General features: G+C 54.6%; 152 protein-coding genes, 2 pseudogenes and 1 riboswitch (1 of these 155 running past the window's edge). Of the genes and pseudogenes, 82 read left to right on the top strand and 72 right to left on the bottom strand.

Annotation, left to right across the window (positions count from 1 at the left end; translation table 11 throughout):
• From ACR3ZL_RS01295 to ACR3ZL_RS01280, 4 genes are all read right to left on the bottom strand, one after another.
• Positions 1-130, bottom strand: the 5' portion of a protein-coding gene (locus ACR3ZL_RS01295) for a non-ribosomal peptide synthetase (protein WP_473649689.1). Its footprint begins 3404 nt before the window's first position; the window shows 130 of its 3534 coding nt (coding positions 1-130); the start codon lies at positions 128-130; the stop codon falls past the left edge of the window.
• Positions 127-3453 carry a type I polyketide synthase gene (locus tag ACR3ZL_RS01290; RefSeq protein ID WP_473649690.1) on the bottom strand — a complete coding sequence of 1109 codons (3327 nt, stop codon included), beginning with the start codon at positions 3451-3453 and terminating at the stop codon, positions 127-129. Before ACR3ZL_RS01290 ends, ACR3ZL_RS01295 begins: the two co-directional genes overlap by 4 nt.
• Complete coding sequence (locus tag ACR3ZL_RS01285) at positions 3450-13247, bottom strand: SDR family NAD(P)-dependent oxidoreductase (protein WP_486173154.1); 9798 nt, start codon at positions 13245-13247, stop codon at positions 3450-3452. Before ACR3ZL_RS01285 ends, ACR3ZL_RS01290 begins: the two co-directional genes overlap by 4 nt.
• Positions 13248-13963: 716 nt before the next feature.
• Complete coding sequence (locus tag ACR3ZL_RS01280) at positions 13964-14413, bottom strand: DUF805 domain-containing protein (RefSeq protein ID WP_473649692.1); 450 nt, start codon at positions 14411-14413, stop codon at positions 13964-13966.
• Between the two features lie 196 nt (positions 14414-14609).
• On the opposite strand from ACR3ZL_RS01280, the gene ACR3ZL_RS01275 reads away from it, so the two are divergent.
• The 6 genes from ACR3ZL_RS01275 (at position 14610) to arsC (ending at position 21973) form a co-directional block, all read left to right on the top strand.
• Positions 14610-15665, top strand: a complete 1056-nt coding sequence (locus tag ACR3ZL_RS01275; RefSeq protein WP_486173153.1) for an NAD-dependent epimerase/dehydratase family protein — start codon at positions 14610-14612, stop codon at positions 15663-15665.
• Positions 15666-15675: 10 nt separating this feature from the next.
• Complete coding sequence (locus ACR3ZL_RS01270; RefSeq protein WP_473649694.1) at positions 15676-16803, top strand: ABC transporter permease; 1128 nt, start codon at positions 15676-15678, stop codon at positions 16801-16803.
• A gap of 73 nt (positions 16804-16876) precedes the next feature.
• Positions 16877-17104, top strand: a riboswitch (cobalamin riboswitch).
• Between the two features lie 194 nt (positions 17105-17298).
• A complete protein-coding gene (locus tag ACR3ZL_RS01265) occupies positions 17299-20148 on the top strand; it encodes a ribonucleoside-diphosphate reductase subunit alpha (protein ID WP_473649695.1) in 2850 nt (949 codons plus the stop codon).
• Between the two features lie 2 nt (positions 20149-20150).
• Complete coding sequence (locus ACR3ZL_RS01260; RefSeq protein ID WP_473649696.1) at positions 20151-20432, top strand: hypothetical protein; 282 nt, start codon at positions 20151-20153, stop codon at positions 20430-20432.
• A gap of 2 nt (positions 20433-20434) precedes the next feature.
• Positions 20435-21490: a ribonucleotide-diphosphate reductase subunit beta gene (locus tag ACR3ZL_RS01255; protein ID WP_473649697.1), complete on the top strand. Its 1056-nt coding sequence runs from the start codon at positions 20435-20437 to the stop codon at positions 21488-21490.
• A 132-nt stretch (positions 21491-21622) separates the two neighbouring features.
• Complete coding sequence (gene arsC, locus ACR3ZL_RS01250) at positions 21623-21973, top strand: arsenate reductase (glutaredoxin) (protein ID WP_473649698.1); 351 nt, start codon at positions 21623-21625, stop codon at positions 21971-21973.
• A gap of 26 nt (positions 21974-21999) precedes the next feature.
• Here the strand turns inward: arsC and ACR3ZL_RS01245 are convergent, their stop codons facing one another.
• Both ACR3ZL_RS01245 and ACR3ZL_RS01240 read right to left on the bottom strand, forming a co-directional pair.
• Entirely contained in the window at positions 22000-22344 is a 345-nt protein-coding gene (locus ACR3ZL_RS01245; RefSeq protein ID WP_473649699.1) for a hypothetical protein, read from the bottom strand.
• Entirely contained in the window at positions 22344-23426 is a 1083-nt protein-coding gene (locus ACR3ZL_RS01240) for a DUF1559 family PulG-like putative transporter (RefSeq protein ID WP_473649700.1), read from the bottom strand. Before ACR3ZL_RS01240 ends, ACR3ZL_RS01245 begins: the two co-directional genes overlap by 1 nt.
• 370 nt (positions 23427-23796) lie before the next feature.
• Between ACR3ZL_RS01240 and mntR the strand changes: the two genes are divergently transcribed.
• Together mntR and ACR3ZL_RS01230 are read left to right on the top strand one after the other, a co-directional pair.
• Positions 23797-24204, top strand: coding sequence for a manganese-binding transcriptional regulator MntR (gene mntR, locus ACR3ZL_RS01235; protein WP_473649701.1), 408 nt, complete (start codon positions 23797-23799; stop codon positions 24202-24204).
• 403 nt (positions 24205-24607) lie between these two features.
• On the top strand, positions 24608-28585 hold the full coding sequence (locus ACR3ZL_RS01230) for a PVC-type heme-binding CxxCH protein (protein ID WP_486173152.1): 3978 nt from the start codon (positions 24608-24610) through the stop codon (positions 28583-28585).
• A gap of 127 nt (positions 28586-28712) precedes the next feature.
• Here ACR3ZL_RS01230 and ACR3ZL_RS01225 read toward each other — a convergent pair whose 3' ends face one another.
• Both ACR3ZL_RS01225 and ACR3ZL_RS01220 read right to left on the bottom strand, forming a co-directional pair.
• Positions 28713-28895 carry a hypothetical protein gene (locus tag ACR3ZL_RS01225; RefSeq protein ID WP_473649704.1) on the bottom strand — a complete coding sequence of 61 codons (183 nt, stop codon included), beginning with the start codon at positions 28893-28895 and terminating at the stop codon, positions 28713-28715.
• 400 nt (positions 28896-29295) lie between these two features.
• Positions 29296-30528, bottom strand: a complete 1233-nt coding sequence (locus ACR3ZL_RS01220; protein WP_473649705.1) for a DUF1559 family PulG-like putative transporter — start codon at positions 30526-30528, stop codon at positions 29296-29298.
• Positions 30529-31156: 628 nt separating this feature from the next.
• On the opposite strand from ACR3ZL_RS01220, the gene ACR3ZL_RS01215 reads away from it, so the two are divergent.
• Together ACR3ZL_RS01215 and ACR3ZL_RS01210 are read left to right on the top strand one after the other, a co-directional pair.
• Positions 31157-31591: an Hsp20/alpha crystallin family protein gene (locus ACR3ZL_RS01215; protein WP_473649706.1), complete on the top strand. Its 435-nt coding sequence runs from the start codon at positions 31157-31159 to the stop codon at positions 31589-31591.
• 132 nt (positions 31592-31723) lie between these two features.
• Positions 31724-32140 (top strand): Hsp20/alpha crystallin family protein, encoded by a 417-nt coding sequence (locus ACR3ZL_RS01210; protein WP_473649707.1) that lies wholly within the window; start codon positions 31724-31726, stop codon positions 32138-32140.
• Positions 32141-32777: 637 nt separating this feature from the next.
• Here the strand turns inward: ACR3ZL_RS01210 and ACR3ZL_RS01205 are convergent.
• The gene (locus tag ACR3ZL_RS01205) at positions 32778-33668 is read right to left on the bottom strand and encodes a PH domain-containing protein (protein WP_473649708.1); all 891 of its coding nucleotides are present in this window, start codon (positions 33666-33668) and stop codon (positions 32778-32780) included.
• A gap of 1660 nt (positions 33669-35328) precedes the next feature.
• Here ACR3ZL_RS01205 and ACR3ZL_RS01200 point away from each other — a divergent pair.
• The 6 genes from ACR3ZL_RS01200 (at position 35329) to ACR3ZL_RS01175 (ending at position 40569) form a co-directional block, all read left to right on the top strand.
• A complete protein-coding gene (locus ACR3ZL_RS01200; protein ID WP_473649709.1) occupies positions 35329-36606 on the top strand; it encodes a DUF1559 family PulG-like putative transporter in 1278 nt (425 codons plus the stop codon).
• Positions 36607-36906: 300 nt separating this feature from the next.
• Entirely contained in the window at positions 36907-37119 is a 213-nt protein-coding gene (locus tag ACR3ZL_RS01195) for a hypothetical protein (protein WP_473649710.1), read from the top strand.
• Between the two features lie 193 nt (positions 37120-37312).
• Positions 37313-37843, top strand: coding sequence for a sigma-70 family RNA polymerase sigma factor (locus ACR3ZL_RS01190; RefSeq protein ID WP_283435558.1), 531 nt, complete (start codon positions 37313-37315; stop codon positions 37841-37843).
• A 6-nt stretch (positions 37844-37849) separates the two neighbouring features.
• Positions 37850-39571 (top strand): LamG-like jellyroll fold domain-containing protein, encoded by a 1722-nt coding sequence (locus tag ACR3ZL_RS01185; RefSeq protein WP_473649711.1) that lies wholly within the window; start codon positions 37850-37852, stop codon positions 39569-39571.
• A 356-nt stretch (positions 39572-39927) separates the two neighbouring features.
• A complete protein-coding gene (locus ACR3ZL_RS01180; protein WP_473649712.1) occupies positions 39928-40209 on the top strand; it encodes a hypothetical protein in 282 nt (93 codons plus the stop codon).
• A gap of 6 nt (positions 40210-40215) precedes the next feature.
• A complete protein-coding gene (locus ACR3ZL_RS01175; protein WP_473649713.1) occupies positions 40216-40569 on the top strand; it encodes a hypothetical protein in 354 nt (117 codons plus the stop codon).
• Here ACR3ZL_RS01175 and ACR3ZL_RS01170 read toward each other — a convergent pair.
• Entirely contained in the window at positions 40559-42598 is a 2040-nt protein-coding gene (locus tag ACR3ZL_RS01170; RefSeq protein ID WP_486173151.1) for a serine/threonine-protein kinase, read from the bottom strand. The two genes, ACR3ZL_RS01175 and ACR3ZL_RS01170, sit on opposite strands and share 11 nt — an antisense overlap.
• A 543-nt stretch (positions 42599-43141) precedes the next feature.
• Between ACR3ZL_RS01170 and ACR3ZL_RS01165 the strand changes: the two genes are divergently transcribed.
• Positions 43142-44599 carry an autotransporter outer membrane beta-barrel domain-containing protein gene (locus ACR3ZL_RS01165; RefSeq protein WP_486173150.1) on the top strand — a complete coding sequence of 486 codons (1458 nt, stop codon included), beginning with the start codon at positions 43142-43144 and terminating at the stop codon, positions 44597-44599.
• Between the two features lie 567 nt (positions 44600-45166).
• Here ACR3ZL_RS01165 and trpC read toward each other — a convergent pair.
• From trpC to dnaN, 5 genes are all read right to left on the bottom strand, one after another.
• Positions 45167-45946 carry an indole-3-glycerol phosphate synthase TrpC gene (gene trpC, locus ACR3ZL_RS01160; RefSeq protein WP_473649716.1) on the bottom strand — a complete coding sequence of 260 codons (780 nt, stop codon included), beginning with the start codon at positions 45944-45946 and terminating at the stop codon, positions 45167-45169.
• A 118-nt stretch (positions 45947-46064) separates the two neighbouring features.
• Positions 46065-47642, bottom strand: a complete 1578-nt coding sequence (purH, locus tag ACR3ZL_RS01155; protein ID WP_486173149.1) for a bifunctional phosphoribosylaminoimidazolecarboxamide formyltransferase/IMP cyclohydrolase — start codon at positions 47640-47642, stop codon at positions 46065-46067.
• 67 nt (positions 47643-47709) lie between these two features.
• Positions 47710-48480: an imidazole glycerol phosphate synthase subunit HisF gene (gene hisF, locus ACR3ZL_RS01150; protein WP_473649718.1), complete on the bottom strand. Its 771-nt coding sequence runs from the start codon at positions 48478-48480 to the stop codon at positions 47710-47712.
• 151 nt (positions 48481-48631) lie between these two features.
• Positions 48632-48991: a DciA family protein gene (locus ACR3ZL_RS01145; RefSeq protein ID WP_486173148.1), complete on the bottom strand. Its 360-nt coding sequence runs from the start codon at positions 48989-48991 to the stop codon at positions 48632-48634.
• Between the two features lie 59 nt (positions 48992-49050).
• Positions 49051-50169, bottom strand: a complete 1119-nt coding sequence (dnaN, locus tag ACR3ZL_RS01140; RefSeq protein WP_473649720.1) for a DNA polymerase III subunit beta — start codon at positions 50167-50169, stop codon at positions 49051-49053.
• 526 nt (positions 50170-50695) lie between these two features.
• Here dnaN and cutA point away from each other — a divergent pair.
• From cutA to ACR3ZL_RS01090, 10 genes are all read left to right on the top strand, one after another.
• Entirely contained in the window at positions 50696-51049 is a 354-nt protein-coding gene (gene cutA / locus ACR3ZL_RS01135; RefSeq protein WP_473649721.1) for a divalent-cation tolerance protein CutA, read from the top strand.
• Positions 51050-51617: 568 nt separating this feature from the next.
• Positions 51618-52403, top strand: a complete 786-nt coding sequence (locus ACR3ZL_RS01130; protein ID WP_473649722.1) for an alpha/beta hydrolase — start codon at positions 51618-51620, stop codon at positions 52401-52403.
• Entirely contained in the window at positions 52400-55222 is a 2823-nt protein-coding gene (locus ACR3ZL_RS01125; RefSeq protein WP_486173147.1) for a BatA domain-containing protein, read from the top strand. Before ACR3ZL_RS01130 ends, ACR3ZL_RS01125 begins: the two co-directional genes overlap by 4 nt.
• Positions 55222-57597 carry a hypothetical protein gene (locus ACR3ZL_RS01120; RefSeq protein WP_473649724.1) on the top strand — a complete coding sequence of 792 codons (2376 nt, stop codon included), beginning with the start codon at positions 55222-55224 and terminating at the stop codon, positions 57595-57597. Before ACR3ZL_RS01125 ends, ACR3ZL_RS01120 begins: the two co-directional genes overlap by 1 nt.
• A 63-nt stretch (positions 57598-57660) precedes the next feature.
• On the top strand, positions 57661-58836 hold the full coding sequence (locus ACR3ZL_RS01115) for an iron-containing alcohol dehydrogenase (RefSeq protein ID WP_486173146.1): 1176 nt from the start codon (positions 57661-57663) through the stop codon (positions 58834-58836).
• Between the two features lie 159 nt (positions 58837-58995).
• Positions 58996-59751: an SDR family NAD(P)-dependent oxidoreductase gene (locus tag ACR3ZL_RS01110; protein ID WP_473649725.1), complete on the top strand. Its 756-nt coding sequence runs from the start codon at positions 58996-58998 to the stop codon at positions 59749-59751.
• Between the two features lie 229 nt (positions 59752-59980).
• Positions 59981-60739, top strand: coding sequence for a tetratricopeptide repeat protein (locus tag ACR3ZL_RS01105; protein WP_473649726.1), 759 nt, complete (start codon positions 59981-59983; stop codon positions 60737-60739).
• Positions 60736-61005, top strand: a complete 270-nt coding sequence (locus ACR3ZL_RS01100; RefSeq protein ID WP_473649727.1) for a WXG100 family type VII secretion target — start codon at positions 60736-60738, stop codon at positions 61003-61005. The genes ACR3ZL_RS01105 and ACR3ZL_RS01100 overlap by 4 nt, the downstream gene beginning before the upstream one ends.
• A 190-nt stretch (positions 61006-61195) precedes the next feature.
• Positions 61196-62260, top strand: coding sequence for a sugar phosphate isomerase/epimerase family protein (locus tag ACR3ZL_RS01095; protein WP_473649728.1), 1065 nt, complete (start codon positions 61196-61198; stop codon positions 62258-62260).
• 203 nt (positions 62261-62463) lie between these two features.
• The gene (locus ACR3ZL_RS01090) at positions 62464-63594 is read left to right on the top strand and encodes a Gfo/Idh/MocA family protein (protein WP_473649729.1); all 1131 of its coding nucleotides are present in this window, start codon (positions 62464-62466) and stop codon (positions 63592-63594) included.
• 224 nt (positions 63595-63818) lie between these two features.
• Here ACR3ZL_RS01090 and ACR3ZL_RS01085 read toward each other — a convergent pair whose 3' ends face one another.
• The 4 genes from ACR3ZL_RS01085 to ACR3ZL_RS01070 form a co-directional block, all read right to left on the bottom strand.
• Positions 63819-64619: an inositol monophosphatase family protein gene (locus ACR3ZL_RS01085; RefSeq protein WP_473649730.1), complete on the bottom strand. Its 801-nt coding sequence runs from the start codon at positions 64617-64619 to the stop codon at positions 63819-63821.
• A 12-nt stretch (positions 64620-64631) separates the two neighbouring features.
• Positions 64632-65750, bottom strand: coding sequence for a serine/threonine-protein kinase (locus ACR3ZL_RS01080; protein WP_473649731.1), 1119 nt, complete (start codon positions 65748-65750; stop codon positions 64632-64634).
• A gap of 197 nt (positions 65751-65947) precedes the next feature.
• Positions 65948-67009 (bottom strand): RluA family pseudouridine synthase, encoded by a 1062-nt coding sequence (locus ACR3ZL_RS01075; protein ID WP_473653438.1) that lies wholly within the window; start codon positions 67007-67009, stop codon positions 65948-65950.
• Between the two features lie 119 nt (positions 67010-67128).
• On the bottom strand, positions 67129-68055 hold the full coding sequence (locus ACR3ZL_RS01070; protein ID WP_473649732.1) for a tetratricopeptide repeat protein: 927 nt from the start codon (positions 68053-68055) through the stop codon (positions 67129-67131).
• A 379-nt stretch (positions 68056-68434) separates the two neighbouring features.
• Between ACR3ZL_RS01070 and ACR3ZL_RS01065 the strand changes: the two genes are divergently transcribed.
• Positions 68435-68899: a response regulator gene (locus ACR3ZL_RS01065; RefSeq protein WP_473649733.1), complete on the top strand. Its 465-nt coding sequence runs from the start codon at positions 68435-68437 to the stop codon at positions 68897-68899.
• A 362-nt stretch (positions 68900-69261) separates the two neighbouring features.
• On the top strand, positions 69262-70038 hold the full coding sequence (locus ACR3ZL_RS01060; protein WP_283434993.1) for an NRDE family protein: 777 nt from the start codon (positions 69262-69264) through the stop codon (positions 70036-70038).
• A gap of 115 nt (positions 70039-70153) precedes the next feature.
• Here ACR3ZL_RS01060 and ACR3ZL_RS01055 read toward each other — a convergent pair whose 3' ends face one another.
• Both ACR3ZL_RS01055 and ACR3ZL_RS01050 read right to left on the bottom strand, forming a co-directional pair.
• A complete protein-coding gene (locus ACR3ZL_RS01055) occupies positions 70154-71593 on the bottom strand; it encodes an oxidoreductase (RefSeq protein WP_473649734.1) in 1440 nt (479 codons plus the stop codon).
• Positions 71590-72549 carry a dihydrodipicolinate synthase family protein gene (locus ACR3ZL_RS01050; protein ID WP_473649735.1) on the bottom strand — a complete coding sequence of 320 codons (960 nt, stop codon included), beginning with the start codon at positions 72547-72549 and terminating at the stop codon, positions 71590-71592. Before ACR3ZL_RS01050 ends, ACR3ZL_RS01055 begins: the two co-directional genes overlap by 4 nt.
• Before the next feature lie 392 nt (positions 72550-72941).
• Here ACR3ZL_RS01050 and ACR3ZL_RS01045 point away from each other — a divergent pair, with 392 nt between their 5' ends.
• Positions 72942-75380: a multiheme c-type cytochrome gene (locus ACR3ZL_RS01045; RefSeq protein ID WP_473649736.1), complete on the top strand. Its 2439-nt coding sequence runs from the start codon at positions 72942-72944 to the stop codon at positions 75378-75380.
• 429 nt (positions 75381-75809) lie between these two features.
• Here the strand turns inward: ACR3ZL_RS01045 and ACR3ZL_RS01040 are convergent, their stop codons facing one another.
• Together ACR3ZL_RS01040 and ACR3ZL_RS01035 are read right to left on the bottom strand one after the other, a co-directional pair.
• The gene (locus tag ACR3ZL_RS01040) at positions 75810-75983 is read right to left on the bottom strand and encodes a hypothetical protein (RefSeq protein WP_473649737.1); all 174 of its coding nucleotides are present in this window, start codon (positions 75981-75983) and stop codon (positions 75810-75812) included.
• A 1868-nt stretch (positions 75984-77851) separates the two neighbouring features.
• Positions 77852-79666, bottom strand: coding sequence for a SulP family inorganic anion transporter (locus tag ACR3ZL_RS01035; RefSeq protein WP_473649738.1), 1815 nt, complete (start codon positions 79664-79666; stop codon positions 77852-77854).
• A gap of 212 nt (positions 79667-79878) precedes the next feature.
• Here ACR3ZL_RS01035 and ACR3ZL_RS01030 point away from each other — a divergent pair, with 212 nt between their 5' ends.
• Positions 79879-80676 carry a 3-keto-disaccharide hydrolase gene (locus tag ACR3ZL_RS01030; protein WP_473649739.1) on the top strand — a complete coding sequence of 266 codons (798 nt, stop codon included), beginning with the start codon at positions 79879-79881 and terminating at the stop codon, positions 80674-80676.
• Positions 80677-80749: 73 nt separating this feature from the next.
• Entirely contained in the window at positions 80750-81055 is a 306-nt protein-coding gene (locus ACR3ZL_RS01025) for a hypothetical protein (RefSeq protein ID WP_473649740.1), read from the top strand.
• Between the two features lie 61 nt (positions 81056-81116).
• Here ACR3ZL_RS01025 and ACR3ZL_RS01020 read toward each other — a convergent pair whose 3' ends face one another.
• On the bottom strand, positions 81117-83564 hold the full coding sequence (locus tag ACR3ZL_RS01020; RefSeq protein WP_473649741.1) for a S8 family peptidase: 2448 nt from the start codon (positions 83562-83564) through the stop codon (positions 81117-81119).
• A gap of 191 nt (positions 83565-83755) precedes the next feature.
• Here ACR3ZL_RS01020 and ACR3ZL_RS01015 point away from each other — a divergent pair, with 191 nt between their 5' ends.
• Positions 83756-84511 carry a hypothetical protein gene (locus tag ACR3ZL_RS01015; RefSeq protein WP_473649742.1) on the top strand — a complete coding sequence of 252 codons (756 nt, stop codon included), beginning with the start codon at positions 83756-83758 and terminating at the stop codon, positions 84509-84511.
• On the opposite strand, the gene ACR3ZL_RS01010 is transcribed toward ACR3ZL_RS01015, so the two are convergent.
• Genes ACR3ZL_RS01010 through ACR3ZL_RS01000 form a run of 3 tightly spaced genes read right to left on the bottom strand, consistent with a single transcriptional unit; the run spans position 84508 to position 88476 of the window.
• Complete coding sequence (locus ACR3ZL_RS01010; protein WP_473649743.1) at positions 84508-85902, bottom strand: hypothetical protein; 1395 nt, start codon at positions 85900-85902, stop codon at positions 84508-84510. The two genes, ACR3ZL_RS01015 and ACR3ZL_RS01010, sit on opposite strands and share 4 nt — an antisense overlap.
• Complete coding sequence (locus ACR3ZL_RS01005) at positions 85899-86819, bottom strand: fructosamine kinase family protein (RefSeq protein ID WP_473649744.1); 921 nt, start codon at positions 86817-86819, stop codon at positions 85899-85901. Before ACR3ZL_RS01005 ends, ACR3ZL_RS01010 begins: the two co-directional genes overlap by 4 nt.
• Complete coding sequence (locus ACR3ZL_RS01000) at positions 86812-88476, bottom strand: cation:proton antiporter domain-containing protein (protein WP_473649745.1); 1665 nt, start codon at positions 88474-88476, stop codon at positions 86812-86814. The genes ACR3ZL_RS01005 and ACR3ZL_RS01000 overlap by 8 nt, the downstream gene beginning before the upstream one ends.
• A 201-nt stretch (positions 88477-88677) precedes the next feature.
• Here ACR3ZL_RS01000 and lepA point away from each other — a divergent pair, with 201 nt between their 5' ends.
• Positions 88678-90474, top strand: a complete 1797-nt coding sequence (lepA, locus tag ACR3ZL_RS00995; protein ID WP_473649746.1) for a translation elongation factor 4 — start codon at positions 88678-88680, stop codon at positions 90472-90474.
• A gap of 39 nt (positions 90475-90513) precedes the next feature.
• On the opposite strand, the gene ACR3ZL_RS00990 is transcribed toward lepA, so the two are convergent.
• Complete coding sequence (locus ACR3ZL_RS00990; protein WP_473649747.1) at positions 90514-91422, bottom strand: rhomboid family intramembrane serine protease; 909 nt, start codon at positions 91420-91422, stop codon at positions 90514-90516.
• Positions 91423-91513: 91 nt separating this feature from the next.
• Between ACR3ZL_RS00990 and ACR3ZL_RS00985 the strand changes: the two genes are divergently transcribed.
• A complete protein-coding gene (locus ACR3ZL_RS00985) occupies positions 91514-92866 on the top strand; it encodes a VWA domain-containing protein (protein WP_473649748.1) in 1353 nt (450 codons plus the stop codon).
• Positions 92867-92880: 14 nt separating this feature from the next.
• Here ACR3ZL_RS00985 and ACR3ZL_RS00980 read toward each other — a convergent pair whose 3' ends face one another.
• The 4 genes from ACR3ZL_RS00980 to ACR3ZL_RS00965 form a co-directional block, all read right to left on the bottom strand.
• The gene (locus ACR3ZL_RS00980) at positions 92881-93213 is read right to left on the bottom strand and encodes a hypothetical protein (protein ID WP_473649749.1); all 333 of its coding nucleotides are present in this window, start codon (positions 93211-93213) and stop codon (positions 92881-92883) included.
• A 49-nt stretch (positions 93214-93262) separates the two neighbouring features.
• A complete protein-coding gene (tsaE, locus tag ACR3ZL_RS00975) occupies positions 93263-93850 on the bottom strand; it encodes a tRNA (adenosine(37)-N6)-threonylcarbamoyltransferase complex ATPase subunit type 1 TsaE (RefSeq protein WP_473649750.1) in 588 nt (195 codons plus the stop codon).
• Positions 93851-93884: 34 nt separating this feature from the next.
• Entirely contained in the window at positions 93885-94073 is a 189-nt protein-coding gene (locus ACR3ZL_RS00970; protein ID WP_473649751.1) for a hypothetical protein, read from the bottom strand.
• A 239-nt stretch (positions 94074-94312) separates the two neighbouring features.
• Positions 94313-94549, bottom strand: coding sequence for a hypothetical protein (locus ACR3ZL_RS00965; RefSeq protein ID WP_486173145.1), 237 nt, complete (start codon positions 94547-94549; stop codon positions 94313-94315).
• Between the two features lie 28 nt (positions 94550-94577).
• Between ACR3ZL_RS00965 and ACR3ZL_RS00960 the strand changes: the two genes are divergently transcribed.
• The gene (locus tag ACR3ZL_RS00960) at positions 94578-95165 is read left to right on the top strand and encodes a hypothetical protein (RefSeq protein WP_473649753.1); all 588 of its coding nucleotides are present in this window, start codon (positions 94578-94580) and stop codon (positions 95163-95165) included.
• A 22-nt stretch (positions 95166-95187) separates the two neighbouring features.
• Here ACR3ZL_RS00960 and ACR3ZL_RS00955 read toward each other — a convergent pair whose 3' ends face one another.
• Entirely contained in the window at positions 95188-96168 is a 981-nt protein-coding gene (locus ACR3ZL_RS00955) for a RodZ family helix-turn-helix domain-containing protein (RefSeq protein WP_473649754.1), read from the bottom strand.
• A 24-nt stretch (positions 96169-96192) separates the two neighbouring features.
• Positions 96193-96798 (bottom strand): lysophospholipid acyltransferase family protein, encoded by a 606-nt coding sequence (locus tag ACR3ZL_RS00950; RefSeq protein WP_473649755.1) that lies wholly within the window; start codon positions 96796-96798, stop codon positions 96193-96195.
• Positions 96799-96946: 148 nt separating this feature from the next.
• On the opposite strand from ACR3ZL_RS00950, the gene purB reads away from it, so the two are divergent.
• The 3 genes from purB (at position 96947) to ACR3ZL_RS00935 (ending at position 103093) form a co-directional block, all read left to right on the top strand.
• Complete coding sequence (purB, locus tag ACR3ZL_RS00945; RefSeq protein ID WP_473649756.1) at positions 96947-98377, top strand: adenylosuccinate lyase; 1431 nt, start codon at positions 96947-96949, stop codon at positions 98375-98377.
• Between the two features lie 144 nt (positions 98378-98521).
• Positions 98522-100504: a sodium:solute symporter family transporter gene (locus tag ACR3ZL_RS00940; protein ID WP_473649757.1), complete on the top strand. Its 1983-nt coding sequence runs from the start codon at positions 98522-98524 to the stop codon at positions 100502-100504.
• A 105-nt stretch (positions 100505-100609) separates the two neighbouring features.
• The gene (locus tag ACR3ZL_RS00935) at positions 100610-103093 is read left to right on the top strand and encodes a glycoside hydrolase family 2 TIM barrel-domain containing protein (protein WP_473649758.1); all 2484 of its coding nucleotides are present in this window, start codon (positions 100610-100612) and stop codon (positions 103091-103093) included.
• A 68-nt stretch (positions 103094-103161) separates the two neighbouring features.
• Here the strand turns inward: ACR3ZL_RS00935 and ACR3ZL_RS00930 are convergent, their stop codons facing one another.
• Positions 103162-104355 carry an AraC family transcriptional regulator gene (locus ACR3ZL_RS00930; RefSeq protein ID WP_473649759.1) on the bottom strand — a complete coding sequence of 398 codons (1194 nt, stop codon included), beginning with the start codon at positions 104353-104355 and terminating at the stop codon, positions 103162-103164.
• A gap of 190 nt (positions 104356-104545) precedes the next feature.
• Between ACR3ZL_RS00930 and ACR3ZL_RS00925 the strand changes: the two genes are divergently transcribed.
• The 3 genes from ACR3ZL_RS00925 to ACR3ZL_RS00915 all read left to right on the top strand — a co-directional run bounded on the left by ACR3ZL_RS00925 (position 104546) and on the right by ACR3ZL_RS00915 (position 108667).
• Positions 104546-105772 carry a DUF1559 family PulG-like putative transporter gene (locus ACR3ZL_RS00925; protein WP_473649760.1) on the top strand — a complete coding sequence of 409 codons (1227 nt, stop codon included), beginning with the start codon at positions 104546-104548 and terminating at the stop codon, positions 105770-105772.
• Positions 105773-105939: 167 nt separating this feature from the next.
• Positions 105940-107166 (top strand): family 16 glycosylhydrolase, encoded by a 1227-nt coding sequence (locus tag ACR3ZL_RS00920; protein ID WP_486173144.1) that lies wholly within the window; start codon positions 105940-105942, stop codon positions 107164-107166.
• 55 nt (positions 107167-107221) lie between these two features.
• Entirely contained in the window at positions 107222-108667 is a 1446-nt protein-coding gene (locus ACR3ZL_RS00915) for a sulfatase family protein (RefSeq protein ID WP_473649762.1), read from the top strand.
• A 97-nt stretch (positions 108668-108764) separates the two neighbouring features.
• Here the strand turns inward: ACR3ZL_RS00915 and ACR3ZL_RS00910 are convergent, their stop codons facing one another.
• The 4 genes from ACR3ZL_RS00910 to ACR3ZL_RS00895 are packed head-to-tail and all read right to left on the bottom strand — an operon-like array spanning position 108765 to position 117918.
• A complete protein-coding gene (locus ACR3ZL_RS00910) occupies positions 108765-110219 on the bottom strand; it encodes a DUF1501 domain-containing protein (RefSeq protein WP_486173143.1) in 1455 nt (484 codons plus the stop codon).
• Positions 110220-110229: 10 nt separating this feature from the next.
• Complete coding sequence (locus ACR3ZL_RS00905; RefSeq protein ID WP_473649763.1) at positions 110230-113427, bottom strand: PSD1 and planctomycete cytochrome C domain-containing protein; 3198 nt, start codon at positions 113425-113427, stop codon at positions 110230-110232.
• Positions 113424-114917, bottom strand: a complete 1494-nt coding sequence (locus ACR3ZL_RS00900; RefSeq protein ID WP_473649764.1) for a DUF1501 domain-containing protein — start codon at positions 114915-114917, stop codon at positions 113424-113426. The genes ACR3ZL_RS00905 and ACR3ZL_RS00900 overlap by 4 nt, the downstream gene beginning before the upstream one ends.
• Positions 114918-114927: 10 nt before the next feature.
• On the bottom strand, positions 114928-117918 hold the full coding sequence (locus ACR3ZL_RS00895) for a PSD1 and planctomycete cytochrome C domain-containing protein (protein WP_486173142.1): 2991 nt from the start codon (positions 117916-117918) through the stop codon (positions 114928-114930).
• A 597-nt stretch (positions 117919-118515) separates the two neighbouring features.
• Here ACR3ZL_RS00895 and ACR3ZL_RS00890 point away from each other — a divergent pair.
• From ACR3ZL_RS00890 to ACR3ZL_RS00875, 4 genes are all read left to right on the top strand, one after another.
• Positions 118516-120522 (top strand): glycoside hydrolase family 97 protein, encoded by a 2007-nt coding sequence (locus tag ACR3ZL_RS00890; RefSeq protein WP_473649766.1) that lies wholly within the window; start codon positions 118516-118518, stop codon positions 120520-120522.
• On the top strand, positions 120519-122333 hold the full coding sequence (locus ACR3ZL_RS00885) for a sodium:solute symporter family transporter (RefSeq protein ID WP_473649767.1): 1815 nt from the start codon (positions 120519-120521) through the stop codon (positions 122331-122333). Before ACR3ZL_RS00890 ends, ACR3ZL_RS00885 begins: the two co-directional genes overlap by 4 nt.
• Positions 122314-124665 (top strand): FAD-dependent oxidoreductase, encoded by a 2352-nt coding sequence (locus ACR3ZL_RS00880; RefSeq protein ID WP_473649768.1) that lies wholly within the window; start codon positions 122314-122316, stop codon positions 124663-124665. Before ACR3ZL_RS00885 ends, ACR3ZL_RS00880 begins: the two co-directional genes overlap by 20 nt.
• Positions 124666-124760: 95 nt before the next feature.
• Positions 124761-125606, top strand: coding sequence for a 3-keto-disaccharide hydrolase (locus tag ACR3ZL_RS00875; RefSeq protein ID WP_473649769.1), 846 nt, complete (start codon positions 124761-124763; stop codon positions 125604-125606).
• A 27-nt stretch (positions 125607-125633) separates the two neighbouring features.
• Here the strand turns inward: ACR3ZL_RS00875 and ACR3ZL_RS00870 are convergent, their stop codons facing one another.
• The 7 genes from ACR3ZL_RS00870 to ACR3ZL_RS00840 all read right to left on the bottom strand — a co-directional run bounded on the left by ACR3ZL_RS00870 (position 125634) and on the right by ACR3ZL_RS00840 (position 138523).
• Positions 125634-126653 carry an ABC transporter ATP-binding protein gene (locus ACR3ZL_RS00870; RefSeq protein WP_486173141.1) on the bottom strand — a complete coding sequence of 340 codons (1020 nt, stop codon included), beginning with the start codon at positions 126651-126653 and terminating at the stop codon, positions 125634-125636.
• Positions 126650-128989: a hypothetical protein gene (locus ACR3ZL_RS00865; RefSeq protein WP_473649771.1), complete on the bottom strand. Its 2340-nt coding sequence runs from the start codon at positions 128987-128989 to the stop codon at positions 126650-126652. Before ACR3ZL_RS00865 ends, ACR3ZL_RS00870 begins: the two co-directional genes overlap by 4 nt.
• A complete protein-coding gene (locus ACR3ZL_RS00860; RefSeq protein WP_473649772.1) occupies positions 128986-129309 on the bottom strand; it encodes a hypothetical protein in 324 nt (107 codons plus the stop codon). The genes ACR3ZL_RS00865 and ACR3ZL_RS00860 overlap by 4 nt, the downstream gene beginning before the upstream one ends.
• A gap of 223 nt (positions 129310-129532) precedes the next feature.
• A complete protein-coding gene (gene ppk1, locus ACR3ZL_RS00855; RefSeq protein WP_473649773.1) occupies positions 129533-131827 on the bottom strand; it encodes a polyphosphate kinase 1 in 2295 nt (764 codons plus the stop codon).
• Positions 131828-132001: 174 nt separating this feature from the next.
• Positions 132002-133084, bottom strand: a complete 1083-nt coding sequence (locus tag ACR3ZL_RS00850; protein WP_473649774.1) for a c-type cytochrome domain-containing protein — start codon at positions 133082-133084, stop codon at positions 132002-132004.
• A 126-nt stretch (positions 133085-133210) separates the two neighbouring features.
• Entirely contained in the window at positions 133211-134173 is a 963-nt protein-coding gene (locus ACR3ZL_RS00845) for a deoxyhypusine synthase family protein (RefSeq protein WP_473649775.1), read from the bottom strand.
• Between the two features lie 2910 nt (positions 134174-137083).
• Entirely contained in the window at positions 137084-138523 is a 1440-nt protein-coding gene (locus tag ACR3ZL_RS00840; RefSeq protein WP_473649776.1) for an O-antigen ligase family protein, read from the bottom strand.
• 249 nt (positions 138524-138772) lie between these two features.
• Here ACR3ZL_RS00840 and ACR3ZL_RS00835 point away from each other — a divergent pair, with 249 nt between their 5' ends.
• From ACR3ZL_RS00835 to ACR3ZL_RS00825, 3 genes are all read left to right on the top strand, one after another.
• Positions 138773-140200: a malic enzyme-like NAD(P)-binding protein gene (locus ACR3ZL_RS00835; RefSeq protein ID WP_473649777.1), complete on the top strand. Its 1428-nt coding sequence runs from the start codon at positions 138773-138775 to the stop codon at positions 140198-140200.
• 232 nt (positions 140201-140432) lie between these two features.
• Positions 140433-140906, top strand: coding sequence for a hypothetical protein (locus ACR3ZL_RS00830; RefSeq protein WP_473649778.1), 474 nt, complete (start codon positions 140433-140435; stop codon positions 140904-140906).
• A 518-nt stretch (positions 140907-141424) separates the two neighbouring features.
• A complete protein-coding gene (locus ACR3ZL_RS00825; protein WP_473653439.1) occupies positions 141425-142714 on the top strand; it encodes a PQQ-binding-like beta-propeller repeat protein in 1290 nt (429 codons plus the stop codon).
• 92 nt (positions 142715-142806) lie between these two features.
• Here ACR3ZL_RS00825 and ACR3ZL_RS00820 read toward each other — a convergent pair whose 3' ends face one another.
• Entirely contained in the window at positions 142807-145329 is a 2523-nt protein-coding gene (locus tag ACR3ZL_RS00820) for an NACHT domain-containing protein (protein WP_473649779.1), read from the bottom strand.
• 282 nt (positions 145330-145611) lie between these two features.
• On the opposite strand from ACR3ZL_RS00820, the gene ACR3ZL_RS00815 reads away from it, so the two are divergent.
• On the top strand, positions 145612-146904 hold the full coding sequence (locus ACR3ZL_RS00815; RefSeq protein ID WP_486173140.1) for a helix-turn-helix domain-containing protein: 1293 nt from the start codon (positions 145612-145614) through the stop codon (positions 146902-146904).
• Positions 146905-147693: 789 nt separating this feature from the next.
• Here ACR3ZL_RS00815 and ACR3ZL_RS00810 read toward each other — a convergent pair.
• Together ACR3ZL_RS00810 and ACR3ZL_RS00805 are read right to left on the bottom strand one after the other, a co-directional pair.
• Complete coding sequence (locus ACR3ZL_RS00810) at positions 147694-148413, bottom strand: class I SAM-dependent DNA methyltransferase (protein ID WP_473649781.1); 720 nt, start codon at positions 148411-148413, stop codon at positions 147694-147696.
• A 109-nt stretch (positions 148414-148522) separates the two neighbouring features.
• A complete protein-coding gene (locus ACR3ZL_RS00805) occupies positions 148523-149269 on the bottom strand; it encodes an N-acyl amino acid synthase FeeM domain-containing protein (RefSeq protein ID WP_473649782.1) in 747 nt (248 codons plus the stop codon).
• A gap of 608 nt (positions 149270-149877) precedes the next feature.
• Here ACR3ZL_RS00805 and ACR3ZL_RS00800 point away from each other — a divergent pair.
• A complete protein-coding gene (locus ACR3ZL_RS00800; protein ID WP_473649783.1) occupies positions 149878-151755 on the top strand; it encodes a trypsin-like peptidase domain-containing protein in 1878 nt (625 codons plus the stop codon).
• 358 nt (positions 151756-152113) lie between these two features.
• The gene (locus ACR3ZL_RS00795; protein ID WP_473649784.1) at positions 152114-152974 is read left to right on the top strand and encodes a DUF1571 domain-containing protein; all 861 of its coding nucleotides are present in this window, start codon (positions 152114-152116) and stop codon (positions 152972-152974) included.
• Between the two features lie 87 nt (positions 152975-153061).
• Here ACR3ZL_RS00795 and ACR3ZL_RS00790 read toward each other — a convergent pair.
• The 12 genes and pseudogenes from ACR3ZL_RS00790 to ACR3ZL_RS00735 all read right to left on the bottom strand — a co-directional run.
• Positions 153062-154122: pseudogene (locus ACR3ZL_RS00790) on the bottom strand (sulfatase-like hydrolase/transferase); the annotation flags it as partial.
• 200 nt (positions 154123-154322) lie between these two features.
• Positions 154323-155099, bottom strand: coding sequence for a 3-keto-disaccharide hydrolase (locus ACR3ZL_RS00785; RefSeq protein ID WP_473649785.1), 777 nt, complete (start codon positions 155097-155099; stop codon positions 154323-154325).
• A gap of 206 nt (positions 155100-155305) precedes the next feature.
• A complete protein-coding gene (locus tag ACR3ZL_RS00780) occupies positions 155306-157249 on the bottom strand; it encodes an endo-1,4-beta-xylanase (protein ID WP_473649786.1) in 1944 nt (647 codons plus the stop codon).
• 126 nt (positions 157250-157375) lie between these two features.
• The gene (locus ACR3ZL_RS00775; protein ID WP_473649787.1) at positions 157376-160366 is read right to left on the bottom strand and encodes an alpha-L-rhamnosidase; all 2991 of its coding nucleotides are present in this window, start codon (positions 160364-160366) and stop codon (positions 157376-157378) included.
• 9 nt (positions 160367-160375) lie between these two features.
• A complete protein-coding gene (locus tag ACR3ZL_RS00770) occupies positions 160376-161875 on the bottom strand; it encodes a sulfatase (RefSeq protein WP_473649788.1) in 1500 nt (499 codons plus the stop codon).
• 92 nt (positions 161876-161967) lie between these two features.
• The gene (locus ACR3ZL_RS00765) at positions 161968-163341 is read right to left on the bottom strand and encodes a sulfatase-like hydrolase/transferase (RefSeq protein WP_473653440.1); all 1374 of its coding nucleotides are present in this window, start codon (positions 163339-163341) and stop codon (positions 161968-161970) included.
• Positions 163342-163636: 295 nt separating this feature from the next.
• Positions 163637-165592 (bottom strand): ulvan lysase-like protein, encoded by a 1956-nt coding sequence (locus ACR3ZL_RS00760; RefSeq protein WP_473649789.1) that lies wholly within the window; start codon positions 165590-165592, stop codon positions 163637-163639.
• Positions 165593-166002: 410 nt separating this feature from the next.
• Positions 166003-167322 carry a sulfatase-like hydrolase/transferase gene (locus tag ACR3ZL_RS00755; protein WP_473649790.1) on the bottom strand — a complete coding sequence of 440 codons (1320 nt, stop codon included), beginning with the start codon at positions 167320-167322 and terminating at the stop codon, positions 166003-166005.
• 33 nt (positions 167323-167355) lie between these two features.
• On the bottom strand, positions 167356-168783 hold the full coding sequence (locus ACR3ZL_RS00750) for a sulfatase family protein (protein ID WP_473649791.1): 1428 nt from the start codon (positions 168781-168783) through the stop codon (positions 167356-167358).
• A gap of 254 nt (positions 168784-169037) precedes the next feature.
• The gene (locus ACR3ZL_RS00745; protein WP_473653441.1) at positions 169038-171479 is read right to left on the bottom strand and encodes a family 78 glycoside hydrolase catalytic domain; all 2442 of its coding nucleotides are present in this window, start codon (positions 171477-171479) and stop codon (positions 169038-169040) included.
• A 304-nt stretch (positions 171480-171783) separates the two neighbouring features.
• The gene (locus ACR3ZL_RS00740; protein WP_473648850.1) at positions 171784-171966 is read right to left on the bottom strand and encodes a hypothetical protein; all 183 of its coding nucleotides are present in this window, start codon (positions 171964-171966) and stop codon (positions 171784-171786) included.
• Positions 171967-172118: 152 nt separating this feature from the next.
• The gene (locus tag ACR3ZL_RS00735; RefSeq protein WP_473649792.1) at positions 172119-173381 is read right to left on the bottom strand and encodes a DUF1559 family PulG-like putative transporter; all 1263 of its coding nucleotides are present in this window, start codon (positions 173379-173381) and stop codon (positions 172119-172121) included.
• A gap of 698 nt (positions 173382-174079) precedes the next feature.
• On the opposite strand from ACR3ZL_RS00735, the gene ACR3ZL_RS00730 reads away from it, so the two are divergent.
• Together ACR3ZL_RS00730 and ACR3ZL_RS00725 are read left to right on the top strand one after the other, a co-directional pair.
• Positions 174080-174613, top strand: coding sequence for a sigma-70 family RNA polymerase sigma factor (locus ACR3ZL_RS00730; protein ID WP_473649793.1), 534 nt, complete (start codon positions 174080-174082; stop codon positions 174611-174613).
• On the top strand, positions 174610-176403 hold the full coding sequence (locus tag ACR3ZL_RS00725) for a LamG domain-containing protein (protein WP_486173139.1): 1794 nt from the start codon (positions 174610-174612) through the stop codon (positions 176401-176403). Before ACR3ZL_RS00730 ends, ACR3ZL_RS00725 begins: the two co-directional genes overlap by 4 nt.
• A 143-nt stretch (positions 176404-176546) precedes the next feature.
• On the opposite strand, the gene hisD is transcribed toward ACR3ZL_RS00725, so the two are convergent.
• Complete coding sequence (hisD, locus tag ACR3ZL_RS00720; RefSeq protein WP_486173138.1) at positions 176547-177914, bottom strand: histidinol dehydrogenase; 1368 nt, start codon at positions 177912-177914, stop codon at positions 176547-176549.
• Positions 177915-178149: 235 nt separating this feature from the next.
• Here hisD and ACR3ZL_RS00715 point away from each other — a divergent pair, with 235 nt between their 5' ends.
• Positions 178150-179193, top strand: a complete 1044-nt coding sequence (locus tag ACR3ZL_RS00715) for a GntG family PLP-dependent aldolase (protein ID WP_486173137.1) — start codon at positions 178150-178152, stop codon at positions 179191-179193.
• The gene (locus ACR3ZL_RS00710; protein WP_473649797.1) at positions 179190-180668 is read left to right on the top strand and encodes a hypothetical protein; all 1479 of its coding nucleotides are present in this window, start codon (positions 179190-179192) and stop codon (positions 180666-180668) included. Before ACR3ZL_RS00715 ends, ACR3ZL_RS00710 begins: the two co-directional genes overlap by 4 nt.
• A gap of 206 nt (positions 180669-180874) precedes the next feature.
• Here the strand turns inward: ACR3ZL_RS00710 and ACR3ZL_RS00705 are convergent, their stop codons facing one another.
• Positions 180875-181261 (bottom strand): winged helix-turn-helix transcriptional regulator, encoded by a 387-nt coding sequence (locus ACR3ZL_RS00705; RefSeq protein WP_473649798.1) that lies wholly within the window; start codon positions 181259-181261, stop codon positions 180875-180877.
• 153 nt (positions 181262-181414) lie between these two features.
• Here ACR3ZL_RS00705 and ACR3ZL_RS00700 point away from each other — a divergent pair, with 153 nt between their 5' ends.
• The 3 genes from ACR3ZL_RS00700 (at position 181415) to ACR3ZL_RS00690 (ending at position 184269) form a co-directional block, all read left to right on the top strand.
• Positions 181415-182401, top strand: a complete 987-nt coding sequence (locus tag ACR3ZL_RS00700) for a zinc-dependent alcohol dehydrogenase family protein (RefSeq protein ID WP_461505916.1) — start codon at positions 181415-181417, stop codon at positions 182399-182401.
• Between the two features lie 144 nt (positions 182402-182545).
• Entirely contained in the window at positions 182546-183469 is a 924-nt protein-coding gene (locus ACR3ZL_RS00695; protein ID WP_473653442.1) for an LLM class oxidoreductase, read from the top strand.
• Positions 183469-184269: an SDR family NAD(P)-dependent oxidoreductase gene (locus ACR3ZL_RS00690; protein ID WP_473649800.1), complete on the top strand. Its 801-nt coding sequence runs from the start codon at positions 183469-183471 to the stop codon at positions 184267-184269. Before ACR3ZL_RS00695 ends, ACR3ZL_RS00690 begins: the two co-directional genes overlap by 1 nt.
• Before the next feature lie 225 nt (positions 184270-184494).
• On the opposite strand, the gene ACR3ZL_RS00685 is transcribed toward ACR3ZL_RS00690, so the two are convergent.
• Positions 184495-185703: a hypothetical protein gene (locus ACR3ZL_RS00685; RefSeq protein WP_486173136.1), complete on the bottom strand. Its 1209-nt coding sequence runs from the start codon at positions 185701-185703 to the stop codon at positions 184495-184497.
• 328 nt (positions 185704-186031) lie between these two features.
• Between ACR3ZL_RS00685 and tssK the strand changes: the two genes are divergently transcribed.
• From tssK to ACR3ZL_RS00610, 15 genes are all read left to right on the top strand, one after another.
• Positions 186032-187528 (top strand): type VI secretion system baseplate subunit TssK, encoded by a 1497-nt coding sequence (gene tssK, locus ACR3ZL_RS00680; protein WP_231845820.1) that lies wholly within the window; start codon positions 186032-186034, stop codon positions 187526-187528.
• On the top strand, positions 187528-188172 hold the full coding sequence (locus tag ACR3ZL_RS00675) for a DotU family type IV/VI secretion system protein (protein WP_473649802.1): 645 nt from the start codon (positions 187528-187530) through the stop codon (positions 188170-188172). Before tssK ends, ACR3ZL_RS00675 begins: the two co-directional genes overlap by 1 nt.
• Before the next feature lie 33 nt (positions 188173-188205).
• A complete protein-coding gene (locus ACR3ZL_RS00670; protein ID WP_486173135.1) occupies positions 188206-189939 on the top strand; it encodes a type VI secretion system protein in 1734 nt (577 codons plus the stop codon).
• A gap of 150 nt (positions 189940-190089) precedes the next feature.
• Positions 190090-191163 carry a type VI secretion system protein TssA gene (gene tssA, locus ACR3ZL_RS00665; protein WP_473649804.1) on the top strand — a complete coding sequence of 358 codons (1074 nt, stop codon included), beginning with the start codon at positions 190090-190092 and terminating at the stop codon, positions 191161-191163.
• Positions 191164-191231: 68 nt separating this feature from the next.
• Entirely contained in the window at positions 191232-191756 is a 525-nt protein-coding gene (tssB, locus tag ACR3ZL_RS00660; RefSeq protein WP_007328775.1) for a type VI secretion system contractile sheath small subunit, read from the top strand.
• A 47-nt stretch (positions 191757-191803) separates the two neighbouring features.
• Positions 191804-193306 (top strand): type VI secretion system contractile sheath large subunit, encoded by a 1503-nt coding sequence (gene tssC, locus ACR3ZL_RS00655; RefSeq protein ID WP_007328776.1) that lies wholly within the window; start codon positions 191804-191806, stop codon positions 193304-193306.
• 53 nt (positions 193307-193359) lie between these two features.
• Positions 193360-193839 carry an Hcp family type VI secretion system effector gene (locus ACR3ZL_RS00650; protein WP_007328777.1) on the top strand — a complete coding sequence of 160 codons (480 nt, stop codon included), beginning with the start codon at positions 193360-193362 and terminating at the stop codon, positions 193837-193839.
• Between the two features lie 11 nt (positions 193840-193850).
• Positions 193851-194405 carry a type VI secretion system baseplate subunit TssE gene (gene tssE / locus ACR3ZL_RS00645; RefSeq protein ID WP_007328778.1) on the top strand — a complete coding sequence of 185 codons (555 nt, stop codon included), beginning with the start codon at positions 193851-193853 and terminating at the stop codon, positions 194403-194405.
• A 179-nt stretch (positions 194406-194584) separates the two neighbouring features.
• Complete coding sequence (tssF, locus tag ACR3ZL_RS00640; protein WP_473649805.1) at positions 194585-196486, top strand: type VI secretion system baseplate subunit TssF; 1902 nt, start codon at positions 194585-194587, stop codon at positions 196484-196486.
• 86 nt (positions 196487-196572) lie between these two features.
• Positions 196573-197622, top strand: a complete 1050-nt coding sequence (gene tssG / locus ACR3ZL_RS00635; RefSeq protein ID WP_461505957.1) for a type VI secretion system baseplate subunit TssG — start codon at positions 196573-196575, stop codon at positions 197620-197622.
• Positions 197623-197644: 22 nt separating this feature from the next.
• Complete coding sequence (gene tssI, locus ACR3ZL_RS00630) at positions 197645-199639, top strand: type VI secretion system tip protein TssI/VgrG (RefSeq protein WP_486173134.1); 1995 nt, start codon at positions 197645-197647, stop codon at positions 199637-199639.
• An 83-nt stretch (positions 199640-199722) separates the two neighbouring features.
• On the top strand, positions 199723-200637 hold the full coding sequence (locus ACR3ZL_RS00625; protein ID WP_473649807.1) for a DUF6931 family protein: 915 nt from the start codon (positions 199723-199725) through the stop codon (positions 200635-200637).
• Positions 200637-200927, top strand: a complete 291-nt coding sequence (locus ACR3ZL_RS00620; RefSeq protein WP_037201656.1) for a PAAR domain-containing protein — start codon at positions 200637-200639, stop codon at positions 200925-200927. The genes ACR3ZL_RS00625 and ACR3ZL_RS00620 overlap by 1 nt, the downstream gene beginning before the upstream one ends.
• Before the next feature lie 3 nt (positions 200928-200930).
• The gene (locus tag ACR3ZL_RS00615; protein WP_473649808.1) at positions 200931-205322 is read left to right on the top strand and encodes a carboxypeptidase-like regulatory domain-containing protein; all 4392 of its coding nucleotides are present in this window, start codon (positions 200931-200933) and stop codon (positions 205320-205322) included.
• 16 nt (positions 205323-205338) lie between these two features.
• On the top strand, positions 205339-206139 hold the full coding sequence (locus tag ACR3ZL_RS00610) for a hypothetical protein (protein ID WP_037229257.1): 801 nt from the start codon (positions 205339-205341) through the stop codon (positions 206137-206139).
• Between the two features lie 289 nt (positions 206140-206428).
• Here ACR3ZL_RS00610 and ACR3ZL_RS00605 read toward each other — a convergent pair whose 3' ends face one another.
• The 3 genes and pseudogenes from ACR3ZL_RS00605 to radC form a co-directional block, all read right to left on the bottom strand.
• Positions 206429-210991 (bottom strand): vWA domain-containing protein, encoded by a 4563-nt coding sequence (locus ACR3ZL_RS00605; RefSeq protein ID WP_473649809.1) that lies wholly within the window; start codon positions 210989-210991, stop codon positions 206429-206431.
• 540 nt (positions 210992-211531) lie between these two features.
• Positions 211532-211663: pseudogene (locus ACR3ZL_RS00600) on the bottom strand (JAB domain-containing protein); the annotation flags it as partial.
• 174 nt (positions 211664-211837) lie between these two features.
• Positions 211838-212782 carry a RadC family protein gene (gene radC / locus ACR3ZL_RS00595; RefSeq protein WP_473649810.1) on the bottom strand — a complete coding sequence of 315 codons (945 nt, stop codon included), beginning with the start codon at positions 212780-212782 and terminating at the stop codon, positions 211838-211840.
• A gap of 64 nt (positions 212783-212846) precedes the next feature.
• Here radC and ACR3ZL_RS00590 point away from each other — a divergent pair, with 64 nt between their 5' ends.
• Positions 212847-213188, top strand: coding sequence for a histidine triad nucleotide-binding protein (locus ACR3ZL_RS00590; protein WP_473649811.1), 342 nt, complete (start codon positions 212847-212849; stop codon positions 213186-213188).
• Positions 213189-213204: 16 nt separating this feature from the next.
• Here the strand turns inward: ACR3ZL_RS00590 and ACR3ZL_RS00585 are convergent, their stop codons facing one another.
• Entirely contained in the window at positions 213205-214701 is a 1497-nt protein-coding gene (locus ACR3ZL_RS00585; protein WP_473649812.1) for an RtcB family protein, read from the bottom strand.
• A gap of 136 nt (positions 214702-214837) precedes the next feature.
• Between ACR3ZL_RS00585 and ACR3ZL_RS00580 the strand changes: the two genes are divergently transcribed.
• Positions 214838-215884 carry a tetratricopeptide repeat protein gene (locus ACR3ZL_RS00580; RefSeq protein WP_473649813.1) on the top strand — a complete coding sequence of 349 codons (1047 nt, stop codon included), beginning with the start codon at positions 214838-214840 and terminating at the stop codon, positions 215882-215884.
• An 8-nt stretch (positions 215885-215892) separates the two neighbouring features.
• On the opposite strand, the gene ACR3ZL_RS00575 is transcribed toward ACR3ZL_RS00580, so the two are convergent.
• The 3 genes from ACR3ZL_RS00575 to ACR3ZL_RS00565 all read right to left on the bottom strand — a co-directional run bounded on the left by ACR3ZL_RS00575 (position 215893) and on the right by ACR3ZL_RS00565 (position 220933).
• Complete coding sequence (locus ACR3ZL_RS00575) at positions 215893-217332, bottom strand: cryptochrome/DNA photolyase family protein (protein WP_486173561.1); 1440 nt, start codon at positions 217330-217332, stop codon at positions 215893-215895.
• Positions 217333-217455: 123 nt separating this feature from the next.
• The gene (locus tag ACR3ZL_RS00570) at positions 217456-219336 is read right to left on the bottom strand and encodes an alkaline phosphatase D family protein (RefSeq protein ID WP_473649814.1); all 1881 of its coding nucleotides are present in this window, start codon (positions 219334-219336) and stop codon (positions 217456-217458) included.
• Between the two features lie 34 nt (positions 219337-219370).
• Positions 219371-220933, bottom strand: a complete 1563-nt coding sequence (locus ACR3ZL_RS00565) for an ABC transporter permease family protein (protein ID WP_473649815.1) — start codon at positions 220931-220933, stop codon at positions 219371-219373.
• A gap of 94 nt (positions 220934-221027) precedes the next feature.
• Between ACR3ZL_RS00565 and ACR3ZL_RS00560 the strand changes: the two genes are divergently transcribed.
• From ACR3ZL_RS00560 to ACR3ZL_RS00535, 6 genes are all read left to right on the top strand, one after another.
• Positions 221028-222776, top strand: a complete 1749-nt coding sequence (locus ACR3ZL_RS00560; protein ID WP_473649816.1) for an ABC1 kinase family protein — start codon at positions 221028-221030, stop codon at positions 222774-222776.
• Between the two features lie 593 nt (positions 222777-223369).
• Positions 223370-224590, top strand: coding sequence for a DUF1559 family PulG-like putative transporter (locus tag ACR3ZL_RS00555; RefSeq protein ID WP_473649817.1), 1221 nt, complete (start codon positions 223370-223372; stop codon positions 224588-224590).
• A 136-nt stretch (positions 224591-224726) separates the two neighbouring features.
• Complete coding sequence (locus ACR3ZL_RS00550) at positions 224727-224906, top strand: hypothetical protein (RefSeq protein WP_473649818.1); 180 nt, start codon at positions 224727-224729, stop codon at positions 224904-224906.
• 486 nt (positions 224907-225392) lie between these two features.
• A complete protein-coding gene (gene ruvX, locus ACR3ZL_RS00545) occupies positions 225393-225929 on the top strand; it encodes a Holliday junction resolvase RuvX (protein ID WP_473649819.1) in 537 nt (178 codons plus the stop codon).
• A 4-nt stretch (positions 225930-225933) separates the two neighbouring features.
• Positions 225934-227661, top strand: coding sequence for a C25 family cysteine peptidase (locus ACR3ZL_RS00540; RefSeq protein WP_473649820.1), 1728 nt, complete (start codon positions 225934-225936; stop codon positions 227659-227661).
• Between the two features lie 326 nt (positions 227662-227987).
• Positions 227988-228467, top strand: coding sequence for a dihydrofolate reductase (locus ACR3ZL_RS00535; protein ID WP_473649821.1), 480 nt, complete (start codon positions 227988-227990; stop codon positions 228465-228467).
• A gap of 170 nt (positions 228468-228637) precedes the next feature.
• Here ACR3ZL_RS00535 and ACR3ZL_RS00530 read toward each other — a convergent pair whose 3' ends face one another.
• The gene (locus tag ACR3ZL_RS00530) at positions 228638-230314 is read right to left on the bottom strand and encodes an ATP-binding protein (protein ID WP_473649822.1); all 1677 of its coding nucleotides are present in this window, start codon (positions 230312-230314) and stop codon (positions 228638-228640) included.
• Between the last annotated feature and the right edge of the window lie 372 nt (positions 230315-230686).

The raw sequence follows: 230686 nt of genomic DNA, 5'->3' as shown, positions 1-230686 counted from the left end.
GCCGGCGCAGGTGCGTCATCATTTCAGCATCCAACGCATCGTCAGGTGCTCGGAAACGCAGCATCTTCCCTTGGCACCAAAGTTCCACGCGGCGACGTTTCAGCTCTTCGTACAGTTCGCTCGCGTTCATAGTGCACCCTCCACCCAATCATCTGGTGTGGTCGACTGTCCAGCGGCAGTGGTGTCAGGCTCTGACTGAGCAATTTTGGTTAACATTTGATCTAGGAATCGTTCCAAGGTAATCGTCTCGAAAAACATCTCTAGCGGTATCTCAATCTGGAAACGACTCTGCATTTCATCTCTCAATTCGAACGCCATCAGGCTATCCAGTCCCAGTGCGTCCAAGGACTTGCTCATCGGGACCTCTTCGGTTGCCAGTCCCATGATGTCAGCGATTCGCTCGTGAAGGAAACTTCGTAGCGACGCTTTATCTTGCGGTGCGGATTCAAGGGGATTGGATTCCTGCTTAAGTTCGCTGGGACGAATCGCAATCGGGGACAACTGCAAACCGTCCAACTCAGCGACCAGTGTTCCCTTGTCGTCCGTGATCCGAAGGTCGATCGACAAGCGATCCACGTCACCAGTATCACTAAGTGACACAGCGACTTGGACCGTTTGATCCGACGCAAGGTCCTGCCGCATTTGAAACGCATCCACCCCAACGGGCACCCAACTTCGACTGGAATCGGGTATGATCGAAGCGGCCACTTGGAAGCACGCATCAAGCCAAGCGGGATGAAAGACATACCCCGATGTTTCCAAAGGTTTGGGCAAACTGGCTTCGCCAACGCATGTTCGGTCGGCTGCCCCTTCGCTACGGAACTGCAAACCAGCGAAGGCGGGTCCGTAATTCAATCCGTGTTGCCGCATCACTTTATAGTGTTCGCTCGCTTCGATACGCGCGGTCGTCGGTTGCATTGTCCGAAGCGAGGTCAATGGCTTACCAGTGTTTCGCAGCGTACATTCAGCAACCGGTTCCCAGCCAGTTGACTCTTTCACGGCGATACGACAGCGATACAGAATTTCGTTCGTCGACGAATCCGGCGTCACAATCACTTGAGCGACACTCCGTTCGTTTCTACTGAGCACGACAGGACGCCTTAATTCGAGCGACTGAACTGCCGGAAGATCGATCCCCACCGCTTTGGCTGAGGATAGAGCGAGTTCGATGAATCCAGCCGCAGGGAATAAAACGGTCTCGCGAACGACGTGATCTTGCAAATAGTCGAACGCCGAAAGTTCGGTCTCAAAGATGACCTCATCGCCCGCGGTATCGAGCCTTCGGCTTAACATCACCCAATTCGTTTGGGTGTCGTCGGCAACCGATATCGATAACGTATCCACAGAATTTTCGCGCAACTTCACGGGCGAGTTATCAATCCAGCGTCGCGTACGTTGGAAAGGATAGGTCGGCAAAGCGACTCGCTGAAACGATTCATTACTCGCGTCTCGATTGAACAGTCGAGACCACTGGATCACCTCGCCGCGTTCAAACGACTCAGCAATCTCCTGCAACTCGACTCGGCTCGGCCGATCGGTTGATTCGTAGCTGGTGTCCGAGATTCGGTTGGAATGACGAGACGCCCCCGGGGTCGATGCGCCGCTGGCAAATTCGCGCAACTTGATCACCAAATCGGTAGTGGATTCGACAACCCATGCCAACCGATGATCGAACGCCTCGCGAGTCGTCGCCGCCGAAAAACAGATATCCTGCAATCGGTCGGGCTGCGATTCAAAACGATCCGCACATCTCGCCGCGTAATCTCGCAAGGCCTGCGGCGTTTTAGCGGACAGCACAAACAAATGTTCGAGTGCTGTTTCCTCCGTCAACGCGGATTCTTCTCGAGAGTTCACATCGTCATTGCAAGAGCTTTGCCCGGTGGTATGACTTTGTCCGGTCGACGCACAAACAGCCACTTCACCCGTGATCATCTTGGAAACATCCGCCGAAGGTGAAAGCGGGTTACGTGGCAAGGGAGCCGACAAGATCACGTGTGCGTTACTGCCACCGAAACCAAACGAACTCACACCGGCAATACGATCGACCGAATCCCATGGCCGCGCATCGGTAGTCACTTCCACGGGCCATTGCCAATCGATGGAATCACTTAATTGGTCACAATGCAAGTGACGCGGTAGTTCACCGTGTTTGATCGACAAAGCGACCTTGATGATTCCCGCAATCCCAGCGGCACCTTCCAGGTGTCCCACGTTTGTCTTCACCGATCCTATTCGAAGCGGCCGAGTGTCTTGCCGAGTCGGTGCAAAGACCTGTCGCAATGCATCGACTTCGATCGGATCACCCAAAGGCGTTCCGGTGCCATGCGCCTCGATATAGTCAATCCGCTGCGGTGTCAGCGATGCGTCGCGAATGGCCTCGCGTATCACCGCCTGTTGAGCGTTGCCGTTGGGAGCGGTCAAGCCGATGCTGCGACCATCTTGATTCGTCGCACTGCCTCGAACCAAACAATGAATGGTGTCGCCGTCACGAACGGCATCGCTAAGACGTTTCAACAGAACCGCGCCGCAACCTTCACCACGTACAAACCCGTCCGCATCGGTCGAAAAAGCGTGGCATCGACCCGTCGGTGAGAGCATTCCGGCTTGTGACAAGCTAATGCTTAACTCGGGTGCCAAAATAACGTTCACACCCATCGCGATGGCCATATCGCAATCGCCGTATCGCAAACTGCGCGTCGCCAGATGCACCGCCGTTAGCGATGACGAACAAGCCGTGTCCACCGCTACCGAAGGTCCTCGCCAATCCATCACATAGCTGAGTCGTCCGGTCGCCGCACCATGGGCGTTACCCGTACTCATGTAGGTATCAATGGCGTCCTTGTCACGGGATGTCAGACGATGCAAATAGTCATTGCTGCACATGCCGATAAACGCACCGACTCGCTTGCCACGTGATTCTTGTGGAACGATTCCAGCGTGCTCGAATGTTTCCCATGCAATCTCAAGCAGTAACCGCTGTTGTGGGTCTAACGAGACCGCTTCGCGACCGGAGATTCCAAAAAACGACGCGTCAAACTGATCAATCTCATCTAGCCATCCGACGCGGTTGGCCGTGATGTGTCCAGGTTGTTTAGCGTGATCGGCCTTCAAACTTTGGTCCCAGCGATCACCCGCGACCGTGTCCGCCGAGCGACCTGAATTCAGCAAGTCCCAAAACTCGTCAGGGCCTGACGCGTTGGGAAAGCGACAACCGATTCCAACAACCGCCAATGGCTCACTTAGGCGATCGCGTACTCGCTGCATCGCCGACTTTGTTTTACGAAGCGTTTCAGCGACGACCGCCATGTCGACCGGTGAACCGACCTTATCTTGCGATGCAGATGCATCTCTTCCTGCACCCTGCGGCGTCGAGTCCTCGTTACCCTTATCGCGTGAATTAGAGTCGTCTGGGTTTGCAGCGAAATCATCACCAGAAGGCGGTAGTTGAATCATTGGTCCGATCCCCAGTTCTCGAATTGGTCGGTCAGGTCACCGATCTCTTGCAACAAGTCAGTGATGTCACTGGAAAGGGTCGCGTCGGTTGAAGGCACGTCTGAATTCATGTGACCATTCTCGTTGTTATTCGCAGGGGCGTGTTTCGCCAATTCGACTCGTCGGTTTGCCTTTTCTAATCCAATACCTGCCTCGCTGGATTCCAATCCGTTGGGTGCCGGCTCGTTGCTATTTGCTTCTTCATCGACCGTATCGGCCTCAGCAGGGATCATCAGATCGACCAGTCGACCAGCCAACGATCGCACGTCGGGAAAGTTAAACAACTCGACCGTGCTCATTCGAACTCCCAACGTGGACTGCAAGTGATTCACCAGCTCCAGTGACGTTAGCGAATCCATCCCCAAATCAAACAACGGACTATCAACTGGAACCGCCTCAGGTGACTTCATGGACAACGATCGGGCAATCGCGGTCTGCAAGTGACTCGTCACGCGATCAAGTCGCTCCTCTCTAGGATAGTCCACGAAGCGCACGACCCAATCCAGTAATTCAGACGATCCAGAAAGGGTTTGAGTGTCCTGACTCGATAGCCCAGCAAACAGTGCGCTGTTTTGGAGATGTTTTGGCAAACGATCGACCATCAATCTCCCTAATACCAATTTGGCAGGAAGAGGGGACAGAATTTCACCAGAAAGATCCTGTTGCAGGATTTGATCTAGCAGCCGCATCCCTTCATCTGGCATCAGCATGCCGATACCCGCGAAGTCGCCCTTGCCGATTCGCTCACGTTTTGCGGCCGATCCGATTCGAGCCCAAGGTCCCCAACCCAGCGAAATGGCCGGTCGATCCTGACGTCGGCGATATACCGCCAAGGCGTCTAAGAACGAGTTGGCGGCCGCATGGTTTGCCTGACCAGGTGATCCTAACCAGCCTGACATCGACGAAAATAACACAAATCGCTTTAACGGATCTTTCAAAGTCGATTGATGCAGATTCCATGCTGCGATCGCCTTCGGTTCCAATACCGATCGCATCGTATCTACGGTCTGTTCGGCAACCGTTGCGTCCTGCAAAATCCCTGATAAATGGTAGACCGCTTCGATCGGCTTTCCTTCGTCACGAATCTTGGCAACGACGCGATCAACCGACTCCGACTGCTCAAGTTCGACAAGCTCACACCTAACGTTCGCTCCGCTAGCGACATACTGTTCCAGGATCAATGCTTCACGACGAGTCGGCTCGCGTCGATTCAGCAACACGATATCCGTCGCCGCGTTCTTGACTAGGTAATCGATCAGCAATCGCCCCAGTCCGCCCAAGCCACCAGTGATCAAATGAACGCCTGTCGTCCTTTTCGTTTGGTCGTTCACGGGTGTGACATCGACGCAGCGGATGATCACCTTGCCAATATTTTTGCCCTCACGCATCCACTGAAAAGCCTGTTCAGCCTGCGGCAAATCAAACACTCGAATAGGCAGAGGATGCAGGCTTCCCTGTTCGACTCGCTGAATCATTTGCCGAAGTCGTGACTTAATAGTGTCGCCGTGTGACGCCAATATCTTCGACAAGTCGATCGTCGTGTAACACGCCTCTGACTTCGCTGCCGCGACTCGTTGACCAATCGTCGGGTTCGACAGCGCAATGTCGACGTAGCGTCCCGATACCGACAAGCTCGCCAAGTTTTCATCGATGAAATCTTCACCTAATGAATTGAGAACCACATCCGCGCCCGTGCCGTTGGTCGCTTCCATGACACGATTCGCGAATCCGAGTGTTCGTGAATCCGCGATCCAGTCCACGCCTAACTCACGCAACAACTCGTGCTTCGATTCACTTGCGGTAGCAAAAACCTTGGCACCCAAGTGTTTTGCAATCTGCACCGCGACCATGCCAACGCCACCAGCGGCCGAATGGATTAGGACGGTTTCACCAGCCTTCAAGGCCGCCACTTGCTCAAGCGCCACTGACGCGGTCAAGAATGCGACCGGCAAACTTGCCGCCGCAACAGGATCAATCGACGCTGGCAATCGACAAACGGAGTTTTGCGGCACCGTCACAAAGTCGGCAAACGTTTCGGCTGCGATCGCGATAACACGATCGCCAACGTTGAACTCACTTGCACCTGATCCGATCGCTGCGACAACTCCCACGCACTCGGCGCCTAAGGGCGGATTGCCTGGATAGGTTCCCAATGCGTTCAAGACATCTCGGAAGTTCAAACCCGCCGAAGTGATTCGGATTTCCACTTCGTCTGAATTCGGCTGTCGACGGCGAGCAGCTTTCAACTCAAGCGTTTCCAGCGATCCTCGCGTGCCAATCTCCAGCTCGCGTCCCGACGTGGCGTTGACCACCAAGGGCATGTCAGCCGCTGCGAGTTGGCGAACCCATCGACCGTTTTCATCAAGACGCAACTCACATCGATCCGTGATCGGTGTTTGCAACTCGTCCCATAGCATCGAAACCGCATCGTCATCCGATACACCTTCGGTAAGTTCAATACCCAAAGAAGGCCATTGCGGATACTCCAAAACAACGGTGCGCCAAAATCCCCAAAGCGACTCGCCGATGACGCTGTTCGCTCGGTTGCGTTGCACCCACCGGATGGAAGTCTCCGGCTGCGTCCCAGCCTGGGTTGATTGACACGCTTCAATCGTCTGAACCGCTTGCAAAACCGCCTGCGCAGCCGGCGAGATGCCCTTGCCGGGATGCTCGAGATCCTGGTCATCGAGATCCACCAGGATCATCCAATCTGTCGGCTCCCCATGGTTCCCCATTGCTTGAATCTTGGCAGCGGTATTCTCATCACCCAGTCTGATCGCATTAACTGAACTCCACCTACCGAAACGATCATCCGCCATCCCCTGCGAAGCTAGATCGTCAGCCAGGCCAGTCGAACCGAGGCTCAAGATCACTAATCGCCTTGCACGATGAGATGTATCAGATTGGCTTCGCAATTCATCTGTCTCGGCGGACGCCAACACCATGTGGCTTGGCGACGTATCTTGGTCCTTTACGCCAACAGGCGCGATAAACGACGGTGTCGTGAAGCCTTCGGACTCTAAAAGTTCTTGCCAGCCTTCACACGATAGAAGCGGATAATCCGCTCGCGTCTTTGTATCGGTGAATCGCCACCAACCCGGAGTCAAACCAAATGTCAGATCCAACCAACGTGCCGGCTTGGTTCCTTCCAAGATCACCAGTTCACCCCGGTGATTCAGCAGACGCCGGATGTTTTGCATCGTCGCGCGCATATCCGCCGTGGCATGCAATACGTTTGCTGCAATGACAAGATCGTAGGTGCCCAGCTTGTCTTGGAACCCCTGCGAGGCTGGATCGTTTTCAATATTGAGGACTTGATAGTCAACGAAATCGTACTGTTTGAATTGTTCTTTTGCCGCAAGGAAAAATCCAGGAGCGATGTCGGTGAAGTCGTAATGGCATCTCTGCGATGGCAGTAGCGGCAGGATCGACGCGGTCGTTGAACCGGTCCCAGCACCAACTTCCAAAACGCGTATCGCTCGTCCAGGCGGCAACCGTTTCAGCAAACGTTGCACCGCCACCGACGCCAAGTAATTCAATCGACGCCCGCCGACGGAATCACGATAAACATCCGCAACAGTCGTCTGACCATCTCGCGGAAATAGTAGCGGCAGGGGGTCGTCGCCGGTTCGCAAGATCCTTGCGGTCGCGTTGGCACATCGGTCCAACAACACAAACTCGGCATGACCGGCAACCCGAGGCACATCACCGGGGCTCTGTGTCGGCGATCCGATAATCGTCCAGGTCGCATCGTCACCGGTTTGTTGATCGGATTGAGTTAGCCAACCTTGTTCGCTAGCAATCTGCAAAAGCCGATAGGTCAGTCGTCGATGCGAAGCGACAATGCCAGCCTGCTGAATCAACTGCGACGTGGTGAAGGTGTCGTCAACTTTCCACTGCACGCCCAAGTCCGACAAAATTTTTCCAACCCAAGCACCCGCAACCGCTTCCAACGCATCGCTAATTTCAAGTAAGCGATGATCGCCCGCCGGCATCTCGGCAAGGAACTCAGACTCCAAAATCTCGGCATCGACGCTCACAATTTGGCTGGCTGATCGTTCCACCGGTTCGCGATCGCGAAGACAAGGCACAAAGACCTCTTCGAACACACAATCGTCGGATTGGATCGATGACGTCGCCTGGACCTTCAATCCCTTGATGAATAGTCCGCTCAGGTTCGCTTCGGTATCAGACGATCCAGCGGGCTGAATCCACACGTCGGCAATGGCAATTTCTTCATCCGCGTGAGTCAGATGTGTTTGAACCCGCAAACGAGATGGGTTTGTGTTCAACTCAGCGTTCGTATTTTGCCCATCCGCTAAAAACTCTTCGCCCCGCAACTCAATACGTTCGGCCGCTACCGGCACCCAAGTTCGCGATCCCCAATGATGCCCCATCGACGCGATGACTTGGAAACAACTATCCAGTAAACCCATTATTTGCGTAGGCGTATTAGGAGCAGCCTGGATTGTCGCTTCAGCCCACTGACTCGACGAATGCAACTCCGAAATGCAGCGGAACGAGGAACCGTACTGCAATCCAGCTTCGCCCAGTTCGTCGTAGTGCGACGACACATCGCGTGGCTGCAACAAAGTTCGGTGTGCCGCTGCGATTGGCATCACAAACGCTTCCGACTCTTGGAGTGTTCCGTTCGCAACCCAACCCGCATGCCGCTGCCAACCGGTTGTCTGTTTCGATGCAATGGCACCTTGCCAGATCACCGAATCCGATACGGACTCTGTCCGGGACGGTGACATGATTAGCTGAGCCTGAAGCGGCTGGTCCGACTGCAACCGGAGTGCTTGATCGATGTGGAAATTTTCCAGTGAAATTACCTGACCGTTGCCTGATAGAATCTGTTGCTTCAACGCCTGGCAAGCCCACCAAATGAATCCGGCGGCTGGGAACACGATGTGTCCGGCCACTTGGTGATCGGCCAAGGTTGAGTTCGCATCAAGCTCCTTTTGGTAGACCACATCCTCGGTCGCCAAATCGAGCCGGGTTCCCGGAAACGTTTCCGCAGACCGACTCATCGGTGGGCAAGACGCGTCCGTCAATTTGGTCGGTTCGGCGATCCAGTGCCGCTGCCGATCGAACGTATAGGATCGCAGCGAAACTAACGAAACCGCTGGCTTGATGACTTGCCGCCAATCGATATTGACGCCATGGACATAAAGCTTAGCGAGGCACGATTCGAATCCTGCTTGAGCCTTGCTTTCAACCGGCAATCCGGGCAACACGTTCAGTTTAGGTTGCGAGGCTCGTGCCAACGATGCGAGTGTCGATCCGGCTCCGATCTCGATTCCAAGCGGTTGGGTTGTGGTTGCCTCTTCATCCCCAGCCAGTGTCTTCAGCGCTCGATCAAAACGAACCGCATTACGCAAGTTGCCCACCCAGTAGTCCGGCGTCGCGACTTCATCGCCCACCACCATCCCCGTTTGCGATGAAACCATCGTTCGCGTGGGCGGTCGCATGGGAATGCTTGCCGCTAGCGTTTGGAAGTCGGCCAGCATGGGGTCGATCAAGCGACTATGAAAGCCATGCGTCGTCGACATGGCTCGCGAAGTAATGCCACGTTGTTTGAGGATAGCTGCAAGCTTGTCCAAAGCTTCGGAAAGCCCGGCAATAACAGTCTGGCGAGGTCCGTTGACGACCGCCAAGTCCCAAACTTCATCGACGCCTTCTTCACCGACACCTCGTACCGCCGTGCGAAGATCATCCTCACCGGCAAACACCGCCAGCATGCGGCCGTGCACACTCAAATTGCCCGCCAACGCTGCCCGCTGCGTCACCAAACGCAACCCATCTTCAACGCTAAAAATTCCCGCCATCGCAGCGGCCGCGTATTCACCCAAACTGTGTCCGACGACTCGATTAGCTTGAACACCGATCGACAACCAGAATTGAGCTAACGCCGACTGCAGTGAATAAATTGCCGGCTGAACGAGCGTGTTCATCCAAGCTTCTTCGTCGCTCCATAAACGCGTCTTTAAATCGTCACCGGTTAGGTCTTGATAGATCTCCGACATCGCTTCGAAGTGCGATGCAAACACCGCGTTGTGCTCGTACAACCAACGGCCCGCGCCGGGCTGTACACCACCTTGACCGGTGAAGAAAAAATCAACGACCGCATCCCGTTGCCCGACGCCAGTGATCCAAGAAGTCGAATCGGCGAGGTCCAACTTGGCGGCACGATATCGGTGATGTGTCCGGCGAGCCGCCAAGGTATATGCCAGCGACGACGAATCATGTTCGTCGAGATCAGCGTCGACTTGTTTGATCTGCTGATCGAGTGAAGATTGGCATTTCGCCGACGTTACCCATATCTGGCAACTGGAATCGCCACTCTCATTTGGCGTGCTGTGCCGTTCGGACACGGTGTGCTGTTCCAACACTACATGAGCGTTCGTACCGCTGAAACCAAAGGAACTGACGCCGGCAAGGCGAGCCGACTTGGATGTCTTGTTCCAAGGCACCGCTTCAACGGGAACACGAATCGTTTCGCCCCACTGAATCCGGGTGTTGGGGTTTTCGAAACGAATCTGCGGCGGCAGTTGTCCCTGACGCATCGACATCGCAACCTTGATCAAGCCAGCGATACCCGCGGCCGCTTCGAGGTGACCGATATTCGCTTTCACCGATCCCACGTTCAGTGGTTTGCGTGCCTTACCCTCGGGTTCCTGCGAACCGCGGAGCGCCTCGGCGATCGCGCGCAACTCGATCGGGTCACCCAAGGCCGTACCGGTCCCGTGGGCTTCGACATATTCGATGTCAGCCGGTGAAACGCCCGCATCGGTCACCGCTTCTTGAATCAACTCGGCTTGAGCGATTCGGCTCGGCGCGGTCAAACCGTTGGTTCGACCATCCTGATTCACGGCGGAACCTTTTAGAACCGCATAGATCTGGTCACCGTTTACTATCGCATCCTGCAGCGGTCGCAACAGAACCATCCCCGCACCTTCACCGCGAACAAAACCGTCGGCCTGTTCATCGAACGTTCGGCATCGACCCGTCGGCGATAGCATGCCGGCTTTCGCGAAGGACTGTGTTGCCTCGTCCGTCAGGATCAAGTTCACGCCACCCGCGACCGCATAGTCACACTCGCCCGCACGGATCGACCGAATCGCTTGATGCGTCGCCACCAACGACGACGAGCACGCCGTATCGATGGTCAAGCTTGGCCCACGGAAATCGAATGTGTAGGACAAACGGCCCGCCGCCATCGCCATCGAATTTCCCGACGCCGAATAGGCGTTCACGCTGTCGCGACCGCCCAATCGCAAGTAATCCTGATGACTGGAGCCGACAAAAATCCCGACTCGTTCACCGCGCAGGGAATCGATCGGGATCCCAGCATCTTCAATCGCTTCGTAAGTCGTCTCTAAAAGCAGTCGATGCTGGGGATCAATCGCGTCCGCTTCACGAGGACTGATCCCGAAGAACGCCGCATCAAACTGATCCACTTCGGACAAGTAGCCGGCTCGAAAGAACTCACTCGCCAAGTCGCTGTTCTGGTCAGGGTACCGATTGGGGAATTCACAGCGGTCTGCAATTGCGTCGGTCCCCTGCATCAACGAATGCCAAAACGCACTAGGTGAGTCCGCCATCGGGAACCGACAACCGATGCCAACGATCGCTATATCGTCTTGGACCGAGTCAGGACATGGGCTGCGTCGCGTTGAAACTGGTTCAACGGCATCACCCGACAGGTAACCCGAAAGCAAATCGACGGTGGGATATTCGTACGCCAACGTGGGAGGAATATCCCGACCGAGCCACTGCGACAGATCACCCGCTAGTCTCACCGCGCCGACCGAATTCAAACCATATCGTGAAAGCGGTTCTTGTCGATCGATTGCATCCGCCGGCAATCGGGTTAGCTCAGCGACATGCTCGATCAACCAGTTCGCGATCAAAGTTGAGTCGGCATGCGGACTCGCGACGTTGTTCGAATTGTTGCTTGGTCGCTCTTGTGTTGGGTCGCTTTGCGGCTTGTCGTGCAGCCTGGTAAACGCAACCGTGTCTTGCAGATCCCACTGATGTTCGCTTCTTAACTCGTCGGCTAGAAACTGCCGCTGGGCTTCACGCCGTTGCACCTTGCCGCTGGTTGTCTTCGGCAGTGCACTGGGACGCAACAAGACAATGGCTGCCGGTGGCAATTGATGTTCATCAACCACCCGATCGCGAATCGCTTCAATCACCTCGGTCGCATTCATTGAGCGACGTGCCGAGCGACGCACTTCCTGTGTGATGACTAAGCACTCACCACCATCTCGCTGGACGGAAAATGCAGCACAACCACCCACCGCGCAAGCCGGGTGAGCGGTTTCGCTAGAGCTTTCAATATCTTGCGGGTAATAGTTAGTTCCGCGGATGATGATCAAATCTTTGTGGCGACCGGTTACGAACAGTTCACCGGCAACCTTTTCGCCTTTGTTTGGATCGATCCAGCCCAAGTCACCGGTCCGAAGATACGGTTTAGTTGAACCCACAATGTTCGCATGGAACGTTAAATCAGTTTGTTCGGCGTTCTTCCAATACCCGGCCGCGACGGACGGTCCATGAATCCAAATTTCACCCGTTTGGCCCGGCGGCACCTCTTGGAAAGACTCCGGATCGACAATCCGGATATCCATGTCCGCATGCGCTGCACCGCATCCGACCCAAGGCTTCGTTGAATCCGGAGGCGTTTCCAAACGCACCGATTCGTTGCGAACCTTGCTGGTGACTAACAGTGTTGTCTCAGCCATGCCGTAACAAGGACAAAACTGATCGTGGCTAAAACCGAAATCCTGAAACCGATCTGCAAATTGCTGTAGCACGTCGGCGTCAATCGGTTCGGCACCGTTGAACGCGACCCGCCATTTCGATAGGTCCACTCCAACAAGGTCCGCGTCGGCGATCTGATCAACACACAAGCGATAGGCGAAATTGGGACCGCCGCCGATCGTGCCTTCGTATTGGGAAATCGCTTGCAACCATCGAGCCGGCTTTTGCAAAAAATCAATCGGCGACATGAACGTCAACGATCCACCCAGATGAAGCGGGTGCAATACGTTGCCAATCAAACCCATGTCATGATGCAGCGGTAACCATCCGATCAAGCTGTCACGTTGATCGCTAAGGAAGCTACTTTGAATCAACTTTTGGTTATGCAGCAAGTTCCCGTGCGTCACCATGACACCCTTGGGCGTACCCGTCGAACCCGATGTGTATTGCAAGAACGCAAGTGAGTCCGCGTTGATCGGGGGAGCCTGCCACTGATCGGCCAGCCCGGCATCGTTCGGAATCGATTCGATCGCATGCCATGCCACCTCGCTGGCGTCGGACATCGTCTCGATCACTGAGTCCAACAAGCTCGCTGTCGTTAAGGCAAAGCGAACGTCCGCGTCAGCAATAATTGCATGAAGTCGCTGGTCTCGCTGATTTCGGCGCGGTGGGTAAGCGGGTACCGCAATGATTCCCGCATACAAACATCCGAAATAGCCCGCGATGTATTCGCACCCCGGCGGAAACGCCAACACGACTCGATCGCCCGGTTGAACCCGCTGCAACAACCACGCGGCGACTTCCATCGCTCGCCGATTTAAATCGGCATAAGACAGGATTTGCGGGTCGAACCGATTTTGCGGCGACTCATCACCAGTGGGGCGCAGGAATCGATACAGCACCTCGTCGGCATGTTCGCTTGTGCGCTGGCGTAGTAAATCTACGAGCGTTCGGGGCGATAGCGGCGAGTTTTTGCTGGCATTCACGGAACAGATAGCCGCGCCACGACCGCAACCGGGTGGCGGGATGATCCTACAAAGGGGTTAGAGATTTCACTGTATCGAGACGACACTGACATATCTACGACACATTTTCGCACCAACGGAGTGTTAATTTAGGTCAGGAAGGCTATTTCTCACAGCCCATATGGGGGACCATGGCGCTAATCGCGGTTGACTGTCCGTCAGGTCGCGACAAAGGAATCTAGACCGAATTTCGCCGTTCGCGATACGAATCCCGTTCACCGCTGGACCCCACGACTGCTGCGCCACCCAAATTGCGGCGCAGCATCAGCGATTCCACTTTTCAGTAGATTCATTGACCCGAGACTTCAGTGCCCGCCGGACTCCGTGGCACACTGAAACAGAGCCAAGTCCAAACACTGCAAGCCCGATCGCACCCATCACGTTGAACGACTGAATCATCAAAGTGATTAAGTGACGGTGCAACCGATTCATGCAGCACGATGCGATACCGATCCGTCCACAAAACAACAATCATCCAAGCGGAAGACTGCCCCATTCGTTACCGGTCACCGACCAACTTTCGCCCATTCGCTGCCATACTTCCAAAGCCCAACTTCTCAAAACACAACCGCGAAGGACCGTGTTTGGTCAACAAAAAGAGGGCGTCTAGCGGTAAGAGCTATGGTGAGTCGGATCGGCTAACCGGCCCAGTTCTATGTCGTTCAACGATTCAACGTTTAAGGCTTCACAGCAACCATCGCGATGATTCCGAGAACGCCAATCACAAAGATTGCGATCAAGATGCCGCTGATAATTTTGCCAGTCGAATCAAGTGTTTTGTGATCGGCATAGCCTTCTGGACAGATCAGGCATCGCAAGCCGACAAAGATGTTCAGCAGAGGCACAACGATTCCCAAGCCCCACCAGCCACTCGAACCCATGTTGATCATTCGATAGCAAGCTAACGCCACGGTTCCGGCCAATGCGATCAATGCGATCGGAAGTACCGCGACCGCACCAGCCTCACCACTACTCGCTAACGCGAACGTCAGTCCGTTCTGAACGATGCTGATTCCGATCCCGCCAAAGAAATAGGCCGCTCTTCCGATACCGCCATAGGTACGGTGCGAGTTGAACGGATCGACGGCGACTTCGTGAGTCGATTGATAAGGATTGGAGACCGACATCCGAGCTCTTTCATATAGGACGAAGCAATAAAACCACCCATCCAGGTGGCAAGATAATCAAGGTAATCTGTACGCTACCAAACGTGCAACACTTATTAGGGAATGGCACACACCCGACGGCTGGGTATATTTTGGCTATCCGTTTTCTCTTTTGTCGTCAGACAATTCCGATACTCTCCAATTAAATGTAGTCGATTTGAAACGATCACTCGTTACCGGTGCGGCAGGATTCATCGGTCGCCGTATGGTCGGCCGACTGTTGGCGGCGGGTGATGAGGTGGTTGTGGTTGACCACTTTTCGCGAAACGACCCGAATCAAATCAATTGGCACGGCGAGTCAGCCCCCAACGCTCAAGACCCGCTTGAGCGGGTCCACGTGGTGGCCTCGGACATTCGCGATTCGACCAAACTCCACGACGCGATGAAGTCCGTCGACCGAATTTTCCATGCCGCAGCCTCCGTTTCAACCAAGTCGCTCGCACTATCGGAAAGCGTGAACGTTGAAGGCACCCGAGTCGTGGGCAAGGCAGCGGCGGCCCAGTCCGATCCACCGACACTGGTGTACTTGTCTTCACTGGCGGCAGCCGGCCCAAGCTCGACCGCGGTCGTGGAATCCGATCCTTGTCATCCCGTATCTCATTACGGTCGCACTAAGCTTCAAGCCGAAGCCGAACTGCACAAACTGGCCAAGGTCGTCCCCACCACCATCGTTCGTCCTCCATGCGTGATCGGTCCAGGTGACCGAAACCTGTTGGCCCTTTATCAAACCGTTCGTGCAGGTTGGAACTTCGTCCTCTCCAGGACCTCGCGATATTCGTACCTAAGCGTGACCGACCTGATTCCAGGATTGATCACCGCCAGCTTGCACGGTCAACGCCTGGTTGGTCTGAACGACTCAGGCGACATTCCTGCCGATCGATTGGGAACCTACTACCTGACCGATCCCAAACCGGTCACCTTCGTTGAACTGGCCGACATGATTGCCGCAACCATCGACAAGGCTCGCGTTCGTCATCTTCGCATTCCCCAATCAATTGGTTGGACCCTGGGGGCCTACGGGGAATGCATGCTACGAATTTTTGGCAAGCGAGTATTCTTGAACCTAGACAAGATACGCGAAGGCGTGGGTGGCGATTGGGTTTGCAATGGCAACCGGGCTGCCGACGACCTATCGTTTGCTCCGGGAGCCGATTTGGCCACCCGTATCCAAGAAACCACGATCGACTACCGGCGCGCCGGTTGGATCCAATAGGCGACGACCGATGCAATTTGCGACGATGACCATCCGAAACATCATGCGACGTCCACTTCGCAGTGGGCTGACGCTGGTTGCCGTGGCACTGGCGGTGTGTGCGGTGGTGTCCCTTGTCGGTATTGCCAACGGATTCAAAGACACCTTCATGAACTTCTATCAGGGTGCCGGAGTGGACCTGTTAGTGGTTCGCTCGGGGAGCGCCCGCCGTTTAACCAGCACGTTAGACGAATCACTCGGGGACCGGATCGCTGAACTGGATGGCGTCGCCGATGTAATCCCTGGCCTCGCCGATGTGGTCTCGTTCGCTGATGTTGGTTTGTACGTCGTTCCGGTCAGTGGTCTGAAACCGGAAACCCAAGTCTTCGACGCAATGGAACCAGTCGCCGGTCGGCGATTGCTAAAGTCCGACGAACGCGCCGTGATGGTCGGCGTCACGCTGGCCGAGACGCTAGGCAAAGAAGTGGGCGAAACACTTGAAATCGTCGAGGGCGAAGCTTACGAAGTGATCGGCATCTATGAGAGTTTCAACGTGCTTCAAAACGGATCGTTGGTTGTCTCCGTTGGCGAACTGCAACGGTTGATGGGACGCGAAGGCGAGGTGTCCGGTTTCAGCATCATCACCACCGATGCATCCGACCGAGATCAAATGGACCGAATCGCTGCGGACGTCGAGGCGATGGAACCCGAAGTCAAAGTTCGCCCCACCCGCGAACATGTTGAATCGCTATCGGAAATCCAACTTGCCGTTGCCATGGCTTGGCTCACGTCGATGGTTGCGACCATCATCGGCAGTGTTGGCGTACTGAACACCATGTTCATGTCGATCCAAGAAAGGACGCTCGAAATTGGACTGCTGCGCGCGATCGGCTGGACTCGCAAACGAATCGTTTCAATGGTCTTGCTCGAATCCATCTTATTGAGTTTGATCGGTGCCTTCATTGGCATCGCGGTCGCCTTCTTCCTGGTGGCGATGCTGACACACATGCCGGCGGTCAACGGATTGATCGAAGGAAAGATCCGCACCGGTGTCGTCATGCAGGGACTCTTGATCGCCGTCGTCGTCGGATTCCTGGGTGGACTGCTTCCCGCCTTCGCCGCCTCCAAATTGTCCCCCGCCGAAGCGCTTCGGCATTAATCCTTTTGGCGTGCTGACAGGACTGAAACCAGATCCCCCAAACGCTTCCGCTTGACGAAGCGATTTCAACCGATATGGTTGGGGCGTTCGTGGTGATGAGCCGTGCTTCTGGCACGATTCATGAACAGGGAACTCCGGTGAAATTCCGGGATGGTCCAGCCGCTGTGAACTGCCGCAACCTTCGGGTTGCAAGTCAAAATTTCTTCTTTGGAAGTGCCATTGTTCGCGATCAAGCGAATGAGAAGGCAACGAACTTTGATCGGCAGTGAGTCAGAAGACCTACCACGAAATAGGCGATTTGGATGCCCTCTCGGATTGGGGCGATCGTTGCGACAACAAAGCATCCATTGTGAGTTGTCTGGGTTTGTTCTTGTGTCAGTTCTTGATTCGCTAGCCAGGTGCGTTTGCGCGCTCTGAGAATCGGAATCCAGCATTCAACGGAAAACGGGGTCCGGGTGCCGCTGCGCAACCACTCCGTCAAAAGGGAGTCACCGCATGGAATCTTCAGCGGAAAACACACGTACCGGAATGGTTCGCAAACGAGACGGTCGCGAAATTGAATTCGATTCTCGGCGAGTTCAAACCGCGATCGAAAAGGCGTTTCGAGCCGAACTCAACCTCGCCGATGGACAACCACTGGCCAGCGACGTGATCGACCACATCATGCAAATCGTGGCGCAAATCGAAGATATGATCGTACACCCCCAACGCAATTCGCCCGTAACGGTGGAACAGATCCAAGACATCGTCGAAATCGGTTTGATGAAACGGGAACACTTCCGTGTTGCCCGCCGCTACATCCTTTACCGCACCGAACACGCACGTATCCGAGCCATTCGTGGGACGGACACCGCGTTGGATTCGCTAGACGAAAACCTACACGCACCCCACAACGCCGAACCCCGAGTCCGTGTGGAACTGGAACCCGGCGTCCGCGTCCCATTCGACGAAAGCCGAATCACGCGTTTCCTGTCGAAATGTCCCGAGTCCAAGCTTCCGGAAGTTGACACTGATGCGATCGTCGCCGAAGTCGTTCGAGGTGCGTTTGATGGAATGACGCCCGACGATGTCACGCGAGCCCTGGTGCTGTCCACCCGTAGCCGCATCGAACGAGATCCCGCTTACGACGCTCTCGCCGCGCAATTGCAACGCTCGATCGTTTACCGTCAATCATTAGGCAAAACGCAATTCGACGAGGGCTTCACCGACACCTACCGCGACCACTTCGAGCACTACGTGATCGAAGGCGTGCGTGCCAAGCGATTATCGAATGATCTCCGCGGATTTGACATCAATCGAATCGCGACTGCACTGAAACCAGAGCGTGATGCTCGGTTCCGGTATCTCGGGATGCAAACCATCTTCGATCGTTATCTGCTGCACATCGAAGGTCGCCGCATCGAAACGCCCCAGTATTTCTGGATGCGAGTCGCGATGGGACTTGCATTGGCTGAAAGCGAAAACCGCGAAGAACGGGCGATCGAGTTTTATGACCTGCTTTCGTCGATGCGGTTCACCAGCGCTACCCCAACCCTTTTCAACTCCGGCACCCCACACCCACAACTTAGCAGTTGCTACCTGACCACGATCCAAGACGACTTGCATCACATTTTTAAATGTGTGGGCGACAATGCCATGCTGTCCAAATGGGCTGGCGGCCTAGGAAACGACTGGACCAACATTCGCGCTACCGGTGCCCGCATCAACGGTACCAATGGTGAAAGCCAAGGCGTGATCCCGTTTTTGAAAATCGTTAACGATGCCGCCGTCGCCGTGAACCAAGGCGGCAAACGCAAAGGTGCTGTGTGCGCCTACATGGAACCTTGGCACCTGGACTTCGTTGAGTTCTTGGACTTGCGAAAGAACACCGGCGACGATCGACGTCGAACGCACGACATGCACACCGCCGCATGGATCCCGGATCTGTTCATGCAACGATTGCGTGACGGCGGAAACTGGACTTTGTTCAGTCCCGATGAAGTGCCTGATCTACACGATTCTTATGGTGCAAAATTCAAAGAACGTTACGAGTTCTATGAGTCCGAAGCCAACGCCGGTCGCATCCGCCAACACCGCGAAATGCCTGCTTCTGAATTGTGGCGCAAGCTGCTGACCCGATTGTTCGAAACCGGCCATCCTTGGGTTACCTTCAAAGACCCTTCGAACATCCGCTCGCCCCAAGATCACGCTGGTGTTGTCCACAGCAGCAATCTATGCACTGAAATCCTGCTCAACACCAGTGCCGATGAAACCGCTGTTTGCAACCTAGGTTCGATCAACCTATCCGCGCACATCATCGATGGCGAACTGAATCAAGACTTGCTTCGAGCGACCGTGAACACAGCCATGCGGATGCTCGATAATGTCATCGACATCAACTACTACCCCACGCCGGAAGCCAAGAACGCCAACGCGAGACATCGTCCCGTCGGCTTGGGTTTGATGGGCTATCAAGACGCGCTGCACGAATTGCGAATTCCGATGGCCAGTGACGCAGCGGTCGAATTTGCCGACCGAAGTATGGAAGCGATCAGCTATTACGCTATCCTCGCCTCGTCCGAGCTCGCTCGCGATCGTGGCCGATACGAATCCTATACAGGCTCGAAATGGGACCGTGGTTTGTTGCCAATCGACACCCTCGACTTGCTTCAACAAGGTCGCGGCGAAACGATTGAAGTTGACCGCAATCAAACCTTCGATTGGCAAATCGTGCGTGACTCCGTCGCCCAGCACGGCATGCGGAATAGCAACTGTCTCGCGATCGCGCCGACGGCAACGATCTCCACGATCATCGGTTGCACCCAGTCGATCGAGCCCACCTACAAGCTGCTGTATTCCAAAAGCAACCTATCGGGCGAGTTCACGCAAACGAACCATCGACTGGTCGAAGTCCTGAAGTCACATGAATTGTGGGATGCCGAAACACTCGATGCTTTAAAACACTTCGACGGCACCGTCAGTGACATTCCACGCCTACCCGAGGATGTCAAAGCGGTTTTCGCAACAGCATTTGAAATCGAGCCGCAATGGTTGATTGCGGCTGCCGCCAAACGCCAAAAATGGATCGACCAAGGCCAATCGTTGAACCTGTACATGGCCCAGCCCAGCGGCAAAGCGATCGACGCGATGTACACGCTCGCCTGGAAAACCGGACTTAAAACGACCTACTACCTGCGTTCCCTCGCCGCGACCCAAGTCGAAAAATCGACCGTCGATATCAACCGGCACGGCATCCAACCTCGCTGGATGAAATCGCAAAGTCAGTCTGGTTCCATCCGCGTCGACCGTGTCGGCACGCCCTCGGCCTGCAGCATCGAAGATCCCGATTGTGAAGCCTGTCAGTAAGGATGCGGTTCTTCGTCAATTGGATCGAACGTGGTTTTCAAGTCATTCAAAAGCCTGGGGTTTCTCGGGCTTGGGTGCGTTACGAAAACGACGGTCGCCAATTGATTTTGACCGATCTAGGCGGATTTGATCTGCCGTCTCGCGACGGCCCCTTCCAAGTCTGTCTGCTCAATGCAGACGACGAAGTCATCGAAGGGCCGGTGCAAATTCCAACGCGACTGGCGCTCGCACGCTGGCTTCGCGAACGCAGCAACGTTCCTATTCCAACCGATCCAAGAATGTAATCATGTCAAACACCAATACTCCCCATACGTCCAGTGACGCCCCCAACCGCTTCGACGCGTCGGACAAACGGTTGATCAATTGCAACCAAGTCGACGTCAACCAACTGATGCCGCTGAAGTACAACTGGGCTTGGGAACATTACAACAACGGATGCGCCAACCACTGGATGCCCACTGAAGTTCCGATGACGAAGGACATCGAAACCTGGCGTAGCAATCGACTCACCGACGCCGAAAGACGCGTCATCATGCACAACCTCGGCTTCTTTTCGACCGCCGAAAGCTTGGTCGGCAACAACCTAGTGTTGGCGATTTTCAAACACGTCACCAACGCTGAATGCCGGCAATACCTATTGCGACAGGCGTTCGAAGAAGCCGTCCACTCGCACACGTTTTTGTACGTCGTCGATAGTTTGGGGCTCGACGAAGGCGAAGTGTTCAACATGTATCACGAGGTCCCCTCCATCGCTCGCAAAGACGCTTTCGAAACCGAGTTGACCGCCGAAGTGATGGATCCAAATTTTTCCACCGCCACGGATGAAGGAGCTCAGGCGTTTTTGAAAAATCTGATCGGCTACTACCTGATCATGGAAGGCGTGTTCTTTTATACCGGCTTTGTGATGATGCTGTCGTTCCATCGTCGCAACCTGATGACCGGGATCGGTGAGCAATTCCAATACATTCTTCGCGATGAAACGATTCACCTGAACTTCGGTATCGATCTCATTAACGGCATCAAAGCGGAGAATCCGCATTTGTGGACCACCGAATTCCAGCAAGCGATGGTCGATCGCGTTAAACAAGCCGTCGAACTGGAACTGGAATACGCCGCCGACTGCCTACCCGGCGGCATCATGGGGCTCAACGAAGATCTGTTCCGAGATTATGTTCAACACATCGCCGATCGCCGACTCGAACGAATTGGTTTGCCGATGCAGTACGGTTCGACCAACCCATTCCCTTGGATGAGCGAGACGATGGATTTGGCCAAAGAAAAGAACTTCTTCGAAACCCGCGTCACCGAATACCAAGCCGCTGGCAGCCTCAACTGGGACTAACCCTTTGTCAAGGACGGTGCGAGCATTCTGAAATTCTCACGACAGGATACAATTGGCCGGCGATAGTGAAGCCTTCCCGTCATTTGCGTGGAAGGCATATCGCCACTTCCCAAACCTGATCCGAATCAACGAATGACCATGACCACCCTTTATCACAACCCGCGTTGTTCTAAATCGCGAGCCGCTGTAGAGCTTCTTCAAGAACGCGGGATCGAATTCGAAACCGTGAAGTACTTGCAAGATGCTCCCAGCGAAAAAGAACTCGCCAAGATTGCAAAAATGCTTGGCATCAAACCTCAAGAACTGGCTCGTAAGACCGAGAAACGATTCAAGGAGTTGGACCTGGGAAGCCAGACACTTTCGGACCGCGAATGGCTCACGATTCTGGCCGAAAACCCAATGCTGATCGAACGTCCCATCGTCGTCCACGACGGCCAAGCCGCGATTGGTCGACCGCTCGAAAACATCGCCGACATCCTTTAGCCCATGATGGGAACAAAGGCAGGACTTCAGCGTTGAACCTGCTGATCGAGGAGCTTCCGGCAGGCCCGTGCTGCGTCCTGCCAATGCTCTTGTTTCGCGTCAGCGATAATGGCAGCAATCGTTTGTCTGCCCGGACCTTGGCTCGCTGATTCAGACTCCTTGAGCAGCGATTCAATCGCTGCTAATCCTTCAAGACTGCGTTGATTGCAAGCCCGATACAATGCCACGGTGATGTCGTAGTGGTTCTCGTCGAGTTTCACCGGCGGACGCATCCACCACCAACCAATCAAAGTGATCACCACCAAAGTCATTGCTATCAGCCCAAGATTTCCCTTGGATAAAGCTGACGATTGAGAGTCGTTAGTAGCCATTAAAATTTCTCCCAATCGATTTGTTCACCTTCGTCCATGCTGGACATTTCCGCCCATAGCAACAGGTCGACGAAGTTACTGACAAACTGCACCGATCCATCACCCAGACACACGAAGCCGCCGCCGGGATGTTCCGAGAACATTTGACCGACGTGGTAGGTTGGAAAGTTCATGGGGTGGATAATCGGATTGCCAGTAATATCTAGCTCACCGCCGGATGGTCCGGCGTGCACCAACGTGAGCGTCGCGGCAGCGTCGGATCCATTTTCAGGCGAACTGAAACGTGGATGAGTAAACGCCCCCGGCACAACACCCACCCATGTTTTCTCGCTTAACGCCGAGCTGTGTTCGCCGAAAAACACGGTGTTGGACAAACCGTCCAGCACATCTCGGAATCGCGTCTTCGAGTTTCGATAGAACGGACCGTCGGCCACGCGACCTGCATCACCTTGGATCGAAACGATTTTGGTTTCTGAGGTGTAAATATTGGTAAACACTTCCCCAGTAGCCACCGATCCACACTCTCCCCAACAACTTTCTTGCCCGTGACTGGCAACGTAGTGACTTCGTCCAACTCGAATTTCACGACCACCAATCAACAGCGGATCAGACACCTCGTCAGTGATCACAAACGAATCATCACCGCCCGTCGTGCTGGGACATAAAAACATCGGCACTGTGGACGCAATTGCCTCTTCATTGACCGTCGACCAAATCGGGTGATCCATCTGCAAACTGTCTGCCAAAGCGTTGCCTTCAGCGAAGGACAAAATTGCCGCCGCCCACCCCCATCCCGGACCTGCATCCCAAGTGGTCGCGTCCATCCGCACATGAGCCGGCGCGACGCCATTGCGGGTTGGATGAGACACGTACCCGGCGGGCAAACGATTAAAAGCCGAATGGTAGTTATGGGTGGCCAAACCGACTTGGCGAAGATTATTGCTGCACGACATTCGCCGCGCTGCCTCTCGGGCCGCCTGCACCGCGGGTAACAACAATCCCACCAAAACGCCAATGATCGCAATCGTGACCAGAAGCTCCACCAGAGTGAATCCGCCCGAGCGATAGGTGCCGATTGGCATACTGGGTGGACGGTGTCGAGGGGGACCACCTCGACGATGGATACCGTTCGATCGAAGTGAAACGGTTTGACTCAAAACCCACGGTATGCCGCAATCTCGAAAATGCTTGATCACCATACTGAAATCCTGGCGGGAACGCAGAAGCCTAAGTTAGCACAGGCTAACTTGCATAGCAGACCAAAACCGGGATTCGATATCCCGGCTCACAAGTTAGCCTGCACTAACTTCTGGTAGGTTAGCAATCCGAACCGCCAAGCCATAGGGGTACTGCAAAAATTCTGCGTTAGGTAAACTGGAACACCTTACCGTCCGTCCCAAAGGGAAGCCGAGCTGCCCTTTGTTACCTTTCTGATATTTGCCAGGCAACTTCTTGACCGAACGCGTCCATCAACGAACACGAGACGACCACGCCAGCGAATTGGCGGAGGACTACGTCGAGGCCATCGCCGACACCATTGCCGACAAGGGTGTGTGCCGTTCGATCGATTTGGTTAAGCAGTTCGCGGTGACTCATGCGACCGTAAATAACACCGTCGCTCGGCTGCAGCGGGACGGATTGGTGCTAACCGAGCCATACCAACCGATCGAACTCACCCCGAAAGGCAAGCGTCTGGCCACCGCCGCTCGCAAACGCCACCAGATCGTCAAGGCTTTCTTGGAAGCCATCGGGGTCAGTGCCCAAACCGCAGCGATCGATAGTGAAGGCATCGAACACCACGTCAGCAAAGAAACGCTTGAAGCGATGAAGCGGATCGTTGACCGTGGCTGGCCCCAATAGCTATTTCCAATAGCTCATACTTTAGGCGCATTTCGATTCAGGATATCGAACGAGACTGCGAGCACGTTTGTCTTGAATTTCGTTGGTGACTTGAGCCGTGCGGAGCACCTCGTTACCTCGCCCGCTACGGTGAAACCCAACGCGAAATAGAGTTGATGCATTCACTGCCAGTAGCCATCGGTTACACGGTTTTCTCAATAGCTCCTCCCTAATTTACTCGATGCCGCCTTTTCTGCTCCGGGCCCGTCGGGCATTCTTGGCGAAACAAACAGCCCTAAGCTTTCGTTGATAGCGTGATCACAACCGCTTTTCAATTAACTATAATTGCCCTTCCTTCCCGTCCTCTCCCTCCTTTCACCGCTTGGCAAGGGTTCTAACCCTTCGGCTAGGCCCAGCAAACTCCATGAAATCTGATTTGTCATACTCAAAAGTCACTCGATTGGTGCGTGGCTCGCTCCCCGCGGTTTGCCTAGCAATGTTCCTGCCCGTGGCCAACGCCGACGCTGCCGAAACTGGCGACGTGTCGGCTCCCGAGGTCATCACGACAATCACCGATAGCGAAGTACAAAAGAACAAGCGTGTTCGTCCTGAGTACCTGCAACCGATCGCTGTTTCGACGACCGCGCCGGCCGTTTCGTTGCCACTAGAAGTGCATCAAGACGAAACGATCGCGTTTCTGGGAAGCGGGCTGGCTGCACGGATGGAACTGTTCAACGCCTTTGAAACATTGCTGCATCATCGGTTTGCTGCGAAACAGCTAACCTTTCGCAACTTGGGTTATCCCGGGCACACGCCTGCGTTTCGCCCCGAGGCTGGAAACAGCGACCCGTGGGCATTTCCCGGCGGCAACAAGTTTCGCCCCGAGATCCAAGCTCACTATGGCAAGGGACACTACCCCAAACCCGATGAATGGCTGACCATCATCAAGGCCAACACGATCGTCGCCTTCTTTGGCTTCAACGAGTCGTTTGATGGCCTCGAAGGCGTGGAGAACTTCAAGAACGAACTTCGAGCGTTTGTCGATCACACGCTGACCCGATCGTACGAACGAATCGCTAACAAGCCGCCCCGTCTGGTCTTAGCCACGCCAATTGCGATGCAGTCGCTATCTGGATTGGAATTACCGGATGCGGAAAATCGCAATTCCATTTTGAAAGCGTATGCGGATGCTATTGAAGTCGTTGCCCATGAAAAACGCGTTGGCTTCATGGATCTCTTTTCGCCCACCCTTGAATGGTTCACGAGCGACCCAACGCCACTGACCATCAACGGCGTCCACCTGACCAAGGCCGGTTATGAAAAGTTGGCACCGGTCATGATGGAACAACTCTTCGGTGCTTCGCCAACCCCCTCCAATCCTCACCCCCTGTTACATCAAGCGATCCAAGACAAAGCTTGGTACTGGCGAAACGACTATCGCATGCTTAACGGTGTGCATGCGTACGGGCAACGTTGGGCTCCGTATGGCAACTTCAACTATCCCGAAGAGATCGAAAAGATCCGGCAAATGACGGTCCTTCGCGATCGAAATGTGTGGGCCATCGCACAGGGCAAATCGGCAACCATTGAAGTCGATGACTCGGTTACTCGTCCTTTGTCGTCCGTGGTAACCAACTTTCAAATTAGCGAAAAGAACGGCACCGCAGACTTTCTTAAGACCGAAGCTGAGGCGATGAAAACGTTCACGCTTCCCGAAGGCTACGAGGTTTCGCTGTTTGCATCCGAACAGGAATTCCCCAACCTCGGCAACCCGGCCCAAATGCAGTTCGACAACCGCGGTCGGCTGTGGGTTTCCACCTTGCCAAGCTACCCGCACTATCGACCGGGTGATTCCAAGCCGAACGACATGATCCTGATTTACGAAGACACCGACGGTGATGGTCGGGCGGATAAAGAAACGGTCTTCGCCGATGGATTGCACATGCCCATCGGGTTCCAATTGGCACCCGAAGGGGTTTACTTGTCCCAGGAACCGTTCCTGGTTCTGCTCAAAGACACCGACGGCGACGACCGTGCCGACACTAAAGAAACTCTGCTAGACGGATTCGATCCTCACGACACGCACCATGCGATCTCGGCCTTCGATACCGACCATGGTAACGGTCTCTATATGTGTGAAGGTCGTTTCCTGCACTCCCAAGTCGAAACGCCTTGGGGACCGCAGCGGATGACCGATGGAGGCGTGTGGCGTTTTGATCCCACGTCTTGGAAATTGGAACGCGTCATGCAGTCCGACGTTTCCAACCCTTGGGGCGTTGCCCACGACGAATACGGCCAAACGTTTGTGAACGACGCGTCCGGAGGATCTCAATACTGGATGCTGGGTTATTCAATCAAGATGCCCCATTCCAAGGAGATCCCAAAGGTTTCGAAGTTCAACTACGAACACCACACTCGGCCCACATCCGGTTCCGAATTCCTATACAGCAGCCACTTTCCTGACGAAGTTCAGGGCGATTACCTGTACGCCAACACGATCGGCTTCTTGGGAATCAAGCAATACGAAACCATCGAAGACGGCATCGAAATCAAGGGCAAACATCGCCAAGACTTGATCCGGTCTTCCGACGGCAACTTCCGCCCGTGCGATTTGGAAGTGGCTCCCGATGGCAGTCTCTATTTCATTGACTGGCACAACACGCTGATCGGGCACATGCAACACAGTGCTCGTGACCCCATGCGTAATTCCGAATACGGCCGGATCTACCGCATCACTCACCAAGATCGTCCGCTGGTCACCCCGCCGTCGATCGCCGGTGCGAATATCGACCAACTGTTCGAAAACATGAAGTTGCCCGAGGTAAACGCTCGCAAGCGATCCCACCGAGAACTCCGTGGCCATGATAAGCAAGCTGTGCTCGATGCCGCGATGAAATTTGCCAGCGACAACGCGGACAACGAACGATTGGTTCTCGAAGCCCTCTGGGCCACCTGGGGCCAACAATCGCCGTCAATCGAATTGATCCAACAGTGCATGCAAGCGGAAGATCACCGTGTCCGCGCCGCGACCGTTCGAGTCGTCCGGCACTGCTTGCATCTGCTGGACCAACCAGAAAACTACTTGCTCACCGCTGCCGCAGACCAGCACCCTCGCGTTCGCTTGGAGGCACTCTCAGCCGGATCATGGATGGGCGGTCAAGCGGGCGCCGAAATCCTGTTAACGGTCGCGTCTTATAAGACGGACAACTGGATTCGCAATGCTCTCAATAGTGCCATGCTATTGCTGAAGGCCGACGTCGAATCATTGGTTAAGAATAAGACCTTTGATTCTGAGAACCTATTGGTCGATTACGACAAATTGCTCTCCGGCAAACTCGAAGGTGCGATGAAGCCGAAGGACTACCGAACCGAGTCTCTCAAGTCGACTAAGTTCAAAAACAAAGCCTTCGCCCGCACCTACAATCTTGGGCAACAAGTCTTCTACGAAGAAGGCTCTTGTTATGCCTGTCACCGTGACAATGGTGAGGGCATCGTCCGCATTTATCCGCCGCTGGCCGGCAGCGAGTGGATCAATGGTGATCCTGATCGATTGATCAAGCTAACCCTGCACGGGATCTGGGGAAAAATCCGCGTCCGCGGAAAGATCTTCGAGCCGACCCAAGGGGTACCACCCATGACCGCACTGGGCACCATGTTCAGCGACAAAGAAATTGCCGCTGTGTTGACCTACGTTCGCAATAGCTGGGGCAACGATGCCGATGAAGTCCTTCCCAAAGACGTCAAGCGAATTCGAGACGCCACTGCGGATCGGCTCAAGTTCTACTCCCCCGAAGAACTGCTTGAAATGCATCCGTTCCCCGAGGGCAGTCGTCCGGAAATGATCGTCGAAAGCGAAACCAACAACCAACTCGAAAAAGAGTTGATGTCCGAGCCATTGGCGGACTTGGTTCGTGATGCTCGAAAGGAAGGTGATCTCGTCCGCGGTGCCAAGCTCTTTTATGGAGAAAAGACTGCATGTGCGACCTGCCATGATGTCGGCGAAGGTTATCAACTCGGTCCCCAATTGACCGAGTCTCGAAAAGACATCACCGACGAGCATTTGGTCGAATCGATCCTGCAACCGTCCGCAAAAATCTTGGATGGCTATCGCACGGTCAACGTGATTACGGCCGACGGTGCGGTTCTATCCGGCTTCCTGGTGTCCGAAACGGATGACAAGATCACACTCAGCATCGCGATCGACCAAGGCAAGCCTCGCGAGATCTTGATGGATGACGTTGAAGACGTAATCGAGTCCAAGACATCAACCATGCCCGCTGGATTGGTGAACACGCTGAAGAGTCGAGCCGAGTTTTTGGATCTGGCTCGCTTCATCTTCGAAGTTAACGAAGGTGGTGAGAAGAGGCTGCAGCAATTGAAGCGGAAGGCAAAGATTAAATAACGTCAAGCTGATCTTTATAAAAAGCACCTGAAACCGGTCTCGTGTCTCCACACGAGTCCGGTTTTTTCGTGTTATCGGATTTGATCTTTGACGAAATCCACGTCGAAAAACGCGGGCTCTTGGCAAGTTACTCTTCGTTGCTGTCCACGTATTCCTTGTCACTAAAGTTGTTTTCGTCCGCGTAGAAAGCGGCCCGTTCGTCCCAAAGTTCTCCTTGGGTTTCGATAGTTCGGTTTTCTCCGTCGCCGCATCCCATCGTAGGCAGACCGGAAACGAGAATCACGAAGGTGAATAAAAGGCAACGAGTCATGTTCATTCAGGTTCATCTGTTGGTTCGAGGAAATGGATCGCTGTCGATCAAGAAATGTAAAAAGGAAACTACGGCCCGGATCTGCTAAGTCAGGCGATTTCAACGACACGGTTCTTTCTGGGTGCATCGTTGAAATGAAAGACGCACCGGGCGATGCGTCCCAATTCAGTTCATTTGAGTTCGGGTTAAGCCGTATTGGGCGAGGTAACGAGTCTCTCCGCAAATCTCAGGAAACTACACAACTCAAGTCAAACGGACTCGTTGACTCGTCCACTAACGGATATCGAAAAACCCGCCTCCGGAGAGCCCGTGCCCTACCGTTTGAGCGAATAGCGGAAAGGCGCAGGCCGTCAGGTATCCACCGCGACGACCTACTATGGACCCGCCAAACAAGTTGCGATCAATACTCTTCGTCGATCACTTCCTTGGATGCTCGTGTTCCTAAAGCACCCCACAATCCATAGGGGCTTGGGGATCCCGGCGACCGAGCGTCACTGCCTCCTGAATAGACGCACCCCGCACTGCTATTGCCTGCTTCAATGGAATCGGTGATGAAGCGAACGGCCCCATCTCCCATCAACACGTGCGCACCGCCTTGGTGACGACTCGACGCCGAAGCGATCCCATACCCTGAGTCACCGCCGGACATGCAAAGTTCACTGTTGGGTGGAAGGATTGCAGTGAAACAAGTGAATCCCGTACGAGCATCGGACCAAACATAGCCACGCATCTGAAAGATCTTTGCGAAGCCGTTGGTCTTATTGGTGTAATCAATACTGCTCTTGTAGAACGAAGGACGTTCCGGATCGATGTATTTGCTGCATGCTTCGCCGGGCTGGTTACGAAGTATGCCACCATTGCCATTGATCATCAGCGTGGTTGCAATCGCCTTATCACCCAGATCGGTAGCGATTTCGCCGCACATCATCGTGTTGGAAAGCCCATCCAATGTCTCCCGGAACTTGCATTGGAAAGCGGGTTGGAACATCCCTCGGTAAGCCGCTCGAGCTTCAATCACATCGTCTTGCGTGTAAACCAGCTTGCCCTTCTGGGGATTGTTTGGCCAACGACAATCAGCCTTGTCAGGGGAATCGCCAATACAGGCTGAGTAGTTCGTTCGTCCCAGTGCCGGCAAGCCAAAGCCAGGGTCACTGGGGCAACGATAGGTGCCAATTTCGGTGATCCAAGGTTTGTATTCCTGCTGGCGTGGCGATGGACCCATCGGTGACCAAGGTTTCCCCGGAGGACCTCCACTGGAGCTTTCATTGTTGGGATTTGCGATCTGTTCCCACAACGCTTGCTGTTCAACGAATGGCAACAGCCCAACTAAGAAACTGAGGGTGTATTCGTTGTGGCCGCCACCGTTGTTCTTGTTACTGATCCCGCTGTTAACATAACTCCCGTTCTTGGAATGCGTTCCCATATGATGCACCGGTAACGCTTTAAACGCAGCGTGATAGTTATGAAGACCAAGTCCGATCTGCTTGAAGTTGTTACTACAACTCATCCGGCGTGCCGCTTCTCGAGCAGCCTGCACCGCGGGTAACAATAGGCCCACCAAAACACCAATAATTGCGATTACGACAAGGAGTTCAACGAGAGTGAACCCTCGACGTTTTTCCGTAGTCTTCATTCAAATTCTCCTAAGAATCGGTCTTCAATTCGACGGCGAGAGACGTACCCACCCGACCAAGGCAGCGAGCGTTCTATGGGACATAAAAACGCGTTATCTTGACCTTACGGGCCGATACTAGGAGTTCTGGCAGGGGGTGTCCATTTAATTCTGCCTAACGTCTATTCAGGAAACCAGAATAGAATGACCAATGGGCAGCAATTGGTTGCGCTATCTGGAATGAGCTCGGAAGTGTCCCGAAAGCGGCCCAAAATCGGCTACGGCAACACACCCATGCACCGGATTTCGGCCGAAAAATCGCCAGTTTTGCCTACCCGCAGTGACGCCAAACCGCCCCCTTCTTTGAACCAATTTTGCCGCCACATCTTGGGCTGATGGACAAGAAAATCCCGTCTTCGAAACGGCTCTCCAGCGTTCCCTTTGGCAACTGCTTTTTATTTAAAAAAAGGTACGAGAAGCTAGAAGCTAGAAGCTAGAAGCTAGAAGCTAGAAGCTAATCGCTAATCGCTAATCGCTAATAACCAATTGGCACGCTCGTTGCATTTTCTTCGTCACGACAGGTCAGACTGTCAAAAAGGCAAAATGAAACGATCACTCTTCTTTTGAACTCACTTAAAAGGAGCGAAAAATGTTAGCTACTCGATTAGAACCTTGGAGCGAATTGAATCGATTGAGCCGTGAAATGGACCGGTTGTTCAGCCGCGGCGGCAACCGACAAAGCGGCATGATGGGCGTCGCCAGCTTTCCTGCGATGAACGTTTGGGAAGAAGACACCAGTCTCCATGTCGAAGCCGAACTGCCTGGCTTTTCTTTGGACGATCTGGAAATCTACGTCGTTGATAACCAGTTAACGATCAAAGGCGAACGTCGACCCCCTGAACATGAGGGCGGCAAGTGGCATCGGCAAGAACGTGGCTATGGCCAATTCAGTCGCATGATCGAACTGCCGGTGGGTATCGATGCCGAAAGCGTGTCCGCCGAATTTAAAAACGGTGTTCTGCACGTCACTCTGCCGAAACTCGAAGCGGCTAAACCACGACGCATCGAAGTGAAGGCGACCTGATCCGGTCTGCCAATGGTTCGCTTCTCGAGGGGCATCAGCACTCGCTGGTGCCCATCCGAAGCATGGTTACACGATCCACATGCATTAAGTCCTTGAACCCGTATTCGAAGCACAATCATTTGGAGAATAACAATGAGTACTACCATGACCACAGCCAACTCGAAGGACGCACAAAACTCGAACACTCCACGCAGCCAATCTGGCAACGGGGAATCGTCGCGTCCGACTTTCCAACCACGATTTGACATTTGGGAAGGCGATGACGAACTGATCCTGTACGGTGACCTTCCCGGAGTCGATCAAGATGACTTGGAGATCCACTTTGAAAATCGCCAACTGTCGATTCACGGTAAAGTTGCGCGTTGCCACGAAGGCGAAGGTGCTTTGAGCAGTGAGTACGGCGTCGGAGATTTCCAACGCTCCTTCACGATTGGGGACGCGATCAACAGCGAAGCCATCTCGGCCGAACTGAAGGACGGCGTACTCACGTTACACCTACCCAAATCGGATCGAGCGAAACCTCGCCGAATCGAAGTAAAGGCAAGTTAGCGCCTGAACCCATCCAAATTCGAGTTCGGTTGGACCTACAAGTTGCAATAGACGGTTCTTAGTGGACCAGTCGTAGTGGACGAGGTTACGAGTCCCTCCCACAATGTCCTTCCCCGCTGAATCGTCCCCAAACTTGAGGTCAGACCCCTCGAATTGAAACGTTGTCGAAGCACTCACTTGTCGGCGACTTGATTCCCCGAGTTGCACTCGAGATCAAGGAAGTGTCGGTCGTAAAATTGCGTTGCTGGCAATAACACAACCAAGCCACACCGCGACGCGGGAGCGAGGAATCGGTCAATTCAAAACCCTCGCTCCTGCATACCGACACTCAAGACATTCAGTTCGAGATCCCCATACCGAGATCCCCATACCATCGAGTCCGGGCCGCAAGCTTCAACGCTGCGGTCCGGACTTTTTTTGTAGACGGATCGCACACCCGGTCCGGTGCAACGAAAGGCACCTCAAGTCGAATGGCTCCATCTTACTGAACTGGCGGATCAGCGATGGGCACAGCTATCCAAGAGATTTTTGTTAACGATGCTATCGCTGCTCGGTAGATTCGTATGGGCACCGTCTATAGTTTGATATCCTTCGGGTGGGATATATTTCCCTGCGGCTCGATCTGATCGCGTCTAATTTACAAGCTAGCCAAAATTTCAGCTTTCTTAGCGTTGAATTCGTGTAGTTCAATTAAGCCTGCATCAAGCATTTGTTTGAGCTGATTAAGACGAGAAGTTAGATCATCTTGTGGCGGTACCGGTTGAGCAGGCGCGACCGCAGTGTTGACCGTCACGCTGTTCGCAGCATTTCGTTCTTCTTCCATTTTTCTACTTCGGCGAAACTCTCGCATCTGTTCTTCTCGCTGCTGCCCCACACGATATACGCATCTGGCCTGCGCTTTCGGAAGATGCTCAAGCGTTTCCACGTGTCCGTTGAGCCCTGCAACTGAAAGAGTTGCACCCACAATACCTTCGCTGATATGGATATTTTGAACATCTAACCAAGGAACATCAACCATATTCATTCGGCCAAGTGCCTTCGCCCTAAAAATGATCACTCTTTTATTGGTCAAAACGATAGCATCTGGAGACATTACTGAGGGCAAGTGTTGCACAGCTATGTATTCCGGTTGCTCGCTATCCGAACATACGTCGGTAACGCGGCTTAGAAGTTTTCCTATAACCTTTGGTGGCTGACCTTCTGACACGAAACGCGATAACGCTGAATCTGGAACATGAACTGGTTGAACATTTGATGCATGCACCGGGGCGCTCATCTCTGGCGTTGCGAAGGCTGGTATCTTCTGCGACTGTCGTTCCTCCACGATTTCGCTAGCAATTATGTCTGTTTGCGAAACGCTTTCGAAGAGACCTTTTACACGGCCCGCTGGAGTCCAATTGCCTTCTTCGCCTAATCGCACCAATGTTTCCTGATCAATTTTTCCTTGTTGAGCAATTCCTTTCAATTGCCGAGCACTAGCAGGACCAATAATTTTTCCATTGTGTTGAACGTACCAATGAGAACTCATATTGCCTCTCCGTTATTAGTGACTAGCGTGCCGTGGTTGATCATCTTTAGAAAGCAAAACAAGAGCTCATCAAAGCAACTTTCAAGTATGAAGCCGCTTCTATCATATTTTTATTCTATGAGGCCATAATGCGAACGAACATTTATAGAAGCTCGTCCGCGAAGATATTGCTTCGTCGCAAAATTTTCGCTTGTAGTCATGCCTTCTCAACTCGATACCAGCGACTTCTAAATGAGCGAAAGGTGTCCCCGTTTCGGGATCACACTCAATTGAAATCCCGTTCCGCACTCCAAGTTTGCCGCCAAGGCGAAGTTGCGCTTCCTTCGTCATTGCTGTAATTTTGAGCCGTCGAAAAATCATGTCACCGACCTCAATAATAGGGCGGCCTTCGGAGATTTGCTTCGTTGCTCGATCACGAAGGAAGCAGCGCAGAACAAAATGCTTTTTGTACCTACCTCGTTAAGCGAAGTGCTCATAAACGCGTAACGATCTGGAACAAGCGTTTGGGAAAGTTGGCAATCAGCACGCTGTCCGTCTTCGTCTTCCCATTCTCCACGCAGAACCACGGTAGTGCGCTTACATGCAGTCCGCTTCAATTGTCCAGGCGTCAATTCTGTTGAGTTCTTCATGACAGTGTGCATGCCATAGGGGTGGCGAAGACTCAAGAGTTCCTGAACAAGTGAACCGGTGCTCATTATGAGCGTCCTTGATTGCGATTGCAAGTCCGGGGGGGGTTGAACTTCGTTCCTCAACGTTGGCGTCAATTCCTGTAATTTCATACACCTGAAACTTTTGATCGTTTGGGGACCGAGAGTTGGCCGGACCAAGTTGCGATACAAGCAACTTCCTCGTCAACTAGAGCGAATGTCGGGGAATACCGCGCTAGCTACGTGACTTAGACGCTTAATGCGTTTCACCCTAGTTGGGCTGGAGTCGTGAACGGGAGAGCGAGGCTCCTGCCGAGCCGGTAGTGGATGAGCAGGTCGGCACTAGGTGTAGCTCGGCGGGAGCCTCGCGCTCCCGATTGAGTGGTCGATATGGCGGTCGGAGGTATCGAAGGGGTCAGGTCTCTTTGATGAACCGGACGATCGGTGTACTGCGTTTTGACCTCGAAAGGTACGAACGACATGCAAGGGAATGCACGGAGAAGTGCTTTCGTTTTGTTCGTGTGTTTCGTGGTTTACAAACAGATGGAAACAGGGGAAAAGTGGGGCTTGAACTGGGCTATCAGGGAGGTGGGTCGGATCAAGGTGCGAAATGATGGTGCTCCGACAGCGTACAGATGATGCCTTGACGATTCCCTTTGGGTTGCCGGAACGGCGCTTTGCTGGGTCCGGCCTACGTTGGGTTGGGGCGGCTGGAAATTCACGCCGCGGAAATGAAGGCGAAGGGCGGTTGATCTTGACGGTTTGTGGTGACCGTTTCGGGCTATCTGATTAGCTGGAGATCCTTGTGGCCGACGTGACGGCATCCTCGCATTGTCGGTTGCGAGTGATGCGAGTTGAGAGAAACTTTCGGGTTTTCTGTTAAGAGAATTCTGCTCTCGCACAATACACGGATAGGAGGTGCAGGTTTTGTAAGCGTGGATTCTTCATTCGTTATCTACGCCAAACGTGCACCCTCGCTTTTATTTCCTTTGTTAAACGATAGAGGTCGTGTGATGAGAAGATGGAAAAGTACTCAGGCGTTCACTCTGGTGGAACTGCTTGTTGTGATTGCAATCATTGGTGTCTTAGTGGGGCTGTTACTGCCAGCGGTGCAAGCGGCACGCGAAGCAGCACGGCGAATGAGCTGCAGCAACAACTTCAAACAAATTGGCTTGGCGGTGCACAATTATCACGCTGCCTACAATCAGCTTCCCGTCCATTTCACGGGGACACGTAACCCCGATGCAGCCACAGGCGGAGCGGGGGCGTGGGGTGATCCTGCGACAGGCGGCGGAAACAACATGCTGCAGCTCAGTTGGCTTGTGGGGCTAACTCCCTTTTTCGAGCAACAGGCACTATGGGAAAAAATCTCAAACCCGAACATTGAGGTTTCGACGGGCGGGACATTGAATGCCGGTTCGTTCTGGCCACCAATGGGCCCGCATCCACTGCGAGGATCCTATGTGCCCTGGGTCACTGAGATAACGATGCTTCGTTGCCCTAGCGATCCAGGAACCGGGCTGCCCGCGTTTGGTCGAACGAACTATGCGGCGTGCGTTGGCGATGCGATGGAGCTGACGAACGAAGGCGTGGCGAAGTACACGTGGGGGTCAGGATGGGGAGATCTGACGACGGATGCCGGCAATTGGCAACGTGATAAAACGGCACGTGCGTTGCGTGCGCGGGCGAGTTGCCGTGGCGCGTTCGTCCCAAGGAAAGAGGTCAAATTCCGAGACATTCTTGACGGTTTGTCAAACACCATCATTGCAGGTGAGATCAAGACAGACCTCGGCGATAACGATGTTTCAACGAATCCGGTAAGGCAGGCCGGGGTTTGGGAGAATCCGCTGGTATGCCGCAAGGCGATTGATCCCAACCGACCTCAGTTCTGGGATCCGTCAGTGACGACTCGAGATCCTCAGTGGAACGGGAACACTCACTCTTGGGCATTAATTCGCCGAGGACTCGCATGGGCAAACGGAACGAATCTTCATACCGGATGCACTACCATTCTGCCCCCGAACACAGAGCTTTGTTACAACGGAAGTGGTGATGGGTATGGCACCCTTGCTCCCAGCAGTCGGCACCAGGGCGGAGTGCATGTGTTGCTTGGAGACGGCGCAGTCAGGTTCGTTACTGACTCAATCGAGGCGGGCAACTCCAGCAATCGTCCAGTCCTTGCCTGGGGTAACGCAACACATAGGAATCAACCAGGGGCGGAAAGTCCTTATGGGCTTTGGGGTGCGTTGGGATCGCGAGCTGCCAAAGAAACAATTGGCAAGGAATTTTAGAGCGAGTTCTTAAACGACGTCGCCAGACTTTCCGGGGTCTGAATTCTGGCGTATCCAGCTACTTTGAACGGGTACGACATCATTTGAAATGCTGTCACTTTGGCTCCGATCGCTCTTGCGTGGTGTTAGGCTAATGCTGTCTGTCTTAGAGATTCAGCGTTCATTGAACGCCCATGAATAAGCGAGAGGCTGTGGTCGAATCGGCGGTTATTGGTTGTTGTCGATTAAGAAGATCTGAACTGCCAAAATTTCATGCCCTTGGGCTGCTTGAAGAACATATAACGTTTTTGGAATGAGTTGATGAATTACAGTCGTCTAACGCTTCTTCTGTTCCTGCTTCTTTTCTCTTCTGGGTGTGGTGAGAAGACTAACAATGTGATTGTCCCCGATCCTTCGACCGAGTTATCCAGTGACGAAATGGAAGCGATGATGCGACGACAAGCCGAGGTACCCGACGATTCGGAAATGCAAATACAGCAAGCAATGCGAGCGGAACGCATGGGTGGGAATTAGTAGGTCAATCGAATTGTGATGTTGTAGTTGGTCGAACCTATGCGATTGCCAAAACCGACGCGTGCGGGATTCTACCGATGGAAATTCTAGCGAAGTGTTTGGCGTCGCACGCTCTCACCTGTAGGCTCAATGGCTGTGTTCGGCTTGCCATGTTCGCGGGTGAGTCCACGATTACGCGGTGGCTTAAGACTTGATGATATCCGAAAATTCTAGCGATGCGGCGGTGTTGTGGGTGCAAGCCGAACCGAGGTTACGCGCATTCGTAGCGGCCGCCGTGTGGGATGTTCACCATGCCGAGGACGTGCTTCAGAACACGGCGACGGTTGTCCTGGAAAACTTTCACGCCTACGACCCCAAGCGTCCGTTTCTCCCGTGGGCAATGGGAATCGCTAGGTTTAAGGTGATGGACTACTTTCGTTCTCAGTCGTCCAGTCACCCACAATTTTCGGATCTGACGCTTGCGAATCTAGCGACGGTGGCACAAGACCTCAATGACGAAGAGCTTGTCGACCGTCGAAGGGCTTTGAAAGACTGCGTTGCGCGTCTGAAGGGACGTCAGAGAAAAGTAATTGAACTTCGTTATCTTGATGGACGATCCACTGCTGAAGTTGCGACGAAGCTTGAAACGAGTTGCAGTACGATTGAGGTGACGTTGCATCGAGCGCGATCCGCGCTCAGAAACTGCGTTGGTCGTATGGGCAGCGACATTCCGACCATGGGCTAAAGTGAGATGAACGAGGAACTCTTTGACCGATATTTAAATGGGACTCTCGATCCGGAAGAACTCCGCAAGATGGAGGACTGGATCAATGAGGATCCAGACAACGCCCGGCAGTTCCTGCAGTGGTCGGCTACTCACCTCGATACCCGCGCTGTGTTAGAAGCCGAGGAGTTGCAAGAACTTACTTTGCAATCTTGTCCTGTCCAAATTGAGAGCCAGCCAGTCGAGCTGAAAAAATCTGCTGGACGAAGTTTCGGACATCTTCTTCGCGGCACCGCAACGGCCGCTTGCTTGGCGATCCTTGTATCGGGCGGATACTTCCTGGGGCGGATAAGGCCGCAGGATTTAATGTCGTCTGGTGCCGTTGCCGTAAAGACGAAGGAAGTCGACGAAATCCGGAAATCGTCAGGTGCCTCGATCGTCCAACGGATCGACTGCGTCATGCAGCAAGAGAAATGGAGTTTTGGCAATCTGAACCGGTTTGAGCCAGGGCAGTCGATACGCGTCTCGGAAGGAGTCGTCGTCGTCGAGTTTGACTGCGGCGCCCAGGTCACTTTGCAGGGCCCCGCGGACATGGAAGTGGTATCCGCTGATCGTGGTTTTTTACGTAACGGTAGGCTGACCGCATTCGTTCCTCCTGTGGCGGTGGGCTTTGAGATTCAAACCCCCAGAGGTCGTGTGATTGACCATGGCACGCAGTTTGGAATAACGGTCGATGAGGACGGGGCATCGGAAACACACGTGTTCGATGGGGAGGTCGAAATGGTTCAATCAGTCGTGGGGCGTTCGCACCAACGGGAGGAACCCGGTAACCTTACGCCACCTGGACGCAGACTAACTGAGAACATGGCGGTGCGAGTTTCAGCCGACTCGAGCGAAACCAATGAACTCATCCCTGCGAACCCCAAAGAGTTCATCCTGCTTCCGGTTCGCTCAGCTGAATCGGCGAACAATGCCGAAACCATTACAGACTTACCTGAAAAGGAAGATCTGTTAGCGTGGTTTGAAGCGAGTCAGGGCGTGCAGCTTGACGACGATTCACGCATCATCTCTTGGCAAAATCTCGCAGTGCTTGACCGTGCATCGGCCAACAATGAGTCGGTTCCCAATTCAGCCGCATGGCAGGTCGACTCGAGGTTCCGCCCATCTTGGAAGACCAGTGCGATTGCGAACCGCCCGGCAATTGAGTTCGGCGGTTGGGATGGTTGTGAATTTCTAGCCACGACTCCATTTCAAACCGGCGACGAGGTGACTGTACTCATGGTTTGTCAGTATGGCGACGTCAAAGATGATCCGAACTACTCGCAACTCATGACCCTCGGTAGCTCTACTAAACTCATTTTAGAGCGAAAGAATGCTTCGAATTTTGCAAGTGTCGCTTGGTGGTACAGTGCCGACGGTGGTGGGCAGTTTTCATCGGTAAAACTCCAGTCAGACTACAACATGCCAAATGATGTCGCTCACGTTTGCGCCGTACGTTACAGCCTGCCGTCCGATACGTACGAGATCTTTGTGAATGGACAGATTCAGTCACGCGACAATGCGGTCGGCAGTCTCGCTTCCAATGACTCGTATATTATCGGTTGCCATCGAGACCGTAACGATCACTTCTTTCGCGGAAAGATCGCGGAGATCGTGCTTTACGATCATATGTTGAGCCAGAGTGTCCTCGACCAAGCGACCGAAACATTGATGAAGAAGTATGGAATCGAAACGCGAATGTCTCAATGATTCAGCACACGTTGTCCCGAGTGAATCTGCCTCATCCCGCGATGATCAATTTGGGATTGCCGGAACGGCGCTTCGCTGGGTCCGGCCTACCGCTACCACGTTTTGCAAACAGAGAAACGCGTTGCTCCCGAATGGAGTTGTCTGCGGCGGTTGATTAGATTTTCGTTGCCGCAGCGATCACTACGAGCGAGGGTCCATCTGGGTGTGAAGGAGGGGTAGAGGATCAGTTGAAGCGAATTGCGGGGAAGGTCCGTTTTGAATGTCGTAGCTGGCGGCGTTTACCGAAACCACCGATGCGGTTTCCAATGGTTGGGCCGGAGTCGTAAAGGGAGGGCGAGGCTCCTGCCGAGCTGGTGATGGGTAGCGGGTTGGCACTGGGTGAAGTTCGGCGGGAGCCTCACACTCCCGGGTCGTGGGTGGATATGTTGGGGTATGGGCGGGAGGGCGAGGCTCCTGCCGAGCTGGTGATGGGTAGCGGGTTGGTACTGCGTGGAGTTCGGCGGGAGCCTCTCGCTCCCGGGTCGTGGGTGGAAATGTTGGGGTATGGGCGGGAGGGCGAGGATTCTGCCGAGTTGGTGATGGGTAGCGGGTTGGTACTGCGTGGAGTTCGGCGGGAGCCTCACGCTCCCGGGTCGTGAGTGGAAATGTTGGGGTATGGGCGGGAGGGCGAGGCTCCTGCCGAGCTGGTGATGGGTAGCGGGTTGGCATTGGGTGAAGTTCGGCGGGAGCCTCACGCTCCCGGGTCGTGGATGGAAATGTTGGGGTATGGGCGGGAGGGCGAGGCTCCTGCCGAGCTGGTGATGGGTAGCGGGTTGGCACTGGGTGAAGTTCGGCGGGAGCCTCACGCTCCCGGGTCGTGGGTGGATATGTTGGGGTATGAGCAGGAGGGCGAGGCTCCTGCCGAGCTGGGGTGGGTATCGGGTTGGTACTGGGTGGAGTTCGGCGGGAGCCTCACGCTCCCGGGTGGTGGGTGGAAATGGAGGGGATTCAGCGTGTGAACGATCGCTTGGGGACCGTGTCAGGAATCTCGACCCATTCGGGTAGTTGCTCTTCCGTCCATTGAGAAACCGTGGCCAACACATCACGGTCTCGGTCTGCCGCCTCTTGGTTTCCCAATTGTTCGTTTGCCTTCATCCGCAGAAACACGACCATCACTTCAGGCACACTCATGAATTTGTTTGAGCTCTTATTCGAATCTGCCATTTCGAGCACCCGCTTGTAATCCCCTTTGGCGTAGGCCAATCGAACATCCAAGGCGAACGCGACATCATGAACGGCAGAATAGGACGTCGGAAAACCTTGAGCTTGTGTGGCAATCTGATCGAGGGTTTGATCCGCCAAACCGTAATCCGAATTCGTGATCGCGATGTCGACGACCTCTACCATGCGAGTCGCCTTGGTGATCTGTGCAAAGGTGAACCACCAAAACGTCCACGGGATCATCATCAAGATGGTGAGCGTTAAGCCGACGAGGATATGTCGTTCGCCCGACAACCAATGCTTCTTTCGACGAACATCACGCCACGCGAGTACCGCCAAAACCATCGTCAACAGAAACACCGGTGGCCCCCATCCCGCGGTCGCCGCCCCGGCTCCCACGCAGGCGACTGCGTAACGACTGACGCGGCAGGGTAACGTCGGTGTGTTCGCTCGCTGTGCTTTGGCTCTTCGGCAACAACACCAATTTCCCGCTGCAATCAACGGCGGGCCGATCCCCAATGTCAACGCCGCAAATACATAGGAGGCGATTCCTTCGCTAATCAAATCGCTTTGGGTCAGATGCGGTATCGACAACATACTGAAGTAGCTTGCAGTCACTCCTATGACACCAACGAAAGTCAGAAACGCACCTGCTGGAATTGCAAGGCACTCCCACCGCCAACCTGGTACGTCAGTCACGCTTAGAAGTCGTAGATCGTTCCCTAGCTCTTGGGCAGTTTGATAACGATCCGCTGGGTTCTTTTGCAGACATCGCAAGATAACCTGTTCCAATGCGACCGGGATCGACTTGTCTATTTGCCGTGGTGGGATGGGCGAGTCTTCCTGTATACGGCGGAACAACTCTCGCGTCCTGCTTCGTCCCTCCTTTTCCGATGACTCAGGTATTGGAAAAGGGAACTGGCCAGTGCAGGTCTGATAGAGAATGACACCGATGCTCCACAAATCTGATCTCGCGTCGAGCTGTGATTCGTGAGGCTGTAGTTGCTCCGGAGACATGTACAACGGTGTGCCCGCCGTGTTGGCAAGCGAATTCGATGCGGTTGAGATTGCCAGTCCGAAATCCGTAATTCGCAAGCGATCGCGACCGATCAACACATTGGCGGGCTTGAGATCGCGATGCACAAACCCCAATCGGTGAGGCTCGACGAGTGCCCCGGCGATATCGCATCCGATCCGCGCGACCTCGCCGACACCCAGCGTCGCCATCCGAGAAGTCTCCGGCGGCAATTGATCGAGTTTGTTCTGCAGCGTTCCGCCGTCGACGTACTCCATCACCAAGAGAATGGTGCCGTCGCTATCCTCTAGGACGTCGTGTGTGGTGACGATCCCGGGATCTCGAAGCGCCGCTACGGCTCGCGCCTCGTTAAGGAAGTCGGTCACGTTACCGCGTTCTTGCAGCCACTCAATCCGCGGGACCTTGATCGCGACATCACGCAACAGTTTTTCGTCGTGGCACAAAAAGACATCGCCAAACGCGCCGCTTCCCAACAGTCGCACGACCCGGTACCGGCCCTGCGGACCGAGCGACGCGGGCGTCTCGTCACGCAGAACCGCTTTTCGAGGATGATCCGGTCTCGACGGCAGCATCGTCGCAAACTCATCCGTTTGAAATGCCGACTTGCTCGTCTGCGTTTCCGAAGCTGATGCGTTTGTTTCGCGATCTTGCAGTCTCGAAACCTCGGTCGCTATTTCCTGTGCGATCTCAGGATGATCGGCCTGAAGGCTTTCTAAGACTCCCACCTCACCACTCTGGGTCCGGCGCTGCCATTGACGAACAAGCTCTGCGATTTCAGGAGATGAACTCATCCCACCAATCTAACAACATCCAACCCCCTCTGCAGGCAGATTTATCGATTTGTGATGGCGGAGCGCTCTATGTTGAATTGGGTTAGCGAGTAGGTGCGTGGCGAGCACGGCACCCTACGGTTCACTGGGGTGCGTGACGAGCACAGCACCCTACGGTTTGATGGAGTGCGCAGGGTAGTGACCGCTCGCGCTGGAGCATGAACGGGAGGGCGAGGCTCCTGCCGAGCTGGTGATGGGCAGCGGCTTGGCACTGGGTGGGGTTCGGCGGGAGCCTCACGCTCCCGGGTGGTGGGAACCGTAGGGCTTGGCTAACTCGTGTGGATGCTGTGAGGTGGTAGAGCTCAACAACGTTGTTGGCGAACGCATCGGTACGATTGGTTCGCTAACACGCTATGCCGATTACGACGGTTAACAGCAGTGAAGCGATGTTAATGGATTGTCCAGATCTACTCGGCCGAATGGATACCAACACAAGGCGATATTCTTGGAAGGGGCCATTCCCGATGACGGGAAATTCCAGGATACGCTAACCAGGGGCAAAATATGTTTCGTTCATTGACTACGTGTGCGCTGATCGTTTGCGTGACGACCGCACAAGCGACACCTCCAATCCTAATCAACTCGTCCAATTCCTCTCTGACGCAAGAAGACGGGGGAATTGGCTCTGCAACCGTTACCGTGGGATCTGGTGAATTGATCACGGCGGTGAATGTCAGTACGGATTCTAGTTTTTTTCGTACACAGCTTTTAGCTGACGGCACAGATTGGCTTGAATACTGGGATGACGAGGAAGGCAATTTGCTGGATCATGGCGCCGGATCCTCGGTTGCGCCGGGCACCTATGAATTTACCTGGTGGGAGAGCGACCATGCCAACTTCACGATCGACTTCATCTTTGAACTCACTTCTTTGGAGGCGGGGCAATTACTCGGTAGCACGACGCAAACTCAATTCCAGAATCAGAACCACCAGTTCCAATCGTTGAGCAATCAAGTTCGAACGATGGCCGGTAGTTTCTCTTCGGGTAACAACGCGATGGGGCTCGTCTCGTTGACCCCACCGCCACGCACCGCCGATGGCGAGTATGCTCCGATCAGTCTGGTCAGTTATGAAGAACCCAGTGTCGAACAGGTCAGCTACCAAAGCGGCATCGGCAGCCTACGGGGTAGTCGCGGCCAACGAACTTCATCGCTAACGCAAAGTGGTTGGGGTGGTTGGATGCAAGGCTACGGCATCGGCGGTAGCGCTGATGGGCATCAAGGTGTGTCCGGGTTTGACTACGGTGGTGGCGGTACCCAGTTGGGTTTGTTCCGTCACATCGACGCTCACACGATGGTTGGATTCTTTGGCGCCTACGGTTACCAAAACGTCAGCACCGATGCCGGTTCAGAGGCCGACGTCAACAGCGGCATGCTGGGCCTGTTCCTGCACCGCAACGATCACGAGGGCAACTACTACACACTGGCTGGCAACGCGTCGTACGATGACTACGACACCTCACGTACCGGCGGCATCACGGGCAACTACGACGGCGTGCAAACAGGCACGTACCTGGAACGTGGACTGACACGCGAATGGGGCGGCCTGACGGTGCAGCCGAACGTGGCGTTGCAATACCTGTGGGTCCATCAAGACGACCATGTGGAATCCGGTGGCACGTCGATTGACGATGTCGACGCTCACTCGCTCCGTAGCATGGTGGGTGCCAATTTCTACGGCAACCGTCACGTCCACGGTCCACTGGGTTGGCGTTGGACGCCCAACTCGCGTGCGTCATGGATGCACGAGTACCTCGACCCGGCGACCAGCGTGACAGGTGTCCAAGGTGGCTCCAGTTTCGCGACCCAAGGTTTGGACCTGGGCCGGGACTGGGCACTACTCGGTGTCGGACTGCAAGGTGATCGCTACGCGGCACTCTCGCTGTACGCTAACTACGACTTGCAAGTCAACGACCGGCAACGATTCCATACCGGCAGTGGCGGCGTGGTCTGGACCCGGTAGTGGAGAGTTGATCACTCCGGATCCAAGCAGGAGCGTTGCAGGTGGTAGCGCCCAGTCCGCCAACAAAGTCGTGCACGCGGTGAGCGAAACGGGAGGGCGAGGCTCCTGCCGAGTTGGTGTGGGTAGCGGGTTGGCCCTGAGTGGAGTTCGGCGGGAGCCTCACGCTCCCAGGTGGTGGATGCGAATATTTGGGTTCGATGGGAGGGCGAGGCTCCTGCCGAGTTAGTGCGGGTAGCGGGTTGGCCCTGAATGGAGTTCGGCGGGAGCCTCACACTCCCGGGTCGTGGGTGAGAATATTTGGGTTCGGTGGGAGGGCGAGGCTCCTGCCGAGCTGGGGTGGGTAGCGGGTTGGCCCTGAGTGGAGTTCGGCGGGAGCCTCACACTCCCGGGTGGCGGGTGAGAATATTTGGGTTCGGTGGGAGGGCGAGGCTCCTGCCGAGTTGGTGGTGGGTAGCGGGCTGGCACTGGGTGGGGTTCGGCGGGAGCCTCACACTCCCGGGTGGTGGGTGGAAATATTTTGATTCGGTGGGAGGGCGAGGCTCCTGCCGAGCTAGTCGATCTTTTAGGCTACCGGCCCAGCAGGCTGCGGGTCGCTTGAGTGATGTCGGCTTGCCGCATCAAAGATTCGCCAACCAAGATCGCTTTGACTCCGCCAGCTTGAAGATGCTGGACGTCGGCATGGGTGCGGATTCCGCTTTCCCCGACGATCAGTCGATCGGCGGGGATGTCCTTGGCGACTTCAATCGTGTGATTCAAGTCAGTTTGGAAGGTTCGCAAGTCGCGATTGTTGACGCCGACTAGTTTGGTCTTGGTCGCTAGAACGGCGTCGAGGTTGGTGGGTTCAAAGAGTTCGATCAAGGTCTGCAGACCCAAATCGGAAGCTTGTTGGTCGAGCTGGACCAGTTCGGCTTCGCTCAGACATTCGGCAATCAATAGCACCGCATCGGCACCAGCGGCACGAGCTTGCAGCAATTGATATTCATCGACGATGAAATCTTTCCGCAAGATCGGTAGATCGACCGCGGCTCGGACGGCCCGCAAGTATTCAAGCGATCCTTGAAAGAAGGGTTCGTCCGTTAACACACTGATGCACGCGGCTCCGCCTTCTTCGTAGGCTTTGGCAATCGTCGCGGGATCGAAGTCTTCGCGAATCAATCCCGCTGAAGGGCTCGCTCGCTTCACTTCGGCGATCAGTCGGACTTGATCGGTAGCGGCCAACGATCCATGAAAATCACGACACGGGGGCATGTCCACGATCTGGGACCGCAATGACTCCGGCGCAGTTTCTTGCTTGTCTCGCGCGATGGTTTGGCGAGTTTTGACAAGGATATCATCGAGGATCGTCATGCCAGATTATTCTCGCGATGTCCGTTTAAGCTAAGCAGTGCGGGGGAAAGTCAAGCCGTGCAGGGGACTCGTAGCTTCGTCCACTACGAAGGCCCCCAAACCAAAAGTAGCCGAAACATTAGTGTTTGAAGTGACGGCGACCGGTGAAGACCATTGGGATTTCATATTCATCACAAGCGGCGATGACTTCGTCGTCACGACGAGACCCACCAGGCTGGATAATAGCGATGACACCGGCTTTCGCGGCCGCTTCGATTGAATCGGGGAACGGGAAGAACGCGTCGCTTGCCAAAATCGATCCATCAGCACGATCGCCGGCTTTGTCGATCGAGATTTCGACACTATCGACACGGCTCATTTGTCCGGCTCCCACACCAATCAACGCGGTGTCTTTAGCGAGCACGATGGCATTGCTCTTCACGTGCCGGACCATTTCCCAACCGAATGAGATGTCGTCCCATAGGTCGTCTTCGACCGACGTCTCGGTAACGGTTTTCCAATCCAACGATGAACTGGTCATGCGATCGGCGTCTTGAACAAGCATCCCGCCGCTGATGAAACGACGTGACAATTTCGCACCGAGTGTTTCGAGACGTCCCACCTGCATCAAGCGAACGTTGTCTTTCCACTTCGGTCGAGTCGTCAACAGACCCACCGCACCGGCTTCGAAGTCCGGAGCGACGATGGCTTCGATGAATAGACCGGGCTGGCACAGCAATTCGGCTGTAGCGACGTCGACGGTGCGGTTCATGCCGATCACCGAGCCGAAGGCGCTTAGCGGATCACCAGCCATCGCCTTTTCAACCGCATGAGCGAGGGTATCGTCGGTCGCAGCACCACAGGGGTTGTTGTGCTTCATGACCGAGGCGGCCGGTTCGGCGAAACCGCGTACGATTTCCAAAGCGGCGTCGAGGTCGAGCAGGTTGTTGTACGACAGTTCCTTGCCGCTGATTTGACGAGCCGAAACCAGGTTGGCAGCTCGTTCGGTCGGGTCGCTGTACAAAGCGGCTCGTTGATGCGGGTTTTCGCCGTAGCGAAGTTGCGTTTTGCGTCGCAGCGACACGTTCATCGTGGCGGGGAATTCACCGCTAACGTGATCGCCTTGCAAGTAATCGGCGATGCTGCGGTCGTAGGTTGCGGTGTGCTCGAAAGCTTCCGAAGCGAGCCGGCGACGAAGATCGCTGTCGGTGCCGCCCATGGTGTCGAGTTGCTCGACAATTTCGCTGTACTGTTCCGGGCTGGTTGCGATCACGACATCGTTTTGGTTCTTGGCCGCAGCCCGAACCAGGCTAGGTCCGCCGATGTCGATCTGTTCAATACATTCTTCGCGAGTCGACCCTGGACGGGCGGCGGTAGCGGCGAAGGGATACAGATTGACGACGACCAAATCGAAAGGCTCGATATCGTGCTCGTCCAACTTGGCGAGATGGTCGTCATCGTCCCGGCGAGCCAAGATGCCGGCGAAGATGCGAGGATGGAGCGTTTTTACACGTCCATCGAGCATTTCAGGAAAGCCGGTGTAGTCGGCGACGTCTTCGACATCGATGCCCGACTTTTCCAGGTGAGCACGGGTTCCACCGGTGCTGTAGATCGTCACCCCGGCGGCGCGAAGACCGGCAGCGAGGTCCGTCAGACCCATCTTGTCACTGACGCTGATTAACGCATTTCGAACTGGAACCACGTCGGACACGAGCATTCACTTTTGCAAAAGAAAAAAGGCGGTTTTTTGCCAGCCCGTATATTCCTTGCGATGGCGATGATGGTCAAGGATGGCGAACCGGTATCCCAGCCGCTTTCATCCGTTGTTTGGTTTCAGTGATGGTGAATGTGCCGAAATGGAAAATACTGGCAGCCAACGCTGCATCCGCTTTGCCGTCTCGAATTGCCGCGACCAGGTGGTCAGGGTGCCCCGCACCACCACTGGCGACCACTGGGATCGATACCGCTTCGCTGACCGCCCGCGTGATCGGGATATCGTAGCCGTCTTTGGTCCCGTCGGCGTCCATGCTGGTTAGTACGATCTCGCCAGCACCAAGCTTTTCCACTTCTTGAGCCCACTCGACGGCCTGCAGCCCGGTGGGTTTCCGGCCGCCGTTGATGTGGACTTCCCAGAACTCTTTTCCGTCTTTCTGGATCCGCTTAGGGTCAATGTTGACGACGATGCACTGACTGCCGAATCGGTCGGCGGCGCGGCGGACGAAGTCGGGATCAGTGACGGCCGATGAATTGATGGAAACTTTGTCGCACCCCGCCGAAAGCAGGGCTCGGACGTCTTCGATCGAGCGAACGCCACCACCCACGGTCAGGGGCATGAAGACTTGTTCGGCCGTGCGGCTGACCACGTCTAAGAGAATGTTGCGTTCTTCATGGCTGGCTGTGATGTCCAAGAAGACCAGTTCGTCAGCTCCTTCGGCCTCATACCGCTGCGCAACCTGAACCGGATCACCGGCGTCGACCAGGTTGACGAAGTTGGTGCCTTTGACGACACGCCCACCGTGTACGTCCAAACAGGGAATGATGCGAGCGGCGAGCATGAAAACGTCAGCGATTGAGTTGATTGGTGTGTGCCAGATGCCTGTGTTGAACGCCAGGGTAACTCAATCGACGCGGATTCGGTATTGAGGGGTTTGGTTTCGGGTTGGAGCGAAAGGGTGTGCTGAGCAGGCCAAAGCCTGGACTCCAGCGTTATTTCGACTGGATCTTGAATCGGATGTCCTTGATCTTGGCCTGAGGATGATCCTTTAGCAGCCGTTTAATGATCTGCCGTTTCTGGAACGTCAGCTCCTGCATCGCCACGCTATCGGGCGCAAATATCTGCAATACGCCTCGGTTGAGCTTGCCGATTTGAAGAGAAGTGGCCAATTGGGGACCAACGCAGGCGACGACCGAGGCCGTCATGGCGTGTTCGGCGGCGACGGAAGCGTAACCGCGACGGCTCATCAGTTGAGAAACAACCGTGCCGATTTTGCGAGGCCCTTTGCCACGCTCATCCGCCTCGGCGTTTGTTTTAGATGCTTTCTTGAGCATCGGTTGGATTCGTTTCATCCGACATTGCCATGCTGAACGGACGATCGCCCGAGTGTATCAATGCATTACGAAGCCGATTAGCGATCGCGGGCCATCGGCATGATGACATAAGCGTAACCGTCATCGGTCGTCAAAAGGGCCGGCGATTTGGACGATTCGATTTCCATGACGAAAGTTGACTCGCCATCCATCACTTTGCAGAAATCCGCCAAATAGCGGTGGTCCATCGTCAACGTGATCGGTTCACCGTCGTAAGAAATCGGCAGTTCGATTTGCGATTCGCCCAAATCCGCCGTCGAAGCTTCCAATTTCAGTGTTCCATCGGCGAAAGTGAAATCAACACCTCGGCTATCGATGTCCGTCACAATCGCAGCCTGACGCAGGGCGGCAAAGAGTGGCCCGACCGTGACATCCAACTGGACCGCATTTTCGCGATTGGGCAACACTTGCCGCCAGTTCGGATAACGGCCTTCGACCAGCCGACTGGAGATCACCGCTTGGGGGGTGCGGATCATCAGGTCGTTTCCGCGAGAGGCGACATCGACGGTATCGTCCTTGTCATTCAACGCTTTGGAGATCAGAGCGATCGCTCGGGTGGGAACGATCGTGGTCATGCCGTTGGTTTGGTGATCACCCACGACGTCACCCTTGCCTTCCATTCGAGCGAGTCGTCGACCGTCGGTTCCGACCGCGATTACCGACTGCCCTTCCATCTCCAGCAATACCCCCCCGAGTGCGTAACGACTGGATTCCGAATCGGTCGCGAAGGCGGTTCGGCGAAGCATCTCACCAAATAGGCGAGTGCTGATCTGATGATACTTTTGTTCATCAAACTCATGGACGGTTGGGAACTCATCCGGGTTGGCGCCGGGCAACCGAAACTTGCTGCGACTGCCGGCGATCCGGATACCCGCTTCGTCGGTCTCGATGGTGAGTTTCTCATCGTTGCTTTCACGAAGGATCAACCCCGTTCGCTGAACCGGCAACAGAGCCGCGCCCTCAGTCTCGATCTCGATGCCTTCGGTCACATCGAGCCGGATCCCCACTTCTTGGTCAGTCGCCGACAGGGTCAGCTTGTTACCGGCGGCGGTCACTTTGACGTTCTGCAAAATCTCCTTCGGCGATCGACTTGGCGCGATGCTGGCGGCCAGGGCGAAAGCGTTGGCGAGCGTGTCTCGTTGGCAGGTGATTTTCATGAGAGCGATTTCGAGAATGAAATTTCGTTAGTCAGCGATCGAGGGTTTGTCCGGCATGAACCTTCTCGCTGCGGTGCCCGGCGAATCGGTCCTTCGAGCGGAGGAATGTTTTACCGCTCTGGCGCCTCGAACGCATCCCCAGCGTGGTGACGATCAATCGATTCTCAAATCACCTTTGCTAGCAACGGATCTGACTCTCAGGTGCTTTGCCATCAAAGTAGTTAATCTTTTTAATCGTCGTCGTCGTATTGTCTCGCCTGAAAGTGTCCCAAAACACCTTCTTACGGCGTCTAAATCGCGTAAATCCCGGTGTTTCAACGTACTGAACGACTGTGGATAAACTGTCGATCCAATGTCTGGATCCTGTCTAGGTTTGTCTGGATCCAGGACACCTTCAGACAGTGGCTGGGAGCCGCTTGTGAAAACCTCGACAGATCTAGACAATAGTCAGACACTGAATTGACAGGTATTCCACATAAAGATGGGAGTGTTGGGCAATTTGTCAGCCCCGAAAACGGAGGCGAAAATGATCCAAAAAAACTTAGAAAAGCACGCTCTGGCGCTCGTCTGGACCACTGTTTCAAACTCGGCAGCAGCCAATCTTCTGGCCGGTGAGTTGATCGATAGCGGGCTGGCGGCGTGTGTTCAGGTCGATGGCCCGATCAGTAGCCACTACCGTTGGAAGGGCAAAATCGAGGTCGAAACGGAGTACCGTTTGCTGATCAAAACACGCTCAGAATTGACCGATGCGGTACTCGATTGGCTAGCCAAAAACCATCCTTACGATGAACCTGAATTGCTGGTCACACCGGTGACGAATTCGTCCGAAGGTTACGCCCAGTGGGTCAGAACGCAAACACGCGACGACTCACCGGATTGACTCCACCGGGGGGTTAGTTTTGTCGATTTTGGGCTCGGAAACACGTTGAGTCGCTGAGTTTCACGGTGGAAATTGGGCTCAAAATAGGATGGAAATTGCTTCGATTCGAGATCGTTGGGAAGTCAAAAATTAGGTGAATCGAGTAGAAATAGATTTCCAGAAGGCGGTTTTAGATTAGCTCGATAGAGTGGCTTCTTGGGTTCTGCATCGATGCTGTAGTGCGGTCTGAATCGTCTTTGGGACCATGAATCCAACGTCGAGAAAGCCAAAACCAGATCCCCCCGAGTGGTGGTTGTGGTGCGGCGAATCCGGAATGCAACCGGCTGTTTGGCCCCGTTCGCCTGGAGCAATCAGCAGATAGAGATGCGGTGCGAAGCGGGTTCGTAGAAGGCCTGTCAGGGCAGGATGGTGGGAGCAGAGCCAACCCGATCTGTCAAAATGGGCTATCTGACTTTGGGGCTACTTTGGAGGTGTCGGCGAGAACGCCTGCGATTGAAAAGCCGGTTTGGCTGTTTCTGACTCGCAAAGGACGTTGCGGTATTTGGTCGAGGCGGCCTAATCTAATGGGATGAACGTTTACCAAAAATCTGCCGCCAGTTATCCCTCGCGGCCTCGTGTCGAAACCATCGGTCCGCTTCGCTGTATTGTCGTCGACGGATCGGCGGAACCTCGTATCCCGGTCATTCTGTGTCACGGGTACGGTGCACCCGGCGACGACTTAGCGTCGTTGACGCCCCATTTGATCGAGTGGATTGGTCGCGATTGCTCGGCACTTCGCTTCATCTATCCGGAAGCTCCACACAGTTTGGAAGAATTGGGGATGCCCGATGGGCGAGCGTGGTGGCCCCTGAACATGGCTTCGATGCAGGAATTGCTGCAAACGAACCAATTTTCGCAACTTCACGACGCGGAACCGCCCGAAATTGATGCTGCTCGGGATGCCTTGGCTCAAACCGTCAACGCGGTGCTGGCCGGCATGCCTGGATCACCGGCTCCGGAATCGATCCCCTATTGCTTAGGCGGGTTTTCGCAGGGGGCCATGTTGACGATGGATTTGGCACTGCGGGGAGCCGTTCCGGCGCCCAAGACGCTGGTGCAGTTTTCGGGCACGCTAATTTGCCAAACCAAGTGGCAGGCGGCTTTGGGTCGTTTGTCGGATACCAAGGTTTTGCAGTCGCATGGCCGTGTTGACCCCATTTTGCCGTTCAGCAGTGCCGAGGCGCTGCGGGATTTGTTACGGGGTGGTGATGTGGATGTCGATTTTGTCGCTTTCCAAGGTCCGCACACGATCGAAACGGATGCATTGTTTCGCGTGGTGGAAAGATTGCGAATTCAGGCCGCTGCGACCGCATGAGCTTTTTGAATGCGACGCTGTTGGCGGGGATGTTGGCGGCGGCGGTGCCCGTGGTGTTGCATTTGCTCGCCCGACAACAGCCCCGGCACGTCGTGTTTCCAGGTGTCGCGTTCTTGAAAACACGCGTTACGGCTCAAAAGAGCCGGATGCGGATTCGCCGTTGGTGGTTGCTCGCGTTGCGGGTGCTGGCCGTGATCGCATTTGCGTTGGTTTTGGCTCGACCGCACATTCATGCGTCAATGTCGACAGCGTGGACGACAATCGGATTGATCGGGCTGGCCGGAATCGGATTGCTAGCAATGGCATCGGTCGCGTTTTCCAAAAACGGTTCCCGATGGTTGCCTTGGTCTTTGTTGGTGGCGTCGATCGTGGCGTGTTTGGTCGCCGGTTTGGGAGCGATCACCAGCTTGGCAGGTTCAACGGCACCCACTCTTTCCGAAAATCAGCCGGTGGCGCTGGCCATTGTGATCGACAATTCACCTGGGCTGTCTTGGCGAACGGATCGCAATGCCAGCAATGCGGAGACGCAGGCTTCGTCGACAGACGAATCATCGCGGTTGGGTGTGGCGATTCGCCGAGCCAACAAACTGGTCAATCGACTGGCCTCCGGTAGTCGTTTGGCAGTAATCGATCGGTCCGCTTCCCCGGTCGGCTTTTCGCTAGATATGGCCGCGGCTCGGACTCGGTTGTCTCGCTTGGTGCCGCTCGCGTCGCCGGCCCCGATAGCGGACCGCATCGAAGCGGCGATTGAACTGGTGCGAACGAGCGATTTGCCCGATCGGCATGTGGTCGTGATCACGGATCTGGCCGAACCGACTTGGGATGTGGACGTGCCGATTGAATCCGCATCGTCACGATTCAACGAGCAGCGTCGTGATGGAGTCGGGCTTTCGATCTTAAGTTTACGACCAACATTAGATTCGCGAACGGGTGTCAGTGTCGGCAAACTTTCCGACGATGGGGCTGGTAAGCGACCGTCGGAATTTAATCGCTATCTTTCCTTGCCTCGTTTGGTCGACAGTGCACCGGCGCCGGGCGTGGCGATACCGATTGTGGTGGATGTAGGAACGGTGGCTACTAGGCAGGAAATGCTCAGTCAGCAGGATGACCTATCACAGTCGAGTGAAACCACGGCGACGGTAGAGCTTAGTTTGTATGAAAAGGATTCGGTGCTTCCTGTGGTGCGCGACGGTGAGGTCGTGATCCCTACCCGACGGACCGTGGATCGGGCTTCGGTTTCGATTCAAGCGGGGCAGTCAACCGAGGTCGTGTTGACGCTTCCTCCGTTGCCGCGAGGTGATTACCACGCGGTGATCGAATTGGTCGGTGAAGATCAATTTCAGTGGGACAATCAACGTTACCTAACGGTCGATTTGCCGGAGCCACCGAACGTCTTATTGGTCGGCGATTCTCGAGAAGAAACGGATGTCATCGCCGCAGCGATGACCGCGCCGCACGACGTCAGTGACCCGGCGGCTTCCTATCGAATCGACCGGGTCACTTATCAAGACTTAACGGCGGTGGATTGGCGGCCGTTTGATTTGGTGATGATGATCGATCCACCGGTTCTCTATAACGCTGATCAATATCAATGGACCGGATCCAGCAACGGATTTAGCTCTAGTATGCTGGAACAAGTGCGGGCATTGGTAGCTCGCGGGGGCGGATTGTGGATCGGTTTGGGGCCCAACAGCGAGGTTTTGCCTCGTTCGGGTAACAGCACCGGTTTGGGACCTGCCGCGGGAACGTCACGGCCGCTGGCTTTGGTGCCGCCATTGGTAAGGGTTTGGCGGGTTCCGAATCCGGGAACTTTCCTACAAATCGTGAACTCTTCGCATCCGATTTTTGAACCTCTGCAACGACCTTCCACGGCGCCAAACTGGAGTGATTTTCGGATTCGTCGATATTGGCAAATCGAAAAAGCGCAAACCCAATTGGGTTCACAAACTCAACCCAATGGTTGGAGAACGCTGGCCCGCTTTGCTGATCGCGAGTCCGCCCAATCGCATGCGGCAGTTTTGGTAAGTGAACTTCAGCAAGGTCGAATCGCGGTAACGACCACACCGTTGCCTGCGTTGAGTTCATCGACGCGAAGCTGGAATGACTTGTTTGGCGGTTCCGATGCGTGGCCCGCATTCATGACGACGCGTTCGATTGCGGCTTGGTTGGCCGGCCGACAACAATCCGCTAGCACGTTGATGGTGGGCCAGACCGCCTTGATTGGATTGTCGGAACAGGTGACATCGGCGATAGCCTCGTCAGCCCAGACGACGAAACTGAAGGCAGGTGCGGGCTCCAAGAATGACCCCGAAGCTGCAGTGACTTGGAAGCTGTACCCACCAGGTCAAATGCCAGTCGATGTGCGGATCAGTTCAGGGGCTGGATCGGAATCCCGGCAAAGTGCAGGTTCTGGTTCGGACAGCCAGCCCTCGCTGATTGTGAACGATACCGCGACCCCAGGCACCTACTTCCTGCGTAACTTTGGTTTGACGGACGACGTACCTGATTTGCAGGCTGGGCTTCCGTCGGGTTTTTCTGCCAATTTGGCGATCGATTGGTCACGTGACGCTGTCGTGGATGCGGACGTGTTGACGAAGTGGTTTGGCGAAACCGAAGACGGCGAATCTTTTCGTGTCGTTGATAATGTCGAGGCTCTTTCGTTGGCAACTGGAGGCGGCGCATCGGCGGTTTCGATGCACGGTCCGTTGATGTTGTTGGCGGTGATGTTGTTCCTTGCCGAGCAACTATTGAGCAATCGTTTTTATGGTAACCGCGACACCAATCCATCCGCTTCACCCGCGTTTGCGAAGGCGACTTGATGCGGTTTAGCGTTGATCCTATCTACGATTCGGCATCCGTCAGCACGTTTTTGGCGTTGCTGGTGATTGGCTTGTTGATCGCGGTGACGCCCGCGACAGCGATCCCGGGACGTCGTCGGATTCTGTTGCTGCTGCGGTGTATCGCGGCAGTCATGATTTTGTTGGTGATGTTGCGACCAGGTTTTGTTCGCACGGATAATCGACCGGCGGCGGCCACGCTCGCGATTGCGGTCGACACGTCACGAAGCATGACCTTGGCTTCCGGTGATCTGAATACCGGTGGTTCCGGTGTGGCCAAAACGAGATGGGAACAAGAACAACAGGTGCTCAATCAGGTTGCCGAGCAAATATCGCAGCTCGACGACAGTTTGAATGTCACGCTTTATCAGTACGATCAGTCGGCCCGTACGGTGGGGTCAGTACCGGCCAATGGGATCAATGAGTTGGTTAACCGGTCGTTCCAAGTCGCACCCGAGGGCAATTTGACAGACTTGTCGGCTCCACTTCGAGCGGCGATGAGTGCATCAACGACCAGCCCGCTGGCTGGTGTCGCGTTGATTGGCGACGGGACGCAAACGGCGGTGTCGGACGATGACCTAGAGGGTGGTCAAACGCAGCCCGATCCGATCGGGAGTGCCAAGTTGCTCGGCGCGATGGGCGTACCGCTATGGACGGTGGCAATCGGTCCTGCCAACGAAGGCGTTCGACTGAAAGATGTCGCCGTTTCGGCGCTACCGGAAACCTATCGTATGTTTACCGGAAACGAGACCGAGATTGCCTTTGAGGTTCAATCTCAAGGCTTGGCGGGAAGCACGCTGCCATTATCGGTCGTGTGGGTATCAGCGGAAGGTAAACGGATTCCCGCGGCGACGCGATCGTTAGTCGCAGCATCGAATGACGAATCGCAATCTGTTCGATTACCATTGATTGCACCTGAGCCGGGGCGATACCGCTTGGTGGTCGAAGTGGAGTCCCGGCCGGGTGAGGTCGACGATACCAATAACCGCCAACTCGCCTTTGTGGATGTGCGTTCGGGTGGTGGCCAGGTTTTGTATGTTGAAGGCACGCCGCGACTGGAGCAAACGTTTTTGCGACGGGCACTTCGCCGCTTTCCTGACTTGGAACTTTCGTATCGGTGGATCCCGCGAGATACGGTTGCCCGCTGGCCGATTGATCTGGCCGATGACCTGCAGTCGGGTCGCTATGATGTCGTGATTTTGGGTGATTTACATTCGGCTGCACTGGGGAAGAAACAGCTCACCGAGTTGGCTGAATCGGTAGCCAGCGGCACTGCGTTAGTGACCCTTGGTGGCGAGCATGCGTACGGCCCGGGTGGTTATGCGGATTCGCCATTGGCCGGTGTGATGCCAATTCGGATGGATGGTTCCACAGTACAATCGCCTGGTGGAGTTCCAGCGTCAGATGCTTCGCGACGTTCGTTGCCGGGACAGTTCAGTGAACCGGTGTCGCTTCGGGTGGCAATGCCTCATCCGATCACTAACATTTCGATCGATCGAACAGATTGGTCAACGGTCGCCCCAATGCCGGGTGCCAACCGATGGGCGGGAATCCGAACCGCTCCCGGCGTGCAGGTCTTGCTAGAAGGGCAGGGCGAGCAGCCGATGATGGTGGTTGGTGAATACGGCAAAGGACGCGTCGCTTCGATCGCGTTTGATTCCACTTGGACGTGGTGGCGAAGTGGTGATAGCGAGTTTCATCGTCGGTTTTGGCGGCAATTGATGTTGTGGGTGCTGTCGCGGGAGGAAGCCGATGAAACGGAGATCGAAATCGAGATGACGCATCGTCGGTTCTTGGCGTCGGGCGGCAGTGATTTTGAGGCGACGCTCAATCAATTCGGGCAGTCTGGTGATGATCCGCAACCTACCAATGTCAACGGATTGAAGGCGACCGTGATTCTCGAATCGGGCGAGAAGATCCCGGTCGCGGCAGAGCAATCGCGGCGGGGCGAATTGTCGCGTCAGGTATTGCAGATGAAGGGGGCGATCCCAGTTGATGTTCCGCCGGGTATCCACACGTTGCGAATTCAGACGACCGGCGGATCCGGTCAAATATCCAACGAATTGCCGTTCCAAGTGATTGATGACACGCGTGAATTGACGGCGGGGGTTGCCGACCATTCATTGTTATCAAGGTTAGCTGCCGCTACAGCGGATTCCGGTGGCGAGTCATTCCGGGTGGATCAGGTTGATGAATTGATCGCACAGATCCTGACGCAACGTCGTCGGGCGGAAAGTGTTGTCATTGAAAAGTTGCGATTGGGCGATGACCCCATTAGTGCGTGGATTCTGTTTGTGTTGTTTGCCGGCAGTTTGTCCACCGAATGGTTTCTTCGCCGAAAGTGGGGGCTGGCTTAATCGCCTTGCCGCCAGTTTGATGAGATGGATCTTGGTTGTTGCACGATGTTCTTTGGGATCGAAATGAAAACGTTCACGAATACTTTGACATTCGATATTCAGCCACGAACTCGCCTGATTTGTGGGCCGGGTTCCTCGGCTGACGTGGCGTCGTATGTGAAGTCGCTGGTGTCGATCGGAACACGTCCGGCACGGGTGATGGTTGTCAGTGATGAAGGCATCGTTCAAGCCGGACACTTCGGCCGGGTCGCCGATCAGTTGCGAGAGGCTGGCTTACAAGTCGGCTCCTTTCACGATTTTGGCGAGAACCCGACCTCGGCGATGGTTGACCGGGCGGTCCAGGCCGCAGCGGAATTTCAGCCCGATGTGTTGATTGGTTTGGGCGGCGGTAGCAGTCTAGATTGCTGCAAAGGGATGAACTTTGTGTACAGCGGCGGCGGCAGGATCCATGACTATCATGGAGTTGGTAAAGCGACCGCTGATATGCTTCCAATGATCGCGATTCCCACGACATCCGGGACGGGCAGCGAGACGCAGAGTTTCGCATTGATTAGTGATGATCAGACGCACATCAAGATGGCGTGTGGCGATCCCAAGGCAGCCTGCAAAATTGCGGTATTGGATCCGGAATTAACACTGACTCAGCCGGCTCGGATTACGGCTTTGACAGGGATCGATGCACTTTCGCATGCGATCGAAACCTATGTGACGCGCCGCCGAAATCCGATGTCGACGATGTACAGTCGTCAAGCGTTTGGCTTGCTCGCTCGGTCGTTCGAAAAGGTCATCGCTGACGGGAGTGACGTCGACGCGCGTTGTGACATGCAATTGGGTGCGTCGTTGGCGGGAATGGCCATTGAAACGTCGATGTTAGGCGCGGTGCATGCAACGGCGAATCCGTTGACCGCCCGTCACGATATCGTTCATGGTCAAGCGGTCGGCTTAATGTTGCCGGCTGTGGTGCGGTTCAACGGCACCGAGCACGCAGATTGGTACGCGGAACTGATGCGGGAAATCGAGCCCGAAATTCAAGTCAAAGACGCACCGGACCGATTGGCGGAACTCGTCGAGCACTGGATGCGGTTGGCCGGCTTGGCGACGACTTTGGATGAGCTATCGGTTCCATCATCGGATATCGGCATGTTCGTCGACGATGCTTTGGAACAGTGGACGGGGACGTTCAATCCAATCGCCTTGGATGAAGATTCCGTTCGGATGCTGTACCGCGAGGTTGCCTGACGCTACTGGATAGAGAAGGTGCGTTGAGCAAGCTTGATCACTGTGTCGATTGAACGCTGTGTCGCTCAGTCATTGCGTCGCTCAGTCATTGCGTCATCGTGCTTTGCGTCGTTGTAGTCCGAAATTTCTAATTTTTAGTTTGCCGCAATAGGTTGCTTGATGTCACTTTCCAACCAACCGGTCGCTTTGGTGACGGGCTCCGCTACGGGCGTGGGTCGAGCTTGTGCCTTGCAGTTTGCTCGCCGTGGTTACGCGGTGGTGGTGAACTACTCACGTAGCGAATCCGCGGCCTCGCAAACCGCAGCGGACATCGAAGCGGAAGGTGGAAACGTCTTGGTGGTACGGGCTGATGTGTCCGTCGAAGATGAAGTTCAGCAGATGATCGACAAGGTGCAATCGCAATATGGGCGGCTGGATTGTTTGGTGAATAATGCTGCGGTAACGGACTTCATCGAACACTCCAACTTGGAAGCGATGACCAGCGAAGCTTGGGATCGCATTTTGGGCGTGAACTTGAAGGGAGCGTTCTTTGTCACCCGCGCCGCGGCAAAACTGCTTCAAGAAGGTGAGGGTGGCAGTGTCGTCAATGTCAGCTCGGTCGCGGGCATGACCGGATCAGGATCGTGTATCGCATACTGTGCCAGCAAAGGAGCGATGAACACGATGACAAAGTCCTTGGCTCGTGCTTTGGGGCCTGCCGTTCGCGTCAACGCGGTTTGTCCAGGGCCGATCGATAGCCGATGGATTCGGGAGGGCAATCCGGATTGGGATCTTAATGAGATGGTTGCTAATTACCCGATTCCCAAACCTTCCCAACCGGACGATATCGCTGACGCGGTGCTGTTCTTCGCAACGGGCAGCCAGATGGCCACCGGCCAAATTTTGGCTGTCGATGGTGGTCAAATGCTGACGTAGCGGTTCGAGAGCTTTAGATTTCATGGTGGGTGCTAGACGGCTTGTGCCGTTTGCCAAAAACATAAATCCAGCGAAAGCACTGGTTGTCTTGCCCTGGTTTTGGTTAGGACGTCGTATTCCAGTCTTGGCGACCGCCAAACCGTAGCGAACCACACGGGCGTCGATTGTGGTTATATTGAGCATTCCTGATCCTTCCCCGCCCCTAAAACGTCGAATATCTCGGACCTCCATGCCATCGTCTGGGTCTCCATCCGAACAACCGACTGATTCGCAGGACAGCAAAGCTGGTCCGGTTCGTCGGCAAGAGCTCGAGCATCGGTTGCGAGACGTGCAGACCGATCGAGATGCCTATCTCGAATTGGCAGCGATTTACCGGAGCGAAAATCGGCCTCTCAACGCGGCCAAGACGCTCAAGAAAGCACACGAAGTCTTCCCCAAAGATGCGACCGTGTTGTGGGAGTGGGAAGAGGCACGTTTGGCAAGGTCGATGCAGCAATTGGGCGAAGTACGCGAGATGGCGGCCAAGGCGAAGAGTGCCTTAGCGGATACGGAACTCGAACGTTGTCAGACGGATTGGGCAACGTGTCGGATTCAGGTTTGCCAGGCACGGATCGCGCGAGACCCCGAGATGAAACACTTGCGATTGATTCTCGGCGAGGCGTTGTATGACATGGAACGCTACGAAGAGGCGTTGACGCAACTGAAGCCTCTCGAAGAAGTCGCCCAACACAGCAGCACGGCGGCGTTTTGGCAGGGGCGTTGTCATCTGATTTTGGGGAACGATGCCGAAGCGATGCGGTACCTACGCAACGCTTCCTTGCGGCGAGCGGTGCCCAGCCCCACGAAGGTGCGAATCGCAGCTTTGAAAATGCTGATAGATTTAGCGGAACGACATGGCCTGACGGCGACCTTGGAACAATACCAGTCAACGCTGGCGACGATTTTAGAATCGGAATCCGGTGCCACTGCAAAGGCGACAACAGCATGAATCAAGCTATCGGGGATCCCGATCAAATCCGCCAGTTCGCGGCACAGCTAGCACACTTCACCGAAGAGTTGCGACAACGCGGTGGATCGCTGTCGGCGCAAATGAATCAACTGGAACAAACCTGGCGAGATGAACAGCAGCGAAAGTTCAGTCAAGAGTTTCAGGATCAAATGAGGCAATTGCAGCGTTTGATCCAGTCCACCGACGAACACGTGCCCTATTTGTTACGCAAAGCTGAACAGCTTGATTCCTATTTGGGCCGATAGATAGCAACTCCCTTCGAACCGTGATCCAGTGCGAGAATCGTTTGAGTGTCCGCCACGAAGTGAACCGGCCCATAATCACCCCACTGGTTTGAATTGAATGAGTGAAGCTTGATCGGTATCGATCGAGTCTTCCGAGGTATACGACCTTTCAATGTGTTTCCGTTTTTCGAATTTCAACTAGCTGAATCTCATGAGTGAACATCCCAACAACTATCCGAAATTGCACAACGCCGCGTGGCCGGGCGTGGTTGGTAAAGGCGACGATGACGCTAACCCAGTCATCCCGCTGGAAGAAATGCTTGACCTGACCGCGGCTGCAGAAGTGGATGGCCGGAAGTTCGATGGCGTTGATATCTTCTTGTCCGATCCGCACATTTCCATTGATGCGACCGACAAGCAACTCGAAGACGTCGCCGAGTTGGTCAAAAGTCGTTCGCTCGATATCGGCACGGTGGTTGCCCCGGTGTGGCCACCCACGGGCGGCGGCCGAGCGGCTGGCGATACCGACGAGGTGGAAGCGTTCTTGACCCAAGTTCGTAAGGGATGCGAGATCGGCAAGAAGCTGCGTGAATTGGGCGTGCGTCCTAATGGTGTCGTGCGAATCGACAGCGCCACTTCAACGGCGGATTGGTTCGAAGATCCCAAGGGCAATCAAAGCAAGATCGCTGACACGTTCAAAGCCGCTTGTGATATCGCCGAAGAATACGACGAACGGCTCGCTGCGGAAGGCGAGATTTGTTGGGGCGGGATGCACTCATGGCGTTCGATGGTCGATCTGTTGGAACGAGTTGGGCATCCTGAACGACTTGGTTTCCAAGCGGACATGGCGCACACGTTGTTGTACCTGTTGGGATACAACGCTCCCGAAGACGCGATCCTGCCGACTGATTTCGATTGGAAGGACAGCGAAAAGAAGGCTGCAGCGTTGCATGAATTGACTCATGCTCTTCGCCCTTGGACGATCGATTTCCATGTCGCTCAAAATGATGCAACTGTTCATGGAACGGGAAGCCACGACAAGACCGGTCGACACTGCCTTCCTAACGACCCCAATGGCAAGTTGGACATCGCTACTGATGCGGCGCATTGGCTCCGAGACGAACACGGCGACGTGTTGCAAGTGTGCCGTCACATTTGCTGGGACGGTTGCATGTTCCCGAACGAGGTGATGCACAAGCCGGAAACTTGGAACGATATCCTTGGCGCCATGCTAAGCGTTCAAGACGCTCACGGCTGGAACGAATCGGCAACCTAGCGGACGGCGTGCCTTCGACTTTAGGAATACCAAAACAACCGGGGTCACGCTTTGATGTGAATAGCGTCGCGGAAAGGCGCTAGCCGTCCGGTTGTGTACTTCGTTCTCGACAAGTCGAAACGCTACCGTCGAATTGAAACGATAAGCGGATTGCCGCTCACTGTTTGAAACCTATCTCTTACCACTAAGATTCAACGACAACGATGAAGAAACTCAATATTGGAATGATCGGCTACGGCTTCATGGGCAAGGCGCATACCAATGGTTACGCCCAAGCACCCCACTTCTTTCCTTGCGAAGTTAAACCGGTTTTGAAAGCCGTTTGTGCTCGTAACGCCGAGAAGGCTCAAGCTTTTGCCGATACCTGGGGTTACGAGTCGATCGAAACTGACTGGCGAGAGCTATTGAAGCGGGATGACATCGATGCCGTTGATATCTGCGTTCCCAACAACTTGCATAAAGAGATCTCGATCGCCGCTGCTGAAGCCGGCAAGATGATTCTTTGCGAGAAACCACTCGCGATGAACCAGGCTGAAGGCGAAGAGATGTGTGCGGCCGTTGAAAAGGCCGGCGTGAAGAACATGGTTTGGTACAACTACCGCCGCGTTCCCGCTGTCACACTCGCCAAGCAACTCATCGACGAAGGACGCCTTGGGCAAATCTTCCATTACCGGGCAAACTTCTTACAAGACTGGACGATCAACGCGGACGTTCCGCAAGGTGGTGCAGCGACTTGGCGTCTGGATGCGGAAGCCGCTGGTAGTGGCGTGACGGGCGACTTGCTCGCTCACTGCATTGATACCGCACTGTGGCTCAACGGCAGCATCAAAGATGTTTCGGCGATGACGGAAACGTTCGTGAAAGAACGGACCCACGCCGAAACCGGCGAGAAGATGCCGGTCAATATTGACGATGCGTGTGCTTTCCACTGCCACTTTGAGAACGGTTCGTTGGGTCTGTTTGAATCGACCCGCTACGCTCGCGGACACAAGGCGCTTTACACGCTGGAAATCAATGGCGAACACGCGTCGATTCGCTGGGACCTGCACGATTGTCACCGACTGGAATACTTCGATCACGCTGACGATTCGATCGTTCGTGGCTGGCGCAGTATTCATGTTAGTGATGGCGATCAGCCATACATGGGCAACTGGTGGGTTCCAGGATTGCAAATCGGTTACGAGCACTCCTTTATTCACCAAGTCGCCGACTTCTTGAAGTCAGTCGAAACAGGTGAGGACGTGCACCCCAACTTCCGCGATGCTTTGGAAACCCAGAAGGTTTGCGACGCAGTGCTTGATAGCGCCGCGCAGCGTTGCTGGAAAGATGTGTAGGCTAGACGGCTGGTTCGCCGCCTCGATTTAGCTTCCGGGGTTTGGACGAGTGAAAAGTCCCTTTGACTCTAGCTGAGCGGGGACTCGTCGCCTTGTCCACGACGGTCGAACCGCATGCCTCGGGGTTTCGAAACGGGACGGCTCACGCTGTTCCGTCTAAAAATCGTAGCGAAGCGGCGCAAGCCGCTTGGTATCACCCTGAAGTATAGATAGGGACTAAATACCTAGATGTCAGCCAGTTTGGCGAGCAACACATCATGAAGTTGCTTCGTGCCACTGACGCAGAATTTAGGATTCCAGTCGTCGAACGGGGCTTCGTTGTAACCCGTCAATGTCGCACCAGCTTCGCGAGAGATCACGGTGCCGGCGGCAGAGTCCCACGCGCAAACGTTGGTAGCCCAGTAACCATCAAGGCGTCCATCAGCGACGTAGCACATATTCAGTGCACATGAGCCGAGTCGACGAAGAGACCGGCACGATTCCAAGACGCTGACAAAGCGACTGACTTCGGGTGAATCGGCTGTCACGCCCGCACGAAAGCTGCAGGCGAGCAAGCTTTCGTCCAGTGCGGTGCAATCACTGGAATTCATCACACGGCCGTTACAGTGGGCTCCTTGGCCGTCGATGGCGGTGAACCACTCGTCGCGGGTTGGATCGTAAATCACACCTAACCGCATTTTGCCGTTGGCGTACAGACCGATCGATACAGCGAAACTTTGCAGACGATGGACATAGTTGATCGTGCCGTCGAGCGGGTCGACGACCCAGCATGGCGGCGCGTCGGGACTTCCTTGAGCAACCAATGCCGGTGGTTCGTTTTCGCCCTCTTCTTCGCCGACGAAGGCGTAATCAGGATACGCCTTTTCCAGAATGCCTCGAATCGCTGCTTGGGAAGCAAGGTCCGCGTCCGTGACGAGGTCCTTGGGCCCTTTTTCCTGCACCACACGATGATCCCAACGGGACATGAGTTCGTGGGCACCAGCCCGGGCAGCTTCAATGGCTACCTGTAGATGATCGTTATCCATCGTGGATCAATTTCAGTCGTTCTCGAGGTGTCGCAGCTCTTCGAGCCACAAACGGATGTCGTTGTCGTACTCCGTCGACATGTTACTGAGAATCAACTGACGATGGAACGCGGCGGCACCTTGCTCGACGTGTTCGGCTTCTTCGGCGCTGACAAATCGCCGTGTCGGATCCGGAGCGATCAGGCCCCGCAAGAAGTTCATTAGCAATTGATTGCACAGAACTTCTTCCGGCAGAATCCGATCGAGCTGATTAGGAAGTTCCCATTTGGCTTTCAAGAAATCCGCCAATGTGGTCAGACCGGAGAACGGATTCACACCGGCAAGCAATTCCACCAACACATAACCCAGGCTCGCCAAGTCGCTCCGCGGCGACGCAGGACGATTCTCGAGCACCTCAGGAGCCGCATAGAGCGGTGTGCATTCCCGTTCGTTCGGTGGGTTGTGGTAGTCGATCGAAGAACCCATATCGATCAGCTTGGCGTGGCCACTTCGCTTGAGCATGATATTGGCTGGCTTCACGTCACCGTGGACGATGCCTTCCCGGTGCAACGCCGCTAGGGCAGCCAAGCATTCACGCACGATCGCCACCGCAACGCCAGCTTTAAAGCGGGATTGTTCGAAGCCTTCGGTCATGATGACTTCGTTGATGTAACGCCATCGCTTGGGATGCACGTATTCACGAAGCAATTCTAAGCACTTGGGCATGACCAGTTGCCGCAAGTCATAGCCGTCGATCCATTCCATCAACATGATGCGAATGCGATCACGCTCAAAGAAGTTTTGGACGTCGAGCAGGTTGTCGTGCTGGATCATCGCGACGCGAGCGGCGATCGAGGCGACTCGTTGCATCGCTTCATCGTAGGCGCGAGAATCGCTGAACCGCTCGGGCGAGAAGATTTTCACAGCCACTGGAACCGTGAAATTATCCGTTCCGCGGTACTCGGTCAGGTACACCTCACCTTGTCCCCCGCGACCCAACATGCGGATCAGGCGGTAATGACTCGTCCACGATACCTTTCGGTTACGGGTCAACTCGTCATATCGAGCGACCAGTTTTGGGTCGCAGGATTGAGATTCGGCACCTAAGTAGGTAACGGTCGGTGATGGTTCGTAGCGTGTGGTCGCAGGCATAAGTTCAGACCGAATTTGGCGGCTTCCTTGTCACCGTGTTTGGATGCACTATCACGAAGAAAAGATCCCCTGACACGAAGGTGCAGGTTACTGATCCGTCTTAGGAAGTGGTGGTGTGTGTCGAAGTGACACAAAACACAAGAGGCACCCAGAGACGCGTAGTATAGACAGAATGACCGCAGAAGACGAATTGACGTTCACGCTTGATTCGGCGAATCACTCAGTAACTCTATCACACGCGTCATGTCGGCAGGGATCGGCGCTTCAAAAGTCATCTCTGTCCCCGTTTGTGGGTTAACGAACGTTAACTTATGAGCGTGTAAAGCTTGTCGCTCGAGAATCGGAGGCTCTGGCTCGGACGGTTTCGCAACCTTATCGTGAGAAGCTGGGTTGCTGGAGGAATCTGGGTGGTTTATGGACGCGGTCGAGACATCGCTGGCAAGTTCAATTCCTGCTGCGCGAGCCAGTCCGGACCTTGTAAGGGTGGAGTGTCCCGCGTAAAGGCGGTCACAAAGGATGGGACAGCCGATATGTGCCATGTGAACGCGTATTTGGTGAGTCCTACCCGTTTTGGGGGACACTTTCACTTGAGTCACGCGTCCATGACGGCTGACGACTTCATAGAACGTAGATGCAGTCTTGCTGGATTCATGGTTTTCACGAATCGCCATTTTGTCCCGTTGATAGGGATGACGACCGATCGGGTTGTGAATCCAATCGCGATCGCGATCGAGTCGACCAGCGGTGATCGCGATATATTGCTTGCTGACTTTTCGGTCGTGCCACTGTGCCGCTAGGTGCAGGTGCACGGCATTGTTTTTGGCAACGACAATAACGCCACTGGTATCGCGGTCGAGACGGTGGACGATTCCGGGACGAGTGGGACCGCCTACATCGGACAACGACTGAAAGCGGAATGCGAGCGCGCTGGTCAGGGTGCCGGTCCAGTTTCCGCGTGCAGGGTGAACAACCATGCCAGCGGGTTTGTTGATGACCACCAAACCATCGTCCTCGTACAAAATATCCAGCGGGATATTCTCCGGGACGGTGTCGTCGGCAACGGGAGCGGGCAAACGAAACCGAACCGTTTGGCCGGCCCGGACTTTGAAGCTGGGGCGAACGATGCGTCCGTCTACTTCACCGCCATCTTCCTGCACGGCCAAGCGAATTTGGGACCGTGAGTAGCCGTCACAGCATTGGGTCAAGAACAAGTCGATGCGAGTCTTGTCGGCCGATTCAGGCACGACGAACTGGCGGATCGCTTGTCCGTCATACTCGGCCGACGATTCCAGCGGCTTGGCTGGTAGTTGGCCGTATTTGGCAAGGGTTTCAGAGTCTACGGAGGGCTCAGGGCTTGATGCCGCGTCTTCGGGATTGTTCAAGATCCGGAAGGCTCAGTCGTATCGCTGGGGAGGCTTCCGACGGGTTCTTCATCGTCAGTTGCTTCTGCTTCAGCAGATTCGGTTTCGGTAGCAGACTCTTCGGACGCTGGGACGGTTTCCTCAGCGGCAGCTTCCTTCATTTCAGGCTCATCAGCCGGTGTGGTCGCTTCTTCGGCGGCTTCCTCGTCAGTGCCTTCTTCCGCGGTCTCTTCAGCAGCCATGTCCTCTTCTTCGCTGGAGAAATCCAAGTCTGGAAGATCCGGTAGGGTTCCCGCACCTGGCAAGGATGGTGGCGAGGCAGGATCGGCGGGAGCGAAATCTTGCTCGTTAAACCAAGTCAGGAACTCTTTCGCGTTCGGTTTGGAAAGCGTTTCAATTCGCTTCTTCGCTTCGCTAACCATGGCGTCGGATTCGCCGACGGTCATGGCCGATTCGTAGTTCTTGATTGCTTCTTCAGTATCACCCAGCGATTCAGCGATTCGGGCCAAACCAAAGTAGGCACGAGACTGGATGACGGTGTCCTTGCTTAAGTTCAGTGCTTCCTTGAACGCACCGCTGGCTTCGCTAAGCAGTTCTTCCGCTTCATCGCGGCTGTTGAACAGGGCATTCATGCCAACGCCCATCTTCGAGCTGCCTTGGTACAAACGTGACCATGCGGCGGCCGGTGTGTCAGCGTACTGGGCAGCGACGGTTGCCAGAGTTTCGCTGTCACCGCTGACCGAGGCTTCGATCAACTGTAACGTTGCATCACTTCGACGATCCGATTGGCTGCTGTTGTAAAACCCCCAACCCAGAAAAGCGATCAAACCGACTGCAACGGCGATTCCGATTGGCTTGGAGTACGGGTCGATGGATTCGTTGATCTTCCCCAAGGCGGTCGCCAACTCGTTTTCCTGAAGATCGTGACGTCGCTCGCTATTCATCAGTGGTCGGTCCAAGCCGTTAGAGAAAATGACACAAGTCGCGGAGTATAGGAATCACGCGAAGTAAGCGTCAAGACAATTGAAGTGCCACAAAGCGTATCGAGGGACGGGAATCTTGGGTTTTGGGGCCTGGCGGGCCATCCTCGGCCATCACGCAAATCGCGTTCAGCCATCGATCAAACGAGGTCGGCGCCCGTTCAGGTAAAGCGGTTGGTAGGCAGTGCGACAATGTGTCTGATCCTGAATGATCGCCACAACAGGAACAGATGAACGCCAACTTAGCGGAAATGAAGCTTGGAATGTCGTGGAACTCTCTTGGGTGCACCGATGTTAAAAATGCACACAAAACCGTGTTTCTATCGACTTTGAGAGAAATTTCATGCCAACGACTCCCAACATTGTGGTCCTGATCGCTGAAGACGATCCAGTGTTTCGCCACCTGTTGAAGTTCACGATAGAGCGTGCCGGACACACGGTTCATTGCGTGGGCGATGGCAATCAAGCCTGGGACCAGTTGCAGCAGATCGAATTTGATCTGATGGTTACTGACCAGCAAATGCCGATCTGCACCGGTATCGAGTTATTAGAAAAAATGCGAGCGGAACGGAAAGTTAATCCCACGCGGGCCAATTCCACCGCTTCGATTCTCTGCACGGCGAGTGGACCGGAGCTAAACGAGAACCTCCTAAAAGAGAAGTTTGGGTTGTTGGCTGTGTTAGCGAAGCCGTTCAGCCCCAAACAGCTAGTCCATGTGATCGATTCGCATTTCAATACGGGTGCACCACCGATCGTCTCGCTAAACAGTCCCCCCAAGGGCGTTTGGGAAATTCGCCAGGTGAGCTAGTCGCTGAGAAGGCTGATGTTACTGCGGCGGGAATGTTCTGCACCCGCGTCTTCAGATTCTGGCCCCCAAACGTCAAAGTTCGCCACTTTGCGACATAAAACATCGCGAAACCCCCCACAAGGGGGTGTGGTGCTGATTCTCGCCTAGCTACATTGTTGCCTCATGATTCACACCAGGCTCTCCAGTGGGGGGTTACTCGGGGTGGCCCAAAATTGCCTTTGGCGAGGTTGGTCTTTGATTATGCTTGGGTCGTCGCACCGCGATGATTCATTGGCATAGTTGCCGAGTATCGTGTTCGCAGGAGAGTGATCATGTGCGTGAGACTGGAAATCACTGATCTTTGAAAGTTGGATGTCTCCCTGATGTGCTTACTCGCTGTTCAGTATCGTTTGGTTCCTGAAAGTCCGATTCTTGTCGCGGCCAATCGCGAAGAGTACGTCGATCGACCAAGCCAAACGCCTTCGATCCAATCGGGTAAACCCCGAGTCCTTTGCGGGATCGACCAGAAAGGTGGCGGCACTTGGTTGGGTGTGAATCAAAACGGTCTTTTCGTTGGCTTAACAAACCGGGCCACCGTTACACCTTTGTTCGGCCAGCGTTCGCGTGGCCAACTCGCCATGGACCTGCTTCGTTGCACGTCATCGCGTCGTGCTCTTGAGAAGGCTCAAACTGAGTTTGCCAAGAATCGCTACGAAGGCTGCAACATCATCATTGCTGATGCAAAAGCCGGTTATGCGATCCACGCCGACGAACGTCAAGAGGTCGTCGAAATGCACGAGGGCCTGAATATCATCGGCGCTCGCAATTTGAACGACCCCGATGACGCTCGCGTGCAACTGGCTCGCCGACTGTTGACCCTGCAAACACTCGATTCCCCGGTCAAGTTTTTGGCTGTCGCCAGCAAGGTTTTCGCTCGTGCACCGGTCGGACCCGGTCGTCCCAGCATGGTTGTCCGCAAGGGCGACTACGCCACGGTCAGCAGCTCGCTGATCGCATTGGGCGTCAAGCCCCGCGATGCGATCTACCAATTCAGCAACGGGGCTCCGGACCAAAACAAGTACGAAGATTACTCGCCGATGCTGCGTGACATCTTGAGCCGTGGTTTGCGAGAAGCTCGCACGAAGGCAAAAGTCTCGTAAGCGATCCGGTTTTGAATCGGCGATCGCTTCGCCGCTGAACTTTATCAAGCAACAAAAAACGGACAGGCAAATGAGCCTGTCCGTTTTTCATTTAGACGTTGTCGATCCGGTGGTGTTACGCCGGGTTGGCGAGTGCCTTCTTGATCTCTTGAAGTTGCTTTCGCTCGTCCATGTTCTTGTAGTACGGATCCAGTGGATAACATCCACTGATGATTCCCTGTCGCGGTGCCGTGGTGCAATCGCTGAACGTTCGGCAAACCTTCTTCCGCTGCCAGGTACTGCCCCGGAGAACATCAGCAGGCAGGTCCGGATAAGACAACACCATTCGACCCAGACCAATGGAATCTGCCATGCCTCGATCCACAACGGCTTGGCCGACGTTGGGCAAGTAGTCTTGCAGGTACGTGTAACCCGATCCGATGAATAGCATCTCGGGATGATCGTGTTTCAGCTTCGCTACCGCTGCGATTTGACGAGCAACACCGGCCAAGGGATCTTCCGGCGGGTGATACCCATCGCTGGGTGGGAAATACGCCGGGCGTTGAATGTGCGGATTGTAATAAGGGCTGCCCGCGGTGGTGCAAACCATGCGGATCCCCAGTTCTTGCATCAACTGGATGAACTGGGATGGTTCGGTTAGATCGATCCCCAGACCGTCGGATGTCGAACCGAAAACCTTATGCGGTTCCGCGTCGGCATCGGGAACACCGGTTCGATCTTCACCCGGACAGAACGGAACGTAATCAAAGACGGAAAGCCGAACGCCGATTTCCAGGTTTGTTGCTCCGCGGATGCCTTCGACGATTTCGCGTAAGAAGCGGGACCGGTTTTCGAGGCTGCCGCCATACCGTCCGGGGCGATCCACGCCAGCCAACAGTTCGTGTCCGAGATAGCCGTGGCAGTGTTTGACATCGGCGAAATCAAACCCGGCCTTTTCAGCTGCCACGGCGGCGACGATGAAATCATCAATCAACTGACTCAATTCGTCATCGCTCAAGATGGCCGAGTCATCGGTCACGCCGGCCCGTCGGTCCAGGGCCGCGTTCCGCTGGACGGTGCGTGGTTCGAGTCGCTTCTTATCGTTGGGCCGAGCAAAACGTCCGGAATGGGTCAGTTGGATGCCGACGAGCAAGTCGCCGCTGGTCTCAAAAGCTTCCTCGTGTGCCTGGACTAATTCTTGTCGCAGTGACGCGATCTCGCTGAGGTTGGCGTCATTGATGACCAATTGGTTCGGGTTCGCTCGGCCATCGTGCCGCACGGCGACTGCTTCACCACCCCAAATCAACTTGGCTCCGCTGAGACCGAAGTTGCGCCACCGACGACGAGTCAGTTCAGTTGGTTTACCGTCACCAGTACCGTCCCAACCTTCCATAGGCAGGATACTGAAACGGTTTCCGATCGTTCGGCCGTGGACTTTCAGTGATCGGCCTAGCGGACTGTCCGAGCCCGTTTGAACTTCTTCATCGCTGGGCATTTCAATGCCCGATTGCGCCAAGTGCTCGGTAAAGGCTTGGTAGTCTTTCAGACCGGCGATTCGTGGATACGGAGTGCTCATAGGGTCTCCAAATAGGCATCTAGATCACGGACGATCAACTGCAGAATTTCAATGTCCGAATCGGGACGGGTGGGGCTTTCCGGATGGGTTTGGTTCGTCGCGATCCGTTCACGAAGTTTCAGGAACATCGCGGCGGAATGCTTATACGCAGGTACCGGGTACCGAAAGGCAAATGTACCAAGATACTGAAGCAGATCGTTGAGTTGGTAGAAGCGTTCGTCGCCTTCGGCCCACATGCGGTCGCGAGCGGCAAACGCGGCGGGATGAAACGTGCTAAGGCCTAACAAGTAATCGCTGCCATACATGACCATATCAATTGCTAGGTCATTGCCCGTCAGCACTAAAAACTCAGGGCGAGTTTGATCACGCAATTCGATTCGTTGCCATTCCAAAGAACGATCCAGCGACGAATGCTTCGCCCCCAGACAGTTCTGGATTCCCATCAAACGTTTGTAGAGATCCAGCGAATAGATCTTTCCGAACGGAGCGAACATCTGGCCGAGTTCGAAGGCATAGAACGAATCACATCGTTGTGCGATGGACTCATACGCGGCAAAGATTTCGTCTTCGCTGCCGGAGGTCAGGCCGTAGGATTGAAACAGGATCGGAGTCCCGCCAAAGGACTGCACCGCATCGACGCCAGCGGCGTAGGCGTCTAGATCAAAGGCGGCCCCCGATTGGTCACCGACAAAAACACCACCTAGGTAGCTGCGTCCGCTGGCGATTTCTTGGGTACGTCGTAGGGCCTCGGTTCGAGTGTCCTCGTCGATTAGATTGGCATAGCCCGTGTCCATGTTGATCGCAGGGGTGAGTCCCGCGTCGAGTGTGCTGACTACGTGCTGATCAAAACCGTTCCAATCGATTTGGCCGTCGGCTTGGTAGGGCAGTAAAATAGCGGACATGCCCGTAATCTTGCGTTTGGATCGGATCATCTTTTCAGGATGAATCGTCGACATGGTGAGAACTCTTGGTGGTAGGTAGAAGGATTCGCGACCAGATTAGGTGTCCTTAGCAGCAAAGTCTTGGTGAATCAGGCATTTGTAGCGATTCGCAAATCGGGCACGCGTCCAGATTGAGCGGCAAGCAAATTCAGCGAGCTATCGACGTTTGATCGATCACGTCGCCAAAGTGGACTGATAACGGGGCCAAGGCAAACAGCTAGTCCTGCGGATCGGTGAAATCTGAGCGTTGTTGGTTTCGCTAACGAAGAAACAGACAAGTTGGTCCAAGGTGGCAACGAAGTGAAACGGCTTTGCCGGTATGCTCACGTGACAGCTCATCACTTTCGTTAAACGATTTTGTCCTTATGTGTTCGGTTCAGACGGCTTATCCAACGGCACTCCATTTTTTGCTCGTTCTCGCTCTAGCAACGTTCGCCTCTTCAGCGAAACCGTTGCTGGCCGGCGAGAAGATGCTCGACGCGTTCCCAGAATCCGCCTCCAGCGGCTGCATGACCTGTCATGGCGAAATCGAACTGATCCGCGAATCAGGATCCGAGATGATGCAGCAGATCATGGCACTAGGCGCCGAACTGGGTGATACCGCCGGCTGCATTGTTTGCCACAACGGGGATCCCACCGAAACCCAAGACAAAACGATCGCTCACGGTGGCGATGATTTCTATCCCGATCCTGGTTCGCCTTGGGTCAACGCGGACACATGCGGTCGATGTCACCCTACACACGTCGACGTGCAATGGCGAAGTTTGATGATGACGGAAGCTGGCAAAATCCAAGGGGTGTGTTGGTCGTTCGGTGGGCTGACCGGGTATGAGCATAAGTTTGGCAACTATGCGGTTGAGAATCCAAGCGATCCCGAGGCTCGATCGGGAAGCAAAGCTTACAAGGCCTACATGGCGAAGCTGAAAGAGTTGGAACCGCAAGTGTTTGTTGACCGGCATGAAAAATTGCCCGAGGCATTGCGGTTGGATCAATTGGACCAGCTCAAAGACGATCCTACGTTGGCTGCGTACACCTACATACGCCAGGAGTGCCAGCGTTGTCACCTCGCTGTGAAAGGACGCCAAGAACGAGGCGATTTCCGAGGCATGGGCTGCAGTGCGTGCCACATTCCCTACGGCAACGAAGCCTTTTATGAGGGCGATGACCAGTCAATCGACCATGAAACTCCAGGGCACATGCTGGTACACAGCATCCAGGGAACGCGGGAAGCCAAGGTCACCGTACACGAGGAAACCTATTCGGGGATTCCAGTTGAAACCTGCACAACGTGTCATGATCGCGGCAAGCGAATCGGTGTTTCGTTTCAGGGTTTGATGGAAACGCCTTACGAAGCTCCTTATGCCGCCGATGGTGGGCCGCAACCGAAGTTGCACACGAAGCATTACATCGCGATGGAACAGGACATCCATTACCAAAAGGGCATGACGTGCCAGGATTGCCATACTTCAATCGATGTTCACGGCGACGGGTTTCTGGCGGCGGCTAATCTCGGGTCGGTGCAGATTGAATGCAGCGATTGCCACGGCACCCCGGACATCTACCCATGGGATTTGCCATTGGGCTTCATGGATGAGTTTCAGGACGAATCCGCAACGGGAGCCCCGCGAGGACTGACGACCCAACTCGAATCGCATACCTCCCAAGGCACGATCTACGATCCCCAGGACGGATACTTGTTGACCGCTCGAGGCAATCCTTATGGCAATGTCGTTCGCGATGGCAAAGACATCATCGTGCACACCGCGGCGGGCAAAGACATCCGCACGCCCACACTCAAGAAAATCAAAGACACCGGCAAGCTGAGCTTAGAAGGCACGGTTGCGATGAGTGGTGTCGCCAGTCACTTAAAAGAAATGGAATGCTATTCATGTCACGCGTCTTGGGCACCGCAGTGTTACGGTTGTCACGTGAAGATCGACTTTTCGCAAAAGGACCAGTGTCCAGAATGCAACGAGTCGAAAAGCAACTTTGACTGGGTGGCCGCGGGCCGAAAGCACCAAGAACCCGAGCACCGAGCCGATCGAGGCGAGACGGGCTACGACACCATCATTCCAGGCAAGATCACCGAGAATCGCAGCTACCTGCGCTGGGAAGAGCCGATGTTAGGCGTCAACGGTGAAGGCCGTGTCACGCCGTTGGCACCCGGTTGCCAACCGTCGGTCACGGTGATTGGAGCGGATGGTAAGCCAATCCTGACCAATCACATCTTCAAGACGCCGGAGGGAACCGAAGGAGGTGGTGATGGGGGACAGCTTGCAATCGATATGTCACCAACGCAGCCCCACACGATGACCAAAAACGCTCGCAGTTGTGAGTCGTGTCACGCATCGGAGAAAGCGTTGGGCTACGGCATCGACGGAGGTCGTTCAACGCGGCCACCCAGCGATCGCGTGTTCGTGGATTTGGAAACGGTTGACGGAACGATTCTTCCCAAAAAAACGAAGCCGCAACTTGAGCCGATTGAAAACCTTCCTGATGACTGGTCGCGAATTGTCGACGAGGAAGGCAATCAGTTGCAAACGATTGGACACCACTTCAAGTTATCGCGGGCGCTGAACAACGAGGAACGAGCACGCATGAGTCGCGAGGGTGCGTGTCTTGCTTGTCACCAAAACATCCCCAATGAATCGCTAGCCGTGAACCTGCTACATCACGTTGCCAAGTACGCTGGTCAAATGCCAGTGACGGCGGACCAGCACAATTCACTGATCAACAAAATCGTGTTGATGAGCGCGTGGGTGCAAGCGATTGGAATCATCGGCGTGCCACTGGCCATCGTCGGCGTACTTGCTTGGGTTCGACGTCGGAACAAGCGATCAAGCTAAACACCGCTTTGGGATCATATGGCACAATAGCACGAGTGGGATGGCGTTCTTCTTCCTGTGACGCCTCTTATTGCGTCACCTCCAGTTGGGTCATGATCGCTGCGAAGCAACTTTGCATCAAAGCGTCGTTCATCGGAACGAGGCTGACGCAGCTCGCCATCTATCCGCGCAGCATCAACGACTCCGGTTCATCCGAAGTCAAAATCAAATCCGGCGGCGACCACCGGTGCAGCAATATGAACCCAACTAAGTCGCTTCGGTGTCCAGCGCCGACAACAATCTAGGCTGCCGTGAAATCTGATCGGTTTGTCCAACTTCAGCGAGCTGGAAATCCTTCCAAGTTGCATAAGTATTGTTAAAGGGCGTTGCTGCTTGGAGATCGGAGAATGGCGGCTAATTCAATCCAAGCGATTCGAATGAACAACTATCTCACGGCAAGTAGTCCGCTACCATGGAAGCATGCCGTTCAACAATTGCCAGCAGTGTCGTCGTCTCTTTCATTTCCTGGAACCAACGCATCGCATTGAGTCCGTAGGAAATTGGCCGAGTGATTTGGACTCGCTTTGTCCAGAATGTCGACAGGTGATCCTTAACAGCCAACATGGATCCAAAGCAGCCGAGGACAATTCGGTCGAAGGCCAGTCGGAAGATACGAAACGCTTTGACTTAGGGGAGTGAATAGCCAGCCGTGGGTTTTTACCTGTGATAGCGGTGCCGTAATCAGGAAGAGTTTCACGAATCGTTCGCCAGGTTGGTTTGCCCAACTTCAAGGTGGGAAGATCAGTCGGATCGGTCTGACAAGACGGTTCTGACTGATCGAAGCAGCGAGAATCGACAGTTCTTCCGAGGACCTCTTCTCGTCGGCAGCGACCGCGTCAACTGTTGAGGGTTAAAATAAATCGGCCTTCACTGACATCGGCCATTCGCTCCATCCACCAATGAGTCAGTACCTTGCTAGACGACTTCGATCTTTTCGGCGATGTGAGTGGATCCGACAGTTCCATTGGCTGTGGAGGGCTAATATTCACATTCGCCCTCGCTGCTTTCCTGTTCATCATCGTTTCGGTTTGGATGTCGTGAGAGCATTTTCTTCTTGCCGAGTTGCATCGGCCCATGCGGATTCCGATTCGCCCAGATCCGCTTCGGTCAAACACACCTCCACTCCCAAATCCACGTGATCTCGCGCACCGGTTTTATCGACCGGTAGGCTAGAAAAGACATGCGGACTCTTTCCAGCTCTTTTGACAACAGGCAAGCCGCGTTCTGGTGTCCGACGCCGGTGGGGGTTGTCCGGAAGATTATCGATGAGTTTTATTGGCGAATGGCAATCGAAAGCTGAGCTTGCCCGGTGATTGGGAAATTCGCACACTGCAATGTCGACAACCAGCTCGCGAGAGAAAAAGGGTCGCGGACACTTTTTCGAGAGCGTTCAAAATTAATGAGACTCGCGTTTAGTCGATGTCTCATAGCATCGACCTGGACTATTCCAGTCAGTGCATCTCGATCTCTGTTGATTACCCACCATCTTGGTGTTTTGTGGGTTCCGAGCTAATCCAGAGTCTGAATGCACCACTTGATTGTAGAGCGATTGTCCCAATCGCTTGGGAGTTGCACACGATCGGATGAGCTCAAACGATTGGGGACAATCGTTCTACTCTGCAAAGCGGATAGGATTAGGTTCCAGGACTCAATTGTCTTTGTGGGGGGGGCGCGTGAAAGGTACGCGGACGCTGTTTCGCGATCGTCCAAAACAGGGATGGGGCCTAAGGTTCATCGTTGGCTCGTGGTCGCGATCTGGACTAGTTCAGCCAGAGCATCCCGGCCTTTGTTGATTACCCACCATCTTGGTGCATGGCGGGTGCCGAGCTAATCCAGAGTCTGAATGCACAACTTGATTGTAGAGCGATTGTCCCAATCGCTTGGGAGTTGCTCACGTTCGAATGAGCTCAAACGATTGAGGACAATCGTTCTACTCTGCAAAGCGGATAGGATTAGGTTCCTGGGCTCAATTGTCTTTGTGTGGGCACGCTAAAAGTACGCGGACGCTTTTTCGAGAGCGTTCCAAACCGATGGGGCCTGAGGTTCGTCGCTGGCTCGTGGCATCGACCTGGAATGATTCAGCCAGAGCATTCCGACCTGATCGAGATCGTGAATGCATGTCTTCATTGTAGAGCGATTGTCCCAATCGCTTGGGAGTTGTGCGCGATCGGATGAGCTCAAACGATTGGGGACAATCGTTCTACACTTGCAAAGCGATTGCTTGGCTCATGGGTTGGTGAATTTCACTTCGGCTAAGTGATTGGCGATTGTCTGGAGGTCTTGGCGGACGACCGTGTGCTTCCAAGACTTCAGTCGGCCAGCATTTGGGCCCGAGATTTGTCTTCGGAAATCAAGGACAAGATCAAACGGACTCGACCCGAAGTATTGTTTGGCTTCTGACTTGCGAAGCCGCTTCTCGGAATGCATTGCCCCTAACCCAGGCGGTCGGTCGCGATGTGGTAGTTCGGGTCTTCACTTAGATTGACTTCAACCAGATCGCCTGCTTTGTCGAGCAACATCAGGCATTCTTGGCTGAGGTGTCGAAGGTGCAACTTCTTGCCAGCGGCACCATACTTTTCCGCCAAAGTGTTAATAGCTTCGAGACCGGATTGGTCATAGACGCGGGTGTAGTAGAAGTCGATGACGACGTCGTCTGGATCACCCGCGACGTCGAACATGTCTTTGAACGACGTTACCGAGGCGAAGAAGAGTGGGCCGTGAAGCTGATAGACTTTGCTGCCGAATTCATTGATCTGGACGTCGGCGGCAATGTGTGTGGCGTGTTGCCATGCGAAGACCAATGCCGAAACGATCACACCAAGGATCACGGCGGATGCCAAGTCGTGCATGAACACGGTGTAGGCCGCAACCAGAACCATCACAAACATGTCACTGCGAGGCATGCGACGGAACATCTTCAGTGATGCCCATTCGAACGTTCCAATCACAACCATGAACATCACGCCAACGAGCGCGGCCATGGGGATTTGCTCGATGTACGGTGCAAGGAAGAGAACGAACAGCAGCAAGCTAATCGCTGCCGCGATCCCCGACAGTCGGCCGCGACCGCCTGAGTTCACGTTGATCAGCGATTGTCCGATCATCGCACAACCGCCCATACCACCAAAGAAACCACACACAAGGTTGGCGACACCTTGGCCGATGCATTCGCGATTGCCCTGACCACGAGTTTCGGTGATTTCGTCGATCAACGTCAGTGTCATCAGCGATTCAATCAGTCCGACACCGCATAGGATGATGGCGAAGGGGAAGATGATCTTCAGGGTGGTGAGGTTCATGGGCACCATCTCGTATTCCATGAAAAACGGGACGGGCAATCCGCCACTGATACCTGATGCCACCTCGTCTGCGTCGCCATCGGGCGTGGGGGCGTCGGCGGTTTGTGGTGCCGACCCCATGATGTTGGGGTTCACCAAAGGCGTGTCAGCGAAATCGAGGTCGAGGGCATCGGCTTTCAGTTCGGTATTGGATTGAACGCTGACCAAAGTCATCGACGAGCTATCCGTTGTCATTGCCATCGTGTCGATGTCCACCTTGGCATTCGCTTCAACCGCCATCGCGGCTTTCGTATTGGTGCGAAGCATGTCACCAACGGTGGCCAGTAGGTTTTCTTCGCCAGGTTGGGTCATCGACGAGTTGATCGCGACGGACAACAAGGTCACCGTCAAAATCGCTGCCAACGATGCTGGAACCGCGGTCGTGATCTTGGGCAGGAAGTAGATGATGCCCATCGTCAAAGCAACCAGGGCGAGCATCACGACGAGGGGAAAACCGTTCAGGTAGACCAATTCGTTTGCTTCGGAGAGTGTTTTGAAACTTCCCAGTTGGGCCAATCCAATCACGATGGCGAGGCCGTTGACGAAGCCCAGCATCACCGAGTGCGGCACCATTCGGATCAATTTCCCAAGCCGGCCGGTTCCCACCGCGATCTGCAGCAACCCGCAAAGGATCACGGTTGGAAATAGGTATTCCACGCCGTGTTCGGCTACCAAGGAAACCACTACTACAGCCATCGCTCCGGTTGCTCCCGAGATCATGCCCGGACGGCCACCGACGATTGCTGTAATGAGACCGATGAAGAACGCTGAATACAGACCGATTAGCGGCGATACACCAGCGACAAATGCGAATGCGATCGCTTCGGGAACAAGTGCCAGTGCGACGGTCAGTCCAGATAGTAAATCGTTCTTAATCGAGTTGGACTGATGACGAAAAAAATTAAGCATGTGGCTAAATTGAGTGTGAATGGGGAATGCAGACGTCGGATAGTAATAGTCTGACGTCGACGGTCAACGACGAATGCATTGCTGGAATATTGGCCATATTCGGCATTGGTGTCGAGACGATGATTCTTGTGCGCCATCAGACGCCGCTAATGGGATACAGTGTGTCGCTAAGTGCCGAAGAATCTTGTTTACAGTTAAATTAGTGATGACCGATGACTGAGCGAAGTTTTCTACAATTTCAAGCATTCCCAGCCGGCGCGTTGATGTTTGTGATCGTCATGGCCCATGCTGCCACCGGTCAGGAGCCGACTTCGGATCATACGGAGACACCGGCAACGAAACCTCCGGCTTTGGAAATCACCGTTTTCGATCCTCAGTCGGCTGGCTGGAATCAGCTTGGGGCTGGTGATTTTGAACGGGTCAACGGGGACGATCTCACACTCGTCTTCAGCGGGGATGAAGCCACGGGGTATGAGGCACTGGGTAGTGGCACACCGATCGGAGTGACGCGGACCAAGAAACAGTACATCAATTTCGAGATGGTGATCGATTGGATGCATCTCAAGCCAGGAGGCAATTCAGGCGTTTTTGCCTGGGTTCCCGCCGCCGCATTGGAAGGGCTGCCACCTAACAAGTTGCCCAACAGCGGAATCGAAATTCAGATGCTCGACCATGACTACGCGAGGCAATATCGTGAAAGGTCGGGGAAGGAACCGACTTGGTTCACTAGCAACGGCGATGTCTTTGCCGTGGGGAAATCCTCGATGAAACCTTTTGAGCCTCTCTCGCCCAATGGATCTCGCAGCTTCCCTACTCAGCAAACCACTCATGGAAGTGGCCATTGGAACCGGTACTACATTCGCGGGATCAATGGTGAGATCCGTTTGTGGGTGAACGGTGTCGAGGTGTCCGGGGGCCGAGACTGTTCACCGTCGCAGGGCTATTTGTGTTTGGAATCCGAAGGCAGCCCGATCCGCTTCAAGAATATTTGGGTGCGAGAGTTGCCATAACCCAGATGTATGTTGGCGACGATCTCGATAGTAACCTGCTCGCTTTAACTCGTATTGCAACGGAGTGATTGCAATGTCTGATCAACCGAATCCCTACCAGGCTCCTGAAACGACTGACTCCGCAGTTGCTGAGCCGTTGCCGGAAGATGCCGGGCGTTATGTGGCCTGTCCGAATTGTGGTCAGATCGCGGCCAAGATGGTTGGGATGACTTGGTGGGGCGGGGTGTTGGGGCCGAAGCTGCTCAAGCACGTTCGCTGCACTCGTTGCGGTCGTGCCTACAACGGAAAAACCGGCGGTTCGAACCGGTGGGGGATCGCGATCTATTTGGGAGTGAGCTTTTTACTCGGTGCGATCGCCTTTGTCATTTTGTTGAGTTGAGCGGCACCGGAGTATCAGCAATTTTCTAAGGCGTATGACGCGTCAGGCTGACCGGGAAGGCTTACGCGAGCTCTTCAAACAACATTCGCAGAGCGCGAAGATGCTCGTCGTTTTCTCGTTCCAGATCACTGGCGTTGGTTGTCATCGCTGGGGCCGCGGCGAGAGGTGTTGACGCCAGGGCGGACGGGTTCGTCGCCACTGAGCTGGATCCGATCGGCACCGCTTCATAGTTCTCAAACGCTTGGCTGTGTTCAAAGCCTCTAGCGATGCGGCTGGTTCCATCGGCACCGGACCACTGGGTCAATGATTCGCTGGCATGCCAGGTTCCATTCGGGTCATCAACATAAATACGAACGGTGTCGTCACCGCCACGCGACGCGGTCGCTTCTACACTCTCGAATCCCAGTGCACTGGCGCGATAACCGGAACTGCTGATCAACGATCGAGTTTGCGAGATCGACATGATGTCGTTGCCCGCACTGTCGCCTAGGTCGGCGTGGTCATTGCCACCGGTTTCGGCATACGCAAAGACGCGTTCAAAACCAAATGCGGCTTGAAAATGATCCCCGCCCCGCATCGAGCTGAATTGCGGCCGGATGACCAATTGGTCGTCGTATTCGGTATCGGTCAGGTGTGCGGTATCGCTACCGCCGGCGGTGGCATGAACGTATAGTTTTTTGACCGCTTCAAGCTCAAACTGGAATCCGACGCCGCTAAGCAACGCTTCGTTCTGGGATGAACGTAGCTCGTCGTTGCCGTCGGAATCATAAAGCGTGGCTCGGTCTTCGCCGCCTCCGCCGATGAAGCTAACGTTTTCAAATCCGCGCAGTTCAATCACCCCGCCGGCAAACGCGATTGTGGAAGAACCCGCATTGGCACCAGTGGTGGGACGCAGTGTGATTTGCTCGTTACCGGTTGATCCGAAAATCTGGAGCGTGTCCGAACCGGCACCGGCATCGATGACAATGGTGCCGTTGTCCATGCTGATCTGGTATTGCCCACTGGCATCCGTCAGCATCGGTGAGTTTGCATTCACATCACCGGACAGGATCTGGCGTAAGTCGAGTTCCAGGTTGTCTGTCCCCGAGCCGCCGTCGTAACCCGTGATTGTTTGAACTGGATCGGGAATCGGTTCACCAGCTTCATTACCCGGGTCGGGATTGTTTGAGTTGTTGGTGCCGAAATCAATAGCAGCTTCTAAGTCGAGTGATCGGTAGGAGACGCCGGTAGTGGGATCAATCCGTTCCACCGAGGTTTCTTGCATGCGCTGCAGAATGCTTTGCGAGGTCGCTTCGATGCCCGCTTCTTGCATGGCCTGTCGAACGATCGCCGATGCGGCCGCGACTTGAGGACTGGACATGCTGGTGCCGCTCAACGAGGTGTAATCGTTGACATATCCATCGTAGCCAAGAACGTGCTCGGGCACGCTGCTTTCTAATTGCTGCCCTTCGGCGACGAACATGTCATCGGCACGCTGTGAAAATCCGCTGAGGTTACCGTTGGTGTCGATGGAACCGACGGCGGATACCCAACTGCTCGATGCGGGATACATCAGGTCATCGGCATCGGGCGATAGTTTGACTTGCCCATTGCCGGCAGCGGCGAAGACGAGAATATTGTCTTCGTATAGAAGTTGTAGTTCGTCTTCGAGGAGGCCATAGGCGTAGTCGCGATTGGCGTCCGTCAGTTCCGAACCGAGCGATAGGTTGACGGTAGTGATGGGGAATTCAAACGAGTCTTGGTTGTCGTACACCCATCGCAACGACTGTTCGATCCAAGCCAGATTGCCGTTGCCAGCATCATCGAAAACACGCAAAGCGACTAAGTCGGCGCCCGGTGCGACTCCGCGGAACGTATCGCCTTCAATGGTTTCGGTCATCCCACCGGCCAGTCCGGCGACATGAGATCCGTGGTATCCCGAGGGGGCATCGTCATACGGGTCGGCATCGTTTTCAGCAAAGTCCCAGCCACCGACGACTCGGTAGCCCGAACCAAATCCGGTTTGGCCTGATTCGTTCGCGAAAGCGTAGTGGTCGTAAGCGATACCGGAATCGATCACGGCAATCGTTTGTCCGTAGCCGTCCAGTCCGCTGCCTGAGCCAATTCGTGCGGCTTGGTCCAGAAGCGAATCACCATCGCCGTTCGGATCGGTGTTCAGAATGGATTGTGCGAACGCTTGATCGAGCGTGGATCCGGTCGTCGGTGATGCTGACGAATTGAGCGGTGCGGCGGGATTCAGAATCGCGGCGGCAATCGGCAGGTCGTTGAACGCTTGGTTCGCGACTGCGATCGGGGCGGTCGTCAGTGCAGGAGTAGCCGGGCAGGTGGGCAAAAACTCTACCGGGTCGATCGCGGGGGTGCTGTTGGCGTCGTCAACGGCGTGATCTTGGGTCGGATCCGCCAATGGAGCCAGCCACGCACCCATGAAACTGGCTGAAAGTGCCAATCTTGGTTCACAGTTTTCGATTGCCGCTGGCGAAGCGTCCAGTTCGCTTGGATCAGTTTTCATGCCGAAGCTTAGGTCATGATTCTCGCGGAGGCTCCCGAAAGCATGACCGATTTTACCTAATCGAACCTTCCTTATTCCTGGTCGAGTTCACAGAGCGGTTGTACCGAATGAAACTATCAGTCAGGCGGCACGCGTAGGCAACGCGGACTGACTCCGATGTCCGTGGAGCCATATTTCAGGGTGAGATGACGATGCCACTCAAAAAACTTTGGAATTCTTTGTGTGGCCGTTCCGCCGAGAAAGAAACTTCCACCCACGAAGCGACCGCCCAAGCGGTAGTCGCGAGCGTGGAAACGACTCAAGCGGTCCAGGCACCGGTTCGAGCGACTGCAGCGCCGCAAAAGGCTCCTGTAGCCAAGAAAACGACCGCGGCAAAAACGACCTCGAAAAAGCAAGCGTCCAGTGCGCCGGTGACCAAAACTCCGGTGGTCGCCGCGCCAGCCCGTACGGCACCTGCGCCGTTGCGGCGGGTCTTGTCGATGGTCTCGCAAGGCCAGCATGACGCCTTGTTGAAGATTCTGAAGCGACATCAGCCCGCCAGTATTCTGGAAATTGGCGTGGGAGATGGTTCTCGGATGCCCGCTATCTTGTCGACTTTGGCCAACGAAGCGGACCCGCAATCGCTGGCGATCAAAGCTGCTGTGATTGACGAGTTTGAAATGGGTAACGGTGAAGTGGCAATGCGCGACTACCACCGTCAACTCAGCGGTTTGCTGGTTCGTCCAGTGATCTTTCCTGAACCCGTCTCGCGTGGACTGTTAAGCGTTTCCAATCGGCTGGGCCGGATGGATGTGGTTCTGATTGACGCTGCGGTCGCGACCGAACAAGCCGACGCGCTTGCCGAGCGATTGGTGAAGGTGCTTCACGATAGCAGTATCGTGTTGAGCAACGAGTCAGGCAAATGGGCTGAACGCAGTGCCGCGAGTACCACTCGCCGCGCCGCTTAAGGAGCGACGACAACCTCGTACGAACCTCGGTTGTCGGATCGTTGGTATAGCCCGTCTTGGCCGGGGACATCGTGAATTCGAAATAGCAGCCACGAGGGTTGCTTGACTTCGATGGTTGAGGTTTCGGCGCCGGATACGCCGCCGATTTCCAGCGAGGTGAGTTTGTTGTCTTGTCCGCTGGGGATGGGTAAGACGCACCATTGCAGTTGTCCGATTGGATGCCCACGATGGTATTTCACCGTCACGCCCTCGGGACCACTGGTCCAATCACGTCGCTGACCCGGGTTGTCGACTTCGCTTGCAACGGATTCCTCATTCACGATTACACAGGTTCCCGAACCGCGAACTTGTAGTCGTGTGCCTTTAGGGAACCAGGCGCCCACGGATTGCCAACCCAGTCTGGCATCAATCGCATGGGTAAGACGAGTCTTGTTGTAGCGAGGATCGTCCACCGACAATTCGACGCGGCTTGATTTCGGGTCAAAACCATATTCAAGATCGTTCAGCCAGAGTTGCCAACGGGCTCGGATGACGGGCCATTGTTGTTGAAGCTCGCGATAGAACTTGGTCGTGAAGGCCGGTGTTTGATCGGCTCCATTGCGAGCCGCTTGGACGAAGATATCTCGCGTGTCGGGATAGTGGGTCAACATCAACGCGGCCGCCCAGCACCAAGTGTAAGACTCGACATCGCCCGCCAAATTCATTGGCAACTTCATCACGCTTGCCAGCGTTGGCAATCGTTTCGCCTGTCGAGTTTCGTCGACTACCCGGTACCGACCCCACATCGGTGATTCCCGACGCGTTCGGGGAAGATCATTGATTAGGAATTGATCCGATGTTTGTGCCAACAAGCCAGCCGGACGGCCGTTGAGATTGCTTTGCCGATCGCGGTGGGTGGCCAGCAATTCAGCGGTGCCCTCCATGTACCAACTCGGGCCGCCACCGTTGAATAGCTTGATCGCTAACGCGTGAACGCCTTCATGCAGGATCAGATGCCGGTTGGAATAGGTCGTTGATTGGTAGTGAACCCAGACGGCTGCAGGGGAGGCGAACCCATAACGAAACTCAGGCACGCTGGCCGGTAACACGCCCGTGGAACGAAACGCCTCTTCGTTCCGCATCAAGTAACCGTCGATCTTCCAGCCCTGGACGCGATCCACCGGCACGCCCCAGAACTCGCACCATTGAGGCACCGCCGCATCAAACGAGCTGACGAATTCGGTCAACGTTGCTTCGTCGGCGACGTCGCTGGTTAACCGCAGATGAACACCTTCGCGGGTCAGCATGTCCGCATGGATCGATTGGGTCGGTGCCAGGCTGATCCCGAAACACAGCAAGATCGCTGCGAAGGAAAGGCACTCGGATCGAAAGAAGTGGTGAATCAAATTCATCGCTCCATCATAATCGAAGTCGCGATCTGTTCGCATTGGCTGAGATAACTTCCGCCAAACAGGTTCAGATGATTCAGCAGATGGACCAGTGTGTAGATGTCGCAACGACGTTCCCAGCCGTTGGGAAGCGGGCTGACGGAGTTGTAACCTGCATAAAAGTCGTGACCCACACCCCCGAATAGCCGGATCATTCCCAGTTCCGCTTCGGGGCAACCGTGATAAACAGCGGGGTCAATCAGCGTGACGCTGGCGTCATCGGTGAACAGGACGTTGCCGCTCCACAGATCACCGTGCAACAGCGAGGTTTGGTCGATTCGCCCGGACAGCACGTCGGGCAGGCAATCAATAATTGCCTCAATATCACGAATCAATCGGTCTGAAGCACGGTGGGACTGAGTCGCTTGGCTCAACTGCCACTGAAGCCGGTGTTCGGCAACGAAGTCGTTCCACGTCATCGCCGGGGTGTTGATTTGACGTGCTGCGCCGAGGTAGTTGTCGGATGGATATCCGATCTGATTGGTTGAGCCGGCTTGATGGAACGCAGCGATGATTTGTCCGTACTGGTGTTGTGAGATCGGGGTATCCGATGCTTCCAACCATTCAAGTATCAAATAGGCATGTCGTCCGATCGTTTCAACAACGATGGGTTCGGGAACGTGTAATCCGTCCACACCGGATGCCACTTTCGCTAACGCTTTCAACCCGTCCACCTCGGCACGAAAGTTGTCGAGGAAGGTGGCATCGTTTTGCTTAACGAAGTAGCTCTTGGGTTTGTCGTGATTGTGCTCGTCGTTAATGGATAAGGCGGATACCCGAAACGCTTGGCTGATGCACCCACCACCGACCTGACCAAGAACCTGAAACCGTGAGGCGTCCGGTAAGAGTGTTGCCAACGCTTCGGTGATCGATTCAGTCATGGTTCACGTCTGCTCCGACTGGATCCGCTGCCGGCGTTTCGCTTTCGGTGAAGTTGCCCAACGTTCGTAGCAAAGCCAGCGTGGCTTCGGTTTCTTCGGTCACGATTGAGTCCGCACCGGCTTTTCGCAAAACGGCGACATTGGATTGATACCGACAACGAACGATGAGTTTGGCTGACGTCTTGGTTCGCCGAATGGTTTTCAAAATCCGCAACGCTACTCGATCGTCGGGGACGCAGATCACGATAACCAAACAACCTTGGACGTCGGCCAACTCCAAGATTTGTGGATTGCTGGCATCACCGGCGACGGTTCGAAACCCAGCCTGGGTGAAGGAATGGAGATTGATGGGACTGAAGTCGATCAAGCACACGTCTTTGCCCATCGTCTCGAGTTGAGCCGTCACACGGGTTCCGATTGGTCCGGCACCGATGACGATGGCCCGGCAATTCGCATTATCAGCCGAGCTTGTAATCAATTGCTTGACATCGTTTTGGCGTGTTTCGCGAATCATCCGCAAGCCGGCCTGCAAAAGGGCTGGTGCTAGCAACATCGAGCCGACGGAAATGGCAACGACTCGCTGGTATTGGAGCTCGGTAAGGATGGTTGATTCCAGTCCGATCAAGACCACGACGAAAGCGAACTCACCCACGTGCGCCAGTCCAATTCCCATCGCGAAGGAGTTTCGCCATGACAGTCCGGTCAGGAATAGGGATACCGAAGCGGCTGCCGTTTTAATCGCGATCACCGCTCCCAAAGCCGCTCCCATTAACAACGGTTGTTCCCAAATTAATCTTGGATCCAGGATCAGTCCCAAGCCGACAAAGAAGATCGCCGAGAACGTCTCGCGAAAGGGCAAGAACAAGGCGTCAATTTGCGTTGTCCAGCGATTGCCGTTGAAAATCAATCCGGCGGCGAACGCACCAACGGCGGGTGGCAGCCCGACTTGGGAGGCCGCTAACGTGAACCCGCCCAGCGAGACGAGCGTGAACAGGACCACGATTTCTGGGCTGCGGAAGCCGGCGAGCCGAGGGATTACCCACTTCGCTAGGATATTTCGTAAGACGACGATGCTGGCGACGAAAAACAACGACACCAACAACATCCATGCGTACTGGGACGCTTCGGTATTCTCCCCGTCGCCCGCCAACATGGGCATCAGCAACAACAGCGGTACCAAGGTGGCATCCTGGAAAAGCAGGATTCCGATTGCTAGCCGGCCGTGGGGCTGTTGGGATTGCCCCCATTCGGAGAGCGATTTGAAGACCAAAACGGTGGAACTGAACGCGATCGCGGTGGCGATCAAAACGGCCGGCCGCCACTGCATCTCCAAATACATCAATCCAGCCGCAACCGGGACGATGACCAGCACCATTTGTACGAAACCGCCGACGACAAAATGACGCCCGAGGCGTAGGAGGTCATCGATCGAAAACTCGAGTCCGATCGAGAATAGCAGCAGAAATACGCCCAATTCTGCGAAGTGCTCAAGTTGGTGATGTTCATCCTGGACCCAGCCCAGGACTCCCTGGCCGAGCAAAACCCCGACCAGCAAATAGCCAATCAGCACCGACGAACGAAGCCGCCGACACATGAGCGAAGCGAGCAGGCCACCCGCCAGAATCAGCAGCAGGTCATGGACGAGCGTTTCTGTCATTGAGGCAGTGCCGCTTGCGGACGATCGTTCACGACATATTTTCTAAGCAAGTTGACCGCCTTAAAGGACTTCAAAGACAACGCTGTGCGGAGGTGCAAAACAGAGGCAGATTCTTCCCTGTTAACGGCATTCGCCAAAAACCCTCCGAAAGAGTATCCTGCCGCTAAAACCGGTCCCGTTCACCTTCGTCCTATACGACGTATGAAACAAATACGCAACTTTTGTATTATCGCCCACATCGATCACGGCAAATCGACCCTGGCCGATCGTTTGATTCAATCCTGCAATGGTATCAGCCAGCGGGAATTTCACGATCAAATGCTCGATTCGATGGACATTGAACGGGAACGAGGGATCACGATCAAGAGCAACACGGTCACCCTGAGCTACACCGCTCGTGATGGCCAGGACTACCAGCTTAACTTGATTGACACGCCCGGGCACGTCGACTTTTCCCACGAAGTGCGGCGTTCACTGATGGCCTGTGAGGGCGCGTTGATGGTGGTCGACGCTTCCCAGGGCGTCGAGGCCCAAACGGTTGCCAACCTGTATCTGGCCATGGAATACGACCTCGAGCTGCTGCCGGTGATCAACAAGATCGACCTGCCGGCGGCCGATGTCGAGCGGGTTCGTGAGGAGATCGACGAGGATTTGGGGCTCGATCCATTCGTCGCGATTCCAGTTTCCGCCAAGACGGGACAGGGCATCGAAGACGTTTTGGAAGGAATCGTCACACATTTACCACCGCCAACCGGCGATCCCAAGGCACCGCTGAAGGCGCTGATCTTTGATGCGTTTTTCGACAAGTACCGTGGCGTGATCCTGCAGTGCCGGGTGATCGAAGGCACGCTTAAGCCCAAGGACGATATCCGCTTCATGCACGCCAAGCGTGACTTCACCGTCGACGAGTTGGGGTACAATCAATTTAAGTTGGTGCCCAAGAAACAGCTGACCGCCGGTGAAGTGGGCTACATTGTGGCCGGTGTGAAGTCGGTGCAAGATATCGAGATTGGTGACACGATCACGCTGGTCGATCATCCCGCTGATGCGCCAATCCCAGGCTACCAGCCCGCTCGCCAAGTCGTGTTTTCGTCGGTCTATCCGATGAGCACCGATGAGTATCAAGACCTCACCAAGGCGCTCGAGAAACTGGCGATCAATGACGCCGCGTTGACCTACGAAAAAGACAGTTCAGCTGCGCTCGGTTTTGGCTTCCGTTGTGGCTTCTTGGGACTGTTGCATCTCGACGTGATCCAAGAACGGTTGCAGCGAGAATTCGATATCGGGTTGGTCATCTCAGCTCCTTCGGTGAAGTACGAGCTGAAGTTCAAGGATGGCCAAACCATGGATATCGACAATCCAAGTAACTGGCCTGACCCTTCGACAATCGACTCGGTCAGCGAGCCCTACATTCGGGCACAGATCCTGATTCCCGAAGACTACGTCGGGCCGGTGATGGAGTTGTGCCGGGAACACCGCAGCGAAAGTCAAACAATGAACTACCTGTCGGCCGGTCGGGTCGAGGTGACCAGCGAAATGCCGTTGGGCGAAGTGTTGTTTGATTTTTATGGCAAACTCAAGATGATCACTCGAGGTTATGGTTCGTTTGATTACGTGCCGATCGAGTATCGAAAGACGGACATCGTCAAGGTCGACATCCTGGTCAACCGTGAACCAGTCGATGCACTGGCGTACTTGGTCCATCGCGATAAATCACGAGCTCGTGCACTGCATTACTGCGAACAACTGGCCGAGGCGATTCCGCGTCACCAATTTAAGATTCCTATTCAAGGTGCAATCGGCGGAACCGTGATCGCGCGAGCCACCATCGCGGCGCTTCGTAAAGACGTGACGGCGAAGTGTTACGGCGGTGACATTTCGCGTAAGAAGAAACTGCTTGATAAGCAGAAAAAGGGGAAAGCCAAGATGAAGCAATTCGGCAGCGTCAACATCCCTCAAAAAGCGTTCATCTCCGTCCTGCGAGCGGACAAGGATTAGCCGTTTGAGTTTGGCATTGATATCGCCGTCGTGAATCCGTCACGATGATTGGGTACCGGTAACAATCGCCACTGTCCAGGCTGCGGCAATCAATGCGAGGGTTGTGATCCCGGTGGCCCACTGGAAAGTGGTACTCGCGAGCCAGCGTTCGGGGACGCGGCAGGCGAGCCAGCCGACTAACAACCCGGCGACGAATCCGGCCACGTGTGCTAACACGTCCGTTCGTTCGCCTTCGGTGCCCAAATAGGCGAGCATGATGACGCCGGCGATCAATGGCATGTATCGCTCACGGGCGTTTTGTCGCGACCCCGGTCGAGGCACGATCGCGTGAGCGACGAGCAATCCTAAGCCCGCGAACACGGCGGTGGACGCACCGATGGAGCTGTGGTCGGCGTGCCGCATGATGGCATTGAATGTGTTGCCAAGGGCACCAGCGGAGACGATGGTCAGCCAAGCCAATCCACCACCTAAAATACGACCGGCCAGGAACCCGAAGAGGGATCCAAACAATAGGTTTGACGCCAAATGGCCGGTGTCGGCATGTAGTGTCAACGCCGAAACGGTTTGCCAGATTTGGCCGCTCATCACATCGCCTGCCCGCAATCGGCCAACGGATTCCCAGGGCCATCCGTATGCGGACACACGTGCCAGCAGGTCGATCGAGATCAGCGTTAGCACGTACACCAAGACGCCCCAACCGGCACCCGCCAAGACTAGCTGTCGAGGCTGGGCCACCACCGAATCGCTGGATCTTTCCAAACTATAGGCTTCCAGTTCCGCCAGGGCCCGGTCGTGGTTGGGGCTGCCGACCTCGACTTGCCATTGGCCGTCGTGTTGCGTCAATACCGCAGGAATCCCTACGGATTCCAAAACCAACCGCATCTCTGAGCTTTCGTGACGGCTTCGGGACTCGAATACCGATGACCGGCTCGATGCAGGAAGGGTCATTCGATTGAGTTCTCTGAACGAAATTTGCCAAACGGAAACAGTTAAACGCTAGATTAGAGGCAAGTATCCGGTCTTGGGGGAGTCCACCGAAGTGTTCATTCGTCGAAAGAGCGTTTTCATTGGCGGGTTAATTGTCGTTTTGTCGTGCCTTGGTTTAGGTCGGGGCGGGGCTGAGTCACCTGACGCGGTCATCGAAACGCCAGCGCAACGACGATTGCATCGGATTTTGACCGGCCGTAGCGACAAGTCTCGTAGCAACATGATCGCCAAACTCTCGGTGGCACGAGAGGACTTGCACCGCGATATCGACGTCGTCATTCGAGCGACTCGCGATCTGATGCAGCAGCGAGCTGACGAGATCGGTAATCAGGATCCCGCCGAGATCGAAAGCGAACTGGGCAGCGTATCGGATCTGCTTTGGGTGGTCAGCGTTAGTCCATCGCCACAAGTAGCGCCGCTGTTGATTGATGCCGTGAAGCATTCCGATCCGATCATTGCCATGACCGCGATGGACGTAGTCGGGAAGTTGGGGCTCGATGAGGCAATCGATTCACTCGCCGAACAGATCAAGCGTCCCGTTTTCGAGCAGCGATATGCGTTCCGATTTGCGCTGATTCGATCAATCGCCAATCTGCACCATCCACGAGCTATCGAATTGCTGGGGCGATTGGCAGGACAACTGGATGGGCAACTTCGACATGAGGTTGTTGAGCGATTGGGCCAAGTCGATATCCGTGACTTCGACGGGGATGCGGATGAACTGGATACATGGCAAGCGGCGCACCCGATCAGTGCCCTGCTCGATCGAGTTTATTTGGATGTCGAACCACCGGCCGAATCCGATCCGGGCGACGGTGGGCTGAAGCTGCAAGCGGTATCGTCGACCTCGCAAGATCGGCCGAAGTTGGTGAAAGGCCAGTACTATGGAATCGACCTGACGGCCGCGCGGATGTTGTTCATCATTGATTGTTCGGGAAGCATGAATGAACCGGCCCATTATGGCACAAGGTTGCAGGCTGCGAAGGCCGAACTGGTCCGCACCATCAACGGTTTGTCTGACGATACCGAGTTTGGGTTGATGATCTTTGATACCACGGTGAATCTGTACCGTGACGAATTGATTCCGGCATCCAAAGACAACAAACGCGATGCAACCGCATTCATCGAACGCGTGCGATCCGGTGATAAGACCAATACCTATGGGGCGTTAGTGCAGGCGACCCAATTTGATGATCAGCTCGAAGCGGTGTTCATGTTAACCGACGGGCAACCGACGTTCGGTGAGGTCAAACGGCCCGACCAAATCATCGATCGGATCGTTCGTCGCAATCAAACGCGGCACCTGAAATTTCACACGATCGGGATCGGGCATCTTGGCAATACGGCGATCTTCTTGCGAACACTAGCCGATGAAACCGGCGGTGAGTTTCGCCAGGTGCCGTAGTGAGCGACTAGCGATTAAGCCAGCGAGACTTGTTCGGTGAACAGCTCAAGCATTTGGCTTTGTACTTTGACCGCTCGGGAGAGTGTCCAAAGTTGGTCAGGCGAAAACTCGACGGGCGTGTCGCCAAACATTTGGTCCACTTCATCGGCGACCGCAGTGTGTTGATCTGTCGCTAGTTCAAATCGGAAACAGGCGCTTTGCCAAGCTTGGTTTCTGACCTTGGGATCCTGCAGTCGAGCTGGATCGCTTTCACCATTAAGCAGGATCAAACATAGACGCGCGATCTCAACCGGTGACAGATCGGGACGATCCTGGGCGAGTTGTTCGGCTAGCTCGTGGCATTTCATACCCAAAGGTAGGTCGCCAGAGCGTACCGGCCAGTGGAATCACAGCTTTTTATCGAGCAAGTTGCCTGGCGGTGAACTCTCGCTCAACCCTGCCCAGCCAATCGGTCAGTTCGGGGTCAGCACACCGGAAGACGATTTCCCGTTGATCGGCCTGTTCGGATCCTGCGGCAAGGATTTCGATCCAGAGCGTATCGGCCGGCATCAACGATTCAAATCGATCGGCCCACTCCAGAATGGTCCAGGTTTGGTCCTGGTCCCATAGTTCTTCGATACCGAGTTCCCACCATTCGTCTTCGTCGGCGACGCGGTACACGTCAAGGTGGTGCCACCGGCGAGGCATCATGCTCGACGCAGTGCTTGCCGCAACGTTACCATCGGTTGGAATTGCCGATGGTGGATCGGGGGGCTGATCAGGGGTCGGTGCGGGCACCTCATACGTTCGCACTAGCGTGAACGTGGGGCTCGTGATTTCGCCGGATTGCATTCCCAACGATCGACCGAGTTCTTGGCATAGACGGGTTTTGCCGGCACCCAAAGTGCCGACTAAACCCACTACCAAAGAAGACCGACACGGGTTGGAAACCAACGTGTCGGTCAAGATTTTCAAAGCGACAAGGTCCACCGACGTCAATTTCACGACGGTGGGTATGTCGCGGAAACAGCCGTTCAAATTACGGAGTTTCGGTGGTCGCGGTCACGTTGTCCGAAGGAGTTTCGGTGGTTGCGGTCATGTTGTCGTCAACAACTGCGGCTGTATCGGTATCGGTGTCGACATCAGCGGTTGGTGCTGGTGGTGGGCAACCGACGGTGGTGGTCAACAATGCCAGAGCGAAGACGGAGTAAAGGATGGACTTGGTCATGGAAGTGACTCCTGAGGAAAACTGTCAGTAGGTGGGTGTGGTTCGCAATTTTGGCGAGTCCGGGCAGCTCGCCGGATAGTCGTGTGTTGGTTGGAATTGCGAAACTACATTTAAGATTAACAAAGTCGCTTCAATTTGCACCCTCATGCAGGGGATTCTTGGTCAAATTTCTCAACGTTTCGCGTTCGATCGACAAAACGCATCATTGCGAGCGGTATCTGCGGCGGATCACGGCTTACCTAATTGCTGTAGATTCCCAATTCAACGTTGGTTTCGCCTTCGGGCTCAGTCAAACGACCTGGATTGGTTGCTGGAAAAGCGAGCAGCGATGCAGTGGGAGTGATCCCCGTCGAACTGGCGGCTGTGGCCCGCAAAGTCAGTGTGAGCTGAACGACCGGACCAAGCTGATCGTTTGGAATTCGAAATACGATCGGTGCGTTCAGACGGATACCGATGTCAGCCGATACGACCATCACACGCCATTATCTTCTTGGGCCCAATGTGATGAATATCAGCTCAGTCCGACTTGTTGTCCTTTCCGTTATCGCTGCTTCCGCCGCCACCTGGGCTGCACCCGCGGGGGCTCAAGGACTGGATGACCTGTTCCAACGTCCCACCGACGCTCGGTTTGATTTTTCCGATCTCGATGAGGAGCTGGGGACAAGCAATTCGCTTCGAGACGACGAAATGCCCTTTGGCGATGAAGTACAGGTGGGAGATACCGTCCGGATCGCTCAATCCCCCGAGCGTCGTGCCGAGCGGGATCAGACTGCTCGTTCAACGGAAAACAAGCCTCGCTCGATCACACCGCCAGCGATGATTCCTCGCAGCAGTGAAGAAGTTCGCAGCCCTTCGGACTTCAAACTTGTGGACCGTCCAGGTTCGAGCGTGGTTCGGCCAGCAGTGGACCCGATGGAAATCCGCCAGGCCCGAGCTCTTGAAGAAACTCGCAGCCGAATTGCTCGATTGGAAGCAGCTCGCTGGGCCGGTTCGCCGACTTTGCGTCCGAGCTGGAATCCAAGCCCGACAACATCAAGTCGTTACCCCAATCGTCAAGTATTCCGAGTTCCGGTTTACATCCGAAACTACTAAGCAAAGGACGAAGGTAGAGTCGCTACTGATCCGATTCAGGACTCTTGAGTTTCAAGATGATTGAATCGTCTTGGACTTCGATGCTTTCGAATTTCCGGAGCATTTCGGCGTTCTCAGCGTCCTTGTACGCGTCTTTAGCCAAGTTGCCTTGCGAGAACCCTTCAAGGATTTCATCTGGAATCCGTTCGCCTTTGACGCTGGCATCGACCAGCCGAACCACCAAGATTCCGTCTTTCATCGAGACGTCGAATTCGCCGTCGGCATTGAAGTAGCGGCCTGATCCGCCGGGAATCATGTCCGTCGGAATGCTGATGGTTCCGAACACACGCCCGTCTTCGATTTTCACAAACACCCGACCACGAAGTTCTTCTTCGGCACTGATCAGGGCGTTCAGCTCGTCCGATGTTAGCACCAGTTCTTTGACTTTCGGTGGGCTAACCGGCTTCGGGGTACTAGTCGCTTCGGGCGATTCGGCCGTTTCCGCTTCACGTGGGATATCTGGCGATGGTGATTCGTCGCCACTGGCTGCTGGTGAATTGGCTGCTGGTGGATTGGTTGCGGTCGAATCAGTCGGCACGACGTTGTTGGTTGCATTGTCGCTGTCGTCGGCCTTCACTTGGTTGGTGAACGTCTCCAAGCGAGTTTGCAGTGCCTGCATTTCGGCTTCGTCTAATTCGACAACCGGGATTTCGGCGGGTTGTTCGTCGGTGTACTTAGTGACCTGGCTGGACAGGTACCAATAGGTCCCGAAGCCCATTGCCACCATCGCCAACAGCGCGAAGGTCAGCGTGCCGAGGCATCCCCAGAACCAGCAACCCAGACCGGTCTTTTTGGGCGGAATATTGGAGTTCGGGCCCCCGAAACCGTTAGGGCCATTGGGATTCTGGCCTGAATGGTAGCCCGCGGGCTGATTGGGGTCGTATGGCGATTGCGACGGATTGCCTTGCTGGGCGAACGGATCGCGGGACGCTTCGGGCGATTGGGAATACGGGTCGTTGGACATGCTGTGCGAACTCTTTCGAAGTACTTACTGGTCTTTTAATTGCAGAACGGCTTGTCGAGCTCGCTTCAGGAACTCCATCTTGGGTTCACCCGCTTCCAAAAAGATGGGAGCTCCGATCGTGATGCAGGACAGCAACGGCACTGGCAGCACCTCGCCTCGCGGTAGAATGCGATTGAGGTTTTCCATATAGACGGGAACCAATTCCAGGTCGGGCCGCTTCTTGCCGAGATAATACAGCCCGCTTTTGAAGGGGCCCATTTCTTCGCCAGCACTGCGTCCACCTTCGGGGAAGACGATCAGCGAATAGATGTCCTCCATTTGCCGAATCATGCTGTCGATCGGGCTTTTGTGGACCTTGATCTCTTTTCGGTCGATCAGCAAAGCGTTGAAACTGCGGGCCATGTGGGGCTTTATCCAGCCTCCGCTCCAGTAGTCTTTGGCTGCCACAGGCCGCGTCAACGCCCGAATCTCTTTGGGTAGCGCCGACCACAGCACCACCGCATCGAGGTGGCTGGTGTGATTGGCGAAGTAAATCCGTTGGCAAGTATCCGGCTGGCAATCCACCCACCGTACCGTGAAACCACTGAACAACTTCGCCAGCAGAACGATCGCGTGGCTAGTCAATGTCATGCCGCCAGTTTAGCTGCCGATCGCGAAGCGGAGTAGCTGGAGACACCGAGGTGTAGCCAAGCACCATCAATCCCTTCGATTCGAGGGGGCGATTGACTATGATCCGCGTTCGGATTCACTTTTTCGAAGCCCTCACCGTTGCCGATTCATGACAAAAGCGCTGCTCCCTAACGTTCTCGCCGCCCGATACGCCAGCGACGCGATGGTCGAAATTTGGTCCCCCGAAGCCAAAGTTATCCAAGAGCGTCGACTCTGGATCGCTGTCATGCAGGCCCAGCGAACTTTGGGTGTGGACATTGATGAATCGGCCATCGCCGCCTACGAAGCCGTGGTGGATCAGGTCGATCTCGACTCCATCGACCAACGCGAACGAGTGACCAAGCACGACGTCAAAGCAAGAATCGAAGAGTTCAATGCTTTGGCCGGCCACGAACATATCCATAAAGGGATGACGTCCCGTGACTTGACTGAGAATGTCGAACAACTGCAAATTCGCAATGGACTTTGCTTGGTGCGTGACCGGATCGTGACGGCATTGTCATTGGTGGGCGAGCGAGCAGCCGAGTTTGCTGAGCTTGCGATCGCTGGCCGTAGCCACAACGTGCCGGCTCAGGTCACTACCGTTGGCAAGCGTTTCGCCAACATCGCCGAAGAGCTTCTAACCGCGCACCAGCGTATCGATGAGTTGATCGCCCGATATCCGCTGCGAGGGATCAAGGGGCCTGTTGGTACTCAGCAAGACATGCTGGATCTGTTTCAAAACGACAATTCCAAACTGGAAAAGTTGGATACCACCATTGCCGAGCGATTGGGCTTCGGTAGCGTGCTTGATTCGGTGGGGCAGGTTTACGCTCGGTCGCTGGACTTTGATGTGGTGTCCGCATTGGTTCAGGCGTCTTCAGCACCGGCCAACTTTGCCAGAACCCTTCGCTTGATGGCGGGCGCTGAACTGGCGACCGAAGGCTTCAAGCCGGGACAGGTCGGCTCGTCAGCCATGCCGCACAAGATGAATGCCCGTTCGGCCGAACGCATCGATGGTTTCAACGTTGTCTTACGTGGTTATCTAACCATGGTCAGCGGCTTGTTGGGTGACCAGTGGAACGAGGGCGATGTCAGTTGCAGCGTGGTTCGTCGCGTCGCTATTCCGGATGCGTTCCTAGCAATCGATGGCCAGATGGAAACGTTCTTGACTGTGTTGGTCGACTACGGCGTTTACCCAGCAGTCATCGATCGCGAACTGAAACGCTATTTGCCGTTCCTAGCCACCACCAAAATCTTGGTCGCGGCCGTGAAGGCGGGTGTGGGTCGCGAAGCGGTGCACGAAACGATCAAGGAACACGCTGTTGCGGCCGCTTTGGCGATGCGTGAAACGGGTCAAGACGACAACGATCTGCTGGAGCGTCTTGCCGCCGATGATCGGATTCCGTTCGATGCTGCTGCGTTGAAGGCCGCTATTGGCGCCCCGATTGAATTCATCGGAAACGCCGTCGATCAAGTTCAGCGAGTCAATGATCGCATCGCGAAGTTGGTCGAAGGCAACCCAAACGCCGCTGCTTACCGTCCTGGCAGCATTCTTTAGGAATCAACTCCACCTCCGTCGGTTGCCAAGCCCATCATCGGTTTAACCTGGCGGATCAAATCGATTAAGGTTGTACGACGTCCCCTCGGGTACGATCTTGAGGACACTACTTTTCATTCAGCTTCTCTAGCCCCACTGGTCGCCATGAACATTCTTGAGGTTGCACTTTTCATCATCGCCGTGGTCGGCGTGATTGCCTTGGGCATTTGGAAAAGTAAGGGGGATGATGGGGACGAGTCCAACGATGCGTCAGATTACTTTCTGGCCGGTCGCGGTTTGACTTGGTGGTTGGTCGGTTTTTCGCTGATCGCGGCCAATATCTCGACCGAGCAGTTTGTTGGGATGTCCGGTGCGTCGGCCAACTGGTTGGGAATGGCCATCGCGTCTTATGAATGGATGGCGGCGGTGACGCTGATCTTTGTCGCGTTCTGGTTCCTGCCTAAGTTCTTGAAGGCGGGTCTGTATACGATTCCTGAATTCTTGGAGTACCGCTTTGATGGCGTGGCTCGCTTGGCGATGGCGATTCCGGCTATTGTCACGTTGGTCTTCGTGACGACCTCGTCCGTCATTTTCTCCGGTGCGAAGTTCGTCTCGGAGTACTACAACGAAGTTCCAGTGTTGAACAACCTGACTTCGATGTGTTGGTTGATTGCCATCTTTGCCGCCGTGTATGTGTTCATCGGTGGCTTGAAAGCGTGTGCTTGGACTGACCTGATTTGGGGTGCGGCACTGATCATCGGCGGTGCGATCGTGATGTTCTTGGCGTTTGACAAACTAGCAACCTCGCCTGCCGAGGAGCTTTTCAAAACCAAGGTTGCGAACTCCGACGCGTCCGTTGCTCAATTGGAAGAGGCCGGTCCTTGGCGTCGCTTTATGTTGCTCAACGATGGAGTCGACGGTGAAGCGGAAGTTCGTAACGGACCCAATGGTTCGGGCGGTAAGGTTCACATGGTTCGCCCTAAAGAAGACTCGGACATCCCTTGGACCGCACTGATGATCGGCCTATGGATCCCCAACTTTTTCTACTGGGGTTTGAATCAATACATCGTGCAGCGAACTCTCGGTTCGAAGTCGCTCGCCGAAGGACAGAAGGGGATTGTGTTTGCCGCGCTGCTCAAATTATTGATCCCATTCTTAGTTGTCATCCCAGGCATACTTGCGTTCAACCTGTTTTCGGCGGACCTCCACTCGGGTGCCGCCGAAAAGAACATTGCGGCATTCGATGCAGTGGAAGCAACCACCGTCTTTGCTGTTGATGAAAGCTTCGTCGAAATGCAACCTGAGTTGGCGATGAAAGTCTTCACCCAAAATGCACTGGTCGCAAGCAGCTCGGAAACATTCGACCCTGCCGCTGACATCGCGACACAAGCAACAAGCATCAATGACCTTGCGAGTGCTGCTTTGGCCAACGAAACCGCCAACGCGACATCGTCCGGTGTCATGTTGCGCGGCTACGATTACGACTCCGCTTTCCCGGTTCTGGTTAGGAACCTGATTAAGCCCTATCCCATGATATCGTGGTTTGTCTTGGCGGCCTTGTGTGGTGCGGTGATCAGTTCGCTGGCATCGATGCTTAACTCGGCGTCGACAATTGCGACGATGGATTTGTATGCCAAATTCACCGGCGAATCCAATCAACACAAACTCGTTAGAGTCGGCCGATTCTTCGTCGTCTTGTTCGTGATCCTGGCCGGAATCGTGGCTCCGAAACTGGATAACTTTGAAAGCATCTTCGCTTACATCCAAGAGTTCCAAGGGTTCATCTCGCCAGGGATTTTGGCGGTGTTCATCTTTGGTTTCTTCTCTCCACGAACGCCTCGTTACTTCGGTGCCGTCGGTATCGGTTTGAATGTGGTGGCCTATGGAGCCTTCAAGTGGATTCTCGGTCCGATCTTGGTGGAAAATGGCTGGTGGTACGCCGACCAAATCGCATTCCTGGACCGCATGGCGATTTGCTTCTTCATCGTCCTGTTGGCCGGGATTATCCTGACCTTGGTCAAGCCAATGAAGGTCCCAGTCGTATTGCCAGTCAATGACAAAATTGAACTGGAAACTTCCACCGGTGCTAAATTCGTTGGCATCGGTGTCGTGATTGCGACCATCGCCCTTTACGGGATCTTCTGGTAATCACGACCAAGGCAAAGTCCTCACAATCGATTGGCCTGATCGGGGTCAATCGATTGAGAGACGTTTAAAGTTACAGGCAAGATTTAGAAAACTCAGGACTCAAAAATGCTTAAGCACTCCGTGGTTGTCACAGGTCTTTGTTTGTCATTTTTGATTTCGGGAGGCGTCCTTCGGTCGGCTGCTGAGGAATCCAGTTTTTTAGGGCGGCATTCCTTTAACGAGGCATGGAAGTTCCATAACGGGGACGCCGAAGGAGCCGAAATTGCTTCGCTCGATGATTCCCAGTGGCGATCGGTTGATCTACCACATGACTGGGCGATCGAGGGACCTTTTGACGTGAAGTACAACGCTCGTTGCGGCGGGCTACCGTTTCACGGAACCGGCTGGTATCGGAAAACGTTTGATGTGCCGGTTCTTGCCGATGGCAAGAAGGTTTTGATCACTTTTGACGGTGCGATGTACAACGCGCACGTGTGGATCAACGGCCACTTTTTGGGCAACCGTCCGTTTGGCTATATCGAGTTCCAGTACGACATTACTGATCATGTGAAGCCTGGCGAATCCAACGTCATCGCCGTCAAACTAGCACCCGAAGATCTTTCATCGCGTTGGTATCCCGGTGCCGGGATCTATCGCAGTGTTTGGATCGACTACCGCAATCCGATGCACGTTGCCCACTGGGGCACCGTGATCACGACACCGGAAATCAACCAGGAGGCTGCTACCGTTTCAGTTTCAACCACAATCAATGGGGGTGCTGATGACGGTGCTGCGACGGTTCGGTACGCGATCCGGGACGAAGCGGGAAGCGTTGTTGCATCCGAAGAGACGACGTCTTCTGCGGATGGAACCGCTGGCGCCGAATTAGTTGTCGAGCAACCCGAACTATGGGATACCCAAAATCCAAACCTGTACACGCTGGAAACGACGTTGCTTGATGGAGCGACCGTGGTTGATACGGTGGAGTCTCGGTTTGGGATTCGCACGCTTGAGTTCTCAAAGACCGCTGGCTTTTCGCTCAACGGCAAACACACTCGAATCCAAGGCGTGTGTCTGCATCATGACAACGGACCGCTGGGCGCGATCGCCAACCGGCGAGCGATCCAGCGAAAGTTGGAAATCATGAAGGCGATGGGTGTGAACTCGGTTCGTACCAGCCACAACCCACCTTCGAACGAGTTACTGAATTTGTGCGACGAGATGGGGATTCTGGTCCAGGTCGAAGCGTTCGATGTGTGGAAGAAGCCAAAGGTCGAAAACGGTTACAACAAGTACTTCGACGAGTGGGCGGAGCGTGACATCAAAGACATGGTTCGTCGCGACCGAAACCATCCATCCGTTTTCATGTGGAGTATCGGGAACGAGATTCTGGAACAACACAGTGCTGAGGATGGGAACCGCATTGCCAAACAACTCAACGACTACGTCAAAGAAATCGATACCACTCGTCCCACGACCTGTGGATTCAATTGGTGGCCGTTGCCTTACAAAACCGGTATGGCGGGACAGATCGACATTGCCGGTATGAACTACAAGCCGTTGTCTTACGGCGATCCCGTCAACGAATACTTGCCTAACAATCCTGTTGTGGGATCGGAAACCTCGTCATGCACCAGCAGCCGCGGCGTCTACCATCTGCCGATTGAAAAGTATCAAACCCATCCGAGTAAACAGGTCACCAGCTACGACATCATTGGGCCACCTTGGGCTTACCCGCCCGATATTGAGTTCGACGCTTTGGAACAACATCCAGAGATCTTGGGCGAATACATGTGGACCGGATTCGATTACCTTGGCGAGCCGACTCCTTACGGCGGCAAAGACAACTCGACCAATGGTTATTGGAATGCGGACTGGCCGTCGCGAAGTTCGTATTTCGGTGCGGTAGACCTATGTGGTTTTCCCAAAGATCGATTCTATCTCTATCAAAGTCAGTGGACTTCCGAGCCGATGGTTCACGTGCTTCCCCACTGGAACTGGGAAGGCACCGGCCACGCTGTGATTCCTGTGTTCGCGTACACTAACTGCGACGAGGTGGAGTTGTTTGTCAACGGCGAATCGCAGGGCCGTAAGGTGAAAGGCAAGGATCTAACCAAGCTGCCGATTAAATTCAATAACTATGAATCGGATCACATGCTGTCGAAGTATCGACTTTCATGGGACGTACCCTTTCAGTCCGGGTCGCTGCGTGTCGTCGGCTATGTAAACGGCCAAGCGGTTGCTGAAAAGGAGATCAAAACGGCTGGTGACCCTGCCCAAATTGAGTTGAAGCCTGATCGTAAAACCATCAAGTGTGACGGTAGCGATTTGGTTTACGTGACGGTTAAGATCACTGATGCCGATGGCAACTTCTGCCCGTTGGCTTCTAATGAAGTTCACTTTGATGTAGAAGGTTCGGGCATCATCGCGGCGGTTGGTAACGGCAATGCAGCGACTACGGCCCCTTTCATTGCCGACAAACGCGAAGCCTTTAACGGCTTATGCATGTTGATCATTAAGGCAGGTAAAGAGTCAGGCTTGGTCACAATCAAAGCCACCTCGCAGGGGCTGGCGTCGGCCCATGTGATGGTAAACGTACATACCGACTAGGTGAGTTTCGTTGTCCAGTCGACTTAGGCGGTGACGTAACCTAGATGTTTGGCTGGGTGGATGCTGGGTTACCGGGCCCGCGTCATTGACCGATATCGCAGCGGCGTCGATTGCATTGCCGAGCGGAATACGGTGGTCATGTATTCCGGAGTTCCGAATCCCGATGCTGAGGCAATCTTTGGCATTGATAGGTCGGTAGTGGCAAGGAGTTCTTTGACACGTGCGAGCCGCAATCGTCGCAATTCAGTGAGTGGGCTGTGCCCGAACATCTCATTGAATTTTCGTTCCAAGCTTCGCCGCGTCATGGGCACGGAATCGGCGACTTCAGCGATCGTCAATTCGTTGAACGCTTTTTGTCGCAAATACCGGACTGCGGCTAAAAGTTCAGGGTCATTGATTGCTAACGCTTCGGTGGATCCACGAGCGACAACTTCGATGGGTGCGATCAGTTCAGTATCGCCATTGTCGTGACCTCCTTGCATGAGCTCATCGAGTCTTGCGGCGGCGCGATATCCAATCTGCAGCGAAGGCGTCATCACCCCTGACATGGATGGCAATGTGGTTTTTGCGATGATGTCATCGTTGTCGCCAGCCAAGACGGAGATTTCGTCAGGCATGGCGATTCCGATCTCACGGCTGACATCAATGACCTGACAGGGTGCCGACGTTCCCCAACAAAACACGGCGATCGGCTTTTTAAGTTGTTTTAACCAAGCGGCGAGTTTGACGTTTTGATTCAGCCAACGACTGTTGCCCATCGACTCAAATGTGTATTTGAAATGCTCGATGGTGTCGTCAGAAGCGTGTTGTTGAAAAGCTTCTAAATGACGTTGGACATACGAGAGCTGCGTCGGACCTACGTAAGCAAACTTTCGGAACCCACGCGATCGAAAATGTTCGACGGCCAACTTGGCGACAGCGTCATAATCCGTGGTGACCCTAGGGAACGAGCAGTCTTCGATCTCGATGCCGGAGATATTGATCACCGGTAGTTTTCGTTTACGAAGATCGTTTGCAATCTTGTCAGTCGACACGCGAGCGATGACGCCGTCGCCATTCCAATCCTTCGGTAACCGCATCGCATCTTCACGCCCACGCGGTTGAACGTACAGATGCCACGGACCGTGTTGCTCGGAATAGCTAGTGATGCCTTGGATCAGATTGCGGCCCCATGAGGTCGCAGTATCCACAAGGACTGCTACGCGGAAGGCACTCTGCCTTGTTGGTAAGGGAGGATTTGGTGGTAAGGCAGTTGATCGCACGTGCGGTACATCCTCGAGAACAACAGATAGGTGGTTGTACAATACCCCGCGTCTGTCGCAAACGCAAAGAATATTGCCGCAAACAGTCGTTTTGCCAATGAAGGCCTTTTCTATAATTAACGGACCATCTGGCACCGTAGTTCACTGTGTTTGGTGGTCTCATCTCCCGAAATTTGGAAAGGTTGTACTTATGAAGACGCGTTTTAGAGGTTTCACGCTAGTCGAGTTGCTAGTCGTGATTGCGATTATTGGAGTGCTCGTTGGCCTCCTCTTGCCGGCTGTTCAGGCAGCCCGCGAAGCTGCACGCCGAATGAGCTGCAGCAACAATTTCAAGCAACTTGGACTTGGAATCCACAATTACCACTCCGCCTACAAGCAGCTTCCCAAGCACCGCTCAGGATCGTGGCGAGAGGGTACATCTTGGTACGGGACTACTTCGACTCAAACGAACTTGAGCGGTTTGAGTATGCTCGTGGGGCTAACCCCCTTCGTCGAAGGTCAGGCACTTTGGGAGCAAATCAGTAACCCAAGCAACCAAGGTGGCAATTGGAATGCGATGGGGCCAAGTCCCGAAAATACAAACTATCAGCCATGGATGACCAACATCCCAACCTTGCGATGCCCAAGCGATCCAGGTGTTGGTTTGCCCGCGATGGGACGAACCAACTATGCCGCTTGTGTGGGTGATAGTTCGTATGCCATGACGGCCGGAACCCAAAATTGGAACAGTGCCAACATCGATCAAGATCACGCCATTCGTGCTCGAGCGGAATGCCGTGGTGCATTCATGTCTTTCCAAAAGATGGCGTTTCGCGACATCCTTGATGGGCTTGCGAACACCGTGATCATGGGCGAAATCACTACCGATTTGGGCGACCGTGACACACGCACGATGCCTAAGTATCTAGGAGGCGACATTACCGGGACGCTCGGCGCGACTCCGAAGTCAACTTGTGAAGCCAACACAGATTCAACGCGTCCGCAATTTTGGGCAGCGTCCGGAGTGACGACCTTTGCTACCGAAAATGCTCGAGGTTATCGCTGGGCCGATGCGGATCCGGTCTATACGATGATGACCACCATCTTGCCACCAAACGCACCGACATGTGCAGTCGCCACTTATCGGTACACAAGTAGTGGTGCGACACATGAAGATGGTGGAGCGAAGGATGAAGGTTGGGGGATTTATGGTCCCAGCAGTCGTCACCAAGGCGGTTGTCACGTGCTGATGGGCGACGGTGCAGTCAAGTTCATTACTGATTCAATCGAAGCCGGATCCGGGAATAGCCAAATGGTTAGCTATCTTGATGGCGTTGCCGGCCCACCTTCGTCGGTTCCTGGCTCCAAAAGTCCCTATGGTTTGTGGGGCTCACTCGGCACACGTGCTGCCAAGGAAGTGATTGAAGAAGAACTCTAAACTTTGCATTTGTTGCTAAGCGATTCATGGCTCGGGCCTTCCATCGGGAGACCCGAGCCTTTTTTCTAGACCTACACCCAAGAGACTTCGAACCAACGATGTTCACGCAACTTTCACATCCGAGTTCCCAGATCGCGGTACTGATCTTTCTGACTTCATCCTTTTTGATGAACACGCATTCCGACGCCGAAGACACGCAGCGTTTTCAGGTCAAAGATAGCCACGTGGATCTATCCAAGTGGACGCTCCGGTGGCAGGATGATTTCGACTATGCCGATTCAGTCCTCGACAAATCGTGGGAAGCCCAGAATGGAACCAGCCGCCATATCTTGTGCAGTCGATGGCGAGATAACGCGGTTGTTTCCAATGGTGTGTTGCAGCTGGTCAATAAGAAAGAAGAGCGTGGCGGGCAGCAGTGGACTTCGGCAAGTATTTGGACCCGCCAGAAATTCAAGTATGGCTACTTCGAATGTCGCTATCGGTACGCCGAAGCAACGGGCACGAATAACTCGTTTTGGTTGATGACCCGCGGCCCAGAGCCTGCTCAAGGGAAACGCTTTGAGATCGACATCAACGAAGGGCACTATCCCAATGAGGTCAACACCAACATTCACAATTGGACCGACATCACGGTCGGTGATGATGGAAAGAAGAGCCACCCCAGTAGCCACAAAGGGATTGCTTACGGCATGCGGCCTGACTTTTCCATTCCACTTGAAATTCCGGTAACCACCAAAAAGCTTCGGCTGACGTCCACAACCACACCGCAGTTTCACATCCGCGAAATGCGGTTGTTCAGTCCCCACGAGGGAGGTTATCCCGACGCACTTTCGGAGGCTTCCGATCAGGACATTCCCGGGCTTATCAATCACGCACGCGCGGACAATGTCGTGATCACTGCGAGTGCTGGGCTAAATGACAAAGTGGATCCTACGCATGCAGCGGATGGCGGAATTGCAACGAGCTGGGTGTCTCATCCTGACGGCGAAAAGTGGCTTCAGTTCGACTGGCCCAATGAGGTGACGATCGGATGCATTGAATTGATCAATGGTTGGAAGAAAAACGGCAAGTGGACCGGTTGGGGACAACTCAGCGACTATAAAATCCAGTCATTCGACGGCACAGCTTGGCACGATGTGGCCACTCTGGATCCCAAAGAGGAGGCGGACTTAGGTGCGGAGTATCACACTTATGGCTTGGATTGGAGTGAAGACGAGCTGGTCTTCTATCACGACGGGGTCGAGATTCGACGAGAACCGAACCAGTTTTGTTTTAGCGAGGCACCGATCTTTCTCAGTTTGGCGATCATTCCTTGGGCTGGTACGGTGGATGATTCGATTGACGGTACCAGCATGAAAGTCGATTGGGTTCGGTATTATCAATCAAAGAAGTAGCGGTACCAACAAGTCCTGCATCCGTTCCGTCTTCCCTCCTTCAGTCCGAACATCCATGAACTTACTTTTTCGACATATCTTTTTCCTTGTGGCGTCGCTGACGCTTGTGTGCATGCCTGCCGCATCAGGGGAAGATCAACCGCCGAATGTTGTTTGGATTGTCTCGGATGACTTGGGACCCGAGTTGGGGTGCTACGGCTATCCTGGAATCTCGACTCCCAATATCGATCGACTGGCTCAACAAGGGACACGCTACACCCGTGCATTCTCGACCGCACCGGTTTGCTCGGCTTCCAGGACCGCATTTCAAACCGGTTTGTATCAAACGACGGTTGGTGGTCATCATCATGACACGCATGATTATCCAGTGCTTCCCGAGAGCATGCCGACCGTGACGGGGCTGATGCAAAAAGCCGGCTACTTCGTCTGCAATGGTCGCGGCGTGAAGTCGGATAAATCGATGGCGAAGTCCCACCTGAACTTTGTCTATAAGCCGAAACAGTTCTTTGATGGTGTGGATTGGTCCGAACGAAAAGATGGACAACCTTTCTTTGCCCAGGTGCAGATCAAGGAACCGCATCGGGAATTTGTTAAGCGGAAACACGAATACCCTGACGCTCCAATCCCACCGTATTACCCCGACCATCCGGTCACACGAGCCGATTGGGGAAATTATTTGGCTAGCATTGAGTTGCTGGACCAAAAAGTAGGGGCGATTCTTGATCGACTTCAGTCCGAAGGTGTAGCGGACAATACTTTGGTGCTCTTCTTCGGTGATCACGGTCGCCCGCATGTTCGAGGCAAACAATGGCTTTACGACAGTGGCCTGCACGTTCCCTTGATCGTTCGGTGGCCCGGCAAGGTGCCCGCTGGAAAGGTTCGCGACGAACTCGTGTCACTGTTGGACATGATGCCAACGACGCTGGCTGCCGCCGGAGTTGATCACCCGGAGTTAGAGGGCATGAACTTGTTGGATGAAAACTGGACCGGTCATCCGCAATTGTTCGCTGCTCGCGATCGATGTGGAGATGCGATCGATCGTATTCGCAGCGTCCGAACCCAGGACTTCAAATATGTCCGCAACTTCCACCTGGATCTGCCCTACATGCAAACCAGTAGCTACAAGACGCTGATGTATCCTGTGGAAACCGTGATGAAAGTCTTGCATGCCCAGGGCAAATGGACTTCTCCTTTCATGGCGGATGAGAAGCCGGCTGAAGAACTGTATGACCTACGGGTGGATCCGTTTGAGATGAACAACCTTGCCTCAAATCCCGAGCACAGTCAGCGACTGCGCGAGCTGAGAGAAACGGTCGATCAATGGATCGTCGATTCGAACGATCAGGGTTTAGTGGATGAATCGAAAACCGTGGATATGGATGCGTTGATGGCTTCGAAACGCAAGTGGTACGAAAAGACAATGAAGAGCAGAGGCCTCGATCCCGAGCTTTCGAATGAGGAATATCTGGAGTGGTGGGTGGATCAACTTGACGCGAAGTAGTACGCGTTAGTGCTAGTTGTTGATCTCCGTCGTTAGTTCAGTTTCTTACTGAACAGCCGGACCGATCACTGTTAGGAAGACATCAGGATCGATAGCGTTAGTTGATCAGTTCCGTAACCACTTTGGACGATTCGACACCCGTTAACTTGAAGTCGAGTCCCTGGAATCGATGAGTGAAGCGTTCGTGATCAATGCCCAAGAGGTGTAACGCCGTGGCGTGCAGATCGCGAACATTGACTGGGTTTTCGACCACGTTGTAACTGAATTCATCGGTAGCTCCGTGGGTTAGGCCTGGCTTAACGCCTCCGCCAGCCATCCAAACGGTGAAGCAACGCGGGTGATGGTCGCGGCCCGCCTCGGGATCGTCCCACTTCCCTTGTCCGGCAACGCCACGTCCGAACTCGCCGCCCCAAATCACGAGAGTGTCATTGAGGAGTCCGCGTTGTTTGAGGTCTTTGATCAACGCGGCGCTAGGTTGATCAGTGTCAACGCATCTCGAAACGCACCACGCACCCAGGCGGGAATGGTGGTCCCAATCAGGATGAAATAGCTGAATGAAACGCACGTCCCGCTCAGCCAAACGGCGGGCGAGAATGCAGTTGGCGGCGTAACTGCCCGGACGACGGGAATCAGGGCCATACAAATCGAAAGTGGATTCAGGCTCATCGCTTAGATCCGCCAACTCAGGAATGCTAGTTTGCATCCGAAACGCCATTTCGTATTGTTCGATTCGCGTTTGGATTTCAGGGTCCAGCATCTCGGCATAATGATCTTGGTTGATCGCACCAAGGCTGTTGAGCATTTCGCGCCGTAACGATTTTGGAAAACCATCAGGGTCTTGTAGGTATAGAACAGGATCTTTAGCGCTTCGTAGTTTGACGCCTTGATGCTTCGATGGCAGAAAACCGCTGCCCCAATAGTGGTCGTACAGCGGTTGGTCGCTGGCGCGTTTCATGCGTGAGATCAACACGATGTAGTCCGGCAAGTTGCTGTTCATGCTACCCAGCCCATAGCTTGCCCAACTACCGAAACTGGGACGCCCCGGCAACTGGTGGCCGGTCAGGAACTTGGTCATCGCGGGTGCGTGGTTGATTTGGTCGGTCACCATCGACTTCACGAAGCACAACTCATCTGCAATGGACGCGGTGTGCGGTAACCACTCACCCACGGTGGCGCCGGATTGGCCATGCCGCGACATTTTCGCTAGAGAAGGCAGAATCAATTGCGGCTTCCCTTTGGTCATGCCTGTCAGACGTTGACCCTGACGAATACTGTCGGGCAGTTCGGTGCCCGCGAGCGCGGCTAGTTCCGGTTTGTCTTCGAACAGCTCAATTTGGGAGGGGCCACCGGACTGGGTCAAGAAGATGACCCGCTTTGCTTTCGGAGCGAAATGCGGCAGCGATCGCTTGATTGATTCCGCTAGCGTGGCTTCAGTACCCAGCATCGTAGTAGCGGCGATTGCACCAATGTTGAACCCACCTTGAGCCAGGAAGCTGCGGCGCGCGAGTTGGATACGCTGTGACTCGGCATCGACGCTCGGGTTGGATGTCATGGAAGGATGCCTATTCATAAGAAATGGCCTCATCAAGGTTCATGATTAGATTGGCGACAGTCATCCAAGTGGCTGTTTTGGCGACCCGAGCAGCATCGGGAGTCGATTGTTGACCCACGGTGCTGTAAAGACTGGCGTCATCCACATGCTTGCTAAAATGCTCGAATGCTTGTTGCCAAAGCGTCGAGATCGCTTTGCTTTCCATGTCGTTCAGCGTTCGCGAGAGGATACGGTTGGCCAGAAGTTGGATGCCATCGGACATGCCGACTGATTCGGCGCCGTCGCTTTGGGAAACAATTGAATCAGCCAGTACGCGAGCGGCCTCAAGCATGCCAACATCGTTCATCAGGGTCAGTGCATGAAGCGGTGTGTTGGTTAAACGAACATCCACTTCGCACACACGCCGCTGGGCGCTATCGAACAGGAACGTTGGTGCACTGGCTCGTCGCCAAAACGCATAAAGCGTGCGACGGTATTGGGCGGGCCCCAGGCTTGGTTGATAGCGAAAACGTCCCATCGTGATCTCATTCCAAACGCCATCGGGTTGGTACGGGTACACCGGTGGGCCGCCAATTGCAGGGTTCAGTAATCCGGAAACGGCTAAAGCGTTGTCGCGTAACATCCAGGCGGGTAACCGATGTTTTGGAGCACGGGCGAGCAAGCGATTTTCAGGATCACGTTCGATTTGGTCAGGGGTGACTTTGCTGCTTTGGCGAAACGTTTCGCTGGACACAATTTGCCGCAGGATGTGTTGCAGATCCCAATCGTTTTGAACGAGTTCAATGGCTAGCCAGTCGAGCAGTTCAGGGTGAGTTGGAAATTCACCTTGTAAACCAAAATCGCCTGGCGTTCGCACGATGCCTTGGCCGAACATCAATTGCCAGAGTTGGTTTACGATGACGCGAGCGGTCAGTGGGTTTTGTGGATCCACCAGCCAATGTGCAAGGTCCAGCCTCGACTTCGTTTGCTCAGGATCTCGAGGAAGCACGCTGGGTAAGACCGCGGGTTCGACTTGATCGCCGTGGGCATCCCAAACGCCTCGCAGCAACACGTAAGTCTCACGAGGTTCGGCTCGTTCCTTCAGAACCATGACGGAGCGTTCTTTTTGCTCGCGTTGTAGATTCTTTAGTTGCTTTGTGGCTGTGCTGAGGAGATGTTTGCTGGCTTGATAATCAGTGTCACCGGCGAGAAACTGATTGAATAAACGTTGTTTGATCTCAGGGGTGATTTCGTTCTTTGCGACGTTGGAAACTAGCGTCGGTTGATCATCACTCGCTGTTCTAGTCGTGGAGTTGCTAGCGAGCGCCCAGTTGTTTAACAGATCACCGATCGGTGAGCGTCCGTCGGTTCGGGTTGCAGTCTCGCCGGATTCATCGGTCAGTGACAATCGGAAACGACCGATGTTGGCATGACCACCATTGGACCGATGTCGCAATACGATTTGTAGCCGGTCGCCCGGAGCGATTGGGTAAGGCTTGGTAAACCGAAAGACGGCGACGTGTGTTTGGGGTTCCTTCTCACCAGCAGTCGTCCAACCGTTTCGAGCATCATCATTGAGCGTGTCGGAGATTTTGGTGTAGAGACCTGCCACCTCCTTCTTTGCCTGGTAATCGGCATGAGCTTCCTTGATTTCTATCTCGCGTTCGGCTGGACTGTTTGCGGAACGGCTGAGTGCTCGGACACTGCTTAAGATGAAGTCGCCTTCGCCGGTTCGGGTGTACGCTCCTTTGACATGACCTTCCGGATTGGGAAAGACTTCCAGTCGCCAACCGGTGATTTGCTTCATGCCAGTTGGAATGGCTAGTTCAACGCGGTAGTCGTCTTGCCGGGGAGTGGGACCAAGGGTTTGAACCACACCATCGGGCTGAACTTCAAAACGAGTGCCATCGCTGCTGGTTGGTGAGGGGACGAGAACTTGCCAAGCTTGGTAGTTAGCGGGTGGGTTGGAGACAAATTGTTCCAACCACTGGTCGAATCGTTCGCTCGCTTCGTTGTGAGTTTTGCGTTCAGCGACCTTGCATTGCTCAACAAAATCTTCCGTCTCGGCGACTCGTTCCTGTACCGCTTTGGATTGGTATTTTAGATAGGGTTTAGCGTGTTTGCCCGCGCGACCGTCTTCGTCAATGCTGTTGAAGAAGGCCGATAGTGCATAGTAGTCGTGGTGCGTGATCGGATCGAATTTGTGCGTGTGACACTGGACGCAACCCAGTGTTAGTCCAAGCCATACCGTCCCCGTGGTATTCACGCGGTCGATGACGTAATCAACGCGAGACTCGTTTGGATCACGACCACCTTCGCCGTTGGTCATGTGGTTGCGATGGAAGCAGGTTGCGAGAATCTGATCCGGCGTCGCATTTGGAAGCAGGTCACCAGCGAATTGCTGAATCGTGAACTCATCAAACGGCATGTTGTTCTGGAATGCGTTGATGACCCAGTCTCGCCATGGCCAGTTTTCACGGGAATCGTCCAGTTGAAACCCATCGGTGTCCGAATAACGTGCTGAGTCCAACCACCACATTGTCATTCGCTCGGCGTGCTGGGGTGAGGCCAGCATTTGCTTGACGATAGTTTGCCATGTTTCGTCCGTAGGCTGATTGACGAAGCGTTCGACTTGCTCTGGCGTTGGGGGCAGTCCGGTCAGTGCGAACGAAAGTCGTCGCAGTTGTTTGACCGGCTTCGCTCTTGCCGAAAGAGTCCAGCCTTCTTGATTCAATCGCTTTTGGACAAACGCATCGATTGGATGCAGTGCTTGAGCCGTTTGTTCACCAGCGTTGCCGACGGCAGGAACGTTGGATTTTACTGGCGGTTCGAATGACCAGTGTTTGCCCCATTTGGCACCATCGAGAATCCATTTGCGAATCAGTTCGCGTTCTCGATCGGTGATGGGTTTGCGATGCGAGTCCGGCGGTGGCATGACCTCGCCTTCGTCGTCCGACGTGATGCGATTCCAAAGTTCGCTGTCGTCCAAGTTTCCTTCGGCGATAGGGTGATAGCCGCCCAGGTCTTCTTTCGCATTCTCTTCAATGTCGAGCCGAAGATCGGCTTCCCGATTGTCTTCGTCGGGGCCATGACAATGGAAACATCGATCCGATAGCACGGGCAGGATGTCTCGCGAAAACTTGACGTCGATTTCTTCAGCGGTTGCCATGTTGAGCTGGAAGATGACTGCCAGGCAAAAGCATGGGATCCACCGATAAATCGAAATCATCCAAGTACTTCCTTAATCACGCGAGCGGGTTTGACACCGGTGAGCTTTTGGTCCAGACCCTGGAATGGGTAACTAGTTCGACCATGGTCCAAGCCCATTAAATGCAGCATTGTAGCGTGAAAGTCCCTGAGTTGGACCGGATTTTCAGCAGCCGAATAACCTACCGGATCAGTCTCGCCGTATGAGAAGCCAGACTTGACGCCACCGCCAGCCATCCACAACGTAGCAGCCCCAGGGTTGTGATCGCGTCCGACAAACTTCATCTCGGTACCTCCACGATTCTCACGCATAGGTGTACGTCCGAACTCGCCACTCCAGACAACCAAGGTGTCTTCCAACATGCCGCGTTGTTTGAGGTCGCTTAACAGTGCGGCCACTGGGCGATCCATTTCATGGCATTTGTTCTTGAAGCCTTCGTTGAGAGCCTCGCTTTTTGCGGCACCGTGTGAGTCCCAGCCCCAGTCGAATAGTTGGATGAACCGCACGTCTCGTTCGGCCAAGCGGCGAGCGAGTAAGCAGTTATTGGCGAACGATTCCTTGCCGGGGCGGGTGCCGTACATCTCGTGGATGTGCGCCGGTTCGTCGTCAATGTTCATCGCATCAGGAACTGCGGCCTGCATCCGAAACGCCATCTCGTATTGTGCGATCCGGGTAAGCGTTTCAGGGTCGCCATACTCGGCATTGGCCCGCTGGTTTAGCTTGTTCAACGTGTCAAGCATTGTCCGCCGGCTATCACGCGTGACTCCCTTAGGATCGTTGATGTTCAGTACGGGATCGCCTTGCGAACGGCACTGCACACCTTGATAGACCGATGGCAGGAAGCCGCCGCTCCACAATGCTTTACCGACTCGCGGTTGACGTCCGCCCGATAGCAATACGATGAAACCAGGCAGGTCTTCGTTCTCCGTTCCCAATCCCCAGGTGGCCCATGATCCAATCGATGGATAGCCCATGCGAGCTTGTCCGGTATGAACCATCAGTTGTGCGGGACCATGATTGAATTGATCCGTTTGCAGAGTCTTGATGAAGCAAACATCATCAACGTGTTTGGCGAAGTGGGGCAGCCGATCGGAAACCCATGCACCGCTCTCGCCATACTGTGCGAATGGGTACTGCGGGCCGAGCATCTTGGGTGTGCCTTGGATGAACGCGAAACGTTTGCCTTCCAAGAACGATTGCGGGCAATCCTTGCCATCCAGACGTTCCAGATCCGGCTTGTAGTCGAACAGTTCCAGTTGGCTGGGCGCACCGATCATGTGCAGATAGATGACACGTTTCACTTTCGCTGGCAACGGTGGCGCCACTGGACTCAGCGGGTTTTGCGCGTCGTGAATCGGTTGGAAACGATTGGAAGCTTGAGCCTGGGAGGCTTGTTGAGCGGCTAGCCACATGGCGCCCATTCCCGTCGTGCAACCACGCAAGAAATGGCGGCGGGTTTGGTGGTCGATAGCGGTCGCGCGAGCTTCCCACTGTAGATTGCTTAAGTTCATTGTATTTTCCCTACTTCATAATGGCTTCATCGAGATTCAGCAGCACCATGGCGATGGTGCGGAGCTGACGGATTGGCTCATCGGACTTGCTGGATTGCTTGCCGGTCGAAGTCAAAATTGTCGCTTCGTCCGTGTCGGTTGTCGTTTCGAGAAGGGCGATTAGATCGTCGAGTTCGCCTGTATTGGGTTCCCGACATAACACGCGTTTGAAACCGATGCGAATCTGTTCGCGTGGATCGTCGCTTGCAAGACTCATCTGTTTCGCCAGTGCATTCGCACACTCGATGAAGGTCTCGTCATTGAGCATCATCAGAGCTTGCAGCGGCGTGTTGGATCGCAGTCGACGTGGTGTGCAGAACTCGCGGGAGGGCGAGTCGAACGTGGCGAACATCGGATAGGGAATGCTGCGTTTGGTGTAAGTGTAAATCGAGCGACGATATCGCTCCTCGTCACCAGGTTTGGCTGCATTCCATTTATCGCCGCTATTGAAAGGCTTCCAAACGCCTCCGGGAATGGGCGGGTAGGCCGGTTTCCCGAATTGATGTTCGCTCAAAAGTCCTGAGGCGGCGAGTGCTTGGTCACGTACAATTTCGGACGTGAGACGGAACCGAGGTCCTCTCGCTAGAAGCCGATTTTGCGAATCCTGTTGATACGACTCCGGGGCACTCTTGGATGATTGCGCGTACGTGCTTGAGAGCACAAGTTCGCGAAGCAGTTTCTTGTTGCTCCACCCCAGTTCGTTCTGGAACCTTAATGCGAGGTAGTCCAGTAGCCGTGGATGCGAGGGAAGGTCCCCGGATGAACCGAAGTCTTCTTCCGTGGCCACAAGACCCACACCAAACAACTGCGCCCAGATGCGATTCACCGCAACTCGGGCGGTCAACGGATTGTCTGGGCGAACCAGCCATTTCGCCAACGCAAGGCGGTCAGCCGGAATCGATGTGCCGTCCTTGTTTTTGTTTTCCGATTCCAAGATTAATGGCGGTAGCGATTCAGGTGTGTCGGCGCTGACCTGGTCACCCTTGGTCAGGAACAAACCCCGCTCGAACACATGGGTCGGGCGGCGAAGATGTTCGGGCAATTCCTTCATCACTGGCGTGGAGACGGACTTGATCTTGGAGCGTTGTGTTTTCAGTTGGTGCAGCTGATTACGTGTTTCAGTTAACAACTCGTCGTCAAGTGATTTGGTGAAGCGGGTGTCATCTGTGACGGCCAAATGACCACGCCGTGAGATAAGCGAGAACGCCGCGAGCAGATAGATACGGTGTTTGAGTGTGATCTTCAAACGAGCATCAGCGGGTATCGCCAGCGGTGATGCGAGTACCAACGCAGCTTCCCGAGGTTGATTGATTCGCGTGTAGGCTGCGAACCCATGGTTGGACTTCGGGTTTAAACTCGAATGCGGATCAAAGAACGGATCCGGTTCATCAATGTAGATCTTTTTGATGTCCAACTGGGTCGGTTTCGATCCTTCCTTGGCTATCAGTTCGGCGTTAATCTGCGACAGCACGAAACCCCATTCGGAATCACTGAGCGCCGCTTCGGGATCCAATGGCTTGATCGTGATTCGAATCGCCGTGAGCTTGGCTAGATCGTCTGGCAGCGAGGCTTCGAGGGTGATGTCGGTATTCCGGCTAACCGTGTCGATCGTGTGGAATTCCTGATGGTCGTCCACCATTTCCACACCAACTTGGGTTTGGTTGCTGGTGCGAGCCGACATGTTCTGAACCGGTTGCCAAGCATTGGGGTCACTAAGAAGTGCGTATTCGGCTTGCCAAATTTGGTCCTTCAGCGATTGGATCTCACGATCGAGTTGCGACGCCTCGTCGTATTGCTTTGGATCGAGAGGAACACTGGCGACAGGCCAGTCTTCATTCAAGTCCGAATCGGATGTATTGTTGAAGAACGCGCTGAACTGATAGTACTCTTCGTGCCGAAACGGATCGTACGGATGGCTATGACATTGCACGCATCCAAAGGTGCTTCCCAACCACACTTGCCAAGTCGTGTTCACTCGGTCCAGAACCGCCTCGACGCGGAACTCTTCGTCGTCGGTGCCGCCTTCTTCATTGGATTGGGTAAGCCGATTGGCTGTCGTTGCGACAAGGTCTTCAATGGTCGGATTGGGCAACAGGTCGCCGGCGATTTGTTTGATCGTGAACTCGTCGTACGGCATGTCGTTGTTGAATGCGTCGATCACCCAGTCACGATATTTCCACACGCTTCGTTGGCTGTCTAAGCCCAAGCCTTTCGAATCTGCATAGCGAACCTGATCAAGCCAAACGCTCCCCCATCGTTCGCCATAAGCGGGTGAAGCTAGTAACCGATCCACGGCCGCAACACGGGCTGCTTGAGGGTCTTGTTCGAATTGGTCAACGAACTCTTCTTGTTCGGCTAACGTCGGTGGCAGCCCAATCAGGTCCAAGCTGACTCGCCGCAACCATCGTGGAGCGTCCGCGGTGGGCGACGGCTCGAGTTTGGCTTCGTCGAGTTTGGCTAGTACGAAACGGTCCAGCGGCTGGCTGGGCCATTTGGGATCTGAAACTTCGGGTAGCGTTTGCGGTTCAGGGGCGGCGAAGCTCCAGTGGCTGGCGTTCCAGGTGGCACCTTGTTGGATCCAGCGGGTCAACAATTCGATGTCGCGCTGCGGGAGTGGTGACCCATGGTCCGGTGGCGGCATTTGAAGGTCAGGATCTTCCTCAAGAATCCTTTCAATCAAAATCGAGTCTTCGGGGGACCCTGGTTCAACGACCCAGCCGCCCGGTGGCAAAACTTGATCTTTGTACACGAACGAGATATCTGCAGCTTGTTTGACGCCGCCGTGGCAAGCAGTGCAGTGTTGGTTGAAAATCGGCCGAATATGGTCGTTGAAGTCAACGATCTCGGGCAGAGATTCCGCTTCCGCTGAAGCCGACTCTGCTGCGGTCACGCGTCCGCTGCATGCCAAGCCGATCGCGACGCAGGAAAGTAGCCAGGCGGTAGAGTGGGGATACAAACGCATTCGCCAGATAAGTCCAGTGTTTTGAGGGCAAAAGTCCTTAAGGAAATAGCGGAACAGGGCCAAATCTTTCGGTGCTCTTGAGGATTGAACTCGGAATCTAGGTTGATTGGGGCGTGGATCAACGAGAGTTTTGCTGCTGTTTTCTTCGATTACAGCGGTTTCCGAGTCCAGTACGGCTAATTCAGAACTTGGCAGGAGTCTTGCACCGGATCGAAGTGGAGGCCCGAAGATGTGAAGGATCGCTGGTAAGTCGCCAGAATCCGGCTTCGGTAGTCTGCTTACGCAACCCACCATCGTTTCGGTCCGCGATTGTTCGCTTTAAAGGTGCACGCGTGGATTGGGCAATGCACGCCGCCTGATCGCCTTTGTCGCATCTGCGAAGAATATTGACGCATTATAGTGTGGTCCGGATCAAGCGACTTTGTACGATAAAGTGTCCAAACCAATGGCCGTAACGATTGATAGAGTTTTTGTTTTTAGTTGCGATCGTCGTCGCGCTGCCAAGTTACTTGCGACGACCTCCGCGATAGTTGGCAGTCACGGCTTGTAGATTCCAATCGATTCGCCTTCTTTGCCGTGCAACTGGATATTAACGATATGATTCGTTTGTCATTCGCTTCCATCCTTATCGCAATATTGTCCTGTTCTGCTGCCGACGATATGTGCAGCCCGGATACTCAAGTGGTAACCCGTTTATTCACGGGCGAGTCAGGCCAGCTTCGATATGAGGTCCGATGGAAAGACGCTCTGATTGTCGGACCTTCCGATCTAGGGATCAGTGTCGATGGGATTCATTTGGGTAACGAAGTGCTGGTGGGCACACCCGAGCATTCCACCCACGACTCGACCTATGTCGCGCGAGGGTGCGATCGTCACGCTCGCAATCACTATCACCAGTGGCTATATCCGGTCAAACACGTATTTAGTGGTCGAGAGTATTCGCTGGAGTTTCGTGTGTACGATGATGGCGTCGCCTATCGCTACGTTGTTCCGGGTAAGGGTGTTCAGCATGTCGATGGGGAAAGCTCAAGTTGGCAGATAGCGGACGGATCGCAAGCGTGGTATTTCGAACGGCTCAATAAGGGTTGGAAGCTTAAGTCTTATGCCGGTGAATGGCTTTCAACGGACGTCAATCAGCTCGATACCGTTTCGCCAGTGGGGCCAATCCAGGGAACGCCGTTGGTATTCAAGCTTCCGGGCCAGACGGGATACGCTGCAATCACGAAAGCAGCGACTTATCGCTATAGCGGAATGCGATTGAAGGCGACTGGAAATCGCACTTTGGTAGCGAACTTTTCAGAAGGCGAAGCTGGTTTCGATGTTGCGGGAACTATCACGACGCCGTGGCGAGTGACGTTGCTGGCGGACGATTTGAATGAGCTGGTTAATAGTGATCTGATCAAAAATCTGAACCCTGCACCGGATCCTGAACTGTTTGCGGACACCAGCTACATCCGGCCTGGTCGCACAGCATGGAGTTGGGAAACGTTAGGTCTTGGAGATCCGGAGACACAGCGAACGTTTATCGATCTCGCAGCCGAAATGGGCTTCGAATATTCCACGATCGATGATGGCTGGAAGGACTGGGATCAACCATGGGCTACCGTCGCATCGTTATGCGAACACGCCAAGACGAAGTCCGTTGGCGTGTGGTTGTGGGTGCATTCGAACGACATCCGCGATCCCGCCAACGACTATCAACAAATGAAAGATTACTTTGCACGCATTGCCAGTGTGGGTGGCGTTGGATTGAAGATCGACTTCATGAATGGTGAGTCGAAAGAGTTGGTCGACTTTGAGATCGCTGTTTTGCAAAACGCAGCAAAGAACAAGTTGATGATCAACTTCCATGGCTGTCACGCGTCCACCGGCGAGGAACGTACCTATCCCAATGAAATGACTCGGGAAGGCGTCCGCGGGATTGAAGTCAACAAGATGAAGGAAGGTCCGTTACCCGCATCGCATAACGCTGCCTTGCCATTCACTCGATTCCTAGTTGGGCATGCTGATTACACGCCAATCTTGTTTACCAATCCAGGGCCGACCACGTGGGCTCATCAGTTGGCGACGACGGTGCTATTTACATCGGGGCTGCAAACCTACGCCGAGCATCCCGACACAATGATGCGTGCCCCCATCTTGAAAGCAGGGTTTAGCGTACTGCAAGCAATTCCTTCGGTTTGGGATGAAACAATCGTTCTTCCAGGCAGTGAAGTTGGCAGCTTGGCGGCGATGGCTCGACGCAGCGGTGATGAATGGTTCGTTGGGATTTTGAATGGAGGTGATGTCGCCAAACGATACTCGCTGGACCTCTCATTTCTGGACGTTGACGATTTTAGTGGCAAGTTCGATGTTGAGATCGTACGCGATGACTTGGATGCCGAGCGGGTCGATCTGGTTGGGCTGAATCCGAAGGCTGACCTGAAAGAGTTCACAACGGCACTGCCATTCCAGGTGAACCGTGCTTCATGGAAGCGAGACCTACAAATCACGGTTGAACTTGCGGCCGGCGGCGGCTTTGTTGCTCGAATTCGGAAGACGGTTCCGAATGTTCCAAAACGTTCTGCTCCGCCAGCGGGTTCAACTGAGCAGGCCGACCAGTGACCCAAATTGATTACGCCGTCTTGCTGATCTACCTAGCCGGAATCTTTGGCGTCGGTGTGATGTTTGCTGGCAAGAATAAGAGCAGTTCGGACATGTTCGCCGCGGGCGGTCAATCGCCTTGGTGGACGAGTGGCTTGAGCGCGTTCATGACCATGTTTTCAGCGAACACATTTGTTGTCTGGGGCGGGATTGCCTATCGACAAGGAATGGTCGCGGTGGTCATCAATTTGATGTACGGAGTGTCCGCGCTGTTGGTCGGATACTTTGTGGCGGGACGCTGGAAGACGATCGGCGTGCAGACTCCGGCCGAGTATGTGCAGATGCGATTTGGCAACGCGGTGCTGCATTTCTATACGTGGTTCATGACGGTGTTCAAGATGATCACGACGGCGGGTGCGTTGTACGCCTTGGGGCGTATCTTGGTGAAGTTGATGCCACTGGCGGATGGCAACCCGCTGCAGGATCCAGCGACGGGCAATTTGTCATTGTTTTACGGCATCATCATTTTCAGCAGCATTGTGGTGGTTTACACCATGATCGGTGGCCTATGGGCAGTGTTGATGACTGATGTGCTGCAGTTCATCGTGTTGAACCTGGCCGTCTTGTTTGTGATCCCGCTGGCATTGGCAAAGGTCGGTGGACTTTCGGCGTTCATCGAAGCGGCGTCAACCACTCCAGCCTTGCAGGTCAAAGCCGGCAAAGTGATATCCGATGGCACGATGACCAGCCTAATTTCAGGTGATTACACCCTGTTCTTTTTGGCTGGATGGTGTGCGATTCACTTCTTCATGATAGGTGCCGAATGGGCGTTTGTGCAGCGATTCCTTTGTGTGCCGGATGCGAAGTCGGCTCGCAAAAGTACGTATTTGTTTGGTGTGCTGTATTTGTGCAGTCCGATCTTATGGTTGTTGCCGCCGTTGATCTGGCGGATCTACAAGCCAATTCCTGAGGCTGCTGATGAGATGACGGTCTTGTTGTTGAGCGAGACTGCGTATGTGGATGTCTGTCAGTCGGTGTTGCCGGTCGGGATGGTCGGCTTGATGATCGCAGCCATGTTTTCAGCAACGGCGAGTATGGTTAGCTCGCAGTTAAATGTGTTTTCGGGCGTCATGACCCATGACATTTTTCGACCGCTAGCGAGAGTAACCGATGAAGCGAAATTGGTTTGGGTTGGAAGAATGGTGACACTGCTTTTGGGCGGGTTGTTGATTGGGATCGCGTTATCGTATCAGTCGCTAGGTGGCGCTGAAAAAGTAATCGTGAACATCACCGAGATGGTGGTTGTCGCGTTGTTCGCTCCCACACTTTGGTCGCTGTTCAGTTCGAGCGTTACCGCGAGAGCGGTTTGGGTGACGGCGGGCATTTCATTGGTAGTCGGTTTCGTTGTTCGGTTTGGTTTGCAGTCTGGTGGTTTTTTGGCGGATACGTCGACCTGGGAATCACTCGCCCATTGGACTCAAGCGAATAGTAGCACGGTGAAGACGATGACGGGTGTGGCTTTACCAGTGATGATTCTGGCCGTTATGCAGTGGACGTCAAAAGGTGAGTCGACTGGGCATGCTCGTGTCTCTGCCATGATGGAACGAACCGAACGGCGGCCAGAAGCGGCCTCTGGTGTGCCAAGTCGTTTGCCGGCGACGATCGTGGGATGGGCACTCGCGATTTGTGGTGTGTTAATGGTGAGTCTAATTTTTGTACCAGCGAATGCGGACAACCGTATAACTTTAGGAGTCTTTAGTGGGCTTCTATTCGCGTTTTCGATAACGATTCTTTTCTTAATTAGACGAAACGATGCAGATCCAGCCACCTGAAGTCAGCCGTGAGCTTCGGAACGAGAAGCTGTCGTGCGATCTCGCCATTGTCGGTGGAGGGCTGGCCGGCGTTTGCGCTGCGATCACGGCGGCGCGGGCGGGGATCAAAGTGGTTCTCGTTCAGGATCGTCCGGTGTTGGGTGGCAACGCATCCAGTGAAGTACGGTTGTGGATATTGGGCGCTACGTCGCACATGGGCAACAACAATCGTTGGGCTCGCGAAGGAGGCGTGACGGACGAAATTCTTGTCGAGAACATGTATCGCAATCCAGAAGGGAACACCCTAATCCTGGATACGATCCTGTTTGAAAAGGTAATTCAAGAACCCAATATTCGGTTGTTGATGAACACTTGCGTGTTTGAGGTTTCCAAACAGGATGCCGACACGATCGATTCAATGCGTGCGTTTTGTAGCCAAAATAGCACGATGTATGATGTCGAAGCGCCACTGTTCTGCGATGCATCCGGTGACGGTGTGGTTGGTTTCATGGCGGGCGCCGCTTTCCGCATGGGCGCGGAGTCGCGAGATGAATTCGGTGAGCAGTTCGCACCGAAGTCCGAGTACGGTGAATTGCTTGGGCATTCGATCTATTTTTATACCAAGGACGTCGGCAAGCCCGTTCGCTATATGCCGCCCAGCTATGCGATTCAAGACATCACGGAAATACCGCGTTGGCGCAGCTTCAATGCCAAGGAAGATGGTTGTCGGTTGTGGTGGATCGAGTATGGCGGCCGGATGGATACGGTTCACGACAGCGAAACGATTAAGTTTGAGTTGTGGAAGGTCGTGTATGGCGTTTGGAACCACATCAAAAACTCCGGCGATTTTCCTGAGGCAGAAAACCTAACCCTTGAGTGGGTTGGCCAAGTCCCAGGCAAGCGTGAAAGCCGACGTTTCGAGGGTGATGTCATGATGGTGCAACAAGATATCGTTGAGCAGCGTCGATGGGATGACGCGGTCAGTTTTGGGGGCTGGGCGATCGATCTGCATCCGGCCGATGGCGTGTATTCGGATTTGCCGGGATGCACGCAGTGGCACAGTAAGGGTGTGTATCAAATTCCCTATCGCAGCATGTATAGTCGCAACATCCAGAACTTGTTTTTAGCGGGCCGGATTATCAGCGCGACGCACGTTGCGTTTGGTTCAACGCGAGTGATGGCAACGTGTGGCCACAACGCGCAAGCGGTTGGCATGGCGGCAGCAATTTGTCGTGAACTGGACGTGATGCCGCGAGCATTGGCTCAGTCACCCAACATTGATCGGCTCCAGAAGGAACTGTTACGAACGGGGCAGCATATTCCTGGTGTCGAGATTCCCGACGAGTCGGATCTGGCTGCGACCGCAAGGGTGACGGCTTCCAGTGTTCTGGAGGTGTCGGAACTATCGCCAAACGGTGAAAGCCTTGCCTTGAATGGATCGCGGGCGATGTTGGTACCGTTGCAGCCAGGACGTGTTCCTTGTTTTCGTTTTCTCGCTCAAGCAAGTGAACTTACGGATTTGACCGTCCAATTGCGAACCTGTTCTCGCGAGGCAAGCCACACACCCGATGTGGTCCTGGCCGAAAAAACGATTCGGATGCAAACTACGGCACCGGTCGCGATCGCAGCCGGGACGCATGATTCAGGTAGGGTCCGGGAGTGTTTCTCGGCCGATGGCGGTTTAGAATTAGAACCGTTTGAGGTGGACTTTGATATCCAAGTGGATCACCGCTGTTATGCGATGGTTTGCTTCCTGGAAAACTCGGCCGTGTCGTTGGGATTGAGCGATCAGCGTGTGCCGGGGGTGCTGGCTCTTAGTCAGAGTGGGAACAAGGCGGTCAGCAAGTCCGCCATTCAGCTTCCCCCGGAAGACATTGGCGTCGACTCGTTCGAGTTTTGGTTGCCCGAACGACGTCCCGGCGGTAAGAATCTGGCGATGTTTTGTGACCCGCCGTTGTCCGCTTTCGAGCCAAGCAATGTTCAGCATGGACCGGAACGTCCGACTGACAATGTCAATGGATGGGTTCCCGAGTGTACCGATCCGGCGCCATCGTTGCAGTTTGAATGGGACAGCCCACAAACGATTCGCCAGGTAAGTGTGTCGTTAGACACGGACTTTGATCATCCGATGGAATCTTCATTGATGGGGCACCCAGAGCGTGTGATGCCATTTTGTGCCAAGACGATTCGCTTGACCGACGGCAGTGGCAAGGTGCAGGGTGAAAAGCGAGATAATTACCAGACACGTTGCGTTTTTGATCTCGAAAACGTGGTGACGGATGAGCTTCGCGTTGAGATTGAAGGAGCGTCGCCAGGGGTTCCAACTGCCGTCTTTCGAGTTAGAGTCTTCTAGGTTAGATGGTTTCCTAACCAAAGGTCGCCCGCCAGGCAAAGTGGCGTTGGCACCAATAGCGACCGACATCCCCTTCAATGACATTGGATCTACTGATGAGAATCAACCTTCCGAGTGTGAGTCTTTTGGCGTTGGCTGCGCTGCTTCTTTCGTCACCCACTTTGCGTGGCGACGATGCTGCAAACACAGCTCATCAGGCCGAGTGGATTCAGCTTTTCAATGGGAAGGATTTATCCGGCTGGACACCCAAAATCCGTGGTCAGGAATTCGGTGACAACTATGCCGACACCTTTCGCGTGCGAGATGGTTTGTTGGTGGTTTCCTATGATGGATACCAACCCGAAGACTTCATGAGCATGGATAAGAAGGGAAAGAAAGGCTTCGACAAATTTGGGCACCTCTTTTATAAGGACACATTCTCGCATTATCTGTTGCGGGTTGAGTATCGGTTTGTGGGAGAGCAAGTTGAAAACGGGCCGGGATGGGCGTTTCGAAACAACGGCTTAATGCTGCATGGACAAGACCCAAGCCTGATGGCAGTCAATCAAAAGTTCCCAGTCTCGATCGAGGTGCAGTTGCTTGGTGGCAACGGCAAGGATGAAAGAACCACTTTGAATTTGTGCACGCCCGGTACCAACGTGGTCTTGAAAGGAGATCTCTTCCAACCCCATTGCACTTCCAGTACATCCAAGACGTTCCATGGTGACCAGTGGGTAACGGTGGAAGTCGAAGTTCGCGGTAGTGAAGTGGTACGACACAAAGTTGGTGGCGAAGTGGTTTTGGAATATACCAAGCCCCAACTGGATCCTCGTGATGCGGAAGCAAAGCCACTTATCGTTGATGGAAAGCTGTTGCTCGACAGCGGTACCATTTCGATTCAATCGGAAAGTCACCCTACCGAGTTTCGCAAGATTGAGTTGTTACCACTGGACGACAAGTAGCGTGGTAAGTTGACGCCGTGCGGGCTGTTATTGAACAAGCCCTTCGGTGACCTGCAAGAAGACATCTTCGAGACTCTTCTTGTGTGCGTTGACTTCGGCGACCGCAAATCCTTGGTTCACAAGCCAACCGACCAGTTCGGCTTGTGCTCGGGTATCGCCTTCGAATTCGAAACGTACGAGTTCTCCATCAACGATCACGTCGGCGGGCAAACTGCCAGGTTCTAGGTGAGGGCCGCCGTCTTCGTTGGAGAGTAGTAACTGTTGAATTGCCGTGGCCGCTTCGTCGGCTCGGTCGAGGATACGGACGACCAGTTCGCGTGTTTGATTGCGTTGTCGTTGGATGTCTTCGACGCTGCCGGTGGCAAGTAGTTGTCCTTGTTCGATGATGCCGACGCTATCGCACATCTCGGCAAGTTCAGTCAGGATGTGGCTACTGATTAAGATAGTTTTGCCGCGATCAGCCAATTCGCGAATCATCTTACGAAGTTGAATCCGGGCACGAGGATCCAAGCCAGCCGCGGGTTCGTCCAGAATCATGACTTTGGGATCGTGGACCAACGCTCGACCCAGACACAGCCGTTGTTTCATCCCTTTGGATAGGCCTCGGATGGGCTTGTCCTTCATCCCAATCGTGCCCGTGAAATCCAGTACCCATTTCAGTCGCTCGGTACGTTCTCGTCCGACGAGTCCGTAGGCGCGAGCGAAGAAATCGAGGTATTCTTCGCAATTCACATCGCGATACGTGCCAAATGAATCGGGCATGAAACCCAGTCGCCGGCGAACGAGTTCCGGGTCGTTGACCACTGAAAAACCGTCAACAAATGCATCGCCAAAGCTGGGTAAATCTAGCGTTGCTAGGATTCGCATCGAGGTCGTTTTGCCGGCTCCGTTGGGGCCGATATAACCAAAGACATGACCCTTGGCGACACTGAATGAGATGTCGTGCACCGCCTTGGTTTTGCCGAAATACCGGAACAGCCGGCGCAGTTCGATCGTGTCTTCCCCTTGGGTGTGGACACACGTGGCGGGCGTTGTGTTGGCGATCATCGCAGCGACCCCATAACGAAATGAATGCTGTCGGTGATAACAGCGCCTTCGATGGCAACCGCATCGTCGGATATGTCAGTCAAACACAGAAAGCTGTTGCGAGGCAGTTTCGAACCGAGTTGCATTCTTGCTTGCAATTCAAACTCGAACGCTCCATCGGTCGGTTTGGTTGGAGTTGTTAGGTTATTGAGCTGTTGGTTGATGAGATCGAACACTTCGTTGTTGTAGCCTTGCAATGACGATGTCTGACGCTGCCGGCGGTCGACAATCGAACTGACCAGCCATTGTCGTTGATAAAGTTCACCGAGTTGTTGGGACGCTTCCTTGTCCGACAACGCGGCCGCCTTCACCGCTTCATTTGCGGGTACGTGTGGGGCGTAGAAGTAGTTGCCCGACGAGTCACAAACAATCATCTCGAGCGCAGGCTGGTCAGTGTGACTTTGGATTTGGATGCTGTTTCCGTAGTCGTCTTCCGCCTTCGTGATTGTGAAGTGCCCCCAGTCGTCTTGGGGGCGGTGTGCGACAAACTGCTTTTGTTGACGACTGGGCAGATAGTCGCGACTGAATTGAACCGCATCATCGGTGACAACGATTTCACCACGTAGCTTGAATCGGTCGTCAACCCGAGATTCCCAGCTCCGCTGCTGATTGTCGGGAAACAGTGTGACGTCGGAATCGCTGTCGAAACGAAGTCCATCAGTCGGTCGGATTCCAGCGAAGTAGGTGCTGCGAGTTCGCGTGACGGCATCACCGGATTCACCATCGACCCAAGTAATTTGTCGTATCCGGGTGGTCGTTCCAAAACCATCCGCCACGACTCCGTACGCGAGCATGGCAAGGGTGGTGAAGATCGCAAGCACCGGTGCAATTGCGAACATCAGGTAGCTGCGTCCCGATTTCGTTGTCTTGCGATAGGCCACCGGTCCCACCAAGACGACGAAGATGCCTAGCAGTCCCATGAACGTATAAACCGGAGGCTGAGCAACGCCGGGGATGACCCACTGAAAGAAGCGTGAACTACCAAGAATCGGTTCCGCGCCGGTACGCAGGATTCGATGTGCCTGCCAACCCATCAATGATTCGACCGCTTGCCATTGTAGGACTTCGACGGGACGGTCGGGTGGCTGTTCGCCCAGGTGAATCACCAGTCCAGCTAACTGGGTTTGTGATCGAACGCCGGACGAGGAAGCGACTTGTTCGGGCGGGTACGCGGCCAACGAATCTTTCAATAGATCGGCACCCTTGGGAAACCACTCCTTCCACTCGCGAATCTGATTGTCGCTCATGTCCATGTACGATATTTCAGAAGAGAAGGACGTGTTGTCCGGGATGCTGAAGTCATCGAACTTGACGATCAGTTGTTGAATTGAAGTTTTCGCTTCGGCAATGGATTCAGGCGATGGCGAGGTACCTTTGTTTTGACTTGGTTTCGGGGTGTCTGACAAATTGGGATCGTTTAGGTCGCTACCACGAATGATGACGACGCCACCGGTATTGATCCATTGTTTGATCGCTTGGGCAGGTGCAGTTTGTTGACCTTGCAGTGATTGCCAATCGGTGTGATGGAAGATCAACGCATCGTGGGGTTGGTAGGCGAGCCAGCTATGAGGTAGCTCGTCAACGTCGATTACCCGCAATGCACAAGTGGAGGTTTGAAGTTGTGTGTTCCCGGTTAGCTTTTGCCAATCGTCGGGGGTCTCGGCGGAATAAAAGGGACTTTGTTCGGAACCCAGTAGTAGGTGTTCGAAAGATTGGGCGCGTGTTGCTTGATCTTGTTCGTTGTTAATCCACAACACATTCCATTTGGCCATCAAGTTCAGGTTGAGGTAAAGAGCTGTGTCTTGACGGGAGAGCGGTTCACCGACATAGGCTTTGCAGTTGTCAAGTTTACGACCGCCTTGGAACAGTTGAGCTTCATAGAGATTGCCAAAGGATGTCTTGGGCGTGTATCGCACCAATTGTTGGCGACTAGTTCCCTGGGGGATGGAGATGGGTAACAAAACACGCGAGGCGGATTGTGGAGGTGAGTGCCCCGCCGCGAGTGGAGTGAGCTGGATGGTTAGGTCTAAGTCGGCAGTCGTCGGACCACCGGTGGTATTGAAATCAACTTCGATCCGCGCGACTTCTGCCGTCGGGTGATGCGACGACCGGATTTGAATGTTCCAACCCAACACATTCTTTTTAGTCGTTGGGAAACGAGCGACGTAATCCGCATCGTTGGCTAGGAACGAAGCTGGATTCGTCGGTGCAGTAGACTGAGCCATTACAACCGTGGTCCACGTCATGCATAGCAATGCAAGCAGGACACACCCGGTAGCAGCAAGTGAACGCTTCACTGTTCTGGTTCGCGTGGTTTGAGTAGTTGAGGCGGCAATTGATCCTTGGCAAACGGATTGCCTTCGCGAGCGTTATCAAATCGTCCGATGGTAAGCCGAGCGGTAATCCAAGACAGCAAGAATGCGAGTGCCGCCAGCGTGAAGAAGAGCAACAGAAAGGCGAGGCCAACGATAACCGCTTTTGCGAACGTTGCACCATCACCAGCGGAGCGAGCCACCGCCGCTATGATCGCGGCGATGACCGAGAAGACCATCACGGCACGAAACGAAATGCGTGGTAGCACCCGGCTGCGAACGATCGGGTCCATCGAGGCTGGCATGGTGGTATCCAGTACTGGAAGACTGAAAACTCAATGTCGAACGAGACTCAGCCTAGCGAGCAGGATGAGCTGACAAATGAGTGGATTAGGATAGCTAGTCTACCAGATGGTACCCGCGTCGACGTGTTTGCCTGAAAAGCCCAGACCGAACCGATTTCTGATTTAGGGTCTAGCTCGAATCAAGAACCGTTCTCGACTAGCGATCGAAAATTGCCCGAAGACGCTATTTCGATGGGCGGTGGGTCTCGAATGTCACGTGCGAACTTTGTTTGATATCTCGCATCGCTTGGACTGCTTGTTTGTAAAGGAACTCTTGGGACCGCAGCGGTTTCTGTTTTTTAGTGGCCACAATTCGTTCGTAGGAGCCATCGGGCTGCATCCGCCATGCGTTTTGGTTATCGCGGAAATAAAGTTGCAGCGTTTCTCGTAGCGTCTTGCGGATGGAAGGTTCGTTGACTGGAACGAGCAGCTCAACACGACGATCGAGGTTTCGTGGCATCCAGTCAGCACTACTGATGAAAATCTTGTTGTCGCCGCCGTGGCGAAAGTACATCAAACGAGCGTGTTCCAAGAATCGGTCGACGATCGAGATCACCTCGATGGAATCACTTAGCCCAGGGATACCGGGACGCAGGCAGCAGACGCCGCGGACGTTGAGCTGAATCGAGACACCTGCTTGGCTCGCTTCGTAAAGGGTGTCGATCACTTCGGTGTCCACCAACGCGTTGAGCTTGACGATGATCTCCGCTTTTTGTCCTTGCTTGGAACGTTCGGTTTCGCCACGAATCATTTCCAGGATGGTTCGCCGTAGTGTCAGTGGGGCGATTGATAGCTGTTGAAACGGCTGCGGTTGGCTGGCACCGGTGACGGCGTTGAAGAACATCGTCGCGTCGGTACCAAGGGATTCGTCCTTGGTAAGTAGCGAGATGTCGCCATACAAGTTGGCAGTGGATTCGTTGTAGTTGCCCGTTCCGAAATGCACATAACGGACGAGACCTTGAGGCTCACGTCGGACGATGATGCAAACCTTCGCGTGCGTTTTCAGTCCACGGATTCCGTAGATGACCTGAACACCGGCTTGTTCCATTTCGCGAGCCCACTCGATGTTTCGAGCTTCATCAAAACGCGCTTTCAGTTCCACGATTGCGGTCACGTACTTGCCACGTTCGGCGGCGCGGATCAGCGCGGCCACGATAGGGCTGTTGCGACTGGTTCGGTACAAAATCTGTTTGACGGCCAAAACGTCGGGATCCGTCGCAGCTTCTTCGATCAATCGGACGACCGGATCGAACGTTTCGTAGGGATGCATCAGCATGATGTCGCCCGCCGCGATAGACGTGAACATCGTTTCGGTTGGGTCAATCTTCGGCGAACGTTGGGGCGGCCAAGGATCGTCACGTAGCGACGAGAAGCCTTCCAACGAGTGCAGGCCAAACAAGTAAGTCAGGTCAAGCGGACCGTTGTTGTTGAAGACAAAGTCGGGATCAACATAGAAGCTTTCGGTTAGGTAATTGCGAATCGCGTCGCTGGAGGTCGCGTCCATTTCCAGACGTACGACATCGGATAACCGCCTACTTTCCAAGACCTCTTCCATGCCGCCAAGCAAGTCGCCCGCACCGTCTTCGCGTAATTCAACGTCAGCGTTTCGCGTGATCCGGAACGGCTTGCACTGAACGACTTCGCGACCGGGGAAGAAGTCACTGACGAAGTGAGCGACTAAGTCCTCTAGCAAGACATAGTGAAAGTGGTGTTCGCCGCCGCCGGGCATGGCGGTTGCCGAACCCGTTTTTTCCGATGGCAGTGGAACGATTCGGGGCAGGGTGCGGCCGAGTGGGATAACGGCGAATTGAGGTTCGTGTTCTTCCGGCGGCGAATCGGTTTTCGATTTCCGAGAAGCCGGTTTGTCGATGACTTGGGTGCCATTTTGAGGGGCCAGTTCGGCAACGCCGCGAAGCTGGACGCACAAATGAATGCCCAGACCCGGTAGCATCGGGAATCGGCGATCGTGAAGCGCTTGCGGCGAAAGAACCGCAACCACGTCGCCCCGGAAGTGACGCTCTGCCGCAGCCAGCGTTCGATCGCTGCACTGATTCAGGTCAACTCGCGAGATATGCCGTTGATCCAACAGAGGCTGAATCTCATCTTTTAGAACTCGGTACTGACTTTGCACGTGGTGATGGCACCGACGGGCAACAGCTTGAAGTTGTTCCGCTGCGGTTAACCCAGCCGGATCACGACGTCCACCACTGCCTTGGCTTTGCAACTTAAGGCTGCCGACACGCACCATGACAAACTCGTCCAAGTTCGAGCCGGTGATGGCTAGAAACTTCGCGCGTTCGAGTAATTGCACCTGTGGGTCTTGGGCTTGTTCCAGAACCCTGGCATTGAATTCCAACCACTCCAGTTCACGATTCAGATAACGAACTTGCGGCTCCGAGGGGGTCGCCGGTTCCGACGCGGAACGTTTCGCTTTTGACTGGGCGGCAGGTTTCGGCTTGGCGGGGCGACTGGCAGACACGAATGTGACTCTTGAAGGAATTGACAAGGACGAGAGTGGTAAGCGAACACCTGTGAAATAGCAAACTGGCAACCGATTTCACATGTCGGTTTCAACGAGACTGGATCAACCTGGGCGATGAGATTGACCCAGCCTTGAACTGACTCAGCCGATTCGATCAGCCCATAGCGATGCTCATGAGCTTACCGTTTCAAGTTCCGTGGGGACGTCGGTGATTGCTTCGGTGGCTTCGACGGATGCTTCGGTTTCTGGCGTGCCTAATAGAATTCGAAACGCCTTGGGATAGAAGTCTTTGCCGTAAGTCATTTCGCCACCTTGGTGGCCGACCGCACCGACAAGAGCGGCGACAACTAGCAAGCCGATCTTCCAAGTTGAAGTCAGTTTTGATGGGCGGTTCGAATCGGGATCGGTTGAATCGCTTCGCAACGACAGCAATGCAATGATGGCGAAGACAGTGGAGAGCACCGTGACGACGATTGCGGACCAGCGATGCCAGAAAATCTCGGAGTCCAAGTCGAAACGGTTCCAAGATCCATAGCCCTTCTCGACACTGAATGACCATCCCATCATGGTTGCAGCGATCGAGGAAGCCGCCCCGATCAATAAGCAAGCCAGTGGGATTTGCGTTCCGATGGCTGGCCACTTCACACCCAGCACGACAAACAGTCCGCCGATCAGCAACAACGCGATCGGGAAGTGGACGGTAGCGGGGTGCAAGAATCCTTGGAACGACCAAACGCGACCGAGCAAACTCATGTCGGCGAGGTCGCTACCTTCGATTGCAGGAATCGGAGCCCCAGATCCGTCCAGCATTGCGTCTTCAGGCCAATCGGCTCCTTCGTTGATCCACAACTGAACTAACGCAAGTTCGCCGGCACTGAGCGGTCCACCATGGCTGCGCGGCGGCATCAGCATGTCGTCATCGTCGGTCACAAGGTAATCCGTAAACAACATGCTGGCTTCGGCGTCTTCCGCCTCAAGGTAGTCAGCGACTAATTCCGGATCATCGACACGAAAATCGTTCTTCGCTTCGTCAGGACCGTGGCATTTCAAACAGTGTTGGCGAAAGATGGGTGCGATATCGCGTTCAAAGCTGACCAGACGGCCTTCTTCATCCAATGCCATCCGTGGTGTGCTGGGCTCGATAATTTCCACAATCGCATCGGCTTCCGATTCACCTTGGGATTGCTGTGCAAAGGCAATCATCAAGATCGAAAAGTAGGTCAGGATGCGGAACGAAGTATGACGATTCATCATGTGGGATTCTCAGGTGGGGATAGGCTAGGCGGGCGTGCGCGAGAAGATGGGTGATGGCGGGAATAAGATTGTACAAAGATTCCCTAATCACATCCAAGTTCAAGCTACGTGGCGTTTTAGATGGTATTACCAACCCAGAACGTGTGCGAAGATCAACGGGGCGCAGATCGACGCATCGCTTTGAATCATGAATTTGGGAGATTCCGGATCCAGCTTGTACCAAGTGATTTTTTCGTTTGGCACCGCGCCGCTGTAACCACCGTAACTGGTTACAGCATCGCTGATTTGACAGAAGTAGCCCCACAATCGAACGTCTTTTTGTAGATCTTGTTTTAGCAGTGGGACGACGCAGATTGGGAAATCGCCAGCGATGCCGCCGCCGATTTGGAACATTCCGATCGAAGCATCCTGGCTGGTCTTTTCGTACCAACCAATCAGCTTTTCCATTTGTTCGGTGCCGGTCGCGATTGCCGTGTGATTCGGAACCGTGCCATCGAAAACACGGGCGGCGTAAATGTTGCCAAGTGTCGAATCTTCAACGCCGGGAGTGTAGATCGGAATGCCAGCATCTTTGGCGGCCGCTACCCAGCTATTTTCGCGGGGCACTTGGAAGTGTTCGGTAAACCCAGGATCGTCCAGCAAGGCGAACATGAACTCAGCCGGCATCCAGCTATCGGCATCATCGGCTTTCTTGATCCAAAGTGCGGTAAGACGATGTTCCAAGTGACGCATGACGGTTTCTGGAATGCAGGTGTCCGTGACACGATTGAAACCCGCGTCGCGGAGCTTGACTTCGTCGTCGACGGACAAGGCTCGCCAGTCTTGGATCGTTTTGTATTCGTCGTGAGCGACAAGATTGAAGAGGTCTTCTTCCAAGTTTGCCGCGGTGCATGTGACGGCGTGGACCTTTCCTTGGCGAATCATTTCAGCCAACGACAAGCCAAGCTCGCCGGTGCTCATCGCTCCGGCAAGGGTGACCATCATCTTGCCGCCGTCGTCCACAAATTGACCGAACGAGCGAGCTGCGTCACGTAGTTCGCGAGCGTTGAAGTGGCGGAAATGCGTTTCCAGGAAATCGGTGACGTTCATAGAAAGACTTCGTAGGTGGAGATCAGGAAGTATTGGATGGAGGTGTTTTGAAATGGAATATCGGAGTTTTCGGAGACTGAGGTTCAAGCCGGCTGGAAAGCTAGAGGCATGGACAAAAATCTACAGGGAATCGACGAAAGCGGGTGATTGGGGCAGATGATGGCCGGGGCATCATGCGGCCATCTTGATGCCCAAAGTTTGACAATTGGGCCTGCCAACGTCGATCCCATCCGGAATGTCTTACCCCGGTCGGGGGGAAGGTCAGGGGATACGAGGGAAAACAGGTGTTTTGCGAGTGTTTTCGAAACTTTTGTAGTCAGGGCGCATTGGAACAAGTCGGTAGAGGCAGGTCACTACCGAACAAAGTCGCCGAACTTGGAAGGAAAGTTGTCTTGAATCTCACGTTGCAACAACGGCGAATGCTACGCAGTGTTTTGTGCGGATTGATGCTTCTAGCGGTCATCGGCTACCTGTGCACACCTCGCCAGGTTGTGCAGATTCATTCCGGTTGGGTGCCTCGGACCAACGCGGATCTGGATTGGCGTCGCAACCAGGTCGAACGAAACGCCCTGGATTTATCCAACCGGCAGGCCGGTGACGCGACGTTATCCAGTGACGATTCACCGAGCAAGGTTCAGTGGTCGGTTGCGGGTTTTCCTTTCGATGCAGTCCACATCCAAAGTCACCAACTCGGTACTCGCCATCATTGGATTGGTTGGGTTTGGTTGTTGGACGTCTTTGCCGCGACGGTGTTGATTGGTGGGGTGATGTCGTTGGCGTATCGGGATCAGTATTCCGGTCCGAGCGGACGCCAAGTCTATTTCGTTTCGGCTGCGTCGTTGTTGATCCTGGTAGGTTGTATTGCTGGTTACTGGGTATCGGCTTACCGAAGTTCTTTGGCACTGAGCCAGGCTGGACGAACAGTGTCCGTTTGTTCGGTCAATTCACCGTCCTTTAGATGGCTTCCTAAAGCAGTCCAATTGCCTTGGACTCATGCCTATAGCATCGATCTAAGCGTTGGCGACAAATTCACTGGCGCTTCGCAGCCTTTTGAGTTTGAGGACTACCCAAGTCTGCAGTCCGTTGGCATAGCGGGAGACCTGCCACCGGTCCAGCGGGATCAAATGCTGTCGCTTCCGTTGTTACACACTTTGATCTGGCGAGAGATTTCTTCGGTTGAGTCGGTTCAAGGAAACTTGCGATACATGCCGGCGGTTGAGGTGCTCGATCTCACTTTTGAATCAAGCGAGAGAGCGTCCAAGCTAGATGAATCCGTTGTGGCTACTACAACGACCAGCGACGGTAAGTTTGATTTCAGCAAAAACAAAAGCTTACATACACTTCGAATCAAAGGCGTTCCACAACAACGCTTGGATCTGAATAAGAATGCTTTGTCGCAGTTGCGTGTTCTTGAGTTGGAGTTGTTGGCGGATGGCTCCCCTGGCTTTGCGATTGAGAATCTGCTGCAACTCGAAGAGTTGCAAATCACGGTACCGCGAAGAGGATACGGTGATGTGTCGATTAGTGTGCGAAATATGCCCTCGTTAACATCCCTTCGGGTTCCGAGTTATCGTCCGATTGGATTGACACTGGTGGACGTTCCACGTTTGGCACAAATTGAAACTGCGCATCGTTCTCGTCGATCTAACACCTCTTCGATATCTGCTTCCGCGCCGTGGTTTCGTAGTCTGGAAATTCAGAACGCAGCGAGTTTGGCAGCGTTGAATGCGACCGTTTACGCTCCTGAAGGCTGGCAAGTCGAAGGTTGTCCTAAGTTGCGATCATTGCAACTCAGCCAACCGCCACTCCATCGGTTGGGAACGGTCGATGTGGTGTTGGAGCGACAGGAAGCAGTGGCGTTGAGCCCTGTTTGGCGTTGGCTGGAAGAGGAATTGCCGCTGAATTCGATCAAGTTGGAAAGGTTGGATCTTCGTGGTGTGAACCTATCTGCATGGAAGCGAATGGCATTTTTGGAAGAGTTATCTCTTTCGCACTGCCGGGCGTTTCCTAATCAGGTTAAGGAGCTAGCCGACCTGCCATCGCTGGTGCGTTTGAAAGCGCCTACCGCTCGTTTGTCCGATGCCACCGCGGAAAGCCTGCTTTCGAATGGAAACAAGTGGGAACAGTTGGAGCTAGATTGGTCCAACGTTAATTCGATTTCCATCGTTAATCAGCCTCATTTGGTATCGGCCTTTGGAAACGGCGCATTGGGTGTATCAAAGCTGCGTCTGGAAGGTCTTCCTCGGCTGCATACCAAGCTTCACTTGACCAATGACCTTCAAGAACTCTGGATCGATAACGTCCCCAATCTGCAAAGCCTGATCATCAACGGTGCCATACCTGAAGATTCCCATGTCGCAGGTGTTGAAGGCATCCGATGCTTTTGTGTTCGCAACAACAAGATTGACGACCAAAATATCAAGGTCATTCGCGAATGTACTCGATTGCAAACGCTGTACATGCCAAATTGTGAAATCAGTCAAGAACAGATCGCAAGCCTACCGTCGTCCAAGTATTTGATTGCAGTCGATCTCAGTGGCGCTCGTGTTCGGGACCACGCGGGTGAGGTTCGGTTGCTAGACGATAGTCACACGGCTCCATTGGGTGCGATTGATTCCTTGCTTTGGGTTAAGCTCGATGGAACACAAATCGGCGAGCAAACACTGAAGTGTGTTGCGGATTGTGGGAAGCTGCGAACCGTATCGGTCCAAGACTGTCCATTGACCGCCGAAGCCTTGCAGGTCCTATCTCAATTACCATCGCTAGTTGAGCTGAAGGTGGATTCGTCGATCGAATTGGACTTAGAAATCAAAGACGACTTTGTCGATGCAAGTGAACTGCAGCAGCTTGCTTCGTTCAACAATATCTGGCATTCACCAGACGGCTTGGACAGTGGTGTCGCCAAAACAGCTAGACGCTGGTTGCGGCGTTGGCTGGGGAACGGCCTCCGAATGAAACCAAATCGGCACTACGCCGATGTGCGTGTGCCTGACGAATGGCCTGTGGCGAAGTCTGAAGAGTCACTGTCATTGTGAGCCCGGCGAAGGCGAACAAGTACATGTGGATCATCTCGATAACCGCAACATCGTGGAACATCCCGTTAGCAATGTAGCTGCATAGCAAGCCCATCATCATCATCCCGAGGGTGCGCTGCGGAGAACCGTTCTCGTGCTGGCAACACAATCGCCAAGTGATGCAAAATAGCGAGATCAAAAACAACGCATAAAAGGCCAAGCCGACCAAGCCAAGGTCAACTAAAACGGCTAGGAAAACGTTGTGTTGTACATACGGTCGGACGGTTTCTAGCGGAATCCCGTGATGCCGGATGGAGTGGTAAGGTTCGGCCGCGCGGAGGTATTGTCCGTATCCATGGCCAGTCAGCGGTTTGTCACGGAACATTTCCCAAGCGACAACGGCCAATAAGGGACGCAGTTCGACACTCTTGGCGGCTTCGGCGGCGCTAAGTGCTTTGTCCCGCTTGATTGATAGGATTTGTTCTTTCAATCCGGTCGTCATCACGCCACCTAGAATCAGCGTTCCGATTAACGCCAGCACTCGGATTCGGACAGGAACATAAAGAATGCCCAACAGTGCCAAGGTTAGAGCGGCACCCATCCAAACGCTTCGGGTAAGCGTCGAGTAGCAGCCAGCCAACGCGACCAGTGCGAGAACGGCATAGAACGCTTTGCCATGTCGCGACGAATTAAAAAATCTCGCCACACACACGCTTAAGAACAGCGTCATCAAGATGCCATTGCCGGCGGGGTTCAGCAACGGGCCGCGACCACGACCAAAAAACTCCCAGATTTTGGGATCGCTAATGTACCGAGGGAAGACCAGCGCACGGACGTCGAGCATTTCGAATACGGCCGTGATCGATAGATAGACCCCCAATACCAGAATGGCGTTGGACAGCCAGTGAATCGTTTGTGGCAGCAATTTCTCGTCGCCCGGTTGGCGAATTCTCATAGCGAGATACATGCTGCAGGGGATCGCCAGATAGAACAACCACCTTGCAATTGGTGGTGGGTCGATGTTGGTCATACCAAATCGAATGCAACTTAATAGCGTCCAGGCAACCAAACCGATCACAACGATATCGAATCGGTTCAGCGGCCCAAGTTTTGCGTTCCCACGTGTTAGTCGCATGGCGGCGATCAACATCAATCCGGCCCAGACGATACGGTCTAGGCTGAGTTGGATTGGTCCGTTAACGGCAAAGAATGCTGGTCCCAATACGGTGCCCAGTACCAACACACCGATCGCAGCGGTTAGCGGGCGAACCTGAGCGGCGATCGGAAGCATCCACGGCAAGGCCGCAAACAGAAAAAGTATGGCAATCCAGAACATGCCCAAACCTAGGTCAGCGTTTCGAACATGACGGCTCGAAAACGGATTAAGGGTAGATTTTCCGGCATTTTGAGCTCTACGGATGAGTCATGAGTCTGACGCAGGTGGATGCTGGCGATTCCAATGGTGCCCGAGACATGTGCCTTTCTCTCCCTGATGTGTCTTTTCGGTCTTCATGGTAAAACCCCTCTTGTTGACGCCGTCTCGTGACGATGCGTCCTTGAGCCTTACACCAATGCCGGTCCAGTTATGTCCCAGCAAAGTCCGACCTACGCCCTGACCATCCGCCTGCGTTATCCCGATTCGCCTGGTGCGATGGGACGGATTACGACGGCCATCGGCGAAGCCGATGGGGCGATCGGAGCGGTCGACATCGTAGGCATCGCCAACAATGCCATTTCACGTGACTTCACCGTGAATGCTACCGATGTTGATCACGGCAAGCGGATTGTTGAACATCTGCGGAAAGTGGAAGGCGTGGATGTCGTCCACGTATCGGACCGTGTGTTTTTGATGCACTTGGGCGGCAAGATCGAAGTCTTGCCGAAGACGCCGATCAAAACGCGAGACGATTTGTCGATGGCCTATACCCCTGGAGTCGCGCGAGTTTGTCGCTCAATCGCCGAGGATCCCGATGCTTCGTTCGCCCTGACCATCCGTCAAAACACCGTGGCTGTCGTCAGTGATGGGTCCGCGGTTTTGGGATTGGGCAACATTGGTCCACGAGCGGCGATGCCGGTCATGGAAGGGAAGGCGATGTTGTTTAAGGAGTTCGCCGGGGTCGATGCGTTTCCAATCTGCTTGGATACCCAAGACACTGAGCAAATCATCGAAACGGTTCGTCAACTTGCGCCGACATTTGGCGGGATCAACCTAGAAGACATCTCAGCTCCTCGCTGTATCGAGATTGAACAACGTCTCGACAAAGAGTTGGAGATCCCCGTTTTTCATGATGACCAACATGGAACCGCCATCGTGGTTCTGGCAGGTTTGATGAACGCACTGAAGCAAGTTGGCAAACAGCTCGCTGACATCCGGATTGTGATCAATGGGGCTGGTGCGGCGGGAACAGCCATTTGCAAATTGCTGATGATCTCCGGCGCAACCAATATCATCGCGTGTGATCGGAACGGTGCGTTGCATGCGGACGAACCGGAGGCGGATTCGATCAAGCAATGGCTTGCCGAAAACACGAACCCCGAAAAGGTTGCCGGACCCCTTAGCACCGCAATCGCGGGCGCCGATGTATTTATCGGTGTGTCCGCTGCGAATGTTTTGACACTGGACGACATCGCGATGATGGCAAAAGATCCGATCGTGTTTGCGTTGGCGAACCCCGATCCAGAAATTGACCCACGATTGGCAACCGAGCACGTGCGTATCATGGCGACCGGTCGAAGCGATTTCCCAAACCAGATCAACAACGTTTTGTGCTTTCCCGGATTGTTCCGCGGTGTGTTGAACGTGCGTGCTTCCACCGTCAATGACGAAATGAAGCTTGCTGCGGCCGAAGCGATCGCCGCTGTCATTCCTGAAGATGATTTACTGGATGACTACATCATCCCCAGTGTTTTCGATCGCCGCGTCGCTACCGTAGTCGCCAAAGCTGTTGCGGAAGCCGCGATCGCAACGGGCGTTGCTCGCCGTAAAACCAAATCGACCTTCGACTTAAGCTAGTTACTTGGAAAAGTATTTCAGCGGACGATATCGAGAGTGTGCGGCACGCATCACTGAACAAAAACCACCTTTTTGAGTGTTTGTCGGTGATGATTGTGCCGATATCAACGGAATAATTGACCTTTTGTTTTTTGGCGAATTTTCTATGATTCGGTCTCTGTTTCACGGATGAACGGATTTGTCGATTGATTCGATCGCCCAGCATTCGACTACTTGCACTCAAGGATGAGCCATGCGGACTCTGCTTTTATTGGGATTAGCCATCGGCGGCGCATTCATGGCCGGTTGGTTTACGATCGAGCGAGACGGCGACCGCACGCGCATCGAGATCAACAAAACTGAGATCCGCAGCGACGCTCGTCAGGCGATCGACAAGGGCCGGGACATTCTCGACAAGCGAGAGCAAGAGCAACTCGCGAATCAGCAACAGGCCGGCTACAACCCGAATGCGGGTAACTGGCCACCGCAAGCTGCACCCATGCAGAACCCTGTTCAAGGTGCTGGCTACGCAGGTCCCGCGAACTATCCACAAAACGGATATCCGCAGCAGCAGCCTCAGTACGGTCAACAGCCTCAATACGGCGACCCGAGCCAGTACGGTAGCCAACCGACCTATAATTCGAACTACCCACCACCGGCCCAAAGCCAGCAACCTGCTCCTCGATGGACCGAAATGCCACCACCGTGGCAACAACAAACCCGCTAGTGCGGTTTCCCCGATCGCTGCAGCAACAGAAGATTCCTTGCTTGCGCCACGGGTATGTCAACTGGGTTTGGTAACTCGAGCTAGTAACGCAAGCAATTATGTCGACGGCCCTCTGATGACTGACATCATGGGCTTGTCTTCTTCGTAAGTCCGCATCGCGTGTCGTGCGGCTATCCATTCTCCGCGCCAGTGCGTCTCTTTTGGGATGCTAGCCGCAATTCTTTTGACTAAGACGCGGTGCCTGAAGAGATGACGGCATCGCCCAGGTTTCAAGGGCGATGGCGACCCAGGTCAGGGAAATTGGGAATAGGCCACGTCGATTAAGATGAGTTTGTTGCGTGAATTCGCGTTTCAGCCATTCGAGTGTCATTTGGGCTATGATGGCGAGGCAAATTCGCGGGTTCCTTAGTTCCATATCTCAATCAGTCCCCATGCTTCAAACGACAAGTTGGTTTGTTCACTACCGACCGCACCAGTTAATCCTAAGTGTGGTTGTGGCCGCTTGCGTTGTTGTGTCGATGCATGACAGTGCGGTCGGTTCCGACTCTTGGCCTGAATTCCGGGGGCCGCACGGTGATGGGACCGCGTTGGAACAAACGCCACCGACTGAATTTGGTGAAGACGAAAATCAGGTTTGGAAGACGTTGCTGCCTGGCAAAGGTTGGTCTTCTCCGGTGGTTCAAGATGGTGTGATTTGGTTAACCACGGCGATCGAGCGATTGCCCAACGAAACCGAACGCCTCGAACTTTTGAAGCAAACCGACAACACGGAAAAGCAGTTCAAGCAATTGGCGATCGCGAAATCGATCGAGCTGAAGGTGCTTTCCGTCGATCTCAGTACCGGGAAGTTGCTGCAAACGATCGATCTGGCCGCGATTGAGCAACCCGATGCAATCCATTCACTTAATAGCTATGCCTCACCAACACCGGTAATCGATGGCGATCACTTGTATTGTCATTTTGGCACATTCGGGACCTTTGCGGTTAATCGAGCGAGTGGTGAAATCGCTTGGCAACGCGCGTTGCCACTGCAACATGCGGTCGGACCGGGAAGCTCGCCGTTCGTTCACGGAGATCGCTTGATCCTGATCCAGGACGGCATGGACCGGCAATATGTGGTGGCATTGGACAAAGCGACTGGAAAGACGCTTTGGGAAACCGATCGCCCTCCGATGGAAGCACCCACCGGCGATCAAAAGAAGGCGTACTGCACGCCCGTCGTCACAACGGATTCCAACGGTCGCGAGCAATTGCTTTGCATGGGATCGCAGTGGATGGTTTCGTACGATAGCGAAACCGGAGAAGAGTTTTGGCGATTGCATCACGGCAAGGGATTTTCTGTCGTGCCGCGGCCAGTGGTCTCGGGTGACGTGATTTTCTTCGCTACCGGTTTTGGTTCGTCACAGCTTTGGGCGGTGAACATTGACGGCGCTGGCGATGTGACCGATTCTCATGTTGTGTGGACGGTCAAGAAAGGTGTTCCTGCAAAGCCTTCACCACTGATTCATGATGGACTGATCTATGTGGTTGATGATAACGGGGTCGCGTCTTGTTTTGATTGTGTAGATGGAGCCCAAGTTTGGAAGAAGCGACTGGGCGGAAAGTTTTCCGCTTCGCCGATCTTGGCGGGTGGGCATCTGTATTTCGGAAATCACGAAGGTGAAGTGTTCGTGATGACGCCGGGGCAAGAAGCGAAGATCATCAAGACCAATCAGGTAGACGGTCAGATTATGGCTTCGCCCGCGGTTGTTAATGACGCGTTGATCCTGCGTACCGACGCGGCGGTTTATCGGTTCGAATCAAAGTAGTCGACGAACCGGATCGATCGATACCAGCAACTTTGTGCGGTTATCACCAGCGAAAGCTTTACCGAGGCGACACTAGCATGACTGGCATGCGGTCACCGTGGTTTCTTGCGGTAGTTGCCTAGTCCGATACGGTGCAGATGAGCCATCAAATGGGGACGGGTTTCGCACCGCTGAACTACTCGAGCAAGGTTCTTTCGCCACGTTGTGAATGCCGGTGGTGTGCCGCCTCGGTAGCATGCAGCCAGCTGTTCACTCAATGAGGTGTTCGTATCCGATTCAAGGACGGCGCAAATATCTCGATAGATCGATTCGCGATCGTTGGATAGATAGTCATCGCCTCCCCGCGCGATCATATGCCAATAGCTCAAGAAGTCACTTCGTTGTCGTGGAGGCAATTCTTGTGCGATTTCAGCGATCGACTGAGGTGTCGAGAGCGGGGTAAGCGAGTTGGACTGATCCTCCAGCGACGCAATCAGATTTCCATCGTTATCGAACAACTGTTGCCCAATCCAGAGCCAATCGAGCTTCCGTGTGGTAGCCACTAATGTCTTTCGAGCGGTAGCGTTCTCGTCAGCGAAACGTAGGACGCGTTCCGGTTCCATCGGAAGCCCGCACTGGATCATGACTTCGGTGAGACGTTCCCACCGGGTCAGTTGCTGATTGCCAGCTAGGTCTTCGACCGCCAGTTCCAAAGCATCAATTCCTTGTGATAGGTAGATGCCATGGGAAGTAGTTGGGATCGCCATGACCAAGTGCGCCAATAGACGCAGAGGTCGCGCTTCCCACTGTAAAGGGGCCCATGTGAATTGTGACCAAAGCTGGATAATCAACGGCGTGAGTTCCGAATCGATTAGTTGCTTTAGTTCAGACGCGGAATAATGTTCCAGCGGCGTTGTCGCCAACATCGCAGCATTGGCTCGTCCAATCGTTTCTTTGGTCGAACGGAGGCATTCACCGATCCAGTGTTTCAAATTTTGACGACGAATACGAAGTTCGCGGTCATCAATAGAACCCCCTTGGATCGAATTCGCATTGACGAATCTTTCCTGACATGCTGAATCGTTGTGACCTAGTAGTACCGAGCATGACTGCTTGAAGGACTCGTCGGTTGCGTGATCGTAGGCGGATTGTAAGTGCAATTGAATCGATCGAGCCCAATGGTCGCGTCGATTTTCACCCCAGGCGGTGACTTTCGACAAACGAGCCAATCGCAGTAGGATGACTTTTCCTTCATCGATTTGCGACGACCATCGTTCAGCATGTTCACGAATCCGCGGGTGTTCGGAACGCTTGATTGCAGCGTAATGCAGCAATGCCTCGAAACGTAACGGAGACGTGATCGCGGCGTCGAATCGTTCTTCGCACCATGGATGCTTCGCCGGTCCGGCAAGATCAACGGCCGCTAGATAGACCAAGAACGAGTCGCTGGTGAATTCAAACTCCTCCAAAATTGGGTTGCTCTTTTGAATGAGCCGGCTTTCCAAAAGGGTCTTCGATAAGCACTTATGGCGGTAGGCAATTTGTTCCAGTTCATCGGCAAAGAAGCGACGGCGGGGACGTGTTGCCGCGAAGAGCATTTCAGCCGCCAGTTCTGCTAACACGGCTGTGTGCTGGAGCGTGGAAGACCCTGATTCGCCATCATGTTGGGAAATCAGTTGCTGGTCCCAACGCACGAGTTGGCGAAAGATGTTGGTCTTTTGATGATGGGGGTGGTGTGGATGTTGATTGGCCAGAATGAAGGCATGCTGGATAATCCAAGACGGGTCACTGGGCAGTGCCTTTCGCTGAGCGTGCGACTGGTCCGCAAGGCGTTTGGCGGCGGCACGCTGAATTCCGAAACGCTGAACCAAAGTCTTGATCGTTAACTCTTGCGTCTCGGCACCATCTAGCTTGCAGAGCTGGAAGACGGTCGTGGATCCGTGCTGGGAAAGATCAGGCAAAACGTGATGTGGCCGCGTCGCAAGTATCGTTGACATGCGATTGGCTTCATTGACCACACGCTCTTGCACCAGTTCGCGATAGCTCATCGGAACTTGGTGCCAATCGTCCAGTAACAGCAAAATGTTCGCCGATTGATCTGCGTGTTGGCGAAGCTGGTCTGCTGAGTCTCGGCAGTCGAGCGAAGAGGCTCCGAGGCTTAGAAAAAAGTATTCTAGTAGCGAGCAAGAGGGGCGTTTCGCTACCTCGCCCGCGTAGTCGGCAAGATTGACGGCGATCGGTAGTTGATAGTCCGCAAACTTTTGATTGATGGTTTGGGAAGCTAACCAACGTAAAGCAGAGGTTTTGCCGCTTCCAGTTTCCCCTAGCAGGATGACCCGAAATTCAGGCTGTTCGAGCAGACTCTCCAGGGGTATTGTTTCGCGAGAGTGATCACCGAATAGGCTGGTGATTGTCGACGCCTGTTCAGTGGATGGGTCTGCTTGTGAAATCCGACCCTGGATGGGTGAAATTTTGCGGTGAAAGAAAGCCGGTGTGATTGCTTGAGCAAAATCACCGGGCACAGCCGCATTAAGATGAGTCCAGCCCTTCTCGCTAGCGAGTATACTGACCCAAAGTTCCATACCTGGGACGTGCTGAAGTATTGGTTGCCCCCCCTCCTGGGATTCCATTTTCATTTACTCCGACCGCATTTTGGCTCAAGGCAAGGCGACACTGCAGCGATGCGATTTGCGCACATTGCTAGTCAAAAGACGAGCGTTGATCAAACGAAAAAACCTGGCCGGTGGTTTGCGATGGTGCCCCTTAGATTTCCATTGCCCACTACAGCCAACGGTCACCAAAGCATCGCATCCCATCCGACCAGGCAAGCAAGATTAGCCATTCGTTTAAGATCTTGTGCGCAAATGATGCGCAAAACAGTTCATTTGTTAGAAGTTCGTTGTAGAGGTTAGATCAATATGCCACGCGGAAGCTACAAGGTACGCGCAAAACGCAAGCAACTTGGCCTGTCTCAGGTTCATCTTGCGGCGCGGGCTGATTTGGCTGTTCGCACGATTCAGTTTGTCGAGGGTGGAAAAGAACAGGTAACGTTGCAGACGATCAAACGAATCGCCAGCGTGCTTGAGCTCGATGTTGAGGAAGCGATTTGTGATGACGATGCGATAAAGAACGATCGTTTTGACTCACTTCCCTGGTCGCTTTCCAAATTTATCCAACAGCGTGTTGTACCTGGGGCTGAATCGATTTGTGATAGTCGAGAGCAAGCGATAGCGGTGATTCGTGAGATGCGAGAGAGCTGGAAAGTGCATCTCGATGGAACGCAGTCCTACGACAAGCAAAACGTGTTTGGGGCCGCTGAAGAATTACTTAGTGACGCGATGGAGGATTATCTCGATCGGTACTTAGAGATATGGAACCGGTTGCCGTCAGCTATTCAAATGGCCACTGAAGGTGACACGATTTACGGAGCCAGTGTGGTTCTACCCGTCACCGACGATGCTTTTGAGCGACTCCAGAACGGTGAAATTACGTTCATGGATATAAGGGCCGAGGATATCGTGGACCAAAGCCAGAACATCGTGCTGGATTCAGTGGTCGAGTTCACCGGGACAGGGAACCCCGCTTGGCATAAAGTCAGCGCCCAATTGTCATACGTTGTTCTATGCCAAATTGCGTCGCATTCGATTTCGCCGGTGGCCGATACGTTCCGGATGGTGTCCTTTGGCGCAAGCCCGCTGAATATGAAACGCTTGCTGTCGTCCGGCTTCCAGACAACGGGGTGCGTGATGCCAACGTACAACTATCCATTGTGTACGTTTTCCGTTCAGGAACAGCTTCCGACAAACGAATACATCACTTCATCCACGACGGCGCACTTCGCCCACTTAGTGAAGTCTTATTCACTATCCCGGCTTGCCGGGCGAAGCCGTCGGCGAGTGATCACGAATACGCTTTCGCTGTTGAAGAACCTGACACTTTCAGCGCGATACTCCGGACAGACGCCGCGGGCTGGCCGTTTGTCCCAATTGACGCAGCGGCTATCGGGGTGGCCCGTGCTGTCCGCCCCAGGTGCTTCTTCGGAAGCGGGGTCTGAGCCAACTTCAGGAGAGTTGTTGGCTTCCGAGGTTGCGGCGAGTGGTCCTCACTCCAAATCGGCTTTGTCATCAACGAACCGCCAAACTGTTCGTGGAATTGATGGAAAGGAACCTCGTTTGCGTCCCTTTTCTGAATCCCTTCACGAAGCTGGATAAAGATTTGGTTGTCTCGATAACGCAGATAACCCGTCCGGCGTATCCAACTATGAACGGACCATTGCTCGAGCAAACGAATGACGTTTGGCGAGGTGCGATTCTTGCGATTTTGAATCTTCCAGATCCCATCAGTACACTCGGCTTGATCACCTGTACACAAGCTTTGATCTTGCCGCGATAGGATCAGCTCTCCATCACGACGACGGATCGTTGCCTGCACATCTTGAGCGACCAAGCGATACTGTGGCAAACCAGATTGAAACCGCTGGGTCGCTGCAAAACAGGTATGCCCGATTTCGGCGACCCCAAAGCATTGCAGAACGTCAAAATCGATTCCTCGTCGATTCAGCAGCGTTCGAAGAGTAGCTTCCAGGCTTTGAGGGAAGTAGTAGCCACCACACGCCAGCAAGATCTTCTCAGGGATTTCTAAGTCGTTCGCCAGCATCTTGAGAACCAGCTCGGCGGCAGCAAGTGGTTGCGCCGCGAACACGACCGAGCGATGCAGATTCGCGGCCAGTCTCATCGCTCGTATGAAGGCGGGTGGATGCAGGTACGTATCGACAAACGGTAGCGTCCCTTGCAGCCCAAGTGCCGCAGGATACGCACTGACCAAAAGCGAATTCGCATTGAGATACTTCTGCAGATCGGGGAAAACCTGAAGTAGCTCAAGCAAACGGCTTTGGTCACCACCCCCAAGAACTCGGAAGCCGCGAGGGTCCAACGATGTGGAACCGGCGGCGTAAGATAGTTGATGGTTACCGATGTCCGCGATCTCCGCTTCGCAGCCGATCATCGACGATACCCATAAAGAACCTCAAAAGGTGGCTCGCAAACTAGGTTTTGCAGCAAACCTTCGGTGACCAACGTGCCTTTAACGTCCCAGGCATGAATGTCAAACCACTCGCTCATGAACTTCATCAAAAAGAACGGTTGCCAGACGCGAGTTTGAATCCAGTTGCCATCGAATGAAAAGACACCTTCGGTAGATTCAGGACGTTCATGAGTCCAAGCTTGACGCCACTGGAAGTCACGACGCGCAATTTCCTGAATTCGCTGTGTGGTGAACGAACTACCCGGGACGACGAACGCAATTCCGCCGCCACGCTTCAGTAGTCGAGCTACCTTGTCGATCGCCTTTTCTAGTTCTTCAATCGTCAAGACATGGTTGAGATACCAAGCTGAACTGATGATATCGAAGGATTGTTCAGGAGCTTGAAACTCGTTGAACGGCGTGCAGATGTAATTCGTATCAGCATGCTTGTTCTGTTGTTTGGCAATGTCGATCAAGTCCTCTGAACTGTCGACTCCCACGATGGACTTAGCAAACGGTTCAAGGATGCAAGTGGATTCGCCGTGACCACAGGCGATGTCCAAGGCGCAATCCGCTTGATCGGAAAGAAGACTTTCCAACGCCAATCGGTGACATCGGTGAACAGCATCGTAGTACTCTCGCACTTGGTTCACCTCGGACTTGTAACGATCATAGTTCTTCCAGCGGTAGACAGTCATTGAAAGACTCTTTCCATAGATGGGATAAAAGGGGTGAAGACGAATGATGACCAAGCAGCTTTCCTAGAACTCTGCTCGAATACACGCACACCGGAATTCGGTGGAGTGGCTAAAGTGATGTCGCGAGATGAGTTTCAGTTGCCCCAATCAGAGGCTCGAAGGCTGATGAAGGAAGACACGCGGCGACCCAGTCGTGACAGTCAATCGGTGTATCTACTTCGGCAAACAAGTCAACGAAGCAGGTGTCTGTTCGGGGATCCGCTCTCATCGACATGCAAACGCTATCGGTTCCCAGCATGGGGTGAATGAACTGCGAGTTCTTGATGATCTCGAACCCCATTCTTTCGTAGAAACGAACCAAGAGGGTTTCGGCATTAATGACGACGACACGAGTGCCATTGGAAAGTTGGTCTCGCCAGGCTTCACGAAGCATCAGGCGAAGCGTGCGAAGTGTGGAATGCATGCCGCTGTTGATACGGAACTTGCAAGGGGATGCGAGTAGATGGCGGTAGCGTTGGATTGCGTTGCCGGGGTAGCACTCTTCGCAATCAATCACGCCTTCAGCGGCCCGGGTAACGGTCATCGTCCCGACGGCAACTTCTTGGACATAAAGCCCGTAGTGGTAGCTATAACGATCGAATGTGAATTCGTTGGCGGTCGATGCCGATCCGCTACGCAACTGTCGCAGTTGTGCAAACACGTCGTTATCAGTCCCAAAAACTCGGACGATTTTTAGATCTTGCGACGCGTCATATCGAAGTGTTTTGATGTGCGAACGGGAATCTTCAACTGCGGCACAAACTGGCATGATGGTGGAACGCTCTCTCGCCACGGTGCTGGCGAACTGGGGTGACATCGTTTGAAAACTCGTCTACCCATTGGCGTCGTGACGTCACGGGACATGCTCGTGACACAGGTTTGTCCCACCGATTTGCGGATGTTTCGTACCTAAATCCACGCTACTGGTGCTCTTTGCCGCCAATCCCCTTCGTGTATTTTTGTTGCATTTTTCGGCAGCTGTCCTGATGTTGTCTCGTTCACGCCAAAGTGGAGGCGATTTGCGAAGCCGAATCTGACGATCACGGATATCTCGGCGTGGGTTTCTTGAAATTTGCTGCGGAGAATGTTGCAGTCTCCTGTTCCTGACCGGGACGCACTTGCCAAACCTCCGCCCGCTCGAATGCCAGAATGAAATACGGGTAAGAGTTTCAGTTTCAAAAGCGGATGAAAGTGCATTTACAAGAGACTGCACCGAGAACAAATTGTCTTATAAACCTCGTTCGATCAATGAACTTGTTGCGATGTCGTTCATGTGTATGTACACTCGCCCCCGGGTGGTTGCAGGGTAGCGTCAGCATGGTATCCGCAAGCAATTGTCGCAGTGTTTCGGCCCATGTACCTGTTTCATGTAACCGGCATTGCTTATTTGGTTGATTAACGTTGGAAGTGCAATTGCGAGTATCAATGAAGATTACGGGAATTGTTTTAGGGTTACTTTGGATCTTCATTGATCCTGTTACGGGGTACACTCAAGAGCTGCTGCAGTGGTCAGATGTGACGGGGAAGTTCAACACACAAGCCGAACTCGTAAGGCTGGTCGACGATCAAGTAGAGCTCCGGATTCCAGCAAATGGTCGCCAATTGACAGTGCCTGTGGCGCGACTATCGAAGGCTTCACAGGATCAGGCTCATCGCGTGTGGTACGATCGGCAAGATGCTCGCCAATTTGGAATCGTCAGAGACCATTTTGGCTCTTTGTTTGATCGCCCCGAGGCAGTTAGTCAGCTATTGATTGAAGTTCACAACGCAATTCCAGAAAGCCCATATGCGGGAATTTGGGCCGCAGTGGGAAAGAGTGCTGGGACGAACGATTATCGCCAAGCCCGGGTAATCTTGGACGAGGTAATACGACGTATTGAGAAGCAACGTGAGCTTGAACCAAATCGCCACTCAGTCACGTTGGCATCGGCTTACAACAATTTGGCAATTTGCTACATCAAGTCACACAAGGGTGACAACGCGGCGGCTCGATTAAAAGACGCGATGGAATCAGTACGGCTAATTCCCCCAGTTGTCCGCCATAACGCCGAGCTAGTTGCCGAGATTGGGACAAGTCAATTTGTTCCTGTCAGTGTGTCCACGGGAACACGACAAGATCTGTTGCGGACGATGGCACTAAGCCAGAACTCCAATGTGCAAACCCAGTTTGGAAAAGGTTGGCACTACGCGTTGGATTTTAATATTCCTGGTGATACGCCGGGGGCAAGTATGGCAATTCAGGGATTGACCCCGCCGCGAGATGATGTCGAACTTCAGTCGATCGGTAGCGGGTTCGTAGTGGCCCCCGGGGTTGTCGTTACTTCAAGGCCCGTCATTGAAACGACCGATTACGCTGGTCCGAAACTAGTGACGGTCGGAACGGGTGACGAGTCCAATTTTAACTCCTCTGACGTTTCGCGGGTCTATGTCACTTCCTCTCGTCGGCGGTCGACTAGTTCGCAGGCATGGGGTTCCTTTTCACCAACTGGTCCAGTTCGAGGTGCTGTCGGTTGGACGACTTTTACGTACGTTCATCCGGACGAGGGTTCGACCGATGCCGAGATAGCTGCATTAGAGGTGCCTGGTTTAGAGGCGCGGTCGCTTGTGTTAACCGAAACCACTGCGACTCATATGAGCGATATCAGTTTATATGGATATCGACGGGGAGCTGGGTTGGTATCTGGAGGAGTGACTACAGAGACGGGCGTTGTTTTAAGCGAACCAGATTCCAGAGGCCGACAAACATGCTCGTGTCGTGTTCGAGGTGGGAATCGTGGTGGTCCCTTGGTGAACGCAGATAGCGAAGCGATTGGTTTGGCGTTTGACACGTCCGATCCAATGGACGATCAAAGTAGCTTGTTCTTTTCTGCTCCGGCAATACGTGGTTGGTTCTATAAACACGTGCAAACCAGTTCGCCAGCAATGCGGGGTGACAAGAACATTGCAACAGCGTTGTCTATTGCAGAAACCGTGCTGCCCATCTTTGTATGGGGGGCCAAGCAACCGACCCAAACGCAACTATTCAGCGAAGTTGCCAATGTTTCTGCACCCGGTGCGGGAATGACGCTCAGTGATCATTGGTGTATTGGTTGTCAAGGAAAGGGTGTTCTCGACTGTACAAATCGAAAATGCTCAAAGGGACGGGTTCCGGTTAAGAAGCAAGTCCAGGTGGGCGTGAATCTGAATGGGCAACCAATCATGACCTGGAAGACATTCCCAGAGAGATGTGCGACGTGTAGTGGCGCTGGCGGTCGGTCGTGCCCCCACTGTAGAAACGGTCGTTGGTTGCAAGGATCCAACTGACCAAGTCTCCGATATCCACCTCTTCGATATCCGCAAGGTCGGTTACGTTTGGAATCACTGGAAACTATGGCCTTGAGCCTAGTTTCTAGTGTTGTGGTGTTTTTCAAAGAGATGATGCCAATTCGGATAGGGCTTAATAACTAGTGGCAACTTTTGGATCGGCCCTGACGGATTACTAATGGCGGGCTTCCGAAGTAGCCTGGGTTTTTGGGATTCGTCGGTTAAGCTGGCTCGGAGGCTAAGCATGCATTATTGAACAGCCAACGGAAGGCTGTTGTCGGGATCTGTGCGTGGTTGGATCTTGTCATCAAACCGGTTGGACTGTCCGTACATGTACTATCGATTCACACAAATACTGTTGTTTCCAACTCTTGGAGCGGTATTGGTTGGTTTACTAGCGGTTGGCGAGCAGTATTCCGATGAGCCTAGTCAGGCGACCACTGCGGAAATCCCTCGGCCAGATGACCTTGCTGGAGAGGTTCAACGTGTCGAAGTGACCATGTCGGAAATGCTCGCGTTGGCCGAGTCGGCGTTGCAAGCGACCATTCGCGATGTGGATGATTACACCGCTCGAATGATCAAACAGGAACAGGATCGTGGTGGGGTGTTACAGCCGCAATCGGAGTCGTTCATCAAAGTGGCAACTCGGCATCCTGGCGGCAAACCTGGGGCGCCCATGAAGGTTTACATGCGTTTTGATTCACCAGAGGACGTCAAAGGACGAGAGGTAATTTGGGTCGAGAACGAAAATGACGGCAAGTTATTGGTTCGCGAGGCCGGTATGATCGGCAGCATGATGACAGTGCCGCTTGAGCCGGATAGCTTTTTGGCGATGCGTGGGCAACGGTATCCAATCACCGAATTGGGACTGACCCGATTGTTGGAGAAGCTCATCGAACGAGGCAGCGTCGATCGCGATGATCCAGACGTGCAGGTGTTCAAAACAGAAGGTTATCTGTTCGATGGACGCGAACTCACTTTATTGCAGATCGAACGAGCAAAACCGAGCCACCGGGAGGGCGATTTTTCGCTTGCCGAACTGGTGCTGGATCAGCAAAGAAACTTGGTGGTCCGTTTCCGTAGTTTTGGCTGGCCCGAAAACGAGTCTGAACCGCCACCGATCATTGAGTCGTATCAATATCTGGACTTGCAAATCAACGTTGGACTAACGGACCAAGATTTTCAAACCACCAATCCGGAATACACATTCGCTCAATAGCAAGAATGGTGGATGGGAATATAAGCAAGTTCGCATCCTCTAACGCTTACGCCCCGTTTCGACAAACAGGATGTGAACAAACACCTGTCAATTGGCTTGCTCTTTGAGTTGCAAGAATCGCTTTCTCATTTCGGCCAATTTCACCGCATACTCGGGATTGCTGGCGAGATCCTGTTCCTCGATCGGGTCGTCTGTTAAATCGAATAGTTGTTCGCGGTCAAACTCCGGCCAGGACATGTTTTTCCAATCCTTGCGAACGAGTGCTTCGGACGCTGGGATAAAATCGGTGGTCTTCAGCATGGGGTGTTCATAGAAGAACTCGTCACGCCACTGTGTTTTTTCTTCGGCGAGATAGAGCGGACTGATATCGCGACCCTGTATGGTTTTGGGAGCATCGATCTTTGCCGCTGCCAAGATGGTTGGCGCGAGATCCACGTTCAACGTGAACTCATCGTTGGTTTGGCCGCTGATGTTCTTGGGCATCCGTGGGTCGCGCACGATCGGCGGAACACGGATACTCTCTTGATGCGGGTACCACTTGTCCGCCAACCCACGTTCGGCGTGGTAGTAGCCATTGTCGGTCGTGAAGATGACCAGAGTGTTTTCATCGAGTCCCTGCTCTTTCAGTTCAGCAAGAATGCGACCGCAAGTCGTGTCAACTTCCGTGGCCAAGCGATAATAGTTCTTCATCATCGTTTGATACTTATGTGGCGTATCAAAATGCCAGTGCCAATGGTTGCGTCCTTCGTTCTTTTCATTCCCCACGAACTCCAGTAATCACTCGAACGATTCTTGAGTCGCGTTCGCCGGGACGGGCACCGTGACATCTTGATAGAGTTCCATGCTTTCAGGTTGCGGCAGGAACTGCAGCGGGTTGTGGTGCTCCGCGTGCGTGGCAAAAAACGCAATAGTCAAACAGAACGGTTTGTCATCGGGGCGAGTCTTCAGGAATTCCAGGGCGTCGTTTTCGTTCTTCTGCGTGACATGAATCTTTGTTCCATCAGGTTGCTCGATCCAATGGGTTCCCGCGTACGCGCGGTTGAAATCAAAACGCTGTGACGGAATCCTGCCGTTGTGCCACTTGCCGATATGGCCGACGTGTATCCATGATCACGCAACAAACCAGGGTACGTTTCTTCCCAAGGCGTCAGGTGATTGGCGGAATTACCGGGACGCGGGAAGATGGTTTCAGCGTGGTTGGCGGTGTGAACGTCAGTTCCGTGAGGTTTCGATTTTGCACGGATCGAGATGGTGGTCGTTTCAAGTGATGAGCAACCGAACGATACCTTGCGGCACTCTCAACGCTTGAGCATCAGCGTAGAGAGTGCATGCCACGCACCGCGCGAGTTCACTCGGCCAGTTCTTTGACTTGGATATTTTTGAACAGGATCGTACCCGCTTTGCCTTTATGGACCTGCAGTGCAAAGAAGCCGTCGGCATAGGTGCCGTCACCAACCCAGTGCGCACATGGCACGCCGTTGAGCCACGTTTTGACCACGTCGTCTTTTGCGGAAATCGTCACACGATTCCAACCCGTGGCATCTTCGGCCGCTCGAGCTTCCTTATGTTCCTTCAACCACAGGGGATAGAAATACCCGCCGCAGCTTTGTCCATAGATGCCCCCGGACCAGTGACGCCCTTTCTTGCCCTGTCCTTCGATTTCGACTTGAGGTCCGTACACAATCTCGGACGTCGCCGCGTCTGTTTTTCCCGGTTTCGTTTTCGAGCGAAATTGAACGCCCGTGTTGCCATCGACTTCCATCTTCAGGTCGCAAGTAAAGATGAAGTTCTTGTAGTCCGATTTTTCAGTGCACAGATACGTGCTATTGGATCCCCGCACGCACGTTCCAATGATCAGCCCATCTTTGACTTCAAATGTGCAGGTTCCACCTTTGGCAATCCACCCAGTCAAATCGGTGCCGTTGAATAGAGGTGTGAAACCTTCTGATAAATCGGGCTCGTCGTCGGTGTTGAGCAACATCTCCTCGGGTTTGGGCGCGTTTGGCTGTTTGGAATACGGTTTCGACCATTCTTGCTGTTGTGGATCTAGCTCCTGGCCAACTGCATCGGCACTCATGCAAGCCAACCAAACCAGTGTTACTGGAATCAATAGTCGGATACTCATCGCGTTTAGTCTCGATGTCAGTTTCATCTTCGTTCCTTAGTTGTAGTAAACTTGAAAGGCATTGTTTGGATCTTTCACTCGCCACCTGGTTTGCAATCTATAGATGAGCGTCGCGAAAGGGTGCCAATACTTTACTTGCCGATGCGTTCGTTCGTCAGTGTATCAACGTCTTTGTTTGCTCAGGAAGTTTCGAGACGTTCGCATTTTCAGTTAGAAAGAATTTGGGCGATAGCCTTCGGTTTTGGAAGTGGCACTCGCAATTCGGTTCCATCGGCGGTCACCGTCGCGTCCACTGCTTTGGTCACCCCGTCTTTCGTAACGGTGATTTGATAGTCGCCCAGGAAACCGCGTAGTTGACTGTTGCCGTCGTTGTCGGTGCGAGTCACTTCGTCGGTCCACCACTGGTTAGCAACGAGGTCGACAAACACCTCTCCCGCTGGCTTGAGCGTCCAATCTTCACGCCACAATGCGGCGGCGGGTTTCCAGTGCATCTTTTCCCAAAATCCCCACTGCACGATCGCAACAAAATTGGGGTGACTGAACGAGGCGATCATCACATCGCGGTAGTAGTCGGCTTGCAACTCTTCGTCATCACCTGCTTCGACATCGAACTCACTGAGTTGCAGACGTGGCGCGATTTCAGCGAACTCGTCGTAGACCCGCAACAGTTCTTCAGGCGGCGTCAGAGAGGTCAAACCGAAGTGGGCCATGAATCCGACGATATCAGGAGTTTGACCTTTTTCGTTTAGAAAGCGAATGATCTTCTTGTACGGTTCGCGTTTGTATCCATCGGGCAGCACTTTCCCTTCGTTGATCGCATGCGTTGCGTCAGGCGCTAGCCGTCGAGCTTCCGCCATGATCTCGGCGTAGATCTCGGGGCCGCCGTACTCAATCTCATAGGTGTGTTTTCCCCAACCGATAATGTGGTTGATCGTATCCCACTCAGTGACATATTCGGACGTGGCGGGAAGCACGTCGTTCATGTGCGCCCAGAGCCATTCGCGATGAGCCTTCGGATCACCGACGAATTCCTTTTCGACAGCATTGAAGTCCATCGGCGCCCAGGCGATATAGTGACCTCGCACACTGATGTTATTGCTGCTCAACCAAGGGAGCGTCCTATTGAAGAAGATGTCATGCTTGCGTCGTGCCTCAATGCTATTGACTTTGAGTCCTTTCCATACGTGGGGCCGCAGTTCGGATTCAAAGGTGACACGATCGAAATACTTTTCAACAACCTCACGGTACTTCTGTGCTTCGTCCCAACTGACGAAAATTTGTCTCTTCGGATTGATTGGAAAATCATTCTGAGGAGCCCCCAGAACCTCCGAGTTGACCGCGTTGCCGAATCCAAACGCATGTTTCTTCATCGCGACATGAACTTGGGCGTTCGGAACAGGACGATCATTCGCATCAACGACTGTGATCTTGAGATCACCCTTGCGGATTTTCTCAATTCGGGCGAGTGCTTTCTTCCGCCAAGCGGCATCTTTTTCGCGACCTTTGTACATGATCGTTGACCGTGGCAACGTCGCGATGTCTCGTTCGTTGCCGTAGTTCAACAATCGCAAATCCGCGATCTGCACAACGGTTCCGGCTTCGCCGAGTTGCATGCGAAAACAGGACTCCGCCGGATCAAAGTCTTGATTCGCCTCGAACGAACGAACGTGCTGTGTCCACTCGCGATACGCGGACAGGTTGTAACGGTACGATGTTTCCTCGGTTGCCGAGTCAACGTAGAGGTAGGTGTTGTTCGGTTGCCCCCCCGCACCCGGACGACGCATCCAAAACGAGAGCAAGACGACATCGCCTTTGGAAACGGATCCGTTGATCGGAACACTCACTCCGATGTTTTCAGGATCACTGAACCGAGTGTCCGTTTCGACGCTGTACACGTCGGCGAAAGGCGTGTCTTCGGATTGGATCCATTGCGCCTGGCCAGTGACGTTGCGAGTTTCAAACTCAACCGAGTGCTCGGGACCAAACGACAGAACGTCAACTCCGCCTTCGGGCGGCACGATGACGGACGATTGCGAGAATACGTTGTCGGCGGAACTGTGGTAAGTGAAAGTCAGCGAGAAGACGATCGCAAGGATCGCGGAAGCGGAAAGCGTAAACCTATCAACGAGGTTAGCGTCGGTGTTGTGCATTGCTATTGTTCTGAAGAGGTTGCCGGGTTTCGTATTTTTAGATTGCGATAAGAAACCAAGGGCTTCAACGCAGTGTTGCGGTTTGGTTTGGAATGATGGTTGGAAGATTCAATGTGTCAGTGGCTGTCAAGATCGATCGCGTCGAGGCCACCTATTCAGCGAGAACTGATGCGTTCCTGCCGCGAGGGTCTGGCTCTCCTTGCCTCCCGGGAAAACGACCGTTGCCGTCGTGTTTGGCGGGACGACGACTTCCATCTCGAGTTTTCCTTTCCGCAGTTGCCAACCACTGACGGCGGCTCCGTAATTGGTTTCGAGCTCCGCACGTGCTGACGTGAGAGGCCCGCCGACGAGTGGACGGACGAAGAAATGCTTGTAGCCGGGATGCTTCGGGTCGGGCAATAAACCTGCAACACGTTCATACATGAACTGGCCGATCGCGCCGTAGGCATAATGGTTGAACGAATTCATACTGGCGTCGCCAAAGCCATCGGCGTGGCTGTAACTATTCCACCGTTCCCACATGGTGGTCGCGCCCTGGTTGATCGAAAAGAACCACGACGGATAGCTTTCTTTGAACAGCAATTCGTAAGCGATGTCCGAATGCCCCAGTTCATCGAAGACCGGAGCGATTAGTGGTGTCCCCAAAAATCCGGTTCGTAGGTGCCGATCCGCGTCTTCGAACTTTTTCAAAAGGATTGCTTCCACTCTTGTTCGCTGGTCAGGTTCAATCAGGTCGTAGCCAAGTGCCATCAGGCAGGCGGTTTGGGTGTTCGCACCGGGATGAGGTTTCTCACCTGGAAAAAAGCGTTTTGTAAACGCCGTTCGGATATCGGCGTGTAGTCGGCCGTATCGCTTTGCGTCGCCATCGTTGCCCAGTGCGGAGGCGGCTAAGTGAAGGATGCGGGTGCCGCGTCCAAAGTAGGCGGTGGCGATCAACTCCTGGGCCGTATCGCCTTTTCGGTCTGTCTTGGTGTAGGGCTGCAACCAATCGCCCCATCCTTTGAGATCGGGGATCAAATCCTTCGAGCGACGTTCATAAACCGCCACCCATTTCTTCATTGCCTCGTAGTTGTCACGCAGAATACGCTCATCGCCTGTGCGTACGTAAACCTGCCAAGGTGCCGTCACGATCACGTCGGCCCAACCCGGGCTTGCGTAGCCAAATGGCGTCGAAGGCACCGTGTGTGGAATCTCTCCCTCACTGGTTTGCTCATCACGTACGCTTTGCAGCCAACGAGCCCAGAATGAATGAACGTCAAAATTGAAGAACGACGTTGGCAAGAAAACCTGCGCGTCACCCGTCCAGCCGAGTCGCTCATCACGCTGCGGGCAATCGGTTGGGATGTCAACAAAGTTGCTGCGCTGGCCCCAACGGATATTGCTTTGCAATTGGTTCAGTTTGTCGTGCGACGATGTGAAGCTGCCCTTGGATGGAAAGTCGGTATGAATCACGTTGGCCACAACGGATTCGGTGGTTAACTCTTCACCCCTGGCCAGCCCGCTCAGTTCGACGTATCGATAGCCAAAAAAGGACAGCGACGGTTGATAAGTGGCCGTTCCGGTCTCGGCCGCGACGTAGGTGGCTTGCGATCGAGCGGAGCGGTAGTTTGCCGTGTAGAGCGTGCCGTCCTGTTGGAGCATTTCCGCGAAACGGATCAAAACCGTTTCGCCTTTCGTGACGGGGATCGTGACGGTCGGAACGCCGACTTGGTTTTGACCGAAATCGAAAACGTACTTGCCCGGTTCCGGCTGCGTCATCTCAACCGCTTCCGACCGCTGCATCACACGAACCGGCGGCATCGGTTTGGGAACAACGGCAATTGCCGTAGTGGATCTTGTTAAAGATCCCTCAACCGCCGGATCTTTAACAAGATCCACCACGGGTGCCTTGGCCTTCACAGGCTTCCATGCGGAATCGTCGAAGTCCGGCTGAGTCCATTGGCCGAATTCCTTCGACGCGTCGTAGTCCTCGCCGTGATAGAAACCGCCCGCACGAATTGGACCTTGGTCGGTGGCTCGCCATTTACCGTCCGTGACGATCGTTTCGACGCTGCCGCCGGCGTAGGTGAGTTCCAACTGTGCGAGCAGTCTCGGCGTCAGTTTGGCCAACTCGCTACGTTTGCGCAGCAACAATTTGCCCGCGTGCCAGCCCTCACCGAGCACCGCGCCGATCGCGTTGTTACCGTCGTGAACCAAGTCAGTTACGTCGTAAGTCAGCGACTCGACGCGTTTGGAATACATGGTGTATCCCGGCGACAGCATGTCGTTACCAACACGCACACCATTGATTTGGAACTCATAAATCCCCAGAGCCGACGCATACAGGCGAGCTTGCAAAACTTTCTTCGGCGATTCAAATTCTCGCCGCATGTAGTAGGCAGGGTGGGCCGTTGTCTTGGGATACGGATCAAACGCGTCATTCTCAGCCACTTCTTTTTGCTTGCGAACGCCATTGATTTCGTATTCCACACACAGGGTCTTATCGTCACCCGGAGCAGGGTCACCGCCGAGCCGAGCGGGAACAACTCGGATCGGCGTCGATCCGCGCTGGATCGCTCGTCGGATGTTCTCGGTAACAACGCGAACCTTATCGCCACCCGCGATGCGATTGCCGAATTCCGCCTTCAATATCTTTACTTCATCGGGCTGGCGACTCCCGCGGTCCAACTCGATCCACTGAGCGTTCCAATCATCCTGACCGAGCAATCCCATTTCGATCGTGGCCTCGTCGCTCCACTCGGACTCGCGATTCTGATCGTCCCAGAACTTGACGCGCCACGTGACTTGTTGTCGCGAATGAAACGCGGGGCCCTCGTATCGGATCCACACCGATTGATCGGATTCCACTTTGCCGGAGTCCCAGATGGAAACGGTGTTTTTACCGGACACGGATTTAGGCTGAACGACGATTCGATATGCAGTTTGTGCTTTGACGTCCTCGTCGACGGGCAGCTTCCACGAGAACACCGGCGTCGAATCGTAATAGCCGATCGGGTCAATAAAGTTCTCCCCGACGGTAAGCGAATGTGGTCGAAATTCGTTCGCGACAGCGCAGGTCGTGCCGAGCCAAAGCAATAGCACGGGGAGCGAAATTCGGTTTATGTTGATGTAATGCATGGTGGGGAGCTATTTCTTCATCTTGACGTTGGTGTTTTCGATTCGTCGGGCCGCGTCGAGTTGTTGTGAAAGACGGAAGACGTGTTCGCGTTGCTCGGGCGAGTCTGCGAGATTCCTGCTAGGCGTGTCAGTGTCCTGGTGATCGTAAAGCTCTCTCGCGATCACCCGTTTCGTACCGGCCTGGATCCATTCGGTGTATCGATAGCGATCGTTTCGCAGGCTGTAACCCATCGTCGAGCCACGCGGGTATTGCGTAAGTGCGAACGATCGGAACTCCTGGTCAGGGTTTTGCAGCAACGGTTGCAGGCTTTTGCCGTCGCACGACTCAGGGACATCGCCACCGGTCATGGATGCCACCGTGGGGAAAATGTCGACGATTTCCACCAAGGCTTTGGAGCGTTGTTCACGTGAGTGCGTCGGCGCAGAAATGATCAGCGGGACATGCGCGTCCAACTCGAAATTGGTGTGCTTGCACCACAACCCGTAGTTACCCAACTTGTACCCGTGGTCACCCCACAGAACGACGATCGTGTCATCACGAAGACCGAGTCGGTCGAGTTCCGCCATCACCTTGCCGACTTGTGTGTCCGCAAAACTGACCGACGCGGCGTATCCGTGCATAAGCTCTCGAGTCATCTCATCAGACAATTCACCTTCGTTCGGAATTCCGTGATAAGCACGTAGCTCGCCCCAGATCGTGAAAGCGAGTCCCGGCGATTCGTAAGGACGTTCGCGACTCGGCACAGTAAACTGTTCACGCTTATATAGATCCCAGTAGCGTTTGGGGGTCGCGAATGGCAGGTGCGGTTTGGCGAAACCGACACACATGAAAAACGGTTTGTCTTTGTTCTCTCGCAAGGAAGCGATCGCCTGATTGGCAACGACGCCATCGCGATAACCTTCATCTTCGGTGACAAAGCATTCCGTTGGCGGTCCCTTCTCCGCGAGACGCGTTTTCTCGACTCCGAGGTGTTGCTCCTTGGCCTCTCTAACGCGTCTCGCAATCCCTTCAAGCGTTTTGGGATCAGCGTACTTTTCGCTGGGCGGTTCCGGGATCTCCGACCAAGATGTTTTGTCATCGCGTAAGTGGTGGTACACCTTTCCGAAGGAGGCGGTCACGTAACCACGTTGCTGAAAGTACAGCGGCAACGTCATCGCGGTCTTGTTCACCTTACGCAGCGGAGTGAACAGATCCACGATCCCGGTGTGATCCGGATACTGCCCCGTCATCATGCTAATACGAGACGGCGCACAGAGAGCCTGCTGGCAATAGGCGCTTTCGAAAAGCACTCCTTCGGACGCTAACGCATCGATCGAAGGACTGTGAATCGAATCGACGCCATAGCAACCGAGTTCCGGTCGGAGGTCGTCAATATAAAAGATTAGAACGTTCTTCGCAGTTGGTTCCCTTTCGGCACTTTGAGCGCGAATGGATTCCACGTTTGCGAAAACCGCGACTGCAAGCCAAGTCCATAGGAAGCGAGTCATCGAATTGGTTGAGTCTTTCAATGGAAGTTTCGTTGGTGATGAGTGATTTTGAATGGATCGAGAACATGAATAGCGTCGGAGGAGGTTTGGTCAGTGGGGCTTTAACGGATTGATTAACCTTGATGCTCTTCAAACAACGACACGAACTCCTGATGAATCTTCGGATGCTGTTTCGCGACATCTGTCGTTTCACCCGGATCCGATGGCAGATCGAATAGTTGGGTTGGTTGGTCCAATCCGTAGCGAACTGCTTTCCAATTGCCCCGCCGGGCGGCTTGGAAGACTTCGCCGACAACGCCCGAGTTGGGGTCACCGACTTGTTTGCCGAACTCCCAATACAACGTTCGTTCGGGAATCGGGTTTGGGGCATCACTGAGCAGCGGATAGATCGACGTTCCATTCGTTTTGACACGTGGAACCGAATGCAATGAAACGCCAGCAATATCGGCGAACGTGGGCAGCACGTCGGCAAAGGACCATGGCGTATCATCGACTCGGCCGTTTTCGATTCGTGCCGGCCAGTGAGCGATCATCGGTACGTGAATGCCGCCGTCATACAGATCCCGTTTCATACCTTTGAACGGCGCCGCGGCTTCAAAGAAGTCCGGATCGCCACCGCCTTCATCGTGCGGGCCATTGTCGGACGTGAAAATGATCAGAGTATTTTCAGCGATGCCTCGCTGTTTCAACGTGTCAACGATCTTGCCCACGTAGGCGTCCAAAGCCGTGACCATGCCTGCGAGTGTCGCGCGTGGCCGAGCGACCGGTTCGGGGTAATACCACGCGTACTGGTCCGACGGTTCGCCAGTGGACATTCCGGTGTACGGAGTTTCGTCAAACTGCGATTCGTATGGTTTGACGAATTCTTCCGGTGCGGCGAGATCGGCATGGGGGGATGAAAACGCGAGCATCACGAAGAACGGATTCTCGTGATCCTGATTGATGTAGTCGATCGCTTCTTGGGCAAACATCTCCTGTGCGTAAGCTCGCTTCTTACCACCCTCGTTTTCGGTGATGCGTAGTTTACGTCCGTCACGCCACAGGATCGTCGGGTACTGCCGGTGACCTTCGAGAATCGAATACATGCCAAACCACGTATCAAATCCCATCGCCAAAGGATCGGTGACACCCATTTGCGATCCGATGGAGTACTTGCCGAACAAGGCGGTGTCGTAGCCAGCATGCTTGAGCACGTGCGCCATTGTGACGTCGATGTCGGCCAATTGGACTTTGTTCGAATTGTTCCGCATGAGACGTCCGTCGCGTCCCGTGAACAGCGAAACTCGAGAAGGCGAACAAACGGTGTTGCCCGCGTACGCGTTCGTGAACCGAATTCCATTGGCCGCGAGACGATCCAAATGAGGCGTCTTGATCGGCGTGTTGCCATACGCACCGATCTGATTGAACCCCATGTCGTCGGCCAAGACGAAGATGATGTTGGGGGCTTCAGACCTTGTCGGTTCAGCGGCGATCGAGGACGCAATCATAGCGAGCCCGAGTGTGCTGAAGATGACATAGTGGAATGCGTCCATCGAACGCAAACGAGTTCGAAAAGACGTCAAAAGGAAAACTCTGAGTAATGGTTTCGAGGGAAGCGTTTGTGCGAAAAATTGAGCGAGCGGTATCCTGTTTCTGTTTTCGTTACAGAATCTGCTAAGTGTCGATCGGTGTGCTGAGCTTCTGACCACCTCGATCCGTGTCGGTGTTCCATCGTGGTTCGCCCTATTGGCTTTCACGTTAAGGAACCAGTTCGTAGGTATTCGACAAAACGGATTCATCGGTTCACCTTCGGCTTGGCAACGAAAGCACGGATATTTGGCAATGAATCTTCGGTTTGTCGCCGGACAGTCTGATAAGAATAGGAACCGCTTCGGCGCCGGGGACCATGTTGAAAACTCGGCCCTTCTCGGTTGCCTTGATCGTCATCGGAGCATCTGATTCGACGACGACGGTACCTTGCGGCTTGACGATTTCGATTCGTGTCTCGGAGACTTGACGGACTTCTTCACCCGACGGCGAAATGATCGGAAGCACCAACGCCGCGGTGTACGCCTTTACTGCCTGAGGAGAAACAGAAGCCGTGATCAGTGCGTGCGTGGCGTTGAATTGATATTGAAGTTCGCATGCCGAAGCGTTGCCGGCGAGCTTGTCGCGTGACTCGTTTTGCAGCGAGGTCTTCACCTGAACGTCGATTTGCTGCCCGTCGTCGTTGGTGGTTACAATCGCCGTCAAGTCATACAGATTCGTGTACCAACCGTCGTCCCTGCGACTTTCGAGGCGAGTCGTCAGCGGGAAGTCTTCGCCCGGTTGTGGTTGCATGTTCAACGGCTCGACCATTTCGTAGCGAGCCATGCTTGACGCGAGTAGCAAGCCGACTTTGTCGTGGTAGAGCACCGCGAGCGAACCGCCGGTGGGTTGCTGCAACAATCCAGATTTCTTTGTCTTGTAAATCGAATCGTATGCCGAAACCGTGGCTCGCCATGGACCGCGAGCCGCCAACCACACGTCCAATTCAGGAAAGTGCTTGACTCCGTCCGCCGTTTGGCGTGGTAGAGGCGTCGTGCTGTCGACTTTGGGCATCGCGTGCATTTTGTCTTGGACGAGTGCCATCACTTTCGCGTGAGCAAACGTGTGGTGCATGCAGGGCTTAACACCGTGGGAAACGTAATGCGGGCCGCCGTGCAAAAGCCCATCGGCGGTGCATCGCTGCAACAATTCGGCGTTCTTAATTGCGGCGGTTCCGAACGCCGGGTTGTAGTCCGCCATCAGGCTGAACGCGGGCTGGCAACCGTCGGACGTGCGGCTGCCCCAGTAGCTCCATTTCTGCGAGCGGGTGCCCCAACTGTTATCCCACGCACCATCGGGCAACATGAATTCCAAGTGACCGTTGAGAGTCTTGACGGCAAGGTCCAGCATCTCTTGGTCGTTGACTGCGAGAGCGTAGAGAACGACACCGTTGAGTGATTCTTCGACGTTGTAACCAAGGTCCACCGGCAGCAGCCCGCGACCGCTGCGGTTGTTATTCGGCTTGCCTTCGCCCCACAGCAACGTGTTCGGATGCGTGAAGAACTCTTTGACTCGTTTCGCGAATTGTTCACTTCGCTGCGTGTACTTCGGATTGTTCAGCAATTCGCCAAACAGGTGAAAACCATAAACGCCGGTCATCCCATAGTTGAGATTGGTGAAATCAATCTTCTTAAAGTCACGATCGAGATAACCACCAACAGCTTCGTCCAAACGTTTGGTCCAGGCAACTCGCCGCTGTTCGTCCAACACTTCCCCGTGGTAGTGCAGTGCTTCGGCGAGTGCGATCGCACCGAAGATGGTCGTGCCCTGCCATGCTTTCGGATTGATGTCGTTGGTCCAACTCCCATCGGGTTGACTGACGTTGTTTTCGGCCCAGTCGTAAACATTGATTGCCGCGTCAAGATATTTTTGTTCCCCGGTCGCGTGGGCCAGGTGCATGAACGGATACAACGCGTCGCTACAGCGTCCGTGAATATGGCTGCATGCCGGGCAAAGGAGCGCGCCGTGCAATCCGGGATTCCCCGGCTCGTTAACCTGGTGCCGAATCATGCCGTCACACCAGTCCGTCAGCAGATTCTTGGTAAGCCGATCAAACTCCGTCCCAGCCGTATCGCCCGCAACAAGCTCCGCCCCGAAGGATGGGAGATTGGTAGAAATTGCTGCCCCGATGCCAATTCCAGCGACCAGTGTATTGAATTGTCTACGGTCCACGTTGTGTCTCTCGAAGTTAGCTATTGGCCAGACCCAGTGGAGATCCAACCGGGATGGGTAGGGCCGCAAGGAGTAGGCCAGCCGCTAATGAGAGATGGTTGTCGATCTAATTGCGCACTGACCCGCTAGTAATCCCGAGTTCTGGGAGGAAAGTTGCGCGTAATTTCGTAAAAGCACTAAGGATTTTTTGCGTTTTTTTTCTTGTCAGTGAGCAAAACGCCTGATCTTAAAAAATGGCGAAAGGTGCCAAGAAACTTACCGTCGACCCATTCCGCGAAAGCGACCGATAATAGCGAGCTTGGTTGAATGGGGCTGGGCATAAGATGGCAGACAGCGTTGTCGGCTTGCTAAGTCGTTACCACCTCAAACGGGCGCTATTTTGTCCGCGATGCTGCACATGTGATGGGCGTTTACGGACTGGCTGAAGTATTAGTGCTCCAGTGGTTTAGGTGACCCACCATCTCCGCTACTCGTTCGGGTTGCTTTTCAGATAAATCGATACGGTCATCGGGGTCGGATTTCAGATCGTAAAGTTCATTTCCCGTGGGACGCGCAATAAGCTTGTTCCAGCCGTCAATGACAACGCGAGCAACCAAGCCATTGTCCAAGTCTTCGAGTTGATCCAAATCGCTGTCGTGCTCATAAACGTCCACGAACACGCGGTTGCGTTCCTGCAATAACTTGGGATCACGCAGGTCGAGCCCGATCATCTCCGCGGGCGGTTGGATATCACAAGCGTGCAAGATGGTCGTTGCAATGTCGATGTTGCTAGCCAAAGTCGTTCTGTTGCGAGCAGGTTTGATGGCTCCTTCATGCGTGATGAAAATCGGTGTCCGGATACCCGCTTCGACAGGCTCCCGTTTGGAGCGGATGCTGACGTTTTTGCGTTCGGGATTCTGAACCCATCCGTTGTCACATGTAAAAACGAAGATCGTGTTTTCATACATGTTCTTCTGCTTCAAGTAATCCACGATTTGCCCGCAACCTTCATCGAGCCATTCCACGTTGGCCCAGTATCGCGCTGTCGGCTCGTCGGGGGCGATATCCTTGTACTTGTTGAAGAGTCGATCCGGTGCGTTATGAGGTGCGTGCGGTAGAAAGACCCCGTACCAGATGAAGAACGGTTGTTCGTTTGCTTCGGCTTTATCGACGAAATCATAGATCGGCTGCATTGTCTCGCGGCCGATCTTCAAACCAACGTCACCGTGCCGTCCGCCACGCGAATGATCACCGTGCGTCATCGCATCGGTAAAACCGTGATCCAGTGGGTTGCCTTCCCACCATTTTCCGGTCTGCAGCGTCGCGTAACCGTTCTTCTGCAGTTCCTTCACGAATGATGGAAACTTCAACATCGGCGCGGTCATGCGGTCTCGGAACTCGGTTGAAATCTCGCGGTACTTTACCGCTTTGCGGTTGGTCCCCGCAGGCAACACGGGATCGTTTCCTCGGATGCCGATTTGGTGTGGGTACTTCCCCGTCACTAGGCTAGCGAGAGACGGTCGACACAGTGGTGCGGTGACGTATCCACGCTCATAGACCAGTCCACGTTTCGCTAACGCATCAAGGGCTGGTGTTTGAATATGAGGGTGTCCCATAAACCCATAATCGTTCCATCCTTGGTCGTCGCTGAGTAGGAACACAACGTTGGGGCGTTCGGCACGGAGCGATGTGGCTGTCAGCGTCGTCAGGAAAGCTAGAAAACAGGCTGTAAAGAGTCGGTTCATCATCATCCAGAGTTTGAAAAGCAGGTTGGAATTCAATTTCTAATTACGAGACGCTTTTTTGGGCTTCTTTCGAGGAACCCAAGTCTCGGGGGCGTCCAGCATCAGAGGTTCGTGGAACACAGTCAGCGCATCACCCTGCGACTTGATCCAGGCGTTCAATTCGAATCGCAATTCGGACTCGACGTTTGCGAGTTTCGCTGTTCCTGCGAGATTGGTTAGTTCGTCGGGATCCTGCTGAAGATCGAACAATTCGTATTCAGGCCTCGCGTAGTACCTCGACACAATTGCATTTGCTTCAGCGTTCGTCTTCGCCGCTTCCATCCACTCCTTGAAATAGTCTCCCGAGGTCGCGCGGAGCAGAAGATCGATGTGGGATGTGAACGCGAATTCTGGATGTGGATTCCATATCAACTTGTGTCGATGAGTACGGACGCTGCGACTCAGGTAAACGTTCATCAAGAGATCACCGCTGTGCGTCGTGAAAATCCGCTCGCGATGTTGTTGTGAACTTCCCAGAAGAACCGGCAAGAAAGATCGCCCATCCAACTGTTCCGGTAGGTTTCCGCCGCCGATTTCAATCAGCGTAGGAAGGAAATCAATCCAGCTCACCATCGCGTTGGTTCGCGTGGCTGCTTCGATTTTGCCTTTGTGTGAGATGATCAAGGGCACACGAATGCCTTCGTCGTAGAGGCACCATTTCCTAAACGGAAATTGAGCACCGTGGTCACTAGAGAAGACAAACACTCTGTCGGCGGATAGATGGCGGTCGCATAGCGAACGTAGTTCCCCCAAGTACGCGTCGAGATTTTTGACTTCTTGCAGATAACGCGAACGTTGGACACGCGTGCGTGGCGTGTCCAGCAATTGTGGCGGTATCGTCATCGACTCCGGATCGACGCTCGATTCGCTGGGCCAGGGCACGTGCGGATCCGATACCCCGACAAAAAGGGCCAGCGGGCGTTTGTCGGTTCGTTTCTCGAGAAAGCTTCTAACGGTTACCTGCAAGTCAGGAATGTTTTGTTTCAGGTCATAGACATCAAAGTGGTAATCGGGAGCACTACGAAGATGAGTAACTTTGCCAAACGCGGCGGTTTGGTAACCGAGGTCATTTAGCACTTTGGGAAGCCGCATGACATCGTCACGCGGGTAGCTATGATTTTCCTCGGCCCCGTTTCGAGCTGGCATCAATCCGGTCAACAACGCCGCTCGACTGACCGCACAGGATGGGCTAGCGACAAAGGCCTGGTCAAAGGTCATGCCTTCTGCGGCCAATTGATCGATCGCTGGTGTCTGAATGTTTGTGCCGCCATAAAGCGGTAAATCTCTCGCCGAGAGATCGTCCGCCAGATAGACAACAATGTCAGGCAACCGCTGTTCGGCGGAGTATGCATGTGGGGTGAATAACGCGGACAGCACACCGCCGATTAACAAGAAGCTCGCGATGAGCCGACTTGCGATTCCAATCATGTATTCGTTCGTATATCGAGTTGAAGTTTGTTTTGGAACGACTCGCTGGCTCATGCAAAAGAATCCGCTCTTTTAGTTCCCACTCTTCAGCCTGGAAATTGCAAGGAACCTTCTGGTCAAACAAGCGTTCTTTGAACCCGTCTGACTCGCTAATTGTTGAAAAGCACAGCTCGGTTAGACGAGTCCGGCCTCTTCAGTGAGTTTCCTAGTATTGCATCGAGCATGCTTCCGCGATTCGCCAATGGATGCACGGATCATTCCACTTTGATGACCACTGCTCCGTGGACCGGTTCGTTTAAAACCCAACGATCGTTTTCCCTAGTCGCTTTGACGGACTTGCCATTGATTGTGACACCGGACGTCTCCTTACCAGCGGGCAGATTGATCGTTGCGGAGATGCCGTCAGGAAGATTCAGCGTAAGGTTGAATGACTGATCGCTATTCCAATCCACTTGGATCGGTCCGTGCGGCGTGGGCACTTTACCGTTCGCAAACTTGAGGTCGCCTGGGCAGGGGCGGATCTCTGCTGTGTTCCAGCCTGGCGAAGTGGGCTGCACGCCAAGTACGAATCGCGGTAGCAAGTTTGCTGGAGCGGCTCCCCAAGCATGGTTCCAATCTTGGTTGGGTTTGTATTTCAGTTCCCAGGCTTCCCAAGTGATCGTGGTCCCGCTGTTCACCATATGCTTCCAACTGCGATCTCCATCGGCAACCATCAAATCAAGAGCCTTCTGGTCGCTACCATGACGGAACAATCCGTCCATGAAATACTGTGCTGCATAGACACTGCATCGCATGTCCTTAGTCTCCAGCCATGACAGCACGCTGTCGATTTTATCTTCGGGAATTAGACCGAACGCGAGCGGGAAAAAGTTCGCGTGGATGCTACTGTGTTTGGTGTCGATCCCGTCTCGGTAGATGCCTGCCTTGGGATCGAATAGTGTCTCTTGGAAGGTGGATATTGCAAGTTCGGCTCGAGCTTCAAACGCCTCGGCATCTTCTTGCTTGCCAATTGCTTGGGCCATTTCAGCCATTTGTTGCAATGCTTTGATGTGGAAAGCGTTGACGACGGTGTTGATCTCGGTGAACACGAACCCGTCGCGTTCCTTTTGAGGCCAGTCGACGATATCGTGCCGTTTGCGATCCAATTCAGCGCTACGGATCAGCCCGTCATCGCTACTGCGATGCAACAGCGTTTTGTTCTTCAACGCTTCATAGCGATGCGACAGCCACTCGGTGTCACCGGAATACATCCATTCGGCATAGGCCATGAAGATCATGTGTGGTGCCCATTCGGTTGGCCACGTTCCATTTTCCATCAAATGGTCAAACGTCCGGGCCGCCATCTTGACGTTATCGTCGGTGGTGTAGTGGCTCAGTTGGTTGAGGTAGGCATCGGCTTCGTAGGGGATGCGTTCGCGATCACCGTCCACATAAACGCCTGCAAAGGTGGTCGCCTTGATGCTGTATTTGCACAGATCCCAAATACGGTTAAGTGTTTCGTTCGAACACTTGAATGCACTCGCGTCATCGTTCCATGTGCTGGAGTAAGCGGCACGCCGGCGGATCAGGTCGTACGGAAAGTCCCCGTCAATGCCTTCGATTTCGACCCAGCGAAATGGCATCACCGATTGCCAGGAAGGTGGCGTTAAGATCGCTGGCGGATTGGCGTTCATCAGACCTGACTGCTGGACATTGCGAAGATCAACCGGTGCCGGAACGACCCAGTTGCCCAGTTGTTGGCCGATCCGCATTTGCGTCATTCCGTAGCGAACGGTACCGTTTGTGTTCCGGTCGATTCGTTCGTCTTTCAACTTTTCGCCAAAATGGGCGGTGACGGTTCCGCGGCCGGCCGGGGCGGGCATCACGATATTTCCAAAGGCAGCTTTGCCAAAGTCGAGCAACGTGAGTTTGTCGCTAACACGTTTGATCGAAACAGGTTCCTGCTCAATCATGGAGACGTGTTCTTCGGCGGGGATCAGTGGCAACTCTTTGATAAACAGATTGCGGAAGCGATACGTTTGCCCCTTTTCACCATGATGCTGGATCCCAATGAATCCGCTCGCGTCGGTAGCATCACGAAAACGAACGGTTTGGATTCCGTTTAGTTCGATGGTGATCACATCGTTCAGGCAAGTGATGGCGAAACGATTCCAGCCGTTGCGATTCAGAGCATCGCGGATTTGCGGTTTGGCAAAGGCCAGTTTGGATTCTTCAGAGTGTGGAAGGAATTGGTCTTCGGATCGCCCCTTCGTGCTTGGCCAAATCCAACCACGTCTGGATTCGTCAAAAAGTCCACCAGACCATCGTCGTTCCGACCCGTCGCATTCCGCTTGGTATCCGTAGACCTTCTTTGTTGCGTCTTCATCAACATGACATCGGAACATCACGCCAGAGTTTGCTGGGCCTTCGGGAAGATGAATATCAATGCTGACACGAAAGTTTGAGTACTTCTTTTCGGTGACCAGAAAGAATTTCTTGTCGGCAGTTAAGTGAATTTCGCCGTCAACTACTTTTGCTTTACCGTACGAATAAGGATTACGCCATCCGGAAAGATCCTTGCCGTTAAATAGCGGTTGGTACCCACGGCTCTGCATCGCCTCGAAGTTGTTATCCACCTCTGATTCAAACGAAGGCTTCAAAATAGCGACCAAGTCGGATTCCGCTGCAGAACCTCTCGCAGCAAAAAAGGTGAGCATTAGCGTAAGCACAAACGTGTTACGCACAGCAGTCCGAAACGTCATCGCGATCAATCCTAGGTGCAATTCAATGGAAGAGGTATGTCGATCTTCGTCTCGCTAGCCTTCCAAGCTGGTAGAACCCAGCGACAGAACATAACGGTCCCAGCTAAACATGGTCCTCGTATTGGCTACCTTCGGATCGATAACGAAGATTGCTGGCTTGAGTCGCTTTTAGACCTGCAGCCAACCTTAGTCGTTTAACAGGGTAGCCAAGGTAATCGACGCGGGGCGTGGAACACGCCCTAAAGTTCGCTACTTCGGCCTATTTGTCCACAGCCTCGACTTCCGCGAAGTCATCAGCAGTTACCGGCTCTACTGGATTCTCTTGGACGTACTTATCGAGAGCACTTTTTTCGATTGGCAGCGACGTCGAATTCGAATCCTCGCAACCCACAATCGCTAACAGCACAACAAACGAAGCGACAACAAACGCAGGTAATTTCATCTTCTTGATTCCGACTCTTAATGCAGACAGAGAGTTTAAAAACGAGGACACTCAAAAGTTGAGTGTCCTGGACCTAGCCAATCAGGCTAAACATGTGTGGCCAAGCCAGCGGGCCAATACCAGCCCGCTGGCGAACGTCGCGATCGATGCGACTAGAACTCTTCTTCGATCGTTTCTTTGTAAGCCCGTGAGCCCAGACTTCCCCAAAGCCCAAATGGACTTTCGGAGCCTGCAGGTAGAGCAGGACCACGCCAGCCCACATGAACGCTGCCTTGGTCGCCAGCTTCGATCGAGTCGGTCACGAACTTGACCGCACCATCACCCATCAGGATGTGAACGCCGCCTTGGTGTCGGCTACTTGCCGATGCCGTTGCATCGCTTAGCCCAAGGCTGCCACCACAGTAAGCACCGTTAGGTGGAACGGTCGTGTTCATCCCTGAAAACAGGATCCGACCGAACGCCCACTTGAAGCCTCGCTTCACTTCACCAAGCGGCCCGATGCTGTTGTTGAAGTCGGTCTCCACCAACCCCGAACCCCAGAACTGGGGACGAGCGGAATCCACATACGAGTCACAAGCGCGGTTCGTGCCAACCTCACCCACGAAAGACGTGAAGGCTCCATAGGCTGGATGCGTTCTTTTATCGCGGTCACCCAGGTCGGTAACAATCTCGCCAGCCATGATCGTGTTGGATAAGCCATCGAGGATGTCGCGGAACCGAGCCTCTTGGCGGTAAACGAAGACACCACGGCATGATTCACGTTGCCGCTCGGGTCCGTTGTTGTTCCAGTCGCCGTTGTCCTTCCTTCCACCGTGAACATAGATCGAGGAATCACCCATGCAGGCGGCGTAGTTCGTGCGAGCGAAGGCGGGCAGTCCGATTCCGGGGTCACTTGGGCAACGGAAGCCAGGCACTTCGGTCACCCAAGGATCGTAAGCACGACCAGCGTGATCGTTCAGTCGGCGCCGAGGTGTTGGGCCCATCGATTGGAAGCTGGCCTTACCGGGAACCAAACGTGGGTTGGAGATTTGTTCCCACAAAGCTTGCTGTTCGATGAACGGAGTTAACCCTACCAGCCAGCTCAGTTCCAAAGCGTTGGTAGCCGTGGGGATATCGGCATCGGTTTGAGCAAGGCCACCGGCCGATGCACTACCGACAAGCGTCGTTGTACCGCCACCCTGGGTGGGCAACTTCTTGTAAGCGGAATGGTAGTTGTGAACAGCCAAACCAAGCTGCTTGAAGTTGTTGCTGCAGCTCATCCGGCGAGCCGCCTCACGTGCCGCTTGAACGGCCGGAAGCAACAAACCGACCAGCACACCAATGATGGCAATCACAACTAGAAGTTCCACTAGTGTGAACCCTGTGTAGCCTCGCCTACTGCGAGCGGAGGCAAATTCAGAATACATAGTTTTCATCAGAACGTCTCATCGAGAATAGGTAAAAAGAGGGCGACTCACCACGCGGTACAGCCTCCTTGTGAAAGTATTCCCGCCGCTGTCGCGATCTTTTGCGCGGTATCTTTCGAAAACCAGGAAGAATTTTGCTGAATCTCGGAATTGGTTGTTTAGATCACTCGTATTTGTTGCTGTGGAGATCGAATGCTTAGATAGAGGAGCGGTTAGCTGTGGCTCTCCATGTCACCTGCTCCGCGTGCAGAATTGTGCCGCATCGCCTTCGCATGATGTCATTGCGTCGGATTCGGGTTTTGCGGGTGACTGGTCAGGATTAGCCCCGTCCACGTCGGCCCAGTCCGCATCAGCCCCGCCCCATCAGCCCCGCCCCATCAGCCCAGTCCCATCAGCCCAGTCCCATCAGCCCAGTCCCATCAGCCCAGTCCAGAAACTCCGCGAACTTGGTGCGGCTGTAAGCCCGAGGTGGTAGATCAGAAGCTGTTAAACGACAGATTTCACCCTCAAGGGAAGAATGTTGTGCGTTGTTAGCGTCTTTTTCCAAATATGACAAAAGACATGGGAATAATCGCAAATTTTGTTGAGGGCCCTGGGACTACTAATATGGCAGTCAGCATTCGTTGCCAGCTTCCTCGATTTTCATTCATTCTTGCATCTATTTATCCAGTCAAACGAAGCGGAAAAACAACGATGAGACACGACCGATGACAGAGGATGTATCCGAAGACGATTTCGTCCAACTTCTATCGATGCATTCCAGCAAAGTGATGTCATTCATCCGCATCCTGACGATGAATAACCACGATGATGCGGAAGAGATTTTTCAATTGACTTGCATGGTCTTGTGGCAGAAGTTTTCGCAATACGATCGCTCAGGCAATTTCGCCGCCTGGGCGTGTCGAATTGCCCACTTCGAGACTCTGAAGCATCGTGACTCGAAACGCCGTATCAAGTTGTTGAGTGACGAAGCTCTGGAATTGCTGGCCGAGGCGGCAATGCCTATTTGCGATCAATTGAGCGAACGAAGAACAGTGCTGTCGGGGTGCTTGAAGAAGCTACCAGCTTCCGAACACGATTTGATCCGTCAGAGGTATTTTGATGGCTTGAGCGTTAGCGAGATTGCCAGTCGAGTTAATCGCTCCACTCATGCGATCTACCGCGAACTGAGCAAGGTTCACGGTTTACTTTCACGCTGCGTTGAACGCATGCAATTTTCGGCGAGCGAAGTGCCCTCATGAATATAAAAAGCGACCGATTTGAAACGTTGCGGACTTTGATTCTGAAATCACAATGTGAATCATTGAGTGAAGCCGAGATCGTTCAGTTGAATGATGCGATTCGTTCCGAGGGAGGCGCTCGCGAGGCAGCAGCACTGATTGACCAGCTTTGCGCTTTCACTGACTCGGGGACATTGGATACAGCACCCTTGCATCGAGGGATCAGTGCCGCGCTGGAGTGCGGGAATGAACCAAAAACCGGGGTCCAGAAAAATAGCGACTCAGGTGCATTTACTCGTTTGCCAAATCGCGCGACGGAAAGTTCGTCCAGCCGAGCTGATCGATGGACGAATATCTATTGGTTAGTTGCTTTGGTGGCGAGTCATCTATTGATCGCTTCCTTGGCTTGGTCGCTCGCGAAACCTTCGCCATTGGAGCGAACTCGTATCGATCTCGCGTCGCATGGAGGTTCACCATCCAAGGACGCGTCAGAGACAAGGCGTGGCTCAAGTGCGCCGCAGTTAGTATCGATGACAGCTTGTGTCTGGCGCTCATCCAGTGAGATGGAACCCGCGGTCGGGGAATCACTTCAGTCGGGCGAGGTTCTGAACCTTGTTGAAGGTATCGCCGAGCTGAAGGTGGGCGATGACACTCCAGGGGAGGCGTTGGTACGGATCGAAGGTCCAGCCAGCTTGTTCGTACACGCAGACGGCAAAGTTGGGCTGAATTATGGAACGTTGACTGCGAAATCGCTTGGCACGGGGAGTCAGAGTTTTGCACTGAACACGCCGATTGGCGAAGTGGTCGTGGACGGACAAAGCTCTATTGGTTTGGTGTCCCATGGTCCGGTCAACGAGATTCATCTTTTTGAAGGCCGGGCGATTGTAAAACCTTCGCTAGTTGCAACCACTGCTCCTGAACTGACGTTGGAGAAGGGCGATGCGGTTCGCTACACCGCATCGCAGGACCAGGATGTTAAAATTCTAATTTTTGAAGCTTCACGAGTTCGGTTTGCTTCGGCTCGAACCTCTGGTTTTGATCCGCTAAAGTTGAAACCAGAATATGCCAACGAAATACTGAAGTCGCGTCCCAGCGTCTATTGGCGATTTGAGAATCTAAGCGATGATGAGCCCTTCCGGGTGCCCAATCTGGGTAGTGCCTCGAACATGGATGCGGTCGTGATCGGGGAACCAGGTTGGCGACAGTATGGCGACAACCGCGTGGCCGAATTAGGGCTTTCGACGACAGCGTCCGCCTTCCGTTCGGAGGGGCATTGGCCGAACGAGCCGTTAGATGAGTATGCAGTCGAACTATGGGTCAAGCCGCAAGTATTCCAGCATGGTGAGGTGTTGTGTTTGTATGATGCTGAACCGCTCCAGGATGGCCGGCATCAACATACGATGATGTTGGAGATCACTGCTCAGCATTTTTATACTCATCGGTTAAGCGATTCATTGCCCAACCGATTCCGTTTCGTGCATCGTGAGTTTGGCGCTCCTCAGCCAATCAGTGCGACAAGCTTGTTTTCGGAAAAGCAATACGATGCGCGGGTCTGGCAACACGTCGTTGCACAGAAAAAAGGTGACCAGCAAATGTTGTGGGTCGACGGCCAATTGCTTGCTGAGCATTCCAACGCGGCTCCACTGAGCAGCAACGCAAAGGTGCTGATCGGTCAGGTTTATCCGACGTCGGTTTATCGTCGCTTAGCTGGACAGGTCGATGAGGTCGCCATTTATGACCGCAGTCTTTCTATTGGTGAGATTCGCTCGCACATTCGGGCCGCGGGACGATCCATCGCTCCAAAGAAGTAGCGTCGGAAAGCGAACATCTGAATTAGCTGTAATCGTGAGCATCCGCTTGACTTAGCGATGGACTTGCCTTGAACGTGGTCAATCCCGTTAAGCGAATGAGGCACGATTGCGGGGGGCTCGAATCGGCCCGATTGTTGTTCTTGTTACGACGTTGTGCGAATCGAAACGCTGCGGGCGTGCGCCGTGAGTCCTTCTTTTTCGGCTAACCGGATCACGTCTTCGGCGATCGCTTGGGTTGCTTCAGGCGAAAACTGAGTAACGCTCCCTGAGCGGAGGAAGCTGTTCGCTGATAGACCGGCCGCCCAACGGCAGGTACCGCCGGTGGGTAGCACGTGACTGGGGCCGGCGGCGTAATCGCCCAACGCGACGGGTGTGTGGTGGCCTAAGAATGCGGCACCGCTGTTGCGGATCTTGGCCATCAAGCTTGCTGGATCGGCGGTCTCAATGTTCAAGTGCTCGGGAGCAAAAGAGTCAGTCAGCTCGCAGGCGTGCTCGGCATCGCGAACCAAGATCAATGCGCCGAAATCAGCGAGTGCGTCGCGGGTCAGTTCGCTGCGATCGAGTTGCTCAAGTTGCTGGGTCAGTTCCCGCTGCACCGATTCGATCAAGGCTTCGTCCCAAGTGATCAAGATCGCGGATCCGGGAGAGTGTTCGGCTTGAGCGAGCAGATCCGCGGCCACGAAAGCTGGAGTGGCGGTCTCGTCGGCGATCACGATGACTTCGCTGGGGCCGGCGAACGAGTCGATGTCGACGGTTCCGAAGACATGTTTTTTGGCGAGGGCGACAAACAGGTTGCCAGGGCCGACGATCTTGTCGACAGCGGGCAAAGCATCGCATCCGTAGGCCATCGCGGCCACGGCTTGAGCACCACCGCACCGGTACACTTCGGTGATTCCCAGTTCGTGGCATGTCGCCAACATGTCGGCGTTGTAAGCACCAAAGGGAGTCGGCGGCGCGACGATCGCGATTTGCTCGACACCGGCGACTTGAGCGGGAACGGCAGTCATCAAGACGGTGGATGGGTAAGCGGCCGCACCACCAGGGACACAGATGCCCACTCGCTGCATCGGCACATAACGCTGGGTCAGTTTGACGCCTGGCTTGGGCTGAATCGTGACATCTTGGTGCAAGATCGCCGTCTGGAATTCCACGATATTGTCGCGGATGCGGCGTATCGACTGAAGCAATTCGGGATCGGCCGAGGCATGAGCTTTAGCCAGACCCTCGGCGGGAACACGCAGTTCTTCGGGGGTCAGATCGGCTCGGTCGAGTGCCTTGGAATATCTCAAGAGCGCTGCGGTGCCGTCGTTTTGCACGTCGCGGCAGATGGTTTCGACCACTTCGACTGGCGTGAGTGGTTTACCAAACACCGCTTGAGTCAGCTCGCGACCGCGGGGGCTGACCAGGTCGCCTCGCGGGCTGAGTTTTTCTCGCATCTCGGCAAGAATCGCTTCGCCGCCGTTGCGGACATCAACGAATCGAACGAGCGATGGTGGCGTTTGCGAAGTCATGGCGACAATATATTTGCGAGAATAGCGACGGAAAACGAACGGATTCAGTTGGACCTCAATGGTAGCCGGGCGTTAAGCTTAAAACGCGTGGCGAAAAATCGGTAGCAGGCAATGTCGGCCGTCAATCGGCTGTCTCATCGCGGCACCCCGAATTCTGTCTTGTCACCGCCAACATTTGCTACAGCGGCCCATCGTTCGGGGTCGTTCCCCACCTGCGAGCAAAAGGGATTGTTCGATGATTGACCTTCGAAGTGACACGCTCACCCGACCGACTGCCGAGATGCGGCGGGCCATGGCGAATGCATTTGTGGGGGACGGCGTCATCGACGTGGACCCCACCGTGGAAGCGTTGGAGCAGGAAACAGCTAGGCTTCTTGGCAAGCAGGCGGCCTTGTTCATGCCCAGCGGCACGATGAGCAATCAGGTGGCGGTACGGGTGCACTGCGAACGGGGCAGCGGTTTCGTGTGCGAGGCGGATTGCCATATTTATCAGTACGAACAGGGGGCTTTCGCGGCGCTGTCCGGTTTGGTCGCCCAGACGGTTGCAGGTGATCGCGGGAGTCTGCGGCCGGAGCATCTGCAGTCGTTGATCGGCCCCGAAAACGATCACGTTTTTCGAACCCGATTACTGTGCCTGGAAAACACGCACAATCGCTGGGGCGGCCGAGTGATTCCACAAGCGGAATTGGACGCGGCGTGTGCTTGGGCCCACGAACATGGTTTACAGACTCACCTTGACGGAGCCCGTTTGTGGAATGCGTCGGTTGCGTCTGGATTGCCGCTGAGCCGGATGGTGGAGCGCTTTGATTCGGTCAGCGTTTGCTATAGCAAAGGCTTGGGGGCTCCGGTGGGTTCCGCTCTGGTAGGAAGTCATGAGTTTATCAGTGAGGCACGGCGAGCCCGGAAGTTGTTCGGTGGGGCGATGCGGCAAGCGGGGATTGTTGCCGGCGGTGCGTTGCATGCGATTCACTGTCATCGGGACCGTTTGCATTTGGACCATGAAGCGGCTCAGCAACTAGCTACGGCGGCGACCCATGACAGTCCGCTTTCGATTCGCGGGGGCAGTGTGGACACCAACATTGTCGTCCTGGATGTGGATCCCAGTTGGGGCAGGGCAGGGGACTTGCGCGAGCGGCTTTATGATTCTGGCGTGAACTGCTTTGCGATCGGTGATACCGCGATTCGTCTGGTGACTCATTTGGACATCTCACGCGAACAAGTGGAACGGGCATGTGGGATCCTTCAAGCAGTAACGAGTTCGGCGGGTAGTCCAGTTTGAGATCTTGGATCGCGTATGTTGGTATCGCAATATTTATTGTTGCGTTTGGGTTGCGTTGGCCGTCGTGCGGAGAAAGCTTTTGGCTGGATGAATTGCATACCGCTTGGGTGGTGGATGCTTCGTGGGCGGACGTTGGGCCGCGGGCAGCGATCGGGAATCAGCAACCGATCTATTTCTATTCGTTGTGGATTTGGCGACAGTTGACTCCGGAATCTTGGATCGCGTTTTACGGAGTCGAAGGGTGGTTGCGACTGACGAGTGTGCTGTTGACTTCGGTTTCCGCCGGACTGCTGAGTTGGCTGGTATATCGCGGCTCGGGAAGCATCGTCGGTGGTGCATTTGCTGGGATAGGTCTCGCCGTTGAATCCAGCGCGATTTTCTTTGGAACGGAACTTCGGCCCTATGCCGCGATCGTGCTGTTGTCGACCTGCGCGTTAGGGTTAGCGTTAATTCCGAAAGATCGTTTGCGTGGCCGTGATCGTTGGCTTCTACACGGTGTCGTGATGTTGGCGGCACTCACTCAGGTGACATCGTTGGTCACACTGGGTTGGCTCTTGGCGTGGGTGATCGCGTTGGATTGGTTCGGGAACTCCGGGACGTCCGATCGAATGCGAACGTTCTTGCATAGGCACTGGATGTTGGGGATCTGGATCGCCGGTTCGATCGTTTGGCTTGTTGACCATACCTCGCTTTGGCAGAACCGTTTTTCTTGGCAATCGTTCGCCAACGCAAACTCCTTGGTCCAGCTTTGGGAATTGTGGCCATGGATGCCTGTGATCTTGGTGCCGGGATTCTTTTGGGGTGTGTCCAGGTTGTGCCGCGGGAAGCTGGCGGTTTCCCCGGATGCTCTGAATCTGTCGATGCTGGCATTCGTGCTATCCGTTTCGGCGATTAGCTGTTTTTTTCTTTCGTATTTTGGTGACGTGCCGCTGTGGCATCGGCGGTACTTGATTGCGGGTTTGCCATTTTTGTGTGCATTGTTTGGTTATCTATTGGGCTGTGTAAGAGTCAGTCACCGACCGGTCTGGCGAGAGTTGACAATCGGGGCGATGGGACTGGTTTGTTTGTGGCTGTTAACGTCCCAGCAAGGAACATTCAAGCGATTGATGCGAGGACAGATGCAGTTGACGCACCGAAGCGAAGACTGGCGGGCGGCGACGCGGTACATTACGAAACACAAATCCGCCGGCGATCAGGTGTGGGTGGATGCGGGGCTGATCGAACAGTCGCGGTATCCGACCTTTGTCGAAGATGATTCTCGCGAGGCCTACTTTCGCTATCCGGTGAGCGGGCCGTACCGAATTGAGTCGGCGGTGGGCCTGGGACGCGAGGGGTTGTCCGCTTGGTTGAGTCGAGACGAGGCGAAGTATTTGATTCGACGTGGAACTGCATCGAGTTTGAGCCCCAGGCCAATTGGCGTTGACGTGCACTCGTTCGGCGGCGTGACAGTGTTGATCCGAAAACCGAAGTCTTGAAGCTAAAGTCTCTAAGGCTTCAGCAACGGCGATCGCCCTGAGCAATCCGGGATTGTGAGGCAGTTCTGCCGAACTGCACCTTAGGCTAACGTCGCTAGTTGGATCAGCTCGGCGGGAGCCTCGCCCTCCCGTTGGATTGCCGTGAGGAAGCAACGAACCTGTGACCGCTTGTAAGATCTGGAACCTAGGCGGTATCGCTTTTCCGCCTACGACGCTTCCACCGCTTTGCGATTTTCTCGTTCCTGCAGTAGTTGCAATGCGTGAGCTTCGCCCCACTTCTTCAGTGCCAACAACACGGGCTTGAGCGACTCGCCCTCTTCCGTCAATTCATATTCGACCCGCGGTGGCACCTCGGCGTAGACGATCCGATTGACCAACCCGCTGCCCTCCAATTCGCGAAGCTGCTTGGTCAGCATTCTCTGGGTGACACAACCAACCTTGCGTTTAAGAACGCTGAATCGGAGGCGTCCATCGACCATCAAGTAATAGAGCACGATGCCTTTCCACTTGCCGCCGATCAATTCCAGCGTTGCTTCCACGGGACAAGCCGGCAGTTCGTAGTTCGTGTGCCGGGATTTTCCATTAGTATCCATTTTGTGCCTATAGGCTTAAAAAGTGCGTTCTTGCCAGGTTGGCATCTACCTCTATTATCACACCGTACTGACAAACAAACAGTCAGGCGACCGCGAAAACAACGAAATATCTCTTTCGCGTCTGATCCAATCTCGATTCAAAGGAAACCACTCATGAAAGCCATGCTGATCAAGAACTACGGTGAGAACGCCCCCTTCGAGGCTTCCGAGGTCGATCAACCCGAAGTCAAACCGGGGCACGTCCTGGTCAAGATTGCCGCCTCGAGCGTCAACACGGTCGACACGATGATTCGCAAGATGGGAAAGGACCTGCCTCTCTCACCTGATGCACCCGCTCTCCTTGGAATGGACTTTGCCGGCACTGTCGAAGCCGTTGGCGAAGGTGTGCAGAACTACTCCGTCGGCGACGAAGTCTATGGGTGCGCTGGCGGACTGGCGGATTTACCGGGCACGTTGGCCGAGTACATCGTTGCCGATGCCGACTTGATCGCGCACAAGGCAAAGAACCTGTCGATGAAGGAAGCCGCCGCCTTGCCACTCGTCGCGATCACCGCCTACGAAGGTCTGGTTCGCGCAGGCATCCAAGCCGGCCAGAAAGTCCTCGTGCATGGTGGATCAGGCGGCGTAGGACACGTCGCGTTGCAATTGGCAAAACACTTCGGAGCCGACGTCTATTCCACTGGCGGCGGTGACAAACAACTTGCTCTGATCGAAAAGTTAGGTGCGACAGGCATCAACTACAAAACCGAATCGGTCGAGCAATACGTTGCCAAGCACACCGATGGGGCGGGATTCGATGTGGTGTTTGATTCCGTCGGCGGAGCCAACCTGACCAACTCATTCGAAGCCGCTGCACTCAACGGGCAAGTCGCGACCACCGTTTCGATGTGCGAGTTGGATCTCACACCAGCTCACTTCAAAGGATTGTCGCTGCATGTCGTCTTCATGCTGATTCCCATGTTGCACAATCACAAACGATCCGAGCATGGCGACATTCTTCGCAAGCTGACCGAGATCGCTGAATCGGGTGCCCTCACGCCCATCCTTGATGAAACCAACTTCTCTTTGGAAGAAGCTGGCGAAGCCTACGCACGACTTGAAAGCGGCAAAGCCATGGGCAAAGTCGTCATCGAGAACTGATGCGTCATGTTGACTGACGTCAGCCGGATGGATCATCGCGAACCGACGGCTTTCCACTCCCCTTGATCGATCGAAAGTGAGATGTCCTCCGCAACCACTCCCGAAACCGTTGAATTCCAATCCATCAACCGTGGGTACAACAGCGTGTTCCATGCGAACCGACTGAGCCTCGGATTGGTGGTTCCGATTGAAAACTACGGTGATGGACCTGTCCCGGAAATGCACCGACACATCGAACGTGTGCAGCTTGCCGAAGCATTGGGTTTCTCGGCGGTCTGGTTGCGTGATGTCCCATTCAATGTCCCGGCTTTTGGGGATGCCGGTCAGACTTATGACCCATTCGTGTATCTCGGACTGTTGTCGGGATTGACCGAACGGATCGCGTTGGGTGTTGCCAGCATCATTTTGCCTCTGCGACATCCCGCTCACGTTGCCAAAGCCGCCGCCACGGCGGATGTGTTGTCCGGAGGCCGACTGATCCTTGGCGTGGCTTCCGGGGATCGTCCAGAAGAGTACCCCGCGATCAACGCCCCCTTTGCTGATCGAGGTGCGAGTTTTCGCGAATCCTACCGATACATCCGCAAGATGAGTGATTCATGGCCACGCTTCGACAACCAACGCGGCCGAGTCATGGGCGAAATGGACATGCTACCCAAGCCGGTCTCCGGCAGGCTTCCATTGCTGATCACGGGCAGCAGTCAACAGAGTCCCGAGTGGTTAGCGGCTCACGGTGATGGCTGGATGACTTACCCGCGACCAGCCGAATCGCAAGCACGAATCATTCAGGATTGGCGCCAGCGAATGCGAACCATCGGGCGTCCCTACCAACCTGTCTTGCAACCGCTCTACATCGACCTCACCGAGTCCCCCGACACACCGCCCACACCCATTCATCTGGGATTGCGAATCGGTATCAATCCGCTTCGCGAGTACCTGCGGTCGCGGCAGGAAATGGGGATCAATCACATCGCCTTGAACCTGCGATTCAACCAAGCCGACATCGAGTCGACCATGAAACGCATCGCCGACGAACTACTCCCCGAATTCCAACACGAAGAGAGAAAATAATGAAACGCATTTTGATCACTGGTGCCACCGATGGCATTGGCCTAGAAACCGCCAAGGCATTGGTCTCACGAGGTCACCATGTCTTGATTCACGGCCGCAATGCGGACAAGCTCAAACAAGTCGAGCAATCTCTAAGCTCGCTGTCGAGCGAGACATCGATCGAATCGTACCTCGCGGATCTGTCGGACATCAGTGAAGTTGAGTCGCTTGCCAGTTCAGTCGCCGCGAAACATGACCACCTTGACGCGCTGATCAACAACGCTGGTGTGCTGTCCACATCCGATCCGATGACTCCTGACGGACTTGATGTTCGATTTGTGGTCAACACAATCGCACCCTACGTGCTGGCAAAGCGACTTCGATCGCGGATGGATTCATCCGGACGGATCGTCAACGTTTCCTCTGCCGCTCAAAAGCCTGTCGACATGGCTGCGTTCCGTGGTGAACTTCAATTGGACGACCTCGAGGCCTACTCCCAAAGCAAGCTTGCACTCACCATGTGGTCCCGAGGGTTAGCTGATAAGCTTGGCACCGATGGCCCAGCGATCATTGCCGTGAATCCGGGCTCTCTGCTTTCCAGCAAGATGGTCCATCAGGCGTTCGGCGTTCCAGGAAAAGACATCACGATCGGGGCCAACATCCTTGTCCGTGCAGCTCTGGACGAAGAGTTCGCCGATGTCTCAGGCCAATACTTCAACAACGACGCCGGAGAATTCGGCCCGCCACACGCCGATGCACTGGATGCAGAAAAAAATGCCGCGATCATCGATCATTTGGAATCGGTACTTGCGACCACATAAGAGTCCAACGTGTTCCATTGAAATGCTGATGGGAACCACTCACGCAAGTTCGCGCAGCAAGTTCGCGGTAGACACTTGGTCGCAATGAACTTTAGGTTGGAGATAGATTGTGGGCGAACGCTCCGCGGTCGCACTTGGTCGCACCGACCGCGGAGCGTTCGGCCACATTGATTTTCGGAGCTTGTCGTTTCGGCCGGAGCAGACGCGGGATCCGGCTTTGGCCGCTCAGAGTGCTAGGCGAAGATCAAAGACAATGCGAGTGTCGAACCAGTCGTCGTCGGCCGCTGTGATACCCGCTGCGAAGCCGAACTCCCAAAGGCCGAGGTCGTTTTCTGGACCGAGTACGAAGCGGGCGCCTGGGTAGAACTCGATGGCGGTATCTCCATCGATGGAACGTGGTGCGCCAGCAGTTGGCGTGTAGCCCCCAAACAGAAAGGACAGTGTTCTCATTTCGAACGTCGGTAGGAATGCGAACACATCGCTTTCGGCAGCAATCGTGCTGATGCCCCATCCGGTGGTCAGAACATCGCCGGCGACGTTGGCGGTGCCTTTAAGCGGCGTCCAGTATTTGATTTCACTGAACAGGTAGGTTTCGGGGCGGAGGCATCTTCGGGTCAACATGCCCAATTCCAACGATGTGTGTCCCGTGCCAAGACCTCGATCGGACGGCCCCGTGGCGAGGTAGGTGCGGAAAATCGTGGCGACTTTGGTTCGTTCCCCGTCAACCAACAACGCCTGTGCACCCAAGACCATGTCGCCAAAGCCAGTCGTGTTTGCGTTCACTTCAGGGTCCAGTGACCGCATGGTGTACTGTGTCATTGCCATCAGTTTTTCGTTGCCCGCAGCAAGACGAACGATGACGTCCTGGGTGTTAACGCCGGTTTCTGGGGCGGGGCCAGCGCCCCAATAGTATTCCGCTCGATCCGGCGTTTTTAGTCCAGAATCAAGTTGGTACCGGATCCCGACATGAGGAGTGACGATTGCTGTGTCGACAACGTTGGGTGCGAACATCACTCGTTCGTATCCGATACCTCGGTCGCGACAGCGGTTTTGGCGAAACTTGGATCCGAGATTGAAGCGATCCAAGCCCGTATGAATTTCTGGGAAAGACCAGTCTCGCCATGGAGTCCATCGGCTGGATACCAGTTCTCGACATTGTTGGCTGCCACAGCCGGCGGAACACCCAGCTTCGCAATCACAACTTGCTTCGCAGTCACAACTCGACTCGCAATCGCAGCTTTTGCCGATCGGCGTGTTGTATTGAATACCAAGCAAGTCCGCAGAATCATCGGTCACGTGTTCAGGGATGAGGCTCGGCGTTTGGTTCAGGACCGATTCGAAAGGAACCTCACTCGGTGTGATCGGGTCAAATAGCGGTGCCTCGATCAAGCCTTCGTCATAAAACGCTGCGTCGGAAAGCATCTCATCGCGCATCGTCATATCATCGAGGTGATCCCACTGGCTCGGATTTTGTGCCGAGAGTGGGAATGCCACGATAGCGTGCAATAGCAGCAATACGGTGAGAATGGATTTGATCACACTTCGTCGCGGGCCTAGATGATGTGGCTGTTCACTTCGCGAGTCAAAGTGAAGTCACGAGAAGCGTGAAAGCTAACCGTGAAACTGATAGTGGCGGGCTGTAGCGATAATATCGTCTAGAAGTGTGCGGCTGATTTAGCTAATCTCCAGCGACAAACCAGAATTGGGTGCCCCAGTGAGTCAAATTGACTCAGTGCCCGGTTAACCTTCGGAAAGGAATCCGATGCAGAATCTTGCGGTCCATTGGCACGAGGGACTGTTCCTCCGACCACACCATCTCCAGGCATGGGATCGCCATTGGCAGGAAAGCCAAGCGGCGGCTTCGCGCTGGCAGAACCCCTACAGCTATGGACTGGCGAGCATCTCAATCAACGCCGATGCGCTCGCGTTGGGCTTTTTCCAACTCGACGGCGTCCGAGCCAAAATGCCTGAAGGCACGTTGGTGGAATTGGCTGTGGGAGAAACAACCGAACGAGTCGACCTGCGGGCTGGATTTGCCGTTTCCGGTGCCACTTCCTCGACTTCGGCAACACCGGACGCTGCTCACGAAACCATTCCGGTTGGCGGCGGCGACAGCGTCGACGTGTTCCTTGCCGTTCCTCGGTTGCAGCTTGGAGTTTCCAACGTGGCCGAAGGCGATCAAGCCGAAGGAGCCCGTTTTCGACAACTTCAAATTCATGTTCCTGACGAAACCGATGGTGCCAGCGTTGAGCCCGTTCTGTTTCGCCGCGTCAACGCCGTCCTCAAACTTTCGACCGAAGATCTGACCGGCTACGACGTCTTGCGGATCGCTCGCGTGAAACGAGGCACGGTTGGCGGAGCGATCGCGGAATTGGATGAACGATACGTCCCACCGTTGATGGACTGTGCCGCATGGTCGCAAATGAGACAGCGATTTCTGCGGCCGATCCACGACATGATGATGCTCAAGATCGAACTGTTGTCGCAGCTCGTCAATGATCGCAGCGTTCGAATGGACGCCGAACAACCCGGTGATCTTCAACGCATCTTGATGCTTCAAACGCTCAACCAAGCCGCCGCGGTTCTGGGTGTTCTGAATCAATCCAGCGGCGTCCATCCGTGGAACGCCTACGTGGAACTCAGCCGTGTCGCCGGTGGGTTGGATCTGTTTGGTGAAACACGATCTTTGCAGGCGATCGCCGCCTACGATCACGATGCGATCGGCCCCTTGTTTCAAGAGTTGCGACGACGAATCGAATCGCGAATCGCATCGGTCGGCCAGAATGCTTACCAACAACGCTTCTTCATCGGAGCAGGATTGGGCATGCAGGTCAGCCTGGATCCGCAATGGCTGACGAGCGATTGGCAGTGCGTCTTGGGCGTGCGTCGTGGCAAACTCTCCGCCGCGGGACTCGACAAACTGCTCTCACCCGGCTTCCTCGATTGGAAAATGGGAAGCGCCCGCCAAGTCGAAACGCTGTACAGCAAACGCGCGATGGGATTGGAACTGAAACCATTGCGAGAAGTCCCCCGAGTCTTGCCTTCTCAATCGGACTGGAGCTTCTTCGAGATCAGCGGCCGCGGTCCGGCCTGGACCGACGTGTTGGACACCGGCACGATCGCGCTTCGAATTCGCGAGCAATTGATTGATGATCCGCAACAACTGGCGGGCAATCAAACCTTGAAGGTTCGCATGGACGCTCACACCGCATCACTGCAGTTCGCAATCTTTGCGACCAAGCGATCGGATTCAGTGTGATGAATGAATCACTCGAACAATTTGCCGACGACTACACCGAATGTGTGCTGGAACTGATCGACCGACTGCACGCCGACGAGCCCTTGGATCCCGTTGCCATTCACCAGTCCTTGTCGCAGCGTTTGACAGAGGCGAGGCAAAGTCATCATCACGATGATCGCTGGGAAGAGGCCATGTACGCGTTGGTCTCTCTGACCGACGAGTTGTTGCTGGAAATGCCATGGTCCGGTCGATCATGGTGGAACGATCACGTGTTGGAAGCCAGCCTGTTTGGTTCGCGTGATTGCAGCGAACGCTTCTATCAAATGGCCGCGGTCGCCAGTCGTGACTCTTCGACCGGCGTCTTGCGAGTCTTCCATGACTGCGTCCTGCTGGGATTCCGTGGTGTGTACTCAATTCCGGGATTGTCAGAAGCCACGACGAAAGAGCTGGGCATTCCGGCAACGTTGGAAATGTGGCTAGAAAAAACACAGCATCAACTCAGCAGCGACTCTGCCGAGGTGGATACTCCGGCGCGTCTGCACCGATCCCTGAGCGGAGCGGCACCGAACACGACACGACGAAGCATCGTTTGGTGGACGGTCGCGGCGGCAACGATGTTGATCGCCAACATCACGATGTACACGCTTTCGGCGGGAAAGTAATGCCAATCCCATACAACTCGACGAGAACGACCGATGTCCGATGACGCGACGCCCAGTCTGAAAGATCGCCTGAAATTGCGACTGAACGTGTCGTTGGCAGCCATGGTTGCCGCGTTGGTGGGAGTCGGTCTGCTCGTCTTGGCCGCGGCAGCTTGGTTGGTTTACTCAATCGACCCAACGCGAATTGCCTGGGGCGACTACATGACGCTTCAGCGTGGTGTGTGGTTGCTGGTTCTTTGGGCACTTTCCTGCGTGGTCACTTATGTGACGGTACGCATTTGGATGGCCGACATGCCTCTCGGCGACGCACGAGTTCGCGCCGGCTGGAAATCGGGCATGCAATTGCTGTCGCAGCATAGCGTGGGACTCAACCAAATCCCTTGCTTCTTGGTGTTGGGTTGTGAAACACGTCACCAACAAGAAGCGTGGCTCGGATCCGAAGGGGCTCCCGTCTCTCAATCGACGTCCGAAGGATCCCCCGCGATCGACTGGCATTTGTCCAAAGATCGCTTGCTGATCTTTTGCCGAGACATTGGTGTGTATGGAACACTCTTGCGAAGCGGAACGTCGGACGAACACGCCGAGCAGCCAAAATCGATTCCCGACCATGTCGCCGAAGCATCCGCATTGACATCTGATGCAAACACCAGCGAGAAACCGGCAAGCGACAACGACGAATCATCCCCCGCTGATTCACCTGGCGATGACGCAGCAAACGAAAGTGCTGCTGAACCACTTGCCACCGGAGGAAACCCCGCGGCCGTTGCCGTGGCTCAGCCTCAAACTCAGACTGCAAAGGCACAAGCCACGTCGGTCACTCACGCCATGCAATCGCTCGAACGAGCCGATCGCTTGGTCCAGGACGCTCAATCCATCCGGCCGATGGCTCAGCCCACTCGAGCCATCCCTGATTCGCTGTCCTCCGTTCGCACCACGCAATCACAGCAAGAGTTGTCTGATCTTTGCGCACGACTGAGAGCCGAACGATTTCCACATGCCCCCATCAACGGCACGCTTGTGATGGTCGATTCGCGAATGATCGCAGAAAGCGGTTCTTCGCCTGGTGAATCCGGCCGAAAAATCGGACGAGCGATCCGTCGCGATCTCGATCAGATGCAATCCGAATTGGGAATCGCCAGCCCAGTCACCATGATGATCGCCGAGAACGACCATCCCGACGACTACAAGGAATTGCAACGACGTCTGCGGATGGTGGAACAACAATCGTCCGTGGCGTTGGGCAAACCATTTGTCTCGGAAGAAATCCCCACGGGCGAAGCAATGAATCAATTGGCGAATGACACGATTCGAGAGATCGAAAATCGTGTCAAGCAGGTTTTCCAAGTCCCTCGTTCGTTGACCCAACCTCAAAATCACCGCTTGGTTCGCGTTCTGATCCAATGTCGTCGTTGGCGATCCTCGCTGCGAAGCTTGATGGTCGAAAGCTGCGCAGCCAATCCCGTCGACATGTCGTCTTCGCATTCCGGAGGCGTTTCGGAAGTGAACGCACCGATCGTCAGCGGCCTGTTTGTCGCGTCACCAGGCGATCGTTCGTCCAAGAGCAACGGTTCGAAGGGATACTTCTTCGAATCCGTCGTCGCACACATGATCGATCAACAAAACCATCTGACTTGGACGTCGGAAGAACGCCAAGCCTGGCGACGTCACCAACGATTCGCGACGTCTCTGATGGTGGTCACCGGAATCTTGATTGCACTGTTTCTCACCCAGCTTTGGATGTTGCTGCGTCCCATCGTTTTGGCTTGATTCCGCTTCGCATGATTGGATCATTCCACGCATTTCTTGAAAAAGAGATCAAAGTGACTCAGGGTTGAGAACCGAAAAGTCGATTCAATCGCTACAGGCAAAAATTCAGATAGTGATGAGTGTCCGCCAAACCAAGACCCGACATCGTTCATGACCATTGCCGACCTCTCAACGCTAACCGCCCCCGTGTCTCCGGACTCGCCTTCGGGCGTGAGTCTTGAGTACGACGCACGGTTTGTTGAGATGACCCGGTTGGCAGAAGGCACTCGAGAACAGCAGTACGGCAAGACCGTCATTGCGGCTCAACCACCGGATTGGCGAGCCATTCACCAGCTAGCGATCGAGATGGCGAGCGAAACTCGCGACCTCCGGTTGGCGGTTCTCTTGGTCGAAAGCCTGACGCATCTGAAGGGTCTCGACGGTCTGACCGAGGCGATGACGCTTCTTCGCGATTGGGTTCGCGACCATTGGGACGACGTTCATCCACAACTGGACCCCGAAGACAACAACGATCCATTCATACGAATCAATGCCTTGGGTCGTCTTTGTGAGCCAGAGCGATTGCCATCGATGATCGGCCGGATGACGCTGGTCGAATCGCTGCCTCATGTGGTGGTGACACTCAACGATGTGCGTCGATCGCGTGGCGAGTCCAATGCGACCTCGTCCGCGGATTCTCCCACACCGATGGAAGTGGAAGCCGCCTTTTTGGCGATGCCCGTTGCCGAACTTCGACATCGCTACGAAATCTGCCAACAAGCAGAAAACGCACTGCGAGAGACGGTGGACTTCCTGGAACAGCATCTCGGTACCGGGATTTGGGAAACCAAAGAATTATCATCCTGCCTTTCCGCGTGCGGCCAATTGTACAAGACACATCTTCGACAGCGTTTGTCCGTTTCGGATGCCGCAGTCAGAGATGTCAGCGGCGATGAATGCGAGCCAGCCGCTTCTCACGACACTTCCAATGAGTGGGACTCTGAAGACGTTGACGAGTCGATCGTCAGCCTCAGTCGCATTCGGGTTCAATCTCGCGAAGAAGCTGCCCAGGCGCTCGACGCGGCGACGAGGTACTTCGAGTTGCATGAACCGTCCAGCCCCGTGCCGCTCTTGCTGCGTCGGGCTCGCCGGATGATCAACCAAGACTTCGTCGACATCATTCGAGAACTTGCACCTGACGCACTCTCGCAAGCAATCAATTTAGCGGGTCAGTTTGAAGACTAATGCCCCAGTCATCAAACCTGACCAATCACAAATTCACCCTATCGCCGCTGTTCTGAAAAGGAAAGTTGATGTCCGAAAGCAGCCAAAAATTCATTGCTCGTAACCGTCCACCTCGCGTTCAAATCGAATACGACGTGGAAACTTACGGTTCCGAGAAAAAGGTTCAGCTTCCTTTCGTGATGGGAGTGCTTGCTGACTTGTCGGGCAATCCGTCCGAGCCACTCGAAGACGTCGCCGATCGGAAGTTCCTGGAAACGGACATCGACAATTTCGACGACCGTTTGAAATCGATGAAGCCACGCGCTGCGTTTCAGGTGGACAACACGCTGACCGGCGAAGGCAGCCTGAACATCGACTTGACCTTCGAATCCATGGACGACTTCACCCCCGGCCAAATTGCCAAACGTGTTGAACCACTCAACAAGTTGCTCAACGCACGAACGCAATTGGCTCAGTTGGTGACCTACATGGACGGCAAAGCCGGCGCCGAGGAATTGGTGTCCCGATTGATCAATGATCCTGAACTGTTGAAAGAGCTCGCTGAAAAGCCGCTCGAAATTGACGAATCCGATTCGGCCGCAGAAGCCGCCTGATCGAATCGTCACACCAACACCCACCACCAATCTCGAAGGACTCAAGGATGAGCGAAACACAATCGGAAACCACGGAAGCCGCTCCCGATATCACCGACACAATCACACTCGACACATTGTCGGAATTGTTGGAAGCCGAATTCAAGCCACGCACCGATGACGCCGGGTTGGCTGTCACACGGGCAGTCAACACGCTAGCAGCTCAACTTGTGACCAGTGAGATGGTTGCCGAGAGCGACGTGATCAAGACGATCGAAGCCTTGGTGGCCGAAATCGACAGCAAGATCTCGGAGCAAATGAATGAGATTCTGCACCACGATGACTTCCAACAACTCGAAGGTGCATGGCGTGGTTTCGCGCACTTGGTGAACAACACCGAGACCGACGAGATGCTGAAAATTCGCGTCCTGAACATCTCCAAGAAAGATCTTCACAAGACGCTGAAGAAGTTCAAAGGAACCGCTTGGGATCAAAGCCCGATCTTCAAGAAGTTGTATGAAGAAGAGTACGGCCAATTCGGTGGTGAACCCTACGGTGCATTGATCGGCGACTACTACTTCGATCACTCGCCCGTCGACGTCGAATTGCTGGGCGAAATCGCGAAGATCTCCGCCGCCGCACACGCCCCATTCATCACCGCGGCTGCGCCCGCTTTGATGCACATGGATTCGTGGCAAGAGCTCGGCAATCCTCGCGATTTGACCAAGATCTTCCAAACCGTCGAATACGCATCGTGGCGTTCGCTTCGCGACGACGAAGATTCGCGTTACATCGGTTTGACGATGCCGCGTTTCCTGTCACGTCAGCCTTACGGTGCCGCGACCAACCCCGTGGAAGAATTCGCGTTCGAAGAAGAAACCGCGGGTCCAGACCACAGCCGATACGTTTGGTCCAACAGTGCCTACGCTTTCGCTGTGAACATCAACCGCTCGTTCAAAATGCACGGCTGGTGCTCACGGATTCGTGGTGTGGAATCGGGCGGAGCAGTTGAAAAACTGCCCGTTCACGTCTTCCCAACCGATGACGGCGGCGTGGACATGAAATGTCCCACCGAAATCTCGATCAGCGATCGTCGCGAAGCCGAATTGGCGAAGAACGGACTGATGCCATTGGTGTTCCGCAAGAACAGCGACTTGGCTGCGTTCATCGGTGCTCAGTCGCTCAACAACCCAAGCTTGTTCGAAGACGACGACGCAACCGCCAACGCTCGTTTGTCGGGCCGTTTGCCGTATCTGTTTGCCGTCTGCCGCTTTGCTCACTATTTGAAGTGCATCGTTCGCGACAAAGTGGGTTCGTTCAAAGAACGTGCCGACATGCAAATCTGGCTCAACAACTGGATCAGCCAGTACGTCGACACAAACCCAGCCACCGCATCGGAATTGGACAAAGCTCGTCGTCCTTTGGCGGGTGCAGAAGTGGTCGTCGAAGAGATCCCGGGCAACCCTGGATACTACACCGCCAAATTCTTCTTGCGTCCTCACTTCCAACTGGAAGGTTTGACCGTGTCATTGCGACTCGTTAGCAAGCTGCCGTCCGCCAAGGCCGCTTGATCATTCGGCTTTGAGACGACCCCAAACAACATTCATTCCAGGAAACTGAAACCATGATTTTTTTGAAGTTCACGACTGAGATCAAGGGCGACGCAACGGTTGCGGGCTACGAAGACCAGATCAAGTTGACCTCGGTCTCTTTCGGTGCCAATCGTACCGTCGCAAGCGTTGCCGGCAGCTCGGCTCGTGAAACCGGCTCGCCCGCGTTCACCGAACTGCAATGCGCAAAGGACTTCGACATCGCGTCGACCGAGTTGTTCATGCAAAGTGTCTCAGGTGCTTCGCTGCAAGGCGCAACCCTGACTTACTTGCAAACCGACAACGAAGGTAACCCGCAGGTTTACTTGACCGTGACATTGGTCGACCCAATCGTCACCAGCTACTCACAGTCGAGCATGGGCGACAGCAAGCCTTGCGAAAACTTCACGCTCAACTTCACCGAGATCAAAATGGCGTACACCAAGTACGACGGCGACTCGGCGAAGAAAGCGACCGAGAAGGGCTGGAACCTGTCGGAACAGAAAGCCGCCTAGGCTGAGCTGTCATGGCATCCAACGAACCGATCGAACAACCGTCATCCTCGCTCCTGGATCGATTGATCCGTGGCGAGAGCGGTGGCGGTGGCGACGTTCGTGTGATGCCAAATTCTCGATCGCCAGGCGGTGTTTCACGCCAGCAACGTCGCCAACACATGGCGATTTTGAGTTCGCAAATCGAACGCGATCTGTTGGCGTTGTTTGGAACACGCCGAATGTCCGAGGACACCGATCTGTCGGCTTGGCCATTGGTTCAAAAAAGCGTGTTGAACTATGGCGTTCCCGATCTGACGGGAATGACCAGCAGCGGATTGGACCTGCGACATCTTCAACGAGAGTTCACCGAAGCGATTCGGCGTTTTGAACCTCGGCTGCGACCGGACACTCTGGATGTGACCTGCCGGTTGAATGAGTACGTGCGTGGCGACGTGATCGTGCAAATCCAGGCCCTCTTTGGCCCCTCCGATGCGTTGGAATCCTTTGCGATGGGCATCTCGATCTGCTTGGGCAACGGGCAATGTCAGAAAGTGGTGCCGGGACACGGTCAACGCCGAGCGGCGTAGCTGGTTTGTGGTCTGCGAATTACCTCTTGGGACGCGAAGCCCAATTGTGCTATTGAGCAAGAACCGTGATGAGTGTCACGGTCAAAATGACCACAGCCCACGAGTGAGCGTAGGAAAGATGGCTTTGCCAAACATCCCGCACACTCAACTCCTTCGTTCACCTCGGTTGGATTTGACGCATGGAAGCTCAGTTCCTCGATCATTACAACCGAGAACTCGGCTACCTGAGAGAACTGGGGGCGGAGTTCGCACAAGAATACCCTGCGGTCGCCGGTCGACTGGGCATGGACGAATTCGCGTGCGCCGATCCTTTCGTCGAACGTCTGCTAGAAGGTTTCGCGTTTTTGGCGGCGCGAGTCCATCGCCGTTTGGATTCCGAGTTTCCGCAACTCACCCGCGGATTGTTGCAATCGATCTACCCGCACTACACGCGGCCGATCCCATCCGCGGCAATCGTTCAAATCCATCCCGATCCTGACGAGGGATCGCTGGCCAGCGGCTACCGTTTGCCCAGAGGTTCTCGTTTGCAGGGACCGTCCAGCCAAACCTGCCCAACGCCGTGTCGATTCGAAACAACCGCTCCGGTTGATTTGTGGCCGATTCAATTGATGGACGTGGAGTGGGTGGAACGTGGCACCGCGACCCGTCGACCGATGCCTTCCATCATGAAGGGCATGCCTTGTCGCGCGGCACTGCGAATCACGCTGCAAACCACGGCCGGCTTGCCCATGTCGGCACTTGAACTGGACAGCCTACCGATTCATCTTCGCGGTGGCGAAACCGCTCATCAGTTGCTTGAGTTGCTCATCGCACATCAGAACGCCATCGTTGTCGGCAATGCAGCGTCGGATCAATGGCAACAACTGGATTCGGCTTCGCTGGTCGCTGGTGGATTTGATGATGCAGAAGCTTTGTTGCCCGGCGAACCTCGGTCGTTCAGTGGATACCGTTTGCTGCAAGAGTATTTCTTGTTGCCAGAAAAGTTCCTGTTCGTAACGCTGAAGGGGTTGTCCCAAGCCGTTTCCATGGCAAAGGGCAACCAACTTGAAATCATCATCGGCGTTGACCAATCGCAGAAGGATTTGGTGGGACGTCTCAACCGTGAACACTTGGCGTTGCACTGTGTTCCGGCAGTCAACTTGTTCAAGCAACGGGCCGATCGTGTCCCGATTTCGGAAACCAAATCCGAACACCAACTGTTGGTCGACCGCAGCCGACCCATGGACTTTGAAATTTGGTCGGTCGAACAATTGCTCGGTCACGGAACATCGGCTCAGCAAGAAGTTGAGTTCCTCCCGCTGTACGCACCGCCAACCAACATGGCCGCTCGCCAGCAGCACGCGGCCTACTACACACTCGATCGTCGTCCGCGACAACCTTCGACGAACCAACGTGAGTACGGTCATCGCTCGCCATACTTGGGGACCGAAGTCTTTGTGACACTGACCGATTCAAGTCAACGACCTTCACGGCATCCGATTCGCCAACTGTCCTCGACGGTCTATTGCACCAACCGCGACCTCGCGCTACTGAAACCGAAAGCCGGTTGGCGGGACGCGTTCACGTTGGATGGACCGGGACCAGTTGCTTCCATCAGTTGTCTGTCCGGCCCCACCACACCGCGTGCACCGCTCACCACCGAAGATGGCGAGACATGTTGGCGACTGGTCAATCACTTGACGTCCAACTTCCTATCGCTGTGCGATCGCGAAAAATCGTCCGATCCCAACTCGAATCATGCGGCCGCGTTGCTGCGGCAAACCCTGTATCTGTATTGCCCCGAAGACTTGCCCGCGACACGACGTCAGGTGGACGGGATTCTGGCAGTGACCAATCAAGCTGTCACGCGGCAAATTCCAATGCCCGGCCCCATCGTTCACGGTCGCGGAGTGCACCTGGAATTGGAGTTGGACGAGTCGGCGTTCGAAGGCGGAGGTGCCTTCTTGCTCGCCGGAGTGCTGGATCGTTTCATGGCACGCTTTGTGTCATTGAACAGCTTCACACAAACGTCGCTCCGCACGCCCTCACGTGGCCCGGTGCATCGATGGCCGGTTCGCACCGGGACAACCGCACTGATCTAGCCCACTGCATCGATCGATCGCCTTCTTTGGGTAATACCCTCACGCCGAAACATTGAATCGCCATTCCCGTTCCGACTGACAAGTCCATGACCACTTCAGACTCCACCGCCAATTGGGAACAGCGTCTCACGGGAGAACTCGGGAAACCGGTTCAGTCGCTGGATTTCTTTCAAGCGATGCGACGAATTGAAGGCGAGTCACCGACGATGCCTCGCGTTGGTCACGCCAGACAAACGAGCCAAGAGGCCGTCCGGATCCGGCAAACCACGGCACTGGACTTTGCACCCGCAACGATTGACCGAATCGATTCGGGGCACGATGAGCGTGCACACATCAGCCAACGGTTCTTTGGTCTGCTCGGGCCGGGAGGTCCGTTGCCACTGCACATGACCGAAACGGTCCGGCATGAAACCAGGCACAACGCCGACCCCGCGTTGGAATCGTTTCTCAACCTATTCCATCACCGCATGGCCACGCTGTTTTATCGAGCGTGGAGCAGCAGTCGCGGCGCGGTCCAACGTGATCGCCCAGAAACGGACCGCTTCGCAGCGTACGTGGGCTCCATCTCTGGCACGCTGAATCCTGGTGCAGAATCCGACGCCGATCAAACCTCTGCTGACAACTCGGGACTGTACTTCAGCGGCCGTTTTGGGTCCACACATCGCAACGCCGAAGGTCTCGCGGCGGTGGTTTCCGCAACCGTGCACGCGGATGCGAATGTCAAGACATTTCAGTTGAGGAAACTCCGTTTGGAACCAGAAGACCGAACGCTGCTCTCTCCATCGGAACGGCCATCTGGTCGCGGAGAATCTGCGGGCCGCGGTGGTCGCTTGGGACAAAGTGTTGTGCTCGGACGCAGTGTCCCAGATCGTTGCTCGATGGTCGATTTGGACATTGGGCCGATCCCGTTTGATTTGTTTCAAGAACTACTGCCTGGCGGTGAATCGCACAACACCCTTCATGATTTGATTCGAGGCTATGTCGATCCCGGATTGGATTGCCGCGTTCGTCTGATCTTGGATCGCAACACGATCCCACGATTGTCACTGGGACGCGTCGGTGCTCTTGGCCGAAGTGCTTGGGTTCACGGAAAAGCTCCCCGCGCCGATGTCGGCGACTGCCAATTCATTCTCTAGCGTTGCACAGCATTTCATCGTCATGACTCTGACCCAAGCCAACCGTCCGATCGCCGTCAGCACACCGTTGGATGACGATGCGCTCGTGTTGACCGGTGTGTCTTGGACAGAACAACTGGGGCGACCCTTTGGCGGGACGTTGGATTTGGTCAGCTCTGAAGGCGATATCGATCCGCTCGACCTGCTCAAACAACCTGTCTCGATTCGCATCGGCGATGCAGACGATTCGCCCGAGTACTTGCACGGTTATGTCACTCGGTTCGGTCAAGTTGGCACCAGCGCTGGCTTGTACCAATACCACGCAACGCTTGCTCCCTGGATGGGATTGCTACGGCATGTCGGAGGGTCGCAAGTCTTTCAACAGCAGACCGTGGTCGAAATCGCCAAGGCGGTGATCGAGGCTCGAGGGTTCACCGGCGAACTGGAAGATCGACTCACACAAACGTATCGCCAACGCGCCTACTGCGTGCAATATGGCGAATCGGACTTTCAATTCCTCAGCCGACTGTTTGAAGAGGAAGGCATTTACTACTTCTTCGAATACACCCAGGACCAACACACGATGGTGCTGTGCGATGACGTCAGTGCCCATCAAGCGTCGACGTCTTTTGATTCACTGCCTTATCACGCGGTGGAACAACCGGGCACTGAAACGTGTCTGTCGCAGTGGACCTATGAGCGAGACTTCAACACGGCGTCATACGTGTTGCGAGACTACGATTTTCAGAAACCCCGCGCCGAAATGACCGTTCGCCAGAACGCGTCTGACACGGCAAGCGACTGGGAGTGGTACGAGTTCCCGGGTCAGTTCTTTGAGACCGATGACGGCCAACACTACGCACGCGTTCTGACCGAAGCCGCCACATCAGACCAACACGCCGCCGCCGTGGATGTTTCGACACCCTCGGTGATCGCAGGCAACCTTTTGACGATGACGTCGCATCCCGTCGATGATCTCAACCAAGAATACCTGATCGTCGGCCGGCATCTGATGATGACAGCCGGTGATGTTTCGGCCGGCGGCGGAGGTGCACACTCCTTTCATCTGAGCAATCGACTGCAGTTGCTTCCTTCCTCCATTCCCTACCGCAGCCGACAAACGACCGCACGGCCGGTCATGCGAGGCCCTCAAATCGCAACGGTTGTCGGCCCTGATGGTGAAGAAATCTGGACCGACGCGTATGGCCGCATCAAAGTGCAATTCGCTTGGGATTTAGTCGGAACCGGTGATGACAGCAGTTCCTGTTGGATTCGCGTGACGCAGCCTTGGACCGGCAGGGGATGGGGTGCGGTCTCGATTCCGCGAGTGGGCGAAGAAGTGATCGTGGCGTTCTTGGACGGCAACGTGGATCGACCGATCGTGACCGGTCGGGTCTTCAATGCCGATCGCATGCCCCCGGAAGACCTGGCCGATGGTCAAGCCAAAACGGTCTTTCGCACACGAAGCACCAAAGAAGGAGACACGAACTGTTTCCACGAACTGACGTTTGATGACACGAAAGATGCCGAGCAAATTTATTTGCACAGCGAACGTGATTTTGTTCGAGTCGTCGAAAACGATGATTCCTTGAAAGTCGGTTTCGACAAATCAGACAGCGGCGACCAAACGATCGAAATCTACAACGATCAAAACGTCCAAATCGGTGTCGGCAGCGGATCGGGAAGCCAGACGACTGAGATCGGCCAAGACCGCACGACGACGATCGATGCGGGCGACGACAACCTGACGATCAAGCAAGGCGATCAAAATGTGTCGGTGGAAAGCGGCGCGATCACGATTGAAGCGGCCACGTCGATCACGTTGAAGTGCGGTCAATCTTCCATCGAGTTGACACCATCGGGCATCAACATCCAAGCAACCGAAATCGCCATCAAGGGCGATGCAAAGATCAGCATGGCCGCTCCCGAAATTGAAGCCGCCGCTGATGCATCGATGACACTCAAAGGCAGCGCAACAGCAGAACTCAGTTCAGGCGGCTCGCTCACGGTCAAAGGAGCCATCGTCCAAATCAACTGAAATCCCTCAAAAAGGGGTCAGCCCCCTTTTTCGCAGAATTTGGCCTCGCGTTTGTCCGCTTCTTCCCAATCTTTCGATTCACCATGCCACTTTTACTCACCGCTCATCCTGCTGACGACACCGATGTGCGATTGATCTTGCGCGTCGGTCAAGAGGCACGCGTGGGCAGTAGCGAGTGGGTGGAAATGAGCCTTCCAGATGACGCCGCTTTGTCGCCGGAACACTTTGTCGTTCGCTGCGGAACCAACGCGGTGATCGAAGTCCTCGATGGTCAGAATGCACTGATCGTCGCTGGAGACTCATGCGATCGGCTCACGCTGTCTGAGACAGGCCAGTGCGAGACCGAATTCGTTGCCGGTCAAACCGCTTTCTCGGTTCGTTGGTCACCCGATGTGACGACGGCAACCCCCGAAGCGAAGTCAAAACAACAAGCCTCATCCGACGAAATCCTCGACGATCATGCAACCATCGCTCGCCTTGCGAAAATGATGTCGATGTCCGAAGCATCCATCGCGTTGATCCACTCACCCGATCAAACGATGGACTTCCTTCAGCGTTTGATCGATTTGTCCCTGAACGACGACGCGATCCGGTTTCTCGCTGGTGCGTTGCCGATTCGAACCGCAATCGGTTGGGCGATCGAAGCATCGGGTTTTACCGATCGTGCCAGCAGTGCGCTCGGCCAAAGCATTCTCGCTTGGCAAACCTCGGGCGACGAAACCGACCGCCGCAAAGTTCGCGATCAACTGCCCGTCCATTCTCCTGACAACGTCACTCGTTGGATCGCTCAGGCGATCATTTTCAGCGGTGGCAGTCTGGGACCGGACGATCAACCGCCCATCCCACCGCCCGCCCACTTGAGCGGCGTCGCAATCATGACCGCGCATCGTTGGTCCGTTTCGGCAGAGGCTGATCGAGACCGCGCGATGCAACGATGGTTGCAGTCCGGCAGCGTACTGCTGCAACGTGAACAAGACACCAAGCAAGGGAACCAGTGATGCCGCCTGCTGCACGAATCATGGACGAACACAGTTGCTCGATGGTCACCGGTGTCGTCCCACATGTCGGAGGCCCGATCATCGGTCCGGGAGAACCAACGGTGCTGATCGGTGGCATGCCCGCCGCGGTTTTGGGCGATGAGGCCGAGTGCACCGGGCCACCCGACACTCTTTCCAAAGGTTCCGCCACCGTCATGATCGGTGGCAAACCCGCGGTTCGAATGGGTGACCCGACTGCCCACGGTGGATCGATCGCAACCGGTGAACCCACCGTTCAGGTCGGCGGCTAGAACATGAGCAAAACCAACAACAGCCCGCATGCCAACGAATCACGACTGCGAGATTGGCGAAACCAGCCGACCTCATCGAGATCGCGAACACGCATCAAGGTTGCGCTGACCGTGGTCCTCGCTTCCTTGCTTGGGATTTTTGTGATCTCCGTTTGGCGTCCCCTTGAATCACCTCGGTTGTTGATTCAATCGATCGGGCCGGTGCCGCCCAAAAAGCCCCAACCTGCCCCGGTGGTTCCGGCCCAGGCGGTTGCTCTTGCATCGCTGGATGCACTGGCGCAGTTCGGTCAGGCAATGCCGACGGCCCGCGTGACGCCAACGCGATCGCTCTCAGCCGCAAACCAATTCACGCAACCAGACTTCTCCGAAGGCACACGGCTCGTTCACCTTGCCGGTACCACGCTGGTGGTCGACGGCCATGCCATTTTGTTGTCGTTGAATTCAGAGTCGACGTTGCAAACATCGCCACTGGACGTTTCCGAGTTCCTTCGAAACCTTAGCAAAACTCAAACCCCCGTGATCGTGTTGATCGACGCGATCGAAAGCGTCAACGATTCGATCGGACGCTTGCCCGAGATGAACGCGTGGCAGTTCGCTCAGTGCCTCGATCGCGAAGTCTCGGCACTGAGCCATTCGAATGTTTTGGTCGTCGCGCATCACAACCAAATCAATCATGACCTGGTCGATCCAGCCCAACACGTCACGCCGCTCACACGCGCCGCGATGAACGGCTTGGAAGAACCCGCAGACATCAACGCCGACGGTGTCGTCTCGGTGGCCGAATGGTTGGATGTGGTCAGCCCCGAACGTCCCGACGGTGACGACCAAGCAGTGCCGCATTCCTTTTCCAGCATCCCGCGAGGACAGTGGAAACGTTATCTGTTGGCACCGGTTCAACCCGCTCCGGATCCCGAAGTCGACACCACACCCGCGGCGTCTGCCCAAGCGATTGCAACGCCATCGACAACTGTCGCCCCCCCCACTGCCGACTCGGAACAAGTCAAGCATCACACGGTCGATGTGACCGCACCCACGCTGGCGGTGGCGATTCAAATGCATGCCGATGGCATTCATACCAATCGCAGCGATCAGTGCAGCGAATTGTTTGACGGACTGCAAACGCTGCTCAACGCGGATGCCACCGAAGCCGCCGCGAAGACTTGGATGGACTCGCCCATTCCGTCCAGTGCGACGTGGGACGAAGTGGTGTGGGCCAGATCCGTGCTGCAGCAAAACGCACCTTGGGCACTCAAGCAATCACTGATCAAGTGCCGTGTCCTCGCCAACCAAGTCGCGATGAACCCGACGGTTCGCACATGGTTTGAACCCGAGTTGGCAGAAACACAATGGGTGCGACTGGATGCCGAACGGAGTCTGCTCAGCCCCGTGCGATCTGACTATCTGGCTCATGTGCATGACCAGACCGAGAAAGCGATTCGCACATTCACGAGACTGCAGAACGACGCGGTGGCGATCGATCGAGCCAGTGAATTACGAGATGAAGTCATCGATCACTTGAACGCGTTCGTGGCGATGCCGATTCGAGCCAAATCACTGATGGATGATTCAGTTTGCCAGTTGCTGCTCGAAACAATCTCGTTGCAACGATGGCTTGACACTGCCAACAGCGATTCGATGCATCAGGGCGACGCGATGATCCAGTCCATCGAACATCGCTTGTCTGGTTTACTTGCTGAACTTCAATCGCAACAGGACCAATCATCGTCGACCATCCAAACGGTCGCCGTTTCGCGATCCAGCGAAGGATTTGTTGAAAGCACGCGAACGCGAATTCAACGTTCGACCTTGGCCGCCCAACTCGAACTAGCTGGGACGGCGAGCAAACCGGGCACCCTGGATCGGTTGCAACAAGCCGCCCAAACCGCAAGCCAAACGCTGCTGAACGCATCGACATCCGAAGACGAAATGGTCACCGCCGTCGACCGTTACAAAGAACTCGTGCGGGCACTGAAATCGGACATCCAATCACCAGCCAAGCAAGGCATTGTGACAGCAGACTTGGATGCGGTGATGCAGCGTTGGTCGCAGATTTTGCCCACGCTCGTCGCGGACACGCGTGCCTGTGCCGTGGATGCAACCCAAGACGAACGGGAACGCTACGCGATCTCAAACAGCCGCTACCAACGCCTCGCCGCTTGGGCTGGGTTGCCCGCACTTCCCCGAGTCGAATCCAACACCAATGTTGACGTGACCGTTCAAGGCTCGCTGGCGATGTCAGATCGCGTGGTGCTGGACATCGCCGTTCAATCACCCTCGCAATCGATGGGTTCAGGGATTTTGGAAATCGAAACGGACGGTGGTTGGTTGCAGATCGACACATTGGCCGATTCAGCGATCACGCCTGTCCAACGCGTCTCGGGCGCCACCGACTATCGCTCGATCGTCGCTCAAAGAGCCACATCCACCTCAACCGCGTCTGAAAAACTTGGTTTGCCAGCGAAGCAAACGACCGCTTCGATCGAGATCCGCCGTGCATCCCAGACAGGGAACGTGAAGACGCCGGAAAAGTCCGCGATCAACCTTCGCTGGATCACTCAGAACAATATCTTTCGAACCAGTGTGCCTTTGGAATTGCCGTTGTCCGATTTCGCGACCGCTCGATCCAGTGCTGGCAACTCATGGGTCATGCATGCCAACCGAGACCTCTTTGCGCCGCTTTGGATCCAGCCAACGGACTCGTCATCGCAGTTTGTTCAGGTACGTCTGTTGGGCTGGTCCGACCCCGGGCGTACTTGCCCACCGACAATGAAGTCCGCGCAAGCCCAGCGATGGCTGGCCACCCAAACGCCTCCGACCGAATTGGCGATCCAGCCCAAACTGGCAACCACGTTGGGACAATGGACCAAGGTCATGTTCCCCGCTGCCAAACTGGAACCGGGTGCACCGCCCGTCACCGTCGCATCACTTTGGTGCGAAGTCACGGACACCGAAAACGATCGCGTGCAATGGATCGACTTGAGTCCTCGGGTGTATCGCCCCGACTCGCTGATTCAGCCGGTGGTGGCCTATGACCACAACGCTCGCAAAGTCGATGTGTCGATCAGCGCACTCGCTGGCGTCGATGGATCGACACATGTTCGCATCGAACTGGTCGACCTGCTGACTCATCAGACCGTGGCCCATGGCGAACAAATGATCGCCCCTGATTCTCGCGTCACCAAGTCGTTCTCGTCGGCCGCTTGTAATGGACATCCCATCGGCGTTCGAGTGCTGAGCGATCAGTGGCCGAGTGCGTTTGTGTTTCAGTTGGCGGGCAATCGCAGCGAGCAATTGCTCACCCCAACCGATGATCACGCGGCCGTCATCATCGGGGCTCCTTTGTTGCCCGATGCGTCAGCCTCCCGAGACGTTCCACCGGTGATCGTTTCCAAAGACGCTGAAACTGTCTCTGCCGATGTCTGGGTCGACCTCAGCGACAAACTGTTCCACTACGGCAACGACGTTGTGACATTGGGATTGGATTTGAATGGCGATCGCTACTTGCAAAACGAACCAACCGTTTCGGTCACCACGCCGGCCTCGATCGAATTCACATGGGCCGGTGTGGATCCACTTGGCCAACCAGGACTGCAAAGTCATGTTCGTCCGCATCGACTCAGTGTTCCGGTCGGCGTGGTGCGAAACCAGCGTGCTCCGCTGATCGCCAGCCTGCAACGAGGCGAGCAACTGATTTGGAGCAACCCGATCACGGCCGTGTTTGATACGTTGCCACCCAAGCTGAAGGACGTTCAGATCCGATCACCGTTGCCTGCGATCTTGGGCGGGCCAGTGGAGGTTCGTGTCACCGTTGATGACGCGGGACTCAGCGAAGCGGCTTCCATCCAAGCGGCTTGGGCGACGGCCGGTCAACAAGAGTTCACACCCGATGTGAAACCCGTTCCTGGGCAACGACTCGGCGATGGAAGCTGGGTCGTGATTCTTCCGACGGACAAGCTGGCATCGGGAACCCACACTTTGTTGATGCAAGCAACCGACGCAGCACAAAACCCAGGCCTGATCAAAACACTCGCGATCGAACTGCTCACCGAGGCGGAGTTGCAAGCTCGCCGCGAAGCCGAAGTCACCGTGTTACAAGGCAAAATCGCCTACGTGACTCTGCCGGTCGCAGGTATGAAAGTCGCGTTGAAAGCGTTGCCAAAAGAAAAGCCTGACAATCCTGACGAAAAAAGCGTGGAACAACCCTCCCAAGCGTCGAATTTACCCCAAGAGGCACTGACCGATGCGAGCGGTCATTTCGTGTTTCCCGCCGTAAAGGCAGGCCAATACGAATTGACATTGGAAGGTCTCTATCGCGGGGATCGCTATCGCAAAAGTGTGGAAGTCGCCGTGAAACCGCCTCAGCCAACTGACCTCCCCACCATCCGCATCGATTGAAGACGAACGCCTCAACATGAATTCCAGACGGTCAACAACGAACGGCATGACGGGAGCCACGCGTGCGTGGCCGGTGCTGTTTGTGTGTGGCTGTCTGGTTCTCGCGTCCGGCTGCACGTCCTTGAATGTCTTGGAGCGTCAGGCCACCACGCCCGTCTTGATCGGCCCCGATGGAGTCGCGACTCCACCGGCTCCGGTTCCGATGACGCTGCCGCGGTTCTTGGGGATCGATACCATCGGTCGTCGTTGCATTCGCAAGACGGTGCTGCTGGGGCAAATCACTTACGAAAAAGCAGCGACCGCGGTTCCCGCATTGCAGCCGCCGCCGATGAGTCTGCCGTCTTCGCATCCCGCCAACGCGGCTTCGCCTTCGCCCGCCGTCGCCGGTGCACTCAAGGCCAAAGAAGCGAAGGTCGCCACAGCCGCCAAGGTGAAAGCCCTCGGAGTTTTGGCTGGCGAAGACTGCTCCGTCAATCCACATGTGGAAGAAGGCATTCTCGCGGGACTGGACGATGTTTCGGCAGACGTCCGCATCGCGGCGATCGAAGCGGTCATCGCTTCGCGGCGTGGATGCGATCCCGGTTGCGGAGGATGTTGCAGCATCCCGATCCGTCAAAAACTAACACGAATGGTGTTTGAGAAAACCGGACCTTGCTGCTGGTTTGAACCCAGTTCCAAAGCCCGACGATTGGCCCGCTTGGCACTCGATGCCTGCGGAGGCCCAGTCGAACCTGACTCCTGCGGCTGCGAACTTCAGACTGACTATCCCATCGAAGGACCACCGCCCGAACTGATCCAACAGATCCTTTCGGAATAAGTCAGCCGCCTCGCTGTGACTTCAAAAGCGTCGACTTTCACAAACGCCTCGAACCACGATGGTTCATCAGCGTCCTTCTTCGAGGTCGTGCAGTTTCTGGTGCTGCGTTTTGGCGGGTGTCTGCATTTGGGAACCTCTCCCGAAACGAAGTTTTGGGGGAGCAACAGCGATATACTAGGTCGAGCCACGCCGTTCAGGCGTACGCGAGGGAGGGGGCCGAGCATGGGAAGCGGCTTGAAGTGATTCCCTCGAAGCCAGACGTAAGCTAATAACGTCGAACGGCAATCGCCTATCGTCGAGTCGTCGCTCCCAGCGTCGCAACACTTGGGAACATCGAACCGTCAACTGGCTGGATCGTGCGAACCGATTGACGCTTCATTTCCGCGATCGATTGCAATTCGATCTGCACCTCTGCGGTCGGGTCGGTTTGCCGGAAAACGTGAAAGCTTCGCTGGCCGCTGTCGTCGTACCAATGGTCTTGCGAGCCAGCACCCTCAACATGAACGATCAACATCGAATCGTGATCAGGGGCCTGCGAGGTGGGATACTCCAACCCAACGGAAACCTCGTCCCCTTGGCGACTCAGATGAACCTTCACGCCAGGATAATTCGCCAGCGTCTTGGTCTGTTTCGGTTGTGACCCCGCAGCGACGGACATGGTTTCGCTTGCCAAACGCTTGGCAGAACACCACGTGTTGATCTGATAACCCACCGCATCGCTTGGCCAACCCAAGCATTCGAATTCAGCGACCGGACACGGCTTGCCCGCCAACCATTCAAACGCACCATTTCGATAAGCCACTTCAGGCGATTGCTTCTGGCCAGAGTTACCTTGTCGCACCGGGTGAACCTCCACCCACATCGAAAGTGGACGGTCAGAAACCTGAGCGTCGGTTCGTTGCATCGACAATTGAAAACGACATCGATTCTCTTGGATTGTCGGCGTGTGCACTCCCATCCGAACCGTAGTCGCATGCCCTTCCGGCGTCGCGAGCACGCTGAATTGAGGAGCCCCATTGAGATATGGCAAGGTTGCCAGTGGGTGCTCCATCTGATTGGCGATCAAATCCAACTGATCACCGGGCGACACCGCGAGGACCGTTGATTTGTCACCAACGGTCGCGGTCACGGACGTGTTAACGGACTGAACTCCGGGCAGCGTGATCGTGTTCCCAAACGTGCCAACGTGTTTGGTTCCATCAGCCAATTGCAATTCGAATGATTCGGAAGACGACAACTCTTCCAATCGCTTGAGCAACTCCGTCGCTTCTTTGATCTCCGTGATCGATTGACCGCCGGTGCCGCTCGCGAGAGCCTCAAACTCAATCGCTGCGGCCGCGGCCTCGTGGCTGGCCAGTCCATACCCAATGACATGAACTTGGACGCCCAGTGTCTTCGCCCGAGTCACCAACTGACCAATCGAGAAAATCGCTTCGGGGGTTGGATTGAATTGGTAGTTGCGACCGTCAGAGATCACCACGACGTCTTTGCGAACACCATCGCCAGTTCGACTGATGTCCTCCATCGCTTTCCAAATCGAAAGATAGAGCGGCGTCTGCCCCCACGGAACGGCTGCATCAAAGTGTTGACGGGCGAGCTCCAATTCCGCTGCGTCAAAACGTCCGGTCGGCAAAGCAACCTCGACATCTTCAAACGGTTGAATTGTCGGCGGGAAAGGGAATCGCTTGTGATAGCGTTTCTGTAACAGAGTTGTCTGACCACTTCCATCGCCTGAATCTTTTGCTGGATCACCCGCACGAATCGCCATCCGGTGACCATACAGAACCAAACCAACCTGTGATGGCCCTGGCTGCAACCGCCGCATCATTTCGTAGACCGCCGATCGTGCCGCTTCAAACTTACTCGCGCGTTGTGCTCCCAGTGCGGAACGCCCCATCTCTTCGCCCAGCGGATCGTTCATCGATGCCGAACAATCCATCACAAACGTGATCGCACGCCCCGCATCCATCGCGTCACGAATCGTGATTTCAGCTCCCTTTTGGACCGTTTGACCGCGACTGGTCACGCCAAACGCCGTGCCCGACGACATGACGGAGGATTGATAGCGGTTGCCTCGAAAGTTCACCTCCGCCAACGAAGGCCGCTTTTGATCGACGGCAAGCGTCAGTTCCACGTTGGTCGGTGCATCGGTCGCCTGAATCGACACCGCTTGCTGAGCATCGGATGTTTTGATGCCATCACGATGAATCGACATCACCGCGATTCCCTCCGGAAGATCACCCTGGCCGTCGGCCGTATCAAGCTTCACTGAAACCGACTGGGTCTGTTGATCCAAGAACGATGGCTGCGAAGTCGCACGGACAATCAATCCCTTGGTCGACGCCGTTCGGCGAGCCTCCATCTTGGCCGTCACGGATCGCTCAATCGATTTCCAGTCCGGCGTCTCATTGTCTTCGGGTTTGGCCAACTTCAACAACGTTTGAGCGGTTGCGTCAAAGTAGGCTGTGCCATTGCTTGTCGGTGCGTACCAGAAATCGCCCAGCACCTCGTCGATTCGACAAGCCAACCGCCACTGCCGTGACGTTCTTTGATGATCCGCAATCACTTGCGAAAACGCTTCGTCCACGACGATCGAAACCACATGCCGCCACGCATGGTCGTGATCAACCGAGGTCAATGAACGCAAACGCCGGCGAACATCCGATGGGCTGGTCTCATCCGGATCCAATCCCAACAAAACCGCCAAGAAATCGTCGCTGATGTGTTTGTCCGATTCGTGTTGGTGGTCGTCCTCGCGATCATGTCCCGCCGACTGATGCAATGGTTCGAAGGGCTTCATCGCCAGCTTTTCATCCGTCTCACGAAGCTGTTTCTCCACCCGCATCGCCTGATAGGGATCAGAAGTCAGCAACATCGACGCCGTCGACGTTTGAAATGATCCGCCCATGTGTTCCAAGAACTCACCCGCCCGTTTGGCAGCAATCACGATCTGATCATGAGTCTCTGTGGACCAAACCTGCTTGCCATCGATGAACTCGTTCAGCAGCGTGTCCAGCGTGATGACATCGTTCAGGTTTGCTTCATTCGCGCCGTGTTTTTCATGCGTTACCAATGCCGTTGCTTCTTCGTCGATCGATTGGAACAAATACGGCAATTCCGAAAACGCTCGATCTCGAGTCTGCCACGCATCGACCAAACCCGCCAAAATGTCTCGGCGTTCTTTGACGACTCGTTCGAAATCCGACAACGCCGACGTGACTGAATCGTGTGCGTCCCCATCGTGTCCAGGCTTGATCGGATTGACATCCGACGACACGATCGACGCCAAAATCGTGTCCGCCAGATGTCGCCGACTTTGCTGCACGTCCAACGTGATTTGATCAACGGCAGGAAAGATCGCGTCGGGGAGACGACGCACCACGTGCAGCCATTCGGTTTGCGCCTTGGCGGTGCGTTGGATCCAATCGGGATGTCTCCAAAAACTCAATTCGGAAGTGTTCGGATCGGTTCGTGATTGCTCGCCCGCCTGATAAATCGCGTGCAGCATCGGCACCGGCATCACTTTGTCGTCGTCCAAATCGTCCAGCAATTCAGCGGTGGTTTCTCGCGTCGGTTGCTTTGCGATCGTGGACCAAACTCGCTCCGCTTCGCGGTCCATTTCGACGTCCGCAAAGTGAGATGACTCGCTCGCCCGATTCGCGATTTCTTGGCGAAGTCCTTGCAGTTGCCGATCGAGTCGACTGTACCATCGAGCACTCGATGCCTTTGCTGCTTCTCCACCATAAACCGATTGAGTGATCGCGTGCATCGTGCGCTGGATCTGTGACCATGCGTGTGCGTCGACCGAACTTGGGTCGTGTTTCCCGAGAACGACGACCGAATCAATCGCCGCTTTCAATCGATCGGTTTCATCCTTGGACGGTGGAGGCGTTTTGACGTATGACGCTCCAAAACGCCCGCGGCTGGCGCGTGCGACGGTGACCGGATTGGACGACGCGGTTCGATGCAGTGTCGGTGTTTGGGCCACGCCGCGATGCTGCTGCGACCATCCGCCAACTTGCTGGCGGACGAAGCGATGCAGTTCTTCAGTATCGACCAACCCGTCCGCCCGGCTCGTTGTCCCATAACCATCCGCGGCACCCGCCAATCCTTCGGCAACGTATCGGGTGAATACATCCCCATCGCCACGTCGCGAATAGAAACTACGTTGTCCACGTGCCGTCGACGACAGGATTGTGACGTTGGATTCGGGATAGTTGCGAGCGTGTTGGGCCAGTGTCTCGGTCAACCGATCATCAAAGTCGTTGTCGGCAATTCCGGCGGGCCAGTGCGACCGCAGCCGACCGCATTCGAGCAGCAACAACACCGGCCGAACGTCATCACGAGACTGAATCTGCGCGACTCGATCCAAAAAATCATTGATCGGAAACCACGTGGAACCATCCACGACAGATCCGTTGGGTGGCACCCAGCACGCTTGCCCGTCGTCATTCACAACGCCGTGCAAATTGACATAGAAAACCAGAGGGCGTTCACTCGGGCATGAAGCAAGCGCCGCTCGAATGGAGTCGTCGGCCTGATCCCAAAATCCACCCGCCAACTCGCCAGCACCAGGCAGGGCCTGGACCGAGTACGTGCTTTGGCCCAACTCCCGTATCCAATTCAAATCTTCGGTGACCCAAGCGTTCACATCCCACTCAGGACCATACACCCCCGTCAGCGTGAAGATCGGTGTTCGGGCCGAGCGTGACAGCACCGACGCGACGAATCCCCCGCTGACCAAGACCATTGCAATCAAGCAAAGCCCCAGCAACAACGGTTTGCGGCCCGCAGATCCTTTGATCGCAAACATGGACGGTTTGGCGGTGGCGGGGCTGGGATTACTCGTCATGCAACAACACTCATCAGCGAATCGAACTGGACGCCTCCCAATCAGTGGCAGTGCCAAAACGGACAACCACTCGTTCGAATCATCGGAATGCTCGCAGACGACATTTCGCTTGCAACGCGAAAAATCGGAATGACCCCAACCACGGCCCGCATAATCGATACAACTCAACGAACCCGACCAGCAGGACGATTTCCAGCAGCAGTAGTGGGGATGAGAGTTTTTGCTCAATAGGATCGAAAAATGCGAATGAATCCGCTATTGAGGCCGATTGTGGGCAAACGCTCCGCGGTCGCGGTCCTGAGCACCGACCGCGGAGCGTTCGGCCACAATCAGCCGCGGCGAAGGTTGTCACCAGTTGATCCAGGAGGGTGAGGCTCCTGCCGAACCGCACCCTGGGGCTAACCGCGTCTTGGGGCCAATCACGCCCCTGGTTCTCACGTCGCTGATTGGAATTGGCTCGGCGGGAGCCTCGCCCTCCCATTTGATTGGGCTGCGACGACGCGACGGCTGCTGAAAAAGCAAACAACTGTAGACTTGTGCTTAACACTCACGCAAGCTTTGACAACGTTCTCGGGCGACAATGATGTGGTCGAGGACGCTGATGCCGATCAGTTTTCCGGCTTCGGTTAAACGTTCACTGCCGCGGTGGCAATCATCATCAGATCGTTCGGGAGGGTGAGGCTCCTGCCGAACCGCACCCTGGATCTAACCGCGTCTTGGGGCTGATCACGCCCCTGGTTTAAGGTCGCTGATTGGAACTGGCTCGGCGGGAGCCTCGTCCTCCCATTTGGTTGGGTTGCGACGACGTGACGGCTGCTCAAAAAGCAATTAATTGCAGACTTGTGCTCAACACTCACGCAAGCTTTGGCAACGTTCTCGGGCGACGATGATGTGGTCGAGGACGCTGATGCCGATCAGTTTTCCAGCTTCGGTTAAACGTTCGGTGACGGCGTGGTCTTCTCGGCTGGGGGTGGGATCACCGGAAGGATGATTGTGGACCAGCAGGACGGCTGCGGCAGAGTCGCGAATTGCTGGCCGGAAGACTTCCCGCGGATGGACCAATGAACTATCGAGTGTGCCGACGGTGATCTTATGGGTGCGGATCGGTTTGTGTTTGGTGTCGAGCGTTACGATGTGGAACTCTTCTTGAACCGCATCGCCAGCGAGGTACGCAAAGGCTTGGGCGCAGTACTGAGTTGCTTCGATCGTGCTGGTGATCTTGGTGATCGGGACCGGTCGAGTTCGGGCCGCCTCGGTGGCTCGTTTCCCCAGTTCGAGTGCAGCGAGGATTTGGCAGAAGCTTGCTTTGGTGACCGCCGGTGTGATTTTGCGAAGTTCTTCGAGTCCGTAGTTTCGGATCAGGTCCAGTTCATGGGCGAAACGATTGGCAAGCTTCTGGCCACCTGTCACGGCGGATTCACCGACGACACCGACGCGGATCAAAATTGCGAGCAGTTCCGCGTCCGAAAGCGAGGTTGGCCCCAGCCGCATCAATCGCTCTCGAGGACGCTCTCGTTCGGGTTGTTCTTTGACTTGATCGCCATGGATTCGTCGGTCAATCCATTGATCGACTAACTCAACGCGATCGCCACGAACCCATTCAAAATGGATCTCTCCGTCCTCGCGTACCGTTTCCAAGAACCCCGCTTTGACGACTTCATTGACGGTGCGAGTGATGAATGCGGCGGGTTCTTCGTCGACCAAGTCACCCAGTTCACTTCGACGAAATCGAGCTAAGCGGGCTAGCGGATACAACACAGATTGGTAACGCTGACGACGTTGTTCGCTCATCTGGCTTCGTCCAGGTTGGGTTTCAAATCTTAGATCCGCGAGTCCGTCGCATTAGGTGTTGGTCATGCCGAGTTTGTTCACCAAAATCGTTCAACGCGAGATTCCTGCAGATATCGTATACGAAGACGATGACTGTTTGGCGTTTCGCGACATTGCCCCTAAAGCTCCGATCCACATTTTAGTGATCCCCAAGCGTGAAATTGTCTCGCTTGCGGATCTGACCGAGGAAGACGAGGCGGTGATGGGCCGCTGCGTGGTCGCGGCGTCAAAGATTGCCGCGGCCGAAGGAATTGCCGAGGGCGGTTACCGATTAATCGTCAACTGCGGTGACGACGGAGGCCAAGAAGTGCCGCACATTCACTTCCACCTAATGGGCGGCCGCAAGATGTCTTGGCCACCGGGCTGAGGCAATTCCGCGACCGTTAGTCGTCGGCGGGGGCGCCGTCTTTGAGGACGAATTTGGCTTTCAGGCTGGCGACCTCGGCGGCGAGTCCGGCATCAGTGACGCTGGAGAGGACTTCTTTGAAATCCTTGTAAGCGTCGGGGGCTTCGTCGCGCGGAAAGACTCGGCAGTTGCTGATGATGTCGTGGTCGAGCAAGTCTTGATCGATCACCATTTGCGAAAGATTTTTTTTCGCTTTGGTGCGACTCATTTGACGACCAGCACCGTGGTTGACGCTGTAGGCGGACTTCGACGCACCCGGAAGCGCGACCATCACGCTAGAACCATCGCGAGGGTTGCCGGGAAGCAGAATAGGATGCCCGGTTGATTCAAATTCAGTGCCTTCCAATTGTGAGTGACCAGCAGGGAGAGCTCGCGTGGCTCCTTTACGATGAACCCATTGGGTTTGTCCGTCGAGCGGTTCTTGTCGGGCAATGTTGTGGCTGATGAAGTAGATCAGCTCTCCTTGGACTCCAGGAAAGACGTCCTGGAACGATTCCAACACGAGGGCGTTGATCAGCAAGTGGTTGACAGTTGCAAAATTAGCACCCATCGCCATGTCACAAAGGTATTGTTGCCCTTCGGGCGAGTCCGCTTCGGCGTAAACCAGTTGCGGATCACCGGCAGGGAACGCGAGTCCCTGTTTCTTGAAGCTGGACTTGAGTGAACGGAACTGGTTCATGGCCAAGTCGTGACCGAATCCACGCGAGCCGCAATGGGATAAGAAGGCAACACAATTATCACGCAGTCCCCACTGCTGGGCGATGCTGCGGAAGGTTGGGTCATCGCTTAGTTGCACGATCTCGGCTTCACCAAAGTGGTTGCCGCCGCCATAGCTTCCCAGTTGGCGATACTTGCTCTCGATGCGGTTGAGTTTGTCGCGTTCGCGGCCCATCCATTCCAGGCGTGCCGCCAGCGTGTCGGTGGTGCCGTCGGGAGCGGTGTGGCTTGAATCTTCGCAGCGGTCGGCCCAGGCTTTCGGAATGCCCAGTTTCTTCAGGACTAGCTTCGATGCACCTTCGGTGGCGACGCGGAATCCCAGTGTACCGTCGACACGCCGCGACTTCGGTGCATTGCGTTGTCCGCGTCCGGCCCCGGTGGGTACCCGCTTGACGATCGCTTGAATGAGTTTTCGGCGAACGGTGTGGCTAGCGATTTCTTCGGCAGGCACATCGGTTTGCAGCAAGCTCATGCTGCATTTGATATCGACACCGACCGGTCCTGGATAAACATGCGTCGGAGAAGCCATCACGCAGCCCACAGGGGCTCCATAGCCAACATGGGCATCGGGATTCAGCACGACATTGGAAACCCCGGGTGCCAAACGGCTGTTGATCGCCTGGCGGAAAGTTTCCCCGCCGAAGGATTCGCGGATCGTTTGGTTGCCAATCACCGTGATCGGACTTTGCGCATCACCGATCGGAAGCGTCGCCGTCGCCGGGCCGGTGATCGTCAGCATTTCGTGAGTTGTGTCCATGACCCTATGACAATGGATAGCCAGAAAAGTTCGCAATCATGGTGCGAAATCGTTCTTTGGGTTAGTGCTGGATGTTTGTGATAAGCTGAGGTGAACTTTGTAGTTGAGATTTTACAACCCACTTGGAAATCCATTGATGCTGGTTTACTCATTACCCACGTTGGTTGTTGTGACACTTTTGGTAGTCGGTGGCACCGTTTCCGTGGCTGCGGACACACGTGTCCTGATACGAGAAGGTGGTGAAATGGATGCCGGGGAAAGAGCTGCCTTGGAAGCTCAGGTATCCAAGTCGCCCAGCGACGTTGACGCGCGTACCAAGTTGCTCGGCTACTACTTCATCACCGGTCGACGTGAGCCCAATGCAAAAATCGCCAAACAACGACACATCCTTTGGCTGATTGAGAATGCTCCGGAATCCGAAGTGCTCGGATTACCTTACAGCCAGATCGACAAAATCCTCGACCGGGATGGTTTCGAGAAAGCGAAACGAGCTTGGTTAGAGGCCCTCAAGAAATCGCCCGAGAACCTGACGGTGATCGCCAGTGCCGCTTCGTTTTTCCTTCTACACGAGCGAGAGATCGCGGAACGGTTGTTTCTGAAAGGTCAGAAGCTGGAGCCCGATAGTTCCTCATGGCCTGCATCTTTGGGGCAGCTTTATTCGCTCGAAATGAATTTCAACTCGGCTGAGGAGGCCAAGCAAGATGTTGCGTTGCGAGCGTTCGAGCAATTCAAGTTGGCGTTTGAACGAAGCAAAGAGAGTTCACGCAACCATCTGTATTCCGAGCTTGCAAAAACCGCTCTGGAAGCTGGACTGATTGAGGAAGCGGGAACGTACGCCCAGAAAATGTTGGCGGATCACGGCGAGGGGTGGAATTCAGGAAACAACGTGCATCATGGGAACCTGATCTTGGGGCGGATCGCACTCTCGAAGAATGATATCGAAGAAGCGAAGGCCAGATTACTCGCAGCGGGGAAGACAAAAGGTTCACCACAATTGAATTCGTTTGGGCCTAACATGTTGCTTGCCAAAGAATTGCTTGAGATTGGCGAAACCGAAGTCGTCTTGGAATACTTTGCCTTGTGCGACAACTTTTGGGAGTCACCACGCTCACCGATCGAGAAGTGGAGGGAAGTCGTGAAAGCTGGCGGGATCCCTCAGTTTGGTGGAAACTTAGCGTATTGAAACACCGGTTATTCGCCAGAAAACCGTTCGAGATACTGATTGAGTCTTAACTTTTTACGGGCACTGTCGCTGGTCATGTATCGGACGCTTCCGAAGACGGGGCGTTTGGGGCCCCAGGCTCGATCGGTGCGGCCGAGTACCCATAGGATGCCGCAGTACGAATTGGGGTCGCGTCCGTCGAGTCCGTACTTATTGTTCAGGTGGATCATGATGTCGAGTGCTTGCTGAGCCGATTGGGTCCAGTGAAAGATCTTCTTGCCCCACAACATCCGCATGTAGTTGTGCATCAGGCCGGTCTGGACAATTTCACGCTGGGCGGCGTTCCAGAGTTCGTCATGCGTTTGAGCGTTTTCAAATTCCTGCAACGTGTAGAGATACGGCCGTTCGTCGTCCGCGGTTTCCGCCAGTGTCTTTTGGGCCCAGTTGGGAAGTGAATCGAGCTTGTCGTAGGTGTCTGGATTCTTGAATGCCCAGTTGAATCCGATTTCTCGCCAGGTCAGGACTTGGTCGAGGAAGCCTTCGGCCGGTTCACTGACATTCCAGAAATCATGGTTCTTGCCATTGGGCTTGGATGCTTGCTCGGGTGTCCAGTCTTCATGATCAAAGATCCGCTGGATCATTTGATGAGGCGAGATATGGCCGAAGTGCAGATGAGGGCTGAGCCCCGTGGTGGCATGTTCGTCGGGATGATTACGATCGGTTCCGTAGCGTTCCAGTTTGTTATCGATGAAGTCGTCGAGCCGGCGGGTCGCTTCGACTGGACCGCCAGGACAAACGGGGGAGGGCGGCACGTCATGGTCGATTGGGATCTTGGAGATGCCGTCTTTGTCGAGCAGTTTTTCGAAATCAGCGGCAGGCCATTTCTTGAGCGTTTTTTGTGGAATCAGGTTAGAAGCAAGAAACTCTGGGTCGGGTCGTATCGATTGCGAATCAATCGGGGCAGGGGAGGGCAGGGCAGAGCAGGGCAGGGGAGTGGAATTCGGAGTTTGCTCGAGGGCGGCGAGCACGTTTTTCTGCATGTAGCGTCGATAGCTGTGAGCGACGGTGTAAGTTTTCTCGGCGCTGCGCAGCGGAAGAATGCCATTGGAATCGACCAGTTCCAGTCGGGCTGGAATGCGGTCTTTGACAGCCTCGATCATGGTGGGCAGAAAGAAGCACGGGTATTCGTCCGTGATGACCGTGCAGGCTCGTTCGGCGAGCTTATGCAATAGCGGTGAACCCTTACCGGGTTTGGGTTCAACGTAGGGGAAGTACGCGACGCCGGCTTGCTTGGCCGCATCCGCGTTGTCACGCATCCCTTCGATAATGAAACGGTGGATCCGATCGCTGGCCCATTGATAGCGAACGCGAAGCGGCTCGAAGATCAATAACGGTTTGCCGAATTCAATGGCACGGTCGATGGCGTGGTCGAGGGCAAAGTTGTCATTCAGACGCCGCTGGGCAATCATCCAGTACAAAACGTAATCGCCCTCCGGCTGCAATGGATGGTTGTTAGCGGCGGTGAGGCGGTTTTGCATGGTTGTTCGATCGTAGGATCAGGCGGGCGGGCGGAGGTCTATCGAAATGATTCCTCATTTATCTTGCTTGCCAATCCGATCGAGTGAGACCGCTTCGGCGTAGGCAAGTTCGCCCGTCCAGCCGTCGTAGTACTGGAAGATGACTTGAGGGTGTGGGTAGGCGACCAAACGTTTGCCGCCCAATTTTTGGGGCATGTTGAAGACGTTGTTCACCTGCACGACACAGTAGTGCGGGTACAAGCGGTCCAGCCGCGGAACATCGGCAAGCACGTAGCTGCTCCACCGAATATCGCACTGACGCGGGCCGAATTGGAATAAGCCGGTCGCCGGTCGATCGCTTTCGTCCAGAGACGGAACGTGGTTGACGCTGTTGTGCGGGCCGCAGCAAAATTCCCAAACGTTGTCGGTGACGCGGATCGCGAAGCTGTTGTGCAGGTCACCCGTCATGACGAAGACCTGCTTATTCATTTCGTCCCAAGCGTTGATCAGGATTTCGCGTTCATCGATGAATCCAGTCCAGGCTTCTTCCTTGTTGTCGGCATCGGATTCGTAGCCGCCCGCACCGCTGTGCGGGATCATCATGGGGACGCTGGAGATCACGAAAAAGAAATCGGCATCGCTGGCCTGCATGTGATCCAGTAGCCACTTTCGCTGAGTCGGGCCGATCATCGACAGTCCCTGTTTATCACGCTGCGAAATGTCGTGCATGTCGCGGTCGCCGCGTGTGTCGAGAAGATAGAATTCACAGTTGCCGACGCGGAAGTTGCCGTAGCTGCGTTGCCCGATCGAGTAGCTGACCGTATCGTCGGTCTTGGCCGGCATGTGCAGACGAAGAGTGTGTTCATCAATGATTTCGGCAATGTCGTAGACGTACGAATTGGCATTGCCTGAATCGTCGTCGAATTGCATGTCGTCAACGCCGGCAGATTGAGTTCCCCAGTGAACGTGCAGGTTCAGCATTTGATCGATGGGCAGGGTTTTGAAATTGGTGTGCTCATCGACCAGTCGATCGCTGCCGGCGGTCAGCTTACCTTTTCCGAAGTGCAGGCGTTGTGTGGTTTCAAACGGGTTGGCCCAGCCGAGGTAGTCGTTCCAGCCATACGTTCCGATATCGCGGAAAACAGTTCGCCGATGGCGCTTGCCCGCTTCGGACGCACCCCAAATGTCATTAAGCAGTTCGTGGTCATCAAAGGTGAAGTAGCTGGGGACTTGTCGGTGCCATTTGGCGAGTTCTTCGTTTCGCGATAGATAGAGTTTGTAGTTTTCCCACACGCCCGCGAGCGTGGGCATGACCTGCAGCGACTCGGGCAGTTCGTCGACGCCTTGGGTCAGACGCCATGCTTCGGGTGGATAGTCGCGAAGTTCTTCGTAAAGCCAGTCGCCGTTCATGACATGGAAATCGACTTTTTCAGCCCAGTCACGATTTAAGTTTTGATAGGTAGGCGAGGTGTGACCGATGCCGTGTTTGGGGTTTTGGTTGGCACAGGAACCGATTTGGAAACGAAAGTTGAATAGGCCGGCGGGATTGTGCTCCGAAACGGATGTCTCTTTCGAGGGGAGTGTCTTGAATGTGCCAGAGTCACCTTGTGGATAACCGTCTACATAGACGCGGTAGTAGTAGCGGGTATCGGGTGTAAGTTTTTTCAAAATCGCCACGCCGGTGTTGTCGTGTTCAAGCTTGGTTTTCGCTGGTTCGCTTTGCAGCGTCCAGGTGTCGCCTCCGTGGGGCAGCGGCGGTGTTGTGCCGTACCTTACGACGAACTGACCAGTATCGGAGGTGCGAGCCCAAACGGCCATCGAAGTGGCGTTCGCCTGTCCTAGCATCGGACCATGAGTCATGCGAATGGAATCTCGCTGTGCCCATGCCGGTGATGCAAAACACAGCGAGAGAAGAACCAGGCCAATAGAGATGTTGCGATGGGGGTAGAGCATCATGATTAGCGATGGTTAAGGATCATTGATGAAAGAACTAGGACTGCCGTGTTGCGACCCGAATCGTGATCCAGGCTGCCACGCCACAAAGGATCAACGCACCAAAGTACCAGAACGCGAGAGCGGCTTCTTGGTAACGGGATCCACTGTGCAGAAGACCGAAGAGGCGGCTCCCGACGGTCGTCACACCGGGTGGCAAGACGGGAAGCGTGGCCGGAACATCACCGCTGGAAACTACCGCTGCGGTCAATGCCGCAATGATTCCTGCTGGCCAAATCAGTGGTAATTCAATTTGAAAAATCCGAAACCACACCCCGCCATCCAGGCGAGCTGATTGCCAAACGGAGTTGGCGATTTGTAAGTAGGCGATTCGTAGGATGACGTAGGCCAGAATTCCCGAACGGACGCTGACTGCTAATAAGGTTGGAATCAGGGTTTGCGTCGCGAGCATCTCACCACCTGGGATTGCCGACGCGAAGAGACGCACGATTGCCATGCCCACGATCGGTCCAGGGACGAAGAACACCATCGTCATGGTGAGATCACAGGCCACGCCCCATTTGGGAAACAGGCGTCCCAGTCTTGCAAGTATGCCGCTGATCGGAACAACTAGCAGGCTGGTCAAACACGCTAGTTGGAATGTCCATAGGTATTCGTCGGCAAACAGAGTCGGAGCTTGGCTGAGGTTGCCAATACAGGCGGACAATGACCAATGGGCGGAAGGTTTGCCCGCGACGATCTCGACCACATGACCGGTTTGCAAGATCAGACCAAACACCATCATGCCTTGGCAGATTACCAGTGAGAGGATCGTACCTAGCCAAGCGAATGCTTGCGTCAGTGGCGATGCAGCTGAATGCATGGTGGTCGGTTGGCTACTCACGACAACGCGATCGATCTGCGTGGTTGCTGTTCCCAATGCCAGCGGTTGTTTTCGCAGGACGAACCAACCGATTGCTGGGATGCCGGCCAGCAGTAGCGGGATCCAGGTGGTCATGGCGACCGAGGTCCAAGTGGGATCGAGCGCATGGAACAGATAGAATTGATCGGCGATCGTTCGCACGCTGTGCAAATCGGCGACGCTCATTTCGGTAGCGGCAATTAGCCAAACGACAATCACCCCGGCTAAGCCCCAAGGTTTTGCCATAGACCAGCGGACATGCCACCATGCAGCCAACGGGGTGAAGTCGAGCGAAGCGTGCTGGGCGACTTCGTGTGGGATATTTCTAGTCGCCCAAAACAACAACACCGCGATGATGGCGGCGCCGTGGACGCCGTGAATCCAGCCGACCCATAACAAATTGCCTCCGGTGACGGTTTTGACCAGCCAACCGAACTTGCCGGCGGTGGATTCCCAAGCGGCCGCATGCAGAATCAACGGGGTAGCGATGGCGAACAACATCACGGCCAGCCACAATGTGACCAGGAGTCGCCGGCCGCGATCCAAACTCGGCGAGGCCATCGACGAACTATCGAGCAGGCTGGCAGCCGCCGCAGCCGGAATGCCAATAAGTATCGCCACGATCGATGAGGCCGCCATCAAGGCGAATGTCGTTACCAGGGCCGGCCCCCAGCCCGTGGCGATCGCTTCGATCGGCAAAATCGTTACCCTCGTTGGATGACTGCAAACTGAAATCGCACATTGTAGCGGCCTATATCCAAAGAGTTACACCAGTAGTTAGCATCCAGTTGTGATGAAACTGACCTCCATACCGAGTTTGTATCGCAATCTTCGTCGCGGACGAGAGATTCTGGTCGTGCTGCGCCGTTATGGTTTGGCCGATTGGCTGAGCCGATCGCAACGGATGCCGCTGCAAAACTGGATCAAGGATCGTTCCGGCGTGCCGCTGACCCAGTACACACGGGCCGAGCGAATTCGCAAGGCGATTACCGAGCTAGGGCCGACTTTCATCAAGGTGGGCCAGGTACTAGCGTCGCGTCCTGACTTGGTCGGCAGTGAGTTAGCGGAAGAACTCAAAGGCCTACGCAGCGACGTGCGCCCGGATTCAGAAGAGCAGGTTCGGGCCACACTGGCCGGTGAGCTAGGCGAGGATTACGAGTCACGCTTTCGGTCGATCGATTTCGAACCCTTGGCGACGGCCTCGATCGGGCAAGTGCATCGAGCCGTTCTACCCGATGGTCGTCGCGTCGTGCTGAAAATTCAGCGATCGGGGATCGATCGGATGATGAAGCAGGACTTAGAGGTTTTGGAGGGGTTGGCCCAGTTGGCATCTCGAGTGGACGCGCTGGCGGTCTGGGGACCGCAAGAAATGGTGCGGCAGTTGATGCCGATGGTTAAAAACGAATTGGACTTCAATCGCGAACGTGGCAGTCTAAAACAGTTTGCTGAGATGTTGGCCAGTGATCGGGACGAGGTCGTTGTTCCGGACGTGATTGATTCGTTGTGCACTCGCCGCGTGCTGGTCATGAACGAAATGATTGGCGTGCCGCTGGCGAAAGTCTTTTCCCATACAAACGTCGCCGAAGACGATTCGTCGAACGCATCGGATCAATCGGGAAGCACGTCGCATCGACCGGAAGGCTTACCCAAGATGTTGCCGCCTGACTTCGGTCAGCGGTTGGCTCGTGTCTATTTAAAGATGGTGTTTGAAGACGGGTTCTTTCATGCGGATCCGCATCCGGGAAACCTCTACTATCTGGAAGACGGACGTCTAGGCATTCTTGATTTTGGAATGACCGGCCGAATCGACGAGTCGTTGCGTGAATCCATTGAAGAGATGTTGCTGGCCATCCATTCAGGAGACCGGCGGCGATTGACTCGATTGATTCGTCAGGTCGGCAATCCTCGCGTGGATTTGGATCAAGCAGCGTTAGAAATTGATGTTGCTGATTTCGTTGATACGTTCGGCCGGCAATCGTTGGATCGTTTTGATTTAGCGGGGGCATTGAATCAATTGACGGAGATCCTGCACCAACATGGCATCAGCTTGCCTAACCAGTCTGCGTTGTTGTTGAAAATGCTGATCTCGTTGGAGGGAACACTGCGTGAGTTGGGGGTAGGATTCGATTCACTTGATATCGTGCAATCCTATATTCGGCGGATGATGTATCGCCGGCTAATGCCAGGACGTCGACTGCGACAGGCCAGACGAATCTATTTGGAGAACGAGGCCTTCATGGAAGAGGCACCCGAGCGAGTGCTTTCGCTATTGAACCAAGCTCAACTGGGACAACTGCAGATTCGGTTGGAGCCGAAACGGTTTGCTCCGGTGGTCAATCGTCTGGTGATTGGGTTGATGGCCAGTGCCGTGTTTTTAGGATCCTCGCTGTTGCTGGCCTATGAAGTTTCGCCGGTATTGTTTCCGGACGAACCTGTGATGGGCATTCAGCGACTCAGCACGTTGGGGTTAGTTGGGTTTGTGTTGAGTATTGGCGTGATGAGTTTCCTTTGCCTCGCGATTTTCCGCGGTGACGGCGAGTGATATCCAGAACGGAAAATTTGCAACGCGTTATTGAGTTGTAGAGCCATCTGTTGAAACACCTCACTGCGATTGAGTGGTGTGCGCAGTAGTGCACCAGAGGATTCATTGAATCGCCATGCCAAGTGGTAATGCTGCGGCATCGCAGTGCTCGAGGACTAGTGTGCAGGATGTTGTTGGCTGCGCCACCTCGTCCGGTTCTTCATTGCGTTATCTCAAGCGAATTGGTCTAGATCTCCCGTTAGTTAAGTCTGAGTAGTGCTGGAGAATGCGTAACTACAGAAATGCTAATTTTGAGTGGCGAAGAATGAGCGGCGAGCGGTGATCGCTTTGTTGCCAGCGTCTTCAAAATGCACCCGCTCGTTGACGCTGGATATCTCTTCCCTAACGTGGTGGTGAACTGGTGTTGTTTTCAATTTGTATGTTTTTGGTTGTTGCTATTTTGAGCGGATAAACGCTGCATCGAAAAGTTATATGTTGTTTTTGTGTTTAGAAAATCATGTTTCGGATCATTCATGATGTGACATGGAAAGCGTGACAACGGAACTGTTCGGCTTTCCACTCTTCTCTCCATCCAGCAGTCTTTGGGTATTCAAATGAAAGAACGTAAGAAACATGGTTTCACTCTAGTTGAGTTGTTAGTGGTGATTGCCATCATCGGGGTTCTCGTGGGGTTGCTGTTGCCGGCAGTTCAGGCCGCCCGAGAAGCGGCACGCCGAATGAGCTGCAGCAACAACTTCAAGCAAATCGGTTTGGCGGTTCACAACTACCACAGTGCTTACAAGAAGAACGGTAAGTACATGGGTGGGACGTACCAACTGAATTCAGGCAACAGCCGAGCTGGCACAACGGCCAATAACCTGAATTGGCTAAGTCACTGGCCAGGCCTCTTGCCCTTCATGGAGCAGCAAGCGGTTTGGGAGCAGTTCTCGAATCCCTACCAAGCAACTGGCGGCACGATCCCACCGATGGGGCCACTGGTGGATATTTCACTGTCGGAGCATACGGCGATCGGAAACTACGATCCGTTTCTGACAAACATTCCGACTTTGCGATGCCCAAGTGACCCAGGTGTTGGGTTGCCTGCTCAAGGACGGACGAATTACGCCGCTTGTCTTGGGGACTCGTACATGCTGGGCGACGGCAGCGTTATTGGACGCAATGGAGTCGAAGATAGCGGTAAGGTCGATCGTCTGAAGAAATGGCAGCGTGGTTTCTATGTGCCTCGTGTCGTGACTCGCTTCCGTGATGTTCTCGACGGATTGTCAAATACCATTTGCATGGGCGAAATTATCACGGACCTTGGTGATCAGGACAAACGTTCCCACTTCGCAGGCAACAGTGCAGGTCCAGCAAGCCGCCGAAATGGAGCTAACCTGACCACGAACCAGACCAGTGGTCTTCGTTCGACTTGGTGCCGACAGGCGCTAGACGCCTCTCGTCCACAGTTCTGGGATTTCAGTGGCGGGATAGTCACGAACTATGGCGGCGGTGAGAACAACCGAGGCATGAAATACGCCGCAGGGCTTCCAAGCTACACCGGCTTCACAACGATCTTGCCACCGAATACTGAGCTTTGCCTTTCACGGGGCAGACTCGGTGCCGGTGTCTTGTCAGCGTCGAGCCGTCACCAAGGTGGTGCTCATGTTTTGATGAGTGATGGAGGCGTCAAGTTCATTACGGATTCGATCGAAGCTGGTGATTCGACAGCCGAAGTGGTGGGTAACGGTCTAGCCGACGGGAGTGCCAGCCCCTTCGGATTGTGGGGTTCACTCGGAACCAGGGCTTCGAAAGAAATCATCAGCGAGGAGCTCTAAGGCTGTTTTGGGCTTTGCCTGAATCGTATGTCACAGTCAGACGCCTCGCTTGCTTGAAGTCTTCGAGGCGTCCTGGCTGGACACCACTGTTTCATTCGCAACATCTATTCTCACGTCCTTTAACTGGCACGTAACCATGAAATCTTTGACTTCCATTTTGTTCGCCCTCGCTTTGTTCACCGTCGTGGGTTGCGGTGGGGACAATAAGCCGCCATCTCCTGACGAGATTACCAACTTTCTGAACGATAATCCTGAGATTGTCGAAGCGACCAATCGTGCAAACGCAGCAGAAGGATTTGAGGAAGAAGGCTTTTAACAAGCTGTTGGCATCAAATTCAGCAAACTCCATGCATTCGCTCGCGTTCAGGCAAGCGTCGGTTTTGCTAGCGTGTGAAATATAAGCTGCTTGGAATTCAGTCCAGGCCGCCGGACTGTCGGAAAACGCTAGTCGCATGATCTACTAACCGCTGCTCCACTAAACACACGTCCGCTGATCTATGGACGGAGTCCCGAGAAAGGAGCCCCGAAGAACGCGTGCTTCGAATTCTCTACCGCGTTGGCAGCGAATGACACGCCGCGGTGAGTTCAAATTTGGGATTGGGGAGCAGCTTCCGGTCTGGCAATCCCCACGGACGAGGTTAACCGCCCGGAATTAGCTGAAGATCCGACTCTCTTGCGATTCACCCCTCGGTTTTGCCGTAGGCGATGCACTAAACCCTTTTTGCCCAACCGCGACTCGAAAGAGACGCACAAAGTGGTTTTGCTGTCCTTGTTGGTGGCGGTGTTGTGCTAAAACGGTGGCATGAATACATCGTCTCAAACCGATCTTTTTCCTGCCGAAGGGCGTATTGCCTCGGTCGACTATGGAACTGTTCGCATTGGCATTGCGATTTGTGATCCCGATCGAATTTTGGCCAGCCCGCTGTGTGTTCACGAGGTGACTCAACCGGATGCGGGTGGTTACGAATTCGATCAAGACTTCTTTTGTCAGTTGGCTAAGGAGGAGCGGGTTTCCGCTTGGGTGGTCGGGCTACCCATTCACTGCGATGGCGGGGAAAGCGACAAAAGCGTTCAGGCCCGGAAGTTTGCTAGTTGGCTGATGCAGGTCACCGAGTTGCCAACGCGGTTATTCGATGAGCGGTTCACCACTGTCGCAGCGAATCAAAGAATTCGTCAAAGCAAGACCACCCGCAAGAAGACGAAGAAACGGATTGATGCGATCGCTGCACAGGTATTACTGGAATCGTTTATGGAGGCTTGTCATTACCGAGACGAGATCGCTGGGGTTGCTGCAGATGAGCCGATTCAGGAATCAACGAACGAGTCATTAACGGATTGAGACAATGATCAAACGTGGCAAAGATTGGAACCTAGGCGTCCGCCGATGTTTTCTGGCATTTTGGTTCGTGGGTTACGCCGCGATAAATACGTCCGTTGCTTATGCTGCCGATGTGGTGGTGGTTTGTCACGAAAGCTTGCGAGACGAATTACAGCCTTGGGTGCAGTTGCGGACCAACCAGGAGCTGAAGATCGCGTTTTGTAAAAACGAGGCGACCGCACAGCAGACCGTGGCTGGGATTCGCAGTGTCGCTGACGAGACGACTCGATATGTGATGTTGGTTGGGGATGCTCCGGCGGTCGGAACTCGGGCTGCAACTGGCGGTCAGGATTTACGGCGTGTGTCTGAAAGTGAGTATCGAATCCCGACGTTCTATTTGCCTTCGCGAGTTACCGAAAAATACGGTTCAACGCCGACGTTTCCCAGCGACGTTCCTTACGGCGACCTTGATTCGGATGGTCGCAGCGATGCGGCAGTAGGACGGTTACCGATTCAGGGTCCCGCACAGCTTGCCGGGATTGTGGACCGGTTGATCGCCTATGAAGGATCCACCGATTTTGGCCGGTGGCGTCAAAACCTGCAGTTGACGGCGGGAGTGGGTGGCTTTGGCTCGGTAGTCGACGGTGCGATTGAGACGGTGACGCGAACGGTGCTCACCAGTGCGTTGCCGCCCGATGCTAAGCCACAAATTGCTTATGCCAGTCCAGGACATTTGTTTTGTCCGGTGGGTGAACCGTTCGCGGAATGTGTTCTGCGGCGGTATCGCAGTGGAGCAAGATTTTGGATCTACGCGGGCCATGGAAGCGTCGACCGATTGGATTTGCTTGAGCGTTCAGGAAACGACGCAGCGGGTTTGGCTGGTAAGACAACGGATTGGCAAGTTCGTTCCTTGTTGGACAACCAATCGGTTTCCCGTCTCGATGCGAACCCTTCCCGAGCCTCGATCGCGGTGTTGTTGGCTTGCTATACGGGAGCTTTTGACGCGGCCAGTGGCAGTCTTGCTGAGCGGATGCTGTTGACGCCCGGTGGACCGATCGCGGTGATGGCTGCCAGTCGGCTGACGATGCCATATGGCAACGCAAGGTTTGGTTTGAGTTTGCTTGAGTCGGTTTATCAGCCTGCGGTGAATCGACCGCCGGACGAATCGCAGGTTGATTTGAGATTGGGCGATGCCATTTTGCGTACCCAAGTGCAATTGCAATCGGGACAGGCCGGTTCGACAACCCAAACCATTGTCGATGGGGTCGCGACGCTGATCTCGCCAGCGGGCAGTGATCTCGGTGATGAACGCACCGAGCACGCTGCGCTGTATCAGTTAATGGGGGATCCGACGTTGCGGTTGTTTCGGCCGGCGGTTCTTGAAATGACGACCCGGGTGCAGCCGCTGGATGACAACCGAGCTGAGTCGTCGGAATCGATGCGTGAAATCGAGGTGGATGTGGCCAGCCCGATTACTGGAACGGTGAGAGTGTGGATCGATCGACCGCTCAACCAAGTGGGGCAGGCCGAGCTCAGCCAAGCGGTCGCCTCATCGACGTCTCATCATGACCCGCACGGCTGCACCTTGACGGAGGTCGCCATGCCAATTCAATCGGGGCAGGTGACCATCGCGAAGTTGCAACTGCCCGCAGAGTTTTCCGGTCCGGTCGTGGTGCGAGCGTTTGTCCAGAGTGACGGCCATTGGGGCACCGCTGCAAAACGACAATTGATTCACCGTTCGCCTATTCAGTAGTCGACCTACATCACCGACGGCCGGCGGTGAAGCGATGCCAAGTTCAGATCGGAAGCCGCGCTCAAGTGCGTTGCTTGAGTCCTAGTGCTTCATCAAGATTCAAGTTGGGGGTAGTGGGCGAGGCGACGAGCCCGTCTGGTCGATGAGTGGATAGGATTCGTCGCCTCATCCACTACGATCAACCCGAAATGAAATGTAGATGAAGCACTAGGGCCCTAGGATCAAGCGGAACGGTGGGCTATTAAACAGGCGGTATGGCAGGCTATGGAATCGCTGCCACGCATTTCATGGGCGATATAAATGTCTGAATCGATCAGGGGATATGCATGTTAATTGCCATTGTTGCTTCCACGCCCGATGGCGTGATCGGACTTGAGCAGACGATGCCATGGCGTTTATCGACTGACCTGAAACGTTTCAAAAAGCTTACGATGGGCGGCAAACTGGTGATGGGCCGCAAAACCTACGAGTCCATTGGCCGACCGCTGCCGGGGCGTGAAACCTGGGTTCTAACCCGAAACCCAGACTGGTCGGCGCCGGGGGTCAGGACGATCACCGATAATGATGAAATTGACCGTGCGGCGGAAACCGAAGAAATCTTCATCGTTGGTGGCGGCGAGATTTATCGCCAGTGGATGCCCAAATGTGAACAGCTCTGGTGGACCCGTGTGTGGGCGAGTGTGCCGGGTGACACGAAAGTGGATCTACCTTTGTCGGAATTCGTAACGACTTCGCAAACCAGTGTTCCAGTGACCGCTAAAGACGATTATGCAACCGATTGGTTGCGGATGCGCCGCAAAAAATAGCGGGGGATATCTCTATATCAGTCCGTCTTTCGCATCCCACGCGACGGCTTTTTTGACTGCTTCGTGTTGCAGGAGCAACCACCGATACAGTGAACGACGCAACCAATCTTTCGGCAGAAGGACTCGTCGCTTAGTGCACGACAAGTCGTCATTTGTTAGTACCGGCAGACTTACATCACCGAGAAATAGTTGTCACAGGCAAAGTCGAAGTACTCCTTTTTGAGTTCCACTTCGAGGTCATTGTAAAGACAGAAGTTACGCACCTGCAGCAATAGGTCACGTGGTTGGCAGTTCCTAAATGGTCGATCAACAGGCAAGTAATGTGTCTTGATTAGATAGTCGATCGCTTCGAAGTTATAAGGGATTTTAGTGACCTTACACATGATTTCGAACAGCTTGCGAAAGTCCTCTTCCGGCGGATTTTCAACTTCGATCTTGTAAGGAATCCGTCGCAAGAACGCATCATCAACAAGGTCCTTGGGTTCCAGGTTGGTACTGAAAATGACCAATTGATCGAAGGGAACTTGGATTTTCTTACCGCTAGCCATGTTAAGAAAGTCATAACGTTTTTCGAGTGGGACGATCCATCGGTTTAGCAATTGATCGACCGACATCTTCTGGCGACCGAAGTCATCAATCACCAATGTTCCGCAGTTGCTCTTCATTTGCAGTGGTGCTTCGCTGATGTTGCTGGTCGTGTTATTCATCACCTCCAGCATCTCCATCGTCAGTTCACCACCAGCGATAATCGTAGGGCGTTCGATGCGAACCCAGCGTTTGTCGAAGCCGCCGGAATCGAGTAGTCCGGCGGAAGCTTGGGGCATATTAACGACATGGTTCATGGGGTCGAATACACGCAGGATATCCCCATCGATATCGACCGAACGAGGGATCCAAATGTATTTTCCGAACGCACCGGTCACTCGTTCAGCAATTGAGGTTTTGCCGTTACCGGGGAACCCGAACAGAAACATGCCCCGACCACTCGCGATTGCGGGACCAAGTCGTTCCAGCATCTTTGGGTTGATCAGAAGATCGCTAAAGGCACTAAGAAGGTCCTTTCGTTTGGGGAACTGGCCTTCGATGCTTTGCCGCTGGATGCTGGCGATGTAGTCCGGTAGGCGAACAGGGCAACTGCCATAGTAAGTGGAATCGTTGAGATGATTTCTCGCGATCGCGCGGCCGGCTTCTGTCAGGACGTAGACGTAATCATTGGTTGCCGTCGAACTCTTGTAGCCAACCTGTTGATCCTTCTTCATTCTTTCCAAGATCGGTTCGATCAATCGAAAAGGAAGTTGGACTTGATCGGCGATGCGTCGACCCTCGGCCTCACCGGCATTCAACACGTAGCGAAAGATGATCGCTTCGAGCAACGTTTCGCTGATTCGGCTTTCCTGAAGGCTTGTAGGTTCAGTCGGACGCCAAGGTTCATCGCGATTGGGTTGGTAACCGACTGAAGCGGGACGCTGTTGTCGCCCGGTCGTCACATTCGGCGCGGCCGGATTCGCGTTGGGAGGCGATGCTGGAGTGGGTGACCCGGTTGGGTTGGCATTTGCAGGAGAGCTTCCTTGGGTAGGACTTGCTGGCGAAGCGACATCTGTCGGAGCCCCCGTCGTTGGCCGCGAGGCAGCGGCGTGTCCCGCAGGGCGTTGGGACGGACTCGACGAATGATCACCACCGGCGATCCCGGCAGCTCCATGGGGCTCGCGGCTTTGTGAACTTGAATCGCCACTGAGCGATTGAATTCGGCTGATCAATGCATCCAGTTGGCTATCAACGGCATCACCTTGACCGGAATGGTTCGCAGCAACGGGGTTTGCGGGTCCGCGGGGTGGTGTATTGGGCATGCAATCAGTCTGCAAAACAGGAAACAGTGACGTTAGACAGGGTCTAGGACTGTTATCGGATAGAACAACCGAACACCATTGATGGGAGGGGGGCCCTCGTTACAACCAGAACTTCACAAAGTTGAGACAGCGTATTTGTCGTAAAACACGGCCTAGAACACGCAATCGGATCGCCGGAAGCCAAGTCTTCGAAAACAATTCCCAGAATATTCACCAACGGCCCTTGTGAGAGACGAGAACTGTTCCTATCTTTCCCCCTCCTCGCTGACGAGAAGTCGCCACGACATCTCAACGGGCGGGGAAGATGGAAAGAAGCTTTCGAGCGACTTTCAGTCTTCCAGAATTAAATCGGAAACACCGGTTGACACCTGA

The sequence above is a fragment of the Rhodopirellula sp. J20-39 genome (genome assembly GCF_057365095.1).
This window is presented reverse-complemented; position numbering and strand designations above follow the sequence as displayed.

Coding starts and splice junctions, on each gene's coding strand:
- ACR3ZL_RS00805 (WP_473649782.1), bottom strand. CDS start 149,269: ATGTCACCCCAGTTCGCCAGCACCGTGGCGAGAGAGCGTTCCACCATC.
- tssC (WP_007328776.1), top strand. CDS start 191,804: ATGAGCGAAACACAATCGGAAACCACGGAAGCCGCTCCCGATATCACC.
- ACR3ZL_RS01185 (WP_473649711.1), top strand. CDS start 37,850: ATGAACGAGGAACTCTTTGACCGATATTTAAATGGGACTCTCGATCCG.
- ACR3ZL_RS00535 (WP_473649821.1), top strand. CDS start 227,988: ATGTTAATTGCCATTGTTGCTTCCACGCCCGATGGCGTGATCGGACTT.
- ACR3ZL_RS01220 (WP_473649705.1), bottom strand. CDS start 30,528: ATGAAGACTACGGAAAAACGTCGAGGGTTCACTCTCGTTGAACTCCTT.
- ACR3ZL_RS00540 (WP_473649820.1), top strand. CDS start 225,934: ATGATCAAACGTGGCAAAGATTGGAACCTAGGCGTCCGCCGATGTTTT.
- ACR3ZL_RS01165 (WP_486173150.1), top strand. CDS start 43,142: ATGTTTCGTTCATTGACTACGTGTGCGCTGATCGTTTGCGTGACGACC.
- ACR3ZL_RS00780 (WP_473649786.1), bottom strand. CDS start 157,249: ATGCACAACACCGACGCTAACCTCGTTGATAGGTTTACGCTTTCCGCT.
- ACR3ZL_RS01065 (WP_473649733.1), top strand. CDS start 68,435: ATGCCAACGACTCCCAACATTGTGGTCCTGATCGCTGAAGACGATCCA.
- ACR3ZL_RS00980 (WP_473649749.1), bottom strand. CDS start 93,213: ATGAAATGCCACGAGCTAGCCGAACAACTCGCCCAGGATCGTCCCGAT.
- ACR3ZL_RS00955 (WP_473649754.1), bottom strand. CDS start 96,168: ATGTCCAACGACCCGTATTCCCAATCGCCCGAAGCGTCCCGCGATCCG.
- ACR3ZL_RS00610 (WP_037229257.1), top strand. CDS start 205,339: ATGAATTCCAGACGGTCAACAACGAACGGCATGACGGGAGCCACGCGT.
- ACR3ZL_RS00685 (WP_486173136.1), bottom strand. CDS start 185,703: ATGCGCGATGAGATGCTTTCCGACGCAGCGTTTTATGACGAAGGCTTG.
- ACR3ZL_RS00870 (WP_486173141.1), bottom strand. CDS start 126,653: ATGATCGCCAACACAACGCCCGCCACGTGTGTCCACACCCAAGGGGAA.
- ACR3ZL_RS00625 (WP_473649807.1), top strand. CDS start 199,723: ATGCCACTTTTACTCACCGCTCATCCTGCTGACGACACCGATGTGCGA.
- ACR3ZL_RS00900 (WP_473649764.1), bottom strand. CDS start 114,917: ATGAACTTAAGCAATCTACAGTGGGAAGCTCGCGCGACCGCTATCGAC.
- ACR3ZL_RS01195 (WP_473649710.1), top strand. CDS start 36,907: ATGAATTACAGTCGTCTAACGCTTCTTCTGTTCCTGCTTCTTTTCTCT.
- ACR3ZL_RS00935 (WP_473649758.1), top strand. CDS start 100,610: ATGCTTAAGCACTCCGTGGTTGTCACAGGTCTTTGTTTGTCATTTTTG.
- ACR3ZL_RS01010 (WP_473649743.1), bottom strand. CDS start 85,902: ATGAATTTGATTCACCACTTCTTTCGATCCGAGTGCCTTTCCTTCGCA.
- ACR3ZL_RS00940 (WP_473649757.1), top strand. CDS start 98,522: ATGAACATTCTTGAGGTTGCACTTTTCATCATCGCCGTGGTCGGCGTG.
- ACR3ZL_RS00835 (WP_473649777.1), top strand. CDS start 138,773: ATGTCCCAGCAAAGTCCGACCTACGCCCTGACCATCCGCCTGCGTTAT.
- ACR3ZL_RS00705 (WP_473649798.1), bottom strand. CDS start 181,261: ATGGATACTAATGGAAAATCCCGGCACACGAACTACGAACTGCCGGCT.
- ACR3ZL_RS01100 (WP_473649727.1), top strand. CDS start 60,736: ATGAATCAAGCTATCGGGGATCCCGATCAAATCCGCCAGTTCGCGGCA.
- ACR3ZL_RS01240 (WP_473649700.1), bottom strand. CDS start 23,426: ATGCCAATCGGCACCTATCGCTCGGGCGGATTCACTCTGGTGGAGCTT.
- ACR3ZL_RS00550 (WP_473649818.1), top strand. CDS start 224,727: ATGAAATCTTTGACTTCCATTTTGTTCGCCCTCGCTTTGTTCACCGTC.
- ACR3ZL_RS00825 (WP_473653439.1), top strand. CDS start 141,425: ATGCATGACAGTGCGGTCGGTTCCGACTCTTGGCCTGAATTCCGGGGG.
- tssA (WP_473649804.1), top strand. CDS start 190,090: ATGACCATTGCCGACCTCTCAACGCTAACCGCCCCCGTGTCTCCGGAC.
- ACR3ZL_RS01200 (WP_473649709.1), top strand. CDS start 35,329: ATGAGAAGATGGAAAAGTACTCAGGCGTTCACTCTGGTGGAACTGCTT.
- ACR3ZL_RS00700 (WP_461505916.1), top strand. CDS start 181,415: ATGAAAGCCATGCTGATCAAGAACTACGGTGAGAACGCCCCCTTCGAG.
- ACR3ZL_RS01035 (WP_473649738.1), bottom strand. CDS start 79,666: ATGCTTAATTTTTTTCGTCATCAGTCCAACTCGATTAAGAACGATTTA.
- ACR3ZL_RS00690 (WP_473649800.1), top strand. CDS start 183,469: ATGAAACGCATTTTGATCACTGGTGCCACCGATGGCATTGGCCTAGAA.
- ACR3ZL_RS00575 (WP_486173561.1), bottom strand. CDS start 217,332: ATGATTGCCCAGCGGCGTCTGAATGACAACTTTGCCCTCGACCACGCC.
- ACR3ZL_RS01015 (WP_473649742.1), top strand. CDS start 83,756: ATGCCACTCAAAAAACTTTGGAATTCTTTGTGTGGCCGTTCCGCCGAG.
- tssK (WP_231845820.1), top strand. CDS start 186,032: ATGCAGAATCTTGCGGTCCATTGGCACGAGGGACTGTTCCTCCGACCA.
- ACR3ZL_RS00715 (WP_486173137.1), top strand. CDS start 178,150: ATGATTGACCTTCGAAGTGACACGCTCACCCGACCGACTGCCGAGATG.
- ACR3ZL_RS00615 (WP_473649808.1), top strand. CDS start 200,931: ATGAGCAAAACCAACAACAGCCCGCATGCCAACGAATCACGACTGCGA.
- arsC (WP_473649698.1), top strand. CDS start 21,623: ATGACCATGACCACCCTTTATCACAACCCGCGTTGTTCTAAATCGCGA.
- ACR3ZL_RS00740 (WP_473648850.1), bottom strand. CDS start 171,966: ATGAAATTACCTGCGTTTGTTGTCGCTTCGTTTGTTGTGCTGTTAGCG.
- purH (WP_486173149.1), bottom strand. CDS start 47,642: ATGCTCGTGTCCGACGTGGTTCCAGTTCGAAATGCGTTAATCAGCGTC.
- ACR3ZL_RS01215 (WP_473649706.1), top strand. CDS start 31,157: ATGTTAGCTACTCGATTAGAACCTTGGAGCGAATTGAATCGATTGAGC.
- ACR3ZL_RS00950 (WP_473649755.1), bottom strand. CDS start 96,798: ATGACATTGACTAGCCACGCGATCGTTCTGCTGGCGAAGTTGTTCAGT.
- ACR3ZL_RS00570 (WP_473649814.1), bottom strand. CDS start 219,336: ATGATGCTCTACCCCCATCGCAACATCTCTATTGGCCTGGTTCTTCTC.
- ACR3ZL_RS01130 (WP_473649722.1), top strand. CDS start 51,618: ATGAACGTTTACCAAAAATCTGCCGCCAGTTATCCCTCGCGGCCTCGT.
- ACR3ZL_RS01055 (WP_473649734.1), bottom strand. CDS start 71,593: ATGAGCACTCCGTATCCACGAATCGCCGGTCTGAAAGACTACCAAGCC.
- ACR3ZL_RS00810 (WP_473649781.1), bottom strand. CDS start 148,413: ATGACTGTCTACCGCTGGAAGAACTATGATCGTTACAAGTCCGAGGTG.
- ACR3ZL_RS00880 (WP_473649768.1), top strand. CDS start 122,314: ATGCAGATCCAGCCACCTGAAGTCAGCCGTGAGCTTCGGAACGAGAAG.
- ACR3ZL_RS01025 (WP_473649740.1), top strand. CDS start 80,750: ATGTCTGATCAACCGAATCCCTACCAGGCTCCTGAAACGACTGACTCC.
- radC (WP_473649810.1), bottom strand. CDS start 212,782: ATGAGCGAACAACGTCGTCAGCGTTACCAATCTGTGTTGTATCCGCTA.
- ACR3ZL_RS01125 (WP_486173147.1), top strand. CDS start 52,400: ATGAGCTTTTTGAATGCGACGCTGTTGGCGGGGATGTTGGCGGCGGCG.
- ACR3ZL_RS00895 (WP_486173142.1), bottom strand. CDS start 117,918: ATGCGTTTGTATCCCCACTCTACCGCCTGGCTACTTTCCTGCGTCGCG.
- tssE (WP_007328778.1), top strand. CDS start 193,851: ATGGCATCCAACGAACCGATCGAACAACCGTCATCCTCGCTCCTGGAT.
- ACR3ZL_RS01115 (WP_486173146.1), top strand. CDS start 57,661: ATGAAAACGTTCACGAATACTTTGACATTCGATATTCAGCCACGAACT.
- dnaN (WP_473649720.1), bottom strand. CDS start 50,169: ATGAAAATCACCTGCCAACGAGACACGCTCGCCAACGCTTTCGCCCTG.
- ACR3ZL_RS01230 (WP_486173152.1), top strand. CDS start 24,608: ATGAAATCTGATTTGTCATACTCAAAAGTCACTCGATTGGTGCGTGGC.
- ACR3ZL_RS01060 (WP_283434993.1), top strand. CDS start 69,262: ATGTGCTTACTCGCTGTTCAGTATCGTTTGGTTCCTGAAAGTCCGATT.
- ACR3ZL_RS00850 (WP_473649774.1), bottom strand. CDS start 133,084: ATGATGAATCGTCATACTTCGTTCCGCATCCTGACCTACTTTTCGATC.
- ACR3ZL_RS01190 (WP_283435558.1), top strand. CDS start 37,313: ATGATATCCGAAAATTCTAGCGATGCGGCGGTGTTGTGGGTGCAAGCC.
- ACR3ZL_RS01260 (WP_473649696.1), top strand. CDS start 20,151: ATGCGGTTCTTCGTCAATTGGATCGAACGTGGTTTTCAAGTCATTCAA.
- trpC (WP_473649716.1), bottom strand. CDS start 45,946: ATGACGATCCTCGATGATATCCTTGTCAAAACTCGCCAAACCATCGCG.
- ACR3ZL_RS00915 (WP_473649762.1), top strand. CDS start 107,222: ATGAACTTACTTTTTCGACATATCTTTTTCCTTGTGGCGTCGCTGACG.
- ACR3ZL_RS01290 (WP_473649690.1), bottom strand. CDS start 3,453: ATGATTCAACTACCGCCTTCTGGTGATGATTTCGCTGCAAACCCAGAC.
- ACR3ZL_RS01145 (WP_486173148.1), bottom strand. CDS start 48,991: ATGAAACGAATCCAACCGATGCTCAAGAAAGCATCTAAAACAAACGCC.
- ACR3ZL_RS00960 (WP_473649753.1), top strand. CDS start 94,578: ATGAATATCAGCTCAGTCCGACTTGTTGTCCTTTCCGTTATCGCTGCT.
- ACR3ZL_RS00775 (WP_473649787.1), bottom strand. CDS start 160,366: ATGCATTACATCAACATAAACCGAATTTCGCTCCCCGTGCTATTGCTT.
- ACR3ZL_RS01170 (WP_486173151.1), bottom strand. CDS start 42,598: ATGAGTTCATCTCCTGAAATCGCAGAGCTTGTTCGTCAATGGCAGCGC.
- ACR3ZL_RS00750 (WP_473649791.1), bottom strand. CDS start 168,783: ATGATTGGAATCGCAAGTCGGCTCATCGCGAGCTTCTTGTTAATCGGC.
- ACR3ZL_RS00785 (WP_473649785.1), bottom strand. CDS start 155,099: ATGAGTATCCGACTATTGATTCCAGTAACACTGGTTTGGTTGGCTTGC.
- purB (WP_473649756.1), top strand. CDS start 96,947: ATGACAAAAGCGCTGCTCCCTAACGTTCTCGCCGCCCGATACGCCAGC.
- ACR3ZL_RS01270 (WP_473649694.1), top strand. CDS start 15,676: ATGCAATTTGCGACGATGACCATCCGAAACATCATGCGACGTCCACTT.
- ACR3ZL_RS01050 (WP_473649735.1), bottom strand. CDS start 72,549: ATGTCGACGATTCATCCTGAAAAGATGATCCGATCCAAACGCAAGATT.
- tssI (WP_486173134.1), top strand. CDS start 197,645: ATGACTCTGACCCAAGCCAACCGTCCGATCGCCGTCAGCACACCGTTG.
- ACR3ZL_RS01180 (WP_473649712.1), top strand. CDS start 39,928: ATGGGTAGCGGGTTGGCACTGGGTGAAGTTCGGCGGGAGCCTCACACT.
- ACR3ZL_RS00920 (WP_486173144.1), top strand. CDS start 105,940: ATGAACACGCATTCCGACGCCGAAGACACGCAGCGTTTTCAGGTCAAA.
- ACR3ZL_RS00905 (WP_473649763.1), bottom strand. CDS start 113,427: ATGATTTCGATTTATCGGTGGATCCCATGCTTTTGCCTGGCAGTCATC.
- ACR3ZL_RS01030 (WP_473649739.1), top strand. CDS start 79,879: ATGACTGAGCGAAGTTTTCTACAATTTCAAGCATTCCCAGCCGGCGCG.
- ACR3ZL_RS00800 (WP_473649783.1), top strand. CDS start 149,878: ATGAAGATTACGGGAATTGTTTTAGGGTTACTTTGGATCTTCATTGAT.
- ACR3ZL_RS00875 (WP_473649769.1), top strand. CDS start 124,761: ATGAGAATCAACCTTCCGAGTGTGAGTCTTTTGGCGTTGGCTGCGCTG.
- ACR3ZL_RS01085 (WP_473649730.1), bottom strand. CDS start 64,619: ATGGATAACGATCATCTACAGGTAGCCATTGAAGCTGCCCGGGCTGGT.
- ACR3ZL_RS00765 (WP_473653440.1), bottom strand. CDS start 163,341: ATGATTGCGTCCTCGATCGCCGCTGAACCGACAAGGTCTGAAGCCCCC.
- ACR3ZL_RS00840 (WP_473649776.1), bottom strand. CDS start 138,523: ATGTTCTGGATTGCCATACTTTTTCTGTTTGCGGCCTTGCCGTGGATG.
- ACR3ZL_RS01175 (WP_473649713.1), top strand. CDS start 40,216: ATGTTGGGGTATGGGCGGGAGGGCGAGGCTCCTGCCGAGCTGGTGATG.
- ACR3ZL_RS01080 (WP_473649731.1), bottom strand. CDS start 65,750: ATGCCTGCGACCACACGCTACGAACCATCACCGACCGTTACCTACTTA.
- ACR3ZL_RS00820 (WP_473649779.1), bottom strand. CDS start 145,329: ATGAAAATGGAATCCCAGGAGGGGGGGCAACCAATACTTCAGCACGTC.
- ACR3ZL_RS01090 (WP_473649729.1), top strand. CDS start 62,464: ATGAAGAAACTCAATATTGGAATGATCGGCTACGGCTTCATGGGCAAG.
- ACR3ZL_RS00910 (WP_486173143.1), bottom strand. CDS start 110,219: ATGACATCCAACCCGAGCGTCGATGCCGAGTCACAGCGTATCCAACTC.
- ACR3ZL_RS01205 (WP_473649708.1), bottom strand. CDS start 33,668: ATGAGTTCTCATTGGTACGTTCAACACAATGGAAAAATTATTGGTCCT.
- ACR3ZL_RS00675 (WP_473649802.1), top strand. CDS start 187,528: ATGAATGAATCACTCGAACAATTTGCCGACGACTACACCGAATGTGTG.
- ACR3ZL_RS01020 (WP_473649741.1), bottom strand. CDS start 83,564: ATGAAAACTGATCCAAGCGAACTGGACGCTTCGCCAGCGGCAATCGAA.
- ACR3ZL_RS00845 (WP_473649775.1), bottom strand. CDS start 134,173: ATGAACGTCACCGATTTCCTGGAAACGCATTTCCGCCACTTCAACGCT.
- ACR3ZL_RS00730 (WP_473649793.1), top strand. CDS start 174,080: ATGACAGAGGATGTATCCGAAGACGATTTCGTCCAACTTCTATCGATG.
- ACR3ZL_RS00585 (WP_473649812.1), bottom strand. CDS start 214,701: ATGGACACAACTCACGAAATGCTGACGATCACCGGCCCGGCGACGGCG.
- tssB (WP_007328775.1), top strand. CDS start 191,232: ATGTCCGAAAGCAGCCAAAAATTCATTGCTCGTAACCGTCCACCTCGC.
- ACR3ZL_RS00580 (WP_473649813.1), top strand. CDS start 214,838: ATGCTGGTTTACTCATTACCCACGTTGGTTGTTGTGACACTTTTGGTA.
- ACR3ZL_RS01095 (WP_473649728.1), top strand. CDS start 61,196: ATGAGTGAACATCCCAACAACTATCCGAAATTGCACAACGCCGCGTGG.
- hisD (WP_486173138.1), bottom strand. CDS start 177,914: ATGACTTCGCAAACGCCACCATCGCTCGTTCGATTCGTTGATGTCCGC.
- lepA (WP_473649746.1), top strand. CDS start 88,678: ATGAAACAAATACGCAACTTTTGTATTATCGCCCACATCGATCACGGC.
- ACR3ZL_RS01255 (WP_473649697.1), top strand. CDS start 20,435: ATGTCAAACACCAATACTCCCCATACGTCCAGTGACGCCCCCAACCGC.
- ACR3ZL_RS00670 (WP_486173135.1), top strand. CDS start 188,206: ATGTCCGATGACGCGACGCCCAGTCTGAAAGATCGCCTGAAATTGCGA.
- ACR3ZL_RS00560 (WP_473649816.1), top strand. CDS start 221,028: ATGAAACTGACCTCCATACCGAGTTTGTATCGCAATCTTCGTCGCGGA.
- ACR3ZL_RS00620 (WP_037201656.1), top strand. CDS start 200,637: ATGCCGCCTGCTGCACGAATCATGGACGAACACAGTTGCTCGATGGTC.
- ACR3ZL_RS01120 (WP_473649724.1), top strand. CDS start 55,222: ATGCGGTTTAGCGTTGATCCTATCTACGATTCGGCATCCGTCAGCACG.
- ACR3ZL_RS01000 (WP_473649745.1), bottom strand. CDS start 88,476: ATGACAGAAACGCTCGTCCATGACCTGCTGCTGATTCTGGCGGGTGGC.
- ACR3ZL_RS00555 (WP_473649817.1), top strand. CDS start 223,370: ATGAAAGAACGTAAGAAACATGGTTTCACTCTAGTTGAGTTGTTAGTG.
- ACR3ZL_RS00590 (WP_473649811.1), top strand. CDS start 212,847: ATGCCGAGTTTGTTCACCAAAATCGTTCAACGCGAGATTCCTGCAGAT.
- ACR3ZL_RS00860 (WP_473649772.1), bottom strand. CDS start 129,309: ATGCCAGCCTCGATGGACCCGATCGTTCGCAGCCGGGTGCTACCACGC.
- ACR3ZL_RS00650 (WP_007328777.1), top strand. CDS start 193,360: ATGATTTTTTTGAAGTTCACGACTGAGATCAAGGGCGACGCAACGGTT.
- cutA (WP_473649721.1), top strand. CDS start 50,696: ATGATCCAAAAAAACTTAGAAAAGCACGCTCTGGCGCTCGTCTGGACC.
- ACR3ZL_RS00735 (WP_473649792.1), bottom strand. CDS start 173,381: ATGAAAACTATGTATTCTGAATTTGCCTCCGCTCGCAGTAGGCGAGGC.
- ACR3ZL_RS01105 (WP_473649726.1), top strand. CDS start 59,981: ATGCCATCGTCTGGGTCTCCATCCGAACAACCGACTGATTCGCAGGAC.
- ACR3ZL_RS01245 (WP_473649699.1), bottom strand. CDS start 22,344: ATGGCTACTAACGACTCTCAATCGTCAGCTTTATCCAAGGGAAATCTT.
- ACR3ZL_RS00605 (WP_473649809.1), bottom strand. CDS start 210,991: ATGACGAGTAATCCCAGCCCCGCCACCGCCAAACCGTCCATGTTTGCG.
- ACR3ZL_RS01070 (WP_473649732.1), bottom strand. CDS start 68,055: ATGAATAGCGAGCGACGTCACGATCTTCAGGAAAACGAGTTGGCGACC.
- ACR3ZL_RS00830 (WP_473649778.1), top strand. CDS start 140,433: ATGCGGACTCTGCTTTTATTGGGATTAGCCATCGGCGGCGCATTCATG.
- tssG (WP_461505957.1), top strand. CDS start 196,573: ATGACCACTTCAGACTCCACCGCCAATTGGGAACAGCGTCTCACGGGA.
- ACR3ZL_RS01040 (WP_473649737.1), bottom strand. CDS start 75,983: ATGTTGGCTGTTAAGGATCACCTGTCGACATTCTGGACAAAGCGAGTC.
- ACR3ZL_RS00990 (WP_473649747.1), bottom strand. CDS start 91,422: ATGACCCTTCCTGCATCGAGCCGGTCATCGGTATTCGAGTCCCGAAGC.
- ACR3ZL_RS00530 (WP_473649822.1), bottom strand. CDS start 230,314: ATGCCCAATACACCACCCCGCGGACCCGCAAACCCCGTTGCTGCGAAC.
- ACR3ZL_RS00815 (WP_486173140.1), top strand. CDS start 145,612: ATGCCACGCGGAAGCTACAAGGTACGCGCAAAACGCAAGCAACTTGGC.
- ACR3ZL_RS00755 (WP_473649790.1), bottom strand. CDS start 167,322: ATGATGATGAACCGACTCTTTACAGCCTGTTTTCTAGCTTTCCTGACG.
- ruvX (WP_473649819.1), top strand. CDS start 225,393: ATGAATACATCGTCTCAAACCGATCTTTTTCCTGCCGAAGGGCGTATT.
- ACR3ZL_RS01265 (WP_473649695.1), top strand. CDS start 17,299: ATGGAATCTTCAGCGGAAAACACACGTACCGGAATGGTTCGCAAACGA.
- ACR3ZL_RS00725 (WP_486173139.1), top strand. CDS start 174,610: ATGAATATAAAAAGCGACCGATTTGAAACGTTGCGGACTTTGATTCTG.
- ACR3ZL_RS00890 (WP_473649766.1), top strand. CDS start 118,516: ATGATTCGTTTGTCATTCGCTTCCATCCTTATCGCAATATTGTCCTGT.
- ACR3ZL_RS01225 (WP_473649704.1), bottom strand. CDS start 28,895: ATGACTCGTTGCCTTTTATTCACCTTCGTGATTCTCGTTTCCGGTCTG.
- ACR3ZL_RS01210 (WP_473649707.1), top strand. CDS start 31,724: ATGAGTACTACCATGACCACAGCCAACTCGAAGGACGCACAAAACTCG.
- ACR3ZL_RS00925 (WP_473649760.1), top strand. CDS start 104,546: ATGAAGACGCGTTTTAGAGGTTTCACGCTAGTCGAGTTGCTAGTCGTG.
- ACR3ZL_RS00745 (WP_473653441.1), bottom strand. CDS start 171,479: ATGCTCACCTTTTTTGCTGCGAGAGGTTCTGCAGCGGAATCCGACTTG.
- tssF (WP_473649805.1), top strand. CDS start 194,585: ATGGAAGCTCAGTTCCTCGATCATTACAACCGAGAACTCGGCTACCTG.
- ACR3ZL_RS01280 (WP_473649692.1), bottom strand. CDS start 14,413: ATGTCGGTCTCCAATCCTTATCAATCGACTCACGAAGTCGCCGTCGAT.
- ACR3ZL_RS01005 (WP_473649744.1), bottom strand. CDS start 86,819: ATGACTGAATCGATCACCGAAGCGTTGGCAACACTCTTACCGGACGCC.
- ACR3ZL_RS01110 (WP_473649725.1), top strand. CDS start 58,996: ATGTCACTTTCCAACCAACCGGTCGCTTTGGTGACGGGCTCCGCTACG.
- ACR3ZL_RS00970 (WP_473649751.1), bottom strand. CDS start 94,073: ATGACCAAGTCCATCCTTTACTCCGTCTTCGCTCTGGCATTGTTGACC.
- hisF (WP_473649718.1), bottom strand. CDS start 48,480: ATGCTCGCCGCTCGCATCATTCCCTGTTTGGACGTACACGGTGGGCGT.